Genomic DNA, 173,112 nt, shown 5'->3' on the forward strand with positions numbered 1-173,112 from the left:
GTGGCGGATCCAATGGGCTACGCCCGACCGCCGTAGACATCGCGAGAACGTCCTCGCCTGCCTCAACGCCATCCGTTGCGGCGAGATCTATCAAGCATGCATCGGCACCAACTACACGGGCCAACTTCGGGGGCGCGCGGTCGACGTCTACTGCGACGCCGTCACCACCACTGGCCCAGCTCGCGCCGCGTACTTCGAAGGTCCCGCCGGCACCGTGGTCTCGCTGTCCCCTGAACTCTTCCTGCGTCGGCGAGGGTGTCTCGTTACCTCCAGCCCGATCAAAGGCACCGCACCGAAAACGGCATCGCCTGAGAAACTTGCCCGATCCGAAAAGGACATCGCCGAAAATGTCATGATCACCGACCTCGTCCGAAACGACCTTGGCAAACTGGCCGAAACCGGGTCGGTGCGGGTGACAAATCTACTCGAGATCGTTGCCGCCCCGGCAGTCTGGCACCTGGTCTCGACGATTGAAGCGCATCTGGATCCCGACATGCCCAACAGTGCGCTGATTGCTGCCACCTTTCCACCGGCCTCGGTCACCGGCACACCCAAACGCAGAGCGCAGCAACTCATCGCGTCCTGGGAACAACAACCACGCGGCCACTACTGCGGGGCGATCGGGATGGCCTCGCCCATCGCGGGAATGGAACTCAACGTCGCGATCCGCACCATCGAATTTGCCTCGGACGGCGGGTGTCGGCTCGGTGTCGGCGGCGGAATCACCATCGACTCCGATCCCGACGCTGAATGGGACGAGTGCGTCATCAAGGGCAGTTCCATCGTCAACCTCTGAGGCCTTCCTTCACCACCACAAGCGAATACTGCAATTGGCGGAGGCTGACGAACTTTCGTTTCGACGTCGAAGTCAGGCACCGGGCAAGCTATCTCACGTGGAACGTCTTCCGCGAGAAACGACGATTGTGAGTCAGGACAGATTCCGGCCCTCGGTTTCCGGCACCGCCAGGGCCACAAGCAGTGTCACGATAAGTGCCGCGTGGATGATTATCAGTGTGGCGGAAAGGCTGACGGAGGTTGCGATGAGGACGCCGACGACGCTTGGGGCGATCGCGGTGCCCACACGCTGACTGAAAATGCCCAGACTGACCCCCTGGCCGCGAACACGAGTGGGATAAAGCTCGGGAACCCAGGCATTCCAGACGCCGAAGGCTCCCAGGCTGAAGAACGCAAGTCCGCAGCTTGCGATGTACAGGCAAGTGGAGGTCTCGGTGGTGGTGAAGATGGCGGCATTGACCACCGCGAGGGCCAGGTAGCTGATGAATACCCTCTTGCGGCCGAAGTGCCCGGTCATCCACGCTGCGCTCAAGTAGCCAACCGTTCCGAACAGCGTGTTCATGAAGACGAACCAAAGGCTGCCGCTCCACGTCATTCCCCGATTGACGAGCAACGTCGGCAGCCACGACTGCAGACCCCAGTACGCCCAACACAATAGGAGACTTATTGCCATCTGTGCGACGCTGCGCCGAAGGAGCCTGCCGGTGAAAAGCTCTTTGGCAGAGACCTTCAAATCCTGAACCGGTGTGTCCTGGCGGGCCGGACAGACGACTTCGGGCATCCTGAGTTGGCGAAGAGCCGCCCGCGCATCATCGTCACGCCCCACCTGAACAAGCCAGCACGGCGACTCCGGTAGCGACGCGCGGATCACGAACGCCCAGACGGAACTGCCCAAACCGCCGATAGCGATCACCCACCGCCAGCCATCCGCACCGATAGCACCAGCCACGGCGAGCGCGATCACCGTTCCGAGCATCCAACCCGACGCCAGGAGGGTTGCCCCGGTGCCACGGTGACGGGTTGGCAGAAGTTCTTCGAAGTAGACAAAAACGACCACGAACAGTCCGACGAGGGCGAAACCACCCGCGACCCGTGCCGCGACGAGCAGCTCAAAGGTCGGCGCCAGGCTGCTGGCCAGGGTGATGAGCCCATAGATGCCCAGGCTCCACATACAACTCGCGCGGCGTCCCAGCCGATCTACGATGGGTCCCCACAACAACGCACCAGGAATCATTCCGAAAAACAGTGACGAAATAACCAAACCCAACTGCGCGGCTGTGATCTGGAGTCCTGCTTCGACCCCGGAAGCGATATACGCCAATTGCAGCATCTCCCAGGCCTCAACGGCGAACGCGACCCAAAGGACGAAACCGACCTTGAAATGCTGTGGTGTCAATTTCGCGCGCGCGAAGGAGGCGTCCACAGAGAGGACCCCTGAGCCGGCGACAGCCTTCTTTCCAGAAAGATCATCAGCTTTCTCTGTGGTCATGAGTATCTTCCGATGGTTGAGTGACAATTGCTGCTGTGCAGCCAAATTGGTCCAACTGGGCTATCGGTAACGACGAAACCGCCCAGTTCTTAGAGTGGTACTTTACGAGCCGAGTTCATATTTGGCCAAAGACGAAAATTCACCGCACCTGATAAGTTGATACTTATGGTTCACGAAGACGTTCCGCGTTCGGCGCTTACGGATTCATCGCTCGACTTGGACGTGCGACCGACAAAATCTTTCGCACTATTCTGGGGGTCTAGCCCGCGTAAGGATCCGTTTGGTCGGGGCATTCCAAACGTCTTGAAGTTGGCACCCGCAGTCAGGGCTGAGGCCACGCCGAGGAACCGTTGCTGGTGGCATTGGCGGGATGCGAATCCCCCGCAACGACATCAACACTCGCGACCGAGGTCGCCGATCAGCCATCCTGACCTAGCAGGACCAAGGCTAGGTGACCTGCTAGCCTAGATTTGCCGTGAAAGTTGTTTGAGGCTTAGTGTTGGCCTGAATTATGTTGCCAAGCAATGCTTTTCCCGTGGTGGCATCGATGCGCAGGTGTCGTTGGCGGGCTGTGCGGGTGAGTCGGGCCGCCACGTTCAGCACCCGGTAGCGGAAGGTGCTGATCTCGGCGTGGGCCAGTGCCCGGTGGCCACCGAAGCCGATCATGCGGAGCATGCCCATCCCGGCATGCGACACGACACCACCACCATCAGCGGACGCTTTCACCCGCGGTACCGGCACGATATTCTTCACTTGCGAAGTGCCTTCCCGTCAGGATTGTTGAACCGTAGAGAAGTCCAATTATCCCTTGCGGGACAGGTGCTTTCGCTTATCTTCACCCCGTGGCGCACGGTACTTCACGAAAAATTGAGGCTAGTGCTTCAGAGATAGCCGTCCCGTTTTCGGATCCGCCATTTCGATGGCGAATGGTGCCCGCCAAATCCGTGGCAACGTTCGGAAAGATGCAGGTGGGGGAGGTGTCGTCCGCCATCGATAGTGGCAGCCTACAGTGGATCTTCGTCGTTGGGTGACCGGGCCCGACAGGACGAAGCCGCCGACGGTCACGCTGGCCCAGGCAATGTCGGTGACGGCCTCGTGCGCCGGACCGATCACCTTGTCAACACTTATGGCTGACCCTGTGGCGGCGTATGCCGGGATGCGTGGCGGGCATCCGGGGGTTAGACGATCGCGACCGGTCTGACCATTGATCCTGTCGCGCCGCGGATGCGCAGCGGTAGGCAGATGAACAGGAACCTGGCGTCGATGGCGTCGGCGAGTTGTTCGAGGTAGAGCAACTCGATGATGTGAATGCCGTGGCCGCCGAGCAGCATTCGGTGCACGGGGAATGCGCCGTGGTCTGCGTGCGGCGACGGTATTACTTCGAAGTCTTCGGTGTCGCTGCCGATGGCCGCCACCCCGTGATCGATGAGGTAGCGCGCTGCCGCGACCCCGATACCGGCGCCGTAGTGGCCGACCCGCGCGGTATCGGGGCCGTCCCACACCGTCATGTACCCGGTTCGGATGAGCACGGTGTCGCCGCGCTGGATGTCGGTGTCCTTGCGCGTCATCGCCGCTTCCAGTTCGTCCACGGTGATCTCGTGGCCTGCCGGAAGGGCGGCGACGTTGTGGACGGCGGCGATGTCGAGCAGGACACCTCGGGTGAGCAGCAGCGGCAGCGAGGAGGCTTCACCGAATTGTGCGCCGAAATCACCGATGTGCAACTCTTCCTTGCCACCGCCGAACCAGCGTTCGTTTTCGGTGATGTGGCACAGCGCGTCGATGTGGGTGCCCGTGTGCTGCGACGCGGTGATCAACTCGGTGGTGACCCCGGTGCGGATCGCGCCACCGGTCATCGCGCTCGGGACGTCGCCGTCGATATCGGCGCGTCGCGGCGTGCGCCACGTGGTCAGCAGGAACGGCGGGTGCACAGGCAGTACCGGCATGCCGGGCCATCGGCCGGCGTCGAGATCGTAGACGGTGCCGCGCCGGGGTAGTGCCAGCGCCGCGAGCAGTTCCGTGGCGCTCTGCTGATGTGCTGGACCAAACTCGTTGGGGCTGTAGCGAACACCGGCAATGTTGCGTTGCCGCACGATGGTCATGATGGGTGCCTTTCAGTGGGATCGGGTTGCGGTGGCCATCGGGGGCACGAGGGACGCCCAATCCATCTCGTGTTCCAGTTGCGCCGCAAGGTCAAGGAGAATGTGCTCGGCGTACCTTCGCGTGACGAGCTGAACGCCTCGGGGGTGTTTGTCCGTACCGCCGGTGGGGACAGAGCACGCGGGCACACCAGCGATGTTGGCGAGCCGGCAGAATGGCGAGAAAGTGCGGTACGGGTTGGCGTCGGCGCCAGGGGCGGTGAAGGCGCCGTGCGGCCGCGGCGGTTGGGCCAGTACCGGCATCATCCAGATGTCGACGCCGGCCAGAAACGCCTGGATCACCTCGGCCGCCTCATCGAGCACCGTCAGATCGTCCAAAAGTTGTGCGGGCCTCCGTGTTTGGCTGGTTTCATACAGGGTCCAGGTCATTGTGTCGTGGTCGTCGGGTGAGGGCGTGCGACGAAGTCGGCGCCCAGTGCGCGTCACGTGCCAGCCCATGAAGTCCGACCACATGCCGAACCAGGCGCCGAAGAGCGTTTCGCCGTCGATCGAGGGCGCCGCCTCGATCACGGTATGCCCGAGCGACTCACATACCCTGGCCACCTTGTCGACGGCGGCCACGCTCGCCGCGTCGACAGCGACGTCGACGGGGGCGCCGTGCTGCACGGCGATCCGCAGCGGTCGTGGGTGTGGGTCTGCGCCCGGGCCGGAGACCGCCGGGCGCAGCCGGGTGCAGTCAAGGACCGCCGCACTGTCGCGGGTGGTACGCGCAATGACATGTTCGGACACGAAACGCCGGGTCAAGATGCCGTGCTTGGTTTCCATCGGCATAAGTCCCGGGGTAGGCCGCAGCCCGAACACGCCGCAACACGCCGCCGGAATCCGAAGCGACCCTCCGGCGTCGTTGCCGTGCGCCACCGCCACCGCGCGCGCGGCGACCGCTGCGCCGGAGCCGCCGCTGGAGCCGCCGGCGGTCACCGACGGATCCCACGGGTTACGGGTCGGGCCACACAGTCGGCCATCGGTGACTGGCGCGTGGCCGTACTCGGAGGTCGTCGAGCGGCCGACGATGACCAGCCCGGCCCGCCGATAGCGCCGCACGAGCTCACTGTCGCCGAGCGCATACACAGTGCGCTGCGCCGGGGACCCTTCGGTCTGCGGCGTGCCGGCCACTTCGGCGATCAAGTCCTTCACCAGAAACGGCACGCCGGTGAATGGTCCGTCGGGTAGTCCCGCGAGAACTTGTTGTCGCGCTTCGTCATAACACCGCGAGGACAATACGTTGAGTTGATCGTCGACCGCGTCGAGCCTCGAAATCGTCGCTTCCAACAGTTCGACCGCGGATACATCGCCCGAGCGGACCAGCGCGGCTTGCGCCGTCGCGTCGAGGCTCAGAACATCGTCAAATTGCGTCGTCGCCATCGGCTCAGCGACGCCGGTAGACTCGCGCGTGGGAGTTGAGCAGGTAGGGTGTCATCGGGCCCCACCCGTAGACGCGGCGCACCTGTGGAGTCTCGAGCGCGTCGGGCCGGTCCAACTGATAGATCGCCAGGTACTTCGGCTGCCCCGCGATGCTTTCGTAGCGCACAGCTGACAACCATCCCGGGCATCCAAGTATCTCCGGCAGGTGCACGTTGTCATACCATTCGTTGAACTCGGCTTCTCGGCCCGGTGCGATGTCTGAGGTGGTTACGCAGATCAATTCATCGGCCATGGGTGGTTCCTTTCGTCGTCGTGTGGTCGTACACCTCTGGGCGCCGGTCGGCGAAGAGGTCGTTTCTGTTGCCGCGCTGTTTGTTTCGGGAATCGGCCAGTCGGCATTGGGCGAACAGTGTTCCGGTGCCGTAGCCGGCTGGGGGAGTTGCCAGCATCCATCCGTCCGGGGAGAACACCCCGCTTGCGCCGATCCATTCGATGCCGCGTTCCTCGCCGGCTCGGTCACAGGCGGCCACGTAAATCCCGTTCTGATGGGCCATCGTCGCGTAGATCGCGAGTTGGATCGGGGTCGGGAACCCGCCGCTGGCAGGGGTCGCGGTGGTCGATCCCGGTACCCGTCGCGGGGCATTGGTGGGTACGGCCAGCAGTTCTGCGCCGGAAAGCGCTATTGCTCTGGTGAATTCCGGGAAGTAGACGTCGTAGCACACCGCGGTGGACACCGCCCCGAAACGGGTCGCGACGACGGGCGGCATCGCCGAACCAGGGTGAAACCAGTCGTTTTCCCGGTCCCACAGGTGGATCTTGCGGTAGATCCCGGCCACACCGTCCTCGGTGACGATAGCGACGGAGTTGTGCAGCGCTTCGTCGTCGGCCTGTTCAGCGAAGCCGCCGATGACGACTCCGGAGAAGTCGTGGGCGAGCTGCGCCCAGGTGCGCAGTGTCGGTCCATCGGTGTCTTCGGCGGCGCGGCGGGCCTCGTGGAGATCGTGGAACGCATAGCCGCTGTTCGCCAGTTCTGGAACGACGATGATGTTGGCGCCGCTGTGGAACGCGTCGGCGATCGCGGTGCACGTGCGCTCGCGGGTTGCGGCGGGATCGGCGACGTCAAGTGCCAATTGCGCGCATGCGACTGTACAGGGTGCCGTCATATCAGGCCGGCCTGGATCGCGGAGGTCGGGTAGCCGCCGTCTACGGGAAGCATTACACCGCAGACATATTCGGCGCCGGGGGACAGCAGGTAGTCAACTGCGGCCGCGATGTCGTCGGGGCGCCCGAGGCGGTGTGTCAGAGTGGCTGCGAGCGCTGAGTCGACGATCGCGCGGTTTTCGCGGACGGTGGTGTTCATCTCGGTTTCGGTGAATCCGGGTGCGACGCCATTGACGCGGATGCCGTCTGCGGCCAGTTCTACGGCCAGCGAGCCGACGAGGGCATCGATCGCGCCTTTGGACGCCGCGTAGGCCGACTCGTTGGCGAACGGGCGGCGACCCGAAACCGAGGACACCATGACGATGGCGGCAGACCCGTCGCGGGGCATGTGTGCGTGCGCGGTTCGGATAAGGGCGTAGGGGGCGTAAACGTTGGTGCGCCAGGTCCGTTCGAAGACTGCATCGGAGGTTTGGGTCAGCGGTGCCGGTGTGTACACGCCCGCGGCGAGGACGAGTCCGGTGATCGCGCCGAATGTCGAAACCGCGGCGTCGACGACCTTGCCCGGCCCGTCGGCATCGCACAAGTCGGCGGCGACCCAAGTGCATTGGGCACCGGCCTGCGTCACGCGGCGATGGGTGTCCTGCAGCCGGGTTTCGTCGCGTCCGACGATGACCAGGCCGGCATCGGGTCGCGCCAGTCGCGTCGCGACGGCACGGCCGATGCCGGAACTTGCGCCGGTGATGACAATGCACTGTGACATGACGTTTCCTTTGACGGAGTTGAACTGGGGCGGCACAACGAATGTGGGTGAGCTAGTCGGGGCCCGGCACACCCGTTGATGCCGGGGCGGCGGGCGCCGACGATGGTGGTGCCGCCGGTGCAGCGTCTGCCGGGCTACGCAACCATCGCGGTTGGGGTAGTTCCCGGCCGTTGGTGAGCCCGCTGGGTCTAAACAGCAGAACGAGCAGGGCTACGAGGGCGACACCGACCAGCGCGACGCCCTGGCGTGCGGGAACGTGGATGCCGCCGAGTGCGACTCCTTCCTCGAGCGTGCTGAGAAGCTGCGCCGCCGCCGACATGACGATGGCGCCGGCCACCGCTCCGGTCAGTGAGCCCATACCACCGACGACAAGCATCACCAAGGTGGTGAAGGTGAGATTGAGATAGAACGAGCCTGGCGTCAGCGCGCCGATGACTAGGGCGTAGAGCCCTCCGCCGACGCCCATCACGCATGCACTGAGCAGCAGCCCCCACAGGCGCGCTCGCGCCACCGAAATTCCGATACCGCGCGCCCCGAATTCGTCCTCGCGCGTGGCCCGCAGCGCTAGTCCGCGTGCACTGTCCTGGAACAGCGCGACCACAAAGACCACGACTACTGCGATGGCCAGCGGACGGCCGACGTTCAGATCGAACGGCAATCCGGTGACGCCCCGGTTACCGCGAGTGAGGCTCTGGTTCTGGCTGATGAACACATAGACGACGCTCAAGATGCACAACATGACGATCGATGCCGCAATTCCGTTGAGGCGTACGATGACTGGCGCGATCACGAGCGCAAACACGGTGGCGAGCATGCCCGCCACACCGAGCGCGATCACCGGACTGACCGACAAATCGCCGAGCCATCGCGGTAGATCGGGCAGCAACACGTGTTTGTAGACCGGGGGGATCGTCAAGTAGGCGGTGACATAGGCGCCGATCGCCGCGAAGGAAACGTGACCGAACGACACGACCCCGGAGAGTCCGATGAAACTGTAGAGCCCGACGACAAGGACGACGTCGACGATGGTGGTGAGGATCCGGGCCTGAATGTCGGGGCTGGACAGCGATCCGAGGGCTGCGATCGCGCTCAGCGCGAGGGACAGCATCGTCGGTGTCCAGGCCCACCGGCACATCCGGATGAGGTTCTGCGGCATGGTCATACACGCTCCACGTTGAATCGTGAGGGGATGAGGCCGCGCGGGCGGACCAGCAGTACCACTATCACGACGGCGAACACGAACGCGTCTCGGTACGGCGATACCGCTGTCGGCAGAACCACGTCAAGTGCGACCGTCACCGCGCCGATCAGGTAGGCGCCGAGGACAGCGCCACCGATGCTGCCCATGCCCCCGATCACGGTAGCGACGAAGCCGATGAGCGCGGGCTGTTGGCCCAGCTCGGGGAAGAGGCTTCCCGTCCTCGCGACGATCAGCAGCGCGAGCACGGCGGCCAGGATGCCACTGATCGCGAAGGCCACCGCGATAACCCGATTGGCCCGCACGCCCAGCAGCCTGGCCATCTGAAAGTTCTCGCTTGCGGCGCGAATCTGAATGCCGATGGGTGTGCGCGCGAGTACCGCGATGACGGCGGCCACCAGCACCGAGGACAGGGCGACGGTCGCGATGTCGATCAGCTGTACGGGCATGCCGGCGATGTCGACACTCTTGGTGAGCCCGCCAAAAACGTTGACCGACTTTGAGCGTGAACCGGCGACCAGGATGAGCAGGTTCTCTATTAGGGACGAGACCGCGAAGGAGGTCACCAGCAGCGTTGATGCCGCGGCGTCGCGAACGGGGCGAAACGCGATCCGTTCCATCCCGACTGCCAGTGCGACGCCGACGGCGATAGTCGTTGCCACGACAGCCGGCCATTGGGTGTTCGAGACTAATAGCGTGAAGTACCCGGCGACCATGATGATCTGTGCGTGCGCAAAGTTGATCAAGCGCATGACACCGAAGATCAACGCGATCCCCAGCGCCGAGAGTGCATATGTGCCGCCAAGCGACAACGCGTTGATGAGGTGGGCCAGGACGCTGTTCACGGCGCTGTCCCCAGATACGTTTCGAGCAACTCCTTTTCGCCGACCGATGTGTCCCGGGGGGTCACACGGCCGTTGCTCATCAGGTACGCGTCATCGGCGAACCCGAGCGCTTTCGCTGCGTTCTGTTCGACCAGCAGGATGGTCGTGCCCTGTTCGCGCAGCTCGGCGAGCGTCGCGAACACCTCGCTGACGACGATGGGCGCCAGCCCCAACGAAGGCTCGTCGAGGATGAGCAGCTTGGGCTTGGTCAGGAGCGCCCGGGCGATAACGAGTTGCTGTTGTTCGCCGCCGGACAGGGCGCCGGCGACATGATGGAAGTACGTGCCCAGCACCGGAAATCGTTCGACGATCCGGTCGAGGTCTGAGGCGCCCCGACTGCCGCGGCGCCCGACGAGTCCCATCTTGAGGTTCTCGACCACGGTCAGGCGTGCGAATGCCTGCCGTCCCTCCGGCACGATCGAAATGCCTTCTCGTACGATCCGTTCCGGCGCCAGCCCGGTAATTGTCTTGCCTGCGAACCGGATCGTTCCCGACGACGGGCGGTGCAATCCGACCAAGGCACGCAGCAGGGAGGATTTCCCTGCCCCGTTGGGGCCTACCAAGGCGCAGATGTGTCCTGGGCGCACCTCCAGGCTCGCGTCGCGGACCGCGTGGACGCGGTCATATCTCACATTCAGGTTCGCCACTTCCAGCATTTACGCCACCACACCCAGGTAAGCCTCGACAACCGCGGGGTTGGAACGTATTTCGGCTGCAGAACCTTCGGCCAGCACGCGCCCGTGATCGAGCACGTAGATCCGCTCGCACAGCGGCATGATCACTCGCATGTCGTGCTCAACGATGAGGATCGCGCAGCCGACGTCATCGCGGACGTCCGACATCGTGGACACCAGTGCGACGCTTTCGTCATCGTTGAGCCCTGCGGCCGGCTCATCGAGCAGCAGGTACCTCGGCCGCCCGGCCACCGCACGCACGAGGCCCAATAGGCGCTGATCGCCGGCGGGTAGGTCTGCGGCGAAGGTATCGGCGGACGGTGTCAGATCCGCGCGCGCAAGCAAGTGGGCTGCGAGCTCGCGCGCGGCCCTGCGCTTCATTCCCACACCGATCGCAGCGGCCTCGACGTTCTCGCGGACCGTCAGCCGCGGGAACAGCCGGCATCCCTGGAATGATCGGGTCAGCCCGAGTGAGGCGAAGCGGTGCGCAGGCGTGCCGGTGACATCGGAGCCGTCGAGACAGACCCGCCCCGAGGAGGGTTGTTGGAATCCGGATAGCGCATTGAGCAACGTGGTCTTGCCGGCACCGTTGGGTCCGATGAGGCCGACGATCTCGCCGGGCTCGACGACGACGTTCACGTCCTGCAATGCGTTCACACCGCCGAAGGAGACGCACACGCCCGACGATTTCAGGCAACAGCCGGCATTCATAGGATGCACTTCCTTTTCGAGGAGGAGAGCTACAGGGGTAGATGGGGAGGCGAGCTGAACGCGATCTCGGTGACGAATCGAGAACGGCCGCCGTCAATCTGCATCACCAGCAGCGGTCGGACCGGATCGACGTGCAGGGTGTCGGTGAAGGTGGTCGGCCCCACCAGCAGCGGCTCGTTCTTGAACGACTCGAACGCAGTGACCAGTCCAGGACCACTGCGGCATGTGCACCGTTCGGCGGCGATCTTGAACGCCTGGATGACCGAATATCCCGTGACGACATTCGTGTTGCTGGGATAGCCGCCAGTGATCTGTTTGAAGCGCTCAATGACAGCTGTGCGGGCGGAGTCGGGATCGTCGCCTGACAGCGACGAGTAGTTGGTGTAGTACACGTCGGATACGTTGGCGACGGCCGACTTCCAGTAGTCGCCGTCGAAAGAATTCGAGGCGAGGACGGGGACATTGATGCCGGCGGCCCTGAGCTGACGCAGCGCGGAAGCGCCTCCCGGCGGAAACGACATCAGCAGGATGAAGTCGATTGGTCCGCTGTCCCTGATCCGGCCGATCTGGGTGGAGATCGAGTTGTCTTGTCCCTCAAAAGTGGCCTGGCTGACGATTTGGTTGCCGTCGCCCGCGAAGCGGTCGATGAAGCCGTCGGTAACCTGTCGGTGGTACTCGAGGGTAGTGTCGCGCAGGATGAACGCGCGATGCCAGTTGCGGCCGGCCGCGAACTGGGCGAGGGCGGCGCCTTCGGACTGGGCGACAAGTCCCATCGTGAACGCGTAAGGACCGATCCCTTGTTTCCCGAATTCCGGGGCCCCTGCGCAATCGGACATGGCTACCAACTGAGCAGCCTGAGCGACGATCGCCACTGGCGCGCCGGTGTCGAAGTCGCATGGCGCGATGATGAAGCTGGCGCCCTTTTTGATCGCGTGGAGCGTGGCTTGCTGATCGTGGCTGACATCGGATTGGGTGTCGACTTTGATCAGTTGCAGTGGGTGACCGTCGACGCCGCCTCGGCTGTTGATGTCGTCGACCGCCATCTGCGCGGTGATCACAGGCGGCCCATCGAATGAGGACAGCGAACCGGTGAGCCCCTTGACCGCGGCGATCACGATGGGTTTGCCCGCGGGCCCCAGCCCTGGATCGGAATGTCCGAGAGCGCTTGTACTGCAGCCTGATAACGGCGCGGATATGAGGCAGACGGTGGCCGCGACGGAGAGCGCGGTGCGCCCGGTCATCGTGACTGCCCCGCGGTGTCGGGGTCGTCGCCGGCGGCCGATGCCGGTTCGGCGTGCACGATGCGAATGGTAGTGACGCCGTTGAATCGGGTTGATCGGCCCAGATTGGCGAGTTCGCCGAGGTTCTCGGACACCGATCCGAATACCGTGATGGTGTTTTCGCCGCTCGGCAACCTGCACTCGGCGGTCCCGTAGGTGATCGTCAGTTCGCCGTACTCGGGGTCCCATCCCAGATCGCCGATCCGGGGCAGGCGGATGTGGTTCTCGGGAACGCTCTGGTGTACGGCAACGTCTGCGGCGCTCATCATCATGTCTCCGCTCCATGCGGCGTGCACCACGGGCACCGTGAGCGGAAGCGCGGCCAGAAATGCGGCGACGGTCTTCGGTGTGTGCTCGTCGAAGAGGTACGCACGCGCCTGACCGCCGTCCCATTGCAGGATGACCGGGGTGCCGGCAGCGCCGCGCCAGTCTTCCCAGCGCCGTGTCCACCACCAGTCGGTCATGCTGACGTCTCCGAAATCGAGTGGGCCCGGTACAGCGTCGTGCGGAAGTCGACCGCGGCGGTGAACTGATCAAATCCTCTGCGGGAGGTGAACTCCGGTGTGCGCAGCGCGTCCGCGTCGGCCAATCCATAGATAGTCAAAAACCGGCGCTCGTGTTCGACCGCGTAATAGCGCAGGCCCCACTCAAACCCCGGGCATGCGCTGATCTGCGGCAAATGCTTCTCGTCGTACCAGCGATCGAAGTCGCTACGGTCTACCGCATCGTCGAAGGTTCCCTGGACGACTAACAACAGGTTGGGGCGCGACAGGAATGTCATGGCCATCAGATTTCTTTCTCGGCAAGTTGCGGTATCGCGTGATGGATCTCCACGGTGTGTGAGTAGAAGGCGATCTGGACGTTGCGAACGGCGTCTGTCCATAGTCCGTCCCACGGCTGCACGCCGCGGTCGAATCGGCGTTGTCGCGCGGCCGCGAAGTCCTCGGGGGTGTCCACCTCATAGACCGCCCAGAACCGTTGCCTGTGTGGCCCCAGATCGTTGGCATCGGGGGCGACTTCCAGGCGCCACGCGCGGTGAACGCCGGGGTTGGCGGTGATCTCGGGGACGTGCACGGAGTCATACCAGGTGTTGAACGCCTCGACGTCGGCGCCGGTGTCGAGGTCGGTTTTCACGATCACCCACACGGCGCCGCGGCCCACTGCGCCGAGAGTTGTTGACCGGCGCCGGTAGTAGGTTCGCTCCCAGTCCTGGGCCAGACGGGCGATGTCGTCCTGCCACGGTCCCCACGGGGGGCCGGACGCCAGTGCCGCGTTGAACGTCTGGATCGCATCAACTTCGTAAACGGCGAGGTACTCGTGCTCGGGCTCGCCTTCCTGCGCCGCAACGTGTATCAGCTGCAGCCGGTGCCCGGCGCGGAAGCCCGCCATGGCGACGTAATCGGGAACGTGGACGTCGGTGTACCACCGGTTGAACGCGTCCTCGACCGCCCGCCCATCCGGTGTGAGGTTCATCCGCACCACGGCCCAAATATCGGAGTCGTGTCCGCATTGTGGACTAACTGTTCGCATAACGAGAAGTCAACACCGCGCAACGGGATGCGTCAAGGTTTTCGCCACAATTCGGACGAGCCGTCCGCATTGAGAGAATCTGGGTTAGGGTGGGGCCATGGAAGAGTCCGTCAAGGTATTCAGCAAGATCTCGGCCCTACTCGACGTGCTCGCGTCCGTCGACGACGCCACCCCGGCCGAACTCGCGGAACGCCTGAGCGAGCCGCGCAGTTCGCTGTATCGCCTGTTGTCAACACTCGAACGCCACGACTTCGTGCAACCCGGGCTGCGCAAAGGCAGCTACCAACTCGGGATGCGCTTGTTTCACCTGGGTAGCGCCGTAAGTGCACGTTTCGACGACATCCGGTCAGCCGCCACGACAGCGATGGAAGAACTCCACGACCAGACCCGCCAGACCGTATTCCTGACCATCAGGCGGGGCTTCGATGCCACCTGCATTGAGCGGATCGACGGCGAAGTGGTCCAGGTGATGATCCTGCGCGTCGGGGGGAGCGTGCCGCTGCACGGCGGTGCAGGCGCGCGGGTCCTGCTCGCGTATCAGCCGACGCAGTTCTGGACAGAGTTCGTTTCACAGGGCGAGCTTCACCGATACACCGCCACCACGCCGGTGACCAAAGATGCGCTCTTCACCGAACTGAGAACCATTCTGCACCAGGGCTACTCGGTGTCCAACGAGGATGTCATCCCCGGAATCACCTCCGTCGGTGCTCCGATCTTCAACTATTCCGAGAAGATCTGCGCATCGATATCCGTCAGTGGCCCACGGCCTTCGGTCGGCGACGACGCCCTGGCACAGACAGTGTCGTTGACAGTGGCTGCAGCCGAAGAGATTTCCAGGCGGCTGGGCGCTCCCACGGAGATCGCCGCCGCGGGCACCGAGTCGGCCCGATGATGCCCACTGCGCCGATCCACGGTCACGTCGATCCCGGGTTTGAAAACGTGCGCGCTGCCTTCGCCGCGAACTTCGAACGTGGGACAGAAACCGGAGCGGCCTACGCGGTGACGATCAACGGGCGGCTGGCCGTCGACTTGTGGGGCGGGCTTGCTGATCCGGCGACCGGCCGGCGCTGGGGGCCCGACACAACCCAGGTGATCTTCTCCGGCACGAAGGCACTTGTCGCCGTGTGCCTGCTGATGCTCGTGGACCGTGGGCTCCTGGACCTGGAATCCCCGGTCGCTCACTATTGGCCCGAATTTGCCGCTAACGGCAAGGAGCGCATCAGCGTCAGCGATCTCGCGAGTCATCAGGCGCGACTGCCCGGATTGCGCGCCAACGTCACCCATGACGACCTCGTCGACGGCGCAAAGATGGCCAATCTGCTTGCCGCCCAACCCTGTGACCGCGATCCACGTGCACGCCACACCTATCATCCGCTGACCTACGGCTGGTTGTGCGGGGAGCTGATCAGACGCGTCGATGGGCGCACCGTGGGCCGGTTCTTCGCCGACGAGGTCGCCCGGCCGCTCGGCCTGCGGCTCTGGATCGGCCTTCCTGACGATCAGCTCGAATCGGTCGCCCGACTGTCCTACGCGTCAACGTGGGGCAGCAGACTGTCCACTGTCGGTGACGGCTCGCGAAAGACCGATCGGCTCCAGGATCGAGTATGGAACAACCCACCGCTGTTTCCCGCGGACGAGATTCCGGCTAACCGCACCTCATGGCATCGCGCCGAGATACCGGGCATCGGAGCGATCGGCACCGCTCGGTCGATCGCGCGGCTCTACGGATGTTTGGCGAACAGCGGACAACTCGATGGGATACGGCTTCTCACCGCCAAGACTCTTCACGAGGGTCTCCGGCTGCGCAGCCGCCGACAGGACCCGCTCATCAACGAGCTCATGGCGTTCGGCATCGGATTTCGGCTCGCGACCGAATCCCGTGAGTTCGGGCCTGCCCTAGGTGCATTCGGGCATCCGGGCGCTGGCGGCTCGACCTCGTGCGCCTGGCCCTCCCACCGTGCCGGCCTGTCCTATGCCACCAATACCCTGCGCGACGACCAGCCGAACGACGCTCGCGCTCACGCACTGATCGCCGCGACCCATCACGCGCTCGAACGACAGGAATGCTGCACGCACACCCTTTGACGAGCGCCTCATATCCGAACCGCATGTGGCCATCGTGTACAGCCGCGCTCCGGCCCACCCGGGCTGCGCCGTCACACCGCGGATAGCTCGGCCCTGACGCGGGCTGTTGTTGCGGCGGCTGCTGAGTGAGGTTGTTTGCGCGGCTCTACGTCCCGCAATTACCCACCAACGGCGGACCGACGAGAGTAGGGGACGCACCGCTCACCGTGTCGGACCGACCACTCGGCGCAGGCGCGCCCGGCTTCGGCGCATCACCTCGAGTGTGACCCCCATCTCATCTAGGTTCGATTTCCCAACGCCGAAATGGAGGTGCGGTCGCTTGACCGGGGTCGGTGCCGAGAGGGCCATCGCCGACATCCAGCACAACCAATCGCGGAAAACTCTCCAACCGTAAAGGAATTCAGAATGCCGATGTCAGTCCATGTCCGAGCAGCGGTTGCCGCGGCGGTCACGGTCAGCGCGCTCACGGCGTGCGGTTCCTCTGGCACCTCCTCGGACACCACTGCGGCGCCTGCGAAGCTCCGCGAAGCCGTGTTCTTCGGTGACAGCCTGACCGATGCTGGCACGTACGGAATACGCTTCACCACGAATCCCGGCATGACCTGGGCGCAACATGTCGCCGAACGCCTCGGCCAATCGACGGAACCGAATGAGCACACCGTCAGCTACAGCGATGTCTACCAGGGGAAGCCCGGCCTCAGCGGCCCCGGCGGGCTGAACTATGCCGAGGGTGGCGCCCGGGCCAACAGCGCCTACTCGACGGTTTCGCAAAATCCCGAGGGCACCCCGATATCCACCGCGGTCCAACTTCAGCACTTCCTGAACCAGCACGGCTCCTTCAACCCCGACCAGCTCGTCACTCTCTACATCGGCACGAATGACGTTGCGTACAACTACGATCCGACGAAGGACCCGGCGCTGGCCCAGGCTCTCCGCGACAACCACAGTCCGACGCCGGAAGTGATGGCCGCCGAGCGGGCGCGGGTGCAGAAGGCTGCCGAGGACGAGGCGAAGACTGCCGCGGCGATCCTCGACAAGGGCGCCCAGCACCTGCTCGTGTTCAAACTCGCCGACCTTAAGGTTCTCCCCTGGTTCGAGTCCGACGCGTCGCGCCGCTACGTCAGCGAGCTGACCGACGTCTACAACACGCACCTGGTGGATTCGCTGCCCAAGGGCCCGAAAGTTCAGATACTTGACACCGGGGCGTTCATCGACGACCTGTTGAAGAATGCCAACACATACGGGTTCACCCACGGGGCCAACGAGGACGCCTGCGCGCAGCCCGGCCAAGACTTCTGCGCTGCCGAAGCGTGGAAGTCTCCCGACGCCGACCGCACCTACGTATTCGCCGCGGCCGAACACCTCACCACGCACGCCAACGAACTGCTGGCCGACTACGTGATGAAGCAGGTCGGCATACCTGACGGGCGCTAGCCCGAGTCCCCGCCCGGACACGTTGAGGGCCTTGACCTGTCGGGCGCTGTAGCTTGGCCACCGGTGTCCGTGGCGACCGTCGACGACCGGTTTGCCTGCACCGTGCCGCTGGATGCCTATGCGACCTACGATTCGTACGAGGTAACTGCGGGGTAGGGCGGGCTGTAGGCGACATCAGGTCCGGACAGCCCGCCAAGCCCCTAAACATGCGGCCACGCGGCCACACACCATCGTGCGGTTTTGGGATTCGTCGTCTGGGCTGGACGAACTTGTCGCCATTCGGCGGTAATCGGCATACGGGCGAGTCATCGAGTCGACATTCGTCGATGAATTCTGCAGCCGACATTATTACTACTGTCGCCGCTTTGACGTCACCTAGAACGGCTGCTTAGACGATTGCGACGCCTCGAAGCGAGCAACGAGACCACCTGGGCTGTGCGTTGTCAGGCCGGGTGCAGCGTCCGCGTCATGCGCGATGGTGCGATTCCGAACTCGGCAGAGAAGGCGGCCGTAAACGCCGCCGGTGTCGCGTACCCGAGGCGGCCCGCTACCTCCGCGACAGTGGCGTCGCGTAGTAGTGGAACTGCGGCGAGCAGTCGCGCGCGGCGACGCCATGCGGCAGGGCTAACACCGGTCTCGGCGCGGAAGCGGCGACTGAATGCCCTCTCGCCGAGATTGACGCGGGCGGCCCACTGCGCGTTGTTAATTCGAACGTCCGGTTCGGTGAGGTAGTCGCGACATAATGCGCCCAGGTCTGCGGCGCTGGGCAGTGCGACATGAAGCGCCACTGGCGTCAGTGCGGCGATCTCGTGCAGCAGCAACGTTGTAACTGCGCCCTCGCGACCGGACGGATCGTAGTCGGCATCGAAATCCACTGCGACGAGCAGGAGTTCACGCAGCAGTGGGGTCACTTTCACCACGATGCAGCGGTCTGGCCACCAGGGCACGGCCTGGGGTTCTATGTAGAGGCTGCGAGTGCTCACCTGCCGGGTTCGCATCAGGTGCTGGACGCCCGGCGGAATCAGTACCGCGAGGTCTGTGGGAACTGTCCAGGTGCCGTCGCGCGTCTCGACCACCATCACTCCGGTCACGCTGTGCAGGAACTGCGCACGCCGGTGCGAATGCCAGTCCAGCACGAAGCCGTCGGGATAGTCGGTTCCCACGGGCAATACGGCTCTCGGTACCGCGTCGAAGTCATCTGCCGCAACATTGCGCACCTGCTCATGCTATGTCCGAAACGCGAAGATATTCGTCTGGCTTTCGCTTGTCGGCAGACATCCCGAGACAGTTCGATGAGAGCGTGACCTTTGAGATCCTGGTCGTCATCGGCGCGCTTTCGGGCGTCACGACGGTGTTGTTTGGGTTTGGCGGCGGGTTCGTGACTGTTCCGGTCATCGTGTGGGCCGATGCCGAACTCGGCTCTGAGGCGATGCGAACCGCAGTGGCCACATCGGCCGTCGTAGTCTTCGCTGCTTCAATGATTGCCACCGCTTCGACCCGCCGCGAGATCCTCGCGAGCCTGCGCGGGAAACGTGTTCTACTGGCACTGCTGGCCGTAGGCGGGGTGGTAGGCGGCCTGGCCGCACGAGTCGCACCGGCCGAACTAGGGCGGTGGGCATTCGTGGCGTACCTCGGTATAACCCTCATCGACGCCGTCGTTCGGCCAGGTTTCGTCCGCCCAGTCGGTGTGGCCGCCGAACGTCGGTCTATTCGAGCCGGATTCGGGCTCCCGGTTGGCGCGGTGGCAGCGTTTCTCGGAGTTGGTGGCAGCGTGCTCACCGTCCCGTTGCTGCGTCGAGCCGGCCACTCCATGGAATCGGCTACAGCTATTGCCAATCCGATGACGATCGCCATCACAGCACCCGCGTTTGTACCGCTGATCGCATCGGTGGACGTTACCTCTGCGGCCGCGCTGCTGCTGGGTGCTACACCGGTGGTGGTTGTGTTGCGGCGCTACGGGATGACGATCCCCGACATCGTCCACGCCCGTGCCTACGTTGGACTGATCGGCACAGTGTTCGTCGCGATGACACTGTCTGCGCTGTACTAAGGCTCCTGGAGTCGGGCCGTCCCGTGAGCCATACACGAACTCCGCCCCTCTACCTTCAGGATACGGCGTGATGGGGGGCTTGCGGCAAGGCCCGGGCGGTGTTGCATGCTTGCGCGTCTCAGCAGTTCGTTCAAAGGATTTTGTGTGTCCCAATCGCTCGATGAAGGTCCGTTCTTCCATGGCACAACCGCGGAACTGAATGTGGGTGAGCTCCTCACCGCGGGGCGTCGGTCGAACTACCGTCCCGAGATCGTGATGAACCACATCTACTTCACCGCGCTGGTTGATGGAGCCGGCCTGGCGGCGGAAATCGCCGCGGAAATCGCCGAGGGCCACCGCCTTCCGCGGGTGTACCAAGTTGAGCCAACCGGAGAGTTCGAGAACGACCCGAACGTGACCGACAAGAAGTTCCCCGGCAACCCCACTCGGTCATACCGCAGTACGGCCCCGCTGCGGATTGTCCGCGAGGTCACCGAGTGGACGCGACTCACACCCGAGCAACTGCAGATGTGGCGGGAACGACTGTCTGCACTCCGTTCCAGTGAACGTGGCGAGATCATCAACTGAACTGCCCGCGCTGGAGTCATCGTGTAGCCCGTGTAGTCCGAAGCTACGTTGCACGGCGGTGGCGTAACGAATCGCATGACGTAGAAAAGCGCCCGCCCGCCGGTGCGAGCCGGGACTTTTAACCGAACATCTTCTAGCTACGGCAACACACCGGCGACGTTTCTGCCGAGACCAGTTACAGAAAGAGGCCGTAATGCATACCTTTCCGAGATTAGGTGGTGGTCTTCGCTAGCGCGCTCCGCAGCTGACCTAAGGTGAGGTCCGAAGGGGCATGGGATTTGCACCGTTTAGTACGTTGCGAGCAATGTGTCGAACACGCGGACGCCGAACTCGAGGGCGCTCACGGGCACTCGCTCATCGACGCCGTGGAACAGTGCGGTGAAGTCGAGGTCGTCCGGCAGCTGCATCGGCGTGAAGCCATAGCATTGAATACCTAGCGGTGCCAACCATTTCGCGTCAGTGAAGGCTGTGCTCATGTAGGGGATCGCTACGGCGGTGGTATCCTCGCGACGTAGCGATGTTGCGATGGCGGCAATCAGCTCGGTTTCGAGGGTGGCTTCCAAAGCTGCCCCCTCGTAGATTCGTTCGAACCTTACTCGATCGCCGGCGAGCGCCTCCAGTTCTTTTCGGAAAATCTCTTGCTCTCCGGGTAGGAAGCGAGCATCGATGGTTCCGGTGGCTATCGCTGGCACGACATTGGTCTTATAGCCGGCCGCTAGTTGTGTGGCGTTGACCGTGTTGGTCAGGCTGGCGCTCATCATCCTGTGCAGTGGACCCATGCGCGCCAGTAGTTCGGTTTCGCAGGCCTCGGGGGTATCGAGGGTCTGACGCAACTTGTCGAACATCGCAGTCGTAGTGGGTTTGAGGATGTAGGACGAGTTTGCATTACGTCCTATTCGGGTGAGCGCAGCAGCGAGCAGCATGACGGGGTTGTTCGGGTTGATCATGCTTCCATGGCCGGCTCGTCCCTCGGCTACGACGCGCGCCCACAGCACTCCTTTCTCGCCGGTGGCCACGAAGTATGCGCGGTGATGTTTATCGAGAGTGTGGCTGAACCCTCCGACTTCGCCAATGGCTTCGCGGCAGTCGGCGAACAGCTGTGGGTTGGTGCGGGTGACGTGACCTGCGCCGAGTTCTCCGCCGGCTTCTTCGTCGGCGAAAAAGGCCAGGACGAGATCGCGGCGCGGCCGCTGCCCTCGACGTATCAGGCCGCGCACGGTGTCGAGAATGATTGCGACGGCGCCCTTCATGTCCACCGCCCCGCGACCCCATAAGTACCCGTCGTGCGACTCACCGCCGAACGGATCCCTCTGCCAGTCACTTTCGATCGCGGGAACCACATCGAGATGAGCGTGAAGTAGCAGTGCCGGTAGTCGCGAGTCATCTCCTTTCACCCGTGCTACGACGCTGCATCTGCCAGGGTCCGGTTCAAACCACTGCACGGGGACACCGAGATCGGCCAGATGATCGGCAACAAGCTGGGCGGCAGGTCTTTCGGCATGGCCCGGATTGGAGGTGTTTATCCGTATGAGTTGCTGCGCCAACTGCGCGACGTCGGACAATGCCCCCGTGTCAGCGGTTTGAGACGTCATGACAGCTGAACGGCCTCACCGCTGCCGACGACGGCGATCGCTTCTGCTTCGATGAGGAAGCCGTCATACATCAGCCCAGCAACTCGAACCGCGGTGCCAACCGGACCTGGCATCGGCAAGTATTCCAGTCGTATGCGAGTCATCTTCTCCCAGAATTCCTGCACGGCGTCCCCAGTTTCGTTGCAGACGTAGTAGGTGTTGAGTTTGACGACATCGCGCCAGGTGGCGCCGCCTTCTTCGAGCACGCGGGTAATCGCCTCAAACACGTTGCGGGTCTGGACTTCGATGTCGTCGGCCCCGACGACATTTCCGTGCTCGTCGGCAGACAGCTGCCCGCCGACAAAGACCAGGCTGCCAACTTTCCAGCCCTGCGAGAATGGTGTGGGAACGTGCCAATCCCAAGACCCGGCCGGCATCAGACGCTGCCGGGTCTGCCCGAAGACTTGCTCTACTCCAGTCATTGTTATTTTCTCCCTTACTGTTTGGCAGTTCGACTAGTCTTGGAAGACGGCGATGGCACGGATCGGTGAACCGGTGCCGTTCCTGATGTAGAGCGGCAGTCCAAAGTACAGGAATCGTTGGTTGACAACCTGTTCCAGGTTGGCCAGTCCTTCGGTGTTAACGATTCCGTATTCTCCGCAAACGACGTGCCCGGAAAACTCGGTGTCGTCGGCATGATCAATGGCTACATTGTCCACGCCGATATTCACAACGCCCTTCTCTGCGAGCCACAGCGCGGCCTCGCGATTCAAGCCCGTGTGCTTTTCCGTGTACGCCAGCTCGGGGTAGGTGGCGTCGCCGTATCCGGTGTAGAGGATCACGGTGTCGCCCTGGTTGATTCGTTGACCGCTTCGGTCGAGGGCGGTCTGCAGATCTCCGGCAGTGATGTAATCCGGATACTGCACACCGCGCAGGTCCAGGCAGATCGCCTCCCCGTAGTAGTACTCCAGGGGTGACTTGTCGAGAGTCGGGCCGTTGGGGTCATATTCGAACACCGCGTCGGTATGCGTACCGGCGTGTTCGCTGATGAGCAAGTTGTGCGCTTCAAAGCCGAGGTGAGTGTTATAGGTGGTCCGGAACTGCTCGTGAGTTTGATTGGTGTTGATGAATGTCTTCTGATGGCCGAACCACATCGGCATTCCTTCGAAGATTTCGCGGGTCAGATCGACCACCCGCACATTGCGTTGCATGATGGCGGCACCGAACTTCGGGTAGGTGCGCTTCTCGGTAGTTGTCATTTAACTTCTCCTACTTGGTGGGATACTGTGCGGAGGGCGGAGATTGATGTTGGCTAGGTCAAGTCAGGTTGCGCCGTCGCGACCCGTGGCGGGACTGATTCTGTTGTGCGGGTGGGAGCGGATTCGATCAGGGCCGCAATCCGCCGCGCGTCGTCCGCTTCGCTGACCGTCGGGGGGGCCACGATGCTGTTTGGAATCATGCGGACCAGCGTCGCGTAGAGCAGGCTGCCGATCACTGCGGCCGAGATGAAGCTCAGGTCGGCACCACCTGCAGCATTAGCCCATGGGCCTACGTAGAGGGTGGTATTGACAAAAAGCATGCCGATGGCTGTGGCCGGGATCCACGCGAGCATTGCCGCGATGTTCCAGCCGCGAGTGAACCAGTAGGCTCCGCCGGTGATCCGCGGCTGCATGTTGAATACCTGGAGGTCCTGGGCGTAGTACTTGCCGCCAGTGAGCAGGTAGCCGATGAGGTTGATGGCCAGCCATGGTGCGGTGACGACGAGCAGGATGATGAGGAAGGCTGTGGCCGCGGACACGAGGTTGTAGACAAACGACCCGATGTAGACCAGTGCGGTGCCGGCCCCTCCGATGAGCAGTGTGGCGGGAATTCGCTTCAGAGAGGGGAAGATCGAGGAGGTATCCAGGCCGGTACCGTACACACACAGCGCGCCCTGGGCGCAGGATCCGATCAGCGCGATGATGACGATCGCGGCGGTGAACGCCATGGGGGACACGTTGACCAGTCCGGCAACCCAGTCGGTCGCGTCGGCGGGGAAAGTCATTGCGGCGTAGATGGCGAAGCACAGTGCCACCGAGGTGCCCAGGAACATACCGATGAAGGCGGAACCAACGATGCGGCTGGAACTCCATTTCTTGGCCGAAATGTAGCGGGTGTAGTCACCGATGTAGGGCGAATACGAAATGGGTAGCGAGGCAGCGGCGGTCGCAGATAGCAACCACGTGGCCCCGTAGCTCCCCAGCAGCACATCGTGCGGCGCGGCCATTCTGAACTTGGGTGCGAGAATGATCACGCCGATAATGAGCAGGATGCCCATCGTGGGCACGAGAAGTCGGTTAGCGAGGACGACATTGGCGTGCCCATAGATGGCCACGACCAGTGTTAGAGCCGCCATGACGGCGTAGGCGACCACGAATTGGCCACCGCCGTTGGGTATTCCGATCAGCTTGTGCAACCCTTCGACCAGGGCCTGTCCGCCGGTCCACACCGTGAGTGCATAGAACCCGATCGCGGTGAAGATGCCGACGAGCGAGCCCACGATACGGCCGACCACGCCGAAGTGCGCGCCGCTGCTGACCGCACTATTGGTGCCGGTGCGGGTGCTTAACAGAGCCAGGGGCGCAAACAGTGCCGATCCGAGAGCCAGTCCGGCGAGCGTGGAGGTAATCGAACCCCACCAGCCGAGGCCCAAGGACACCGGGATGTATCCCAAAACAATTATGCCAAAGCATAATTGGGTACCAAAGAAGACGTTGAACAGCTCTCTGGGGCGTGAGTGCCGCTCGGTTTCGGGGATGTAGTCGACGCCACGTGTCTCGATCTGGCCGACTTGGTCCACGCCACCGCTTTGAAGGGGTGACTCAGTGCTCATTTTTCATAGGCTCCTTGCTGTGGGGTTGTTGACCGTCGCCGCAGGCACCGCGCACGAGCCGTGTTCGATGTGGGCAGCGAAATCCTGGGGGAATAAGGTGCGTGCGGAATCAACCGGGGCTGTTGGCATGTCGATCAACGAGCACCGGTGTGGCATGTCGACGACGAACTCCTCGATGATCTTGAGCTTGTCGAGGAGATCCCAACCGCCAGAGGCCGTTTCGATCTGCTGCAGTGTGCGGTGATAGCTCTGGGTCTTCATGCGGCAGGGTGGGCATTGTCCGCACTGTTCGCGGCTGAAGAACCCGGTGATCTCTTCGCAGATCTCCACAAGGCAGGAACTCGTGGAGATGACCCTGATCGCCAGGCAGCCCGGCTGAGAGCCGGCTGCGCGGATGGAATCGTTGGCGATCAGGATCTCTGCGTCCGCAACACCCAGAAACCGGCTCGATGGTCCGCCCGGCTGGAACGCTTTCAACTGGCCCGATCCAGTTATGCCGCCGGCGCGGGCGAACAAGTCGGCGAACGTGTCCGTGTAGGGGTCGATCTCGTAGACCCCGGCCGTCCTGATGTCGCCTGTGACAGTCGTCAGTCGTGTCCACACTGGCTGATCATCAACCCACGCTGCTCGGATGATCCGTGGCAGATTCGCGAGCGTCTCGCAGTTGGTTACCACCGTGGGCAGCCCATCGACCCCACGTTCAGTCGGATACGGGGGCTGGCCGGTCGGCTTGGGGTCACCGCCGTTGATCGAATTCACCGCAGCGGTGGCTTCGCCGGAGACGTAGCGTTCGTCGGCCAATTCGATCCGTATTCGCTGCGCGAGTGTGAAGCTGCCGCGCACTTCATCGAGTGCCGCCAACAAGCTGTCGAGCTCGATGCCGGCCGCCTGGCTGACGTACATCACGATGTCGCCGGCATCGATCGCCGCAGCGGCGATCATCGCCCCTTCGATGACGATGTGAGGGTTGCGTTCCAGGAGGGCTCGGTCTTTGCGGCTACCCGGTTCATCCTCGGCCGCGTTACACACCACGACGCGTGGTGCTGGAACCGAAAGGACACCAGCTATTTTGCGTGCGAATGCAAAGTGCGCACCGCCGAGCCCGGTTAAGGGCGTCGACCTCAACGCCTCCTGAGCCCGGCTCGGTTCAGCGATGACGTACCGCAGCGCCAGGTAGCCTTCGTGCCTGAGATAGTCTGTGCGGTCGAGGCGTTGGGGCGGCAGGAGCGCCTCACGTGTCGGCATCAGGCCTACTCTGCGGATAGGCTCAGGTCGCCGGGTTTGAACCCGGCGTCGAGCATGTTGAAGATCTTGCGGGCGAGGAAGGAGTCGCTGCGGTCGATGGCTTCGACCGCAGCACCTCCCTCCGCGTGTTCAACGATCGCCCGAGCATGCTCAGGGCCGACTTCACTGTAAAAAGCGCGCTCGTGCTCGATGAGCAGATTGGGGCCCTGCTCGCAGGCGGCGAAACAGATGTAGTCATTGACCTCTACGTCCACGCCGGTCTCATCGACGATTTCGCGGAGTCGATCCCGCAGGGCTTCGGACCCCCGCATCGCGCAGTCCATGTTGACGCAAACGTGGATGATGCGGTCATCGGAGCGGACATCATCAAACATGGGATGCATCTCCTTGGTCGTCGGGATCCCAGGACAGGACGACTTGTTCGTCATCCCACCGGCTGAAGTAGCCGCGGTAGGCCGACACGACCTGGTTGAGGTCGCGGGAGTCCCAGTCCCGTCCGAGGTGCTCCGACACCGCCGACGCGTGGATGACCATGCGGTCAGGGACATCGAGCAGCACTAGACCAGGCATCGGCACCACCGATGCGTCCGGGACGTCTTGCAGGACGGCGGCGACGATCGCATCGGCTTCCTCGCCGGCCATCATCTCGATGCCCACGACCGATCGGGAGACCCGGGCGCTCATGCGGGAACCTCTACCTTCACGGGACCCACTGTTGGAGTGACGATTCCAGCATCGGTGAACTGCGCGTTGATCCAGGTTGCCGCTTCGGCAAGGGCTTCGTCAGGGTCGCTGGCTGTGTCGTCGCCGAGGAGGGTGATTGCAGCCGCGTACGCCCGTGGCAACAGGTCCGTGACCCAGTCGTTGATCAGAGCCCGGTTGTGCTCGGCGTGTGCCGTATCGTCGGTGAGCAACCGAAGGAACGCGACAGCGCTTTCGCGGTGACGGACCTTGTCGTCCTCGATCGAGCGGCACACGAAGGGAGTCAGTCCATCTCCGGCCGCCAGGCTGCAGGTCGTCAGCAGGCCGTGTGCGGCGGCGGTGTGGAGTGGTTCGACTATGAGGTCGGCGAGCACGATGGCTTTGCCCCAGTCCAAGGTCGCCATGATTTCCTCGATGATGCGTCGAGTGGGCTGGAACCGCGACGCTTCCATCCACGCGGGGCGGGGATCGTCGAAACCGTCGTGATGCTCGCCGTACGCCAGCGCGAGCCGACCGTAGAGCTGCGCATGTCGCAACTCGTCGAACATCATGAACGAGGTGGCACCAGCAATCCACGAGGAAAGCGCGAACCGAGTGGTCTGTTGATGGGTTACACAAAGGCCCCAGTCCGGGTACTGCAGCACCCCAACGACGTTGCGCAACAATTCGATTCGCGCGGGATCGACGGAGGCAAGTTGCTTGTCGTGCTCTGCGAATTCGAAAGCAGTGGCTACGCTGCGCCCGGCGCGTGCTTGCCGCGTTGTGTAGGTGCGGTAATACAGCTTGTCGGGTGTCCGGTAGGCCTCCCAATCCGAGCATCGTAGCGTAGTGCTGTCATCCGCCCAGACCTTCTGCGCGGGCCTACCACCGTCGATGTGAAACGGTTCGTGCCACTGTAGGAGGCGCGTGACCTCCTCGTATTCGTTGAGGCGGCGCTTGCTGGCGGGCTGCCGGAGCGTATCGACGTCGATCGTAGGCTTGGGTGTCGGCGCGGTGTCGAATGCCGGTTCACCCGTGGCCCGCACGGTTACCAAGTCGCCGTCGCCGATACCTAGATCGCGCAGTTTGGTGCCCGGCACGACCCCGTCGAGATCGAGTTCGATGAGGCGGCCCTGCGCCGCGCGGGATGCCCCGACTTCGGCCAACAGGTCCGCGATTGTTGGATCGTCATCCGCTAGGACGAACGCTTCGGGTGCCGCTTCGTCGAGCACACGGGAATAGACCAGCATCTTCAGGAATCTCCTTTACTGTCTGGGGTTTTGGTCAGATGGTGGCCGGGACAGCCATTGCGGGGAAGTAACCTTCAGGAGCATGAGTGCCGCCGAGTGGCGTTCCGTCCGGGCTGATGTTGAGGAACTGCGCGACCCAGGCGGGATCCTTGTCGGCGAGCAGCAGTGCTGAGGGTTCAGTGGTGCGGCTGTACTTGTTAGGTTCGCGTTCGAAGATCCACCGGCAGCCCTCTGAGCAGAGCCAGTACCGCTGACCGTCGTGATCAACGGGCAGAGCAATCGCGTTGGCCGGATGCGGGAAGACGCAGGGGAACTTGCAGACGTCGCAGACCATCGGCAGCCGGTCGGCATCGACGTTGGCGCCGTCTGCTACTGCGCGCCAGAACGGTGCGTGGTGTTCGCCGAACGCGGGGTACTTCTCGTGCAGCCACTCAAGATCATCGTTGGTGGGTTGGTGTACGTCGAACCACAACTGGTCACGGCTTGCATACAGGTTGCGCCAGATGCTGTGCGAGCCGTGCTCGATCTCAGCCAGCGCCTGCTGCAAGTGCCTCGGGGGCTTCAACCCGAACTGCGACAGTTCGGACACGTAGCCCTCGATGAAATCCTCGAGGACATAGCGCCGGAATGCTTCCTTGTAGGAGATCGGCTTGGTCTTCGGGAAGTAATCGAGCACCGGCCCCACCACGGCCAGCAGCAGCCGGTGACAGCGCCAGAACCACTTGTCCATCCAGTCCTGAATCAGCGGCAGGTTGCCGGTATCGCTTTGCAGCAGCGCGCGCGCCACCGACTGACCCAGCGCCATGTGACGTGTCTCATCGCTCTGGATGGTCAGGTGCGCTTGCCCAAATCCATAGTCCCCGTTGGCAACTCCCGCTGCGGGTGCTGCGATGAACAGCAGGTTGGTGAAGGCCGTCTCGAACACCAGATTGGTGCCAATGATCGCCTCGATCGGATCAGTGGTGATCAGGTCCTCGAAAAACGATCGGTCACCCTGGAAGTACCAGTGCCGCTCGAAGAACGCGATGCGGTCCTTCGGCAGGAGGAAGCCGCTCTCGTGATGCTTGACGTAATCCTTGGCTTGGTAGACCGCTTCTTCGGCGTGGCGACGCTCGTCCATGGCTTGCACCATCGACGCGATGCGGATCGCAGGCGCGGGCGCGAACCGTGCCACCCGCACGTGTCCGCGGTAGTTGTAGTACTCGCTGTAGGTCAGCGCGGTGTTGAACGATTTCATCGCTTCCACCCACCGCGGATCCACCCGGTTAATGTGGCCGAATCGGGCACCGGCATCGCGCACGGCGTGGAACTTGTCTTCCTTTTCCGCCTGGATCCGGATGTAGTCCTCGAACAGGATCTGGAACGGGTCGTTGAACTTCTTCCAGTCCGGCATGGTGCACGCCGTGCGCCACTCCTCTGGAATGTAGGCGTCCTCACCCACATAGGTGGGATCCCAATGCAGCGAGTGGGTCAACCGCTGGTATTGCTCACGCGTTTTCATGACGATCCGTTCTGTTGATCAGAGTTGAAAGTGTTCTAACCTTCTGAAAGTTCATCAAGGTTGTATGCCTATTTCCAGACCGGAAGGAGGTTAGTGGAGTTGGTGAAGGTTAGAGCACAGACAGTACTCCGTGATGTGGCACACGTTCAAGGGTCAATGTGTGTCAGTTCATCTCGACTGGAATCGGTTGCTATCAGGCCGCCCGTAGGCCGTGTCTGCAGGGGATTTCGTCTGCGCGAGGCGTCTACGCTGGATTGCGCAACTAGCACGTTGTGAGATGGGGTAGACCAAGCAGGTGGGTAGAAAGTCAGTGACCTCGGACGTCGGCGGTCCCAACGGGAACGGTTCGCCCGGCCCGGTGGAAGCTGCTAGTGGGCAGGGTCTCTACATTCAGCAGGCCGCGCAAATGGTCGGTGCGAGTCCGGTGCAGCTACGTCAATGGGAGCAGCAGCGCCTGATCTGTCCCTCGCGTACCTCCTCTGGGTACCGAATATTCACGATTACCGACATTGAGCGGATGCGACGGATCCAGTCATTGATGGCTGGAGGCGTCAACGCGGAGGGGGTGCGGCGCATCCTCGATGACGCCGTAGATTCCAGCGGCACGCGCACGGCCGGGGCAACCGCGCCGGCCCATTCGCGAGGAGTCGGGGAGACTATTCGCAGCCTGCGCAAGAGTCGTGACCTGACCCTTCGTGATGTGGCCGCTATGACTGGCCTGAGTCCCTCGTACATCAGTTCCGTTGAGCGAGGCAGGGCAGCGCCATCGATTGCCTCATTGCAGAAGATCGGCGCGGTGTTCGAGACGAACGTGCTCAGCTTGATGACCGACTCGTACGAAGCACCGAACCTCCTGGTGCGAGCAGACTCGCGCCGAGTACTCGAGAGTGACAAAGGCGTCCGAATCGAAGACATGTCGACGGCCGGCAGCAACCTGGAACCATTGCTATTCACTTTTCAGCCCGGCTGCGGAAGCGACGGCGCCATCTCCCATGAAGGTGAAGAGTTCCTGTTTGTCCTATCCGGACGCCTACACCTGCGTCTGGATGGAAGCGACGATTTCTACCTCGGCCCAGGGGATTCCATGGCTTTCAGCAGCAAACGCGCGCATTCGTTCGACAATCCGACCGAGGACGCGCCGACCGTTGTGCTGTGGATCAACACCCCACGCACCTTCTGACCATCCGTTCGCCACGTCCTCGAATGTCGGCTGAGCGCAGGGTGGGCCCCGGCGATGAAGGGTTCCCGCTCGATCGCAGTCCCGCAACACCGGTAGAGCAGCGGCCTCAGGCCTCGGTGCCTGGCTGCGCCCGTTGGCGACGTGCTTGGCGCAGTGTGGGGTCGAGCCTCTCCTTCATGAACGCATCGGCGTCCGGTCCTGGCAGGAATGCGGTGTTGATCGCCGACAGCTGTCGACCGCTGGCTCGGTCCGTGAGGACCGGAACGATCTCCTCGTCGTTGTCCTGATCGACCAGCACAACCTGGCGGTTTCCCACAGCTGAGTGTTTTGCGCCCCACGCGTACAGGGCGACAATCACTACGGCGAGATCCTTACCGCGAGGCGTGGGCAGGTATTCGAACCGTTTCGGTGTGGCCGTGTATTGCTGCCGCTGCAGCAGGCCGGCCTCGACGAGGGCTTTGAGCCGGCGGGTCAGCATGTTCGGCGCGATGCCCAAATTGCGCTGCAACTCGTCGAATCGGGTGAACCCGTCCAGCACGTCGCGCATGATCACCAGCGTCCACCAGTCGCCGACCATGTCCAACGCTCCGGCGATCGGGCAGCCCATCGACTCGAAACTGGTGTGCCGCAAGGGCTCTCCTCTTTCCTCGTCGTATCGCCGGCCTACTGAACGCTACCCGGTGAGTAACTTGCATAATAGTAGTCACTCTCATAGGTTCTGTCTGTCCCACCCCGCCAACGACGACAACGAGGTGCTCTATGCAACAGACGCTGGTACTCGGCGCCACCGGCCGCCATGGCCGAACCGGTGCACGGATGGTCGAGCGGCTACTGGGCCACGGCCACCACGTGCGGGTGATGGTCCGCACCGCCGGGCCCATGGTCGAGGAATTGCGCGACCACGGCGCCAGGGTGGTGATCGGCGACTTGCTGGATCGGCGGACGCTTCGTGCAGCTGTCGATGGCATCGACGGGGTCTACTTCGCCTATCCGGTTGCGCCGGGCGTCACGTCCGCCGCCGCGAACCTGGCCTCCGTTCTGCGTGAGGCCGCACTGTCACCGAATCTGGTGGTGATGTCGATGGCCGCTGCGGCCGCGGAGAACCCCAGTGGACTCGGACGAGCTCACTACGTGGCCGAAGAAGTGCTCGCCTGGGCCGGGCTCAAGCCGACGGTGCTACGGGTGGCGGCCCTGTTCTACGAGAACATTCTGCTCCTGCACGGTGCGTCCATCCGGGCCCGCGGAGGCTTCGCCAACAGCTTCGGGGCGGCCCGGGTGCCGTGGATCAGCGGACGCGACGCCGCCGACCTGGCGGTCGCGGCGTTGGTGGACCCGGATCGGTTCGCCGATGGCCCCGTCTCGTATCCACCGGGCGCCGAACTGCTCAGCCACAGTGACATCGCCTCGGCGATCAGCACTGAGATCGGCGGTCCCGTCCATTACACCCACATACCTCAGCAGCAATGGGAAGCCGAACTCGCGGGCACCGCGGGCTCGGTGATCAATCCGGGTATGGCCCAGCACATATCGGCGATCGGAGCCATGCTGTCCAACCTGTCGGCGGCGCCGCCGGTTCCCCCCGACCGCCATCGGCTGGCCGAGCTGATCGGTCATGAGCCGATGTCATTCACGGAGTTCGTCAGTCAGCATCGGAACGAATTCCTGCGTTCCTGAAGGTGTCGGCCATGTCACCGTCTGCCGAAACTCGTCGCCACTGGTGCCCGCATCGTTCTGTACGCGAGCAACGAAGGCCGCTCGGGAGCAAGTGGCGATACGCGGATGCGATTACGGGCGACGTTCTTGAACACCACCGATGACCAGTGCACGCGTGCATCTCGCTCTGCCATTTTACGCCCGCGATAACACTTGCATACTGCAGGTAGGTTATTGCATACTGACAGTATGCAAACTACAGTTCAAGATCTGCGAGTGATTTCGGAGCGGTACTTCGCCGCATGGGCCGCGCACGATCCCGACGCGATCGTCGCGCTGCACAGCGAGGACACCCAGTTCTGGTCGCACCTTGGTGCCGGGCCTGTACACGGTCGTCAGGCCGTCCGCGCCGCATTTGCCGCGATCTTCAAACAATTCCCCGACCTCACCTGGGAGACCTATCGCGTGCTGTACGGCGAGGATCACTGGATCCTCGACTGGGCGTTGATCTCCGGCGACATCCGGTTCGACTGCCTCGACGTCGTCAACGTGTCACCGGACGGCTTGGTGGCCCGCAAGGACACCTTCATCGACGCGATGCAGCTCCAAGCGGCGTTGGGAGTTGCGAAATGACCACCGCAACACCTGTTGACCAACTGCCCCTCGTCGACGCGCTGCCCGTCGAGCACCTCTTCGACATGCACGTTAACCTGCAACCCGCACAATCGATCCCGACACCGGTTGGGGCACGTCTGACCTTCATCACGACCGGCGGTGTCATCGAAGGACCGAAGCTACGCGGCGAACTGCTGCCCGGAGGGGGAGACTGGCTGATCGCCGGGGCCGACGGCGTTGGGCGCGTCGACGTCCGAGCCACGTTGCGCACGCACGACGGTGCCCTCATTCACTATGAATCCCGCGGTGTCATCAAGATTCCTGCTGACGGCGTGCAACGGCTGGGCGCCGGCGAGGCACTTCCGTTCGAGGAGACCTACATCCGCACGACCCCGAAGTTCGAGACCTCCGACGAGCGCTACGCATGGCTGTCCGAAGTCGTCGCGGTCGGCTATAACATCCTGTCGCCCAACCACATCGACTACCGGATCTACCACGTGCTGTGAGTCAGGAAAGTCTTGCCCGCCAGTCGAATCGGGTGGTGCGACGCTGGCCGGCAGCGCAACGAGCGATGAGCCGCATGCATGCGCGCCTCTATGAGATCAGTGGCGGGCGCTTTCTACCGCGCTGGTTCGCAGGCGCGCCGGTGATGGTGCTCGAAACCGTCGGCAGGCGCAGCGGTACCAAGCGTGCGACGCCGGTGTTGTACCTGCGTGACGGCGACGCATTCGTTGTTCTCGCGGCCAACGCGGGCGCCGATCGGACCCCCGCGTGGTGGCTCAACCTGCGCGATGCCGGGGCGGGCGAGATCGTGGTGGGCCGTCGCAGGATCCGGGTACGGCCGCGACTGCTGGATGGCGCCGACCGCAAGCGGCTATGGCGAGCGTTCGTCGAAATGTACCCGCAGGCCGAGCACTACACGCGATTCACCGATCGGGTCCTGCCGCTGATCGCCTTGGAGCCGGCGCAACGGTGAACACCGGCTATGGTCGAGCCGTGGCGACAAAGGTGGCGAGACGGACTCAAGCCGAGCGGACCGAGGCAACCACCGCCGCGCTCGTCGACGCCGCGCGCGAACTGTTCGCCCGGGACGGCTACGACGCGACATCGCTCGACGCGGTGGCGGCGCGGGCCAAGGTGACCAAGGGTGCGGTGTATCACCACTTCGACGGCAAGCGGCAGCTGTTCGAGGCCGTGTTCACGCGCGAGGTGGAGCAGTTGGCCACGCCGCTCGTCGAGGCGTACGCCCGCAAGAAGGACCCGTTGGAGGCGTTCAAGGCCGGGTGCCGCGCCTTCCTCGACGAATGCCTCGATCCCGAACTGCAGCGGATCGTGCTGCTCGATGCCTTGACCGCCATCGGCTGGGAGCAGGTCCGTCGACTGGAGGGCCCGCTGCTGGACATGATGCAGCTGGGCATCGCGCGGGCCGCCGAAGCCGGGCGCATCGCACCGCGACCGCCGGCACCGCTCGCTCACTTTCTCTACGGAGCGCTCTGCGAAACCGCGATGATCGTCGCTCGCGCCGACGATCAGAAGGCCGCCCACCGGCAGGCCGTCAGCGAGATCAACCGCATTCTGGACGGCCTGGCAATCGACTGACTCGGCAAGCAGGGCCAACGCTGGACTCGTAGTTACCAGTGCGTCAGTTATGCCACACTCGTCAAATGACGTACTCGGATCCGCGCACCGACGACTCGCTTCCCGCGAAGACGGCGAATCAGGATGCCAGCGAAGCGGCCGACCTGGTCGTCGCCGCTGCCGCAGGGGAGCAGCAGATCAGCGCCACCGAGCTCGGGCGGAGACTACTCGCAGTAAGCCGCACCGTCGCCGATGAGGACGAACTGCTCAGCCTGCTGCAGAACCTCGCCCAAATTGCCCAGCAGACGATTCCCGGCGCCGACAGCACCGGCGTGACCATCGATCTGGCCAGACGAACCTATACGGCTGTGCACACCGACCAGCGCACTCTGCGGGTCGACACCGAACAGTACGACTGTGGCGAGGGTCCTTGCCTGCAGGCCGCCCGCACAGGCCAGATCGTGCTCGTGGACTTCAGTCAAGCCGCAGCCACATGGCCGCGCTTCGCAGCCGCCGCCGAAGCCGAAGGCATTCTCAGTTTTCTCGCCGCGCCACTGAAAACTGAGGATCAGACCCTAGGGTCACTCAACCTGTATGGCCGGTCTCCTTCGGCGTTCGACAGCTTCGACGTCGAAATCCTGGACCTGCTGACCGAAGCGGTATCCCGTGCGATCGGTGATTTCGCACGCTTCCGTTCGGCCCATGATGTGGCGACCGGACTGCAGCGAGCCTTGGAGACCCGCGCCCCCATCGAACAGGCCAAGGGAATGCTGATGGCCATGCACGCCATCGATGCCGATGAGGCCTTTGCACGGTTGCGTCGGGAAAGTCAGAACACAAATATTCCACTCCGCATTGTGGCGACTCGTCTCGTCCGGCAGCTCACTTCGCCGCCTGGCACGGAAACAGATGGCGAGGCTGTTTGATCGGCGACACGGGAACGACGCTGGGATGCTCAACGCCGTAGCTGCGGTCCAAAGCATCGCCTTGTGCAGGACCTCGATGCAGCCCGTCGCAGCCCTCACCGTCGAGTAATGTGCCCACCGAGTTGCCGACGCAAACACCGAAACAAAGAGGCTGCGTGAGATTCCTGGCGGCGACCGCCTGGGGAACCGTCTGACCACGAGCTTCGACCGCTTGTGCCGGCGCGCGGCGCGCGGATTTGCGGCACGCCGGGTTGTCGCCCACCGGTTACCAGGCGGGGACGAGGACTTCCCTGCCTCCGAACGAGTCCAGCAGTTGCTTCTTCACGGAGTCACTCTGGTAGGACTCCTTGAGCACCTTGATCTTCTCGGTCTCCTGCTGGCCGTTCTTGACCGCGATGACGTCGGGGGACTGGCTCGACTTGGCTTCCTTGACAAGCGCGGTGTTGTAGTCGATTCCGATGTCAGCGGCCTGCGAGCCGTAGAGGAAGCCGGCGTCGGCATCGTCGAGTGCCTTGGGCAGCAAGGCGTAGTCGAGGCCCTGGATCTTGATGTTGCGCGGGTTCTCGACGATGTCCTTGTCGGTGATCGCGAGTGGGTCGACGCCTGGCCGCAGCTTGATCAGGCCCGCGTCCTGCAGCATCAAGAACGTGCGGAAGAAGTTCGACGGGTCGATGTGCGCTGTGACGACGGCTCCGTTCGGCAGGTCCTGGATCGACTTCCACTTCTTCGAGAACAATCCACTCGGATCGGTGAAGGCGGGAAATGCGGCAACGAGATTCCCGTGGAACTGCCGGTTGTAGTAGTCCAGATAAGCCTGATGCTGGTGGTATGTGGCGTCGGCTTCACCACTTTCGACCGCTGAATTGAGTTCGGGCCCATCGGTGATGAACTTGTAGTCAAGCTTGTAGCCGTGCTTGGCCACCTCGTCCGCCAGCGCCTTGGTGGTGTCCTCGTAGACCGCGATGTTGGTCGAGACGAACTTGATCGTCTTGTCGTCGCTGCTGCTGCCGAGTCCGGTCACCGACGAGCACGCCGAAGTGGCACCGGTCATGATGAGTAGCGCAGCGGCGGCGAATGCCTTGAATCTCATATTGACTCCTTTTTGAGCGAATGGGAACGGGGTGGGTTCAACGTTTGCGTTTGTCCGTATGGCGGACGAAGTAGTTTCCGGCCATCTGGATCACCTGCACCCACAGGACGATCACCAGCACGGTCGCAGCCATGATGGCGGGCTCGTAGCGGTAGTAGCCGAACGTGATGGCGAAATTACCCAGACCGCCACCACCCACCAGCCCCGCAACGGTCGTGGCCGACAGATAGATGACGCTGAGAATGGTGAACGCATTGATCAATCCTGGCCGTGCCTCGACCAACAGGATGTGACGGATCAGCTGTAACCGGCTGGCGCCGAAGGCTTGTCCTGCCTCGACCACTCCCCGACGAACATCCAGCAGCGCCTGCTCGACCAGCCGAGCGAACTCGGGAATCGCGCTGATCGACAGGGGCACCACGACCGCCGTGGTCCCGATCGCGGTGCCGACCACAAAACGCGTCAACGGGATCACCGAGATGAGCAGGATCAAGAAGGGGAAGGAGCGGACGAAGTTCACCACTGCGTCGAGCACGAGATAAAGCGATCGATTGGGCGCCAGGGAGTCCGGACGCACCATGTACAGCCAGATGCCGAGCGCTCCACCGAAGATGAATGCCACGACCAGGGTCAGCACCAACATGTACGCGGTTTGGGCGGTCGCGATGCCGATCTCGGGTAGTACGCCGTGCACTTTCTCAAGCATCGGCGACCTCCCACCCCCGCGACGGCCGGTCAGCCTGACCGAACAGATATCGCGAAATGGAGGTTTCCGGTCTGATCGGGGCGCCCAAGCTGAAGTTCTCGACGATCACCCCGCGCTCCATCACCGAGATCCGGTCGCACACAGCGTTGATGACGTGCACCTCGTGTGTGACGACGACGATGGTAATACCGCGTTCGGAGTTGATGCCACGCAACAGCTGGAGGATTTCGTCGGTGGTGCGCGGGTCCAGTGCGGAGGTTGCCTCATCACACAGCAGCACCTCGGGTTCGGTGACGAGAGCCCGCGCGATACCAACGCGTTGTTTCTGTCCTCCGCTCAGCCGCTCCGGGTACCCGAAGGCCTTGTCCTCGAGTCCCACAGCCGCAAGCGATGCCAGCGCCTTCTCACGCCTGGCCGCGCGGCCGGCTTTCGCCAACCTCAACGGCAATTCGACGTTTTCCACGACGGTCTTGTTCGCCAGCAGGTTGAATTCCTGGAAGATCATGCCGATGGCGCGGCGCCGGGCGCGTAGAGCTCGCTCGGACAACGTCGTCAGGTCCTCACCATTGACTACGACGGCACCCGACTCAGGTCGTTCGAGCATGTTGATGGTCCGCAGCAGGGTGGACTTGCCGGCGCCACTGAACCCTGCGATGCCGTGCACACAACCACGAGTGATGTCGAGATACACGTTGTCGAGGGCAGTGAACCGGCCACCGTCATGGTTGCGGTACGTCTTGGTCACCCCGGTCAAGCGCACGAGCGGCTCGCGGACATCCCGTAGTGGCGAGACGGGAGGTGACTGAATCTCAGATGTCATGCTCGGGCCGTCGCGCGGGCACCGATCCGGTAGGCCGACGCAGGATGATCATCACGGATTGCAGGAGAAGCGGTTTCGCTGAGCTTCTCGCGCAATGTGCCTGGAAGATAGTTGTTGGGCAGCCGACCGCGGCGGCGTAGCTCGGGTACCACGAATTCGATGAAATCCTCGAATGAACCGGGGCTCACCACATGCGCCAGATTGAAACCATCGAGGTCGGCTTCTTCTGCCAGCGCTTCGAGTTGATCGGCCACGCGGTGCGGGCCACCGATGATCGTCGGGTGCAAGCCTCCGAGCGCCATGGTGTCCACGATGTCGCGCAGGGTCTGTCCGCGTCCGGAAGCCAGCGTCGACTGTGATGCGTTCGTCTCGGTGCGTTGGACGACTTCATCGAGATCGTGACCGGACCAGTCGTGTCCGGTGAACGCTGAAAACAGCGCCAATGCCCCCTCCGTACTCGAATAGCCAACGTAATCAGCATGCTTGGACTGCGCAGTGGCGTCGTCGGGACCGGTGATGACGGTCACGGATGTGATGAACTTGATGGCCTCGGGGTCGCGGCCCGCTGCGGCGGCGCGCCGTTTGATCTGGGTGACGCTGCGTCCGATCTCGCGAGCGTCGCGCCCTCCGAGGAAGACCAATTCGGCGTTTCGTGCTGCGAACTCTTGGCCCCGAGCCGATGCGCCGGCCTGAAAGATCACCGGGGTCCGCTGTGGTGTCGGTTCGCACAGATGAGGGCCCACCACGTCGTAGTACTTTCCGTGATGGTCGATCCGGTGCACTTTCGCGGGGTCGGTGTAGACGCCGGCGGCGCGATCACGCAGCACGGCTTCGTCTTCCCACGACCCTTCCCAGAGCTTGTACGTGACGTCGAGGAACTCCTGAGCGCGGTCATAGCGCTCATCGTGGTCGAACTGTTCCGACAGCCCCAGATTGCGTGCGGCGCTGTCGATCATCGACGTGACGACGTTCCAGGCGATCCGACCGTCGGTCAGTTGGTCCAGGGTCGAGAATGTTCGTGCCAGCAGGTAGGGCTGTGCGTATGACGTCGACACCGTCACACCGAAACCCAGATGACGCGTTGCCGCTGCCATCGCCGAAACCGCCAGCAGAGGATCGCTGACCGGCATCTGCGTGGCATTGCGCAACGCCGCATCGGTCTTGCCCTGGTACACCTCGATGGGGCCGAGGACGTCGGCGATGAAGAGCGCGTCGAATCCGCCTGATTCCAGCAATTGCGCCAGATCGGTCCAGTACTTCAGCGAACGATAACGGTATGCGTGATCGTCAGGGTGTCGCCACAAGCCGGGCGAGATATGCCCGACCGCCGACATGGTGAAACCATTGAGGATCAGGCGTTTTCGACGCGCGGAAGGCATGTCATCTCGTTTCGCTTCGGTAAGGAGTTGGCCCAGTTGATGGGCGCAGGCGCTCTGAGTGGTCACCGCGCCGGGGATGCCGGCTGGGCGGCATGCTGAGCCGTCATGACGCGACGGCGCAGAGCGACCAGATTGGTCTGTAGTGTGCCTCAACTGAATCCGCTGCGTCAGTGATCGAATCCGACAGATTCTTATGGACTTCGCGCGCATTGATGACGAAATGCTTCTCGGCGGACGCCTACCGGCTGCGCTGCCGTGCTTTCGGCGGACATCGACCGAGACATGATCCCGTCACGTTGATCGGAACGCTGGGCAGCCCATCGTGCTTCTGTCAATCTCCGTGGTGTCTCGGGTTATTTGGGCGTCAAAGGGAGTGTGCCCACAGATGATCGAACTGGCCGAATTGTCCAAGGTTTACGGCCACGGAGTCCAGCAAACGGTGGTCCTGGATCGGATCAACTTCCGGGTCGACGCCGGAGAGATCTTTGCGGTGATCGGACCCAGCGGAGCTGGAAAGAGCACCCTCGCGCAGTGCATCAATCTGCTGACCCCGCCGACCTCCGGGTCGGTTGTCGTCAACGGGGAGAACCTGACCCAGTTGTCCAGCCGCGAATTGCGTGTCGCACGCCGCAGGATCGGGACGGTATTCCAGTCGGCCGGCCTTCTCGAACGACGCACTGCCGCGGAGAACGTTGCGATGCCGTTGGAGTATCTAGGCGTCACCGCCGCGGAGACCAGGACGCGGGTCAATGAGCTACTCGACCGTGTCGGGCTGGCCGAACGTGCGCAGCATTACCCGTTCCAGCTTTCCGGTGGACAGCGGCAACGTGTAGGTATCGCTCGGGCGCTGGCGCTGCGGCCGTCGGTGTTGCTCTCTGATGAGGCCACTGCCGGGCTGGATCCGATCACCACGGACTCCGTCCTCGGACTGTTGCGTGAACTGCGCGATGACTTCAAGTTGTCCATCGTCTTCATCACTCACGAAATGGATGCAGTTCTCAAGGTCGCCGACTCGGTGGCCCGGCTCGACCGCGGGAGCATCGTCGAATCCGGGCGGCTGATCGATCTTCTGACCGACGCCGGGTCGACGCTGGGCGCCGAATTGCGGCCACACCGGGTCGACGCTGAACCGACTGCAGGACAAGGGGTATGGCAGGTGATCTATGAGGCGCCGGACGTGCCGGCGGACTGGATCGGCCGGGCTTCGGCCGATCTCGGTGTCGCACTGTCGGTTCTGGGCGCCTCGGTGCAGGTGGTCGGTGGCGTCAGCGTCGGAAGTGCCACCATCGCGGTACCCGCCGACCTGACGCCCAGGGTCACCGGGGTGCTGAGCGCATACGGGCTGTCGGCTGTGCCACGCGATCGGAGCGCCCCACTGGAGGGCGTGGCATGACCGAGTCCGTTCTCGCCAGCATGAAGGTTCCGCTGGGCGACCTTCCTGGGCTGTTACTACCTGCTCTGATCGATACGGTGATCATGGTCGGCATCGTGATGGCGATCGTCGTCGCTGTCGGTGTGCCCTTCGGGGCGCTGCTGCACAATCTCGCACCAGGCGGGCTGTACGAAAACCCGGCGCTGCACACGCCACTGGCCTGGATCGTCAACATCGGCAGGTCATTGCCGTTCCTGATCTTGATGGCGTCCATCGTCCCGTTCACCCGGCTCATCACGGGGACGAATATCGGTATAGCGGCGGCCGTGGTGCCGATGTCGTTGGCGGGCACCGCCTTTTTCACCCGGATCGTCGAGAACTCTCTGCGTTCGGTACCGCAGTACGTCGTCGACGTCGCGCGCGCCTCGGGCGGGTCTCGGTTGCAGATCATCCGGACGGCCCAACTGCATGAGGCGGTTCCGTCGATCCTCGGGGGGCTGACCATCACCATCATCGGGATGATTGACTACTCCGCCATCGCGGGCACCATCGGCGCCGGTGGAATCGGTTATGTGGCAGTCACATACGGATATCAACGATTCGACCAGCTGGTCATGGTGGCCACCATCGTCATCCTCATCATCGTCGTGGCCATCGTTCAGCTGGTCGGCGACGCGCTCGTCCGATACACCACATCGCACCGACGGGCACGGGCCCACGTCAGAACCGCAGGAGCCGCATCATGACCACTACACCGACTCCCGCGCATCCGGCGGAGGACCACGGTTTCACCATCGCCAAGCGTCGCAAGTGGCCGTACGCATTGATCGCAGTGGTCGTCATCATTGGGGTTGCGGCATACGTGTTGGTCAGCCGCGGTGGCGCAGCGACGTCGGCGAATGAGACGGCGGGAGCGACGCTTCAGGTCGTCTACCTCGATTCCAATCCCGCTGAGCAACGGATTATCGACTACATCGGCAACAATATCGCTGCCGACTACGGCATCAAGGTGGCAGGGGTCGGGCTCGGCGACAGCACCCAGATCAACAGCGCGATCAGCGATGGACGTTTCGCCGGGACGATCTTCCAGCATCGCCACTGGTTGCAGCAGGTGCTGGACGCAAATCCGGGTTTCCGCGAGCAGGCCGCCACCGGGCCGTTCTTCCACTGGGTTTTCGGAATATGGTCGGACAAATACCGGACACCGCAGGAGATTCCCAACGGCGCCAGAGTGTCGCTGCTGGCTGATCCCGCCAACAACGCCCAAGGAATCTGGTACCTCGCTCAGGCCGGACTGGTCACGCTGCGACCCGGTGCGGATACCACCGCACTGACCGTACGAGACATCGCGTCCAATCCGCGCAACCTGCAGTTCGAGCTGCTCGACTTCGGCGCCCAGCCGCGGGCACTTCGGGATCTGGACGCCATCGTCGGATACGCGGAATCCTTTCTGGCAGCGGGGGTTCCCGAGGAAAAACTGATCTTTGCGCCCAAGTCTCCCGACGAGTTCGCCTCCGTGCTGACCGTGGGCAGCGACTACATCAACACGGCGAACATCCAGAACCTGATCAAGGCTTTCAACGATCCGCGGGTGCAAACCTTCATCGCAACCGATCCCGATGTCAAGAAGCTCGCCCTGCCAGGAGAACACAGTTAGATGAGCACACGCGAACTGCACCTGGGTGTCAACGTCCTCTCCGACGGTATGCACCCCGCAGCATGGCAATACCCCGAGTCAGACCCGAACTGGTTCAGCGATCCCGCGTTCTGGATCCAGGTAGCCAGGACGGCCGAGCGCGGCACCCTCGATGCGTTGTTCCTGGCAGACAGCCCTTCGCTGTTTCAGCCGCCGGGAGAGCCGTTGGTGGCTCCGCCGCTCGCCCTTGACCCGATCGTGCTGTTGTCGACGTTGGCGTCGGCCACGACCCATCTCGGGCTGATCGGAACGGTCTCGACATCGTTCGAAGAGCCGTACAACATCGCGCGGCGGTTCGCGTCGCTGGACCACCTCAGCCGCGGGCGCGCTGCCTGGAACGTGGTGACCAGCAGCGATCCGTACGCGTGGGGCAACTTCGGGCACGGCGACGAGGTGGCAGAGCAGCCCACCCGGGCCCAAAGATACCGGCGCGCCGCCGAATTCATCGACGTGGTGCGCGCGCTCTGGGACTCCTGGGACGACGACGCTGTGCTCGGTGACAAGATAAGAGGCGCCTTCAGCAGAGTCGGGTCGATCAACACGATCGACCACCGCGGCGAGTTCTTCAACGTCACCGGTCCGCTGACACTCCCGCGATCCCCGCAGGGCCACCCTGTGCTGTTCCAGGCGGGCGGTTCCCCTGGCGGGCTCGACCTCGCAGGGAGATACGCCGACGGCGTCTTCGCCGCGCAGGCATCGTTGGCCGACGCTCTGCGCAATGCTGACGAACTACGTTCCCGCACAGTCGCTTACGGTCGGCCCAGGGACGCCATTCGGATCATGCCGGGATTGTCGTTCGTCCTGGGCAGCACCGAAGAAGAGGCCTGGCGGCGCAATACCGAGCTCAACGAACTGGCGGGGGAGCGCAGGCTGGCGTTTCTGGCCGCACAGCTCAGCGTCGACCCGGCCGAACTCGACTGGGACAGTCCATTGCCGAAATGGCTGCTCGACGGCGCCGAAACGATCGGTGGCTCCCAGGGAGCTCGGGACATCGTCGTCAATCTCGCGCGTCGGGAGCAGCTCACCGTTCGGCAGCTGCTGGATCGCGTGATCACTTGGCACCGTTTGGTGATCGGTTCACCGGAGCAGATCGCCGACGCGATCGAGGAGTGGTTCCGCGCAGGGGCGGTCGATGGTTTCAACCTGATGCCCGATGTGTTCCCGTCCGGCCTGGAGCTGTTCGTGGACCACGTGATCCCGATCCTGCGGGCGCGCGGGCTGTTCCGACACGAATACCGGCACAGCACCCTGCGCGGTCATCTCGACCTGGAGCGAGTGCCGGATCGCCGCTCTCGGGTCACTGCGCAAGCCGGTTGACCCGGCTCCGATCGCGCTACTTCACGATGAGTTTGCGTTGTGAAGCCATGGTGAACACTGCGGCGACGATGATCACCAAGCCCTTGATGATGGTCTGGGTGTAATCCGCGGCGCCGATCTGATTGAGGCCGTTGGACAACACCGTGAGGATCAGCACCCCGAGTACGGTGCGGCCAACCCCGCCGACCCCGCCCGACAGCGCGGTTCCGCCGATGACAATCGCGGCCACCGAGTCGAGCAAGATCGTCGACCCCAACGTCGGCCCGGCCGCTCCCAGTTGAGCGGTCAGCAGTAGACCAGCCAATCCCGCGGTGATACCGGAGACCAGCAACACGAGAACCTTCACCCTCCGGGTGCGTACGCCGGCCAACTCCACCACACGCTCGTTACCGCCGATCGCGTAGACGTACAACCCAAAACGGGTGCGGCGGGCGAAGAACCAGACGATACCGAGGGCCACCAATGCGATCAGGGCCGCGTTCTGGATGTTCGGGATCAACTGTCCGATCGCCAGATTCCGGATCGCCTGATCGGTGAAGTTGATGGTGCTGCCCTGCAGAACGGTCAGGCCGATCCCGGCGAACAGTGACAGCGTGCCCAGGGTGGCGATGAACGACGGAACCCGGCCGTAGGCGAAGACCACCCCGTTGAGCACACCGATCGCCGCTCCCACTGCAATCGCGATGAACAGCACCACAATCGGATTGCCGGTCCCGTTGTTGATCAACCAGGCCACGACGGCGCCGGTGAGCAGGGCGATCGAGCCGACGGACAGGTCGACACTGCCTGCCACGATCACCAACGTGGCGCCCAGCGACGCGAGCAGCAGGATTCCGGCCTGACCGCTGATCAAGGTCAGGTTCGCGGCGGTGAGGAAGGCCTCCGCGCGTACCGAAAAGAACAGTACGAGCGCCAAGAGTGCGGCCAGCGGCAACACATCGCGTACCAGATTGATCCCGCTCGACAGGCGTCGTGGTGTAGTGCCCGCAGCGGCCGGCGTGGACTCGGAAACTGGTACAGGTGTGGACAGTTCGGCGGTCATGTGGTCATCCAATGGTGGTAGGGAGGGCGGTGGTACCCGGCAGCATCAGCGCAACCAGGTCGTGTTCGTCAGGCTTGTTGTCCGCGGGTGCATGCACGGTGGTCACCAGGCGCCCGTCGGTGATGACCGCGACCCGATTGGACAGGCCGATCAGTTCCGGTAGGTCGTCGCTGACCAGGATGATCGACGTGCCGGTGGCGGCAACCCTGCGCAGCAGATCGTAAATACCCTCGCGCGCACCGGTATCCACACCTTGGGTCGGTTCGTCCAAGACCAGCACATCCGGCTCGCGCAACAACCATTTCGCGATGAGCACCTTTTGGGCATTCCCTCCGGACAGCGATGACACCGGCGCGTCGAGACTGTCGGCAACGATGCCCAGTTCGTCGACATAACGCTGGGCCAGCTTTCTGGCCCGTCCTACCGCCCACAGTCCTACTCGGCGAGTGGCCAACCGGTCGTGCAAGGAGGCCAACTGGATGTTGTCGACGATCGACGACGAGGTGATCAGACCTTTCACAGATCGGTCCGGTGGCACGTAGGCGATCCCGGCCTGCACGTGAGCCGCGATTCCGCCACGGACTTCCTTGCCGTTGAGGAGAACTCGCCCGGTGGTGGCGGGTACCACGCCGGCAATGATCTCGCCCAACACGCGCTTGCCGGAACCCTCGGTGCCGGCCAGGCCGACGATCTCGCCGGGCGCCACCTCAAGCGTCGCATCACGCAGCACTCCGGCCCCGGATACCGATTCGACGACCAGCCGCGCCTGCTGCTGCGGTTCGATCGACCGCTGGGTGTGTTCGCGGTAGTAGTTCTCGGCGCGGACCCTGCCGACCATCAGCCGGTGCAGCTCGTTCTCGTCGACGCCTGCGGTGGGTCGGTCGGCCACTGACTCGCCGTCTTTGAATACCGTGACCCGATCGGTGGATTCGATGATCTCCGGCAACCGGTGGGAGACGAAGACCACGGCCGCGACCCCACGCAACCGCTCGAGCAGTCGCAGGAAGTTGTCCTCATGTTCGGAATCCAGCGCGGTGGTCGGCTCATCGAAGAGCACCACCGGCCGCTGCACGTCAAGCAGTTCGGCGAGCGCGGTGACCCTGGCGATGTCGAGACTCTGTTTCTGACCCGGGCTGAGCCGGCCGGTCGGTGCGGATACATCGACGCCGTCCACCTCTGCCCGTGACAATGCCTCGGACGCCGCCTTTCGCAGCGCACGTCGGTCCAATCCGCCGCTGCGGGTGCGGAAGAGGTGCTCCCAGCCGAAGAACACGTTCTCGTAGACGGCGAGCGAATCGATAAGGTTCGGGTCCTGAAATACTCGGAAGATCCCGAGCCGATTGGCTTCCTGGTAGGTCTTGGGGGCAATCTCCTTGCCGTCGAGCCACAGCGACCCCGCGTCATGGGCCAACACTCCGGACACAATGTTGAGGATGGTGCTCTTCCCGGCGCCGTTCTCGCCGATCAGGCCCACCACCTCGCCGTCCCCGACGGTGAGGTCGACACCTTTGAGGGCTCGGTGGGCACCGAACGTCTTGACGATTCCGTGCGCCTCGAGTCGTATTTGCGTTGTCATGGCGTATCTTTCAGACGGTAGGGCGACGGTGCCAGTACTGGCGTGCGGTAGTGCGCCTTGTAGAGCGCCCGGATCCGGTCGAAATCACCGTTGCGTCTGGCTTGCAGGTAGGGCTCCGGATACTGGAAGTCTTTGGGCTTGGGCACGCCTGGCCAGATGGACTCGAGGTCCTCAACCGGATAGGCGTCGAACTGCAGGTCGAAGTCTGCGGGGTGTTCGGTGCGTGACAACAGCTTCACGTCGAACGACTGGGCGATGGGCCCGTCGACGTAGCGGGACTTGAAGGCGTGTACGTTCTCGGCGGTGATGATCTCGGCGTGCCAGCCGTAGAAGCGTTCGGCGGGTTCGGGTTTCCAGCCACGCAACCGGTCATGAAACTGGGCGAGGGTGAAGAACGACGGATAGGCGGGCACGTTGCCCGTCGTGGCCAGTTGCTTGCCTGTGACGATTCGGTCGATGCCCGCGGTGGAGCCGTTGGCGCCCACAACGAAGATATCCTTGCCCGGCACCTTGCCTGCCGCTTCGATGCCGGCGACGACGCCCGTGGCCGCGTCGTCGTTGACGGCCACGATGCCGACGGTGTCGGGGTAGCGGGCCAACAGCGTTGCGGCCGCGCGCTGCGAGAGGTCGGCGTCGTATTTGGCATGCAGTTCGCCGGCGAAGCGAATCTTCGGGTATTTCTTGAGAGTGTCGTAGACCGCGAGACGACGCTGGACTTCGCAGCCGTCGATCGACGGGTAGTAGCCACCGACGCGCACGATGGTGCCCTGTTCGCCGATCTTGCGGGCAAGCACGTCAACGGCCTTGCCGACCGCGATGTACTCGTCGGGCATCAGGAACGTGTTGTATTTGTCCCCGTCGGCGTCGCTGTGCCATGGCGTGTACCAGGCCGGCGAGTTCCACGCCGCTTGGAACAGCACACCCCCGTCATTGGCGTCATGGGCCAGGGTGGGCAAGGCGCCAGGGTCGTTGAGCCCGACGAAGATGGCCGTGGTCTTCTGGGTCAGCAGCTGGTTGAACTGATTGGACTGCACGGCCGCGTCCATTTTGCCGTCGAGAACTACGCTCTTGTAGCCGAGCTGACTGGCCGCATCTTGAAAGGCCTTGGCCCACTGCACCTGATAGTCACCGGTGGCCGACCAGTTCAGCAGGGCGAACTGGCCGTCGGTGTAGGCGACCGCGTCTCCTCGTGCCGCATCACGACGGCCGACCGCGGTCAGCGCCCCTGCCGCGGTCAGTGCGGCCGCGCTGCCCGCCAGCAGTTTGACGAACTGTCGCCGGCCCAATCCGTAGGTGTCCAGGCGGTCCAGAACCGAGTCGATGGCGCGTCGCTCATCGGAAGTCATCGGGCAGAAGGTAGCCGGCGCCACGGCTCCGGCCGATGGTCTTGCTCATCGTGAGCGCCATGGGGAGGGCCGCTGGAAATGCGACGCATCGTGATCGAAATGGTTGCACCATGCCGCATTTCATCGCCAGATTCGGTGAATGTCGACCTCGCCCACACCACCTCTGCATTTCTCCGCCTTCGTCATGAATACCACTTCGCATATCCTGCAGGGGTTATGGCGACAGCCCGGTGCGGGCCAGACCGACTTCAATTCGTTGGAGCATTGGGTGCATCTGGCCAAGGTCCTCGAACGGGGCCGGTTCGACTTCATATTCTTCGCCGATGTCGTGGGGCTCTACGGTGACTACGGCGGCTCCTATGAGAAGTACGTGCAGGGCGGACTGCAGATCCCGAGTAACGATCCGAGCGTCATCGCGTCGGCCATCGCCTACAACACCACCGACCTCGGAATCGCCCTCACCAGCTCGGTGATCCAGGAACACCCGTTCAACTTCGCCCGCAAAATTTCGACCCTCGATCACGCGTCCCACGGACGCATCGCCTGGAACATCGTCACCAGCGCCTTGGCCAACGCCGCCCGCAACTTCGGCTATGACGGACTGGAGGAGCACGATGAGCGCTACCGGTGGGCCGACGAATACGTCGACGTCACCTACAAGCTGTGGGAGGGATCCTGGGACGACGGCGCGCTGTTGCAGGACCGCGTCCGCGGACTGCATGGCGACTTCAGCAAGATCCACAAGATCCATCACGCCGGCAAGCGATACCGGGTAGAGGGTCCACACCTGGTGGCACCCTCGCCGCAACGAACACCGGTCCTGTTCCAAGCCGGATCATCCTTGGCCGGGCGTGATTTCGCTGCCCGCAACGCCGAAGCGCAGTTCATCATCAGTCCCGGGCCGGACGCGGCGCGTGACCTGATCGACGACACGCGGCGCCGGGTGGTTGCCGCGGGGCGCAAGCCCGGTGACCTGAAGTTCTTTCAGGGTCTGCATTTCGTGATAGGCAGCACCGAGGAGGAGGCGCGCCGAAAAGAACTCGACCTCGACGAAGCAATCGACCTCGACGGCATGGTCGCCCATCTGTCCGGAGCCGTCGGCGTCGACTTCGGCGGCCACGACCTGGACACCCCTCTCGGCGACATCGCCGATACCGACGGCACCCGCAGCATCGTGCAATGGGTACAGGAATCGGTGTCCGGCCGGCCGGCCACCGTGCGAGACCTCGGACTGTTGCAGGGACGCAATTCTCGGGTCGTCGGAACCCCGGAGAGCATTGCTGATCAGCTGCAGCGGTGGCGTGATGCCGGGGTGGACGGGATCAACGTGGTCAATGCCACCATTCCCGGCAGCTACGAGGAGTTCGTCGATCACGTCATCCCGGTGCTGCAACGCCGGGGCCTTGCGCAGCGCGAATACGCACCGGGAACCGTGCGCGCCAAACTGTTCGGCACCGACCTCATCAATGATCGTCATCCGGCGGCGCGTTACCGCGGAGCATTCCGTCCGGTGGTAGCGGCCCAGCAGTAGCCGCAGTCACGAGTCATTCGGAGTGCCGACGACCGGTCGCGAGCGGTCGCCGATATTTCGGAGTCTTCGGGTGGCAGGCGAGAGGCTTTGTCGCCCGGACGGAGTGATGGGGCGGATCGAACTCCGTCGACGAGAATATCTACAGGCATATTGACGCCGCGTTGAATGATTTGTGAGGCGAGGATGGAGGTTGTTGCGGCGTAAGGTTTTTGCCTTGTCAAAATTCGTCGGTGGGTGGCCTGATTGATGAGCGGGCGGCGGCGTTCTGGCTGCTGCGATGTACAGGTTTTTCACAACATTAAATTCTGTTTCTTGGCGCGAAACAGGCGTACTGTGCTCCGCATCACACCGCTGAGGTGCGTTCGTCCGCTGCACGTTGCAGCGCCCGCGAAGGGACTCCCGGTATGACGTCGTCGAACCCCGTTGGCCCCGAGCCCAAACTGCACAAAGGCACCAACTGGTGGGGTGCCTTCGTCATCGGTTTGGCCGGCCCCATCCTCGTCACCGGCATCGACCCGCCGGCCGTGCAAGCCCTCGGCGCCGCGGCGGTGCCGATGCTGGCCATCGCCACCGGCATCGGGGTGCTGTTGTGTCTGTTCGCCGCCGAACTCGCCGCCGTCATGCCGCACCGCACCGGCGGGCTGCCCTCCTACACCACCGAATCCTTCGAACTGGTCCACCCCGCCACCGCCACCCACCTCGGCGGCCTCTCCGCGTGGGCCTATTGGCTGGGCTGGTTTCCCGTCGCCCCCATCAACATGATCTTGGCCTCGGCCTACATAACGCAGCTGTTTTCCATCCCCACCGGCCCGTCGTTTCTGCCGTTCGGCGGACTGGGTAGCCCCATCACGCTGTCGGTGCTGATCATCTCGATCGTCGCCATCGCGATCATGTATGTCCCTGCCTACTTCGGCATCAAACTGGGCGCCGAATTCGCCACGGTCCTCGGCATCGTTTCCATGGCTCCGCTGACCCTGCTCATCCTGCTGCCGCTGTTCCGTCCGAGCTCCATGACGCTGAGTAATCTCGCGGGTTTCCATTTCGCCTCCGGCGTCACCGGTAGCCCGACCCTGATCTTGGCGTGGATGTTCGTCATGACCTGGTCGGTGCTGGCCATGGAGGCCGCCGCCTGCTACCTCGGTGAATGCCGTAACCCCGCCCGTGACGCCAAGATCGCCATGACCATCGAAGGGATCTACGGCTTTTTCATCTTCGTCATGATGGCAGTCGTACTCGTCCTGGTCCTCGGTGTCGCCAAGGACGCCGACCCGCTCACCATCTTCTCCGCGTTGATCACCAAAGTCACCGGCACCACCGGCGGCTGGGTGGAATGGGCCCTTGGCCTACCCCTTATCGTGGCCCTGCTGCTCTCGGTGCTCAACGCGATCATGGGCTGCGCCCGCTCGCTGTATCAAGCCTCCGAGGACGGCATGCTCCCGCGCTGGTTCGGCCGCCTCAACACTCACGGCGTGCCCGCCCGCGCCATGGCGTTCAACGTCGTGTGCTCGGTGATCGTCCTACTCTTCGGCAGCCCGCTGCGGATCTACATCTTCTCCAACATGGGCTACCTCTTCTCTTGCGGCCTGGTCTTTTTCGCCTACTTCGCCCACCGCCACACCCGCCCCGACATCCACCGCCCCGTCCGACTCCCGGGCTTCATGCGCTGGGTCGCCCTGGCCATCGGAGTCTTCTGCACCGTGCTGTGGCTCTTCGGCGGCTGGAACAGCCCATCGATCGTCATCGGCACTCCCAGCCACACCCTGTTCTTCGTCGGCGTTCTCGTCCTGGGCGCCTACGTCCCCCTGCACATGTGGCGTCGTATCACCGACCGCCGCATCCAAGCCACGCCCGCCCCCGTCGAACCCGAACCTGAACCCGCATAAGCCTGGCATTGGCCCGCCGCGTCCGACACCGCAGCGGAATCAGGTCTAACAGAAAACGAAACCCCCTCGGTCGGTAGCCACGACCGACCACCATGATCGGGCCTCTGGCGACCATGACACGCCAGGTGGGGGGCCCAGGAAAGACAGCGGAACTCCCAGTACCGGATGGACTGTCCTGCACGACGCCATCTCATCTGGGGTTCCGCTGTCGCCCTGACCGAACCATGCCCATGTGCCCTACTAGCCAACCGCCGTTCGTGGAGGAACACGATGACCCAGACCGGCCATCCCGATGTTGTAATCGCCGCTCCGGCGCCGAGCAGGCCCAAGCGTTCAGCGAGCCCGTTCGTTCGTTGGCTGATGCGTGCACAGGTCACGTCGATCACCGGGCCGGAGGTGTCCGAGGAGCACCACGAGGAGAACGCCTGGTGGAAGGTGATGTGCCTGACGGGCGTGGATTACTTTTCCAGTCTTGGGTATACGCCGGGAATCGCCGCATTGGCCGCCGGTGCGATCTCGCCGCTGGCCACACTGTTGATCGTGTTCCTGACCCTGCTGGGCATGTTGCCGATGTACCGCAGGGTGGCCCAGGAAAGTCCCCACGGGCAGGGATCGGTGGCGATGCTGGAACGGCTGTTGCCGTTCTGGCGCGGAAAGCTGCTCGTGCTGGTGCTTTTGGGGTTCGTGGTGACCTCATGGATCATCACCATCACCCTGTCGGCAGCTGATGCCAGCGCGCACCTGATCGAGAACCCGTTCACGCCAAAGGCTTTCGACGGACACCCGGTCGTCATCACGGTAATCTTGTTGCTCATCCTGGGCGGGGTGTTCCTGGCCGGCTTCAGCGAAGCAGTCATCGTCGCGGTGCCGCTGGTGGTGGCTTACCTCGGCCTGAATCTGGTTGTGGTGATCGCCGGGGTTCTCGCCTGTATCGGCCAACCTTTCCGCGTGCACGACTGGTTCACAGCGATGCTGTCCACTGGCGGCGCGGGAAACGCCCTCATGACAGCGTTCATCGCGTTTCCGCTGCTGGTGCTCGGCCTGTCGGGGTTCGAGACCGGGGTGAGCATGATGCCGCTGATCAAGGCTGACGGCCGAACCGAGGAGGAACGGCGGAAGAGCCGAATTGCCCGCACCCGAAAGCTTCTCGGCACCGCGGCGTTCATCATGAGTGCCTACCTGCTCGCGACCAGCTTCATCACCACCGTGCTGATCCCCGCCCCGGAGTTCGCCGCAGGCGGGCAGGCGAACGGGCGCGCACTGGCATACCTTGCTCACGGCCTGCTCGGCAATGGCTTCGGCACCGCATACGACATCAGCACAATCCTGATCCTGTGGTTCGCCGGCGCGTCAGCCATGGCCGGCCTGATCAACATCGTGCCGCGCTACCTGCCTTCATACGGCATGGCTCCCGAATGGGGCCGCGCAGTACGCCCGGTGGTGCTGCTCAACACCGCCATCGCCATCGCGATCACCATTTGGTTCGGGGCGGACGTCGACTCTCAGGCGGGCGCTTACGCCACAGGCATCCTGGTCATGATGATGTCCGGGGCATTCGCGGTGACCCTGGCCATGCACCGATATCACCGCACCGGCGCCACGATCGGCTTCTCCATCGTCACCGCGCTACTGGCATACGCCGTGGTGGTGAACATCATCGACAAGCCGGACGGCATCGTCATCTCCATGCTGTTCATCGTCGCGATGGTGGTGGTTTCTCTGGCCTCTCGGATCAGTCGCAGCACCGAACTGCGCCACGAACGCATCGAGTTCGATGAGCTGGCGCTGCGCTTCATCGCCGACGGAATTACCGCGGGCGCATTGCATTTCATCGCCCACCGGTATCGCTGTGACGAGACCGCCGAAGAGCTGGAAGAAAAAGAACACCAGCAGCGGCTGCTCAACCCGATCCCGCCGGACGCGCATGTCATCGTCGTCGAGGTTGAGGTGATCGACCCCTCAGAGTTCTCATCCACTCTGACCGTCCACGGGATTGACACCGCCGGACACCATCTCTTGAGGCTGGAGAGCTCTGCAGCGCCGAACGCCTTGGCCGCGTTGATGTTGCGCGTGCGCGACGACACTGGCCTGCTGCCTCACCTGCATTTCCAATGGACCGAAGGCAACCCGTTGGCCCACTTGGCTCGGTTCGTCCTGCTCGGTCAAGGCGAGACCGCACCCGTTACCCGCGAAGTACTTCGCCAGGCCGAACCCGATGTGCAACGTCGACCGATCGTGCACGTCGGCGGGTAACCCGTCAGGCGAGGATACGGTTGCACATCGTGCTGCCGCATCCGCTGGGGAAGGGCTCGCGACACCACCACCCGACCGACGAGATCGCGCAGCTGCGGCTCGTTCCCGGTGCTGGCATAGCACTGCAGCCACAACTCCACAGCTCTGCTGAGCCTGGTGGAAACTGTTGATGTACAGCATATTTGACGTGGTGTGCTGGCCTGTAGCTGATTCGAAAGGGATTGTGCTGTGTGCTCGCCTTCAATCCCGCTCACGACAAACTTCCCGTCGTCTTCGACCACTGGTAGGCCCGAGCCTTTAGACAACAAGAGTGCCGCATCACCAAAATGGCGATGCGGCACGCTCATTGAGACTTCGATTGTGGATCTGGCCACGGTGCAGGAGCCGACAGCTAGTGCATCAGGGTCGGGGTATCGATTCGACGGTCACGCGAGGTTCTAGTCGGCGTGCGAGCTGGCGACGCAAGTCGCCCTCCAGGAACCGCCGAAGCGGACTGGAGGTCGACGTTTCCATCAGGACCCGCGTTGCGCCACGTAGGCGAACAATTCGTGTGATCGCACGGTCGGCGTGGCGGGTGACGACGATCTGACCGTCCACGTCGACACCCGCGCGACGCAGCCGGTCCACGGCCTTGGTGACCCCGGTGTTGGCTGCGGCCGATTCTCGCGCAGTGGGCATGAGTCCAGGGTTGGGCATCCCGAGCGAATAACCGTGGATCTTGAGCGGCACCACGACTGTCGCGGTGCCGCCTGCGGCGCGAGCGGCTTTGAACAGTGCGTCGGACGCCGGGGCGTCGGGCCGTAGAACGACGACGACATCGCGGGGTGAGGTGGGTTGCTGGTCGCCGCGGCGGCGTTTGAAGCGCGTGTTCATACGGGTTCCGGTTCGGGTTCGGGTGCGGGCTCAACGAGGATGGGTGTCGGTTGCAGACGGCGGTCGGTGATGCGTCGCCAGAGGTGCAGGGGGACGTAGGCGGCGAGGATCAAGACGCCGACGAAGAACAGGGTGTGGCTCGTGGTGCCGACGACGATCGATGGGCTGTTCCAGCCGCCGAAGAGCCACAGCACCAGGACGAACAATCCGATGGCGAGGGAGACCCAGCGCATGAAGCCCGGCAGTCGCACGGGGCGGTGCACCGATGGACGTGTCTGGCGGTGGGCGAAGTAGGCGAAGAACACGAGACCGGCGGAGAACAGGTAGCCCATGTTGGAGAAGATGTAGATCCGCAGTGGGCTGCCGAACAGCAGGACCAGGAACGAACAGACCACGTTGAATGCCATCGCTCGTGCCGGTACGCCGTGGGTGTTGAGGCGGCCGAACCAGCGGGGCAGCATGCCGTCCTCGGAGGCTTGATACAGCGAACGGGCGCAGCCCATGATCGCGTTGAGTACCGAGAGCAGCAGGGCCACGATGAGGGGCAATCCCAATGCCCATTCCACCCAGCCGCCGGTGGTGCCGGTGACGCCGGTAATCAGTGCGGAGAAGATGGTGAGCGGGTCGGCGTCTTTGGCGACTCCCAGCACCGCAACCAGCGCGACAGCCATGAATACGAAGATGAAGAACCCGTAGATGCCTTCCATGGTCATGGCGATCTTGGCGTCGCGTGCGGGGTTGCGGCATTCGCCGAGGTAGCAGGCGGCGGCTTCCATGGCCAGCACCGACCAGGTCATGACGAACATCCACGCCAGGATCATCGTGGGGCTACCGGTGACGCCGGGGGCGAAATGGAAGCCGGCGAGGTTGCTCAGGTGTATCGAGCTCGGGTGGAACAGCGGCAGCAGGATGAGCAGGGTCAGTGGTGCCATGGACACGATGCCCAAGATGGTGGCGAATTCGGCGCCCAGTTTGATGCCGAAGTAGGCAGGCACGTACATGATCGCGATGGCCACGATCGAGATGATCAGGACCGCCAAGGAAATCGGGCTACCCAAACCGCCGAACGGCAGAAATGACGGACCCTGCGGTATGGAAAACAGCTGGGTGATGTAGGCCGAGGCCAGGATCATGTTGATGGGGGCGACGGGGAACCAGCCCAGCCAATAGGCCCACGCGGAGAGGCCGCCGAGGTGGGTGGCGGTGGCGGGGTGGACCAGTTCGAAGGATTCGGTGGTGTAGGAGGGCAGTCCGCCGGTGCGGTGCGGCATGACGGCGGCGAGTTCGGCGGCGAACAGACACAACAGCACCCCTATCGCTGTCGTGACAGCCAGGAGGGGTATCGCGGCGGCCCCTAAGGCCTGGACAGCTGGGGGGTCGATGCCGGTGACGAGGATGGGGCCGGCCAAACCGATGACGAAGGCACCCCACCAGTTGGTGCCTTTGTGCAATTTCGGTTCTTGGCCTACGGGGGTCGACGTCATGTCGCGTCCCTTCGCGGGGCTGCGGCGTGCAGCGGACGAACGCACCTCACGGTGTGATGCAGAGCACAGTACCCATGTTTCGCAGTAAGAAACAGAATTTAATGTTGTGAAAAACCTGTACGTCGGAGCTGCCCAGAACGCCGCCTGACCCAGGTTGAGACCGGCCGTCGTCGGCGAACCTTGACAACGCAAAAGGCGTTACGTCACAACAGCGTCCGCATCGGATCGCTGCGGGCATTCATCGGCGGACCGGCCGGGGTGAAAAAGGTGGCTGAGGTATTGCGCCCCGCTGCTACCGTTGATCGCATGTTTATGGCGCGCAGCGACTATATGCCGGCCGGGATGCACCGCGCATCTACGGCGGCTTTGTCATGCGTGGAAACGGTCGGCGCTCATGCCGGCATCTGGAGGGGCGAAATCCCGCGCAGTGGCGAAGGCCAGTCCAGGCGCCTCCGGGAATCTCATAAATCTCTCACGCTGGCCGTTTGTCCCGCTAGGAACGTCGCCCGACATTCCTAGCTTTCGTTGTCCTCAATTGCGTTGCGGTGCAGCACTTCTCGAGCGGAATATCGGTTTACAAGCACTGCTCTACGTAGCATCATCAGAACCGCGCTGCCCGGTGAACGACGATCTGCACGCGGCGCGGAACTCGAAACATGCTGTGCAGTAATGACTTCTGCCGAGATCCTGAGCGACCAACATAAGTCCGCGACGATAACCAGAAAGGAGGCACGCGGCCATGCCGATTCAGACACCCAACCTGACGGTCGAGGTCTACAACGCCGACTACCGCGTGCTGTCCCGAATACCGTGGCAGGACGCCATCCAGCTGATTCTGCGCGACGCCGTGTACGTCATCGATCGGCACAGCCCTGCCGTTCACATCCACGGCCCCTCGCTGGTGATCGAGCTGCCCATGTCGGTCGCACTGCGCGAATACGTGCACATTCCCTACCGGCACAACGAACGTGCAACTCGCGAAGGCATCCTGCGCCGCGACCGCAGCACCTGTGTGTACTGCTCTGGAAGCGCTCAGACTGTCGATCACGTGCTGCCCAGAAGTCGCGGCGGATCCGACTCTTGGCTGAATTTGGTGGCAGCGTGCCAGGCATGCAACGGCCGCAAGGGTGACCGCACCCCGCAGGAAGCCGGCATGCGGATGATGCGCGAACCGTTCGAACCGCGGCAGCGTGACAGGTTCGCGCGAGCGTCGCTACCGGTGTGACGCTCGCACCCGAGCGGGCGGGGGGCAAGTGCCCCGCTCAACTCCCCTCCCGCTCACCCAATGCCCCTGTAGCTCAACGGATAGAGCGACAGCCTACGAAGCTGAGGATGGAAGTTCGATTCTTCTCGGGGGTACTTTTGCCGACATGTTCCAGCGGTTGTGGGTTCGGCGGCAATAGTGCTCAGACGTTGCCGAACGTCGTGACGGCGTCACTGGTGGCGATGAACCCGTTGTACTGGTCTCCTGAGCCGATCCGGCACGCCAGCGCAATGGTGTCCGTCCACACGCACACCGCATCGTCGAACGCGTACGCGGTGTCCTTCGGCAGCAGTTTGATCGGGTGGCCCTCGAACTGGGGAACGTCGGCCGATTGTGGTGCGTCGCCCTGGGTGAACTTCACCGGGGTGACTATGTTGCCCGACTCGAAGAGATTCACCCAGTTCGCCCCATCAGGCGCGCCGATAAGGGGCCCAGTGCAGTTCACCGCATACATCGCGCGGTGATTCGACGATGTGCAATACAACCCGCTCGGCGTGCGAAATCCACGCACCGAATACGCCAGGCCGGGCCGCACCGTGTAATCGTCCTCGGCCACCTTGGGGTAGGCCGAGAAGTCGGGAACGGCCGGGGCGGCGTGCGCGGCAACCGCGGGCACCGCCCCGAGCACGACCAAACCTCCGGCGAGCACCTGCAGGATCCGGTTCATACAGTCCATTCTCAATGCTCGTACGGGCGGTGCCTCGCACCAATTCGACTACTCGAATTTCGCACCGAACCCACACCGGGGGCGAAGGTCCAGCCGCTCCCGAAGCGTCGGCGCCCGGTACTCCTGTTGGAAGAGTCCGCGCCGCTGCAGGATGGGTACCACCTGGGTGGCGAAGTTCTCGAGGTCGACGCTGGTATCGGCGGGCATGATCGTGAATCCGTCTGCGGCGCCGGCGGCCAGCCACGCCTGCAAGTCGTCGGCGACGCGCTCTGCGGATCCGACGAGTAACCGGTGACCGGATCCCCCGGCGCTGCGTTGAACTAGCTGTCTTGGGGTGTGCGGCCGTTCGGCGATCAATGCCCGGGTGGACGCGTTGAATCCTGAGGAGAATCCGCTGCTCGGCGCCGCCTTCGGCAGATCGGAGGCACTGATCGGATCGTCGGGGCTGAAGGAGCCTTCGGTGAGTCCGAGATTGGCCAGGAGTTCGGCGGTCAGCCGTTCGATCGGGAGGGTCGCGTACAACTGTTCAGCACGGGCGGTGGCCTCGGCGTCGCTGTCGGCGACCAGCACCACGACGCCCAGCGAGATCTTTATGTCGTCATGATGGCGGCCTGCCGCCACGGCCCTGGACCGGATGTCTTCGCGGAACTCGACTGCCTTGGTAGGTGTCTGGGCCACGGTGAACACGACGTCGGCGAAATCGGCGGCGAGTTTGAGGCCACCTTCGGAGCCGCCAGCTTGTACGAGGACAGGACGACCCTGCGGTCCGGCGGGGACGGGCAGGGGGCCGGCCACGGAGAAGAACTCGCCGCGGTGGTCGATCTGGTGGATGCGGGTTGGATCGGCGTACCGTCCGGATTCCTTGTCGGCGATCAGCCAGTCCGGTTCCCAGCTGTCCCAGAGCCGGGTCACCACCTCGAGGAACTCCCACGCGCGTCGGTAGCGGTCCTCCTTGCCAGGATGTTGAGCCAGACCATAATTCGCGGCCGCCGCCGATGTGCCGGTAGTCACGACATTGACCGCCGAGCGCCCTTTGGTGACGTGGTCGAGGGCCTGAAACCGGCGCGCCAGGTTGTAGGGCGAGTTGTACGTGGTCGAGCTGGTGACGATGACACCGAGGTTGTCGGTGAGCGCCGCGATGTGACCCAGCAGTACCAGGGGGTCGATGCCGGTCCCTGGTGCATCGGCGATGTCGCTGTGTATTGCGGGCCCGTCACCGAGGAACACCGCGTCGATGGCGGCATTTTCCGCGATATGTGCCAACCGCGTGAAGTGGTCGATGTCGAGATGCGCGACAGGATCCGCGTGCGGTAGCCGCCAGGCGGTACGGAAGTGGCCTGGCGTCATGAGCGACAGGTTCAGGTGCATGCGGGCGTCAGGGGTTCGGATGCCGCATGCCATCCCAATGCCGGCGCGATTTCGCGAGCCGCGGCCTCGAGCAGCCTGACGTGCTCATCACGGTCCGGCACGCCGGGCACGAAGCTCACCAGCAGGTCGGTCACATTCCGCAGCGCAGGGTCGCCGGCGAGCTGGGCCGCCAGTTCCTCACCGGGCCCGACAAGTGCCCGGTCGTTGTGTAGGTATTCCTCGACGGATCCAGGAGGCGGGACGGCACCGGAGGTGGTCCAACTCTGCCAACGCAGCACCCCCGGTGTGACGCGCCGGATTGCCTCTCGTCGGTCCGGGTGTGGATACACCGCGCGAGACACCTGCACTCGCGGTGCCCGCTCGGCATGCGCCCAGGCTTGCCGGTAGGACTCGATGATCTGGGCCTGATGTTGCTGCGCGTCAGCAGTCGTGCCGCCCTGCCACGCAGTGGCCCGCGAGAGCTGCAGACCGTCGCCGGCCCGTGCCGCGGCCTGCGCCGCAGGGTGCGCGTATGCGGCGTCGCTGGTGGTCGCCTGCCACAGACGTTGTCGGACTCCTGCACCCGATGGGTGCAGGACCTCGCCGAGATCGTTGACCGGTGCGCCGTCGAGCACCGCGTGCAGACGACGGACCGACTCGGAGTACAGGCTGTGGCGATCAGACAGGTTGCGACCAAAGGCTTTCCATGCCCCCGCGAACGGCCCCGACCCGACCCCGAGCTCCAGTCGGCCACCGCTGAGGGCGTCCAGCGTGGCGGCGTCCTCGGCGACTCTCAGTGGATCTTCCAGCGGGAGCACGAGCACGCCGGTGCCCAACTTGATTCGTTGGGTGTGCGCCGCGATGGCTGCCAGTACCACCAGTGGTGAGGCGACGTGCTCGTTGCCCTGGCGGAAATGCCGCTGGATGACCCAGCCTGAGTCATATCCGAGTTCCTCGGCCGCCACGAACAATTCGATGGCTTCGCGATAGGCGGCATCCGGCGGGATGTCACGGTCCAAATGCAGCAGGAAGCCCAGCCGGAAGGCCCGACCGCCCGCGACGCCCGCTCCGATCGGGGCGGTCCGGTCAGGCATCTCAGTGGTTCGATCCCGTGCCGTGAATGCCGTGTTCATCGATGATCGCCAGCTCGTCGGCCGTGAGTTCAGGGAATTCCAGCGCCTTGACGTTGTGGTCCAGCTGCCAGGTGGAACTCGCGCCGATCAGCGCCGAGGTGACCGCCGGCCGGCGCAGCACCCACTGCAGCGCGAGTTGCGCCAGTGACTGTCCACGGGCCTCGGCGAGCTTGTTCAGCTCGGCGGTGCGCTGGCGGTAGGTGTCTGTGATCACCGATGGATCGAGGAACGTGCTGTTGAGCGCGCGGGCACCGTCGGGGATCGATTCGAGGTACTTGTTGGTCAAAAGACCTTGGGCAAGAGGCGAATAGACGACAAGCCCGAAACCGTCGTCGTCGGCGAGTTGCAGGAGCCCGTTCTGTTCGATGCCGCGGTCGAAGATCGAGTACCGAGGCTGGTGGATCAGCAGCGGCACTCCGGCTGCGCGGAGCAGCTCGGCAATCTGGTGAGTCTGTTCGGGCAGGTAGTTGGAGATGCCGATGTAGAGCGCCTTGCCCTGCTGCACCGCAGAAGCCAGTGCGCCGACGGTCTCCTCCAGCGGGGTGGAGGGGTCTGGGCGGTGGTGGTAGAAGATGTCGACGTAGTCGGTGCCGAGATCGCGCAGGCTGTGTTCCAGTGACCGCAGCAGCGATTTGCGCGACCCGCCCTTGAGGTAAGGGCTGGGCCCGATGTCGTTGCCCGCCTTGGTCGACAGGACGAGTTCGTCGCGGTACGGCGCGAGGTCCTTGGCCAGCACCCGGCCGAAGTTCTGTTGCGCGGCCCGGTGCGGAGGGCCGTAGCGGTCGGCGTTGTCGAAGTGCGTGATGCCGAGATCGAAAGCGTGCAGGATGATTTCGCGTTGCGTCTCGAACGGATAGTCGGTGCCGAACTTCTGCCACAAGCCGAACGAGAAGGCAGGCAGGTCCAGCCCTGAATGACCCGACCGGCGGTACTCGATTTTGGTGTAGCGGTCGTCGGCGGCCGCGTAGGTGGTTTCGAAGGTGCCGTAGCTCATGTGGGGTGCCTTTCGGTAGCCGATTTCAGGGGCGGCGACGCAGCGCGTCGGGTTGTAGAGAGGGCGTGTCGCGTCCGGTGTCGCGGTCGTGAAATTGCGTGCCGGGCTCGACGATCGCGTCGATGCGGTCCAGCACGGGATCGTCGAGCGTCGCCGTGGCGGCTTTGAGGTAGGCCTCAAGATGCTCATTCGTGCGTGGCCCGATGATGACGCTGCTGACTGCGGGATGATTCAGGGCGAATCCGAGGGCCAACTCGATGAGCGAGAGCCCGTTGTCCTCGGCGAGCCGGGCCAGCGCGTCAGCCGCCGTCAGCTTCGCCTGATTGCGTTGCGCGGCAATGTCGAATCGTCCCGGGATGAGGTCAGCGCGGGCTGACGCGGGTTGTGGCGCGCCGATCCGGTACTTGCCCGACAACCAGCCGGCAGCCAGCGGGCCATAGGACAGGATGCCGACGCCGTAGCGCTGGGCCACCGGAAACACTTCGCGTTCGGCACCACGCACGAGGAGCGAATACGGCAGTTGTTCGGTATGCGGGGCGATGAGGCCGTGGCGTTCGGCCAGCCAGTGCGCCTCGACCTGCACGTGCGCCGGGAACACCGAAGTGCCGTAGTAGCGGATCTTTCCCTGCCGGATCAGCCCGTCGAGGGTCTGCAGGGTCTCGAGCAGGCTGGTGTGCGGGTCGGGTCGGTGCGCCTGGTAGAGGTCGATGTAGTCGGTGCCCAGGCGCTGCAGGCTGGCGTCGACGGCTCGGGTGATCCAGCGGCGCGAGTTGCCTGCTGTCAACGGGTCGGTCCCGATCTGGCCGTTGAATTTCGTTGCCAGCACGACGTCGTCGCGGCGCCCGCGTAGTGCTTTGCCGACGATCTCCTCGGACTCGCCCTGACCGTACACGTCGGCGGTGTCGATCACCCGGATGCCGGCGTCGAGCGCGGCGCCGATGATCCGCAGGCTTTCTTGTTCGGTCTGGTGGCGACCGAAGTTCATGGTGCCCAAGGTCAGTGGGGTCACCCGCACGCCGGTCCGACCCAGGATGCGGGTCGTGTCGATGGTCATGGGTCTCCTTCTCAGAACAGGCCGGTGGTCGGTGGGTCTTCGCCGGTCAGGTGATAGGCACCGGCCACAGCTGCTTTCCATTGCCGCGGATTGTGATTGGCCGCCGTGCGGGCGTTGCGCCAGTGCCGGTCGAATCCAAGGTGGCGGTCGGTGATGGACCCGCCGCCCACATCGAAGAGCAATTGCGCGGCGCTGAGCGCGGATTCGATGGTCACAACACCGGCCTGGGCGACGGTCACCGATGCCTGAGCGCCCGCGGTGCGGGCCGCGGCCCCGTTGAGCCCGCGCAACGCGTGCAGTTCCTCGGCAGCCAGCAGGACAACAGCTTTAGCGGCTTGGGCGTGCGCGGCGAGCTGGCCGACGGTTTGGCGGACGTAGGGATCGTCACTGCTCTTGTCGGCCGTGCTGTGTTTGATGGGGCGGGCTTTCTCCCGGACGAACCACACGGCGTCGTCGAGTGCGCGTGCGGCGATACCTGCTTGCACTGCAGCCAGATACAACTGGGCGAACGATCCGGTCCACGGATTGTCCGGCACGTGCTCGCCGGCCACCACCGCCTCGTCATCGAAGACCTGGACGTCGTGCAGTGCGGTCGTACCGCTCTGGGTCAGGCGCTGCCCGACGGCGTCGAAATCGTCGAGGTGCTGCACACCGGTCCGGTCGGTGGGCACAGTGAACCGGATGGTGCGGCCATTCTCGTCGATGGCCTGCGCGGAGAAGTACGACGCATACAGGCCGCCCGTGGAGTAGTACTTGCGGCCGCTGACGATATAGCCGTCAGCGACGCGGCGGGCGGTCGTGGCGACGCTACCGCTGGCGCCGCCGCTGCGTTCGTTGCTGGTGCCTGCGAACAGTGCGTACCGACGCAGCCGGTCCAGGTTGACCTCGCGCAGCGGCAGGTCCTCGTGGCGAGCGATCTGCTCGGCGACCAGAAACGTGGTGCGCAGTGCCTGCGCCACATTGGAATCCGCGCGGGCGATGGCGATGACCAGGTCGGCCACATCGCGCACGGACCCTCCGGCGCCGCCGTCGCTCACCGCGATCCCGGTCAGCGCGATCCCGCACTCGGCCAGCTCTCGCACGTCGTCGAAGGCGTAGTCACGGGTTCTTTCGCGGTCGGTCGCAGTGGCGGCCAGCCGCTGCAGGATCGGGTTGATGCTCGTCCGGATATCGTCCACGGTTATCGGGGCGGCCGCATCCGTTCTGGTGCAAGCAGTGTCGGTCAGGGTCATGCCGCTCCCTGCCACCGCAGTCCCAGTTCGGCGCGCAGCGTCGTACCGACCGGAACCGAGATGTTCTCTGCCCGGCCGGTTATCGCCCTGATGATCTGGTCGGCTCCATGCGCGAAGGCGAGGACAACGCCGTCGGCACCGGGCGGTGCATGGACATCGCCGGCGCCGCTGCTCCGAGCCAAGATCGCGATGTCGCTGCGGTGCCGTCCCGCTGCTGCCAGGGCTGTGCGCAAAGTATCTGCAGAGGAGCCGAATTCGTGCGTGCCGAGGATCACCGCATCAGCGGCGGCGGCGACGCGCGCAGACCCCAGCAGATCGAGATCGGTGGCCACCAGTACCGGTCGTCCCTGCACCGACGCCGGTCCGTCCAGTGGACCGGCGACGCGATAGAACGGGCCGGTGTGATCGACGGCCCGAATCTGTGAGTCGTCGATCACGATGGCGCGCTGCTGGTCTCCACTCAGTGCCGAGCGGGGGAATGATTCCCACAGGGCGGCCAGGATTGTCGCGTATTCGCTCCACCGCTGCGCGGGATCGGACGAGACTGGCTGGGGCGTCGTGGCGTCGCTCACCTCGTCGCCGCCGCCGGGCCGCAGCACCAGGCCCACGCGTCCGGCGGTGGCGCGATCGACCGAGAGGACGCGACGGGCGAGATTGTATGGGGCGTTGCCTGTGGTGGGGGCGTCGATCAGGTAGTGCAGCGCCGGGTACCTGCCGGCAAGGTGAGCCGCCACCACCGAGGGATCGATCGTGGGTTCGGTGGTGCCGTGGTCCAGAAGCCGCAGTCCTGTGATACCCGCGTGCTGTGCAGCATCGGCGATGCGCGCCGCGTCGGCCGGTGACGTCTGCCCGTGGCCGTCACCCACGGCGAGTTCGATGAAGACACTCAATCTCGGTTTCTCCTTGGAAGGTTGAATCACTGATTCATCCGGTGCCGGCCAGCGAGTCTCGCGGTACCGCGGGCACACGCAACCCCAGATGCCCGCGTAACGTGCCGCCTGTGTACTCGGTGCGAAACAATCCGCGGCGTTGCAGCTCCGGTACGAGGTGATCGACGAAATCGTCGAAGCCCGAGGGCAGTACGTCGGGCATGACGTTGAAACCGTCTGCTGCGCCGTGTCGATACCAACGTTCGATGTCGTCGGCGACCTGTTCGGGCGTGCCCACCACGATGCGGTGGCCTCCGCCGCCGGAGAGCGTGGTCAACAGTTGGCGCAGCGTCGGCTGCTCTCGGTCGATGATGCCGCGCACGACGCGATAGAAAGTCTGCGAGCCACCGGCCTCATCGGGATCGCGGAGAAGTTCGGCGGGGATCGGCTCGTCGTCGGCCAGACCGTCCAACGGGAAACCGAGTTGGCCCCCGAGCCGGGCCTTGGCATAGGCGTCGGGAAGCAGGGTGTCGAGCAACTCCCGGCGCTGCCGAGCTTCGCGTTCTGTGCTGCCCAGCACCGTCGACAGGCCGGGCAGTACCACGACCTCTTCTGGATTGCGGCCGAACTGCTGTGCCGTATCGCGTAATTCGGTACGAAAGGCGCGCGCCACGGTGATGTCCTGCTCGGCTGAGAAGATGACCTCGCCCACTCTCGCCGCCAGTCGCTTGCCGTCGCTGGACCCACCGGCTTGCACGACGACCGGCCTGCCCTGCGGTGAGACCAACCGTGTACGGGCATCCCAGGATGCCACCACCTGGCTGACGAAGGCCTCGGCTCTGCGGTAGCGCAGGGCGTGGTCCGGTTCGCCGGCGCGGCCGAAGTTGGCTGCAGCGGCCGGCCCTGCCGTGGTCACCACGTTCCATCCGAATCGGCCACCGGACAGATGGTCGAGATCGCCGAGCCGGCGGGCGAGTTCGCCGGGGTCGTTGTACGACGAGGACAGCGTGCCGATCAGGCCGATCTGCTCGGTGCTGGCGGCGATACGGGCCAGCACCGTGGACGGCTCGAGGTTGTTGCCGGGGCGATGGCGGATGGTCGGCTCGAGCGCTGGAGTGTCGGCGAGAAACACCGCATCCAGTTTGGCCGCTTCGGCTTTCGCTGCGATCGAGGTGTAGTGCTCGATGGTATAGCTACCCAGCGCGTCGGTTCCGGGAAACCGCCAGGAACCGCCGAACACACCGGCGTTGAGGATGTTGACGTTGAGATGCAGGCCTGCGGTCATAGGGCGGACTCTTCGTCGGAGCGGGCCTTCGGCCTGTCCCGGTAATAGCCGGAGACCGGTCTGCTGTCGTTGACCAGGTAGTCGCCGATCACGCGGGGTTTGTAGATGATCGGGTTGTGCGACGCCAGGGTGCGGGCATTGCGCCAATGCCGATCCAGGTGCACACGGGTGCGCACTGTCGAGGATCCGCCGGCATTGAAAGCGATGGTCGCGGCGTCCAGCACCGCATCGATGACCCCGAGTTGCGCTGCCGAAGTCTCGACATAGGCCTCGGCATAGTCGGTTTCGCGACCGCTGTGGTGGGCGAGCTCGAGGTTTTCGGCGGCGTGGCGCAGTAACGTCTCGGCGGTGAGTCGGCGGGCGTACAGCGTTCCGACCACGGCAAGGACCTCCGGATCGGAGGCGGCGTCCTGGGTCAGGGCGTGCTGACCGGTGCGGGTGCGGGCACGCACGATGTCCACGGTCTCTGCGACGATGCTGCGTGCGATGCCGGCCAGGTTGGCCAGATGCACGATCTGGACGAAGGAATCCAGCCCGCGCAGCGCGCTGACGTCACGCCCGATATCGCCGTGTGGCTCCACCGGGACCTCCTCGAAGATGGTGGTACCGCTGCCTGTTTGGCGCTGCCCGACACCGTCCCAGTCGTCTATGTGGGCGACGCCGGTGTGGTTCGCCGACAGTACGGCGAAGACCCGGTTGCCATCCTCGTCGAGCGCGGCGGTGCGGATGTAGTCGGCGAAGCGTGCTCCGGTCGAGTAGAACTTGGTGCCCGAGACCACGCGGCGGCCATCGGAGTCGCGGCGGATATGCGTGGTCAGGGCGCCCCAGCCGGAAGGATCATCGGCGCCGCGGACAAGGGCCGCTGGTTCGGACTGTGCGTTGCCGAACACGATGCCTGCTGCGATGGCTTTGGACCAGTGCCGTCGAACCTCGGCATCCGTTTCCCGGCGCAGGATCTCGGTGGTGGTGAAGTGCCCGCGCCAGATCTGCGGCAGATTGGAATCGGCCTGGCCGGCCTCTGCGAGCAACGCGAACAGTGTCGGCAGATCGACGTCGAAGCCGCCGTATTCCTGCGTGATCCGCAACCGCCCGAATCCGGCGTCCGCAAGCTGCTGGACGAGCTCGTAGGGGTGTTCGTGCGTCAGATCCCGTTCCGCGGATCCTTTGGCGGCCGCCTGCAGCACGGCGCGTATCCGCGGCAGCGCCTCATCCAATGTCCGTGGCTGCGTGTCGGTCATGCGGCGTCCCGCGATGATGCAAGGTCGCGCCCGGCGACAGCGCTGAGCAATCTGCGGGTGTATTCCTCTTTCGGTGCGGTGAATACGTCGTCGGGAGAACCTTGTTCGACGATGCGCCCCTGTTGCATGACGGCGACATGGTCGGAGATCGCACGGACGACCGCCAGGTCGTGGGAGATGAACAAGTAGGTCAGGTTGCGCTCCTCTTGGAGACGTTGCAGCAGTTCGAGGATCTGTGAGGCCACCGAGACATCGAGGGCCGAGATCGGTTCGTCGAGCACCACGATCTGCGGCTCCACGACCAGCGCGCGGGCGATGGCGACCCGTTGCCGCTGACCTCCGGACAGTTCTCGAGGATGCTTACGTGCGAAGTCTGCCGGCAGGGAGGCTGATTCGAGCGCCGTCGCAACCCGGTCGGCGTTGTCTTTCCGGTGTCCTCGGCTACGGCGCTGAAAAGAACGCAGCGGTTCCTCAACCACGTCGAAGACGTCGAACCGGGGATCGAACGACGAGTAGGGGTTCTGGTAGACGATCTGCACGTCGCGGCGCAGCGGACGGAAGTCTTTGCGGCTCAAGGTCGTGACATCGGTTCCGAGGAGAGATGCCTGCCCATCGGTGGCCGTGGTGAGGCCGGTGAGGATGCGAGCCGTGGTGGATTTTCCGCTGCCCGATTCACCGACGATGGAGAAGGTCTGCCCGCGGGCCACGCGGAAGGAGATGCCGTCCACGGCGGGCACCGCGCTGTAGACCTTGCGCAGACCGGCGACCTCGATGACGTCGTCGGCGGGCGGCGCTGCTGCGGCTCGGTCCCGCAGCGTCAAGCGTTGAGGCACGGTGTTGAGCAGCCGTTGAGTGTAGGAGTGCCGCGGATTGGCGAGAACCTCAGCGGTGGGTCCGAATTCGACGAGGCGCCCCTGCTGCATGACGCCGAGCAGATGCGATCGGTCGGCTGCGACGCCGAGGTTGTGGGTGATCAGCACGATGCTGGTGGACAGCTTGGTGCGCAGTCCGTCGATGAGGTCGAGCACTTGCTTTTGCACGGTGGCGTCGAGCCCGGAGGTCGGCTCGTCGGCGATGATGACGCCCGGATCACCCGCCACGGCGGCGGCCACCAGGACCCGCTGCCGCATGCCGCCCGACAGTTCGTGCGGGTACTGGCGGTATCGCCGCTCGACATCGGTGAAGCCCACGAGGTCGAACAGCTCCAGTACGCGATCGCGGCGTGCCTCGGCAGTCAGGTCGGTGTGCAACCGCAGGACATCGGCGACCTGGTCGCCGACGCGTCGCACCGGGTCGAGCGAGACGGTCGGGTCCTGGGGGATCAGACCGATCGCCCTGCCTCTGATGCCGCGCCACTGCTTGGGGCTCAGCGCCGTCAGGTCGCGTCCCTCGAAGGTGATGGACCCGGCGAGCACGTGACCGTTGTGCGGCAGCAAGCCAAGGATGGCCTGTCCGGTGGTCGTCTTGCCCGAACCCGATTCACCCACCAGGGCAAGGACTTCGCCGGCGCCGAGGTCGAAGCTGACGTCGTGCAGCACCGGATCGATCCGATGCCCGGTCGAATATCCGACGGACAGGCCTTGCACCGACAGCACCGGCCGTTCGCTCATGATGCGCCCCTCTCGGTCAGATGTCGTGAAATATGGTTGATGGACAACACAACTGCCACGATGGTCAGCGCGGGGAACAGGGTCAGCCAGCCTCGGGTGGCGATGTACTTGCGGCCGTCGGCCACCAGCAGCCCCCATTCTGGTTGGGGCGGTTGAGCGCCCAGCCCGAGGAAGCTCAGCGAGGCGATCCAGATGATGGCGATGCCGAGTTGTACGGCGATCAGCGCCACGGTGGGCGCCAGAGAATTGGGGATGACGTGGCGGACCAGGATCGCCCAGGTGGTGGCACCGCTGGTGATCGCGGCTTCCACATAGTTGCTCTCCCGGACACGCAGAACTTCCGACCGGATCAACCGGGCGAAGGTTGCCGACGACGTGAGTCCCACCGCGATGGCTGCCGGCAGCAGTCCGGTACTGCCTGTCTGTGCGGTGTAGAGCACGACGATGGTGATGGCGAACAGAAAGCCGGGGATGGACAGGACCACGTCGATCAGCCGCATCAACGCAGCGTCGATACGGCCGCCGAACCAGCCGGCAGTCGCACCCAGCGCCGAGCCGAGAACGGCTGCGATCGCAACCGCCGTGCTGGCGCCCAGCAGCGAGGCTCTGGCGCCGTAGACGATACGCGCGTAGAGATCCCGGCCCAGTAGGTCGGTACCGAACCAATGCTGGGCAGACGGCGGCAGCAATCGGATCGTGTTGTCCACTGCGATCGGGTCGTAGTGGGTGAATGCACTGGGGACGACGGCCCACAGCACGGCGAGCGTGAACACGGCGAGCGCGGGAAGCAGGCCCCATCGTCCGCTCAGCCGACGCCGCAGCGAGGTCTGGCGGGTACCTGCGGGTGGCGGCGCCGTGCTGCTGGTATCGGTTGTCGTGCTGATTTTTTCGTCGTTTGTCGGCTTTTGTACGGAGAGCGTCACTGGACCACCGCCTCGGCGTGGGCCGGTCGTCGTAGGCGCGCCGCGGTCGGCTCGCGGCGGGCCACGCGGGTGTCGCGTGCACCGTTGCGGGAGGCGAGGATGCGCGGGTCGAGGAAAGGATAGGCGAGATCGACTGCCAGATTGACCATTACGTAGGTCAACGTGGCCACCAGCACGACGCCCTGCAGTACCGGCAGATCCTGCGTACTGACCGCGGCGACGGTCAGTTGGCCCACCCCGGAGCGCGCGAAGACCGCTTCGGTCACCACCGCCCCGGCCACGAGCTCCCCGCACGCCAGTCCCAGCAACGTGAGTACCGGTAGCGACGAATTCCGCAGGACGCCTTTGGTGAAGATGTAGCGCTCATCGGCGCCGCGGGCGGACAGCACGTGCACGAAGGCCTGCGTTCGGGTCTTGCCGATCGAGGTGATGAACACCTGCGCCAACGGAGCGGTGATGAGGATCCCTAGTGTCACCGCGGGCCCGATCAGTGCCGCGAACGATCCGTCGTCCGACGCTGGGATGAGATGAAGGCCGAACGAGAAGAACTGCAGCGCAAGTATTCCGACCACGAAGGTGGGCACCGAGGCGAACAGCGCAGGCAGCGTCGCGGTCAGCGAGCGGGCCCAGGCGCGGGGCGCGTAATTGCTGAGCACCGCGATCACGGCTGCCAGTGCGACAGCTATGAACAAGGCCAGGCCTGCCAGCCGCAGCGTGTTCGGCAAAGCCACCGACAGCAGGGCTGTCACGGTCTGGCCGTTGGTGAGGGAGAAGCCGAGGTCGCCGCGCAACAGGTGGGTGAGCGCTCCGAGGTACTGCTCCCACAACGGCCGGTTCAGCCCGTAGTAGTTGAGCAGAACCTGCGCTGCTTCCGGCGTGATCTGCGCGTCAGGGTTGGCGATTCGGTTGCGCACGGCGTCGCCGGGCAGCGCACTGAGCAGGATGAAAGACAGGGTGTATGCGGCCCAGAGGACCAGGACGGCCTGGCCGAGCCGGTTGAGGGCGTAGCGACGCACGTGGTGTCACCTCCTATTTGGCCAACCAGGTGTCATACAGCCAGGCCCGTCCGGTCGACTCGGTCGTGAAGCCGTGGACGGAGGGGGCGAGGCCGAACACCTGTGTTTCGTCATAGAGCGGAATGGAGTAGCCCTGACCGAAGATGCGATCTTCGATCGCCTGGATCGCGACTTTGCGCTTGCCGGGGTCGAACTCGGCGGACTGTGCGGCGAGGAGCCCGTCCAGCGTCACATCGGGCACGTAGTTGTTGGTGACGTGCTGGCGGTCGGTCCCGTAGGCGGTGCGCAGCACGCTCGGCTCGTCGGTGGAGGTCTGGCCCTGGTCGAAGTCCCAGTCCGGCGCGGTGGCTTCCTGCGATTCATATTCGGTCAGCGACGGGTTGGTGATCTTCACCTCCACGCCGACCTTGCGCCACTGTGACTGGATGACCTCCAGAACCGACTGCGACACTTGGTAATACGGAGCGACCCGCAGGTGGAAGCTCAGACGCTTGCCATCCTTGACCCGGGTGCCGTCCGGCCCTGACACCCAGCCGGCCTCGTCGAGCAGCTTGTTTGCCTTGTCGAGGTCGTAGCCCAGATACTTGGTCGCGTCACCGCGCAGTGGCGTACCCGCGACGAGTGCACTCGAGGGAATCGGATAGTTCGGCGACAGCACCGCCTTGTTGATGGCGGCCCGGTCGGTGGCGGCCTGCAATGCCAGGCGCACCCGCGGATCCTGCACGGGCGAGGCGGGGTTCTTCAACTGGACGGTCAGATCGTTGGTCTCGCCCTTGACGGGGATGGCCACCAGCTTGCCACCGCCATCGGTCACGGTCTGTTCGTCGTAAGGGGCGATGTTGCGGGCGATCTGTGCCTCGCCGGATTGCAGTGCGCCGATACGTGTTCCGGTCTCGGGCACCGTCTTGAAGATCACCCGGTCGAGGTATGCCTTGCCGCTGTGGGTGGAACCATCGGGGGGCCAGTTGTAGTCGTCGCGACGCTTGAGAGTCACACCGTTGGTGCCGGTCACCGACTCGACGACGAACGGTCCGGTACCCACCCAGTTGCGCAGATCGCCTTGGCCGTTGAGATCCCGCTCGACCAGAGACTTGCCCAAGATGGAGCTCGCGCGGTAGTTCGAGAGGATCTGGAGAAAACCGGCATTGGGCTTGGACAGCCGCACCACGACGGTGTTGGCGTCGACAGCGTCGGTGCCGGCGTAGTCGGTCCAGAACGGGTCCGCGGGGATCCCGAGCTTGCTGTCGCCGCGACCGTGCTGGTCGAAGTTCAGCTTCACCACGTCGGCGTCCAGTGGTGTGCCATCGCTGAAGGTGATTCCCGGCTTGAGCTTGAAGGTATAGGCCAGATGGTCGTCGCTGATCTGCCAGGACTGTGCCAGCCAGGGCTTGTAGTCGCCGGACTGCGGATCCTGCCAGATGAGGCGTTCGGCGACGTTGTCGGCGACCTGGCTGTTGGACCACAGCGAGTTCGTCGGCGCCCATGCCTGGTATTCGACCGGATCGTAGAAGGTGAGGGTGCCGCCCGGGACGGGGGAACCACCGGCGTCGGAAGACTGGCCGCCGCCACCGCATGCCGCGACGGTCGCAGCGACCGCTGCCGTGACAACCAGTGTGGAAACCCGAAGGATTCTGTTGTGGTGCAAGCCTGTAGAACCTTTCACAGAGGTGTGGCCGAGCGGCCGGCGATAGCGCCGTCGGCGACACACGGCCGGCAGCGTCGCAGCGCAGTGATGGTGGCCTCCAGTCAATAGCCGCCCGGCCGATCCCGTCAGCTATTTGTCTCACTGTGATCGCAAGACGTTCCGTTCACGGTGACTTCAAGGCGTGACCAATGATGTTGGTCCGCAGTAGTGTTCGCTCACATGGGAATGACGCGAGTGGCCGAGCCGGTATCGGCCGCCACGGCGTCGGATGTCGGCCTGCACCCTCTGGTCGGTGTGGTGCAACGCTACGCCGACGAAGTGTTGCGGCCGTCCGCGTTGCAGACCGACCGCCATGGCATCGCGCCGCAGCGAGTCGCTGAACTGGCGGAGCTGGGTTTGCTCAATCACCTTGCCCCGGAGGAATTCGGAGGTGCGGCAGTGGATGTCGCATCGGATCGGCGTATCCGAGAGATCCTTGCCGGGGCGTGCCTGAACACCTGGTTGCTGTGGGTCCAACACGCGCCGCTGGTGGAGCTACTGGCCAAGCAGCACGCGGACGGCACGACGTTGTCCGACCGGGCTCGCGACGTCGTCCACGGCAGGCTGCTCGTGGGGGCGGGACTCAGTGATGTCCGCCGATATCCCGACCACTACGTGGCAGCCCAGCGGCGCACAAATGAATGGGTGTTCTCCGGCACCATCTCTTGGGTGACCGGTTGGGGCCTGAACCAGGCTCTTGCGGTCGCAGGGGTTGAACCGTTGACCGAAACCGTGGTTACCGCACTGATTCCGGTATCGGGGGACACGGTGGCTGCTGAACTCGACCTGAGCGCCGTAGTCGGCAGCAGGACGCAACGCGTCACCCTCAACGACGTCCGCGTCCCGGACCGGGACGTGATCTCGACGGAATCCGTGGCGCACTGGCGCCGGCGGGATCTCGGCATGTCAAGCGATGCGCAATCGCACCATTCCGGGTTGGCGTACGCGGTGCTCGACGAGTTGGACACAGAACCCGATGCCCAGGCCCGGGCGGTCTCGGCCGGCTGGCGGCCTCGCATCGACGCGATCCGCCGGCAGTCTTATGCGCTGGCCGACGAGGTGCTCGCCCGCGATGACGGCAGACATCGGGTGGACGAACGGCTCGCGGCCAAGGTCGCCATCGGCGATGCACTGGCCACACTGACCCGCGCACTGGTGGTGGCACGGTCCGGGCGGGGTATGCGCTTGGACGACACAGCCCAGTTACACGCGAGGTCGGCGCTGTTCCTCCTCGTCCAGGGCCAGAGCGCGGCCGTGCGGGCCGCGCAACTCGAACATCTGACACCGCAAGAGAATCGATGAGTTCCGAATTCCTCTGGTACATCCCCAATGAGGTTCAACCTGGCCACCGCGGCGACGACGTCACGGCGGACCATAACAGCCTCGACACCTTGACCGACCAAGCTCTGGCGCTGGAGAAGTCGGGATGGACCGGGGCACTCATCGGCACCGGATGGGGTCGCCCGGACACGTTCAGTGTGGCGGCGGCGCTGGCAGCGCGGACCACCACGTTCGAGCCGCTCATCGCGGTGCGCCCGGGGTACTGGCGGCCTGCGAACTTCGCCTCGGCCGCAGCGACACTGGACCATCTGACCCGAGGGCGGGTGCGGGTGAACATCGTGTCGGGCAAGGACAATCTCGGTGCATACGGTGATGCCGAGAGCGAGCAGGCCGACCGTTACGAACGCACGCGCGAGTTCATGCAAGTGGTACGTGCGCTCTGGACGCAGGAGAATGTCACGTACCGCGGTGCCCATTTCTCCGTGCAAGGCTCAACCGTGGTGCCGCGCATCCAGGTTCGTGGAAAGCGTCGACATCCATTGCTGTACTTCGGCGGAGCCTCCGAAGCCGCCGAGCGGGTTGCCGCGGCCGAAGCGGATGTCCAGCTGTTCTGGGGCGAGCCCCTCGACGGCGTAGCCGAGCGCATCGACAGACTCCGGACGCTGAGCCAGGTGATCGGACGTGAACACCCACCACTCGAATTCGGATTGCGGGTAACGACATTCGTGCGCGACACGACCGACCAGGCCTGGGCCGAAGCGGAGGAGAAGGTCGCGCAGATGGCGGCGCGGTATGCCGGTGTCGAAGGCGAGGCGGCGCAGGCGAATCCGTCCTACAATCCGCACCGGCGCACCGCGGTCGGCCAGCAGCGATTGCTCGATCTCGCCGAGCGCGGCGAGGTTCTCGACGACAACCTGTACACAACACCAGGCAAATACGGGGCAGGCGGTGCGGCCACCACCTGGATCGTCGGGTCGGCCGAGGATGTCGCGAGCACGCTGCGCAAGTATCAGAAGTTGGGCATCACCCACTTCGTACTGTCCGACACACCGTACCTGCGCGAGATCGAGCGTCAGGGCAGTCGGTTGCTGCCCCTGCTGCGCGGATGACCGACCCGAGCGCGACAACTGAATGTAGACAACGGGACTGGCGACTACTGACCGCGGTGTTCGTGTTCACGACCACCGCCGGTTACATCGCGATGATCCAGGTGCTGCCGGTTGTCCTGGTCCCCATGGCGATCGATCTGGGCGTTTCGCGCACGGCGGCGGCCGCCACCTCCACCGTCTCGACCCTGACGGGCGCTGTCGCGGCCTTCCCCGTGGGGCGGCTGATGGACCGGCGCGGTGGCCGGATGTCGATGACCGCCGGCGTTGCGGTGGGAGCGGCCGCGGTCGTGCTGTGGTCGCAGGCACATTCGTTGTTGGTGCTGTACGTGGCGTTCGTGCTCATCGGTGTGTCGATCACACTGTCGACATACGAAGCGGCGTTCGCGGTGATCGTCGTGGTCGCGGAACCGGGGCACCGGGACCGTGCCATCCTGACCGTCACCATGATCGCGGGGCTGGCCACCTATCTGGTGTATCCGGTTCTGGGCTGGATGAACAGTCATCTCGGTTGGCGCACCACGGTGGCGATGCTCGGTGTGGCCAATGCCGTGACATGCGTTCCCGCCCACGCGATCGCCATCCCCGCCCTCGCCGCTCACCGCGACCGGCTCCGCGACCACAGTGGAGTGTCCATCCGGGTGGCGTTGCGGCAGAAGCAGTTCTGGCTTTTCCTCGTCGCATTCGTCGGTCAGGCCGGATCCGTGGCGGCGTTCTTGTTGCTGGTGGTGGCCTACCTGATGGACGTCGGCCATTCGCCGGTCGTCGCCACGTCGATGCCCATCGCAGTGGGGGTGCTGCAGATCTTGTCGCGGCTCGTCATCACGACGGTGGGGCGGCGTTGGCACCTGACGTCTGCGACCGCGGTCGCGTTCGCGGTACAAGGAGTCGGATTGGTCGCGCTGCCCTTCGTCGGGCTCTCAGTGCCCCTGACCTTTTTGTGCGTGGCCGCCGTCGGACTCGGACAGGGCATCGGTGTGATCGCCCGGCCGCTTCTGGTGGCCACCAGTTTCGGGGTGACTCACTTCGCGACCGTGCTGGCGGCCATCACCGTGCCCATGGCACTGGCCAGGGCAGGCACCCCGATCCTGGCTGCGTGGCTGGGCGACTGGCGCTTCCTGATCGGCAGCGGAGCGATCGCACTGGCAGGGGCGCTGGCCTTGATACCGCTCACCGCTGCGCGTGATCGGGCCGGCGGCAGGTAGCGCCGACGCCTGACACTGCCGTTGGTGCGAGATCAGGCCTCCGGACCCAGACTCTCGTCGAGGAACGACAGTGGAACCGGCGCCCAGTCGGATTGCCACCGGTTCGCCCTTGCCTCACGGCGCAACGTCTCGAGCAGCGTGCGCGCCGGTGCTCCCTCGTCGAGGAGGAACCGCACCATCCGGTGCTCAGCACACACGGCCGCCGTCGCTGCCAGCAGCCGCAGCGCCTCGGTGTCGTGACCGGCCACCGCCAGGCAGGTCACCAGTAGTCGCTGGGCCTGCAACAGCGCTCTGGGCCGTCCGCGTCCCGTCAGCTGGTCGACCCACTCCCGCGCCCAGGTGACGGCGATTTCGAGCTGCTCAGGTCGAGATTCGCTGAGTAGCAGCCGGATTGCGGTGGCCTCCTGCAGCTGCAGGGTCACCTCGTCGATGCCGTCGGCGGGTTTGCGGCGTGCGGCGTGATCGATCGGAGGCGCAGTGACGGGCAGGTGTAGGCGGGCACGTTCATGCTCGACGGCAGCGCTCAAGCGCCGCAGCGCCAGCGAGTCCGCAACCTGTGCGCCCTCCTTGAGATACTGTGCCGCGGCGGGGAGATCACCGCGCAGCGCCTTGATCCGGGCGCCGGTCGCGTAACGCGCGATCATGAAGTCAACCGTGCCGTTCTCGGCCCCGAGTTCGTGGCTCATGTCGAGAAGTCGTTCGGCCTCGTCGATCTCGCCGCGCTCATACAACAGATCACCCAGCAGTGCCGAGGCGATGCGGGCCGGGTAGGAGTGCTGGTCTCCCGCGGTAGTGGCCACTCGCAGACCCTCGCGGAAGAGATCTTCGGCGGCAGCCATGTCGAGTTGCTCGGAAGCTGCCAGCCCGGCAAAGCGATAGCCATACACCACCGAAAGCGGCCCGCGGGTACGTGCATGATAGGTCAGCGCCCACTGGTGGCGCCGACGCGCTGCGTCGAAATCGAAGCGGAACAGATTGGCGAACACTGCGTCGTCGGCCGCGCAGGAGACCACCCAGGCAGGCAATGTGTCCGGACGCGACAGGCACTCGGAGACAAGCTGTTCCACACCGTCGAGTCGGTCGCTGATGACGCGGATGTCGGCCTGGATGATGTCGGCCTCTGCCTGTAGATCGGCGAGTTCGCGGTCGTCACCCTGTTGCGCTGTGAACAGGGCTCGTGCGCCGTCCACGGCGGCCTGGGCAGCCGCTGGACGGACCGCCGCGTTGTTGGCCCAGGCGATGGTGAGCTGCAGCCGTGCGCTCTGGCTCACCTGCTGCGGCGGCAGTTTCGCCACCAGCCCGAGCAGCGTGAACATGCGCCCTTGCTCAAGGAGCTCCATGCCGTCGCGTTCGACGAGCTCGACCGCGCGTCCCGGATCGCCTGCGGCCAAGGCATGATCGACGGCCTCACTGAGCATCGCGTGGTCGGCGGACCATACCGACGCGGTGCGGTGAAGGTGTTGGATGCGGCCCGGTTGATCGCGGTCAAGGCGTTGCCGCAGATACTGGGTGAACAGATGGTGGTACTGGAACCACTGCCCCTCTTCGTCGAGGCGGCGCAGGAACAGATCGCGTTGTTCAACCTCTTCCAGCATGGCTTGTCCGCCCGGGGAGCCCATGAGCGCCGACGCGAGCGAACCGCAGATCCGTTCGGTCACCGACGTCGCCAGCAAGAAGTCGAGTATCTGCGGGTCGAGGCCGTTGAGGACGTTCTCGGCCAGAAATTCTCCGACCGCGCGATGGCGTCCGGACATCTGACCGATGAGGGCGTCGGGGTCTGCCGATTCGCGCAGCGACAGCGAGGCCAGCTGCAAACCGGCAACCCAACCCTCGGTCGCGTCGGCCAGCCCGGCGATCGCCGAATCCGCCAACGCCAGTCCGCCACGCTCAACCAGAAATTCCCGGGCCTCGTCGATGTCGAAACGCAATGCGGTGGCATCGATTTCGATGAGCTCGTCGCGCACGCGCAGACGACCCAGCGGCAGACCGGCCTTCGTACGACTGGTCACGATCACCTGCAGGTGTTCGCAGCCGCTGTCGAGCAGGAATTCCATCGCTGCGACGGCTGCTGGATCGGAGATGAGGTGCCAGTCGTCGACGACCACCGCGACCGGCTCACCGCTCTGGTGGATTTCGTTGATCAGCGAGGTCAGCACATATCGCTCGGCCTGATCGCCGTGCTCCTCGAGCACTCTGCCCAGTTCACCGGCCAGGGAAGGCCTGACCTGACGGATGGCCTCGATGAGATGGGTGAGGAACCACACCACGTTGTTGTCGTCGGTGTCGACCGACAACCACGCCACCGCGGCTCCTTGGTTGGCGAGCAGTGTGCTCCATTGCCCGGCCAGCGTGGTTTTGCCGTACCCGGCCGGGCCGTGGATGAGTGTCAGACGCCGATCTGCCCCGCTTCGCAGCGTTTCGATCAATCGGTCCCGGTCGACCAGCGGCCGCGACGGGCTGGGCGGACGGAACCGGGTCAGAGGCACCGGTGGTGTGATCGAAATGGCGCGCCGCGCAGTCGGAGCCGGTGCGGCACGCGTCCCGGAACGCGGCGCGACAGCCTCGGTGGGGAGTGCCAGCTCATCCACGGAGACCCCGCGCAGATGCTGGGCGTGGCGTAGCTGCTCGCCGAACGCCGCTGCGGTGGCGGGCCGGTCTGGGGGATCGGCGGCCATCGCCCATGCGATGGCCGCCGAGACTTCGGCGGGGATGTCCTCGCCGCGCAGGATCGGAGTCGGTTCGCTGGTGATTCTCAGGAACTGGGCGATCACCTGTTCGCCGCTGCGCCGTTCGAACGCCGCATGGCCGGTGACGGCGCAGAACAACGTGGCGCCCAGACTGTAGACATCGGACGCCGCCGATGGTGACCGGCCTCCCAAGACCTCCGGGGCGGTGAAGGCCGGCGATCCGGTGACCACGCCGGTGCCGGTCTCATACCCGCCCGCCATCCGCGCAATCCCGAAATCGGTCAGCTGCGGCTGGCCGTAATCGGTGAGCAGGATGTTCGCCGGCTTCACATCGCGGTGCAGGATCCCCGCCTGGTGTGCGGTTTCGAGAGCTCCGGCCAGCTTGATTCCCAGCGACAGGGCATCGGGCCAACCGAGTGGACCGTGCTCGCGGATCCGGCCGTCCAGCGATCCCCGCGAGTGGTACTGCATGACGATGAACGGCCGACCGGAAGCTGTTGTCCCGACATGCAATACGTTGGTGATGTGTGGATGTCCCGACAACCGGCCCATGGCCCGTTGCTCGCGCAGGAACCGTTCCACGTTCTCGGTCCCCAGATCAGCGAGGAGGACCTTCACCGCGACCGTCCGGTCCAGGGCCGGCTGTAGACAGCGGCAGACCACACCGAATCCACCCCGTCCGATCTCCACCGCTTGTTCGAAACCCGCAGCCTGCAGCTCCTCAGGAATCCGCACCAACGGGTCGGGCTGAGTTGTGAGCGGATCGGATTCGGCCACCGCGGTCGCGCCTCCTTTCCGCCGTCCAACGCGCGGCACCGTCCATCGGCCTGTTGACCCTCAGCCTTCCCCGACCTGTGATCCGAGAATCCAGACCGGCCGCCGAACGTTGACCACGCACGCGTGCGCCTGGTCGACCACTAATTATCGCCCAGTCGGCACAGCCCCACACGATCTCCGGCCAACTTCGGCGCGCAGATCTCCACTGTGACTAGCATCGACCGTGATGTCCGTGGCGGCGACTCCATCGCCAGCTGCCCGTCGGGTTATCAAGAAAGGGCACTTGGGCTCGTGCACCTCGATCACATCGTCATCGCAACAACTGATCTCGACGAGTCGGCGCGCCGGTTGGCGGATACGTCGGGTCTGGCCGCAGTCAGAGGGGGTGTGCACGACGGTCTGGGTACGCATAACTACATCGTTCCGTTGGGTCGTGGATATCTTGAGTTGGTCGCTGTGCACGACTCAGATCTCGCTGGGGACAATCCGTTCGGGCGGTTGGTGCTTTCGGCGTTGGACGGGTCTGATGAGGCGTTCGTGGGTTGGGCGGTGGCGGTGACCGCCGATGAGCTGGCTGCCCGGGCGGAGCAGGTTGGGTTGCCGATCGGGCGGCTGACTCGTGAGGGCGTAGGGGTGCGTCACGTGGGGATGACGCGGGCGCTGGAGTCATCGGGGCTGCCGTTTTTGTTGGCCAGGGATGCCGGCAATGCGGATCCTGGGTCGTTGGCCGCTGGGCACAGCGTCAGGCCGCGTGGGGTGCGGGCCCTGTCGATCGGCGAGGGGCAGTCTGAGGTGGAGGCCTGGTTGATGACCCGCGTCGGCGTCGACAACCGCGAACTGCCGGTGGTGTGCCTGTCGTCTGGGCGGGGCATCACCCAGGTCGACATCGAAACCGATGAGGGCACAGTGGCATTGCTTCGCAACCGACCCACCACAGGACTGCGCTGACGACCCTCGGGCTGTAGCCGAGAGGTTGCCGCGTCAGCGCAGCCGGCCGATCTCTACATCTACTATGTAGCCTAGTAGATGTAGTGGATGGTGCATTGTCTCCGCAGTTCTGAGGTGGGAGGCCGACGTGACGATTGACCGCCGGATGTGCGTTCGGGTGCTGGCCGCGGTGTTGCTGCTCACCGCAGCGCTCGGCGTGGCCCTGGCGGTGAGCATTTCGCGCTGTGCGGACTGCGACCCCACGGCTGGTCAGCAGCTGAGTGCCACTCCGCCGCCTCCTGCGGAGCTGACGATCATCCCGGGTTCAACGGCTGTCGAGGTGGACCCGTTGGCGCCGGTGGAGGTTTCGGCCAGGTTCGCCTCGTTGTCAGAAGTGGTGATGGTCAACGAGCAGGGCACCCGCATCGTCGGCATCACCACACCTGATGCCACGGTGTGGAAGCCCGGTGTCCCGCTCGGCTATGGACGTACATACACCATCACTGCCACTGCCGTCGCCCCCGACGGGTCACGGCTGCAGCGTAATTCGACGTTCTCGACCCTCCAGCCGGACAACCAGACACGGGTTCGGCTGACCACGACGTCCGGCGCGGAGTTGCGCGACGGCGGGACCTACGGAATCGGCACCGTAGTCGTGGCGCGGTTCGATGAGCCCATCACCGACAAGGCAGCCGCCGAGCGACGGCTGCTGGTGACCACCGCGCCGGCGGTGACCGGATCCTGGTACTGGCTCGACGATCAGCGCGCGCACTGGCGACCCGCGCAATACCACGCCCCTGGCACCACGATCCTGGTGCAGGCCAACATCTACGGGGCCGCCCTCGGCGACGGCCTGTACGGGCAGGAAGACGCGCAGGTGCGCTTCGTCATCGGTGACGCCCACGTGGCGATCGCCGACGATGCCACCAAACAGGTCAGTGTGTTCGACAACGGTCAATTGGTACGCACGATGCCGACCTCGATGGGTATGGGCGGTACCGAGACGATCAACGGGCAGACCATCTCGTTCTGGACCCAGCGCGGCGTCTACACGGTGATGGACAAGGCCAATCCGGTGGTGATGGACTCCTCGACCTACGGCCTGCCGATCAATTCCCGACTCGGGTACCGCGAAGTCATCTCGTGGGCGACGCGGATCAGCACCGACGGGATTTACCTGCATCAACTGGAAAGCACCGTGTGGGCGCAAGGCAACACCAACGTGTCGCACGGCTGCCTGAACCTCAACCCGGACAACGCCCGCTGGTTCTATGAATTCTCGCAGTCCGGCGACGTCGTGGAGGTACGCAACACCGGCGGTGAGCCCCTGCAGGTCTGGCAGAACGGCGATTGGAGTGTGCCGTGGGAGCAGTGGAAGAAGGGCAGTGCGCTGAGTTGACGCCGTCTACGATGTAACTCAGTACATGCCGCAGCGGTGGGGCGGTCGGTGGCGTCGGAGGGTGTAAGCCGTGCGGACACGAGGTTTCGGGGAACTGGAAGCCGTGGTCATGGACCGCATTTGGAACCACAATCCCGAAACAGTCACGGTCCGTGACATTTTCGACGAACTGGCCGCCGAACGTCAGATCGCGTACACCACGGTGATGTCCACGATGGACAACCTGCACGGCAAGGGCTGGCTGCAGCGCGAACGCGACGGCCGCGCCTATCGGTACTGGCCGGTCATGACGCGCGAAGAGCATTCCGCGCAACTCATGCGGGAAGCTCTCGACGGTGGCGGCCGCTCGGATCTCGTCCTCAATTATTTCATCGAACAGATCGACCCGGCCGAATCCGACCGGCTGCGCGAGGCGTTACGCCGTCTGGCGCGCCGTACGAGCCGGGCAAAATCCGCTGAAACGAAGAAGCGGTGAACGCGGCGGCGGGCCTGATCGCCTATAGCGCAGCGGTGCTGGCGTTCGGGCCATCAGTGTTGGGCCGCTTGTCGCGCTCCGGTCACGCCCCCCAAATCGGTGTCGTGGCTTGGGTGGGTGCGGTCGCCAGTGTGCTGGTGGCGTGGCTGGCTGCGACGACCCTGCTCGCGGTCAGTGTGGCCGCCCATTGGGGTCGGCACGATTCGCTGGTGCGGTGCTGCGTGGAAGCGTTGTGCCGCTTGGCCGCCGGCGACGCCGGGCGATCCGCGCAGCTGGGGGTGTTGGCGGGTTTGGGCGTGGTGCTGGCTGGCGTCGTCTACCTGGTGATACGCGGCACCCGCATCATCGTGCGGCTGCGCGGCCATGCCCGCGCGCATGCCCGCGCCGTCCGCCTCGTCGGGCGCCCGACTGATGTGCCCGACGTGTACGTCGTCGATGCCCCGGAACGTACCGCGTACTGCGTGGCCGGCCGGCCGTCGACCATCGTGGTCACCAGCGCGGCGGTGGCCGTGCTGGATCGCCACCAACTCGCCGCGGTGATCGCGCACGAACGCGCCCACGTGGCCGGGCACCATCCCGCCGTGCTGACGATTCTGCGGGGCGTGGCAACCGTGTTTGCGTCTCTGAGGCTGATGAACCAGGCGGCCACCGAGGTGTCTCGGCTGCTGGAGATGTGCGCCGACGACGCTGCCGCCCGCCGCCACGGCCGCCACGCGTTGGTCGGCGGTTTGATGGCCTTGGTCGCGGCCGTACCCGCCGGTGCGCTCGGCGCAGCGGATGTCGCCGTGTTGAGCCGGGCGCAGCGACTGCTGTCGCCCTCGGCGCCCGGCGGCCGCGTGACTACGCACGTTGGGCTCGCCGCTGCTGCGACGGCATTTCTGGTCACGCCGGCAAGCCTGGTCGTTCTCGACATCGCGGGACTGTTGCCGTGCATTTAGCGGGGGCCGAGGCGTCAGGTTTCGATGATGCGCGTGACGTACGGCGTCATCCCGGAGGTGCGCACCGGCGAAACCTTGACCGGTACCCCGGTCTGCTGTGCCTCAAGCATCTGACCGCTCCCGAGGTAGAGCGCTTCGTGCTGGCCGCCGCCGGGCCCCCAGAACAACAGGTCCCCACGCTTGGCCTGCGATGGAGGAAGCTGGCGGCCCGCACCGTACTGGTCGCCCGAATACCTTGGCAGCAGCACTCCCACGCCGGCGAACGCATACCGGACCAGCCCCGAGCAGTCGAACCCGACGGTGTCGGCACCGGAGTCAACTCCGCGGCTGGGCCCTGTCAGACTGCCGCCTCCCCATGAGTACGGGACTCCGATCTGAGACCCGGCCCGCCGGATGACGTACTCGATCGCCTGTCTGCCGTAGACGCGGTTACCGCGCAGCGCGCCGGGCGCCGTCACGGTGTTGGTCGGCATCAGCCCTAGACTGCCGAGGAACGAGCGGCCCAGATCCATCGTGGTTTGTGCGGCCCGGGCGCTGGCCTGCAGGGACGCGTTGGCTATGGCCACGGGGTCGCCGGGGGCGCCGGCGCTGAGCAGATTGGGCAATGTCGGGTCCCACGCTCCCGCATTCGGTTCGGCGTGACCGAGCGGCGCGGCGCAGGCGGCCACCGACATGACTGCCAGACATCCTGCGCGCAACAGTGTCCGGCGATCCCAGCAACGTGTGCTCGTCGTGGTGCGGTGCTCGGATGCACGCGGTGGGGAAGGCATGATCGCGTTCTCCCTTCCCTGTCATGGCCTAGTCCGAGGCGCAAGAATCCGTCGTCGCACCGCGTGCCACCGTTACGAACTCCGTACCTATGTAGTAGATACGTAATTTCTGTACCGTACAGCACTCTGTTCACATTGGTAACACCCGTCCCGCGAATTTCAAGCACGTAATTCTCTGTGCCCAAAGAACTTCCGCTTGTTCATCCGGTGGAGGAATCCTCCTTCGTCGAGATGACCAAGGACCCTTCCGTCGCGACGAGAATGGTGAGACCGTAGTACCGGACCTCCTGACATGACGATCATCGGGCGGCCCGATCAGTGCAGACGCATCAAACGGCTCGCCACCTACCGATGTGCACGGGAGCAGCGATGAACGAATCCCAGACCGACCTCGACCAATACTCCGGCGCCCTGTCCACCTGCGTCACTGCCGAGCACGGCGAATATCACGTCAGCATCGCCACCGGGCACCACGATGTGGCATTCGCCGACATCAGGCCCAGCTCTTCGTCCATCGATCTCAGCATCGACATCGCTGCCGGGAACCCGTCGCCACGGGTGCGCAGACAGCTGATCGATGCGGTATTCCACCTCGACGTCATGCACAATCCCGTGACATTGCGGGCCACCCTGCCACTGGGGGACGTCGACCTCCTCGACGATGTCGCTCTGCATTGCGTCGACATCCATACCCGCGCAGCCGGTGGTAGCTGCCTTGTCGACGGGCATTTGACGGCATAACCAAGCGCACGCAGCTACTGCCCCGCGGTCGATCTCTGTCGACGGCTGCGTCCGAGGTAGGCGCCATTCCCCCGTCGTTGCCGACTCAAAAATAAGCTCCACCAACGAAATCAGACGCCCGCGTGGAGCGCTCGCCCCGGTGCTCGTTTGGAATGGTTGCGCCACATGGTGTTCGGCACAAACGGTGAGCCGATTTAGGCGTTTCGTCCGCCTCGGCGGGCCACGCAGCCAGTACTGTGGGACGTTCACGCTGACGTGCGAAAGGAGACCGCTGTGAGCGATCACGTTTACCGTGTCATCGAGGTCGTGGGCAGTTCGCCGGACGGCATCGATGCGGCGATCCGAAACGCCATCTCACGCGCTTCGCAGACTGTGCGCGACCTGGACTGGTTCGAGGTGCAGCAGGTCCGCGGCCACCTCGAGGACGGCGAGGTCAAACACTTTCAGGTCACCCTCAAGGTGGGCTTCCGGTTGGAGTCCGCGGCCGACTGATTTCCGCCCGACCGTTCAGGTCGGAGGGAGGACACGGTCCGTGTCATCAGCACTGGTCGTCGTCGTGAAGAACATCGATCTCAGCGAGTCCCGTTCGGCAATTGCACTGTTATGCGTAGCCCACCCGCGGGTCGGGGTGCAAGGGTGAGGGTTCCTTCGTGCGCTTGGACGACGCTGTTGACGATCGCCAAGCCGAGGCCGACGCCTGCGTGATGCGTACGGACGCGTTCGGACCCGCGCTGAAACGGCTCGACCAGGGTGGAAACCAGTTGTGGCGTGAGCTTTTCGCCGGTGTTCTCGACCGTGAGCACCACGCCGTCGGGGTCGGCGCTGGTGCTGACCCATGCGGCACCGTGGTCGGGCAGGTTGTGAACGATCGCGTTGTGCACCAGGTTCGTCATCAGCTGTCGCAGCAGCGCGGCTGAGCCGGTGGTCGGCGCCACGTCGCCGGACGTCTCGAGGACGACGTCATGTTTCTCCGCCAGCGGCAGGAGGGTTTCCGCGGCTTCTTCGGCGATGAGGGACAGGTCGACGTGTTCATGGGCGAAGGACCGTTGATCGGCGCGGCTGAGCAGCAGCAGTGCTTCGGTGAGGTCGATGGCGCGGGTGTTGACGGCGTGGAGGCGTTCGAGCAGTTCACCGGTGTCGCGGTTGCTGTCCTTGCGGGCCACGTCGAGCAGCGTCTGGGTGATGGCCAGCGGGGTACGCAGTTCGTGTGAGGCGTTGGCGGCGAATCTCTGTTGTTCGGCGACGTGTGCTTCGAGCCGTTCGAGCATGATGTCGAAGGCGTCGGCGAGTTCACGTAGCTCATCTCGCCGCCCCGGTAATCGGATTCGGTGCGACAGTGAGCCTTTCGAGGCCATGCGGGTGGCCGCCGTGATCCGCGTCAGGGGCGCGAGCATTCGGCCGGCCAGCAGCCACCCGCCCACGAGACCGAATACGAGCAGGAACGCCATGACGACGGCGGCTCTCGGAGCGAAAACATGTAGGAGCCTGGACCGAATGGGAAACACATCATTGGGAAAGGCGATGTCAGTGCTGCCCGGGATGATCATCATCCGGTCCGGCACGTAGCGCAGCAGGAACACCCACACGGCAGCCAACAGCAGGGCGCCGGCGAGCATGAGAAATCCGGCATAGCTCAGGGTGAGTTTGAGGCGAAGGCTCAATCCTGGTGCTCTATCCACGGTTTCGTTCCTCACGTCCGGAATCGGCGGCGGTGTCGATGCGGTAGCCGACACCGGGCACGGTGGTGATGACCCAGGGTTCGCCGAGGCGTTTGCGCAACGCGGAAACCGTGATGCGCACGGCATTGGTGAACGGATCGGCATTCTCGTCCCACGCCCGCTCCAGGAGCTCTTCGGCGCTCACGACACCGCCTTCGGCGGCGAGGAGAACTTCGAGCACCGCGAACTGTTTCCGGGTGAGTGCCACATATCGGCCGTCTCGGTACACCTCCCGGCGGAACGGATCCAGCCGCAGCCCCGCGACTTCTCGAACCGGCGGCCTGCTCTGGGCCCGTCTGCGGTCGAGTGCTCGCAGGCGCAGCACGAGTTCGCGCAATTCGAACGGCTTGGTCAGATAGTCGTCGGCTCCGAGTTCGAACCCCGAAGCCTTGTCGTCGAGCCGGTCTGCGGCGGTCAACATCAGGATCGGCATGCCGCTGCCCGATGCGACGATCCGTTCGGCGATCTCGTCGCCAGACGGCCCGGGGATGTCACGGTCGAGGACAGCGATGTCGTAGGTGTTGATGCTCAACAACTCCAGCGCAGTGGCCCCGTCACCGGCGATGTCGGCGGCGATCGCCTCAAGGCGCAAGCCGTCGCGGATGGCCGTCGCCATGTAGGGCTCATCTTCAACGACCAACACACGCATGCTCTCCACGCTACGAGCTGCCGCATATCGTCGGCATATCGAAAATCGCATACGCACCGGCAACACCGTCAGGCCTTGACTGGCCGCCATGACAAACAACAACTCAGCACGTACGCGCCCACCGTTCGTCGCCCTCGCCATGGCCGCCTTGATCGGCTCGGCTGGTGTGGCCATCGCCGCCCAGGCCGTCGCCGAACCCGACGGCCACGATCGGGCGGTGAAGTACTCCGAGTGCATGCGAGCCAACGGCGTTGCGGACTTCCCAAACCCGAACGCCGACGACCAATTCCCCTATGGGGGCATCTCAGTGTCAAAAGCCGCGTGGCAGAACGCAGTCGGCGCGTGCGCGAACTTGCAGCCGCCGGGCTGGTCGACCGACGCCGGTCGCACACCCGCACAGCAGGACGCGGCACTCAGATTCGCGCAATGTGTGCGTGAGCACGGCGTGCCCGACTTCCCCGATCCGGCCACCGCAACGGATCCCCTCATCGACACCTCGAAGATGCGCGGCGACGTGAGCGTGAGCAGCATTCCCGCACTGAAGCCGGCGGTAGCGGCATGCCACGACTTCTTCACCGCCGCGTTGCCACCGCTGGGAACCGGCCGGCCGGGCTGATTGATTAATCGGTTCATCCTGCGGCGGTGGCGTGCGCCACTCATACGTCACCGCCCAGGATGCAGAGTCAAAGCTAAAAAGGGTGCGATCATCCCGCAGGCGACACGTCGGAGCCCGATCCCTTCACCGAAGCCTTCGCGCGCTTCTCTGCGCGTACCGCTTTGCCGTTGCGCACATACCCGGTCGGCGAGATGGACGCGGCGAGCACCGCGTCCTCGCCACCCACGAATGGGTGGAACCCGACCCCGGCGCCACCGCGGCCCTTGACCGGGATGTCGGCGACTTCGGTGACCTTCCAACCCTTTTCAGAGATCGACAGGATGGCTTCGCCGTTTTCGCACGAAATTGGCAAGGCCGCGATGACCTCGTCGCCTTCGCCCGCAAGTTTGACCCCGGCCACGCCGTTTCCGGCTGCGCCTTGCGGGTTCACGGCAGCGGGATCGATGCGCAGGATCTTGCCCCGTCGTGTCACCAGCGCCAGGTGGTAGCCCGGTGTCAGCACGCCGGACCGCAACAGCCCGGTGATGTCCGGTGCCACAGGGATATCGCGGATCTTGAACGGCAGACCGTTGCCGTTGGTGAACTTGACGCGTCCGTCGGTCCATACCGCCCAACCCAGACCCGAGGTGAGAAGGTCGCCATGACTGTCGGAGAACACGCCTCGATCATCGAGGCGCCAAGCGGTATTGACTTTGCGTTCGCGGGGGCCGTCCTCGTCGGCGCTCGATGCCGTCGGGGTGGCGTCGAAATCCAGGACGGTGCGGCGGTCGAATTCGGGTCCCTTGAACAGCTTTGCGGTCTCCACGAGCTCGTTGTCGATGACCACTCGCCGTGCGTCGGGATTCGACACCAGCTCGGTCAATTCGGCGAACTCGGCGTCCAGCTTCTCGGCTTCGGCCTGGAGCTCGATGACGTCGAGCCGGGTCAAGCGCCGCAGTTGCAGTGCCAGCACATAATCGGCCTGGTCGGAATCGATCTCGAACCGCTCTTGCAGTCCCGTGCGGGCCTCGTCGACCGTGTCGGAGGCCCGAATGATCGCGACGGCAGCATCGATATCCAGGTGGATCTTCAGCAGGCCGGCTACCAGATGCCGGCGCGCGACGACCTTCTCGAGCCGATACTCGCTGCGGCGCACCACCACTGAATCACGCAGATGCAGGAACGCGCTGATCAGCTCACGCACCGACCACCACCGCGGCACCCGGTCCTCGTCCAGGGCGACCAGGCTGGCGGCGAATGTCGACTCCAGGGGTGTCAACGCGAGCAGCTGATCTCGGATGGTTTCTGCGCTGTGCCCGCGCTTGGCGGTGACCACGATCCGCAGCCCGTTGCGGCGGTCGGTCAGATCGGACATGTCGGCCACGCCCGAGAGTTCGCCGGACTCGACCAGGGCCCGGATCCGGTCTTGCACAGTGTTACTCGCGACACCGGGCGGTAGTTCGGTGATGACGACGTTCTTGCCGTCGACCGCCAAGGTGCCGCGCACCGTGAATGCGCCGCGACCGGTGGTGATGTACTCGCGCAGTCCGGTGGTGCCGACCACGGTGGCGCCGCAGCCCCAGTCCGGGCCGGGAATGAGCTTCACCAACCTGTCGTCGGTCATGTTCGGGGTTTTCAGCAGCGCCCGGCAGGCGGCCATGACCTCACGCGGGTTGTGCGCGGGCACCTTGGTGGCCCAGCCTTCCGCGATACCCACCGCGCCGTTGCACAGCAGCACCGGCCACCGGGCTGGCAGCACCGTCGGCTCGATCCACTCGCCGTCGAATGTGGACACCATGGGCACCGCGTGATCGTCGAGCTCGGCGGTCAGCGCCGCGCCGGGCGCCGACAACCGCATCTCTGTGTAGCGGTCGGCAGCGGGAATGTCACCCTGGATGCGCGGGAAAGCGCCTTGCCCGTCAATGACTTTCACGCGCTGGAACTCGGCGGCCATCAGCGCGGCGGCCCCGTACATCGATGCGCCGCCGTGGGGGTGCAGGTTGCCGGTGACGGCCGAGCACACCTTCGAGGACTTCTGCGGCTTGTTGCCGGGCAGCAGCTTCGAGTCGTGCATCTGATAGAGCAGACGCCGCTGACCGGGCTTGAGTCCGTCGAACGCCGAAGGGATGGCGCGATCGCTGACGCTGTAGAGCGCGAACGTCAGCTGGTAGTGGTTCCAGTAGTCGTCGGCGCTCTGGTCGAGCACCAGGTCCGGATTCTGTTCCGGAACGTCCAGGGTGGCGGTCACTTCGTACTCCTAGTCCAGGTCCAGCGCGGAGGTGTCGACGCGGGATGCGACATCGGCCATCCACGTACGCCGGCCCTCGGGCGGCCCGCCGAACAGGGTGTGGTGCAACTTCTTGTCACCGTCGTCGAGGTGTACCCGAATCACGGTGCGCCGCTGCGGATCCAGCACGGTGTTCCAGAAGTCGTCGGCATCCATCTCGCCGAGGCCTTTGTTGCGCTGCACCTCTACCTTGCGCTTTGAGGTGGCGCGCATCTGTGCCACTGCGGCGTCCCGCTCGGACTCGTCCTGGCAGTAGATGCGCTGTGTTCCATCCTTGACCACGAACAGCGGAGGCAGCGTCACGTAGACCATCCCGGCCTCGACGAGCGGGCGGTAGAAGTCCAGGAACATCGAGATCAGGCTCGAGTTGATGTTGCCGCCGTCGGGATCGGCGTCGGAGGCGAACAGGATCCGGTCGTACCGGCACTGCTCCGGGTCGCAGTTGTCGCGCAACCCGCAGCCCAAAATGCGTTCGATCGCGTCGAACTCATCTTTGACCCGCGCCTTGCTCACGGTGAACCCATAGACGTTGGGCGGCTTCCCTTTCAGCGGGAACGCCGCCTGGAACGTGGCGTCGCGCGCCGCTTTGATGGTGCCCAGCGCCGAATCGCCCTCGCAGAGGAACAACTCGGCACCCGACCCGCGGCCGGTTTCCCGGCTGGGCAGCAGCTTCGGCGGCAGCGACAGATTCGTCCCAAGCCCCTTGGCTTTCGACGCCGCCCGGGAGCGGGCCTTGGCGCCTTCGGCGCTGCGGCGCGCCCGGGCCGACTCCAAGGCGAGCTTGGTCCACAGCGTCACCGCATCGCTGTTGCCGGGGTTGGCCGCCCAGATGGTGACGCTGCGAGCCACGTCAGGGGCCATCGCCACGTTCAAGGACCGCGACGACACCGCGGTCTTGGCCTGGGAGTCCCATGCCACGTCGGGCGCGCGGGTGTCGACGGCCAGCGCGGTGACCGCGGCGAAGTCCTGCGGCTCCGGGCCGTCCTCGCCTTTGGCCAAGCCGAGATCACGGATGCGGGACGCGCGGTCGGCGAGGGCTTCGGACAACCCTTTCATCGCGGCCGTCAGATGCGATCCACCGCCCGGGGTGCGCACGGTGTTGCAGAACGCGGCCACCGTGGCCGGTTCGGCAGGCCCGGCGGTCAACGACCAGCGGAACGGCGTGGGGCCGCGGCCGGTCGTGTACTCACCCCGCCCTTCGACGGCTGCGCGCACGTCGGGCAGGGGAGTGCCGGCAGCGGTGCACATGAGGTCGAGCAGGGTGTCGGTGCCCCACGGGCCGTTGAACGGCTCCATCAACGCGGGCGGCACGTCTTCGCCCGGCCAGCCTTCGTCGACGACGTGCAGGTGCACGCCGGGCGACATTCGCGCCGCGGCGTGTGCCCGCAGCAGCACCTCCCCGACGTCCACGGTCGAATCCGGCACCACGGTCGCGTCGAACAGGATGCGCACCGTGGTGCCGTGGGCGTCCGGCTTGCGGTTGCCGGTGCCGCGCAGCTTCTGCGTGTCAGCGCGGGTGAACGGGGCGTCCGGGTCGAACTCTTTCCCCTCGAACGTCCCGGGGTAGCCACGGCCGAAACTCTGCACATAGGTCTTGCCGGCTCGGCGCACAGTCACATCGGTGCGGGCGGAGATGAACACCGCCGCCGCGGCGCCGATGCCGTTCAAACCGGCGCCAGTGCTGGCGGCGTCGGAGTGGGCGGAGAACTTGCCGCCGGCCCGTGCGGTGCCGAGGGTCTTGACGATGCCGTTCTTTCCGGTGACCGGGTCGGAGTCGACGGGCAGGCCGCGGCCGTCGTCGGCGACGCTGACCGAACCGTCGGCGTGCAGGGTGATGGTGACAGTGGATCCGCCGTGGCTGGGGTCGGCGACCTCTTCGATCGCGTTGTCGACCAGCTCACGCAGCGCGGTGTTGAGCACGTCCAGGCCCAGGTTCACCGCGGGCCGCAGGCGCGTGTGCTGGACATCGTCGAGCTCGGTGATGTCTGCGGCGTTGTAACTCACTGCTGATCCTTCCCACCGCGGCCGGTGTCAGGGCGATCGGGGTCTCGTCAAAGGTGTGCCGCAGGAATCGTAGGCGGCAGGACCGACAGCTCGGGGTATGCCGCTCGGGGGATGCGGCAGGTAGCTATCCTGCTTGCGGCTCGTCGGGTTCCTACCTGGTCTTTTCTGAACGTTGTTGTCCATGGAGCAGAGCAGCGATAGCCGGCAAGGAGAATGACCATCTCACGTTGACGGGCTGGACGGCGCCGATCGCACTCCTACAATTCGGCCCATGTCGTTCTCTCTCGATCCTGAGGCCAGGCCGTACTTCGAGGAGACGATCAAGAAGTCAAGGTTCATCGCCCGGCTCCGCCATTGCAGCAGCGAGGAAGAGGCCTCCGAATTCCTCGCGCTCGCCCGCGAACTAGAACGTGGAGCGGGCCACCACTGTTTCGCCTACGTCCTCGGCGACGAAATCGAGAGTCGCATCGAGCGATACAGCGACGATGGCGAGCCGGGCGGAACCGCAGGCGCACCGATCCTGGCCGTCCTCAAGGCGCGGGAGCTGGTGAACGTCGTCGCGGTGGTGTCGAGATACTACGGCGGTATCAAGCTCGGAACCGGTGGGCTCACGCGCGCATACTCCGGCACCGTCACGTCGGCACTCGAATCGACGCCGCTGCAGGCACGTGTCCGGATGCAGGTGTTCACCCTCGCGGTCGATCACGCCGAGGCGGGATGGGTCGAGGCGGAACTGCGCCGGCGCGGATTCGAGGTCGACGGCGTCCACTACGGGCAGAAGGCGGTCATCAGGGTCCGTTGTGCCGAGGCGGCGACTCTTGATTCCGCGGTAGCCGAAATAACCTCGGGCCGTGGGGAACTCGTTCACATGGGGCACGTATGGGGCGTCGCGTGACGTCTCATCGGGGAGGGTTTCCCGCGGGATGCCAGCCGCGCATCGCTGCGTCCAACTGCTCGTCTTTCAGCGCATCCACGCGCAGGCCTGGTTGGTCCTCGCGCTGTCGCATACCGTCGAGGAGCAGTCCGACGTAGCGCCGCCACAGGTCGGGTTCGACGTGGCCGGCCCACTCGCTGACGGTCCCTGCCAAGAGACCCAGGATCGGCATGTCCGAGTTTTCTACGTCGGGCCGTAGATAGCCGTCGGCGCGGGCCCGCTCGACAAGTTTCGTGACCGACGGGGACAGCCGCAGCCGTGCGCACTCGACGCCATGGCCGCCGTAGGCCCTGCTGTAGACCATCTCGCGGAGTCCACGGTCGGTCGCGGTCAGCTCGCATTGCTGCTCGACGAACCACACGAATCCGTCCCACGAATTCTCTTTCTGCAACGCGGTTTCCGCCAGCGCGACCACTTGGTCGATACCGTCCTCGAAGACCGCGTCGAGGAGCTCCTGCTTCGTGGTGAACCGGCGGTACACGGTGCCCACCCCGACGTTGGCGTGCCGTGCCACGTCGTTGAGCGTCGCTTCGAGACCTTTTTCGGCGAACAGTTCCCGCGCGGCGTCGAGAACACGCTGCCGGTTGCGCTCTGCATCCTTGCGCAGCACGCGGCGAGTTCCGTCGGTCATATCTCCCAGCTTAAGTGATCGGGGTCATAAGTGGATTGAAGTTATCCACTTAATAGGTTAGCTTGCTTAACTGAACTGAGCAGGCGTCGCGCACTAGGTCGTCGCGAATCCACCGAACGCTGAGAGGCCCACCATGACCAAGGCGCTGCGACGAATGTGGCTCCCCGTTTTGATCATCGTCGCTGTTGTGGCCGGCGGCCTGGTCGTGATGAACGTGCGGAAGGTTTTCGGTTCGAATCCCGTTGTGGTGACGGACAAATCCTCGGACAACGCCGAGGACTTCAATCCCAAGATCGTCAAGTACGAGATCTTCGGCTCGGGGGCAACGGCAGTGATCAACTACATGGATCTGGAAGGCAAGCCCCAGCGCGTCCCGAGCACACCGTTGCCGTGGACGTTGACGCTGCAGACCACCCTGCCCTCGGTGATGCCCAACATCATGGCCCAAGGCGACGGCGACACCATCAGCTGCCGCGTCAGCGTCGATGACGAGGTCAAACAGGAGAGGACCGCTACCGGCATGAACGCCGAAACCTTCTGCTTTGTGAAGGCCGCATGAGCGCGCCGACGGACGACGCTCCGACCGACGCCATTCCGGCAGCACGCCATGCCGCGCCCGCGCGGCCGCGCCTTCCGCGGTTCATCCGAACGTTCGCGGTGCCGATCATCCTGGCGTGGATCGCGATCGTGGCCGTTCTCAACACCGTCGTCCCGCAGCTCGAGGAAGTGGGCAAGCTGCGCGCGGTGTCGATGAGCCCCAACGACGCGCCCTCGATGATCGCCACCAAACGGGTCGGCAAGGTGTTCCAGGAGTACGACACCAGCAGCTCGGTGATGATCGTGCTCGAAGGCGATCAGCCCTTGGGTGCCGATGCCCACGACTTCTACGACAAGATGGTTCGGGATCTGCGCGCCGACACCACCCACGTGCAGCACGTCCAGGACTTCTGGGGCGATTCGCTGACCGCCAAAGGCGCGCAGAGTGCCGACGGCAAAGCCGCCTATGTCCAGGTCTACATCGCAGGCGATCAAGGTGAAACGCTGGCCAACGAGTCGGTCGAGGCGGTGCGCCACATCGCCACCGAAAGTCCCGCTCCGCCAGGCGTGAAGGCCTACGTCACCGGGCCCGCCGCGACGAGCACCGATCAGAATGCCGTCGGCGACAAGAGCATGGAAATGATCGAGATGGTGACCTTCGCGGTCATCGCGGTCATGCTGTTGGGGGTTTATCGGTCCGTCGTCACGATGCTCATCGTGATGGTGATGGTGGTTCTCGAACTGTCTGCCGCCCGAGGGTTGGTGGCATTCCTGGGATTCCACAACGTCTTCGGGCTGACGACCTTCGCCACGAACCTGGTGGTCACCTTGGCCATCGCTGCGGCCACCGACTACGCGATCTTCCTGATAGGTCGATATCAGGAAGCGCGGAGAGCCGGTGAAGATCGAGAATCGGCCTACTACACCATGTTCCATGGAACGGCGCATGTTGTGCTGGCCTCGGGCCTGACGATTGCCGGTGCGACGCTGTGCCTGCACTTCACCCGGTTGCCGTACTTCCAGACGATGGGTATCCCGTTGTCGATCGGCATGGTGATCGTCGTCGCGGCGGCGCTGACCATGGGGCCCGCCGTCATCTCGGTGTTGAGTCGCTTCGGCCGCATCCTGGAGCCGAAACGTGTGACCCAGTCCCGCGGGTGGCACCGGATCGGCACCGCCACCGTGCGGTGGCCCGGCGCAATCCTGGTGTGCGCCATCGTCGCATCGCTGATCGGCCTGATCACGCTGCCCGGGTACCACACCACCTACAACGACCGCATCTACCTGCCCGACGACGTTCCGGCGAACGTCGGCTACGCGGCCGCCTTCCGGCATTTCTCCGAGGCCAAGATGAACCCGGACCTGATGATGATCGAAACCGATCGCGATCTGCGGAACCCGGCGGACTTCCTGGTCATCGACAAGATCGCCAAGGCGCTGAAGGCAGTTCATGGCATCGCCCAGGTGCAGACCATCACCCGGCCCGACGGGGATCCGATCAAGCATTCGACGATCCCGTACACGCTGGGCCAGAACGGCACCAGCCAGATCATGAACAACGACTACATGCAGACCAATCTCGACAACATGCTCAAACAGGCCGACGACCTCCAGATGAGCATCGACGCGATGACCGAGATGATGAACATTCAGACGGACCTCGCCGCGGTGTCGCAGCGCATGGCCGACAAGATGAAGACCACCTCTGGCGACATCTCGTCGGTTCGGGATCACCTGGCAGACTTCGACGATCAGTTCAGGCCGCTCCGTAATTACCTCTACTGGGAACCGCACTGCTTCGACATTCCGATGTGCTGGTCCCTGCGGTCGGTCTTCGACAGCCTCGACGGCATCGGCACGATGTCCGACGACTTCCAGGACCTGGTCCCCGACATGCAGCGCATGGCCGACCTGATGCCGCGGATGGTCGCCGTGATGCCGGCACAGATCCAGTCGATGAAGAACCAGAAGCGGACGCTGCTGAACCAATACCAGGTGCAGAAGGCTCAGCAGAACCAGACGATGGCGATGCAGGAGAACTCCACCGCGATGGGTGAGGCGTTCGATGCGGCCAAGAACGACGACTCGTTCTACCTGCCGCCGGAAGCGTTCCAGACTGCCGACTTCCAGCGCGGGATCAAGCTCTTCATGTCGCCCGACGGACATGCGGTGCGGTTCACCATCATTCACCAGGGTGACCCGTTGACGCAGGAGGGAACCTCACGTATCGAACCGCTCAAGGTCGCGGCGGCCGACGCGATCAAGGGGACACCGTTCGAGGGAGCCAAGATCTATCTGGGCGGCAGCGCAGCCATGTACAACGACATGCAACTGGGCGCCAATTTCGATCTGCTCATCGTCGCGGCGTCCGCGCTGATCCTGATCTTCATCATCATGATGGTGCTCACCCGTGCCGTGGTGGCCTCGGCGGTGATCGTCGGCACGGTGGTGCTCAGTCTGGCCTCGGCATTTGGCTTGTCGGTGCTGCTGTGGCAACACGTCGTGGGTATCCCGCTGCACTGGATGGTGCTGCCGATGTCGGTCATCGTCCTGCTGGCCGTCGGCGCGGATTACAACCTGCTGCTGGTGTCCCGCGTGAAAGAAGAGATCCACGCGGGTTTGAAGACCGGCATCATCCGCGCCATGGTCGGCACCGGTGCCGTGGTCACCGCCGCGGGTCTGGTCTTCGCCTTCACCATGGCGTCGATGGCGGTCAGCAATCTGATCATCATCGGCCAGGTCGGCACCACCATCGGCCTCGGCTTGCTGTTCGACACCCTCGTGGTCCGGAGTTTGATGACACCGTCGATCGCCACGCTGCTGGGCCGCTGGTTCTGGTGGCCACAGCGGGTCCGTCAGCGCCCGGTGCCGCAACCCTGGCCGAAGGCGATCCAACGCAACCCCGAGGAGGCGTTGGCCTGATGAGGCCGGAAGCGAGAGGTAAAGGATTGTCTACCAACCTGATTCGGTGTGCTGTCGCCGCCGTCGCGATGGCCGCGACAGTGGCAGCCGTTCCGGCGCTCGCCTCGGCCGATGCCACCGACGATTACCCGATCCCGAACCGCATTCTCAAAACGCCGTGCACTGCTGAGCAGATCATGGCCGCCGCGCGTGATGTCGAACCGGTGTACTACGAGCGCTACATGATCGACTACAACAACAAGCCCGCGGCCGATCAGCAAGGTGCGCAGGACCGGATCCACTGGTTCTTCTCGCTGGACTACGCCGGACGGCGTCAGTACTCCGAGGACACGGCCACCAACGCGTTCTACGAGAACATGTCCTGGCGGTGGCCGAACTGGGCCAAGTTGTTCTTCAACAACAAAGGGGTGGCCGCCCGTACCACCGACGTCTGCATGAACTACCCGGCAGGCGACATGTCGGTGTGGAACTGGACCTGATTGCGTACCCGGTCAACAATTACCGACGGCGAAAATTGTTGACCGGGTTGTCGATCCTGCGGAATCGCTGAAATCGCCCTGAGCCGACTCGAGTACAGTTCTGCACGCCAAACTCGGCACGTCCGCACGGCAAACGACTTACAGTTCCGATCGTGTCCGAGACGGTTGAGCACGTCGACGACGAGCAGCGCGCAGTCGTCGACTATCTGGCGCGGCTCGGTGCCGCGATGCTCGCCGCCGATTATTCGGTCGACTATGTGCGGATGGTGCTCACCCGCGCCAGCGACCGCTTTCGTCTCGAACCTCGTTTTCTGATCTTGCCGAACTACCTCCAGGTCGGCGAATCCTGTGACAGCCGTATCGAGCACGTCGGTGAGAGCATCCGCTACGACCAGGCGTTCCAACTCGGCGCACTGGTGCGCAGGACGTATCGGAACTTCATCAGTCCCTCGGACGGCACCGCTGAGCTCGACCGGATTCTGGCTTTGCCCCGCCCGCTTCCGTGGTGGGTCAACATGATCGGGTACGCAGTGCAGAGCGCGGCGTACGGACTGATCCTGCAGCCGACTCCGGTCGGATTGGTGGCGGCCACCGGTTTCGGCCTGGTTGTCGGGGTTCTCGATATCATCGCGCGCTTCAATGCCGCATTCCTCCGGCTCCTGCCGTTCATCAGCGCCTTCATCGTCACGTTCGCGGCGTTCAGCATCGGACGGCTACTGCACATGGGGCAGGACAGCCTGCGCGTGCTCATACCGCCGCTGACGTTGTTCCTGCCGGGTGTCGGCATCACGTTGGCAATACTCGAGGCGTCTACAGGTGAAGTCGTTTCCGCGGCGGCTCGCCTCACGCAAGGGTTCACCCGGCTGGCGCAACTCGCGCTCGGAATCGTGCTCGGTATCCAAGCCCTCGGCATCACGCAGTGGGAGTTGACCGACGCACCGCGAAACCTGCTCGGCCCCTGGGCGCCGTGGCTAGGGGTTGCGGTGTACGGCGTGGGAATCATGCTCTACCACGGGCCGCCCCGCCGATTCATGCCGTGGTTGCTGCTCATCCTCTACGTCAGCTATGCCGCTCAATTCGGCACCGCTGAACTGTTCGGTGCGTACACCAGCGGATTCGGTGGTGGCTTGGCGCTCATGATCTGCACCTTGGCGCTGGGTGAGCTGCGCAGCACGCCGTCCTCACGGGTTCTGCTCGTACCCGGGTTCTGGCTCATGGTGCCCAGCTCGATCGGCCTGGTCGGCATCACCGAGATCGTCGGCGGCGACGGTGACAGCACCAACGCGATCATCCTGATGCTGGTCTCGATGTTGTCGATCTCGCTGGGATTCCAGGCCGGACGCGCGATCTGGGCACTCGTACCGCCCCGCATCCGCTTCCGCGACGACGCAGAATATTGACGGGTGGGACACCGAGAGGAGCCTCAGCATGGAACGAACTGCCCAGGCGTGGCTTGAAGCGGGTGCTCACTTCGAGTGGGTCCCGACCGAACCCATGCGGCATACCCGCAACCTGAACATCTTCCACGCCGAGTTCGGCGATCCCGAGGCGCCGGTGCTGCTGATGGTGCACGGGTTTCCGACCAGCAGCATCGACTGGCAGGACGTGGTGGGGGAGCTCAGTACTGACTATCGGGTGTGCGTCCTCGACCTGCCCGGCTTCGGATTCTCGGACAAGCCCAAAGGCGAGGACTACACCCTGCGGCGTGACAGTGAGCTGCTCGGCTACTACCTGGTCGACGTCCTCGGTACGCACGAGGCTGCTGTCGTCGCCCACGATCGCGGCGACAGTGTCGCGCTGGCGTTCGCGCACCGCTGTGCCACTGGGCAGACGCCGTTCGCCGTGTCCAATCTGGTGCTCAGCAACGGGAACATCTTTTTGCCGCTGTCGAATCTGAACCAGTTCCAGCGGCTCGTCCTGCACCCTGAATCGGCTGCCGCGACCATCGCGGCGATCACGCCCCAGATCCTTGCCGCCGGTTTGGGGCAGACGACGTTCACGCCGCGGCGATCACTCGATGATCCAGCGATCGCTGCGCTGGCAGACACGTTCGCCGTCAACGACGGCATCGGCGTCATCCACGACACGATCCAATATCTGGTGGAACGGTCCGAGCACGAGCAGGAATGGCTGAGGGCCCTGGCCGCCATGCCGGCGAAAACCACTGTGGTGTGGGGGTTGTACGACGAGATCTCGCCGCTGCGGGTCGCGGCGTACGTCTGGAACAACTACCTCGCGACCAAGCCGGGGGATAACGAATTCTGGCTGCTGCCGGGCGCCGATCACTACCTGCAGAACGATCAGCCGACGCAATTCGTCCAGGTCCTCAAGGCCACGCTGTCGGACAGCTCGCCCACCGCTCCTGGGGCCGTGAGCCCCGATCCACAGGCGCCGGTGTTCCTCGATCGATCGCGGCCGCAACTGCCCACGGCGCAGGAAATGCTCGCCGGAACCTAGATCCGGCCTCATCCGGCGTAGGTTCGACGTGTGGCTCACCCAAGTCACGCGAGGGCGGTGCGGGCAGCGGCTCGGCGTCTGCTCTACATTGCGGCGACCGGGATCCTTGCTGCGGGCTGCGCAGGCGGCCCGGCCGGTCCACAGTCCTTGCCATGGCAACAGGTGTCGACGCTTGACTTGCCCGGTGGCACAGGTCGTTTCGATTACACGGCGCTGGACGCTGGAAAAGGCCTGCTGTTCCTGGCGCATATGGGGGCCGGCCAGCTCGTCGAGGTCGATCTGCCTCACCACCGGGTGCTGCGGACCGTGAACGACCTGCCGGATGTGCACGGCGTGATCGTGGTGCCCGAAGAGAGGCGGGTCTATGCGACCGTGACCGCACGCAACCAGCTGTTGGCGCTCGACGAGGACACCGCCGCCACCGTTTTCGCTGTTCCGACTGGCGCCTATCCGGACGGTCTGGCCTACGACCCGCTACGGCATACGGTGTGGAGCACCAACGAAAGTGCCGGCAACGAAACGGTTGTCGACGCCGTAGCCGGCGCGGTGGTGGCGACCGTCCCTCTCGGCGGAGAAGTCGGCAACGTCGTCTACGACCCCGCCATCGACCGCATCGTCGTTGCCGTACAAGGCCGCGGTGAGCTGGCGGCGATCGATCCCGTCTCGAAAGCGGTCGTCGACCGCATTGCGACTCCGGGATGCGATCGCCCACACGGGCAGGTACTGGACAACGTCCACCAGGTCATGTTCGTCGGCTGCGAAGGCAATGCCACCCTGGTCACGGTCGATCTCGCGAGCCGCAGCGTCGTCGACAGGCTGACGGTCGGTGATACGCCCGACGTGCTGGCCTACGATCCGCCGAGAGACCGGGTGTACGTCGCCTCTGAAAGCGGCTGGGTCAGCATCGCCGACCACGACCGCGGACATCTGCACGCGCGCGGCTCGGCTCACGTCGCCACCGGAGCTCACACCTTGGCCCTGGACCCGGTAACCGGCCAGGCCTATCTCCCGATCGCCGACAATGGTCACGGCACGCCGCAGTTGTGGGAATACCGACCGAGCGCGGCTTCGTCCCGATGATCGGGCGGTGTGGTGCGAGCCCGCCGAACAGGCCATACCATCAGCTCGTATGCGGCACGCCTTTCGGGCGCAGCTCGATGCCCTGCACGGCGGGATCGCCGACCTGTGTGATCACGCCGGATCCGCCATGGGCCACGCCACCGAGGCGCTGCTGCAGGCTGATTTGCAGATCGCCGAAGGCGTCATCGACCGCTACAGCGACATCGCCTACCTGTGCGCATCGCTCGAATCCGACGCGTTGGTGATCCTGGCGCGGCAAGCCCCCGTGGCCGGTGATCTTCGAGCAGTGGTGAGCTCGCTCAAAGATGTGGCCGACCTCCAGCGGATGGGTGCGCTGGCGACGCATGTCGCGCGGATCAGCCGACGCCGCCATCCTGCGGTCGCGGTACCCGCCGAGGTTGCCGGCTATTTCGGCGAGATGGGCCGTATCGCCGTCAGACTCAGTGAGGACACCAAAAATGTTGTGCTGGCTCGGGATCCAGACCAAGCCGCGCAATTGAACGTCGATGACGAAGCGATGGACGAGCTGCACCGAGAACTGTTCGCACAGGTGATGAACCCGGGCTGGTCACACGGCACCGTCACGGCCGTCGACGTCACATTGCTGAGCCGCTACTACGAACGTTTCGCCGACCACGCTGTCGATGTCGCCAACCGCGTCATTTACCAAGCGACGGGGAAACAGCAGCGCTGAATGCGGCCCAGGGTGTCAGCGTGGCAGCTGGTCGAGCCACCCGGAGTTACCGTCGACGGCCTTGCTGTCGATGACGACAAGTGGCACACCGGGATCGGGGAACTGACTGAGCAGTGCATGGTTGTTCGTCGCGATGGTGTGCGGGTCGTAGGGGATGGGCAGGCCCAGCCGGATCATGTCTTGCGCGGACTGCGGCGCGCCGACGTGATCCGCGAGGCTCGCGAGTTGATCGTTGCTGAGATCTGACGGGCCCTTCTCCTTCGGCTGCTGATCAGCGGAATAGATCTGCTCTATGAAGCGCCACGTGGTGTCGCTCGATTGCGAGTGGTCTGCGACGAGGTAGGCAGCGTAGATCGCTCGACTGTCGTAAGTGCCACTGGCCGAGTACTTCTCCAGGAAATTGACGAAGCGAACGTTGACGTGAAGCTTGCCGGCTTCGATGCGTCGGCCGATCTCGGCGCCCTGGTCTCGGACCATCTTGCCGCTGAAGGGGCACAGCGGATCGAGATAGAGCTCGATCTGGCCTGGCGCCGCTGGATCGCCGAGGGCGATGACATCGCCCGCGGGCGACGCGTCGGCCGCGTACGCCCGACCGACGTTGGGACCCCACACCACAAGCAGCGCTGCGAGCAGGCCCACCAACGCGATGTGAATCGATCGAAATGCCGGCGTCTTCACCGAGCCGGCTCCAGTCGGGCTCACATTCATGATCACCATCATGTCCCAGGCAGGGATGGCATCATGTCGCTGTGCGTTCGACCAGTCGAGGGTTGAAGCCGGGGATCGCCCGATGACGACGTTCTTGCTCATCCCGGGCGGTGGGGCGGACCCGTCGTGCTGGCGGTTCGTCGTGGCCGAGTTGGCCGACCGTGGGCACCGAGGAATCGCAGTTGACCTGCCTTGCGAGGACGACGCGGCGGATCTGCACGCATATGTGGCGGCAGTCGCCGCCCAATATGCCCATCAGCGGCACGACAACGAGCGGCCTGTCGTCGTAGCTCATTCTTTCGGCGGCTTCACCGGGGCCCTCGCCTGTGCGCGGGTCGACGCGTCCGCCATGGTCTATGTCTCGGCTATGATCCCGCGGCCGGGCGAACGACCCGATGATTGGTGGGCGGCGACCGGATGGAAGGACGCGCACCGTGCCGCGGCCAAGTCTGGCGGGTATGACCCCGATGACATGGATGCTCTGTTCTACAACGGAGTCGACGCCGCGGTAGTAGCGGACGAGGTCGAACGTGGACAGTCAGATACGCCGTCGCTGGCACCGTGGCCGTCAGCAGACCTTCCCCAGCTACCCACCCGGTTCGTGCTGTTCAGGGATGACCGCTTCTTCCCTGAGTCGTTCATGCGTCGGGTGGTAGCCGAAAGACTGGGCATCGAACCTGACATCATTCCCGGCGGGCACATGGCGATGTTGTCGCATCCGGTTGAGCTCGCCGATCAACTCGTCTCGGCGGCCGAAGCGTGCAAGGGGATGTAACACGGGGCAACCCCGCCACCGATACGCGAATGTGACCGCTCACACGCCTGCAGCGAACCAGCCCTATGAGTTGAGCGTGGCACGTTGCTCGAGGTGACGACGCCGTCTGTCGCGCCGCGTCGGCGAGGTCGCCCACCGACAGCTACGGCAGCAGGGACGAGGAACCGGATTCTGCAGGCGGCCCGCGAAGTGTTCGGTGAATGCGGGTACGACGCCGCGACGTTCCAGACCATCGCGCGCCGAGCCGGCCTGACCCGACCAGCCGTCTGCCATCACTACGCCAGCAAGTCCCAGCTCTACAGCGCAGTGGTCGAGCAGACCACTGCCGCGGTGATCAGTCCCGCCGTCCTCAAGGCCCAGCACCAGCCGACCCTGCTGGCCAAGCTGTCGACCTTCTTCGCGGCGGTCATGAGCGCCGAGTCCGCTGCCGCCGCATTTCTGGTGACGACGGTGTTCGAGTCGCGTCGGCACCCTGAATTCGCCGACTCCACCCCCGACGCGTTGCAGGCTTCGCGGGAATTCGTCGCGTGGGCCCTTGACGACGCAGTGGGCCGAGGCGAGGTTGTCGTCAACACCGACGTCGCCGAGACGGTCGAGATGTTGCTCGCGGCCATGTGGGGACTGGGCTTCTACGTCGGCTACGTCAGCAGCGGTGGGCACCTCGGTGACATGGTCGACCAGTTCGAGCTGCTGATGGCCAACAAACTCTGGCAGCTGAGCAGCGCGGTGGCTGACCAGGCGTAGTCGACGCGGTTGCGTCTCGTCCCTACTCCTGCCGGTCGATGATCTCCCGTAGTTCGGAGTTGTGGTCTTCGAGATCCAGGATGCGGGCAATACCGGCGATGTTGACGCCCGCGGCCACCAATGCGGCGATGCGCCGGATGCGGGCAAGGTCATCCGCGCTGTAGCGGCGGGTGCCCCCTTCGGTACGGCTGGGCGACAGCAGGCCGTGGCGCTCCCACAGCCTCAGCGATTGGGTGGGAACGCCGGAGAGTTCGGCGGTGACGGAGATGCCGTATACGCCGTGGTCAGGGGCGGGCGCACCGCGGGCCCGGTGTCTGTCGGCACCTGCCGGACGGTGGCTTCCAGTGTCGGGGAGATCTTGGGGCGGCAATCTACTTGCCTCTCATCTGTCGTGATGCTATATAGAAACTTGTGCCGACTGACACAGATTATCAGTCGGCTTCCATTCAGAACAGGAAAGGATGTGTGGAGGTGGCCACCATGCTGATGCGTACTGATCCGTTCCGGGACCTGGACCGTTTCGCCCAGCAGGTGCTCGGCACGGCAGCGCGCCCGGCGATCATGCCGATGGACGCCTGGCGTGATGGTGAAGAGTTCATCGTCGAGTTCGATCTGCCCGGTATCGCGGAGGACTCGCTGGATCTGGACATCGAGCACAATGTGGTGACGGTGCGCGCGGAGCGTGCGCCAGTGGACCCCGACAGGGAGATGCTCGCGACGGAGCGGCCCAGGGGGGTGTTCTCGCGCCAGTTGGTGCTCGGCGACAACCTGGATACGGCCAAGATCGCCGCGAAGTATCACGACGGGGTGCTGCAGCTACGAATCCCGGTGGCGGACAAGGCCAAACCTCGCAAGATCGTCGTCGACCGACCTCGCGACCATGCGATCGTGGACGCCGACTCCTCGTCGCCCAGAGAATCCATCAACGCCTGATCGGCCGCGCACGCGTCAACGAATTTCGCGGTGCGTGGCGTCCCGGGGAGTTGGATGACCGGACTTCTTCAGGCCCAGCGCCCCGGCCGACCCGCTGAACAACCGCACATCGGGAAAGGGGGTGGGACCACCGCGATGTGGCAAGAGGGGGTGGCGGCGGCAGCGCCCCCACCCCTCGGACAAGGAGTTGGGCCAATGGCCGGTGCGCTGTGAGATTGGGAGGTTGGGGGTCCTGACGAAGGCTGCGAAGCCAAACGTGCTGAGCAACTTACATTCTGATGTGAAACAACGCTTGCATAACCGAAGCTATTTAGGATGGAACCATGACTGGGGCTGGCGATGGCACGTCCATTTCCGGGATCGACGTCTCCGGGACTGCAGGCGTAGCGGCGACCGACGTGATCGACGTCTTGACCGAGGGGCTGGCCGGGCAGGCGCCGGCGACGATGGGGTGGTTCCGCTTCTATTTCGATGAGCAGCGATGGGAGTGGTCGGAGCAGGTTGCGCGGTTGCACGGCTATGAGCCCGGCACGGTGGCGCCGACGACCGAGCTCGTGCTGTCGCACAAACATCCCGACGACCGCGACAAGGTTGCCGACACCATCGAAGCCATCATGAACACGCGCGGTGCGCTCAGCAGCAGGCACCGCATCGTCGACACCGCCGGTGCGGTGCACTGGGTGATGGTGATCGGGGACCAGTTCTTCGACGGTCACGGCGCGGTGATCGGCACGCACGGTTTCTATGTTGATGTGACGCCGGCCGAGGATCAGCGTAGGGACGCCGAGCGTCGGCGGCAGGACCTTGTCACGGCGCGGGTGGCCGAGATCGCCGCCAGTCGCGCCAGCATCGAACAGGTCAAGGGCATGCTGATGCTCATCTACAACGTCGACGAGGACGTGGCGTTCGATGTGCTCAAGTGGCTGTCTCAAGAACACAACGTCAAGCTGCGCGTCCTGGCCCAGCAGTTGAGCATCGACCTGCGGGGCGTGGCCCGGGAGACCGTTGATCAGTCAATCTATGACCACGTGCTGCTGACGGTGCATCAACGTCTGGCGGCGAACCCTGAAGCGGCGTCCTGACGCCAATTCCCGTTCAGTCCGCGCTTTCCCGGTCTTCGAGGCCGACGGCTGCTCGCAGCTCCTTGACGTCGGCTTCGGCGTCCGGATCGTCTCGCAGATGGTGCATCAGATCGCCGAGGGCCTCGGCGATGGCATTGAGTTTCTGCTGAAGCGCGTCGTCCGAGCGGCGCTCGGTGTTCTGCAGCAAAGCCACCAGCAAGAACGTGATGATGGTGGTGATCGTGTTGATGATCAGCTGCCAGGTGTCGAGCTTCAGAAAAGTGAACGTGGGTGCCCAAAGCACCACGAGGAGCACACAGCCCAGGAAGAACCAGGCCCGCGACACAAACGAACTCGCGCCCGTGGCGAACCTGTCGAACAGTGACAGACCCGGTTTGCTGTCCGACGGCATGACATCGTCTTCATCGGCAGGGCACTTCCCGTTGTGCCCCTTGTGCCCCGCCGAATCCTTGACCGCCACCATGTCACATCCCTCCGCCCAAAATCCGACGAACGCTGTGCAGCGCTGAATGCCCTGAATTCCCCTCCCCTGGCGAAATAAACCTGGCCGCCGGTGTCCGCTATAGCATCGACCAATGAATCGACCGACTGTCGAAGAGCCTGTACGGGCCGAGAAGCTGATCGAAGCGCAAGACATGGCAGCGAAGCTGTTCGCCGAAATCAACGACCGCCGCATGGTCCGTGCCGGTATCGGTGAGCGCGCCCTCTCCGACGAGATTCATGACCTGGCGGCTGCGATGTTCGGCGTCACGAGGCACTGGCACAAGCGCATCGTCCGTTCGGGCGGCAACACATTGGAGACTTTCCGGGGCAACCCGCCCGATCGCCTGCTGTCCGAAGATGATGTCGTCTTCCTGGATTTCGGCCCCATATTCGAGGAGTGGGAAGCCGATTTCGGCCGCACATATGTGTTGGGCGACGACCCCCGCAAGCTCGAACTGCTCGATCGCCTGCCGGAGGTATGGCTGGCGGGCCGTGACTTCTTTCGCAGCGAGCCGCAGGTTACCGGGGAACAGCTGTACGACTTCGTCGTCGCTGCCAGCCGTGATGCCGGCTGGGATTTCGGCGGGGTCATCGCCGGGCATCTGGTCGGCGAGTTTCCGCACGAGAAGATCGACGGCGAGGACATCGAATCCTACGTCGCGCCCGGTTCGACCCGGCCCATGCGCCGAAAAGACCGGGCCGGCAACGAGTGTCACTGGATACTCGAGGTACACCTCGTCGACCGTGACCGTGGATTCGGCGGCTTCTACGAAGAGCTGCTCGACCTGCCGTGACCGACTCTGCGGGCGCTGAGATGCCCTTGGTGATGAGCCTGGCCGACCAGTACTACGGTATGCAGGTCCACGAGCTGACCTTCCTGGGCGGTGAGATCGACCGCAACTACCGGTTGACGACCAAGGACGGCGCCACCTATCTGGCGAGGCTCCAACTGCCGGTGCAGAATGTCGGCGAATTGCACTGGCAGGAAGCCATTTTGCTGCACCTGCTCGACAAAGACATCGGTGTCGCCGTGCCCACCATCGTGCGCGCCGCCGACGGCAGCCTGCACGTGCCGTTCGCGTCGGGCTCCGACAACGGCGTGCTGCGGGTGCTCAACTGGGTCAGCGGAACTGAGCTCAACAAGGTTGCTCACCATTCGCCGACATTGCTGAACCAACTGGGTGCGACTGCCGCTCGGGTGACCTTGGCCCTCGACGGTTTCGCTGCGCCGAATTTCCCCGCCACGCACCACTGGGATGTCACGCGCTCCGGCGAGGCAATCCGCGAATGTCTGTCCGCTGCACCGGAACTCATCGACAGTCACGGTGCCACCACGGTGCTCGGCTGGTTCAGTGAGATCGAACCTGTGCTGCGCGAATTGCCGCGGGTGATGGTGCACCAGGATCTCAACGACAACAACGTGCTGGTCGAGCTGCGTGATGGTGTCCAGGTCATCTCCGGTGTGCTCGATTTCAACGATGCGCTGCGCGGTCCGCGGGTCGCAGAGCCTGCGATCGCCGGGGCATATGCGATGCTGCGCAAGGACGATCCGCTGCAGGCGCTGGGGCATGTGGTCGCCGGCTACCACGCTGTCACCCCGTTGGCGCCGGCGGAAATCGACGTCATCTATCCGCTCGCCGCTGCGAGATTGTGTGTGCAGGTGTTGACCTGGACCGTCCGGGGCCGTACCAACCCGACCGCGTACGGCAGCATGCGCATGCGGCACACCTTGCCGACCCTCGAGCGTCTGCTGGCCATCGATCCTCGAACGGCCGGTACGCACCTGCGCTCGATGTGCGACACCGAACCACAGAGGGAGTCGAAATGAGTTCGCAGCCAATGCACATGGCCAATGCTTACGACGGCAGCGCAGCCGCCGAGCTCGACCCGGGCAGCCGCGCCCTCGCCGAGCGTCGGGAGGCGGTGCTGGCACCGAGCTACCGCCTGTTCTATCGGCGCCCGGTTTCGCTGGTGCGCGGCTCCGGCGTCTGGCTCTACGACGCCGAGGGCAACCGGTATCTCGACGCCTACAACAACGTTCCGGTGATCGGGCACAGCCATCCGCATGTGCAGCAGTTGGTCGGTGAGCAGCTGGGAATCCTCAATACTCACACGCGCTATCTCACCGAACCTCTGGTCGCCTACTCCGAACGGCTGCTGGCGCTGTTTCCCGCAGAGCTGTCGAAGGTGGTCTACACGTGCACGGGCAGCGAAGCCGTCGACCTCGCACTGCGCACGGCCCGCTATGAAACCGGGGCGCAGGGCATCATCTGTACGTCGCACGCCTATCACGGGTGCACTGCCGCGGCCGCCGAGATCTCGCCGAGTCTGGGACCCAACAACGAGATTCCCCCGCACGTGGTGGGTGTCGAGGCGCCTGACTTCTATCGTGAGTCGGCGGATGAGGCGGGCGAGCGTTTCGCGCAGCGTGTCCGCGAGGCCATCGACGTTCTCGCCGAGCGTGGAGTCGGGCTCGCCGCCATGATCGTCGATTCGGTGCTGTCCAGTGACGGTGTGCAGGCCGATCCTGCCGGGTTTCTCCGCCCGGCAGCCGAGGTGATCCGCGCGGCCGGTGGGTTGTGGATCGCCGACGAAGTGCAGCCGGGCTTCGGGCGTCTGGGTGCCGGCTGGTGGGGCTTCACCCGGCACGGACTGAACCCCGACCTCGTGGTGCTCGGCAAGCCCATGGGCAACGGCATACCGATTGCCGCGGTGGTGGGCCGCGACGGCGTGATGGCCCGTTTCGGTCGAGATATCCGTTACTTCAACACATTCGGTGGCAATCCGGTCAGCATCGCGGCGGCGACGGCGGTGCTCGACGTCATCGAGGATGAACAGTTGATCGGCAATGCCCGCGCGGCCGGCGCACGGCTGATGGCCGGGTTGCAGGAGTTGGCGGGACGCCACCGCGTGCTCGGCGACGTCCGTGGTGCGGGACTGTTCGTCGCCGCCGAGATCGTCCAAGACCGCGACAGCCGGTCACCCGATGCCGACACGGCCGCTGCGGTGGTCAACGAGCTGCGAGAGCGTCGCATCTTGATCAGCGCTTCCGGCCGCGCGCAGAACGTCTTGAAGATCCGGCCACCGCTGCCATTCACCATCGACCATGCGGACCTCTTCGTCACGGCACTCGATGAGGTTCTCGGTCATTCGGTCAGAGTCGAGTGATCCTGCGCCTCAAGCAGATCCCGGCCACCCAGGTGAGTAGCGGCCCAACTGGCGAGCAGGGTCAGGGCATCTGCTGACGGGCTGGCCGGTTCCGGGCTGTAGATCGTCAGGACCAATCCGGGATCGGCAGGGAGCGGCATCGTTTCGTACTCGACCTGAATGTCTCCGACGACCGGGTGATGGAAGGTCTTGGTGCCGGTGTAATGCAGCCGCACATTGTGTTTGGCCCACCGCACCCGGAATTCCTCGCTGCGGGTGGAGAGTTCGCCTACGAGGTCGGAGATGCTGCGGTCGTAGGGGTCGCGCCCGGCATCGGTGCGTAGCAGATTGACTGCGCTGTCAGCCATCTGGTCCCAGTCCGGGTAGAACTCGCGGGCGGCGGGATCAAGGAAACAGAACCGCACGAAGTTGACCGGCCGGCTGGGGTCGGGATGCAACGGATCCGGGTAGAGCGGGCTGTAGAACGCGTAGGCGAGTTGGTTTCCGCAGACGAGATCGTGGCGAGCGTTGCGCACGAAGGCAGGCACGGTCATGGCGTCGCACACCCGCTGCACCATCGGTCGTACGGTTTTGCTTCGGCGCGGCCGGGACCGTTGTGGGCCGGTGCTGACCGCGCGGTGCAGATCGAAGAGGTGCGATCGTTCGGCCTCGTCCAGTTGCAGGGCGCGGGCAATTGCGTCGAGCACCGTTTCGGACACGCCACGAACCTTGCCGCGCTCGATCTGGGTGTAGTAATCGACCGAAAGTCCGGCCAGAGTGGCCACCTCTTGCCGGCGCAGACCGGGCACGCGCCGCTTGGCTGCGTCGTAGACAGGTAATCCGAGCTGGTCGGGGGTGATCCGCGCGCGCCGGGACGCGAGGAACTCGCCGATCTGCGCGGCGCGGTCGGAGCTGTCCATAGTGGCGAGGGTACGACCCGACCTCGGCCATCACCAGGTTCTGCGAAGGGGGTGCTGCCGGCACCCCTTTCACTGTCGCCTGCCATCCGCAGGATTTGCCGGGTTCCATGGTGTTGCGGGGTGCTGCGACGCAAACACGCTCGCGCAACCGTTTTCCGAAGAGTTTATGAGGTGAGAATGACCCAGTCCGGCCGACAGACCAAGCGATCGACGCGGTTACCCGCGGTGGTGTACGTGATCGGGGCAGGGATCTTCCTGATGGGCACCACGGAATTCATGATCGCCGGATTGCTTCCGGAGACAGCCGCCGATCTCGGCGTCGACGTCGCCAGGGCCGGTCTGCTGATCACCGCGTTCGCCATCGGGATGATCATCGGTCCGCCCGTGATGGCATTGGCCACAGTACGTCTGCCCGCCCGAGCCACATTGATGGGTGCGCTGGCAGTCTTCGCGGCAGGACATGTCGTGGCCGCGGTCAGTGACTCGTTCACCGTTGTTGCCGCCACTCGGTTCGTCACAGCGTTGGCCACAGGTACGTTTTGGGCCGTTGGGGCCGTGGTCGCGGCCAAGGCCGCCGGTCCGGGAAACAGTGCACGTGCGCTCGCAGTGATGTCCGGCGGCCTCAGCTTGGCTGTGATCGCGGGAGTGCCGATCGGTACATTCGCCGGTCAGCTGTCCGGTTGGCGGGGCCCGTTCTGGATGCTCGCAGTGCTGGCCGCGGCCACCATCGCCGCAGTGGCGATGGTGGCCCCGGCGACTGCCGACGAGGGCGCTCACACGGTGTCGATCCGCGCGGAACTGTCGACGTTGCGGGAGCGGCGGATGTGGGTGGTGCTGGGTGCGATCACCCTCGCGCAGGCGGGATTCCTTGGCGCCTACAGCTTCATCACGCCATTGTTGACCGAGCGTGCGCGGATCCCGACTGCGCTCGTCCCCGTCGTCCTGATCGTCTTCGGATTGGGTGCCCTGGGCGGCACCCTCGTCGGCGGTCGATTCGGTGACCGCCGCCCGCTGGTCACGGTCATCACCGCAATATCACTCACCACCGCGGCACTGCTGATGCTGGCGGCGGTGGCCGATCACCCGGTGCTCGTGGTGGTGTTGGTGGTCGTGCTCGGAGCATCCGGCCTCGGCGCCAACCCGGTGCTCATCGCGCAAACCCTGAGCTATGCGGGACGCCAGTCAGCACTGGCGTCGTCGTTGGCCACCGCCGCATTCAATCTCGGCACGGCCGGGGGATCAGCGCTGGCCGCAGTCACGCTGTCGACTGCCGTGGGCCTGGCGGGGCCTGCGATGCTCGGCGCACTGCTGACGGGATGCGCGCTCGTGCCGGTCGGCGTGCTGGTCGTTGCTTCGCAGGTCAAGCAGCACCATGCCCGACCATGCCCGGCTGCCGTCAGCTGACCGCATTTCGTTCCTGCCCACCCTCTTCCCGACGACAAGGAGCATCGCTGATGAGATCCACACCGGCACAATTCAATCCGAACCTCAGTCGACGCGGAGTTCTACAGTTGGCGGGCGCAAGTGCGGCGGCGCTGGGCGTTCTTGTCGCGTCAGGATGTGCCACGTCCGGCGACGCAGCTCCGTCATCGGGACCGGCGGTGCCCGCCGATCTGCCCGCAGGCGACACCTCCCGCGGAGCGGACAACTTCTACACCAGCGATCGGGTGACCGTTGAGAACGTGTCGTTTCTCAACCAGTACCGGATGTCCGTGTCCGGCAGCTTGTTCGCTCCCAAGGACTTGGATCGTCGTGCTCGCACTTCGGCGGTGGTCGTGGGACATCCGATGGGCGCGGTCAAAGAACAGAGCGCCAACCTGTATGCCACGAAGCTGGCCGAGCAGGGGTTCGTTGCGATGTCACTTGATCTGTCGTTCTGGGGTGACAGCGCCGGCGAACCCCGTAACGCGGTGTCCCCGGATATCTATGCCGAGGACTTCAGTGCCGCAGTGGACTTTCTGCGCACCCAGGCGTTCGTGGACCGGGAACGGATCGGTGCGCTCGGGATCTGCGGCAGTGGCAGCTTCGTTGTCAGCGCCGCGAAGATCGACCCGCGTATCAAGGCGATCGCGACGGTCAGCATGTACGACATGGGCGCTGCCAACCGCAACGGGCTGCGCCATTCGGTCACCGCAGAGCAGCGACAGCAGATCATCGAACACGCCGCACGGCAACGCGACGTGGAATTCGCCGGGGGTGCAGTGGAATACACAGCTGGGACACCCGAACAGCTCACGGACCGATCCACCGCAGTAGACCGGGAATTCTACGACTTCTACCGCACCTCAAGAGGTTTCAGTTCCAAGACCACCACACACCCCACCCTGGCCAGCAATGTCAAGTTCATGAACTTCTATCCCTTCACCGACATCGAAACCATCTCCCCGCGGCCGATGCTCTTCATCGCCGGAGAACACGCACACTCCCGCGAGTTCAGCGAAGACGCGTTCCGGTTGGCGGGGCCGGCCAAACAGCTCGTGATCGTGCCCGGCGCCGGCCACGTCGACCTCTACGACCGGGTCGAGCTCATTCCGTTCGCCACCCTGTCGACGTTCTTCCGCGACGGCCTGACCTGATCAGGTCTTCGACCGTCAGCGTGCCGTCAGCCAGAGCAGACTGCCGAGGCCGGCGACAACGCAGTAGATCGCAAACGGGGTCAGGGTGCGGGTTTCGAAGTAGCGGGTCAGAAACCGCACGGCCAGGTAGGCGCTGACGAACGACGCGATGCTGCCCAGCAACACCTGGCCTCCGATGCCGCTGCCCTGCGGACCGAACAGCTCGGGGATCTTCAGCACGCCTGCCGCGAGGATCACGGGTGTCGCGAGCAGGAACGAGAACCGTGCAGCGTCCTCATGGGAGAGGCCCCGCAGGAGACCGGCAGCCATGGTCACACCGGACCGGCTGATCCCCGGTAGCAGTGCCAAAGCCTGCGCCGAGCCGATCAGCACACCGCGCGCCATGGGAATCTTGCTGATCCGCACATCGGCTTCGGTGAGCAGGGCGCCCGCTGTGGCCGCACCGGGCGCATCGGTGACCGTCTGTACGGCTGCGCGGCGTCGCAGCCGCTCGGCCCCGTAGAGCACGGCACCGTTGATGGCGAGGAACACGGCGGCAGGCACCGGCTTGCCGAGAGTCGTGCGGAACAGATGGTCGAGCGCCAGGCCGGCGATGCCCACGGGGATCGTCGCGGCGATGATCATCCACGCCAGGCGCTCGTTGGACTCGGTGATGCGCCGATAGCGGATGGAGGTGACCAGGCCGCGCACGATGGCGACCCAGTCCCGCCAGAAGAACACGAGCAACGCCAGTGCGGTCGCGACGTGCAAGCCGACGATGAACGCCAGATACGGCGACTCGGGTGCGGACACGTCGAGGTCGCGGCCCCATTGGCCGCCGACGAGCGCGGGGATCAGGATCGAATGGCCGAGGCTGGACACCGGAAACAGTTCGGTGACACCCTGCAGAGCTCCGACGACGAGCGCCTCCAGATAACTGAGGTGTGCTGACACGCAAGGTTCCCTTCGGTCGACGCCTCGCCGGCGCTCGACGGTAGGGCCATGCCCAGGCGCTGAGTTTGATGTCGGTGCGATCGGTGACCGCAACCGCAACCACCGTAGGTGGCCCTTGCTGAGCTTTTGCTGAAGGGAACTGGTGAACTGACTGGACGCCGGATTGCCACGGATCAAACGGTCGTCGTGACACCTACATAGGACAACACGACATCGGATTCATCGGTCTTGCGTGTCAACGTCGCGTACGAGCGGATGAAGGACTGGCCCACGCAGCCGTCGATCTTGACGTGAAAGTTGCTGATCATGATCCATGGTCTGGCGCTCTTGAATTCCTTCTTGTCGACCGGCACCACGATGATGATGCCGGGTTTGAGGCCCACTGTGATGACGCCGTTGACCGGTGTGCCGATCACGGGCACCACCGTCGTCGGAAGTGCACCGACGGGACCGGAGAGGCCGACCGACGGGGTGAGCCCGGCGCTGCCGGCCATCGTCACACCGTTCGACGTGCTCATGTCGACACCGCATCCGATCTCATATCCGACCTCCAACAATCCTTGGGGGTCGCCCGGGCCGGCCAACGTCCCGGTGAATGTGCCGTTGGCGAGATACTCCCGCGATGAGACGGCAGTCGTCAACGGAGGCACCGGAACCTGAGCCTCGTCCATCGCCCCGAGTGTCAGGAACCAGCCGTCCGGCGTGTGAACGCTGACTGTCTCGCCGGATGTCACCTTTCCGTCGGTGGCGGGGTCTGCGGCGGGAGGCGGGGTGGCGGGATCGGGATCGGCCCCAGCCGGAGGCGAGATGGTCGCGGCGAGGGCGACGCACACGACGAAAGCCGCGGCGCGGCGGAAACCCACAGCCGATGGATTCACGGCCGATACGCTAGACCTGCGGTGATTCGTCGCTTGGCCGACGCTCGGTACCGAGAGCACAGTCGTTATGGCGCCGTGATCGAGATGGGATGTGGCCAGGGCGGGTGAGTGGTCCAACCGCATGCACCATCTGCACTCGGGCCCTATCGTGGAGGAGAACGCCTGGTCGGGCGTCATTGAGGAGTGGTGATGAGCGGTCGTAAGTGGGCGCTGGCACTGTTGGTTGGTGCCGCCCTGGCCGCCACGGCTGGCAGCGGGCTGGCGCACGCGCAGCCGGATCCCGCTGTGCCGGTGATCCCATCGATCCTCGATCAGTTGGTCACGTCGGGACCTGCGTTGGACGTCGATCCGAGCGACCAGGGTGGTCGGTCCAAGTACTCCGACGACGTCGGGATGGTCTGCCAGAACCTCACGGCTCGCTGCCGTTGATGCTCTGCAGTTGACTGGCAACCGGCCATAGCCGTCGCCAGTGTGCGTCCTCTGCGAAAAGTGGGCCGATTTTTCGCAGCCAGTTCACACTCGCGAGAGGCTCAGAACACCGACCAGCGGGCCAGCCGGGCGAATTCCTCGATGGCGGCGACTCCACCGGCAGAGTTGCCTGCGGCGTCCAGGGGCGGGCTCCACACACAGATGACGCCGTGCCCGGGCATGATGGCCAGCACCCCACCGCCGATGCCGCTCTTGGCGGGCAGGCCGATCCGGTAGGCGATGTCACCGGCCGCGCCGTACATGCCCGAGGTCAACAGGACCGCATTCACCCGACGGACGCTGTCTTCGTCGAGAACGCAGGCAGCGGCGCTGCGGTCGGCGAGGAAGAGGGCCGCCCTGGCCAGCGCTCGTACATCAGCCGTGATCGCGCACTGTGCGAAGTACTGGCGCAACACGTCGTCGATGGGATTCTGCAGGTGGCCGTGTTCGGCGAGCACATGGGCGATCGCCGAATTGCGGTGTCCCGTCAGGTACTCCGAACTTGCCGTGCGTGCGTCGGACTCGAAAACGGCGCTGGCGTCGGCGTTTCGGAGCAACGCGATGGTCGCGGCCGTGGCGTCGCCGGCGTGAATGATGAGCCGGTCGGTGACGACGATGGCCCCGGAGTTGACGAAGGGGTTGGCGGGCTTGCCATGGCTGCGCTCCAGGTCGGCGACGGAGCCGTAGCCGGCATTGGTCGGCCCCCAGCCGATGTCCTGCCATGCGCCACGGTCGTATCCGAGTAGCGCGCACAGAGCGAACAACTTCGACAGGCTCTGGATCGAGAACACCTCTGCGCTGTCGCCCGTGTGCAGCAGCGTGCCGTCCACGCCTGCGACCGCCATCGCAAACTTGGTGGCGGGGACATCCGCCAGAGCCGGGATCTGTGTGCTCACCAGTCCATCGCAGGCGGCCTGCCTGCCGCGCTCGGCCGCGGCGTGCAGGTACTCGAGGTTCGATTCGGTGCGAGAGGGTCGGTGGATGCACGTGGCCACAGCGGTCCTCCTGTCGCGCTTGCGATGTCGCTGCCGAAGTGAAAGGACGGGTGATTAGTCCTTTGTAGCCCGGCCGGTTAACAGCATGTCACGTTCGCGAGATTTGGTCTATAGGTCTTGTTTTTAGGTCTTTTAAATCGTACGCTCGCGTCACCTGTAACGAACGTCACGTTGCACCCGGGTAGGTATCAGGAAAGGAAGGCTTGTCCATGGCCGTTGAATCAACACCCGCGGCACCGCCCGCGACCGGCTCGGACGGGAGTCGTGCGACCCTCAAGCGTGGAGCGATCGGCCTGGTCGGCGTGGTGTTCATGGTGGTGGCGTTCTCCGCACCCATCACCGCGATGACCGGAAATCTGCCTGTGGCAGTGGGTTTCGGTAACGGTCTGGGTGCTCCGGGCGGGTTCGTCATCGCGACGGTGGTCCTCACCATCTTCAGCGTCGGGTTCATCGCGCTGGCCCGGCACATCACCGCCGCCGGCGCGTTCTACACGTTCGTCTCGCGCGGGTGGTCGAAGATCCCGGGTCTGGCGGCCGGCGTGATGTCGATGTTCACCTACATGACGATGGAAGCCGGCCTGATCGGCATCTTCTCGGCGTTCACCAATCAGGCATTCAGCCAGCAGCTCGGGATCAACCTGCCGTGGGAGGTCTACGCGGCGGTGTGCCTCGTGGTGATCGCGGTGCTGTCGCATTTCGACATCTCGGTCGCCGCCAAGGTGCTCGGTGTGGTGCTGGTCTGTGAGATCGGCATGCTCACCATCAGCGCCATCGCGTCGCTCATCCATCACCCGGACGGGATGAGCTTCACGTCGCTGAGCCCGGTGTCGGCGCTGTCCACCAACGGTGTGGCCGGTGGCGTCGTCGGGCTGGGCCTGCTGATGGCGTTCTGGTCCTGGGTCGGGTTCGAGTCCACCGCGATCTACGGCGAGGAGTCCAAAGACCCCAAGAGCATCGTGCCGCTGGCCACGATGATCGCGGTCATCGGCATCGGCGCGTTCTACACCTTCATCTCCTGGGGCGTCATCGTCGGCAATGGCCCGGACAAGGCAGTGGAACTGGCCTCGGGCTCCGACCCCTTCCAACTGCTCTACAGCCCGGCCCGGGAGTATCTCGGTGAGTGGGGTGTGACCGCCTTCGAATGGTTGGTACTGGGCGGCTCTTTCGCATGTGCGCTGGCCATCCACAACTCAGCGGCCCGCTACCTGTTCGCGTTCGGTCGCGACGGCCTGCTGTGGCGCCGCCTGGGCGGTGCACACCACCGGCACGCCTCGCCCTGGGTGGCGTCGTTGACCCAGAGCGTGTTCGCTGCCGTCCTCCTGATCATCTGCGCGGTGTCGGACAGCGACCCCTACGCCGTGCTGTTCGTACTCGTCGCGATCCTGGCCACGCTGTGTCTGCTGATCGTGCAGACGATGTCCTCGATCTCGACGATCGTGTACTTCCACGTCAAGAAGGAACATCCCGAGACCGCACACTGGTGGCGCACGCTGGTGGCGCCGGCCGTCGGCGGGCTTGGCATGCTGTACGTGATCTACCTGATGGCCTCCAATATGACAGCTGCGGCCGGAAGTGCCTCGGATACCTTGTTTTTCAAGTTGATCCCGTGGATCGTCGGTCTCTTGTTCCTCGGGTCGATGGCCGTCGCCGTCGTGTGGCGCAAGACCAACCCACGCCGTTACGCCCGCATCGGCAGCACCGTGTTCGACGACCGCCCCGACGAGCTGCTGGCGGCGGATCGGGCATGACCGATTGGTCGACGATGCGGGTCCTGGTCACCGGCGGCAGCCGGGGCATAGGGCTCGGGATCGCCCAGGGATTCCTGCGCGCTGGAGCTGCGGTCGCGATCAGCGGCCGCAGCCCGGACGCCCTCGATGCCGCCACACGACGGCTCGGCCGGCGGGTTCATGGCGTGCTGGCCGACGTCGCCAACCCCCAGGCCTGCGTCGCGATGGCGGATCAGGCGGAGGACAGGCTCGGCGGCCTGGATGTGTTGTGCGCCAACGCCGGAATCTACCCTGAACGCACATTGGACAAATTGGGTAGCGACGACGTTTCAGCCATCCTGGCCACCAATGTCGCCGGTACGATCTTCTCCGTGCAGGCCTGCCGGGCGGCGCTGAAAGCCTCGGGCCGCGGCCGAGTGGTGGTCACCTCGTCGATCACCGGACCGGTCACGGGTTTTCCGGGTCTGAGCCACTACGGCGCGAGCAAGGCCGCGCAGTTGGGATTCGTCCGCAGTGCCGCACTCGAACTGGCCGCCGAGGCCATCACCATCAATGCCGTGCTGCCCGGCAGCATCGCAACCGAGGGGCTGGACGGACTCGGGGCGGACACCATTGCGCGCATGCAGGCCTGCATACCGCAGCGTCGACTCGGCTCACCCGACGATATTGCCGCGGCAGCAATGTTTTTCGCCAGCGAAGAGGCGTCGTTCATCACCGGCCAGACCTTGGTGGTCGATGGCGGTCAGACGCTTCCGGAACTGCCTGCGTCGCTGTAGCGCGTCGTGCTCAGCGTTTGAGCCAGGATTCGATGGTGTGCCGGGTGTCGTTGATATGGGCTTCCATCCGCTCTGCGGCCAGTTCCGGTTCGCGGTTCTCGATCGCTTCCAGGATGGACTCGTGGAAGTCGTTGGCATTGGGCTCGAGCCGGCCGAAGATGGCGCCCACCGGCAGCCACATCCGTCGCCGGGCGTCGGCCACCGCGTCGAGCAGGCGCTCGTTCTGCGCGGCTTGTGCGATGCCCATGTGAAACGCGGTGTCGAGGGTTTGGAATTCGGTGGTGTGCTGGCCGGATTGATCGTTGAGCGCGGTGTCGAGTGCGGCGTCCATGCCGGTCAACAGCTTGTGCAGGTCGGTCAGGTCGACGCTGCGGCGCCGCTCGGCCGCCAAGCGCGTCGCTCCGGTTTCGACGATGATTCGGTAGTCGAACGCGTCGCGGATGGCCCGCTTGTTGGCGCGCATCTCGCGGCGCATCTGCGCGGCGTCGTATTCCGGAGCCTGCACGGTGAACCCGCCGCCGCGCCCGCGTCGGACCGCGATGAGACCTTCGCGCTCCAGCACTGCCACCGCGGCCCGCACCGTCGTGCGCGACACATCGAGCATTTCGGACAGTTCGCGTTCGGTCGGCATCCGGTCACCGGGGCGGAACTGGCCCAACTCCAGGGCGCGTCGCATCTGGTCGACCACCAGTTCGTGCGCCGGGATCTGACGCACGGGACTCAGCGCGGCTTTGCTCGACGGTGACACCATGGCTACCCCTTTTCGCTTGCTCGAAGGGTAACCCATCTGACCGTCAAATCAGGTAAGCCCTGGGCCTTTGGACCAAATACCAATAAAAGAACTAAAAACTTGACCAATAGGTCTTTATGCGTGAGACTCGGTGTCAGTAGGTGATCGGCATCACGAACGAAAGGATCAAGCGGTGGGAGACAAGGTCATCGTGACGGGAGGGGCCGGTGTCATCGGCCAGGCGATCTGTCGCCGCCTGCTCCAGAGCAACTACGTCCCCGTGGCGGCGGATGTGAAGCCGGCTGTCGACGCGCTCGATCTCGCCGAGGCCCGCATGGTCGGCGCCCAGGCGGTGGCCATGGACGTCACCGATCCCGAGAGCATCGATTCGGCGTTGGCGTCGGTGGTTGCGGACGGTGAGACCGTGTACGGGTTGGTCAACTGTGCTGGGATCCTGCGTGATTCGTTCCTCGGCGAGCTTGATGAAGCCAAGCTGGAGGTGATGTTCCAGGTGAACATCGCCGGCATGGCGCGCGTGACCGATGCGGTCGCGCCGCTGCTGACAGAGGGCAGCGCGATTGTGAACATCGGCAGCCTGACGGGGCATTTCGGGCGGTTCCGCGGGGCATCGGTGTATGGGGCGACCAAGGCGGGCATCGCGGCCTACACGCGGTATGTCGCCGAGGAACTCGCCGAGCGCGGCATCCGGGTCAACAACGTGGCGCCCGGTGTGATCCGCGCGCCGATGAGCCCGTCGATGGCGCGGGTGTCCGGTGGTGAGGAAGTCAGCGCGAGTTACGCCATGCTCAAGCGCATCGGTGAGCCCGAAGAGGTGGCCGAGGCCGTCGAATTCCTGCTCTCGCCGCGTGCGTCGTTCATCACCGCGCAGACGCTGCTGGTCGACGGCGGTGTCGTCGCATGGTGAGTACCGAACAGCTGCAGACCGCGCCTGCGGCGGTCGAGGCGGCCAACGCCGAGTCGTTTCGCCGGCTCGACGCTGCCGACCCTTGGGTCATCGATGTGCGACCGGCCCGCGAGGTGTTGCCCGGCTACCGCGACAACCTGGTGCTGACCTCCGGTGCTCCCATGGCGTGGGAGGACTACAGCGGAGGTCAGCGTGAGGCGCTCATCGGCGGCGCGTTGTTCGAAGGTTTGGCGCCCGACCGTGACGAGGCGATCGCCCGGTTCGCGTCCGGGGAGATCGAGGTGGGTGCCTGCCACGATTACGCCGCCGTCGGCTCATTGGCCGGCATCTACACCGCGTCCATGCCGGTGTTCGTCGTCGAAAACCGCGCCCACGGCAATCGCGGATACTGCAACTTCTACGAGGGCAAGGAGCACCGGCGGCTCAATTACGGCTGCTACGACGCGGGGGTGCATGAACGCCTGCTGCACGTCAACAACGTGCTGGCGCCTGTGGTCGGGGAGGCGATCCGCCGCCGCGGCGGTATCGCACTCAAACCGTTGATCGCCAGGGCCCTGCGGATGGGCGATGAGGTGCACAGCCGCAACGCAGCAGCCTCGATCCTGTTCAACCGTGAGATCCTGCCCTCGATCCTGGACATGGTCGATGATCAGGTGCCCGGGGTGCGCGACACCATGATGCATCTGGCCGAGAACGACTACTTCTTCCTGAGGTTGTCGATGGCGGCGGCGAAAGCCTCGGCGGACGCGATGGTGGTTCCAGGCTCGACCCTTGTCTCCGCTATGGCGTTCTCCTGCCGCGGGTTTGCGATCAGGCTGGCGGGTCTCGGCGATATGTGGTTCGAAGGGCCACCGCCGATTCACGAGGGCAAGCTGTTCGCCGGGCATACCGAGGACGAGATCACCTGGATGGGTGGCGAGTCGCCCATCACCGAAACCATCGGCCTGGGCGGGTTCGCACAGTCATGTGCCTTGTCGCTGCAGGAGTATCAGGGCGGCTCGCCTGAAGCGATGATCGAGCGCAACCGCGAGATGTACGCCATTACTCACGGTGAGAACAGTGCCTACCGCATTCCCTTGTTCGGCTTCCGTGGGACGCCAACGGGTATCGACGCCCGCAAGGTCCTGGAAACCGGCGTGCTGCCGGTGATGGATGTGGGGCTGGCCGGGCGCGACGGCGGCCAAATCGGCGCCGGTGTGATCCGGGCCCCGCGGGAGTGCTTCGCTGCTGCCATGGCAGAGCACGAGCGTCGGTACGGTTCGGCATGACGAGTGCGGCTGCGGAGGTGAGGAGCAATGAGGCCACTGCGGACGTGAGGAGCAATGAGGCCACTGCGGACGCGAGGAGCAGCGTGGCAGCCCGGGTGTTTCCGCTGACATTCTCCGGCGGCGACGCCGTGGTCACGGGAGCTGCTTCGGGAATCGGGGCGGCGATCGCCCGGACCTTGATGGGCGCCGGGGTCCGCACGGTGCGACTGGACGTGCGCACGCCCGATCCAGAACCGGGCTATCCGGACCAACTGCAGGTCGCGCTCGGCGCGGACGTGCGTGACGAGGCACTGGCCCAGCGGCTCGCCGGGGTAGGTGTCGACGACGTCTCGTACCTGGTGAATTGCGCGGGCGTCATCGACAACACCGGATTCGCCGGAGTCGACCGACACGCCTGGCTGCGTTGCCTGGAGATCAATCTGGTCGGCGCGTACAACCTCATCGACACCCTCGGCCCCGCACTGCGCCGCGCTCGCGCGGCCGCCGTCGTCAACATCACCTCGATCGAGGCCGCCCGGGTCATCGCGCTGTCGGACCCCGATCCCACGCCGCAGTACGCGGCGTCGAAAGCGGGATTGCACATGCTCACCCAGACCGCGGCGCGGGCCCTGGCCGCCGACGGTGTGCGTGTCAACAGCGTCTCACCAGGGTTCACAGCGACGCCGATGGCCGCCGCGCATGGTGACACGTCCGTGCTCCCGCCCGCGTTGGCTGCGCGAGTGCCTGCCGGACGCTTCGCCCAGCCCGGGGACATCGCGTCGGCAGTGATGTTCCTGCTCAGCGATCAAGCCGTCTACATCACCGGCACCGACTTGCGCGTCGACGGGGGGTTCGCGCTGACATGACCACCTACGAAGGCACGGTCGTCGCCTACGAGCCCTCGCTGGGGAGGTTGGCCCGCACCGGATCCTGGGAGCAGCTCGCGAAGGGCACCTATCGCGCCGCTGCCGAGCAGTTGGCCGCCGGTGACGGCGCCGCGGCAGCACAACTCGTCGAGGTGGCAGTCTTGGAGGCCGATGAACTGCGCGACATCTACGAGCGCTGGCCGGCGGCCACCACCGAGTGGATTCTCGGCCACGGCGTGCCTGTCGACGAGGTGACGGCCGCGGTAGCTGCTCTGACGACCTTGATCGGCGAGCCTGCCATGGAAGGCATCCAGGCGCAGTGGCCGCAGTTCACCGCCGCCGTCGCCACGGCCGCCGTAGCATGCCGTCGGGGGACGCCCGACGCAGTCGCCGCGATCGAACACGCCCGCGCGGTGTGGCAGGGCATCCACGATCGCGCTGTCGATCGCGTCGCCGGTCTCGTCGACATCGCGACCCGTCTGGTCGGCGAGGACAGCCTCGGCGAGCTGTGGGATTTCCTGATGGACGACTGGTACGAGGTGCATGCCCGCCGTTACTCCCTGGACAACCAGCCGTGGTCGGATTCGGTGCACCAGCTGATGATCGCCATCGTCGACGGCTTCCACGCCCACCTCACGGGCACCGGCCGGGCGGGCGACATCGAGATCATCCACGAGCCCACGCGGATCGGATTCCGTTTCGCCCCATGCGGATCTGGTGGCCGGTCGCTCGACCCGCGCATCACGGACGGTGCGCCCCGCTCCGGTGCGCCGTTCGGATTCGCGGTCACCACCGAACCGCACGACTGGGCCTGGAACACCGTCGGCATCTGTTCCTACTGCGTGCACTGCTGTCAGCTCAACGAGGTCATGCCGATTGACCGGCTGGGGTACCCGACGCGGGTCATCGACGCCCCGACGTGGGACCCGGATGCGCCGGTTACCTCCTGCACCTGGTGGGTGTATCGCGATCCCGCCGACGTGCCCGATTACGTCTACCGGCGCGTCGGCCGCGATCCCGGGCGCCGGCCCGTCCGAAACGGAGGAACAGACCATGACTGAGCGCGTAGCAATGACCCAGCTCGAAGTGCCCGACTACGATCTCGGGATCCGAGGAAAGCTGGTGCGTACCAGCAAGACCCAGGGCGCCGTCAGTCTCGCGATGTGCACCATCCTCTACGGGCTGTCGGTGGCCGACGAGGTCGCCGACACCCCCTTCAGCAACGCGGCCAATGGCTATCCCGATGCCAGGCTGGTTCCGGATGAGTCGACTCGCATCGATCTGAGCTGGCGCGACGGCGTCGACGCGGTGATCGCCGATCTGGTTGGCGCCGACGGGCACCCGGTGGAGATGTCGCCGCGCAACGTGTTACGGAGCCTGCTGCGCCGCTACGACGAACTCGACCTGCAACCCGTGCTCGGCTTCGAGTACGAACTGTGGTTGTTCGACGGTGACCGCCGACCTTTCGGCGCAACCGAGAACGCCTACAGCCTTACCAGGTCCGCCGAAGCCTCCTCATTGGCCACAGAGTTCATCAATCGGATGGAGTCGGTCGGGATCACCGTGGAGATGTTCCACTCCGAACTCGGGCCCGGTTTCTTCGAGTTCACCCTCGCGCCCGCACCGGCGTTGAAAGCCGCCGACAGCGCTGTGCGAGCGCGGCAATACCTGCGTGACCTGTGTGCCGAGCGAGGTCTGCACGCGAGTTTCATGGCCAAGCCGTTCGCCGACAAATCGGGTGCGGGTGGGCACGTCCATTCCAGCCTGATGCGGGGCGGCCTCAACGTGTTCTCCGACGGAGCTCGCGGGCTGTCGCGCGAGGGCCAGAGTTACCTGGCCGGTCTACTGACCGGCATGGCCGACACCACAGCGATGCTCAATCCGTACGTCAATTCCTACAAGCGCATCGACCCGCAGATGTTCACTCCGGCCGTCGCCGCGTGGGGCCATGACGACCGCGGACAATCGTGCCGGATCATTCTCACCGACACCGCTTCTGCGCGGGTCGAGCATCGTCGCCCGGGTGCTGACGCCAGCCCGTATCTGGTGGCCGACGCGGTGTTGGCTGCGGGTCTGCACGGACTGACGGAAAGGCTCGCGTTGCCGGCAGCCGGTGAGCAGGTGGCTGCGCTTCCGGCCGACTTACGCAGTGCGGTGGCGTTGTTCGAAGATTCCGCCTGGCTGGTGGAACTGCTTGGCAAACCGTTCTGTGGATCCTTCGCCCCCACCCGGCGCGCCGAGGCCGACCGCTATGAGCAGTGGCTGCGGCAGAACATCACCACCTGGGAACTCACGCGTCACCTGGAGCACCAATGAACATGTCACCCCTTACGCTCGAGCAATTCGACGACTTGGCCGAATCGGGCGAGATCAACACCGTTGTCTGCGCTACGCCGGATCCGTACGGGCGGCTCGTCGGAAAGCGGCTCACGATCCAGGCATTCCGCTCGCTCGGCCTGTCCGGCGACGGCATCAATGCCAGCAGTTTCATCTTCGCCGTCGACCTGGAGATGAACCCGTTGGACCTGGCCGTCTCCAACGCTGCCAACGGTTGGGCCGACATCCGGCTGGTCCCCGACCTCACCACGTTGCGTCGGGTCCCGTGGGAACCCCATGTGGCACTGGTTATCTGCGACGCGTACGAGGCGAACTCCGACACGCTTCTCCAGGTGGCGCCGCGCACGATCCTGCGCCGCCAGGTGGAACGGGCTCGTGAGTGCGGCTTGCGCTTCAAGTTCGCGTCGGAGTTGGAGTTCTTCCTGGCCGCCACGCCGCCGCGGCAGGCCTGGGAACTGGGCTACCAGAATCTGAAGATGTTGTCTGACTACCGGTCTGACTACCAGATGGTGCAGGCCGGTCGTGATGACTGGTTCATCGAGCAGATCCGCAATCAGATGCCCCAGTTCGGCGTACCGGTCGAGTCGTCCAAACCCGAGTGGGGGCTGGGCCAGCAGGAGGTCACCCTCGACTACTGCGACACCCTCGACATGGCCGACCGGCACGTGTTGTTCAAGTACGGCGTCAAGCAGCTCGCCCATGCCGCCGACCTCACCGTCACCTTCATGGCCAAACCCAAGATCGACGAGGTGGGGTCTTCGTGTCACCTGCATGTGAGCATGTGGTCGACCGAGCAGGACAGCAGCCTCTGCTGGTCGCAGCAGCCCGGTGGGGGGATGTCGGAGCAGTTCGGGGCCTTCGTTGCCGGTCAGTTGGCGCACGCGGCCGACATGACGCTGATGTTCGCGCCGACCATCAACTCCTACAAGCGATTCCAGCCCGACCAGTTCGCCGGCACCGCGATCGCGCTGGGCAACGACAACCGCTCGTGTGCGTTCCGGCTGGTCGGCCGTGGGCCGTCCTACCGGGTCGAGAATCGGATACCCGGCGGCGATGTTAACCCCTACTACGCGTACTCGGCGACCATCGCGGCCGGGCTCGACGGCATCGAGCGCCAGCTTCCGGTCCCGGACATCTTCCAGGGAAATGCCTGGACCGGAGAGCACATCTCGCTTGTGCCGACCTCCTTGCACGAAGCACTGCGTCTGTTCGCCGAGTGCAAGATGGCCCGCGCCGCATACGGTGACGAGGTGTTCGAACACCTCCTGACGTCGGCCCAATCCGAACTCGTCGCGTTCGATTCGCACGCGGTCACCGACTGGGAGAGTCGCCGCTACTACGAACGCGTCTGATACCGCACCCTTTCCGAATCAGTCACCACTGCGAGGAGCACGTATGCCCATCGATCCGATCGCCCAGAAGATGATCGACGACGCAAGACAATCGGGGCGGCCCAACGCCCATCTGCTGCCCGTTCCCACGGCGCGGGAGAACTTCGAGAACACGTTCGGCGCACTGGCCAAACCACCGATCCACCGCGCCGTTGACGTCGTCATCCCCACCCGCGACGGACACACCATTCCCGGGCGGTTGTACCTGCCTGCCGAAGACAGTTCAGAACTACCGCTCACTGTGTACTACCACGGCGGCGGCTGGCTGCTCGGCAGCATCGACTCCCACGACGTCGCAACCCGGCTGCTGGCCAACGCCTCGGGCAGCGCCGTGCTGTCGGTCGGCTATCGGCGTGGCCCCGAAGCCAGGTTCCCGACCGCGGTCAACGACGCCATCGACGCGCTGAACTGGGCGAGCGATCCCGCAGCGGGTCTGGGTGTCGATCATCGCCGCGTCGCCGTCGCGGGCGACAGTGCGGGCGGAAACCTGGCCGGCGCGGTGGCGCTGCACGCCCGTGACACCGGCACACCGCTGTGCCATCAACTGCTGGTCTATCCGGTGACCACCACCGACCTCACCATCGGCATGGACCCCGAATACGACGGCGTCATGCTCGAACGCGATGAATTGCAGTGGCATCAGGACAATTACCTGCCGGGCCCGGACGCCATGGGTGACCCGAGGGTCAACATTCTGGGTGCCGATCTCGCCGGATTGCCCGATGCGACAATCATTCTCGCCGAGTGTGATCCGATCCGACCGCAGGGCGAGCGCTACGCGGCGGCGCTCGAAGCCGCCGGCGTGCCGACCCGGGTTCATCTCACCCCTGGCATGGTCCACGGGTTCTTCGGTCTCGACGAGGTCTTTCCCACGGCGACCGAAGCGATGACGTTCGCGGGTGCGCAGCTCGCAGAGGCCCTTACCGGTGTCCGACGATGACCAGGACTGCTCTGGTCACCGGTGCCGGCGGTGGAATCGGGCTGGCGACGGCCGTCCGGCTTGCGGCCGAGGGCATCGACGTCCTTGCGACCGACGTGAAGTCGCGCCCCGCAGAATTGCCGACGTCCGTGCGGTTCGAGAGCTTCGACCTGATCGGTGGCGATCCGAAGTCGCTGCTCGACGCGGTAGGTTCGCCGGCACTGGACTATCTCGTCAACGCGGCCGGGCTCGCGCTGTTCGATCGCGACGGGTCCGTTCTCGACGCGGATGAGTCGGTGTGGGAAGTCACCCTGGGAGTGAACCTGCACGGGTTGCGCCATCTCACCGTCGCGGCGATTCCGTTGCTGCGTAACGGGACCGGACGCAGCATCGTCAATGTGGCGAGCACTGCCGGGATCCGGGGTATGGACTCACCCCTGGATGCCTATCAGGTGAGTAAGGCGGCGGTCGTGTCCCTGAGTCGGAGCCTGGCCTTGCAGCTGGGGCCTGAAGGGATCCGGGTGAACACTGTCTGCCCGGGCGCGATCCTCACGCCGATGATCGAACCGCTGTACGAGGAGAACCCGGCCAGGCGCACCAACATGGAGGATCGCACACCGTTGCGGCGTCTCGGCCTGCCGGTAGACATCGCCAACGCCATCCATTTCCTGCTCTCCGAGCAGGCGTCGTTCATTACTGCCACCGACCTCGTCGTCGACGGCGGCTGGACAGCGCAGATCAAATAATCAGCGGTGGCTCAGCCACTTTCAGCATATTGACAATCTCATTTAAGGTCTAAATACTGGACCTATAGATATTTCTGGAGCGGGCCACCGGCTCGTACATCTCGAAGGAGCATCCCGATGAACGCACACGCACACTCGTCGCCCCGGGTGGCGATCATCGGTGCTGGGTTCAGTGGTATCGCGGCGGCCGTCGCCCTGCGGCGAAAGGGCATCGAGGACTTCGTCATCTTCGAGCAGGCCCCCGCCCTGGGCGGAACCTGGTGGCACAACCGCTATCCCGGCGCCGAGGTCGATCTCGAATCCCACATTTACTCGTTTTCGTTCGAACGCCATGACTGGACCCGCACCCACGCAGACTGGCAGGAGCTGTTGAGCTACCTCGAAGGCGTGGCCGACAAGTGGGACCTGCCGCGACGCATCCTGTTCAACGAGTCGGTTCAGGATGTGGCGTGGTCCGATCATGACCACACCTACACTGTGCGGACTTCATCCGGAGTGGATCACGGCGTGTTCACGGCCGTGATCAGCGCGGTCGGCTTCCTCAACATTCCCGTCGTGCCGCCGTTTGCCCGCGGCGACAACGAGTTCCAGGGCGCGATGTGCCACACGTCGCGGTGGATCGACGGCCTGGACATGACCGGCAAGTCGGTCGCCGTCGTCGGGACGGGGTCCTCCGCGGTCCAGATCGTGAGCGAGGCCGAGAAGTTGGCCTCCGAGGTCAAGATCTTCCAGTTGGAGCCGAACTGGCTGCTGCCCAAGGACAGCCGCGACTTCACGCCCCGTGAACGCCGACTCAACCGCAACCCCCTGGTGTACGCATGGCGGCGCTACCGGCTGTACGTCGGCTACGACCTGCGGCAGATCCGGTCCAGCCATGCCCGCAGCACCGGCAGGCACAACCGGCAGCGCCACGCCAAGTCGCTGGCCTTCCTGCGTCGCGAGCTGGCGGCACGGCCGGACCTCATGGAGCTGGCCACACCGCAATTCGCGTTCGAAGCCCGGCGCACCGTCCTCAGCGACACGTATTACGCTGCGCTGCGCAACCCCAAGGTGACCCTGGTGCCGCACGGCGTCAAGGGCCTCACCCGGACTGGCGCCGTGGATGCCAACGGCGACGAGCACGATCTCGACATCATCGTCATGGCAACAGGGTTCGATGCGGCCAACTATCTCGGCAACTATCAGGTGCACGGCCAGGGTGGCAGAGAACTGCACGAGGGATGGCAAGGTGAGCCCGAGGCGTTCCTGGGCATGATGGTTCCGGGCTTCCCGAACTTCTTCATCATGTACGGCCCCAACACCAACTCGGTGCCTCTGGTGTCGTTCTACGAGGCGCAGGCCGCATTCGCCGCCGGCTTGATCGCGAGGGCCGCGAAGACCGGGAAGACCGTCATCGACGTCCGACGGTCGGCGTTTGTCATCTACAACGACTGGCTTCAGTCCCAACTGGCCAAGACCGTGTGGGCGACCACCACGAGCTACTTCCGGGCGGGGACGGGAAAGATTGTGTCGCAGTGGCCATTAGGAGCGACGCCCTATATATTGGCCACCAAGTTGCTGCGCCGGATCGCCGTCCGGTTGTCATGAATCCCGTCGGACTGCTCTCGGAAGGCCTGTGATGGTCAAACCAGTCATCGCGGTCACGCTCAGCAGTCGAGAGCTGGCCGACATGGTGTTTTGGCGGCGCATGTTCGACGGGTTGCAGGAATGCGGTGCAATTGCGTTCGCGGTGGACTGCGGCACGGCCCCGCTGAACGTTGCGGGACTGCTTGAGCATGTCGACGGACTTCTGGTCAGTGGTGGCGTCGATGTCGATCCGGCCCTGTACGGAGAGGATCCACACGATCCGATGGTGGGACCGACCAATCCCATTCGCGACGACAACGAGATTGCGGCGGTCGAATATGCCTGTCGTGCCGGTTTTCCCGCGCTTGCCATCTGCCGCGGTGCGCAGCTGGTCAACGCCGCGCGGGGCGGCACTTTGTACGTCGATCTGCCGCGCGACCGGCCGTCGGACGTGAGCCATCGACGGACCGAGGAGGAGCTGGCGACCACGGCGCACAATGTGGATGTCGAAGCGGGCAGCCGCCTGGCCGAGTGGCTCGGGGACAGCGGGCGCTTCGCCGTCAACAGCCAGCATCACCAGGGCATCCGCACCTTGGCGCCGGGCCTCGTTGCCACGGCGTTCGCCGATGACGGGCTCATCGAAGCGTATGAGGCGACAGAGCAGCCTCTTTCGGCCATCCAGTGGCACCCAGAGATCGACTGGCCGGACAACAAGGCCTCACGAAGGTTGCTGGAAGGATTTGTCGGTTCGTGCCAGGGCCTGCAGCCATGCCATGCGGCAAGCGCGCGCTGAAAGGTTGTAGATCGAGCAGTGGGCAAGGGTTCTGCGGCAGTTGACCGTCGCAGCCAGATCGGGCCGCATTGGACGGCCCGATCCGGATTAACTGCGGGGATTACTCGCCAGTGAGGTGAGCTAGCGCAGGCCGCACCTTGGAACCCATGAGTTCGAAGCTTCGACGGTAAGTCTCGGGCTCGTCGCAGTACTCGTGGGTGAAGGTGACGAGGCTTCCGAACCCTCCCAGCTTGTTGTACAGGTCTTCGATCTTGCCGATCACGGTGTCGGGTGAACCGACGATGAGGAAGTTGTCCACCATCCATTCGATGGAGAGTTCCTCGGGTGGGATGCTGCCGCCGGAAATCAGGTCACCGATGTGGAGCTTGTTGACGAAGGTTGGGATGTTGTACTCACCCCAGAGCTTTCCGAGGGCGCCGTTGTAAACCCGGTCGTACGCTTCGTCGTCGGTCTCGGCGACGAAGTAGTCCCTGCAGATGCGCCAGTCCGCGCGCGATGGGGTCCTTCCCGCATCGATGGCGGCAGCGGAGTAGGTTTCCCAGTGCTGCAGGAGAACAGACTCGTGGACCTGCTGGCTCATCGGTATCGCGCCACGCCGGCCGGCTTCGGAAAGGCTCGGCGAGGTCGGTTGCATCCCCGTGATCATCAGTGGAATCCCATTCTGCTGACGGGGTTTGAGGTGCGGGCCTGCGATGTCCGGGTCGAAGGCGGGCATATCGACGGAGTAGAACTCACCGGTCATGGTGAAGGGCCCCGTTTTGGTCCAGATCGCCTCGATCGTATCGAGCGCCTCGACGAGCATCTTTGGGTTGTTCTTGCCGGTGCCGAACAGTTGAGCGTCACTAGGATAGGCCCCCGGTGCCACGCCCGCGATGTAGCGGCCGTCGGTCATGTGGTCGAGCCACATCATGCGGTGCGCCAGTGAGATCGGATTGTGGTACGGGAGCAGGTGGGCCGCGGCTCCGAGAGTGATGTTCGATGTCAATTGCGATGCCGCAGCGATCATCAGATCGGGTGCCGGCGAGGGCTCGTCGCCCAAGGTGTAGTGCTCGGCGAAGAACGCCTCGTCGAGTCCGTATTCGTCGGCCCACCGGGTTATCTGGAGATCCCAGTCGATGACTTGCCGCGCTGTGCGCCGGCCGGCGGAATAGCCCAGTGCGTAAGGGATGTTGAAAACACCGAATCTCATTGCGCCGGTATCCTTTCGATTTGGTTGCAACAATCGGCGTACAGGCGGGGAAAGCCTGAACGATGAAAGATCAGCGGTGCCGGAGCGGCACCACCGGTGGTAGGGGCGGAAGCCTCTAGGACGCGTGCCACGACGATGATGTGGTCTCCTCCGTCGTATTCGGCCTCGATGCTGCAGTCGACCCATGCGGTCGTTCCGGCCAGCAGTGGGCCACCTAGTGCTGGGTCGGATGTGTAGTCCACGCCGTGAAATTTGTCGGTTGCGGTTTGCGCGAACTGCCGGGCCAGCCCGCCCTGTTCCTCGCTGAGCATATTTACCAGGAAGCGCCTGGTGGTTGCGATCTGTGGCCACGTTGTCGAAGTCTTCGCCACCGAGAGAAGCGCGAGCGGTGGAGTGATCGACAGTGACAGAAATGATTGCAACGTCATCCCGACCGGATCGGATTCGAGTGTGGCAGTGACGATTACCACTCCGGTGGGAAAGTGGCCCAGCACCGTGCGCAGCGTTGACTCGGTGACCGGGGGACGATTGTCTCGTTTCATGGAGATCTCCCGAACGGCGCATCGCGCCTTAATGTGAACATTTGTTCAAGGTTGCCATGAAGCTACCGGAGTGTTGGCGTCCCGTCAACTGTCACTTCGGAAGTCGTTGCGGTCTATGGGCTTAATGCGCCGAGCCGGTTGGGTGGCATGAGTGAAACAGGGGTTGACAGTCGGGGTTGCCGAAGCGACGATGTAGGAGTTCATCACTTGAACAAAAGTTCAAAGTAAGACTGCGTGTCCTGGCCCCCCGGCTCGGTTGGACGTGTGGTGCCGCCAAGGGTATGCATCGGAATGGAGAAGTGTTGTGATTCAAGAGTTCAGCGACAAGATCGTCCTTGTCTCTGGGGCGGCCCGCGGCCAGGGCGCCGCGCACGCCCTGCGGTTCGCTGAAGCGGGTGCCGGTGTTGTGGTCTCCGACATACGTGATGAACTGGGCGAGAGTGTCGTCGAGCAGATTCGCATGAAGGGTGGACAGGCTGTCTACCAACGCCTGGATGTACGTGATGGTGGAGACTGGAATGCTGCGGTTGGACGGGCCGAATGCGAGTTCGGCGGTCTGGACATTCTGGTCAACAATGCCGGCGTGGTCGCTTGCGAACCCGTCGACACGTGCACCGATGACACTTGGCAGACCGTCATGCAGACCAACGCCACGGGCGTGTTCCAAGGTATGCGCGCCGCAGTACCCGCGATGCGGCGCCGCGGTGGAGGCGCGATCGTGAACACGGCCTCGATGATGGGGCTCGTAGGATCGTGGGGGTATGCCGCCTACATCGCGAGCAAGTTTGCCGTTGTCGGGCTGACGAAGTCGGCTGCATTGACCTACGCGGCTGACAACATTCGGGTGAACGCTGTCGCTCCGGGATGTGTGGACACGCCCATGCTCGATGAAGAAAAGAAGCTCATGGCCGCGAATCCCTATTGGGACTTTGATGAATGGGTTGCCACTCAACCTATTTCGACAATCGCTCAGCCCGAAGAGGTCAGCGAGCTGGTGTTGTTCCTCGCCTCAGGACGCGCTAGGTACTGCACCGGCGGCGTCTACCCCATCGATGGCGGGTCGACCGCGGGATAAATGTGCCCGGCTGATGCCGGCGCAACTGCGCACCGAAACTTGTGGAAGGGAATTCTGAATATGGGCATGCTGGATGGTCAGGTGGTGTTCGTCACCGGCGGCGGGCGAGGACAGGGCAGGGCGCACGCCATCGCCTCGGCACGTGAAGGTGCCGACGTTGCACTGTTCGACTGCGTACACGACATCGATACTGTCGGATACCCTCTGGCACGTCGCCAGGATCTGGACGAGACAGCGTCTTTGGTGGAATCCGCGGGGCGCCGGGCGCTGCGGTACGTGGGCGACGTCCGGTCGCAAGCTGACCTGAACCAGGCGGTGGAGAAGACGATCTCCGCGTTCGGCCATCTCGACGCGTTGGTCGCGAACGCGGGGATCTGGGCCACGGGGCCTTTCTGGGAGCTGTCCGACGACCAGTGGTCGGACATGATCGACATCTGTCTGACCGGGGTGTGGCGTTCAGCTAAAGCCGTTGCCCCGCACATGATCGACCGGCAGAAGGGCTCGATCGTGATGACGTCTTCGGTCGACGGTCTTGAGCCCGGCGGCATCTATGCGCACTACACGGCGGCCAAGCACGGGGTGCTGGGATTGATGAAGAGCGTGGCGCTGGAGTTGGCACCCCACGGACCCCGGTGCAACAGCGTGAACCCTGGAGCGGTGGACACGCCGATGCTCGACAATCAGCCCGGTTACGACCTCATCTCGGGACATCCAGGTGGCACGCGTGACGATCTCGTCGAGGGCGGGCATCGCTTCAACGTCTTGAAGAATACGGCGCTGCTTGACCCGATGGACATCGCTAACGCTGCTGTCTTCCTGAACTCGGAACTGGCCGCCCGGGTCACCGGCACGACCCTTCTGGTCGATGCAGGGCACATGCTGCTCACCGGCTACAACCACAATCCTGTGCGCTGACGACACCCTTTCGCGGCTCTCGGGGGTGAGGCAACATCACGCGGATCCAATATCTGCGTGGTGCGTCAAAGATGTTTGTACAAAGTCGATTACCGATCAGCAATAGCTGATTTGGTCTGCGGGGTGGCATGGTCGATCAGCCGAGCGTGCCATCACGCTCTCACCTTCTCGTGTGTGCCACCGCTGACACATCCAACCCAAATAGGCATTGACGTAGGTCACACCGAAGCCTATATTCCCCAAGTATTGAACTTTTGTTCAAAGTGACATTCACCGCATGCCAGCCCGTGAAGGAGACTGCATCGATATGACCACTACTCAAGATCCGGCGGACGGGACGAGTACTGCGCCCCAGCAGCTGGTCGGGCACCTTACGGTCACCAAGCTCATCCTCACCGTTCTGGCGATGTCGGCTCCGTTGGGCGCAGTCGCAGGCATTGTGCCGCTGGTGATTGCGGAAGGCAATGGCGTCGGTGCCCCGATGACCTACGCGCTGATGGGGCTTATCCTGCTGATGTTCGCAGTGGGGTTCACCACCATGGCGCGGAACTTTCCCCGGACCGGCGCCTTCTATGCTTACATCACCGGCGGCCTGGGCAAGCCGATAGGCTTGCCGGCGGCCTTTCTGGCGCAGTTGGGCTATCTGACGTTGCTGGTCGGAACCTATGCGTTCTTCGGTGACTCGGTAAAGGTCTTGCTGGTTTCGCTTTTTGGACAGGCCTTCGCGCCATGGTGGGTGTGGGCGATCGTCCTGTGGCTGGCGGTGTCCGCACTCGGCCATTTCAATGTCGAACTATCCGGCAAAATCCTGAGCTTCCTGATGGTCATCGAAGTGCTCATCGTTCTGGTGTTCAACGTGTGCGTAGCGACAACCGGTGGGCCGCAAGGGTTTCAGTTCGAGTCGTTCACGCCCTCGGCATTCAGCTCGGGATCGGTCGGCGTGGGTATCCTGTTCGCCAGTGCGACGTTCCTCGGCTTCGAGGGAACGGCGATCTATCGGGCCGAGGTCAAGGACCCGGCGAGGACGGTGCCTCGCGCAACTTACCTGGCGATCATCTTGATCGGCCTGTTCTACGTGTTCTCGTCATGGGCGCTGGTGACGTTCTACGGTGTGAACGGCGCGGTGGACGCCGCCAAGGCCGATTCGACCGGAATGTTCGCCGCCGGCCTACGGTTCTACGCCGGCAATGTTGTTGCCGAGATCATGACCTGCATGGTGGTCACAAGCTTGTTCGCGGCGACGTTGGCGGCTCATAATCCGTTGGCGCGCTATACGTTTGCGCTGGCTCGCGACGGAGTTCTGCCTTCGTTCCTCGGACGGGTGGACGCCAACCACGGATCGCCGTCGACGGCGTCGGCGACAGTATCGACGATCGCCCTCCTGCTGACGCTGCCGTTTGTGTTTGTTGATGTCGACGCGGTCACGTTCTACTCATGGATGTTCGGCATCGGCACTTACGCGATCCTGGTCTTGATGGCGACAACATGTCTGGCGGTCCTGGTCTATTTCCGGCGCATTCCTCATCAGGAGCGAGCCTGGAATACGCTCATCGCACCCGGCCTGGGGTTGGTCGGGATGATCGCGATGCTGTCGATCAGCAGCTATTACTTCCCCTTGCTGGTGGGCGGCAACTTCGCGGTGGGGCTGGGTCTGCAGCTGTTCATCCTCGCGTTGGCAGTGTTCGGGTGTGTCCTCGCTCTGGTATGGCGGCGCACCCGGCCCGAGGTCTACCGCCGCATCGGCGGTGAACCCGAGACCCCGGAGGACGCCCATGCATGAGACGTCGAACAGCCGGGCTAGTGAGTGCATCGAGAATGTGCCTGTGTCAGGTGGTTTTCGGCGATTGTTTCTGCGTGGCGCGGCGTCGCGGCGCCTTGGCCTTCTCCTGGCTGAGCACAAGACGGATGAACGGTTCGGCATCCTCTGCGGATTGCAGGGAACCGCCCATGATGAGCTGAACGCCTACCCCTTCCCAGGCCGCTTCGAGACGCTGCGCGGTTTCGGTGCTGTACAGCCGTGCCAACTCGGCGCGGGTCGACACCGACCAGTTCTCTACCAGGCGGTGATACGCGGGATCCCGCACCGAATGGGCGTAGATCTCGAACAGCAGAATTCTGTCGCGCTTGTCGCCGTACATGACGTCTATCAGGTTGAGCACAGCGGCCACCAGTGTGTCTTCGTCGACGGCCGCTTGAAATGGCGGCATGAACCGGTCGGTCTGACTCTGCACCCACGCCGCAAACGCCTCGAACATCAGCTCATCGATGTTCTCGTAGTGATAGCTCGCAGAGCCGAGCGCTACCGACGCCACCGAGGCCACCCGGCGGTGAGTGACCCCTTTGACGCCGTACTCACTTGCCACGGTGAGAGCCGCTTGACGCAACGCCGCTCTCGTGGGTTCCGATCGCTGACCGGCTCGAGGCACGTCCCTCCCCTCCCCGCCACGCGATTTCAACAGCTGTTCAGACAACACGGTACCAGTCCGAGATCAGCGGTCTTGACGTCGGCCGGGAGCTGATGTGTTGCATCAGAGACCATCTCGTCATGTCCCAGCCGGTAGGAACGACCAGATCATGGCCACCTCGGTCGATGACATCGATGAACTCGCCCCGGTGCGCGTCCAGCGCTTCGCGAAAGGCTTCGAGGGCGTGCTGACGCGATACCTCGACGGCGAGATCGTGGTCGTCGGACACGGAACATCGTGTGCTCTGACGCTCAATGCCCGTGTCGCGTCGGTGTCGGCGACGGCGGCGATGATCCGGCACGGGTCTGGCCTGATTTTCGTTGCCATGCAACAGAGCCGGCTCGCCGAGCTGAGGATCCCGCCGATGCCCACGGATGTGGCATCGCGATGTTCAGGCTGTCATGTCGCGATAGATGCTTCCGATGGGATAGGGACGGGCATCTCCGCACGTGATCGCGGTGAGACACTGCGACGGCTCGCGAACGGCGAGAGTGTGCCGGAGGACTTCCGGCGACCCGGGCATGTCATTCCCGTCGCAGGTGATCTGGTGGTCGGCGGTGCTGCGGCCACTCCGCAGATTGTGCTCATGTTGGCTTCGTTGGCCGAAGGTGCATCGGGTGTCGGCGCTTTCACGACCCTGATGTCGGTCGAGCATCCTTGCGAGGTGGCGACCCCTTCGGAGGGGGCAGATATCGCTTCTCGCCTCGGGTATCACTATGTCGACGGCCATGTGGTGAGAAAAGCGTTCTACGGCTACAGCTGGCCGAGTAGACCGGCCTGCGGTTTGTCGAGTCGAACGCGTGGCCCGATTGTCGGCTGACTGTTTTCGGGTTGTCGCACAGCCTCACACCCGTTGCGGTGCCGCAGCGTTGAGCGCCTGGTCGAGGAAATCGGCGGGTACCTCAGGCCATGCCGGATTCCATTGACCTGCCTGCTGATCGGAACGCAGCGCCGCCAGGGTGGCCACCACGTGAGGGCCGCCGTCGACCAGGTAACGCAGCATCCGTAGCTGCGCGCATTGTGCTGCCACCGTTACGACCATCGCCTTGGCATCGGCGGTCCGCCCGTCGGCCGCAAGGCAGGCACCCAGCAGGCGCCGGGCCCGCAGCATCGCCTGCGGCCGGTTCAGCGGAGCCAGCCTGTCCACCCATTCGCGGGCCCAGCGACAGGCGAGTTCCCGCTGTGCCGGATCGGCGCCGGCGATGAGCGTGCGGATCGCCGAGGCCTCTTCGAACTGCACGGCGATCTCATCCATCGCATCGACGGGTTCGCGACGAGCGTCGTAGGACGTCACGGGCATGGGGCCGAACTCCGGATGCGGGGGCAGCCCGAGCCGGATGCGCTCATGTTCGGCCAGCGCACGAAGCCGGTTGAGGGACAGTGCCCGTGCGACGCGGGTGGCCTCGTCGAGTCGTTGGGCGGCCGCGAGCCGGTCGCCCTGAAGGGCCTTGATCCGCGCGTTGATCACGTAGCGGGAAATCTTGAAGTCGACCGAACCACCTTCCGGTCCCAACTTGTAGCTTTCGTCGAGCAGGCGCGTCGCCTCATCGAGATCGCCTCGCTCATAGAGCAATTCGCCGAGCAGCGAACTGGCCAGCCGGGCGGTGTAGGAATGGATGCCGCCCGATCGCTTGGCGATTCGCAGCGCTCCGCGGAAGAACGCTTCGGCTGCGGTGTTGTCGAGCATCAGGTGATGTGCCATTCCGGTGAAGCACAGGCCGTTGACGATGGTGAACGCGTCGCCGCTGCGCGCGTAGAACGGCGCCGCCCAGTCCTGGATCCGATTGACCTCGTCGAGGTCGTAACGGTACGCGGCGGCGAAGGTCGCCACGTTGGCTGCCGACGCGACGCTGAACGGGCGCAGGCGATCCCGGCGTCGAATCGCCGCCGCGATGTGCTCGTCGATCCCGGCGAGCCGGTCGGCGCGCAGATCCACCACACCGCGCACAACACCGGCATCGGCTTGCACGTCGGCGATCTCCTCGGCGGACAGCCCGGAGTCCTGCAGCGTCGTATCCACCAGTGCGAGAGCCTGTTCGGCCGTCGGGATCCGGTGTAGCACGATGTTGGCCCAGGCCAAGGCAAGCTGCAGGCGGGGGTGCGACTGCACGGCTGCAGCGGGCAGCTTGCCCGCCAGCCCGATCAGAGTGGCCATCTGGCAGTTGGCGACGAAAGAGAGGCCGTCCTGCTCGACGAGGGTTACGGCGCGCTGCTCATCACCGGCGGCCAGCGCATGGTCGACCGCCTCGCTGATCAGCAGATGCTCGGCGAACCATTCCGAGGCTGCCCGGTGCAGCCGGATCACCCGTTGCGGGTCGCGACTGAGCCGGTGCTGCAGAAAGTCCAGGAACAATTGGTGGTAGCGGAACCACTGGTCGTCGATCCGGCGGAGGAACAGGTCGCGTTCCTCGATCTGCTCGAGTATCGCGAGCCCGTCGGGTACCCCGGTCAGTGCGGATGCCAGGTCCCCGCAGATCCGTTCGGTGATCGAGGTGGCCAGCAGGAAGTCGAGGATGGACGGTTCCAGGGTGTCGAGCACGTTCTCGGCGAGGAACTCGCTGATCATGTGATGCCGACCGGTCATCGTGCCGATGAGTTCGACCGGGTCGTCGCGGTCGCGCAGTGACAGCGAGGCCAGCTGCAGGGCCGCCACCCAGCCGTCGGTCTTGGCGGTGAGCTCTTCGACATCGACCGGGTCGAGGTCGAGGCCCCCGAGGTCCACCAGCAGATTCTCGGATTCGGAAACATCGAAACGCAGTGCGGTGGCGTCGATTTCGACGAGTTCGTCCTGCATTCTCATCCGGCTCATCGGCACCCCGCTCTGGCTGCGGCTGGTGATCACGATGGTCATGCCGGACGCGACGTTGTCGATGAGGTAGCGCAGCGCCCCGATGGTCGCGGGGTCGGTGACCCGCTGCCAGTCGTCGATCACCAGGGTCATGCGGGTGTCGCTTTGGTGGATCTCGTTGATCAGTGATGTCAGCACGTAGCGTTCGGCCTCGTCTCCATGTTCCTCGAGTACCTCACCGAGATCGGCTGCCAGCTCCGGCGTTACCGCGCGGATTGCCTCGATGAGATGGGACAGGAACCAGACCACGTTGTTGTCGTCGTGGTCGACGGTCAGCCACGCCACGGCGGCCCCTTCGGACTTCAGCAGCTGGGCCCATTGAGCGGCCAATGTGCTCTTCCCGAAGCCCGTCGGCCCGTGGATCACCGTGAGCTTCTTGTCCCGTTGGGCGCGCAGCACCTCGATCAGGCGGCCCCGTTCGACGAGCGTCTTTGTGGACATGGGCAGCCTGAACCGGGTGGCCGGGGCGGGCGGTGTCAGTGTGCGTACCCGCTGCCCGCTGAACGGTGTGCGCGGAGACGCCGACGGCTCGAACCGATTGGTCGGTGCCGCGACGGGGACGGCCATGTCGTCGACCGGCAGACCGTGGCGGCGTTGCAGCTCACGCAGCTGTTCGCCGAATGCCGCCGCAGTCGCCGGGCGGTCTTTGGTGTTACGCGACATCGCGCGTTCGATGGTCGTGCACATGTCGGCGGGCAACTCCGAATCCCGCAGGTTCGGCATCGGTTGCCTGGTGATCCGGAGGAACTGCGCCACCATCTGCTCGCCTTCGCGACGCTCGAACACCGCGTGACCGGTCGCCGCACTGAACAAGGTGGACGCAAGGCTGTAGACGTCGGAGGTGACGTCGGGTGGCTGCCCGAGCAACACTTCGGGCGCCGTGTAGGCGGGCGATCCGGTGACGGCACCGTCGGCGGTCTCGAATCCACCGATGATGCGCGCGATGCCGAAATCGGTCAGCTGCGGCTCGCCGTACTCGGTGAGCAGGATGTTCGCCGGCTTGACGTCACGATGCAGGGTGCTGCGCCGGTGCGCGGTCTCCAATGCGCCGGCCAGCTTCACCCCGATGCGCAGGGCTTCCTGCCAGCCGATCGGTCCGGTGTCGTTGATCTTGGCGTTCAGTGACCCGTGCGGGTGGTACTGCATCACGATGTAGGGCCTGCCGCTGGCGGTGGTGCCGACCTGGAAGATGTTGACGATGTTCGGATGACCGGACAGCTTGCCCATCGCGATCTGCTCGCGCATGAACCGTTCGAGATTGTCCGGTTCCAGATCGGTGGTCAGGACCTTCACTGCGACAGTGCGGCCGAGGGCGCGCTGTGTGCAGCGGTACACCATGCCGAACCCGCCACGGCCGATTTCCTCGGGATCCTCGTAACCGGCCGCCGACAGCTCCGCCGGAATCCCGGCGGGCAGATCCCGCTGCGTCGGCAGCGGGTCGTTACGGCCCATCGTTCGCCTCGAAACTCTCATGGCGTCGCGGCAGCATCTCAGCCGCCTTAGAGAGGATATCTCTGGCTTTGCCGGGGGGCGCGGACTCGGGAGAGATCGGTTATGCGGGCTGGCGGGTCAGGTGCTCGGGCCCGCTGACATAGACGATGGCGGGATGACCGGGCGAGGTCGCGGCGTCGGCGACGGCTGCGGCGAAGTCGACTGCTGAGTCGGCGAGCACCTCGCCGGACACCACGGTGAAGTTGATTCCGTGCCGGTCGAATTCCTTGCGCATCGCGTAGAGGGTGGTCTCGCCGGCGCGCTTGCCTGCGGCGATGGATGCGTAGCCTTTCGGCACTGCCTTATAGGGGTAGAAGTGCGCCTGGTGGCTGGTGACGAAGACGATCCGGCCGCCGGCGGGGATCAGGGGCAGGGCGAGCTGCGCGAGACGGCGCTGGGCGTCGCGGTTGAGGTGCATGGCAGGGCCGGGCTCGGTGCAGTACTGCCGTCCACCCGATGCGTTGAGCACCAGCATGTCGAGCCGGCCGAAGCGGGTCCCGATGTCGTCGATCATCGCGGCGACGGCCGTTTCGTCGCAGATATCGGCCGCGGTGGTCGAGGCGTGCCCTCCCGCGCAGCGAATGGCGTCCGCGACGTAGTCGGCGCGTTCGGTGTTCGACCGGTATCCGACCACCACGTGGATGTCAGGGTCAGCGAGTTGGAGAGCGATTTCGGCGCCGATGCCTCGCGATGCACCGGTCACCAGAGCGACCCGTTGGCTGTGCATATGCGGTTCCTTTCCCTGGAAGCGGTGACAAAGCACAAATGCGCTCCGCCGCCATGACAACCGGATGGGTCAACGCTACACCGAAATTAAGAAAAGTAAGAGACTCGTAAGGTCACGGTAAGGTTGAGATGCGGGTCACATTCGGGTGTGCCCGCAGCCAGTCGAGCACCTGCTGGCCGTGGGTGTTCGGCGGGAAGATCGGGTAGAAGACGTGCTCGATCGCGCCATCGGTGACCACCAGGGTCAGCCGCGAGTAGAGCCGCGGATGGCCAGGCGCGGCGAACGTCGGCAGGCCCAAGGTGTCGCCCAGGGAGAACTCTGGGTCCGACAGCATCTGGAACGGCAGATGTAGCCGCTCGACCACCTCGGCCTGATACTGCGGCGACTGGCTCGACATGCCGTAGATCTCCGCCGCGCCGGCGTCGCGAAGCTCCTGATGGTGGTCGCGGAAGCTGCACGCTTCGGTTGAACATCCCCGGGCCCCGGGAATCGAGTCCCAGCCTTCGGGCAGATCCATGCCCGGCCGACCGGTGAGCGGATACAGGTAGATGATCGTGCGCCCATGGGGGAGGGCGGATAGATCGATACTGCCGCCGTCGCTCGTGTGCAGCGTCAGTGACGGCATGGGCTGCCCCAGCAGGTGGGCGGCGCGCCCATCGTCGGTCGGCACAGGCAGGCCAGTGGGCAGGGTGGTGAAGTCGATGGGCATGGTGGAGACCTCCGATCCGGGCGGATGGTGATGGGGCCGGGTGGCGCCCCGATGCAGCTTTTCGGCCAGCACCGCCCGGCGATGCGTCAATTCGGCTATGACACGGTCGATTTCGGCGATACCGTCGCGGTAGGCCGCCAACGATGCGGGGCACTCGTCGCTGTGGATGTGCCCGGCGTCGAGGCATTCGATAAATGGACCCGCTTTGGCAGGTGGGATGCCGATCTGCGCAAGCTCACGAATCTCGGCCACCGCGCGCAGGTCGTTCTCGTCGTACTCGCGGTAGCCGTTGGGCCTGCGCTGTGGGCTCAGCAGTCCCAGCTGCTCGTAGTAGCGCACCGCCTTCACCGAAACCTTGGCCTGCCTGGCCAGCTCGCCGATCTTCATCGTCACCTCCTGGCAACGACGGTAAACCCTGCCCCTGGGGTCAAGGTCAAGTTCGTGATGCCCTACGTAGCTTGTTCGGCCTTGCGCTGACAGCACATTCACAAGTCCGTGTGACGGTTTTGATACGCCACCATTCGGCCCTGTCGGTGTCGGGACGATCGCTGCCGTCGTACTGTGCAACAGTGCAGATTCCGAGCGGTCGTGGCCCGCGTCGGCGACCCGGCTGCGTCAGCCGCCGGGACGTTCTCAGGTACGCGGCGGCCGGACCACTCCTGCTGGGTCTTCCGACGGTCACTGCGGCACTGACTGCGCCTGTCGCGACATCCGCATCGGACATCGCCGGAACCATCGTCTTTCTCGATCCGGGCCACAATGGCGCCAATGACAGCTCGATCAACCGGCAGGTGCCAACCGGCCGTGGCGGTACCAAAGAGTGTCAAACCACGGGCACCACAACCGATAGCGGCTATCCCGAGCACACCTTCAACTGGGACGTGGTGTTGCGGGTCCGGGCTGAGCTCTCACAGCTCGGTGTGCGGACCGCGTTGTCGCGCGGCGACGACAATGCGCTCGGGCCGTGCGTGGATCAGCGGGCGGCTATGGCGAATGCCCTGCGGCCCAACGCTATCGTGAGTATTCATGCCGACGGTGGCCCGCCCGGTGGCCGCGGCTTCCACGTCAATTACTCGGCGCCGCCGCTCAACGAGGCCCAGGCCGGGCCGGCCCTGCAACTCGCCCGGGCGATGCGGGATCAGCTTGTCGCGGCGGGGTTCACCCCGTCGACCTACCGTGGCACCGACGGTCTCTACGGGCGCTCTGACCTTGCCGGTCTCAACCTCGCGGAGTTCCCGTCGGTGCTCGTCGAACTGGGCAACATGAAGAACCGCGACGACGCCGCTGTCATCGAAAGCGAACAGGGCCGGGCGAAGTATGCCGCCGCCGTCGCATCAGGGCTCAACGCGTATCTGTCGCAACGCGTTTGATATCCGGCAAGCCGGTCATCGGGTCCTCGACGGCCATAGCGCCATGCGGTCGAGTAAACCGTCGCGCAGCACGAGCGTGTGGAACAACACGGCGCACAGGTGCGCGGTGAACGTCACGAACAGCAGGGCAGCCAGCACGACATGCGCAATGTGCAAGCCTGCGAACAGGTTCAGGCTGTGAGGCGCGATGGCGGGCAAGCGCCAGGGTCCGACCACGACGGGCGTCCCCGACGCCGAGACCATGGCCCAGCCCACGAGGGGTTGCAGGAGTAGAAGCGCGTACAGCAACCGTTCCGACCACGTGGCGACGAGGCGTTCGGTGCGGCCCATGGTGGCCAGGAACGGTGGCGGGTGATGCCGCATCCGGTTGCCCAGCCGGACCACGGCGAACAGCAGGATGACGATGCCCAGCGGGCGATGGATCGCCAACAGCAGCGGGTAATACGCCAACGACGCGACCATCGTGACACCGAGCAACACCTGGGCGATCACCATGGCGGCCATCGACCAATGCAGCAACCGCGACGCCACCGTGAAGCGGGCCGGGGCGAGCTGGTCAGTGCTCATCGCGCTGCGGCCTCGACGTTCACAGCGCTGGGCAGCTTGGGTTCCGCCGCACGCCGAGCGAACGACCGCGCATACACCGCCGATCGCGCGGCCAGCAGCGGATCGTCGGACGGCGCGATACCGCGCGGCAGCACAAGGGGATCGAAGTTGACATCGCGGGCATTGCCCGGCGCTTCGGTGTGGACGGCGTCGATGGTCAACGTGCCCGCATCGATCGTGCGGCGATCGGCAGGCCAGGGTTTGGTCGCGTCGTTGGTGGGGTCTTCGGGTGCTCCGACCACGATTTTCAACGTCCACGCCTGCGGCCCACGTTGCATGGCTTCGATTAGGGCGTCGAACAGATAGTTGGGATCGGACTTCGCGGCATCGCTGACGGGTTGGGCGGCTTGCTGCTGCGGCACCAGCATCCACCGCACCGGCACTGTGACGCCATCGCCGTTGGTCATCCGGAACGCGTTGAGCCCCCAGAATGTGCTGTTTTCGAATCCGGAGGTGGGTGGCTGCTGGGCGATGATGCGCTGCGCGGCAACGGTTTCGGGATGTCTGGCCAGGAAGGCCGACATGGCGGCAGGGTCCGGTTTGCCGGTCTGCGGCTGAGGTTTGGCGGCCAGGATGCGCTCGTAGAAGCCCTGCGGCGTGCTGTCGCCGAACACGGGAGTGTTGATCATCGGGCTGCGCCACTGCTCGCCGTTGGGCAATTGGTACTGGACCGCCAGGCCACGCACGGTCGCGGGCTTGTCGGCCTGGTCGGGTACCCCGCCCGACAGCGAGAAACGCGCGACGACCGGGACGGTGCCCTTGGCGAACACGGTGGCATGGCAGATCTCGGCGGCGGCCCCATTGCTTGCGAAGGTGCCGGTGGCGGCGAGACCCTTCGCGTGGTTGCGCCGGAAGCCGTCATGGTGGCCCGCGATCTGCTCGAACCGGTCGGCGAACTGCGACGGGGTCAGGGTGTCGGGGCGCAACCAGCCGCCGGCGTATGCGAATCCGCCGACGTCGATCGCGGCGGCACCGGCAACGGCGGCCATGCCGAGCATGACGGCCCGCCGGTTGATGGGGGATTTGTCCGGCTCACGCGCTGACTCGTCGGGAGCCGCGGGTTCCATGGTGTTCCCCCCTCGGTGAATCCGGCACTGTCCCCGATCCTGCACCCGCAGCGGCGCTGTGTCGACACCTGCTGGCCGGGAAAGGCAATACCTGCTAGCTGCAATGCCACGTGAATCAGGCCAGGTCGTAGAGCAGGCGGTAATAGGCGATGCGGTCCGGGTCGGGGTCGATTCCGTAGGCGCCGTACAGAACGTCGTCGAAGCCCGGGCCGAAGTCCCATCCAAGGCTCCAGGTGGCCACAGCCAGATCAGCCCAGCGATCGGCGATCCCGAGCGAGCCCAAGTCGACGTGCGCGGCGAATGTCGCGTCGTCGTGCAGCAGGGTGTTGGGGACACAGGCGTCGCCGTGGCAGACGACCAGCCGGTCGATGGCGGGCGGAGCGTCCAGGCGGGTTCGGGCCTCGTCCAGATCCAGGTGCCGATGCTCGGGAAACCAGTCCGCCGGGCCCTCGCCGGCGCCGATGCGCTCATCGGCACGGCGCAGACGACGTTCGATGCCCCAGTCGAACGGGCATTCGTCGACCGGCAGGCCGTCGTGCAGCAGTCGCAGGCCACGGCCGATCCCGGCGGCGACTTCTGTGGCCCGCCCGGCCCAGTGCGGGTCGACGGCCGACCGTCCAGCAACCGCGGCGGTGACCAGCCACGCCCCGTCGGTGTCGGTGCCGTGGTCGAGGAGGGGCGGGACCGCCGCCCGCGCCTGCGCCCACGCCAACCGTTCCGCCTCGGCGGCCAGGTCGATCTCGGGCGTGCCCGCGGCAACCCATTTGACGTAGGACGTCGCCCCGTCTGTCCTGTCGAGGCGGAAGGTCAGCCCACCGAGCTCATTGCGCCACACCGGGGTCAGCGTGGCGTCGGCCGCGAGCGCGGTCACCACGTCGGGCACGACAACAGGCCCGACCGGTGGGCCTGACAGTGATGGAGTGTGCACGCTCCGACATTGCCACAGGCGGGCCGGGGCGTTGACAACCGCCGAGCTGCGCCGTTAATGTCAAACTCGATTTGAGATCGGGTATTGGTGGCGAGGACACGGATTTCCGCATCGAATCGGTCCCGCCGGCCGGGCAGTCATACGCTGGCGTGGACGCCGGCCGAGATGAAATTCAGGAGTTTCCATGTCACTGTTCGAGGTAACCGAGCGCGCGCGGCAGTATCAGACCCAGCTGCTCGACTTCATGGATTCGCAGGTCTACCCCGCCGAATCGGTTTACGACGAGCAGATGCAGGCGGCGGGCGATCCGCACTTTCATCCGCCGGTCTTGGAGGAACTCAAGGCCGAGGCGCGACGGCGCGGGCTGTGGAACCTGTTTCATCCTCATCCGGAGTGGGGGCCCGGCCTTACCAACCTGGAGTACGCGCCACTGGCCGAGATCATGGGCCGTAGTCACCTCGCCTCCGAAGCGTGCAACTGCAGCGCGCCGGACACCGGCAACATGGAAGTGCTCACCCTGTTCGGCACCGACGAACACAAGGAGCGTTATCTCAAGCCGCTGCTGGACGGCACCATCCGGTCCGCGTTCGCGATGACCGAGCCGCAGGTGGCCAGCTCGGATGCCACCAACGTGGAGATGTCGATGGTCCGCGACGGTGACCATTACGTGCTCAACGGACGAAAGTGGTTCGCCTCGAACGGTATGCACCGCAACTGCAAGGTGCTGATCGTGATGGGCAAGACTGATCCGAGCGCCCCGGTGCACCGCCAGCAGTCGATGATGGTGGTGCCTATCGACGCGCCCGGCGTCACCGTGATCCGTAACCTGCCGGTGTTCGGCTACCAGGACCGTGAGGGCCACGCCGAGATCGTCTTCAACGATGTCCGGGTCCCCGTCTCCGATGTGCTCAAGGGTGAGGGTGAGGGCTTCGCCATCAGCCAGGCCCGCCTGGGCCCGGGCCGGATCCACCACTGTATGCGATCCATCGGAATGGCCGAGCGCGCACTGGAATTGATGTGCAGGCGCGCGCAGTCACGCGTCACGTTCGGCAAGCCGCTCAGCGAGAACGCCAACATTCAGGATTGGATCGCCGAGGCCCGCATCGACATCGAGATGATCCGGCTGCTCACGCTCAAGGCTGCCTACCTGATGGACACCGTCGGCAACAAGGAAGCTCGCACGGAGATCGCGGCGATCAAGGTGGCCGCGCCCAACATCGCGCTGAAGATCATCGACCGGGCCATTCAGGTCCACGGTGGCGGCGGTGTCACCGATGATTTTCCCTTGGCGATGGCATGGGCTCACCTGCGTACGCTGCGGCTGGCCGATGGACCGGACGAGGTTCACAAGCGGGCCATCGCCAAACAGGAACTGCGCAAATATCGGAACGAGGTATCGGCATGAGCGGTCTCGATCTCACCGGACGCACCGCGATCATCACGGGGGCTTCCCGCGGCATCGGTCTTGCTGCGGCACAGGCTATTTCCGCAGCCGGGGGTAATGTCGTCCTGACGTCGCGGCGGCAGGACGCCGCTGACGCCGCGGCGGCCGAAGTAGGTGGCAACGCGCTGGGGGTCGCCGCGCACGCCGTCGACGAGCAGGCCGCCGCGCGGTGCGTCGATCTGACCCTCGAACGATTCGGCAGCATCGACATCCTGGTCAACAATGCAGGCACCAATCCGTCCTTCGGCCCGCTGATCGATCAGGATCATGCCCGGTTCGTCAAAACCTTCGAAGTCAACCTGTGGGCGCCGATCCTGTGGACTTCGCTGGTCACTCGAGCGTGGATGGGTGAGCACGGCGGTGCGGTGGTCAATACGGCGTCGATCGGCGGTATGGGATTCGAGCCGAACCTGGGTCTGTACAACGCGTCGAAGGCCGCGCTGATCCACCTCACCCAGCAGCTCGCGCTGGAACTCTCGCCCACGGTGCGGGTCAACGCCGTCGCTCCCGGTGTGGTGCGCACCAAGCTGGCCGAAGCGCTGTGGAAAGAGTATGAGGGCCAATTGAATCTGATGACGGCCCTGGGACGTATCGGCGAACCGGAGGATGTCGGTGCGGCCATCGCATTCCTCGTGTCCGACGCCGCCAGTTGGGTGACCGGGGAGACGTTTGTCATCGACGGTGGTCAGCGCCTCGGTGATGCTGCGCCGTTCCGGCGGCAGAGCAGCCATGGGTGAGGTGACCGAGGCCGTGGACGTCGCGGCCGTGCAGCAGTGGCTCACCACACTCGGGGTGGAATACACACCGCCGCTGCAGTTTGCCCGGATCGGCCTCGGACAGTCGAACCTCACTTACCGCGTCACCGACGAGGTCGGGCACTGCTGGGTGCTGCGCCGCCCGCCCCTGGGACATCTGCTGGCGTCGGCCCACGATGTCGAGCGGGAAGCGCGGATCATCTCGGCATTGGCCGACACCGAGGTACCCGCGCCTGCAATCCTCGGTGTCACAACAGTTTCCGATGTGCCGCTGGTGTTGATGGAGTTCGTCGACGGACTGGTCGTCGACACCATGGAAGTCGCCGTCGCACTGACCCCGCAGCAGCGTCGGCGGATCGCGTTGTCGCTGCCGCGCACCCTGGCCAAGATCCACGCGGTGGATCTCGACCGGACCCGGCTGGTGGATCTTGCCAGTCACAAGCCGTACGCGCAGCGTCAGCTCAAGCGGTGGGCCGGGCAGTGGGAACTGTCCAAGACCCGTGAGGTGCCCGAACTGGACCGGCTGACACGTCGTCTCGCCGCCGCGGCGCCCGAACAAACTGAGATCAGCCTCGTGCATGGCGACTTCCATCTGCGTAACCTGATCACCGCCGAGGACTCCGGCGAGGTGGTGGCGGTGCTGGATTGGGAACTGTCCACGCTGGGCGATCCACTCGCCGACATGGGCAGCCTGCTCACCTACTGGCCCGAATCCGGTGAGGCCATCGGTGGGGACTTTGCGCCGTCCACCCTGGAAGGGTTCCCCGACCGCGCCGAGATGGCCGAGCGTTATCTGGCACAAACCGGCCGTGACCCGGCCGCGCTGCGGTACTGGCACGTGCTCGGTATGTGGAAGCTGGCCATCATCGCCGAGGGTGTCATGCGTCGAGCCATGGACGAACCGCAGAACAAGGCCGCGGCAGGCACACCTACTGTCGCCCGGATCGATGCGCTGGTCGAGAAGGCCTGCGAACTCGCCGATGAGGCCGGATTGGGCTCGGCCTGAGGGATCCTGACAAGACACGCTGCCGGGGCACCCGCCAAGATGGCGGCATGGGACTTTCTGTGATGCCGAAAGCACACCTGTCCGACGCCGACGTCGCGGACGCGCTGCGGCGCGCCGTGAGTGCGGCGGGCGTCATCCTCGATGTGTTGGCCGAGGCCGACCCGCTCGGGTTGCGGCGCCGCACCCATGACCTCGGTGCCGGTGCGGGCTGCCCTGGCCAGGTACTCGATATCGCGGCTCGGGTGCTCGACTGCGCCGACCTGCCGGGCACACAATCCTGGGAAGGCAAGGACCGCAAGGCCCGCATCCACTGGTGGGTCCGGCGCGTGGGAGCTCTTGATACCGTCCTTGTCGCGTTTCCCGGGGTGTTCGGTGTTCTGGCCAATCGATTGCCCATCCAGGACCTGTTGGGATTCGCCAATCAGGCACTGGTCCTCTGCGCTGTCGCGCGTGAGTACGGGATCACCGATACGCCGACGCAGGTGCGACTGCTCGCTTCGGTGTTGTGTGAGCGCGAACTCGACAAGTCTTCCACCGCAACGGGTCCGGAGGAATCATGGCCAGAATTGTCTGAGCGGTCGCTGGTCGGAAAGCTCTGGCACCTGGCCGGCATCCTCAACGCCGTCGGCGACGAGCTGGGCAAACGGCCGCACCCGCGCAAGATCTTCCGGTACTTCGGCATGGTGCCGTGGATCGGTGCGGTCGCCGGATATCTGGGCGAGTACGGGGCGTTGGTGCGCGCCGCGTCCGCCGCCGAGGCGTGGATACTGGCCCAAGACAACGAGGTTGACGTGCCAGAGGCGGTAGCCGACGCACGTGAAGCGGTCAGCGATCCGATTGTGTGATCAGCCGCTCGGCAAGGCGGCGGGCCTGTTCGATGGGCAGCACCGACCGCGCGACCTTCGAACCCACCTGGGCACCGTCATAGATCAGCTGGACGTCGCGGGCCACCTCCACCGGGTGGTCGACGCCGGCCTGCTTGAGCAGGTCGGCGACGGTGTCGAGCAGCCACTGACGATGGGCCGAGACGGGCTCGAGTTCGGTACCAGGGAACTCGGTGGCCGCATTCGCGTACAGACATCCGCGGAAGTCGCGGGCGTGTGCGCCGGTGATCGCTAGGTCGAAGAACGCCAAGACCTTGGCCACCGGGTCGGTCACATCTGCGACCGACTCCTGATACCGGTTTCGATCACGCAGATCCAAACGCGTCAGGTACGCGATCACCAGCGCTTCCTTGGATCCGTACGTGCTGTAGAGGCTGGCCTTGGCGACGGCTGCGTCGCGCAACAGGTGATCGATACCCACCGCTCGAATGCCCTGGGCGGCAAACAGTTTGGTGGCAGAAGCCAGGAGCCGCTCGGCGGGCGATGCGACCGGATCGGCCGTCCGCCTCGGCCGTGCGGTGGCCTGTTTCAAGGCGTCCATGGCTGCAGCGTAACCCGGAAGCGTCCATAGACAGACCGGTCTGTCCGTGACACTGTCGGGGCATGCCGACCGCCGACGACGGGAGTACACCGTGACGCTGTTCCTCTACGAGGTCACCATCGGATCCGCCGATCCGACCCGAACCAGCCAGTTCATCAAGGATGTCGACGCCGAAATCCACCAAGGTGGCGGCGAATTGATCGAAGCCCAGGTGACGCAGGCATCCGGCCGCGTGTTCATCGTCGCCGAGTTCGCCGATACCGCGGTCACACTCGATGCAGAAGCACTCGGCGCCGACACTGTTGCCGGACCAGACCAGGTCCGTCTGGTCGGAGCTGAGTTGGCCACTCTCAAGGCCGCCCGCCCAACCGCCGGTTATCTCGTCGAGTGGGATCTTCCGGAAGACCTCGACATGGACTCGTACCTGGCCCGCAAGAAGGCGAATGCGCCCAAATACGCCGAGGTGCCCGAGGTCGACTTCCTGCGTACCTATGTGCGTGAAGACATGGACAAGTGCCTGTGCCTGTACGACGCGACCGACGAGGACGCGGTCCGCCGAGCACGGCTGGCCGTCTCCACCCCGATCGACCGGCTGCACGGATTGGCGGCACCCACGCCATGACGGCGACAGTGGGCGTCGGGATCCCGCTGTCGCGGATATGCGACAGCGTGAGCGAGCGCGCCGCGGCGCTTGACGAGCACCGTACCGACGTGCAGGCGGATCTGGCGCAGATCGGTGCCGCCGGGTTGTTCGACCTCGGCCTCGGGACCGGTGGTCTGCCCGACATGGTCACGGTCATCGACGAGATCGCCGCACACAGCCTGGCCGTGGGTTTCTCGGCGTGGGCCCACCGAATGACGCTGGAGTATCTGCGGCGGGGGTCGCATGCACTGCAGCACAACGTCTTCGGGCAGCTGCTGAGCGGCCGCCGACCGGGCGTCACTGCCATGGCAGCCGGTCTGCGATATGTCGCGGGCCTGGACGACCTGCCCGTCAAAGCGCGGCGCGACGCTGACGGTCTGCGCCTGACCGGCCCGATCCGCTGGGCCTCCAATGTCTTCGACGATGCGCTGATCGTGCTGCCCGCGGCCGGAGACGCCGGCGAAACCTACGTGGTGGCTGTGGATGTGGCGCAGCCCGGGGTGGCTGTCAACCCTGAACCGAATCTGATGGCGCTCGGGGCGACGGGGTCGACGTCGCTGCGCCTGACGGACGTCACCGTGTCGCCGGATCGCATCCTCAGCACCGATCTGCCCGGGTTCGTCGCGGCGGTGAGACCATCGTTTCTGGTGCTGCAGACCGCATTCTGCGTAGGTGTGACGCGCGCGGCGGTATCGGCCGCCGAACAGGTCACGGGTGGTCTTGCCGACGAGTTCTCCGAGCAGCTGACCAGCATTGCCGGGCGCAGCCGGGCACTGCGCGACGATCTGTATGCGCGAGCGTCGGATCCGTACGCAGCACCCGTCCCTGACCTCATCCGGCTACGTCTGCTGACCGCGCAATTGGCACTGGAGGCAACCCGGCTGGAGTGCACCCTGACCGGCGGCGCCGCATATGCCCTGGGCAGTCCCGCGAACCGACGGTTTCGCGAGGCCGCCTTCCTGCCCGTGCAATCTCCATCGGAAGGACAACTCAGGTGGGAACTCAAGCAGTACGGGTGACGGCCGGCCACAAACGCTTCGGGACCGGCACGGCCCTGCAGGACATCGACCTGTCGATCGACGATGGCGAGTTCCTGGCCGTGCTCGGCCGTAGCGGCAGCGGCAAATCCACGCTGCTGCGTGTGCTGGCCGGTTTGGAACAACTGACCACCGGAAGCGTGGAATGGGTCGGCGACGGGAACCGTCCCCGCACCGGCGTCGTCTTCCAACAGGCATTGCTGATGCCCTGGCTCACCGTGGCTGCCAATGTCGGTTTCGCCAAACGATTCTCAGCGCACCGGGATGGATTCGACCAGGCCTACGCCGATCAGCTCATGGAACGGTTCGGTCTGGCCGGTCTTGTCGACCGTTACCCCGATCAACTGTCAGGAGGACAGGCCCAGCGGGTGGCGATCTTGCGCGCCGCTGCCACCCAGCCGCGCCTGCTGCTACTCGACGAGCCCTTCAGTGCGCTGGATCCGGCGACCAGAGCCGATCTACGAGGCTGGCTTGCCGATCTCGTGAAGCAGTTGTCGGTCACCGTGGTCCTGGTCACCCACGATGTCGACGAAGCACTGGAGCTCGCCGATCGCATCGTTCTGCTCGGGCAAGACGGGCACATCGGTACCCAATGGGTGGTCGACCGGGATGTGGCTGGGTCGGGGCAGCTGCGCAGCGACATCCTCGGGCACTACCGACTGGTGGGGAGCGAATCGTTGTGACCGGCCATGGCTGGTCCCGCCGTCACGTTCTGTTGGGCGCGACCACTCTCGCCGCCGCAGGCGGCTTGTTCGGTGTCGCTGATCTGGCCCGCAGCGCGACAACGGATTCCACAGATCACGGCGGCGGACTGCGCGTCGGCTACCTGCCGATCACCGATGCCGCGCCGCTGCTGATCGCGCACAGCGCAGGGCGCTATCCCAGCGGGGCCGGCCGACCGGTGCTGTTCCGCAGCTGGGCCGCGCTCGCCGAAGCGTTCCTGACCCGTCAGATCGATGTGGCTCACCTGCTCATGCCGATGGCGGTGCAACTGCGGTACGCGCTGGGCAGCGGCATCAGGGTGCTGGGCTGGAACCACACCAACGGCTCGGCGCTCACCGTCGCCCCGCACATCGAGGACCTCACGGATCTGGCGGGTACCCAGGTCGCGATTCCGTTCTGGTGGTCGATCCACAACATCGTCGTACAACAGTTGCTGCGCGCGCACGGTCTGAAGCCGGTCGTGCGGCGCCGCGCGTCCCGGTCGCAGCGCACCGTGGAGCTGATCGTGATGAGCCCGTCGGACATGGTGCCGGCGTTGGCCAATCGCTCGATCGGTGCCTATACCGTGGCCGACCCGTTCAACGCCGTCGCGCAGATCAAGGGCATCGGGCGGATTCACACCTTCCTGGGCGACGTGTGGCGGGATCATGCCTGCTGTGCGCTGGTCACCCGCGACGACGTGATCGCCGAGCAGCCGGCCGCCGTCCAGACCCTGGCCGACGCCGTCGCGGGCGCGCAGCTGCGGATCACGGCCGAACGCAGTGCGGCGGCGGCCGCGCTGGCGGCGGGTTCTTATCTGCCACAACCGAAACCGGCTCTGCAGCTGGCGTTGACGTATCCGACCCCGCCGTACCCGCTGCGGCATCCGCAATGGCGGCCGCAGCAGATCGGGTTCCGGCCCTTCCCGTATGCAGACTTCACCAGGCGTCTGGTCGAAGCGATGGGGGAGACCGTCGTCGACGGCGATCGCCGATTCCTGGACCACATCGACCCCTCCGGCGTCCACGCCGAACTCGTCGACGACACGTTCATCCGCAACGCCATGACATCGCACGGCGGACCGCAGGCGTTCGGTCTCGACGCCGGCCTCACCCGAATCGAAGAGGTTCAACCACTGTGACGACATCTGCCGCACCCCGGACCGCCGAACCTGTTCTCGCCCATCGTCTCGTCCCGCCAGCCGTCGCCATCGTTGTGGTGGTCGGGCTCTGGTGGTTGGCCACCACGACGGCCTCCGGAGCGCACTCCTTGCTGCGCCAGACCGCACCGCAGCACGTCATCCCCGCTCTCGTCGGGCTGCTGGAACGCGGCGTGCTCGTGCCAGACGCCGCGATCAGCTTGTGGCGCTTGATCATCGGGTTGTGTGTCGCGGCACTCATCGGGATCCCGGCAGGTCTGCTCATCGGGATGAGCACCGCCGCCGAGCGTGCTTCGCGCCCCGTCGTGCAGTTCCTACGAATGATCTCACCGCTGTCCTGGACGCCGATTGCGGTGGCACTGTTCGGGATCGGAAGTCAGCCGGTGATCTTTCTGATCGCCGCCGCTGCGGTATGGCCGATACTGATGAACACCACCGCGGGAGTGCACGCCATCGAGCCCGGGTTTCTCAACGTGGCGCGCAGCTTTCACGCCACCCGCACCGAGACGCTTCGCGCTGTCGTGCTTCCTGCCATTCGGGGACATGTCCAGACCGGGCTGCGGGTCGCGCTCGGAGTGGCCTGGATTGTGCTGGTGCCCGCCGAAATGCTCGGAGTCCGTTCTGGATTGGGCTACGAAGTACTGAATGCCCGCGACCAGCTGGCCTACGATCAGGTCGTCGCGGTCATCGTCGTCATCGGAACCCTCGGGTTCGCACTCGACCTCGGGGCCCGGTGGTTGTTGACGCCGCGCCGCGGGCGCCCGGTTACGGCGTGATCAGCGTGCCCGCGTCCGACGCCGCCTTCTGCAGTTCCGGAATCGTCATGTCGCCGTATCCGCTTTGCACCGGACCCATGGTTGCGCCCAGCCACGGCACCACACCGGGGTCCGGAGTGACGCCCAGGTTGTAGGCCTGCATCCCGGGCAGGTGATGCTCGAGGAAGTTACCCAGGATGTCCACCACGAAGATGACGTCACCCACAGGATTGGGCCCCAACATCGACGCAGCGTTGACCAGCGGTGTCGTTGCGTTGGGATCACCGATCATCACGATCGAGCCGTAATGTGGCTTGGTCCCCCCGCCCGGCACGTACGGTGGCACGAACGGTTGCAGCGCAGGCAGATCCGTGGCGAAGTACGCGGCGGTGTCACCGTAGGTCTCGACGTTGACGAAACCCGAGTTGGCGCCGTTGCCGGGCACTGTGGTGTTGATTCCGGGGCTTTCGAAGCCGATGCCGCCGACACCGGTTTGCTGCGCGACGTACTCGGCTTCCCAGCCACCCAGCGAGTGGCCGGTGACGAAGATGTCGTCCTGGCTGTAGCCCTGCTTGGCCGCCTCGGCCGCAACCTGCTGTTCGAAGGCCAGGGAATCGGTGAACGCCTGTGGGGTGGTGTTGGTGAAGATCACCTGGGCGTCGGTGATGACCTGCGAGACCGCGATCACGGGGTTGGCCAACAGATTCGTGCCGCCGGTCGTGCCCTGGTAGGCGACGATGATCTGGCCCTGCGGTGTCACCCAGGCCTTCGCGGACTCACCTGAGAGCGTATTGGTGGACTGCATTTGCTTACCGTCCACCGTGAACGGCTTCAAGTCACCCGGGGTACCGCCGAGCACGTACTCGGCGGCCGCGGCATTCAGGAACTGAGACACGGTCGGGGTCTTGCCGGTCGCCGGGCCCGTGTAGGTCAGCGGTGGCGGGGTCGGTTGCGCGGCGGGCGTCTTGTCCAATCCCAACGTCGCTTCGACGCGTCGGAAGGCTGCGAACAATGCCTCGTCGACCGGCTGGAAGTTGATGGGACTCTTCGGGCCGTTGGCGGAGACGGTGATGTCCAGCGCTTGCAGCACCGAGTTGATGACGCGGCCCGGCAGCTCGGCGAGCTTGGCGATGGGGGAGAGCGGTTGTGGCGGCGTTCCAGTGTTAGGCGTCGGGGTCACCGGCGTCGCGACCGACGATGTGGCCGCGGCGAGCTTCGCGGTAAGAGGAATCGTGTTGATCTTGGGGTTGTTCTGGGGCGCCGTGGAGGTTTCGGCCTGCTTGGGTTCGGTCGCCGGCGTCTTGATGGTGCCGCCGGCGAGCGAGGAAGCGACCGTCGTGAGTTGCTTCACCGCCACACGTACGCGGGTCGGAGCCGTCTGCTGGGCGTGGGACTTTCCGGCGGAGGGGTCCGTGGCGGTGTCTTGACGCAGCGCGCTCGGTTGGCGCTGTGGCAGCGTCGAATCCTGTTGTGGTTTACCGGCATTTGAGTCATCTGCGGCCGCTTTGGTGGGCTTCGCACCGGTGTCCGACGCCGACGGGCTACCGGTGGGCCCCTTGTCCTGGGTAGCGGAGTCGTTGGTCTTCGTCGTGGTCGACGACCGACCAGGCCTGGTGCCATGATCCGGTATCGGTTTCTTGGGTCCAGGGTCGGTTGTGGCGCTTGAATGGTTCGACGCCGTTCCGGACGAATCGGCCGTGCCGGGGTCCGCCCACGCCATGGAGTGTCCGCTCGCTCCGGCGATGCCGATGCCGAGTGCCACGACGGCCAGCCCGTAACGCGGTGGCAGGCGTCTGGCACTTTTCGGGCAGCGCGAGTTATGCACCATAATTGATGTCCCCCTTGACATTTCACGGTGGTGTCCGCATCTGCCGATGGCATGAGTGCCAGCCGCCCCGAACACACGCCGGCTCAATATATGACATCGCGTGATGTCATTCGGGGTTTTTGGCGCACCCCGCGTCGACAGGGGCCGGTGGAACCCAGCACGAAGCTCCGAAGTCATTTTCAGGCCCTCGGGGCTCCAACCGACACGTACGGCAAAGATAACGCCGCGACCGAAAGCTCAAGGATCGAGAAATGGAAGCTCGACGCAGCCGGTCAAGTCGATGCGCTACAGCGCGAGCTGCTCCTCATCCGACGTGCTTCCGCCACCGGTCCGCGATTCTGACGTGCTCGGCTACGACGTACAGGTCAACGTCGTGAACGGGCCCGCCCTTGCGCCAGGTCGGACTTACCGAATCGCCAACCCCGTCAGCGCGCGTGAGATCACAAGGCGCTGAATCTCGCTGGTGCCCTCGAAGATCGTGAAGATCTTCGCGTCGCGGTGCATGCGCTCCACCGGGTAGTCCCTCGTGTAGCCGTTGCCGCCCAGGATCTGGATGGCCTCGTCGGTGACGTAGACCGCTGTTTCGCTGGCGACCAGCTTGGCCATCGATCCTTCGGCGTTGTCGAAACTCTGGTTGTTGCGGGCCATCCAGCCCGCCCGCCAGACCAGGAGCCTGGCCGCGTCGATGCGGCTCTTCATGTCGGCGAGTTTGAACGCCACAGCCTGGAACTCGCCGATCTTGCGGCCGAATTGTTCACGCTGGCAGGCATATTCGAGGGCGTATTCGTAGGCGGCGCGGGCCACGCCGACCGCCATAGCACCCACCGTGGGCCGGGTGCGCTCAAACGTCTTCATCGCGGCCTGGCCACCGGCGGATGCGCCGGACTTCACCCGCGCCACGCGCTCCTCGAACTTCTCCCGGCCGCCGAGGATCAGGTCCTCGGACAACCGCACGTTGTCGAGCACCACCTCGGCGGTGTGCGACGCGCGAATGCCGTGCTTCTTGAACTTCTGTCCTTGTGCCAATCCGGGGGTTTCGGGCGGGACGATGAAGGTCGCCTGTCCGCGGGATCCGAGTTCGGGATACACCGACGCCACCACGATGTGCACGTTGGCGATGCCGCCGTTGGTCGCCCACGTCTTGGTGCCGTTGAGCACCCACTCCCGGGTGGCTTCATCGAATCGAGCCCGGGTACGGATGGCGCCCACGTCTGAGCCGGCATCCGGTTCCGACGAGCAGAACGCGCCCAACTGCGGATCGCCGGGCGTGCCGAACATCGCCGGCAGCCACTGGCCGACCTGCTCGGGAGTTCCGTTGCCCGCCAACGCCGCTGCCGCCAGACCGGTACCCAAGATCGACAGCGCGATCCCGGCGTCACCCCAGAACAGCTCCTCGAACACCGTGATGAAGCCCAACCCGCTCGGTTCGGCGGCCTGGGTTCCGAAGAACTCGGGCGAGTACAGGCCGACCTTGGCGGCTTCCTGGATGATCGGCCACGGAGTCTCCTCCCGTTCATCCCATTCGGAGGCGGCCGGACGCACCACTTCGGTGGCGAACTGGTGCACCCAATCGCGAACCGCGATCACATCGTCGCTGAGCTGCAGTGAGAAGGTCATGTGTGACTCCTGAAAAGCTGTGTGGTTAGCGGTCTTTGGGAATGGAGTACTGCTTGAGCATGCTGACGGTCTGAGCAACCCACGCCTCGAAGTAGCGGTCGTCGTCGATGTTGCCCGGGGTGCGCCGGGTGAGGGCGCGCAGCGTGGCGTGATAGGACAGCGCCCCGATTGCCACCGCGGCGGCCGCGGCGGGATCCGGGATCCGGGTGCGACCGGCGCGATTGGACGCCTCCAGTTCGTCGGCGAACCGCTGGTAGGCGTTGGCGGTGATGGTCTGCCAGGTGTGCTCGTCGAGTTCACCGAGTTCGTCGGGCTCGCGGAGCATGACCCGCAACAGGTCCTCGCTCTCGGCGAGGTTGTTCCAGATCAGTTGTCCCGCGGTGCGTACCGCGGCCTCGGTGCTCGTGGGCTCGCCCGAGTCGAATTGCTCACGCGCCGTGACGATGTTGTCGATCCGGTGGCCCACCGCGGCCTCCAGCAGCGCGCGTTTGGACGAGAAATGTTTGTAGAGCGCCCCGGAGCCAGGCGCCAATCCAGCGGCCTGTTGGATGTCGGCGACCGACGTCGCCGCGTAGCCCTTGGCGGCGAACAGTTCCAGCGCGATGGCCAGGAGTTGATCGCGCGTCGATGCGGACATGGTGAGAGAGTACTCACTCACCGCGTTGGGAGGCAAGCCGGGGCAGTGCCGAAGGTGTAGTGATGACGATTGTTCGGGAATGTACGGTTCGCATATCGCGGGTCCGAACGCCACCGATTGCTCTCCGCGGAAAGTGGGATTAACCTGCGGTTATGGCCATCGACCCAGCGACGACAGCTGTTGTGCTCATCGAGTTCCAGAACGATTTCACCTCCGACGGTGGTGCCTTGCATGACGCCGTGGCCGAGGTCATGCAGGCCACGAAGATGCTTTCCAACATGAGGGACGTGGTCGACGGCGCACGGGCCGCCGGAGCGACCGTGATGCATGCGCCGATCACGTTCGCGGAGGGATACGGGGAGATCTCGGCCCATCCATACGGGATCTTGAAGGGCGTCGTCGACGGTCAAGCTTTCATCAAGGGCTCGTGGGGAGCCGCGATCGTCGACGAACTCGCGCCGGTGCCCGGCGATATCCTGATCGAGGGCAAACGTGGTCTCGATACGTTCGCCAGCACCAATCTCGACTTCATCCTGCGCAGCAAGGGGATACGCACGCTTGCGTTGGGTGGATTCCTCACCAACTGCTGCGTCGAGTCAACCATGCGTACTGGCTATGAGAACGGATACGAGGTGGTCACACTGAGCGATTGCGTCGCCGCCACCTCCATGGCTGAACACGAGAACGCTCTGAAATACGACTACCCGATGTTCTCCCGCCCCATGACGGCCGGTGAATTCGTAGCGGAACTGACGTCGTAGCGGTGCGTCAGGCCGGCGTCAACCACCCCGCGACGTTGCGGACGTAGTCCTTGAAGACGGCCAGCCTCGAGGGATCACTGTCGATCTGGTGGCCTGGGGCTTCGGTGACGAAGGAGGGTGCACCACAGTCGGTGTCCCAGTTGTAGTCGGCGAAGTGGTGAAACGTCGACTCTGCCAAAGCCCGACCGAGCGGCCTGCCGTCTGGGGCGCGCTCGCCGTCGATCAGGACGGCGAGGTTGAACCGCCGCCCGGAGGACGTGCTGCGGCCCTGTGCAAGCACCTTGGTGTATGGCCCTGCGGTCGTCACCAGGCCTTCGTGCGGGTGTGCGGGGAACCACTCGATGCGGCGGCTCGCGGTCTGTGTCGTGTGCAGCAGTTCGTGCACCGACCCGTCGACGAACACCGGCTGGTAGTCGCCATTGGCGCCGGAATGGTAGTTCGGCCAGGAGATGTCGGGGTTGTCCTGGTCGTCACACATCGTGGCAGGGTCGACGGTTTCGTCGTGGAATTGATTGACCATGCCGAGAGAACCGAGCCCTAGCAGGCAGCTGCCCAACTGCTGATGGTCGCGCGCGGTCAACACACCGCCACCATCGGTCCGGAACCGTCCGATCGCGGCGCACTCGGCCTCTGTGAGGCCATCACCCACGTCGACTGCCAGCAGCCAGAGTTGATCGAAGCCGCACTCATCGAGGTGGCTCAGCACCGGGTCGTCGCCGTGGCAGGCCCGGTTGCGGGCCACCACGTCATGACCCGCCGCGCGCAATTCGGCAGCCAACAAAGAGAAGCGGCTGATGTCCCAGTCATCACGGTTCGCCGGAATAGTGGTCTGCAGCAGGATCTTCGACACGGCTTCGTCTCCTTGAGTCAGATGGCGCTGCCGCCGCCGTCGACGTGCAATGTGGACCCGGTGATGAAGCTGGACCGCGGCGACGCCAGGAACAGCACCGCCTCGGCGATCTCTTCGGGCAGTGCGGTGCGCCCCAGCGGCAACGAGCGGCCGAGCTCCTCGTTGGTGTCACCCCATTCCGCTTCGACGCCTTCGGTTTTGGTGGGTCCGGGCGCGACGCTGTTGACCCGGACGCCATACGGACCGAACTCGGCGGCCCAGGTGCGGGTCAGTGATTCCAGCGCCGCCTTCGACGCACTGTAGGCCGACGCGCCGGGCACACCTTTGGTGGCGACCATCGTGGTGACGTTGACGATGCTGCCGCTGCCTCGCTCCAACATCCTCGGTACCAGGCCCGCGGCCAGGAAATAGGAGCCGCGGACATTGGTGTGAAAGGTCTTCTCGAAGGCTGCGACCTGCTGGTCGACGGTCAACGCAGCAGGGAAGTTCGCCGCATTGTTGACCACGATGTCGACCTTGTCGACTTGCCGCACAAGGTCGTTCACGGAATCGATGTCGGACATGTCGGCTCGGACGAAGCGCGTTCCCGCCCCGATGTCGTCGGCCGCGGTGGCGCCGCGGACGGGGTCTCGTCCGGTGATCACCACCGACGCGCCTGCGCGGGCCAGTAGACGAGCCGACGCCAGACCGATTCCCGCGGTGCCGCCGGTGACCAGGGCCGTGTGTTGCGCCAATTCCATGCAACTCAGCCTCGCCGGGCCGCGTCCAATGCGGACCCTTGACATCCCGTAGTCGAAGCCCAGGGTGTTGTTGTCCATGACACCTGGTGTCCGATCGATGAGTGGGTAAACTCGGCTGGCGTCGAGAAGAATGCGGGAGGTGCGATGAGTGCTCTGCTGCGCTCAGTGCGTCAGCAACGGGGTATGACGCTTGAGGAACTTGCCGAGGCGACCGGGCTGACCAAGAGCTACCTGTCGAAGATCGAACGGCAGCGGTCCACGCCGTCGATCGCGGTGGCGATGAAGGTGGCGCGTGTTCTCGACGTCGATGTGGCGCAGCTGTTTTCCGAAGATCCTGAGGTGACGACGCTGTCGGTGGACCGGGCCGGGGACCGCCCGGCCGGCCGCTACCATGCGGTTGCTGCGGGCATGCTGGGAAAAGCTATGTCTCCCTTCATTGTTCACCCCACCCGCGAGTTCAGTGAGCACCCGCACCCGGCTCATGTCGGCCAGGAAATGGTGTTCGTCCACGCGGGTTCGGTTGAGCTGCGCTATGCCGACCAGATCATCACGCTGAACGCCGGGGACTGTGCGTACTTCGACGCCGCGCAGCCACACCAGCTTCGTCAGCGGGGTTCGGCGCGCAGCGAAGTGCTCGTGGTCGCGCAGGCGGACTTCGGGCGCTCGCGGCAGGGCTGACGGGCCGCCGGAGCCGCGGAAACACACTATTGACGATAGGACACAAAGTGTCCTATCGTCGCTCTTGTGTCGATCCGTATGGATCCGGAAAGGCGTTTGAGATGACTGCCACCACCCTTGGTGATTCAAAACAAGTGTTGATGCAGCGAGCGATGGACTCGCTGTCCAGCCACGTGCAAGACTCCCCGCTCACGACCCGCCAGAAACTGGCATTGACCTGCCGGGCGCTGTTCGACGCCGGTCATGACTCGGGTCTGGCCGGCCAGATCACGGCACGCGCCGAGAAGCCCGGGACGTACTACACCCAGCAGCTCGGGCTCGGGTTCGACGAGATCACCGATGCCAATCTGCTGCTCGTCGACGAGGATCTCAACGTCCTGGACGGGCGGGGGATGGCCAACCCGGCCAATCGGTTCCATACCTGGATCTACCGGGCCCGCCCAGATGTCCAGTGCATCGTGCACACCCACCCGTTCCACGTGGCCGCACTGTCCATGCTCGAAGTGCCCCTGCAGGTTTCGCAGATGGACGTGGCTCCGCTGTACGACGACTGCGCGTTCCTGCCCGACTGGCCCGGCGTTCCGGTGGGCAACGAGGAGGGCGAGATCATCAGTGCCGCACTGGGAGACAAGAAAGCCATCCTGCTTGCACACCACGGCCACGTCGTCGCCGGCGCCAGCATCGAAGAAGCCTGCTCGCTCGCGATGCTGATCGAACGCGCCGCCAAACTGCAACTGGCCGCCATGGCGGCGGGCACCATAGCGGAGCTCCCCCCGCGTCTGGCCCGCGAAGCCCACGACTGGACGCTGCAGCCCAAGCGCAGCCAAGCCAATTTCGCCTACTACGCCCGACGTGCCCTGGTGCGTCACCCCGACGCCCTGACCGGCGATCAGCCCGACAATCACTGAGGAGCCCGAACATGGCCAAAGACAAAGATATTCACGGCATCATTGCGTATCCGGTCACGCCGTTCACTGCGGACGACGAGGTCGACACCGGTAAGCTTGCCGGCCTCGTCGATCGGTTGGTGCAGACCGGGGCGCACGGCATCGTCCCGCTCGGCAGCACGGGCGAGTCCGCGTACCTGACCGAGTCCGAGTTCGACGCGGTCATCGACGTCACCATCGACGTGGTCGACGGCCGGGTGCCCGTCATCGTCGGTGCATCCGATCTGACCACCGCCAACACCATCCGCCGCGCGCAGTACGCCCAGCGCGCCGGAGCCGACGCGGTGATGATCCTGCCGATCTCCTATTGGAAGCTCTCCGAGCGCGAGATCGCCCAGCACTACGCATCCGTCGGGGCGGCGATCGACATTCCGATCATGGTGTACAACAACCCTGCGACGAGTGGCATCGACATGAGCCCCGAACTGCTCGTGCGGATGTTCAACGAGATCGACAACGTCACGATGGTCAAGGAGTCCACGGGTGACATCACCCGCATGGAGCGCATGTCCGCGCTCACCGACGGGCAACTGCCGTTCTACAACGGCAGTAATCCGATGATCCTCAAGGCTTTCAAGGCGGGGGCCAAAGGATGGTGCACGGCGGCGCCCAACCTGCAACCGCAGCCCTGCCTGGACCTCTACGCGGCCGCGCAGGCGGGAGATTGGACCAAGGCCGAAGCCATCTACACCGAGTTCAAGCCGCTGCTCGAATTCATCGTGGCAGGCGGCCTGCCCACCACCATCAAGGGCGGTCTTGATCTACTGGGTCAGGGTGTCGGAGTGCCTCGGTTGCCACTGCTCCCGCTGGACGACAGCGAACGTGCCGAACTCGGCCGGCTGCTGAAGACTTCCTGACTCAGCTGCCGACGATGTCGGCAAGCCGGGCCACGATCGTGGCCCGGCGGTCGGCGTAACCGCGTGCGGCGCGCTGGATCTCGGCGGTCTGCTCAGTCCGGACGCGTTGATACTGCTGCAAGGCGCTGGCATACGATCCGTCGCGCACTCCGTCCAGTTGGGTCGTCAACTCTCCGGCGTCCTGGATTGCCTGATTCGCGCCCTGCCCGCCGAACGGGGTCATTGGGTGCGCGGCGTCGCCGAGCAGCGCGATCCGCTGCGTGGTCCACCGGTCGATGGGGTCGCGGTCGTAGACCGGATGCATGAACACCGGACTGGTTGCCGACCGGATCATCCGCGGTACCACCGGGTCGAACTCGTCGAACTGCCGGGCCAGCGCTTCCAGGTCGGCACGCGCCGACCAGAGGTGCGCGGGCGGTTCGTCGACCCCGAGGGTGGCGTCCACCGCGACCTGCCGCCCGGCCCGCACCGGCATGGTGATCATGTGCTTGGCACGATCTGCCGAGTGCCAGGCCCGCAGCCGGTCGTTGGGACCCAGGTCCGCCAGGCACGCGGCCGGACTGGCGGCACGGAATATCACCGATCCGCAGTAGTGCATATCGTCGTGGCTGAACAGTTTTCGCACCGTCGAACGCAACCCGTCGGCTCCGATCACCAGGCCGGCCCGGGCGGTCGCTCCGTGATCGAAGATCAGATCGACATGGTCATCGCACTCGATGATGTCCGCGAGGTGGTGGTCGAGACGGATGCTCGCCGCTCCGACTGTCGACACCAGCAGTGCGTGGAGGTCGGCCCGATGCACGGTGCGCGGCGCCATCTCCGCGTCGGCGTAGCCGAACCTGCCGTGATCGGCACCTTCCTCGGGTGACGCCGCATACTCGGTCACCTTCAGCAGTCGACCGTTCTGATCTCGATCCTCGAAATACGGTGTAGCCGAGGAGATCTTCTCGAACTCGGCGAGAATGCCCCAGGCCTTGAACAGTCTCAGGGTCTGCGGGGAGATGCCGAGCGGACCACCGACCTCACCGAGTTCTCTGGTCTTGTCGAACACCACGGGTCGGTGTCCGTGGTGTTGCAGGGCCACCGCGGCGGCGAGCCCGCCGAGGCCGGCACCCACGATGGCGATGGGAACGTCGACGGTCATAGTGCGTGCGCCTTTCGTGTTGTCTGGACAGGCTCGAGCCGAACGAGCCCTTCGGTGTCGAGCCGTGCGGTGACTGTGCGGGGGTGATAAGCGGCGACGGTGCGGACGTTGCCGATCGGATACCACAGGCCGCGTTGGATGATGAGCTCCTGGATGGTGTGCACCAGGCTGCGGCGGTTCTCGCTGTCGGCGCAGCTCAGTTGCTCGTCGAGCAGATCGTCGAGATCGTCGGATTTGAGGCGGCGGTTCATGTTTCGCTGCGAGATGGCGAACTGATAGCGCAGCACGTCGGGATCTTCACCGGTGTAGTAGAAGAACCGGAAGTCGTACTCGCCGGACTGCTGGCGGCGTCGCAACTCGGTGAAGTCGACATCGGCGAGCTTCAACCGCACCCCGTGTTCTGACCATTGGTCAGCGACGGCGGTGAGCAGTTCGGCGTCGATCGGCGAGAAGGTGCTGTTGAACAACACCTCGAAGGTGAGACCAGGGCCCGCCCCCGCAGCGTGCAGGAGGCGCCGGGCTCGATGAGGATCGTAGGCCAGCTCGGTGCTGAGATCCCGGTGATAGCGCGTGTTCGGCGCCAGGACCGAGGTCGCGACCGTGTACCCCGCCTTCGCCAGGATCGGTTGTAGCCGGGTGTGATCTATCAGCAGGGACAGCGCCCGTCTGATCCCCGGATCGGCGAGCCGGCCGCGGGATACGTTGGGGCACAGCCCGTATGTGATACCCGCGTTGCGGTGCCCGATGACCCGGTACTCGCCGGGGTCCCCGGGTTCGCCGGCGTAGACATCGGTGTCGGGATACCCGGCCTGCGCGAAGACCACCCGGTGCGAGCCGTCGGTCAATGTCGCGGGCACACCGGATCCGGCGACGGCACTCCACCCTGCGGTGCCCACCCGGGTCTCACCGGCGGCCTTGCTGATCGCGAGATTCACCCCGACAAGCGATCGCAGAAACGCGGCATTGTGGCGGGCGAAGTGAAACGTCACGGTGGTGTCGGTGGCCTGAATTTCCCTGAGACCGGCCAGCGCCGCTACCGCGGCAGGCAGGGGCTGCACGTGCTGCAGCTCGACGATGTCCAGGAAGCTCTGTCGCACATTCGCGCCGGAAAGTGCCGTCCCGTCGGAGAACTCGATACCTGGGCGGATCGTGAACTCGACGGTCAGGGCATCTGCCTGCCGCCACGACGCGGCCAGCCACGGCACCAGCTCTCCGGTGACGGCGTCGACGTCGAGCAGGCTGTCGAAAACCATGCGGGAGTAGGTCTTCGACATGGTGTTGTAGGCCAGCCGAGGGTCTCGGGTGAGTTGAGCGGTGGGCCAGCCGAACGTGATCTCGGCGCTCATCCGACCGTCGCCAACTGCGAGGCCGCCGCACGGCGGGCCGCCTGAGCGGCCACCGACGCCACGATCCCGGCAGACAGGATCAGCACCGCGACGGTGTCGAACAACACTGTGCCGTCGGCTGTTTCGCCGACGACCGTCGCGCCGATCGACACCCCGATCGCGGCGCCCAGCGCGCGCAGGTAGTGATACACGCTGGAATCGAAGGGAACATGCGCGGAGTGGGTCAGTACGTTGGCTGCCAACGGGCTCCACAGCAGGCCCATCGCACCTCCCATCAGCGCGGCACTGCCGAGCAGCGCGACCACACCGTCGCCCGGCATGGCGGCCGGCACCGTGAGACTCACCGCGGTCACGATCAGCAGGATGGCCCCATAGCTCACGACCCGGGTGTTCTTGCGGCTGTTGCCCGGACGTCCCCACGGCAGCACCGGCAACAGGCCCGCGAAGAATGCCATCGGTACCAGGACCAGTGCTGACCGGTACGAATCGAACGACCGCACCTGCTGCAGGAAGTACATCACCGACAGGGTGAAGATGTTGGTCGCCATACCGGCGACGAAGACGATGAGAAAACTCTGGTACAGGATGGGCCGGGTGCCGTCAGACGCTCGGCGGCACAGCCCGATGACCGTGATGCCGACTGCGATCGCCATGGTGCACAGCACAATTCGGGCCGCGGTGGTGGCGGCCACGCTCGTCACCAGGAAGATTGCCACCTGCGCCACGCCCAGAACGACGATCACCGCTGCCGTACTGCGCGACCGGTTCGGCGACGGCTGCTCGTCAGGGGCGCTGCGCCCGGTGGAGGCCAGTGCCATCAGCGCGACAGCGGCAGCCGTGGTGGCGACCGTCTCGTACGGGAACGAGCGCCATCCCCACGCATCGTTGAGTGCCGCGGTGATCAGCGGTGAGGCCAACGCCGAGGCGGAAACCACCAGACCCCAGGTGCCGAGCACCGCCGAGTGATGATCGGGATAGAACTGTTGGCGGATGATCCGGAAGATCTGCGGGGCCAGGGCTGCCGACGCCACGCCTTGCAGGAACCGGATGACGATCAGGACCCAGAACTGTGGGCTGAGGCTGGGGGCGATACCGAGCGCGACGAGCACCGTCGAGCTCACATGAAAGGCACGCATGGCCGGGTAGCGGTGCACAGTCATCCCGGCTGGAAGCAGGGCCACACAGAAGCCCGCCAGGAAGGCCACTCCGACGTAGGCAGCTTGCGCGAAGGGGATGTCGAAAGACTCGGAGATCGCCGAATTCAACAGCACAGTGGACGATGAATTGGAGTAGAGGGTGTATTCGGTCAGGTACAGCGACGCCGCAACGGCGTAAAGGGACGGCTTCATGACGCCTCGGAGAACTAGCAGGGGTTAGTCGAACAAACGAAGAACTAACCCGCGATTCTCTTCAGCGGTGCCAGCCGGGCGCGGTTCCAGATCGACGCCAGCAGACTCGGTGCGCACGACACGTCGACCCGCACCACGCGTGCGGATGCGCTGTCGTCACCGGCACCCATGCCGAAGACTGTACCGGTTGCGGCCGGGAATCCGGTCTGCGATGTCAGCGCGGAGCTGATCCATGCTCAGCGACGGATCGTGTTTGGTGAGGTCCCATTCCTTGTGTCCGATCACGTGTGACGCAGGTTGCCCGATCTTGGCGACGATCGCCGCGCAACACTGCACGAAGGCCTGGTACTGCTCCAGGGGATAGGGCTTCCTGCCGTCGCTGACGGCGTGGATGCCGATGGTGTGGGCGTTGGCCTTGTTGGCGGGCAGATCCGGATACGAGCCATGGCCCGCGTGGTGGGCGATACCGGCAGCAACCACGGTGGCGGAGCCATCCCGGCCAACGAGAATGTGTGACAACGGGCCCGGTAGGTCTGCGGTGCCGTCAGCAACCACCTCTGCGGCGACGGTGTCGCTCCCGGTGTGGTGACACACCACGCCCCACGCGTCGTCGATGTAGCCGTGGCCACGTTGGCGCCACCCGTCGATCTCGGTCACCGTCAGACCCTCGGCCCGCAGGACGTGTGCGAGCCAGCCCAAATTGTCGATGGCCACCGAACCTCCCTGAAATGCTGCCTGGCGGTGAGATCGCGCGTGGGTGGGCGCGATGGATTCATGCTCACGGCTCGGCTGCTCGGGGGCCCGAGTAGTGCGGTACCTGTTTTTGCTGGCGTCGATTCAGAAGGGGCTGCTGTTGGCCTGGAACCGGGCCGATTCGGGCCTGGGGCCGAAGCGCCGGATGTAGTCCTCGTGGATGTGGGCTTCCTTCTTGTACTTGATCTCGTCGACGAGGTTGGGATCAAGATTGTGCTGGGCCAGCCGGTGGCGGCGCCACACCTTGTTCAGCGCCAGTGCCATCAACAGTGCCCAGATGTAGATCGGCACCGTCATCTCCATGTGGACGTACAGCGAGGCCGGCAACAGCCACAATGGGGCCAGGACGAGGAGCGGCGGGATCGCCATCCGGACCATGTGACGGCGTACGGCGCCGTAGTCGGCCAGGTCGTGGGCCACCCACTCGCGCATCGAGTCGGGCAGCCGCCTGCCGTACGCGTAGGTGAGGTACTGGATCAGGTTGGGGCGGTCTTTCGCCATGGTGGCTCCTAGGTTCCGGCGGTGAGTGCGTTGGCGGCCAGGGCCGCGGTGTTGATCCGAGTGAGTACCCGGTGCAGCTCTTCGAGCTCGGCCATGTCGACGCCCAATCGGGCGACGACGGCAGGCGGGATCTCCAAGGCCTGCTCACGCAGGGCGACGCCGGCCTCGGTCAGACCGATATCGGTCGAGCGTTCGTCGCCTGTGCTGCGGGTACGGGTGATCAGGCCCAGGGTTTCGAGCCGCTTGAGCATCGGCGAGAGTGTCGCGGATTCGAGCTGCAAGGCCGCGGCGATCTGCTTGACCGTCAACGGCGGCATGCCCGCGGCGTCCGATCTCTGGTGGTCCCACAGCGCCAACATCACCAGGTACTGCGGGTGGGTGATGCCCAGTGGCTCCAGCAGGGGCCGATAGACGGCCTGGACGGCGCGGTTGCTGATGGCCAGGGCGAAACAGACCTGCCGCTCGAGAGCGAGGGGATCGACTTCCACCTCGGTTGGTGTGGGCATGATTAAAAAGTACCCTAATAGTTAGGGCACTAGCAATATCGGGGCGCGCCGACGCTACGGTTTTTGGCGAAATTTGGCGGTAATCACGCCAAAAACCGTCGTCTCGGCGAGTGAGGGAGGCGCGGCTAGGTCGCGCGCGCGGTCGTCGAGCGCACCACCAGCTTGGGTTCCAGGACGACGTCGTGGGCTTCGCTGCGGCCCTCGAGCATCGCCACCGCCAATCGCACGGCGTGCTGCGCCAGCCCGACCGCATCCTGGTGGATTGTGGTCAGATCGATGCGCGGGTTGTCCGAGAGGTGGCTGTCGTCGTAGCCGATCAGGGACAGTTCGCCTGGGATGTCGACGCCGGCGCGCGTGAACACGTCGAGCAGGCCCAACGCGCAGCGGTCGTTGCCGGCCAACACCGCAGTAGGCAGGGCGCCCGCGTCGAGCATGGCCCGGGCAGCGGCCGCACCCGCCTGCTCGTTGTGGGCGCCCGGGATCACGGTGATGCGGTCGGCGAGCCCGTGACTGCGCATCGCGGCGCGGTACGCGCGGCGGCGGTCCGCCGAACCGGGATCGTCACCGCCGTCGACGTGGTGGATGGCGCGGTGGCCGAGATCGACCAGATAGTCGACGGCCAGCCGCATGCCCTTGGCGTCGTTGGTGCGGACCGTCGCCAACATGGCGTCGCTGTCGACGTGGGCGAGCCTGCGGCCCACCACCACGGTGGGGGCACGCTCGGCCAGCTTCTTCAGATACTCATGAGTTGACCTGGGACCCAACAGGATCAGGCTGCCGCACCGGTGGCTCAGAAGCGACTCGACGAACGTCGACTCCGGGCGGTCGTGCAGGTTGGCCGACAGCAGCATGTCGTAGCCGCAACTCTCGGCGGCGGGGTAGATGTTGGTCACCAGCTCGGCCTGGAACAACTGGTGCACGTCGGTGAGCACGCCGATGGTGCGGCTGCGGCCCTGGGCGAGCAGTCGCGCGGCCGAGTCGGGGCGGTAACCGATCTCGTCGGCGACCGCCAGAACCCGTTGCCTTGTCTCCTCACTCGCACCCGGTTTGCCGTCGAGGATGAACGACACCAGGGTTCGCGACACCCCCGCGCGTTCGGCGACGTCGGCCATGGTGGGCCGTCGCGGACCGGTGCGCTGCGACGGGCTCACCGGGTCTCCGGGGAAAGTGACGGTTGACACAGTTCGGGCATGCGCCCATAGTAGACCTCACGCGCGTTACTAACGCGCGTTAGTAAGAAGAGGAATTGAGGCCTGCAATGTCCGGATCATCTGGCGGAGTCCGAACTGCCCCGCATGGCAGATTCCTGACCAAGCTCACCGTCATCGCCACGCTCGGTGGGCTGTTGTTCGGGTACGACACCGGCGTCATCTCCGGCGCCCTGCTCTACATGAAGGACGACTTGGGGCTCAGTGACTTCGGCGAGGCCACCGTGGTCAGCTGCCTGCTGTTCCCTGGCGCGGCCTTCGGTGCCTTGTTCGGCGGGCGGGTCGCCGACCGGATCGGCCGGAAACGCACGCTGTTGGTATGCGCCGGACTGTTTCTCGTAGGGGCGATCGGGTGTGCACTGGCGCCCGGTGTCCAGGTCATGGTGGCCGCGCGCATCGTCCTCGGGCTCGGCGTCGGCGCCGCGGCGGTGACCTGCCCGCTGTATCTCGCGGAGATGGCGCCAGCCGACCGACGCGGCCGCATGGTCACCATCAATGAGCTGATGATCGTCACGGGCCAGATGCTGGCCTTCGCGACCAACGCACTGCTGGACCGCCTGTTTCACGATCCGCACGTGTGGCGGGTCATGCTCGCCGTGGCCGCCGCCCCGGCCATCGCTCTGTTCATCGGGATGCTGGTGCTGCCAGACTCGCCGCGGTGGTATGGCCTCAAAGGCCGGATGGCCGAGGCTCGTTCGGTGCTGGGACTGAGCCGCGACCCAGGCGAGGCCGACGCCGAGTACGCCCTGATCGAAGAACACACCGCACACATGCTCAAGACCACCGCCACCCCGTTCTCGGTGATCCGGGACGTGCCCTGGATCCGACGCGTGGTGCTCATCGGATGCGGCCTGGCGATCATTCAGCAGGCCACCGGCATCAACACTGTCAACTATTACGCCCCAACGATTCTCAAGCAGAGCGGGCTGGGTGTCAGCGCCGCACTGGTGGCGACCATCGCCGTCGGAGTCACGTCTGTGGTGACCACCGTCATCGGGATCATCCTGCTCGGCTACGTGGGCCGCCGGACCATGCTGCTGATCGGATTCGCCGGCGTCGCGGGCTCTCAGGCCGCGCTCTCGCTGGTGTTCCTGCTGCCGGAGTCGATGACCCGCAGCTATGTGATCCTCGGTTGCATGATCGCCTTCGTCGCGTTCGTCCAGATGTTCATCGGCACGTGCGTGTGGCTGCTGCTGTCCGAGATCTTCCCGCTCAGCATTCGCGGATTCGCCATGGGCATCGCAGTTTTCGTGCTGTGGTGCACCAACGCCATCATCTCGTTCCTGTTCCCGCTGCTGAACTCTGCGCTGGGCTCGACCGGCACCTTCGCGCTGTTCGTGGCGATCAACCTCGTGTCGTGGTGGTTCGTCCGCCGCTATGTGCCGGAGACCAAGGGCACCAGCCTCGAAGAACTCGAAGAGCGTTTCGAAGCCCACGGCACCGGCCCCATCCCCGTCGCTACTCACTGACCCCGCTGTATCCGAAAGGAAGTGCAATGTCTGACCTTCGAGTTGCCGTCTTGGGCGTCGGCCTGATGGGCGCCGACCACGTCGAGCGGTTGTCGTCGCGTATCTCCGGTGCCGGGGTCGCGGTCGTCAACGACTTCCTCACCGACAAGGCCGAAAGTGTCGCCGCGGGGATCCCCGGATGCCGGGCGATCAGCGATCCGCTGGATGCCATCGCCGATCCCGACGTGGACGCGGTGGTGCTGGCAACCCCTGGCCCGACGCACGAAAAGCAGCTGCTGGCATGCCTCGATCACGGCAAGCCGGTGCTGTGTGAGAAGCCCTTGACCACCGACGTCGAATCGGCGCTCGCAGTCGTCAAGCGCGAAGCCGAGCTGGGCAAACGACTCATCCAGGTCGGGTTCATGCGCCGCTTCGACGACGAGTACATGGCGTTGAAGGCCATGCTCGACGAGGGCGAGCTGGGACAGCCGCTGGTCTTGCACTGCGCGCATCGCAACCCGGCAGTACCACACGGTTTCGACAGCGCCATGGTGGTGCGCGACTCCCTGGTCCACGAGATCGACGTCACCCGATTCCTGTTCGACGAAGAGATCGCGTCCATCCAGATCATCAAGCCGACCGCGAATCCCGCAGGCCCAGAAGGGCTTTCCGACCCGCAGATCGCGATACTGCGCACCGCTGGCGGTAAGCATGTTGACGTCGAACTGTTCGTCCACACCGGCGTGGCCTATGAGGTGCGCACCGAGGTCGTTGCCGAGCGCGGTTCGGCGATGATCGGCCTGGACGTCAATGTGGTGCGTAGGGGCCAACCGGGCGTGTGGGGTGGGCGGATCACGCCAGGATTCCGGGAGCGCTTCGGCCGGGCCTATGACACCGAAATCCAGCGGTGGGTCAATGCAGTTCGCAGCGGGGTGAACATCGATGGGCCCACTGCGTGGGACGGTTACGCCGCAGCCGCCGTGTGTGAGGCCGGCGTCGAATCTCTGCAGTCGGGCCGGCCCGTCGAGGTGTCCATGGTGGCGCGCGACTCGATCACGGGAGCATTAGCATGAAGATTGCATTGGATCCGACGCCGTTTCACCACTCGCATGAGTTGCTGGAGTTCCCGAAGCTGGTGGCGGAGTTGGGGTATGAGTATCTGCAGTTGACGCCGCACCGGGATTTCATCCCGTTCTTCAACCATCCGCGCGCCGACGATGATCTGGTCGCCACG

At 64.8% G+C, this 173,112-nt stretch carries 166 protein-coding genes, 1 tRNA gene and 2 pseudogenes (1 of these 169 only partly in view); 83 read left to right on the top strand and 86 right to left on the bottom strand.

What is annotated here, in order from left to right; translation table 11 throughout:
- Positions 1 to 796, top strand: the 3' portion of a protein-coding gene (locus BST13_RS02905; RefSeq protein WP_083160426.1) for an aminodeoxychorismate synthase component I. The gene continues 431 nt to the left of window position 1, outside the view; the window shows 796 of its 1,227 coding nt (coding positions 432–1,227); the start codon falls outside the window, past its left edge; its stop codon occupies positions 794 to 796.
- Between the two features lie 132 nt (positions 797 to 928).
- Here the strand turns inward: BST13_RS02905 and BST13_RS02910 are convergent, their stop codons facing one another.
- The 15 genes and pseudogenes from BST13_RS02910 to BST13_RS02980 form a co-directional block, all read right to left on the bottom strand.
- On the bottom strand, positions 929 to 2,284 hold the full coding sequence (locus BST13_RS02910) for an MFS transporter (protein ID WP_083160428.1): 1,356 nt from the start codon (positions 2,282 to 2,284) through the stop codon (positions 929 to 931).
- Between the two features lie 459 nt (positions 2,285 to 2,743).
- A pseudogene (locus BST13_RS02915) lies at positions 2,744 to 2,953 on the bottom strand (hypothetical protein); the annotation flags it as partial.
- 509 nt (positions 2,954 to 3,462) lie between these two features.
- On the bottom strand, positions 3,463 to 4,383 hold the full coding sequence (locus BST13_RS02920; RefSeq protein ID WP_083160431.1) for a cyclase family protein: 921 nt from the start codon (positions 4,381 to 4,383) through the stop codon (positions 3,463 to 3,465).
- 12 nt (positions 4,384 to 4,395) lie between these two features.
- Positions 4,396 to 5,802: an amidase gene (locus BST13_RS02925; protein WP_083160433.1), complete on the bottom strand. Its 1,407-nt coding sequence runs from the start codon at positions 5,800 to 5,802 to the stop codon at positions 4,396 to 4,398.
- Positions 5,803 to 5,806: 4 nt separating this feature from the next.
- Positions 5,807 to 6,094 (bottom strand): DUF4286 family protein, encoded by a 288-nt coding sequence (locus tag BST13_RS02930; protein WP_083160435.1) that lies wholly within the window; start codon positions 6,092 to 6,094, stop codon positions 5,807 to 5,809.
- The gene (locus tag BST13_RS02935) at positions 6,084 to 6,965 is read right to left on the bottom strand and encodes a nitrilase-related carbon-nitrogen hydrolase (RefSeq protein WP_083160437.1); all 882 of its coding nucleotides are present in this window, start codon (positions 6,963 to 6,965) and stop codon (positions 6,084 to 6,086) included. Before BST13_RS02935 ends, BST13_RS02930 begins: the two co-directional genes overlap by 11 nt.
- Positions 6,962 to 7,723, bottom strand: a complete 762-nt coding sequence (locus BST13_RS02940; protein ID WP_142282713.1) for an SDR family NAD(P)-dependent oxidoreductase — start codon at positions 7,721 to 7,723, stop codon at positions 6,962 to 6,964. The genes BST13_RS02935 and BST13_RS02940 overlap by 4 nt, the downstream gene beginning before the upstream one ends.
- Positions 7,724 to 7,775: 52 nt before the next feature.
- Entirely contained in the window at positions 7,776 to 8,885 is a 1,110-nt protein-coding gene (locus tag BST13_RS02945; protein ID WP_083160441.1) for a branched-chain amino acid ABC transporter permease, read from the bottom strand.
- Positions 8,882 to 9,766: a branched-chain amino acid ABC transporter permease gene (locus tag BST13_RS02950; RefSeq protein WP_083160443.1), complete on the bottom strand. Its 885-nt coding sequence runs from the start codon at positions 9,764 to 9,766 to the stop codon at positions 8,882 to 8,884. Before BST13_RS02950 ends, BST13_RS02945 begins: the two co-directional genes overlap by 4 nt.
- Positions 9,763 to 10,461 (bottom strand): ABC transporter ATP-binding protein, encoded by a 699-nt coding sequence (locus tag BST13_RS02955; protein ID WP_083160445.1) that lies wholly within the window; start codon positions 10,459 to 10,461, stop codon positions 9,763 to 9,765. Before BST13_RS02955 ends, BST13_RS02950 begins: the two co-directional genes overlap by 4 nt.
- Complete coding sequence (locus tag BST13_RS02960) at positions 10,462 to 11,136, bottom strand: ABC transporter ATP-binding protein (RefSeq protein WP_245839289.1); 675 nt, start codon at positions 11,134 to 11,136, stop codon at positions 10,462 to 10,464.
- Positions 11,137 to 11,219: 83 nt separating this feature from the next.
- Positions 11,220 to 12,431, bottom strand: coding sequence for an ABC transporter substrate-binding protein (locus BST13_RS02965; RefSeq protein WP_083160449.1), 1,212 nt, complete (start codon positions 12,429 to 12,431; stop codon positions 11,220 to 11,222).
- A complete protein-coding gene (locus BST13_RS02970) occupies positions 12,428 to 12,934 on the bottom strand; it encodes a DUF3830 family protein (protein WP_083160451.1) in 507 nt (168 codons plus the stop codon). The genes BST13_RS02965 and BST13_RS02970 overlap by 4 nt, the downstream gene beginning before the upstream one ends.
- On the bottom strand, positions 12,931 to 13,257 hold the full coding sequence (locus BST13_RS02975; protein ID WP_083160453.1) for an EthD domain-containing protein: 327 nt from the start codon (positions 13,255 to 13,257) through the stop codon (positions 12,931 to 12,933). The genes BST13_RS02970 and BST13_RS02975 overlap by 4 nt, the downstream gene beginning before the upstream one ends.
- Entirely contained in the window at positions 13,257 to 13,943 is a 687-nt protein-coding gene (locus BST13_RS02980) for a DUF4286 family protein (RefSeq protein WP_083160455.1), read from the bottom strand. Before BST13_RS02980 ends, BST13_RS02975 begins: the two co-directional genes overlap by 1 nt.
- 154 nt (positions 13,944 to 14,097) lie before the next feature.
- Here BST13_RS02980 and BST13_RS02985 point away from each other — a divergent pair, with 154 nt between their 5' ends.
- The 3 genes from BST13_RS02985 to BST13_RS02995 all read left to right on the top strand — a co-directional run bounded on the left by BST13_RS02985 (position 14,098) and on the right by BST13_RS02995 (position 17,519).
- Positions 14,098 to 14,892, top strand: coding sequence for an IclR family transcriptional regulator (locus tag BST13_RS02985; RefSeq protein WP_083160457.1), 795 nt, complete (start codon positions 14,098 to 14,100; stop codon positions 14,890 to 14,892).
- A complete protein-coding gene (locus tag BST13_RS02990) occupies positions 14,889 to 16,085 on the top strand; it encodes a serine hydrolase domain-containing protein (RefSeq protein ID WP_095533383.1) in 1,197 nt (398 codons plus the stop codon). Before BST13_RS02985 ends, BST13_RS02990 begins: the two co-directional genes overlap by 4 nt.
- A gap of 405 nt (positions 16,086 to 16,490) precedes the next feature.
- A complete protein-coding gene (locus BST13_RS02995) occupies positions 16,491 to 17,519 on the top strand; it encodes an SGNH/GDSL hydrolase family protein (protein ID WP_158087102.1) in 1,029 nt (342 codons plus the stop codon).
- 443 nt (positions 17,520 to 17,962) lie between these two features.
- Here the strand turns inward: BST13_RS02995 and BST13_RS03000 are convergent, their stop codons facing one another.
- A complete protein-coding gene (locus BST13_RS03000) occupies positions 17,963 to 18,736 on the bottom strand; it encodes an AraC family transcriptional regulator (protein WP_083160461.1) in 774 nt (257 codons plus the stop codon).
- A gap of 83 nt (positions 18,737 to 18,819) precedes the next feature.
- Here BST13_RS03000 and BST13_RS03005 point away from each other — a divergent pair, with 83 nt between their 5' ends.
- Both BST13_RS03005 and arr read left to right on the top strand, forming a co-directional pair.
- The gene (locus BST13_RS03005; protein WP_245839292.1) at positions 18,820 to 19,569 is read left to right on the top strand and encodes a sulfite exporter TauE/SafE family protein; all 750 of its coding nucleotides are present in this window, start codon (positions 18,820 to 18,822) and stop codon (positions 19,567 to 19,569) included.
- Positions 19,570 to 19,674: 105 nt separating this feature from the next.
- A complete protein-coding gene (gene arr, locus BST13_RS03010; RefSeq protein WP_425436968.1) occupies positions 19,675 to 20,136 on the top strand; it encodes an NAD(+)--rifampin ADP-ribosyltransferase in 462 nt (153 codons plus the stop codon).
- Between the two features lie 287 nt (positions 20,137 to 20,423).
- On the opposite strand, the gene BST13_RS03015 is transcribed toward arr, so the two are convergent.
- The 9 genes from BST13_RS03015 to BST13_RS03055 are packed head-to-tail and all read right to left on the bottom strand — an operon-like array spanning position 20,424 to position 29,256.
- A complete protein-coding gene (locus tag BST13_RS03015) occupies positions 20,424 to 21,728 on the bottom strand; it encodes a M20/M25/M40 family metallo-hydrolase (protein WP_083160467.1) in 1,305 nt (434 codons plus the stop codon).
- Entirely contained in the window at positions 21,725 to 22,189 is a 465-nt protein-coding gene (locus tag BST13_RS03020) for a RidA family protein (protein ID WP_083160469.1), read from the bottom strand. Before BST13_RS03020 ends, BST13_RS03015 begins: the two co-directional genes overlap by 4 nt.
- 33 nt (positions 22,190 to 22,222) lie before the next feature.
- On the bottom strand, positions 22,223 to 22,966 hold the full coding sequence (locus BST13_RS03025) for a cyclase family protein (RefSeq protein WP_211295993.1): 744 nt from the start codon (positions 22,964 to 22,966) through the stop codon (positions 22,223 to 22,225).
- Between the two features lie 53 nt (positions 22,967 to 23,019).
- Positions 23,020 to 24,579, bottom strand: coding sequence for a purine-cytosine permease family protein (locus tag BST13_RS03030; RefSeq protein ID WP_083160471.1), 1,560 nt, complete (start codon positions 24,577 to 24,579; stop codon positions 23,020 to 23,022).
- A gap of 3 nt (positions 24,580 to 24,582) precedes the next feature.
- On the bottom strand, positions 24,583 to 25,824 hold the full coding sequence (locus BST13_RS03035; RefSeq protein WP_083160473.1) for an NADH-ubiquinone oxidoreductase-F iron-sulfur binding region domain-containing protein: 1,242 nt from the start codon (positions 25,822 to 25,824) through the stop codon (positions 24,583 to 24,585).
- A gap of 5 nt (positions 25,825 to 25,829) precedes the next feature.
- Positions 25,830 to 26,198: a (2Fe-2S) ferredoxin domain-containing protein gene (locus BST13_RS03040; protein WP_158087103.1), complete on the bottom strand. Its 369-nt coding sequence runs from the start codon at positions 26,196 to 26,198 to the stop codon at positions 25,830 to 25,832.
- The gene (locus tag BST13_RS03045; protein ID WP_083160477.1) at positions 26,191 to 26,508 is read right to left on the bottom strand and encodes an MmoB/DmpM family protein; all 318 of its coding nucleotides are present in this window, start codon (positions 26,506 to 26,508) and stop codon (positions 26,191 to 26,193) included. The genes BST13_RS03040 and BST13_RS03045 overlap by 8 nt, the downstream gene beginning before the upstream one ends.
- Positions 26,505 to 27,755 carry a ferritin family protein gene (locus BST13_RS03050; protein WP_083160479.1) on the bottom strand — a complete coding sequence of 417 codons (1,251 nt, stop codon included), beginning with the start codon at positions 27,753 to 27,755 and terminating at the stop codon, positions 26,505 to 26,507. The genes BST13_RS03045 and BST13_RS03050 overlap by 4 nt, the downstream gene beginning before the upstream one ends.
- A 34-nt stretch (positions 27,756 to 27,789) precedes the next feature.
- Positions 27,790 to 29,256, bottom strand: coding sequence for a ferritin family protein (locus BST13_RS03055; RefSeq protein WP_083160481.1), 1,467 nt, complete (start codon positions 29,254 to 29,256; stop codon positions 27,790 to 27,792).
- A gap of 310 nt (positions 29,257 to 29,566) precedes the next feature.
- On the opposite strand from BST13_RS03055, the gene BST13_RS03060 reads away from it, so the two are divergent.
- On the top strand, positions 29,567 to 30,436 hold the full coding sequence (locus BST13_RS03060) for a cupin domain-containing protein (protein ID WP_142282714.1): 870 nt from the start codon (positions 29,567 to 29,569) through the stop codon (positions 30,434 to 30,436).
- Positions 30,437 to 30,542: 106 nt separating this feature from the next.
- Here the strand turns inward: BST13_RS03060 and BST13_RS03065 are convergent, their stop codons facing one another.
- On the bottom strand, positions 30,543 to 31,067 hold the full coding sequence (locus BST13_RS03065) for a winged helix-turn-helix transcriptional regulator (protein ID WP_142282715.1): 525 nt from the start codon (positions 31,065 to 31,067) through the stop codon (positions 30,543 to 30,545).
- Positions 31,068 to 31,195: 128 nt separating this feature from the next.
- Here BST13_RS03065 and BST13_RS03070 point away from each other — a divergent pair, with 128 nt between their 5' ends.
- The 6 genes from BST13_RS03070 to BST13_RS03095 all read left to right on the top strand — a co-directional run bounded on the left by BST13_RS03070 (position 31,196) and on the right by BST13_RS03095 (position 35,208).
- Complete coding sequence (locus BST13_RS03070; protein ID WP_083160487.1) at positions 31,196 to 32,110, top strand: NmrA family NAD(P)-binding protein; 915 nt, start codon at positions 31,196 to 31,198, stop codon at positions 32,108 to 32,110.
- Between the two features lie 228 nt (positions 32,111 to 32,338).
- The gene (locus BST13_RS03075) at positions 32,339 to 32,722 is read left to right on the top strand and encodes a nuclear transport factor 2 family protein (RefSeq protein WP_083160489.1); all 384 of its coding nucleotides are present in this window, start codon (positions 32,339 to 32,341) and stop codon (positions 32,720 to 32,722) included.
- Positions 32,719 to 33,210, top strand: coding sequence for a DUF3237 domain-containing protein (locus tag BST13_RS03080; RefSeq protein WP_083160491.1), 492 nt, complete (start codon positions 32,719 to 32,721; stop codon positions 33,208 to 33,210). Before BST13_RS03075 ends, BST13_RS03080 begins: the two co-directional genes overlap by 4 nt.
- Before the next feature lie 65 nt (positions 33,211 to 33,275).
- The gene (locus BST13_RS03085; RefSeq protein WP_083160493.1) at positions 33,276 to 33,680 is read left to right on the top strand and encodes a nitroreductase/quinone reductase family protein; all 405 of its coding nucleotides are present in this window, start codon (positions 33,276 to 33,278) and stop codon (positions 33,678 to 33,680) included.
- A 32-nt stretch (positions 33,681 to 33,712) separates the two neighbouring features.
- Positions 33,713 to 34,303 carry a TetR/AcrR family transcriptional regulator gene (locus BST13_RS03090; RefSeq protein WP_245839293.1) on the top strand — a complete coding sequence of 197 codons (591 nt, stop codon included), beginning with the start codon at positions 33,713 to 33,715 and terminating at the stop codon, positions 34,301 to 34,303.
- 65 nt (positions 34,304 to 34,368) lie between these two features.
- Positions 34,369 to 35,208, top strand: coding sequence for a GAF and ANTAR domain-containing protein (locus BST13_RS03095; protein WP_083160495.1), 840 nt, complete (start codon positions 34,369 to 34,371; stop codon positions 35,206 to 35,208).
- A gap of 265 nt (positions 35,209 to 35,473) precedes the next feature.
- On the opposite strand, the gene BST13_RS03100 is transcribed toward BST13_RS03095, so the two are convergent.
- Genes BST13_RS03100 through BST13_RS03115 form a run of 4 tightly spaced genes read right to left on the bottom strand, consistent with a single transcriptional unit; the run spans position 35,474 to position 39,203 of the window.
- The gene (locus BST13_RS03100) at positions 35,474 to 36,298 is read right to left on the bottom strand and encodes a MetQ/NlpA family ABC transporter substrate-binding protein (protein ID WP_083160497.1); all 825 of its coding nucleotides are present in this window, start codon (positions 36,296 to 36,298) and stop codon (positions 35,474 to 35,476) included.
- Positions 36,299 to 36,335: 37 nt separating this feature from the next.
- Entirely contained in the window at positions 36,336 to 37,004 is a 669-nt protein-coding gene (locus BST13_RS03105) for a methionine ABC transporter permease (protein ID WP_083160499.1), read from the bottom strand.
- Positions 36,997 to 37,824: a methionine ABC transporter ATP-binding protein gene (locus BST13_RS03110; RefSeq protein WP_083160501.1), complete on the bottom strand. Its 828-nt coding sequence runs from the start codon at positions 37,822 to 37,824 to the stop codon at positions 36,997 to 36,999. The genes BST13_RS03105 and BST13_RS03110 overlap by 8 nt, the downstream gene beginning before the upstream one ends.
- Positions 37,821 to 39,203 (bottom strand): LLM class flavin-dependent oxidoreductase, encoded by a 1,383-nt coding sequence (locus BST13_RS03115; protein WP_083160503.1) that lies wholly within the window; start codon positions 39,201 to 39,203, stop codon positions 37,821 to 37,823. The genes BST13_RS03110 and BST13_RS03115 overlap by 4 nt, the downstream gene beginning before the upstream one ends.
- A 385-nt stretch (positions 39,204 to 39,588) precedes the next feature.
- On the opposite strand from BST13_RS03115, the gene BST13_RS03120 reads away from it, so the two are divergent.
- The 4 genes from BST13_RS03120 to BST13_RS03135 are packed head-to-tail and all read left to right on the top strand — an operon-like array spanning position 39,589 to position 43,588.
- Positions 39,589 to 40,596 carry a methionine ABC transporter ATP-binding protein gene (locus BST13_RS03120; RefSeq protein ID WP_083160505.1) on the top strand — a complete coding sequence of 336 codons (1,008 nt, stop codon included), beginning with the start codon at positions 39,589 to 39,591 and terminating at the stop codon, positions 40,594 to 40,596.
- Entirely contained in the window at positions 40,593 to 41,321 is a 729-nt protein-coding gene (locus tag BST13_RS03125) for a methionine ABC transporter permease (protein WP_083160507.1), read from the top strand. Before BST13_RS03120 ends, BST13_RS03125 begins: the two co-directional genes overlap by 4 nt.
- Positions 41,318 to 42,232 carry a MetQ/NlpA family ABC transporter substrate-binding protein gene (locus tag BST13_RS03130; protein ID WP_083160509.1) on the top strand — a complete coding sequence of 305 codons (915 nt, stop codon included), beginning with the start codon at positions 41,318 to 41,320 and terminating at the stop codon, positions 42,230 to 42,232. Before BST13_RS03125 ends, BST13_RS03130 begins: the two co-directional genes overlap by 4 nt.
- Positions 42,233 to 43,588, top strand: a complete 1,356-nt coding sequence (locus BST13_RS03135) for an LLM class flavin-dependent oxidoreductase (RefSeq protein ID WP_083160510.1) — start codon at positions 42,233 to 42,235, stop codon at positions 43,586 to 43,588.
- 16 nt (positions 43,589 to 43,604) lie between these two features.
- Here the strand turns inward: BST13_RS03135 and BST13_RS03140 are convergent, their stop codons facing one another.
- The 3 genes from BST13_RS03140 to BST13_RS03150 are packed head-to-tail and all read right to left on the bottom strand — an operon-like array spanning position 43,605 to position 47,552.
- A complete protein-coding gene (locus BST13_RS03140) occupies positions 43,605 to 44,630 on the bottom strand; it encodes an ABC transporter permease (protein WP_245839295.1) in 1,026 nt (341 codons plus the stop codon).
- Between the two features lie 4 nt (positions 44,631 to 44,634).
- Positions 44,635 to 46,206, bottom strand: coding sequence for a sugar ABC transporter ATP-binding protein (locus BST13_RS03145; protein ID WP_083160514.1), 1,572 nt, complete (start codon positions 46,204 to 46,206; stop codon positions 44,635 to 44,637).
- Positions 46,203 to 47,552 (bottom strand): sugar ABC transporter substrate-binding protein, encoded by a 1,350-nt coding sequence (locus tag BST13_RS03150; RefSeq protein ID WP_083160516.1) that lies wholly within the window; start codon positions 47,550 to 47,552, stop codon positions 46,203 to 46,205. The genes BST13_RS03145 and BST13_RS03150 overlap by 4 nt, the downstream gene beginning before the upstream one ends.
- Positions 47,553 to 47,691: 139 nt before the next feature.
- On the opposite strand from BST13_RS03150, the gene BST13_RS03155 reads away from it, so the two are divergent.
- The 3 genes from BST13_RS03155 to BST13_RS03165 all read left to right on the top strand — a co-directional run bounded on the left by BST13_RS03155 (position 47,692) and on the right by BST13_RS03165 (position 53,219).
- Positions 47,692 to 49,083, top strand: coding sequence for an LLM class flavin-dependent oxidoreductase (locus tag BST13_RS03155; protein ID WP_083160518.1), 1,392 nt, complete (start codon positions 47,692 to 47,694; stop codon positions 49,081 to 49,083).
- Positions 49,084 to 49,487: 404 nt separating this feature from the next.
- Positions 49,488 to 50,966, top strand: coding sequence for an APC family permease (locus BST13_RS03160; RefSeq protein ID WP_083160520.1), 1,479 nt, complete (start codon positions 49,488 to 49,490; stop codon positions 50,964 to 50,966).
- Positions 50,967 to 51,236: 270 nt separating this feature from the next.
- Positions 51,237 to 53,219: an APC family permease gene (locus BST13_RS03165; RefSeq protein ID WP_083160522.1), complete on the top strand. Its 1,983-nt coding sequence runs from the start codon at positions 51,237 to 51,239 to the stop codon at positions 53,217 to 53,219.
- Between the two features lie 399 nt (positions 53,220 to 53,618).
- On the opposite strand, the gene BST13_RS03170 is transcribed toward BST13_RS03165, so the two are convergent.
- Positions 53,619 to 54,092: a universal stress protein gene (locus BST13_RS03170; RefSeq protein WP_083160524.1), complete on the bottom strand. Its 474-nt coding sequence runs from the start codon at positions 54,090 to 54,092 to the stop codon at positions 53,619 to 53,621.
- On the bottom strand, positions 54,089 to 55,576 hold the full coding sequence (locus BST13_RS03175; protein WP_083160526.1) for an APC family permease: 1,488 nt from the start codon (positions 55,574 to 55,576) through the stop codon (positions 54,089 to 54,091). The genes BST13_RS03170 and BST13_RS03175 overlap by 4 nt, the downstream gene beginning before the upstream one ends.
- A 739-nt stretch (positions 55,577 to 56,315) precedes the next feature.
- Here BST13_RS03175 and BST13_RS03180 point away from each other — a divergent pair.
- Both BST13_RS03180 and BST13_RS03185 read left to right on the top strand, forming a co-directional pair.
- On the top strand, positions 56,316 to 56,801 hold the full coding sequence (locus tag BST13_RS03180; RefSeq protein WP_083160528.1) for an HNH endonuclease: 486 nt from the start codon (positions 56,316 to 56,318) through the stop codon (positions 56,799 to 56,801).
- Between the two features lie 62 nt (positions 56,802 to 56,863).
- Positions 56,864 to 56,935, top strand: a tRNA-Arg gene (locus tag BST13_RS03185).
- A gap of 47 nt (positions 56,936 to 56,982) precedes the next feature.
- Here the strand turns inward: BST13_RS03185 and BST13_RS03190 are convergent.
- The 13 genes from BST13_RS03190 to BST13_RS03250 all read right to left on the bottom strand — a co-directional run bounded on the left by BST13_RS03190 (position 56,983) and on the right by BST13_RS03250 (position 71,853).
- Entirely contained in the window at positions 56,983 to 57,507 is a 525-nt protein-coding gene (locus tag BST13_RS03190; RefSeq protein WP_083160530.1) for a hypothetical protein, read from the bottom strand.
- A gap of 48 nt (positions 57,508 to 57,555) precedes the next feature.
- Positions 57,556 to 58,854 carry an NtaA/DmoA family FMN-dependent monooxygenase gene (locus BST13_RS03195; RefSeq protein ID WP_245839297.1) on the bottom strand — a complete coding sequence of 433 codons (1,299 nt, stop codon included), beginning with the start codon at positions 58,852 to 58,854 and terminating at the stop codon, positions 57,556 to 57,558.
- Between the two features lie 11 nt (positions 58,855 to 58,865).
- The gene (locus tag BST13_RS03200; RefSeq protein ID WP_083160534.1) at positions 58,866 to 59,948 is read right to left on the bottom strand and encodes an LLM class flavin-dependent oxidoreductase; all 1,083 of its coding nucleotides are present in this window, start codon (positions 59,946 to 59,948) and stop codon (positions 58,866 to 58,868) included.
- A 1-nt stretch (position 59,949) separates the two neighbouring features.
- Positions 59,950 to 60,981 carry an aldo/keto reductase gene (locus BST13_RS03205; RefSeq protein ID WP_083160536.1) on the bottom strand — a complete coding sequence of 344 codons (1,032 nt, stop codon included), beginning with the start codon at positions 60,979 to 60,981 and terminating at the stop codon, positions 59,950 to 59,952.
- Between the two features lie 25 nt (positions 60,982 to 61,006).
- Complete coding sequence (locus BST13_RS03210; RefSeq protein WP_083160538.1) at positions 61,007 to 62,035, bottom strand: aldo/keto reductase; 1,029 nt, start codon at positions 62,033 to 62,035, stop codon at positions 61,007 to 61,009.
- An 11-nt stretch (positions 62,036 to 62,046) separates the two neighbouring features.
- Positions 62,047 to 63,267 (bottom strand): acyl-CoA dehydrogenase family protein, encoded by a 1,221-nt coding sequence (locus BST13_RS03215; protein WP_083160540.1) that lies wholly within the window; start codon positions 63,265 to 63,267, stop codon positions 62,047 to 62,049.
- The gene (locus BST13_RS03220; protein WP_158087104.1) at positions 63,264 to 64,157 is read right to left on the bottom strand and encodes an LLM class flavin-dependent oxidoreductase; all 894 of its coding nucleotides are present in this window, start codon (positions 64,155 to 64,157) and stop codon (positions 63,264 to 63,266) included. The genes BST13_RS03215 and BST13_RS03220 overlap by 4 nt, the downstream gene beginning before the upstream one ends.
- 34 nt (positions 64,158 to 64,191) lie before the next feature.
- The gene (locus BST13_RS03225) at positions 64,192 to 65,421 is read right to left on the bottom strand and encodes an LLM class flavin-dependent oxidoreductase (RefSeq protein WP_083160544.1); all 1,230 of its coding nucleotides are present in this window, start codon (positions 65,419 to 65,421) and stop codon (positions 64,192 to 64,194) included.
- Positions 65,418 to 66,659, bottom strand: coding sequence for an acyl-CoA dehydrogenase family protein (locus BST13_RS03230; RefSeq protein ID WP_083160546.1), 1,242 nt, complete (start codon positions 66,657 to 66,659; stop codon positions 65,418 to 65,420). Before BST13_RS03230 ends, BST13_RS03225 begins: the two co-directional genes overlap by 4 nt.
- The gene (locus tag BST13_RS03235; protein WP_083160548.1) at positions 66,656 to 68,269 is read right to left on the bottom strand and encodes a dipeptide ABC transporter ATP-binding protein; all 1,614 of its coding nucleotides are present in this window, start codon (positions 68,267 to 68,269) and stop codon (positions 66,656 to 66,658) included. Before BST13_RS03235 ends, BST13_RS03230 begins: the two co-directional genes overlap by 4 nt.
- On the bottom strand, positions 68,266 to 69,090 hold the full coding sequence (locus tag BST13_RS03240; protein ID WP_245839317.1) for an ABC transporter permease: 825 nt from the start codon (positions 69,088 to 69,090) through the stop codon (positions 68,266 to 68,268). Before BST13_RS03240 ends, BST13_RS03235 begins: the two co-directional genes overlap by 4 nt.
- Before the next feature lie 98 nt (positions 69,091 to 69,188).
- On the bottom strand, positions 69,189 to 70,208 hold the full coding sequence (locus BST13_RS03245) for an ABC transporter permease (RefSeq protein WP_083160550.1): 1,020 nt from the start codon (positions 70,206 to 70,208) through the stop codon (positions 69,189 to 69,191).
- Positions 70,209 to 70,221: 13 nt separating this feature from the next.
- Complete coding sequence (locus BST13_RS03250) at positions 70,222 to 71,853, bottom strand: ABC transporter substrate-binding protein (RefSeq protein ID WP_083160552.1); 1,632 nt, start codon at positions 71,851 to 71,853, stop codon at positions 70,222 to 70,224.
- 219 nt (positions 71,854 to 72,072) lie between these two features.
- Between BST13_RS03250 and BST13_RS03255 the strand changes: the two genes are divergently transcribed.
- Genes BST13_RS03255 through BST13_RS03265 form a run of 3 tightly spaced genes read left to right on the top strand, consistent with a single transcriptional unit; the run spans position 72,073 to position 75,484 of the window.
- Positions 72,073 to 73,194, top strand: coding sequence for an acyl-CoA dehydrogenase family protein (locus BST13_RS03255; protein ID WP_083160553.1), 1,122 nt, complete (start codon positions 72,073 to 72,075; stop codon positions 73,192 to 73,194).
- A complete protein-coding gene (locus BST13_RS03260; protein ID WP_083160555.1) occupies positions 73,191 to 74,282 on the top strand; it encodes an LLM class flavin-dependent oxidoreductase in 1,092 nt (363 codons plus the stop codon). Before BST13_RS03255 ends, BST13_RS03260 begins: the two co-directional genes overlap by 4 nt.
- A complete protein-coding gene (locus tag BST13_RS03265; protein ID WP_083160557.1) occupies positions 74,279 to 75,484 on the top strand; it encodes an MFS transporter in 1,206 nt (401 codons plus the stop codon). Before BST13_RS03260 ends, BST13_RS03265 begins: the two co-directional genes overlap by 4 nt.
- A gap of 32 nt (positions 75,485 to 75,516) precedes the next feature.
- On the opposite strand, the gene BST13_RS03270 is transcribed toward BST13_RS03265, so the two are convergent.
- Positions 75,517 to 78,948, bottom strand: coding sequence for a serine/threonine-protein kinase (locus BST13_RS03270; protein ID WP_083160559.1), 3,432 nt, complete (start codon positions 78,946 to 78,948; stop codon positions 75,517 to 75,519).
- A gap of 207 nt (positions 78,949 to 79,155) precedes the next feature.
- Between BST13_RS03270 and BST13_RS03275 the strand changes: the two genes are divergently transcribed.
- From BST13_RS03275 to BST13_RS03290, 4 genes are all read left to right on the top strand, one after another.
- Positions 79,156 to 79,896 carry a VOC family protein gene (locus BST13_RS03275; RefSeq protein WP_245839299.1) on the top strand — a complete coding sequence of 247 codons (741 nt, stop codon included), beginning with the start codon at positions 79,156 to 79,158 and terminating at the stop codon, positions 79,894 to 79,896.
- Positions 79,897 to 80,041: 145 nt separating this feature from the next.
- Entirely contained in the window at positions 80,042 to 81,274 is a 1,233-nt protein-coding gene (locus tag BST13_RS03280; protein ID WP_083160563.1) for a L,D-transpeptidase, read from the top strand.
- 70 nt (positions 81,275 to 81,344) lie between these two features.
- Entirely contained in the window at positions 81,345 to 81,749 is a 405-nt protein-coding gene (locus BST13_RS03285) for a BlaI/MecI/CopY family transcriptional regulator (protein WP_083160565.1), read from the top strand.
- Positions 81,746 to 82,687 (top strand): M56 family metallopeptidase, encoded by a 942-nt coding sequence (locus tag BST13_RS03290; RefSeq protein WP_083160567.1) that lies wholly within the window; start codon positions 81,746 to 81,748, stop codon positions 82,685 to 82,687. The genes BST13_RS03285 and BST13_RS03290 overlap by 4 nt, the downstream gene beginning before the upstream one ends.
- 14 nt (positions 82,688 to 82,701) lie before the next feature.
- Here BST13_RS03290 and ripB read toward each other — a convergent pair whose 3' ends face one another.
- Positions 82,702 to 83,361, bottom strand: coding sequence for an NlpC/P60 family peptidoglycan endopeptidase RipB (gene ripB / locus BST13_RS03295; protein ID WP_245839303.1), 660 nt, complete (start codon positions 83,359 to 83,361; stop codon positions 82,702 to 82,704).
- A 465-nt stretch (positions 83,362 to 83,826) separates the two neighbouring features.
- Between ripB and BST13_RS03300 the strand changes: the two genes are divergently transcribed.
- Together BST13_RS03300 and BST13_RS03305 are read left to right on the top strand one after the other, a co-directional pair.
- Complete coding sequence (locus BST13_RS03300) at positions 83,827 to 84,198, top strand: hypothetical protein (protein WP_083160571.1); 372 nt, start codon at positions 83,827 to 83,829, stop codon at positions 84,196 to 84,198.
- Between the two features lie 273 nt (positions 84,199 to 84,471).
- A complete protein-coding gene (locus tag BST13_RS03305) occupies positions 84,472 to 84,690 on the top strand; it encodes a dodecin (protein ID WP_083160573.1) in 219 nt (72 codons plus the stop codon).
- Positions 84,691 to 84,770: 80 nt separating this feature from the next.
- On the opposite strand, the gene BST13_RS03310 is transcribed toward BST13_RS03305, so the two are convergent.
- Positions 84,771 to 85,877 (bottom strand): sensor histidine kinase, encoded by a 1,107-nt coding sequence (locus tag BST13_RS03310; protein ID WP_083160575.1) that lies wholly within the window; start codon positions 85,875 to 85,877, stop codon positions 84,771 to 84,773.
- Positions 85,870 to 86,565 (bottom strand): response regulator transcription factor, encoded by a 696-nt coding sequence (locus tag BST13_RS03315; protein ID WP_083160769.1) that lies wholly within the window; start codon positions 86,563 to 86,565, stop codon positions 85,870 to 85,872. Before BST13_RS03315 ends, BST13_RS03310 begins: the two co-directional genes overlap by 8 nt.
- 88 nt (positions 86,566 to 86,653) lie before the next feature.
- Between BST13_RS03315 and BST13_RS03320 the strand changes: the two genes are divergently transcribed.
- Positions 86,654 to 87,181: a hypothetical protein gene (locus tag BST13_RS03320; protein WP_083160577.1), complete on the top strand. Its 528-nt coding sequence runs from the start codon at positions 86,654 to 86,656 to the stop codon at positions 87,179 to 87,181.
- A gap of 88 nt (positions 87,182 to 87,269) precedes the next feature.
- On the opposite strand, the gene BST13_RS03325 is transcribed toward BST13_RS03320, so the two are convergent.
- The gene (locus BST13_RS03325) at positions 87,270 to 89,408 is read right to left on the bottom strand and encodes a DNA gyrase subunit A (protein WP_083160579.1); all 2,139 of its coding nucleotides are present in this window, start codon (positions 89,406 to 89,408) and stop codon (positions 87,270 to 87,272) included.
- 9 nt (positions 89,409 to 89,417) lie between these two features.
- Positions 89,418 to 91,451, bottom strand: a complete 2,034-nt coding sequence (locus BST13_RS03330; protein ID WP_083160581.1) for a toprim domain-containing protein — start codon at positions 91,449 to 91,451, stop codon at positions 89,418 to 89,420.
- Between the two features lie 271 nt (positions 91,452 to 91,722).
- Here BST13_RS03330 and BST13_RS03335 point away from each other — a divergent pair, with 271 nt between their 5' ends.
- Complete coding sequence (locus BST13_RS03335; protein WP_083160583.1) at positions 91,723 to 92,346, top strand: IMPACT family protein; 624 nt, start codon at positions 91,723 to 91,725, stop codon at positions 92,344 to 92,346.
- A gap of 4 nt (positions 92,347 to 92,350) precedes the next feature.
- On the opposite strand, the gene BST13_RS03340 is transcribed toward BST13_RS03335, so the two are convergent.
- On the bottom strand, positions 92,351 to 93,016 hold the full coding sequence (locus BST13_RS03340; protein WP_083160585.1) for a TetR/AcrR family transcriptional regulator: 666 nt from the start codon (positions 93,014 to 93,016) through the stop codon (positions 92,351 to 92,353).
- A gap of 133 nt (positions 93,017 to 93,149) precedes the next feature.
- Between BST13_RS03340 and BST13_RS03345 the strand changes: the two genes are divergently transcribed.
- The 7 genes from BST13_RS03345 to phoU all read left to right on the top strand — a co-directional run bounded on the left by BST13_RS03345 (position 93,150) and on the right by phoU (position 101,185).
- Positions 93,150 to 93,575 carry an MmpS family transport accessory protein gene (locus BST13_RS03345; RefSeq protein WP_083160587.1) on the top strand — a complete coding sequence of 142 codons (426 nt, stop codon included), beginning with the start codon at positions 93,150 to 93,152 and terminating at the stop codon, positions 93,573 to 93,575.
- A complete protein-coding gene (locus tag BST13_RS03350; protein ID WP_083160589.1) occupies positions 93,572 to 96,475 on the top strand; it encodes an MMPL/RND family transporter in 2,904 nt (967 codons plus the stop codon). The genes BST13_RS03345 and BST13_RS03350 overlap by 4 nt, the downstream gene beginning before the upstream one ends.
- A 68-nt stretch (positions 96,476 to 96,543) precedes the next feature.
- On the top strand, positions 96,544 to 96,954 hold the full coding sequence (locus BST13_RS03355; protein WP_245839319.1) for a DUF5078 domain-containing protein: 411 nt from the start codon (positions 96,544 to 96,546) through the stop codon (positions 96,952 to 96,954).
- A 152-nt stretch (positions 96,955 to 97,106) separates the two neighbouring features.
- On the top strand, positions 97,107 to 98,354 hold the full coding sequence (locus BST13_RS03360) for a threonine/serine exporter family protein (protein WP_083160593.1): 1,248 nt from the start codon (positions 97,107 to 97,109) through the stop codon (positions 98,352 to 98,354).
- Positions 98,355 to 98,382: 28 nt separating this feature from the next.
- Complete coding sequence (locus BST13_RS03365; protein ID WP_083160595.1) at positions 98,383 to 99,411, top strand: alpha/beta fold hydrolase; 1,029 nt, start codon at positions 98,383 to 98,385, stop codon at positions 99,409 to 99,411.
- 162 nt (positions 99,412 to 99,573) lie between these two features.
- Positions 99,574 to 100,491: a YncE family protein gene (locus BST13_RS03370; protein WP_211295995.1), complete on the top strand. Its 918-nt coding sequence runs from the start codon at positions 99,574 to 99,576 to the stop codon at positions 100,489 to 100,491.
- 49 nt (positions 100,492 to 100,540) lie between these two features.
- A complete protein-coding gene (phoU, locus tag BST13_RS03375; protein ID WP_083160599.1) occupies positions 100,541 to 101,185 on the top strand; it encodes a phosphate signaling complex protein PhoU in 645 nt (214 codons plus the stop codon).
- A 15-nt stretch (positions 101,186 to 101,200) separates the two neighbouring features.
- Here phoU and BST13_RS03380 read toward each other — a convergent pair whose 3' ends face one another.
- A complete protein-coding gene (locus BST13_RS03380) occupies positions 101,201 to 101,893 on the bottom strand; it encodes a DsbA family protein (protein WP_245839305.1) in 693 nt (230 codons plus the stop codon).
- Between the two features lie 82 nt (positions 101,894 to 101,975).
- Here BST13_RS03380 and BST13_RS03385 point away from each other — a divergent pair, with 82 nt between their 5' ends.
- Together BST13_RS03385 and BST13_RS03390 are read left to right on the top strand one after the other, a co-directional pair.
- Positions 101,976 to 102,668 (top strand): alpha/beta fold hydrolase, encoded by a 693-nt coding sequence (locus BST13_RS03385; protein WP_083160601.1) that lies wholly within the window; start codon positions 101,976 to 101,978, stop codon positions 102,666 to 102,668.
- A gap of 93 nt (positions 102,669 to 102,761) precedes the next feature.
- The gene (locus tag BST13_RS03390; protein WP_142282716.1) at positions 102,762 to 103,412 is read left to right on the top strand and encodes a TetR/AcrR family transcriptional regulator; all 651 of its coding nucleotides are present in this window, start codon (positions 102,762 to 102,764) and stop codon (positions 103,410 to 103,412) included.
- A gap of 22 nt (positions 103,413 to 103,434) precedes the next feature.
- On the opposite strand, the gene BST13_RS03395 is transcribed toward BST13_RS03390, so the two are convergent.
- The gene (locus tag BST13_RS03395; protein WP_083160603.1) at positions 103,435 to 103,782 is read right to left on the bottom strand and encodes a MerR family transcriptional regulator; all 348 of its coding nucleotides are present in this window, start codon (positions 103,780 to 103,782) and stop codon (positions 103,435 to 103,437) included.
- A 110-nt stretch (positions 103,783 to 103,892) separates the two neighbouring features.
- On the opposite strand from BST13_RS03395, the gene BST13_RS03400 reads away from it, so the two are divergent.
- Positions 103,893 to 104,345, top strand: a complete 453-nt coding sequence (locus BST13_RS03400) for an Hsp20/alpha crystallin family protein (RefSeq protein WP_083160775.1) — start codon at positions 103,893 to 103,895, stop codon at positions 104,343 to 104,345.
- Positions 104,346 to 104,791: 446 nt separating this feature from the next.
- Entirely contained in the window at positions 104,792 to 105,427 is a 636-nt protein-coding gene (locus tag BST13_RS03405; protein WP_083160777.1) for a PAS and ANTAR domain-containing protein, read from the top strand.
- A 13-nt stretch (positions 105,428 to 105,440) separates the two neighbouring features.
- On the opposite strand, the gene BST13_RS03410 is transcribed toward BST13_RS03405, so the two are convergent.
- Complete coding sequence (locus BST13_RS03410) at positions 105,441 to 105,890, bottom strand: low affinity iron permease family protein (protein ID WP_425436971.1); 450 nt, start codon at positions 105,888 to 105,890, stop codon at positions 105,441 to 105,443.
- Positions 105,891 to 106,002: 112 nt separating this feature from the next.
- On the opposite strand from BST13_RS03410, the gene BST13_RS03415 reads away from it, so the two are divergent.
- Genes BST13_RS03415 through BST13_RS03425 form a run of 3 tightly spaced genes read left to right on the top strand, consistent with a single transcriptional unit; the run spans position 106,003 to position 109,078 of the window.
- Positions 106,003 to 106,704 (top strand): M24 family metallopeptidase, encoded by a 702-nt coding sequence (locus BST13_RS03415; RefSeq protein WP_083160605.1) that lies wholly within the window; start codon positions 106,003 to 106,005, stop codon positions 106,702 to 106,704.
- Positions 106,701 to 107,738 carry a phosphotransferase gene (locus BST13_RS03420; protein ID WP_083160607.1) on the top strand — a complete coding sequence of 346 codons (1,038 nt, stop codon included), beginning with the start codon at positions 106,701 to 106,703 and terminating at the stop codon, positions 107,736 to 107,738. Before BST13_RS03415 ends, BST13_RS03420 begins: the two co-directional genes overlap by 4 nt.
- 11 nt (positions 107,739 to 107,749) lie before the next feature.
- Entirely contained in the window at positions 107,750 to 109,078 is a 1,329-nt protein-coding gene (locus tag BST13_RS03425) for an aspartate aminotransferase family protein (protein WP_083160609.1), read from the top strand.
- On the opposite strand, the gene BST13_RS03430 is transcribed toward BST13_RS03425, so the two are convergent.
- Positions 109,057 to 109,977 (bottom strand): helix-turn-helix transcriptional regulator, encoded by a 921-nt coding sequence (locus BST13_RS03430; protein WP_083160611.1) that lies wholly within the window; start codon positions 109,975 to 109,977, stop codon positions 109,057 to 109,059. The two genes, BST13_RS03425 and BST13_RS03430, sit on opposite strands and share 22 nt — an antisense overlap.
- Before the next feature lie 177 nt (positions 109,978 to 110,154).
- Between BST13_RS03430 and BST13_RS03435 the strand changes: the two genes are divergently transcribed.
- Both BST13_RS03435 and BST13_RS03440 read left to right on the top strand, forming a co-directional pair.
- Positions 110,155 to 111,381, top strand: a complete 1,227-nt coding sequence (locus BST13_RS03435; RefSeq protein WP_083160613.1) for an MFS transporter — start codon at positions 110,155 to 110,157, stop codon at positions 111,379 to 111,381.
- 50 nt (positions 111,382 to 111,431) lie between these two features.
- On the top strand, positions 111,432 to 112,553 hold the full coding sequence (locus tag BST13_RS03440) for an alpha/beta hydrolase (RefSeq protein ID WP_083160615.1): 1,122 nt from the start codon (positions 111,432 to 111,434) through the stop codon (positions 112,551 to 112,553).
- A gap of 15 nt (positions 112,554 to 112,568) precedes the next feature.
- On the opposite strand, the gene BST13_RS03445 is transcribed toward BST13_RS03440, so the two are convergent.
- A complete protein-coding gene (locus BST13_RS03445) occupies positions 112,569 to 113,486 on the bottom strand; it encodes an undecaprenyl-diphosphate phosphatase (RefSeq protein WP_083160616.1) in 918 nt (305 codons plus the stop codon).
- Positions 113,487 to 113,659: 173 nt separating this feature from the next.
- Positions 113,660 to 114,349: an MspA family porin gene (locus BST13_RS03450; protein ID WP_425436972.1), complete on the bottom strand. Its 690-nt coding sequence runs from the start codon at positions 114,347 to 114,349 to the stop codon at positions 113,660 to 113,662.
- Positions 114,350 to 114,553: 204 nt separating this feature from the next.
- Here BST13_RS03450 and BST13_RS03455 point away from each other — a divergent pair, with 204 nt between their 5' ends.
- The gene (locus BST13_RS03455; RefSeq protein WP_142282717.1) at positions 114,554 to 114,793 is read left to right on the top strand and encodes a hypothetical protein; all 240 of its coding nucleotides are present in this window, start codon (positions 114,554 to 114,556) and stop codon (positions 114,791 to 114,793) included.
- Between the two features lie 101 nt (positions 114,794 to 114,894).
- On the opposite strand, the gene glsA is transcribed toward BST13_RS03455, so the two are convergent.
- Entirely contained in the window at positions 114,895 to 115,827 is a 933-nt protein-coding gene (glsA, locus tag BST13_RS03460; RefSeq protein WP_245839309.1) for a glutaminase A, read from the bottom strand.
- 209 nt (positions 115,828 to 116,036) lie between these two features.
- Between glsA and BST13_RS03465 the strand changes: the two genes are divergently transcribed.
- Both BST13_RS03465 and fabG read left to right on the top strand, forming a co-directional pair.
- Positions 116,037 to 117,575, top strand: coding sequence for an APC family permease (locus tag BST13_RS03465; protein WP_095533384.1), 1,539 nt, complete (start codon positions 116,037 to 116,039; stop codon positions 117,573 to 117,575).
- On the top strand, positions 117,572 to 118,330 hold the full coding sequence (gene fabG / locus BST13_RS03470; RefSeq protein ID WP_083160624.1) for a 3-oxoacyl-ACP reductase FabG: 759 nt from the start codon (positions 117,572 to 117,574) through the stop codon (positions 118,328 to 118,330). Before BST13_RS03465 ends, fabG begins: the two co-directional genes overlap by 4 nt.
- Before the next feature lie 10 nt (positions 118,331 to 118,340).
- On the opposite strand, the gene BST13_RS03475 is transcribed toward fabG, so the two are convergent.
- Positions 118,341 to 119,081, bottom strand: a complete 741-nt coding sequence (locus tag BST13_RS03475; protein ID WP_083160626.1) for a FadR/GntR family transcriptional regulator — start codon at positions 119,079 to 119,081, stop codon at positions 118,341 to 118,343.
- 172 nt (positions 119,082 to 119,253) lie between these two features.
- On the opposite strand from BST13_RS03475, the gene BST13_RS03480 reads away from it, so the two are divergent.
- From BST13_RS03480 to BST13_RS03525, 10 genes are all read left to right on the top strand, one after another.
- A complete protein-coding gene (locus tag BST13_RS03480) occupies positions 119,254 to 119,985 on the top strand; it encodes an SDR family NAD(P)-dependent oxidoreductase (RefSeq protein ID WP_083160628.1) in 732 nt (243 codons plus the stop codon).
- Positions 119,979 to 121,253, top strand: coding sequence for a YlbE family protein (locus tag BST13_RS03485; protein ID WP_083160630.1), 1,275 nt, complete (start codon positions 119,979 to 119,981; stop codon positions 121,251 to 121,253). The genes BST13_RS03480 and BST13_RS03485 overlap by 7 nt, the downstream gene beginning before the upstream one ends.
- 83 nt (positions 121,254 to 121,336) lie before the next feature.
- On the top strand, positions 121,337 to 122,098 hold the full coding sequence (locus tag BST13_RS03490) for an SDR family NAD(P)-dependent oxidoreductase (RefSeq protein WP_245839311.1): 762 nt from the start codon (positions 121,337 to 121,339) through the stop codon (positions 122,096 to 122,098).
- Complete coding sequence (locus BST13_RS03495; RefSeq protein ID WP_083160634.1) at positions 122,095 to 123,159, top strand: hypothetical protein; 1,065 nt, start codon at positions 122,095 to 122,097, stop codon at positions 123,157 to 123,159. The genes BST13_RS03490 and BST13_RS03495 overlap by 4 nt, the downstream gene beginning before the upstream one ends.
- Complete coding sequence (locus tag BST13_RS03500; protein ID WP_083160636.1) at positions 123,152 to 124,414, top strand: glutamine synthetase family protein; 1,263 nt, start codon at positions 123,152 to 123,154, stop codon at positions 124,412 to 124,414. The genes BST13_RS03495 and BST13_RS03500 overlap by 8 nt, the downstream gene beginning before the upstream one ends.
- A complete protein-coding gene (locus BST13_RS03505; RefSeq protein ID WP_083160638.1) occupies positions 124,411 to 125,787 on the top strand; it encodes a glutamine synthetase family protein in 1,377 nt (458 codons plus the stop codon). The genes BST13_RS03500 and BST13_RS03505 overlap by 4 nt, the downstream gene beginning before the upstream one ends.
- Before the next feature lie 43 nt (positions 125,788 to 125,830).
- Positions 125,831 to 126,766: an alpha/beta hydrolase gene (locus BST13_RS03510; RefSeq protein WP_083160640.1), complete on the top strand. Its 936-nt coding sequence runs from the start codon at positions 125,831 to 125,833 to the stop codon at positions 126,764 to 126,766.
- Complete coding sequence (locus BST13_RS03515; protein ID WP_083160642.1) at positions 126,763 to 127,491, top strand: SDR family NAD(P)-dependent oxidoreductase; 729 nt, start codon at positions 126,763 to 126,765, stop codon at positions 127,489 to 127,491. The genes BST13_RS03510 and BST13_RS03515 overlap by 4 nt, the downstream gene beginning before the upstream one ends.
- 117 nt (positions 127,492 to 127,608) lie before the next feature.
- A complete protein-coding gene (locus BST13_RS03520; protein ID WP_083160644.1) occupies positions 127,609 to 129,078 on the top strand; it encodes a flavin-containing monooxygenase in 1,470 nt (489 codons plus the stop codon).
- A gap of 31 nt (positions 129,079 to 129,109) precedes the next feature.
- Positions 129,110 to 129,850 (top strand): gamma-glutamyl-gamma-aminobutyrate hydrolase family protein, encoded by a 741-nt coding sequence (locus tag BST13_RS03525; RefSeq protein WP_142282718.1) that lies wholly within the window; start codon positions 129,110 to 129,112, stop codon positions 129,848 to 129,850.
- A 100-nt stretch (positions 129,851 to 129,950) separates the two neighbouring features.
- Here the strand turns inward: BST13_RS03525 and BST13_RS03530 are convergent, their stop codons facing one another.
- Together BST13_RS03530 and BST13_RS03535 are read right to left on the bottom strand one after the other, a co-directional pair.
- Complete coding sequence (locus tag BST13_RS03530; protein WP_083160648.1) at positions 129,951 to 131,039, bottom strand: LLM class flavin-dependent oxidoreductase; 1,089 nt, start codon at positions 131,037 to 131,039, stop codon at positions 129,951 to 129,953.
- On the bottom strand, positions 131,036 to 131,581 hold the full coding sequence (locus BST13_RS03535; protein WP_083160650.1) for a flavin reductase family protein: 546 nt from the start codon (positions 131,579 to 131,581) through the stop codon (positions 131,036 to 131,038). The genes BST13_RS03530 and BST13_RS03535 overlap by 4 nt, the downstream gene beginning before the upstream one ends.
- Positions 131,582 to 131,885: 304 nt before the next feature.
- On the opposite strand from BST13_RS03535, the gene BST13_RS03540 reads away from it, so the two are divergent.
- From BST13_RS03540 to BST13_RS03550, 3 genes are all read left to right on the top strand, one after another.
- Positions 131,886 to 132,656, top strand: coding sequence for an SDR family NAD(P)-dependent oxidoreductase (locus BST13_RS03540; protein WP_083160652.1), 771 nt, complete (start codon positions 131,886 to 131,888; stop codon positions 132,654 to 132,656).
- A gap of 60 nt (positions 132,657 to 132,716) precedes the next feature.
- A complete protein-coding gene (locus BST13_RS03545; protein ID WP_083160654.1) occupies positions 132,717 to 133,571 on the top strand; it encodes a mycofactocin-coupled SDR family oxidoreductase in 855 nt (284 codons plus the stop codon).
- Between the two features lie 277 nt (positions 133,572 to 133,848).
- The gene (locus tag BST13_RS03550) at positions 133,849 to 135,351 is read left to right on the top strand and encodes an APC family permease (protein WP_083160656.1); all 1,503 of its coding nucleotides are present in this window, start codon (positions 133,849 to 133,851) and stop codon (positions 135,349 to 135,351) included.
- A gap of 46 nt (positions 135,352 to 135,397) precedes the next feature.
- Here BST13_RS03550 and BST13_RS03555 read toward each other — a convergent pair whose 3' ends face one another.
- On the bottom strand, positions 135,398 to 135,934 hold the full coding sequence (locus tag BST13_RS03555) for a TetR/AcrR family transcriptional regulator (protein ID WP_142282719.1): 537 nt from the start codon (positions 135,932 to 135,934) through the stop codon (positions 135,398 to 135,400).
- Between the two features lie 211 nt (positions 135,935 to 136,145).
- Between BST13_RS03555 and BST13_RS03560 the strand changes: the two genes are divergently transcribed.
- Positions 136,146 to 136,856, top strand: a complete 711-nt coding sequence (locus BST13_RS03560; protein ID WP_083160660.1) for a 3,4-dihydroxy-2-butanone-4-phosphate synthase — start codon at positions 136,146 to 136,148, stop codon at positions 136,854 to 136,856.
- Positions 136,857 to 136,880: 24 nt separating this feature from the next.
- On the opposite strand, the gene BST13_RS03565 is transcribed toward BST13_RS03560, so the two are convergent.
- From BST13_RS03565 to BST13_RS03575, 3 genes are all read right to left on the bottom strand, one after another.
- Positions 136,881 to 140,336 (bottom strand): serine/threonine-protein kinase, encoded by a 3,456-nt coding sequence (locus BST13_RS03565; RefSeq protein ID WP_083160662.1) that lies wholly within the window; start codon positions 140,334 to 140,336, stop codon positions 136,881 to 136,883.
- A gap of 100 nt (positions 140,337 to 140,436) precedes the next feature.
- Positions 140,437 to 141,102: an SDR family oxidoreductase gene (locus tag BST13_RS03570; protein WP_083160664.1), complete on the bottom strand. Its 666-nt coding sequence runs from the start codon at positions 141,100 to 141,102 to the stop codon at positions 140,437 to 140,439.
- A gap of 112 nt (positions 141,103 to 141,214) precedes the next feature.
- Positions 141,215 to 142,198: a MerR family transcriptional regulator gene (locus BST13_RS03575; protein WP_083160666.1), complete on the bottom strand. Its 984-nt coding sequence runs from the start codon at positions 142,196 to 142,198 to the stop codon at positions 141,215 to 141,217.
- A 188-nt stretch (positions 142,199 to 142,386) separates the two neighbouring features.
- On the opposite strand from BST13_RS03575, the gene BST13_RS03580 reads away from it, so the two are divergent.
- Entirely contained in the window at positions 142,387 to 143,181 is a 795-nt protein-coding gene (locus BST13_RS03580) for an Rv3717 family N-acetylmuramoyl-L-alanine amidase (RefSeq protein ID WP_211295998.1), read from the top strand.
- A 15-nt stretch (positions 143,182 to 143,196) separates the two neighbouring features.
- On the opposite strand, the gene BST13_RS03585 is transcribed toward BST13_RS03580, so the two are convergent.
- The 3 genes from BST13_RS03585 to BST13_RS03595 all read right to left on the bottom strand — a co-directional run bounded on the left by BST13_RS03585 (position 143,197) and on the right by BST13_RS03595 (position 145,782).
- Positions 143,197 to 143,748 carry a cytochrome b gene (locus BST13_RS03585; protein WP_083160668.1) on the bottom strand — a complete coding sequence of 184 codons (552 nt, stop codon included), beginning with the start codon at positions 143,746 to 143,748 and terminating at the stop codon, positions 143,197 to 143,199.
- Positions 143,745 to 144,854, bottom strand: a complete 1,110-nt coding sequence (locus BST13_RS03590; protein WP_245839313.1) for a catalase family peroxidase — start codon at positions 144,852 to 144,854, stop codon at positions 143,745 to 143,747. Before BST13_RS03590 ends, BST13_RS03585 begins: the two co-directional genes overlap by 4 nt.
- A gap of 115 nt (positions 144,855 to 144,969) precedes the next feature.
- Positions 144,970 to 145,782, bottom strand: a complete 813-nt coding sequence (locus BST13_RS03595; protein ID WP_083160670.1) for an aminoglycoside 3'-phosphotransferase — start codon at positions 145,780 to 145,782, stop codon at positions 144,970 to 144,972.
- Between the two features lie 184 nt (positions 145,783 to 145,966).
- On the opposite strand from BST13_RS03595, the gene BST13_RS03600 reads away from it, so the two are divergent.
- From BST13_RS03600 to BST13_RS03615, 4 genes are read left to right on the top strand one after another with little or no spacing between them, the layout of a single operon-like run.
- On the top strand, positions 145,967 to 147,187 hold the full coding sequence (locus BST13_RS03600) for an acyl-CoA dehydrogenase family protein (protein ID WP_083160672.1): 1,221 nt from the start codon (positions 145,967 to 145,969) through the stop codon (positions 147,185 to 147,187).
- On the top strand, positions 147,184 to 147,963 hold the full coding sequence (locus BST13_RS03605) for an SDR family oxidoreductase (RefSeq protein WP_083160674.1): 780 nt from the start codon (positions 147,184 to 147,186) through the stop codon (positions 147,961 to 147,963). Before BST13_RS03600 ends, BST13_RS03605 begins: the two co-directional genes overlap by 4 nt.
- Positions 147,956 to 148,987 (top strand): phosphotransferase family protein, encoded by a 1,032-nt coding sequence (locus tag BST13_RS03610; RefSeq protein WP_083160790.1) that lies wholly within the window; start codon positions 147,956 to 147,958, stop codon positions 148,985 to 148,987. The genes BST13_RS03605 and BST13_RS03610 overlap by 8 nt, the downstream gene beginning before the upstream one ends.
- 47 nt (positions 148,988 to 149,034) lie before the next feature.
- Entirely contained in the window at positions 149,035 to 149,832 is a 798-nt protein-coding gene (locus tag BST13_RS03615) for a hypothetical protein (protein WP_083160676.1), read from the top strand.
- On the opposite strand, the gene BST13_RS03620 is transcribed toward BST13_RS03615, so the two are convergent.
- Positions 149,813 to 150,412: a TetR/AcrR family transcriptional regulator gene (locus BST13_RS03620; RefSeq protein ID WP_083160678.1), complete on the bottom strand. Its 600-nt coding sequence runs from the start codon at positions 150,410 to 150,412 to the stop codon at positions 149,813 to 149,815. The two genes, BST13_RS03615 and BST13_RS03620, sit on opposite strands and share 20 nt — an antisense overlap.
- A gap of 91 nt (positions 150,413 to 150,503) precedes the next feature.
- Here BST13_RS03620 and BST13_RS03625 point away from each other — a divergent pair, with 91 nt between their 5' ends.
- The 5 genes from BST13_RS03625 to BST13_RS03645 are packed head-to-tail and all read left to right on the top strand — an operon-like array spanning position 150,504 to position 154,729.
- Positions 150,504 to 151,034, top strand: coding sequence for a DUF4242 domain-containing protein (locus BST13_RS03625; RefSeq protein WP_083160792.1), 531 nt, complete (start codon positions 150,504 to 150,506; stop codon positions 151,032 to 151,034).
- Complete coding sequence (locus BST13_RS03630) at positions 151,031 to 152,074, top strand: acyl-CoA dehydrogenase family protein (protein ID WP_083160680.1); 1,044 nt, start codon at positions 151,031 to 151,033, stop codon at positions 152,072 to 152,074. The genes BST13_RS03625 and BST13_RS03630 overlap by 4 nt, the downstream gene beginning before the upstream one ends.
- A complete protein-coding gene (locus tag BST13_RS03635; protein WP_083160682.1) occupies positions 152,050 to 152,775 on the top strand; it encodes an ABC transporter ATP-binding protein in 726 nt (241 codons plus the stop codon). Before BST13_RS03630 ends, BST13_RS03635 begins: the two co-directional genes overlap by 25 nt.
- On the top strand, positions 152,772 to 153,935 hold the full coding sequence (locus BST13_RS03640) for an ABC transporter substrate-binding protein (protein ID WP_245839314.1): 1,164 nt from the start codon (positions 152,772 to 152,774) through the stop codon (positions 153,933 to 153,935). The genes BST13_RS03635 and BST13_RS03640 overlap by 4 nt, the downstream gene beginning before the upstream one ends.
- Positions 153,932 to 154,729: an ABC transporter permease gene (locus tag BST13_RS03645; protein WP_083160685.1), complete on the top strand. Its 798-nt coding sequence runs from the start codon at positions 153,932 to 153,934 to the stop codon at positions 154,727 to 154,729. The genes BST13_RS03640 and BST13_RS03645 overlap by 4 nt, the downstream gene beginning before the upstream one ends.
- On the opposite strand, the gene BST13_RS03650 is transcribed toward BST13_RS03645, so the two are convergent.
- The 3 genes from BST13_RS03650 to BST13_RS03660 form a co-directional block, all read right to left on the bottom strand.
- Positions 154,719 to 156,059 (bottom strand): hypothetical protein, encoded by a 1,341-nt coding sequence (locus BST13_RS03650; protein WP_342744262.1) that lies wholly within the window; start codon positions 156,057 to 156,059, stop codon positions 154,719 to 154,721. The genes BST13_RS03645 and BST13_RS03650 overlap by 11 nt on opposite strands.
- An 882-nt stretch (positions 156,060 to 156,941) precedes the next feature.
- Positions 156,942 to 158,153, bottom strand: a complete 1,212-nt coding sequence (locus BST13_RS03655) for an acyl-CoA dehydrogenase family protein (RefSeq protein WP_083160689.1) — start codon at positions 158,151 to 158,153, stop codon at positions 156,942 to 156,944.
- 25 nt (positions 158,154 to 158,178) lie between these two features.
- Positions 158,179 to 158,790 (bottom strand): TetR/AcrR family transcriptional regulator, encoded by a 612-nt coding sequence (locus BST13_RS03660; RefSeq protein ID WP_083160794.1) that lies wholly within the window; start codon positions 158,788 to 158,790, stop codon positions 158,179 to 158,181.
- Between the two features lie 152 nt (positions 158,791 to 158,942).
- On the opposite strand from BST13_RS03660, the gene BST13_RS03665 reads away from it, so the two are divergent.
- Positions 158,943 to 159,551, top strand: coding sequence for a cysteine hydrolase family protein (locus tag BST13_RS03665; RefSeq protein ID WP_083160691.1), 609 nt, complete (start codon positions 158,943 to 158,945; stop codon positions 159,549 to 159,551).
- A 7-nt stretch (positions 159,552 to 159,558) separates the two neighbouring features.
- Here BST13_RS03665 and BST13_RS03670 read toward each other — a convergent pair whose 3' ends face one another.
- Together BST13_RS03670 and BST13_RS03675 are read right to left on the bottom strand one after the other, a co-directional pair.
- The gene (locus tag BST13_RS03670; protein WP_083160693.1) at positions 159,559 to 160,401 is read right to left on the bottom strand and encodes a hypothetical protein; all 843 of its coding nucleotides are present in this window, start codon (positions 160,399 to 160,401) and stop codon (positions 159,559 to 159,561) included.
- A 17-nt stretch (positions 160,402 to 160,418) separates the two neighbouring features.
- A complete protein-coding gene (locus BST13_RS03675; protein WP_083160796.1) occupies positions 160,419 to 161,141 on the bottom strand; it encodes an SDR family NAD(P)-dependent oxidoreductase in 723 nt (240 codons plus the stop codon).
- A gap of 144 nt (positions 161,142 to 161,285) precedes the next feature.
- Here BST13_RS03675 and BST13_RS03680 point away from each other — a divergent pair, with 144 nt between their 5' ends.
- From BST13_RS03680 to BST13_RS03690, 3 genes are all read left to right on the top strand, one after another.
- Positions 161,286 to 161,819 (top strand): helix-turn-helix domain-containing protein, encoded by a 534-nt coding sequence (locus BST13_RS03680; RefSeq protein WP_083160695.1) that lies wholly within the window; start codon positions 161,286 to 161,288, stop codon positions 161,817 to 161,819.
- Between the two features lie 101 nt (positions 161,820 to 161,920).
- Entirely contained in the window at positions 161,921 to 162,727 is an 807-nt protein-coding gene (locus BST13_RS03685; RefSeq protein ID WP_083160697.1) for an aldolase, read from the top strand.
- Between the two features lie 11 nt (positions 162,728 to 162,738).
- Positions 162,739 to 163,623 (top strand): dihydrodipicolinate synthase family protein, encoded by an 885-nt coding sequence (locus BST13_RS03690; RefSeq protein ID WP_083160699.1) that lies wholly within the window; start codon positions 162,739 to 162,741, stop codon positions 163,621 to 163,623.
- 1 nt (position 163,624) lies between these two features.
- Here BST13_RS03690 and BST13_RS03695 read toward each other — a convergent pair whose 3' ends face one another.
- The 8 genes from BST13_RS03695 to BST13_RS03725 all read right to left on the bottom strand — a co-directional run bounded on the left by BST13_RS03695 (position 163,625) and on the right by BST13_RS03725 (position 170,334).
- A complete protein-coding gene (locus BST13_RS03695) occupies positions 163,625 to 164,767 on the bottom strand; it encodes an FAD-dependent monooxygenase (protein ID WP_083160701.1) in 1,143 nt (380 codons plus the stop codon).
- Complete coding sequence (locus BST13_RS03700) at positions 164,764 to 166,113, bottom strand: ABC transporter substrate-binding protein (protein ID WP_083160703.1); 1,350 nt, start codon at positions 166,111 to 166,113, stop codon at positions 164,764 to 164,766. The genes BST13_RS03695 and BST13_RS03700 overlap by 4 nt, the downstream gene beginning before the upstream one ends.
- A complete protein-coding gene (locus tag BST13_RS03705) occupies positions 166,110 to 167,462 on the bottom strand; it encodes an MFS transporter (RefSeq protein ID WP_083160705.1) in 1,353 nt (450 codons plus the stop codon). Before BST13_RS03705 ends, BST13_RS03700 begins: the two co-directional genes overlap by 4 nt.
- A 44-nt stretch (positions 167,463 to 167,506) precedes the next feature.
- Entirely contained in the window at positions 167,507 to 167,632 is a 126-nt protein-coding gene (locus tag BST13_RS40140; protein WP_269770310.1) for a hypothetical protein, read from the bottom strand.
- On the bottom strand, positions 167,619 to 168,176 hold the full coding sequence (locus BST13_RS03710; protein WP_245839315.1) for a peptidoglycan recognition protein family protein: 558 nt from the start codon (positions 168,174 to 168,176) through the stop codon (positions 167,619 to 167,621). The genes BST13_RS40140 and BST13_RS03710 overlap by 14 nt, the downstream gene beginning before the upstream one ends.
- Positions 168,177 to 168,299: 123 nt before the next feature.
- Entirely contained in the window at positions 168,300 to 168,716 is a 417-nt protein-coding gene (locus BST13_RS03715) for a DUF5313 domain-containing protein (RefSeq protein WP_083160707.1), read from the bottom strand.
- Positions 168,717 to 168,724: 8 nt separating this feature from the next.
- Complete coding sequence (locus tag BST13_RS03720; RefSeq protein WP_083160709.1) at positions 168,725 to 169,222, bottom strand: MarR family winged helix-turn-helix transcriptional regulator; 498 nt, start codon at positions 169,220 to 169,222, stop codon at positions 168,725 to 168,727.
- Positions 169,223 to 169,347: 125 nt separating this feature from the next.
- Positions 169,348 to 170,334 carry a LacI family DNA-binding transcriptional regulator gene (locus BST13_RS03725; RefSeq protein ID WP_083160710.1) on the bottom strand — a complete coding sequence of 329 codons (987 nt, stop codon included), beginning with the start codon at positions 170,332 to 170,334 and terminating at the stop codon, positions 169,348 to 169,350.
- A gap of 146 nt (positions 170,335 to 170,480) precedes the next feature.
- On the opposite strand from BST13_RS03725, the gene BST13_RS03730 reads away from it, so the two are divergent.
- From BST13_RS03730 to BST13_RS39635, 3 genes and pseudogenes are all read left to right on the top strand, one after another.
- Positions 170,481 to 171,899 (top strand): sugar porter family MFS transporter, encoded by a 1,419-nt coding sequence (locus BST13_RS03730; RefSeq protein WP_083160712.1) that lies wholly within the window; start codon positions 170,481 to 170,483, stop codon positions 171,897 to 171,899.
- Positions 171,900 to 171,925: 26 nt separating this feature from the next.
- Positions 171,926 to 172,951 carry a Gfo/Idh/MocA family protein gene (locus tag BST13_RS03735; RefSeq protein WP_083160714.1) on the top strand — a complete coding sequence of 342 codons (1,026 nt, stop codon included), beginning with the start codon at positions 171,926 to 171,928 and terminating at the stop codon, positions 172,949 to 172,951.
- Positions 172,948 to 173,112 (top strand): annotated as a pseudogene (locus BST13_RS39635) (sugar phosphate isomerase/epimerase); the annotation flags it as partial. The gene BST13_RS03735 and the pseudogene BST13_RS39635, both read left to right, overlap by 4 nt.

This window comes from Mycobacterium aquaticum (assembly GCF_002086485.1).
Taxonomy (GTDB): Bacteria; Actinomycetota; Actinomycetes; order Mycobacteriales; family Mycobacteriaceae; genus Mycobacterium; species Mycobacterium aquaticum.

Coding starts and splice junctions, on each gene's coding strand:
- BST13_RS03415 (WP_083160605.1), top strand. CDS start 106,003: ATGAATCGACCGACTGTCGAAGAGCCTGTACGGGCCGAGAAGCTGATC.
- BST13_RS02970 (WP_083160451.1), bottom strand. CDS start 12,934: ATGACCGACTGGTGGTGGACACGGCGCTGGGAAGACTGGCGCGGCGCT.
- BST13_RS03110 (WP_083160501.1), bottom strand. CDS start 37,824: ATGACATCTGAGATTCAGTCACCTCCCGTCTCGCCACTACGGGATGTC.
- BST13_RS03050 (WP_083160479.1), bottom strand. CDS start 27,755: ATGCTGGTCTATTCCCGTGTGCTCGACGAAGCGGCACCCGAAGCGTTC.
- BST13_RS03715 (WP_083160707.1), bottom strand. CDS start 168,716: ATGGCGAAAGACCGCCCCAACCTGATCCAGTACCTCACCTACGCGTAC.
- BST13_RS03700 (WP_083160703.1), bottom strand. CDS start 166,113: ATGAGCGCCGAGATCACGTTCGGCTGGCCCACCGCTCAACTCACCCGA.
- BST13_RS02985 (WP_083160457.1), top strand. CDS start 14,098: ATGGAAGAGTCCGTCAAGGTATTCAGCAAGATCTCGGCCCTACTCGAC.
- BST13_RS03260 (WP_083160555.1), top strand. CDS start 73,191: ATGAGTTCCGAATTCCTCTGGTACATCCCCAATGAGGTTCAACCTGGC.
- BST13_RS03150 (WP_083160516.1), bottom strand. CDS start 47,552: ATGACTTCCGATGAGCGACGCGCCATCGACTCGGTTCTGGACCGCCTG.
- BST13_RS03690 (WP_083160699.1), top strand. CDS start 162,739: ATGGCCAAAGACAAAGATATTCACGGCATCATTGCGTATCCGGTCACG.
- BST13_RS03465 (WP_095533384.1), top strand. CDS start 116,037: ATGGCCGTTGAATCAACACCCGCGGCACCGCCCGCGACCGGCTCGGAC.
- BST13_RS03455 (WP_142282717.1), top strand. CDS start 114,554: ATGAGCGGTCGTAAGTGGGCGCTGGCACTGTTGGTTGGTGCCGCCCTG.
- BST13_RS03040 (WP_158087103.1), bottom strand. CDS start 26,198: ATGTTTGATGATGTCCGCTCCGATGACCGCATCATCCACGTTTGCGTC.
- BST13_RS03485 (WP_083160630.1), top strand. CDS start 119,979: ATGGTGAGTACCGAACAGCTGCAGACCGCGCCTGCGGCGGTCGAGGCG.
- BST13_RS03075 (WP_083160489.1), top strand. CDS start 32,339: ATGCAAACTACAGTTCAAGATCTGCGAGTGATTTCGGAGCGGTACTTC.
- BST13_RS03620 (WP_083160678.1), bottom strand. CDS start 150,412: ATGGACGCCTTGAAACAGGCCACCGCACGGCCGAGGCGGACGGCCGAT.
- BST13_RS03300 (WP_083160571.1), top strand. CDS start 83,827: ATGAACGAATCCCAGACCGACCTCGACCAATACTCCGGCGCCCTGTCC.
- BST13_RS03435 (WP_083160613.1), top strand. CDS start 110,155: ATGACCCAGTCCGGCCGACAGACCAAGCGATCGACGCGGTTACCCGCG.
- BST13_RS03500 (WP_083160636.1), top strand. CDS start 123,152: ATGACTGAGCGCGTAGCAATGACCCAGCTCGAAGTGCCCGACTACGAT.
- BST13_RS03105 (WP_083160499.1), bottom strand. CDS start 37,004: ATGCTTGAGAAAGTGCACGGCGTACTACCCGAGATCGGCATCGCGACC.
- BST13_RS03615 (WP_083160676.1), top strand. CDS start 149,035: ATGGGACTTTCTGTGATGCCGAAAGCACACCTGTCCGACGCCGACGTC.
- BST13_RS02940 (WP_142282713.1), bottom strand. CDS start 7,723: ATGTCACAGTGCATTGTCATCACCGGCGCAAGTTCCGGCATCGGCCGT.
- BST13_RS03550 (WP_083160656.1), top strand. CDS start 133,849: ATGCCAGCCCGTGAAGGAGACTGCATCGATATGACCACTACTCAAGAT.
- BST13_RS02945 (WP_083160441.1), bottom strand. CDS start 8,885: ATGACCATGCCGCAGAACCTCATCCGGATGTGCCGGTGGGCCTGGACA.
- BST13_RS03380 (WP_245839305.1), bottom strand. CDS start 101,893: ATGAATGTGAGCCCGACTGGAGCCGGCTCGGTGAAGACGCCGGCATTT.
- BST13_RS03200 (WP_083160534.1), bottom strand. CDS start 59,948: ATGCCTGACCGGACCGCCCCGATCGGAGCGGGCGTCGCGGGCGGTCGG.
- BST13_RS03520 (WP_083160644.1), top strand. CDS start 127,609: ATGAACGCACACGCACACTCGTCGCCCCGGGTGGCGATCATCGGTGCT.
- BST13_RS03080 (WP_083160491.1), top strand. CDS start 32,719: ATGACCACCGCAACACCTGTTGACCAACTGCCCCTCGTCGACGCGCTG.
- BST13_RS03340 (WP_083160585.1), bottom strand. CDS start 93,016: ATGACCGACGGAACTCGCCGCGTGCTGCGCAAGGATGCAGAGCGCAAC.
- BST13_RS03125 (WP_083160507.1), top strand. CDS start 40,593: ATGACCGAGTCCGTTCTCGCCAGCATGAAGGTTCCGCTGGGCGACCTT.
- BST13_RS03165 (WP_083160522.1), top strand. CDS start 51,237: ATGACCCAGACCGGCCATCCCGATGTTGTAATCGCCGCTCCGGCGCCG.
- BST13_RS03675 (WP_083160796.1), bottom strand. CDS start 161,141: ATGGAATTGGCGCAACACACGGCCCTGGTCACCGGCGGCACCGCGGGA.
- BST13_RS03265 (WP_083160557.1), top strand. CDS start 74,279: ATGACCGACCCGAGCGCGACAACTGAATGTAGACAACGGGACTGGCGA.
- BST13_RS03215 (WP_083160540.1), bottom strand. CDS start 63,267: ATGACCCTGACCGACACTGCTTGCACCAGAACGGATGCGGCCGCCCCG.
- BST13_RS03120 (WP_083160505.1), top strand. CDS start 39,589: ATGATCGAACTGGCCGAATTGTCCAAGGTTTACGGCCACGGAGTCCAG.
- BST13_RS40140 (WP_269770310.1), bottom strand. CDS start 167,632: ATGGGTGCCGGTGACGACAGCGCATCCGCACGCGTGGTGCGGGTCGAC.
- BST13_RS02910 (WP_083160428.1), bottom strand. CDS start 2,284: ATGACCACAGAGAAAGCTGATGATCTTTCTGGAAAGAAGGCTGTCGCC.
- BST13_RS03590 (WP_245839313.1), bottom strand. CDS start 144,854: ATGGAACCCGCGGCTCCCGACGAGTCAGCGCGTGAGCCGGACAAATCC.
- BST13_RS03180 (WP_083160528.1), top strand. CDS start 56,316: ATGCCGATTCAGACACCCAACCTGACGGTCGAGGTCTACAACGCCGAC.
- BST13_RS02995 (WP_158087102.1), top strand. CDS start 16,491: ATGCCGATGTCAGTCCATGTCCGAGCAGCGGTTGCCGCGGCGGTCACG.
- BST13_RS03140 (WP_245839295.1), bottom strand. CDS start 44,630: ATGACCGCCGAACTGTCCACACCTGTACCAGTTTCCGAGTCCACGCCG.
- BST13_RS03355 (WP_245839319.1), top strand. CDS start 96,544: ATGGCCGCGACAGTGGCAGCCGTTCCGGCGCTCGCCTCGGCCGATGCC.
- BST13_RS03045 (WP_083160477.1), bottom strand. CDS start 26,508: ATGAGCGCCCGGGTCTCCCGATCGGTCGTGGGCATCGAGATGATGGCC.
- phoU (WP_083160599.1), top strand. CDS start 100,541: ATGCGGCACGCCTTTCGGGCGCAGCTCGATGCCCTGCACGGCGGGATC.
- BST13_RS03350 (WP_083160589.1), top strand. CDS start 93,572: ATGAGCGCGCCGACGGACGACGCTCCGACCGACGCCATTCCGGCAGCA.
- BST13_RS03680 (WP_083160695.1), top strand. CDS start 161,286: ATGAGTGCTCTGCTGCGCTCAGTGCGTCAGCAACGGGGTATGACGCTT.
- BST13_RS03730 (WP_083160712.1), top strand. CDS start 170,481: ATGTCCGGATCATCTGGCGGAGTCCGAACTGCCCCGCATGGCAGATTC.
- BST13_RS03225 (WP_083160544.1), bottom strand. CDS start 65,421: ATGACCGCAGGCCTGCATCTCAACGTCAACATCCTCAACGCCGGTGTG.
- BST13_RS03495 (WP_083160634.1), top strand. CDS start 122,095: ATGACCACCTACGAAGGCACGGTCGTCGCCTACGAGCCCTCGCTGGGG.
- BST13_RS03665 (WP_083160691.1), top strand. CDS start 158,943: ATGGCCATCGACCCAGCGACGACAGCTGTTGTGCTCATCGAGTTCCAG.
- BST13_RS03660 (WP_083160794.1), bottom strand. CDS start 158,790: ATGTCCGCATCGACGCGCGATCAACTCCTGGCCATCGCGCTGGAACTG.
- BST13_RS03210 (WP_083160538.1), bottom strand. CDS start 62,035: ATGACCATCGACACGACCCGCATCCTGGGTCGGACCGGCGTGCGGGTG.
- BST13_RS03410 (WP_425436971.1), bottom strand. CDS start 105,890: ATGGTGGCGGTCAAGGATTCGGCGGGGCACAAGGGGCACAACGGGAAG.
- BST13_RS03735 (WP_083160714.1), top strand. CDS start 171,926: ATGTCTGACCTTCGAGTTGCCGTCTTGGGCGTCGGCCTGATGGGCGCC.
- BST13_RS03405 (WP_083160777.1), top strand. CDS start 104,792: ATGGGGTGGTTCCGCTTCTATTTCGATGAGCAGCGATGGGAGTGGTCG.
- BST13_RS03695 (WP_083160701.1), bottom strand. CDS start 164,767: ATGACCGTCGACGTTCCCATCGCCATCGTGGGTGCCGGCCTCGGCGGG.
- BST13_RS03545 (WP_083160654.1), top strand. CDS start 132,717: ATGGGCATGCTGGATGGTCAGGTGGTGTTCGTCACCGGCGGCGGGCGA.
- BST13_RS03235 (WP_083160548.1), bottom strand. CDS start 68,269: ATGAGCGAACGGCCGGTGCTGTCGGTGCAAGGCCTGTCCGTCGGATAT.
- BST13_RS03175 (WP_083160526.1), bottom strand. CDS start 55,576: ATGACGTCGACCCCCGTAGGCCAAGAACCGAAATTGCACAAAGGCACC.
- arr (WP_425436968.1), top strand. CDS start 19,675: ATGCTTGCGCGTCTCAGCAGTTCGTTCAAAGGATTTTGTGTGTCCCAA.
- BST13_RS03630 (WP_083160680.1), top strand. CDS start 151,031: ATGACGGCGACAGTGGGCGTCGGGATCCCGCTGTCGCGGATATGCGAC.
- BST13_RS03020 (WP_083160469.1), bottom strand. CDS start 22,189: ATGACTGGAGTAGAGCAAGTCTTCGGGCAGACCCGGCAGCGTCTGATG.
- fabG (WP_083160624.1), top strand. CDS start 117,572: ATGACCGATTGGTCGACGATGCGGGTCCTGGTCACCGGCGGCAGCCGG.
- BST13_RS03315 (WP_083160769.1), bottom strand. CDS start 86,565: ATGCGTGTGTTGGTCGTTGAAGATGAGCCCTACATGGCGACGGCCATC.
- BST13_RS02930 (WP_083160435.1), bottom strand. CDS start 6,094: ATGGCCGATGAATTGATCTGCGTAACCACCTCAGACATCGCACCGGGC.
- BST13_RS03255 (WP_083160553.1), top strand. CDS start 72,073: ATGGGAATGACGCGAGTGGCCGAGCCGGTATCGGCCGCCACGGCGTCG.
- BST13_RS03025 (WP_211295993.1), bottom strand. CDS start 22,966: ATGACAACTACCGAGAAGCGCACCTACCCGAAGTTCGGTGCCGCCATC.
- BST13_RS03510 (WP_083160640.1), top strand. CDS start 125,831: ATGCCCATCGATCCGATCGCCCAGAAGATGATCGACGACGCAAGACAA.
- BST13_RS03345 (WP_083160587.1), top strand. CDS start 93,150: ATGACCAAGGCGCTGCGACGAATGTGGCTCCCCGTTTTGATCATCGTC.
- BST13_RS03155 (WP_083160518.1), top strand. CDS start 47,692: ATGTCGACCTCGCCCACACCACCTCTGCATTTCTCCGCCTTCGTCATG.
- BST13_RS03440 (WP_083160615.1), top strand. CDS start 111,432: ATGAGATCCACACCGGCACAATTCAATCCGAACCTCAGTCGACGCGGA.
- BST13_RS03475 (WP_083160626.1), bottom strand. CDS start 119,081: ATGGTGTCACCGTCGAGCAAAGCCGCGCTGAGTCCCGTGCGTCAGATC.
- BST13_RS02990 (WP_095533383.1), top strand. CDS start 14,889: ATGATGCCCACTGCGCCGATCCACGGTCACGTCGATCCCGGGTTTGAA.
- BST13_RS03605 (WP_083160674.1), top strand. CDS start 147,184: ATGAGCGGTCTCGATCTCACCGGACGCACCGCGATCATCACGGGGGCT.
- BST13_RS03070 (WP_083160487.1), top strand. CDS start 31,196: ATGCAACAGACGCTGGTACTCGGCGCCACCGGCCGCCATGGCCGAACC.
- BST13_RS03100 (WP_083160497.1), bottom strand. CDS start 36,298: ATGAGATTCAAGGCATTCGCCGCCGCTGCGCTACTCATCATGACCGGT.
- BST13_RS03530 (WP_083160648.1), bottom strand. CDS start 131,039: ATGAGATTCGGTGTTTTCAACATCCCTTACGCACTGGGCTATTCCGCC.
- BST13_RS03705 (WP_083160705.1), bottom strand. CDS start 167,462: ATGAAGCCGTCCCTTTACGCCGTTGCGGCGTCGCTGTACCTGACCGAA.
- BST13_RS03085 (WP_083160493.1), top strand. CDS start 33,276: ATGAGCCGCATGCATGCGCGCCTCTATGAGATCAGTGGCGGGCGCTTT.
- BST13_RS03430 (WP_083160611.1), bottom strand. CDS start 109,977: ATGGACAGCTCCGACCGCGCCGCGCAGATCGGCGAGTTCCTCGCGTCC.
- BST13_RS03115 (WP_083160503.1), bottom strand. CDS start 39,203: ATGCCTTCCGCGCGTCGAAAACGCCTGATCCTCAATGGTTTCACCATG.
- BST13_RS03565 (WP_083160662.1), bottom strand. CDS start 140,336: ATGGGCCGTAACGACCCGCTGCCGACGCAGCGGGATCTGCCCGCCGGG.
- BST13_RS03230 (WP_083160546.1), bottom strand. CDS start 66,659: ATGACCGACACGCAGCCACGGACATTGGATGAGGCGCTGCCGCGGATA.
- BST13_RS03535 (WP_083160650.1), bottom strand. CDS start 131,581: ATGAAACGAGACAATCGTCCCCCGGTCACCGAGTCAACGCTGCGCACG.
- BST13_RS02975 (WP_083160453.1), bottom strand. CDS start 13,257: ATGGCCATGACATTCCTGTCGCGCCCCAACCTGTTGTTAGTCGTCCAG.
- BST13_RS03035 (WP_083160473.1), bottom strand. CDS start 25,824: ATGCCGACACGTGAGGCGCTCCTGCCGCCCCAACGCCTCGACCGCACA.
- BST13_RS03055 (WP_083160481.1), bottom strand. CDS start 29,256: ATGAAAACGCGTGAGCAATACCAGCGGTTGACCCACTCGCTGCATTGG.
- BST13_RS03095 (WP_083160495.1), top strand. CDS start 34,369: ATGACGTACTCGGATCCGCGCACCGACGACTCGCTTCCCGCGAAGACG.
- BST13_RS03320 (WP_083160577.1), top strand. CDS start 86,654: ATGACAAACAACAACTCAGCACGTACGCGCCCACCGTTCGTCGCCCTC.
- BST13_RS03425 (WP_083160609.1), top strand. CDS start 107,750: ATGCACATGGCCAATGCTTACGACGGCAGCGCAGCCGCCGAGCTCGAC.
- BST13_RS03280 (WP_083160563.1), top strand. CDS start 80,042: ATGTGCGTTCGGGTGCTGGCCGCGGTGTTGCTGCTCACCGCAGCGCTC.
- ripB (WP_245839303.1), bottom strand. CDS start 83,361: ATGTCGGTGGCCGCCTGCGCCGCGCCGCTCGGTCACGCCGAACCGAAT.
- BST13_RS03610 (WP_083160790.1), top strand. CDS start 147,956: ATGGGTGAGGTGACCGAGGCCGTGGACGTCGCGGCCGTGCAGCAGTGG.
- BST13_RS03585 (WP_083160668.1), bottom strand. CDS start 143,748: ATGAGCACTGACCAGCTCGCCCCGGCCCGCTTCACGGTGGCGTCGCGG.
- BST13_RS03195 (WP_245839297.1), bottom strand. CDS start 58,854: ATGACGCCAGGCCACTTCCGTACCGCCTGGCGGCTACCGCACGCGGAT.
- BST13_RS03560 (WP_083160660.1), top strand. CDS start 136,146: ATGGCCACCTCGGTCGATGACATCGATGAACTCGCCCCGGTGCGCGTC.
- BST13_RS02920 (WP_083160431.1), bottom strand. CDS start 4,383: ATGACCATCGTGCGGCAACGCAACATTGCCGGTGTTCGCTACAGCCCC.
- BST13_RS03335 (WP_083160583.1), top strand. CDS start 91,723: ATGTCGTTCTCTCTCGATCCTGAGGCCAGGCCGTACTTCGAGGAGACG.
- BST13_RS02980 (WP_083160455.1), bottom strand. CDS start 13,943: ATGAACCTCACACCGGATGGGCGGGCGGTCGAGGACGCGTTCAACCGG.
- BST13_RS03170 (WP_083160524.1), bottom strand. CDS start 54,092: ATGAACACGCGCTTCAAACGCCGCCGCGGCGACCAGCAACCCACCTCA.
- BST13_RS03515 (WP_083160642.1), top strand. CDS start 126,763: ATGACCAGGACTGCTCTGGTCACCGGTGCCGGCGGTGGAATCGGGCTG.
- BST13_RS03685 (WP_083160697.1), top strand. CDS start 161,921: ATGACTGCCACCACCCTTGGTGATTCAAAACAAGTGTTGATGCAGCGA.
- BST13_RS03570 (WP_083160664.1), bottom strand. CDS start 141,102: ATGCACAGCCAACGGGTCGCTCTGGTGACCGGTGCATCGCGAGGCATC.
- BST13_RS03190 (WP_083160530.1), bottom strand. CDS start 57,507: ATGAACCGGATCCTGCAGGTGCTCGCCGGAGGTTTGGTCGTGCTCGGG.
- BST13_RS03525 (WP_142282718.1), top strand. CDS start 129,110: ATGGTCAAACCAGTCATCGCGGTCACGCTCAGCAGTCGAGAGCTGGCC.
- BST13_RS03655 (WP_083160689.1), bottom strand. CDS start 158,153: ATGACCTTCTCACTGCAGCTCAGCGACGATGTGATCGCGGTTCGCGAT.
- BST13_RS03400 (WP_083160775.1), top strand. CDS start 103,893: ATGCTGATGCGTACTGATCCGTTCCGGGACCTGGACCGTTTCGCCCAG.
- BST13_RS03720 (WP_083160709.1), bottom strand. CDS start 169,222: ATGCCCACACCAACCGAGGTGGAAGTCGATCCCCTCGCTCTCGAGCGG.
- BST13_RS03130 (WP_083160509.1), top strand. CDS start 41,318: ATGACCACTACACCGACTCCCGCGCATCCGGCGGAGGACCACGGTTTC.
- BST13_RS03205 (WP_083160536.1), bottom strand. CDS start 60,981: ATGAGCTACGGCACCTTCGAAACCACCTACGCGGCCGCCGACGACCGC.
- BST13_RS02965 (WP_083160449.1), bottom strand. CDS start 12,431: ATGACCGGGCGCACCGCGCTCTCCGTCGCGGCCACCGTCTGCCTCATA.
- BST13_RS02935 (WP_083160437.1), bottom strand. CDS start 6,965: ATGACGGCACCCTGTACAGTCGCATGCGCGCAATTGGCACTTGACGTC.
- BST13_RS03030 (WP_083160471.1), bottom strand. CDS start 24,579: ATGAGCACTGAGTCACCCCTTCAAAGCGGTGGCGTGGACCAAGTCGGC.
- BST13_RS03015 (WP_083160467.1), bottom strand. CDS start 21,728: ATGACGTCTCAAACCGCTGACACGGGGGCATTGTCCGACGTCGCGCAG.
- BST13_RS03160 (WP_083160520.1), top strand. CDS start 49,488: ATGACGTCGTCGAACCCCGTTGGCCCCGAGCCCAAACTGCACAAAGGC.
- BST13_RS03365 (WP_083160595.1), top strand. CDS start 98,383: ATGGAACGAACTGCCCAGGCGTGGCTTGAAGCGGGTGCTCACTTCGAG.
- BST13_RS03145 (WP_083160514.1), bottom strand. CDS start 46,206: ATGACAACGCAAATACGACTCGAGGCGCACGGAATCGTCAAGACGTTC.
- BST13_RS02955 (WP_083160445.1), bottom strand. CDS start 10,461: ATGCTGGAAGTGGCGAACCTGAATGTGAGATATGACCGCGTCCACGCG.
- BST13_RS03575 (WP_083160666.1), bottom strand. CDS start 142,198: ATGAAGATCGGCGAGCTGGCCAGGCAGGCCAAGGTTTCGGTGAAGGCG.
- BST13_RS03385 (WP_083160601.1), top strand. CDS start 101,976: ATGACGACGTTCTTGCTCATCCCGGGCGGTGGGGCGGACCCGTCGTGC.
- BST13_RS02925 (WP_083160433.1), bottom strand. CDS start 5,802: ATGGCGACGACGCAATTTGACGATGTTCTGAGCCTCGACGCGACGGCG.
- BST13_RS03505 (WP_083160638.1), top strand. CDS start 124,411: ATGAACATGTCACCCCTTACGCTCGAGCAATTCGACGACTTGGCCGAA.
- BST13_RS03135 (WP_083160510.1), top strand. CDS start 42,233: ATGAGCACACGCGAACTGCACCTGGGTGTCAACGTCCTCTCCGACGGT.
- BST13_RS03725 (WP_083160710.1), bottom strand. CDS start 170,334: ATGGCCGACGTCGCCGAACGCGCGGGGGTGTCGCGAACCCTGGTGTCG.
- BST13_RS03600 (WP_083160672.1), top strand. CDS start 145,967: ATGTCACTGTTCGAGGTAACCGAGCGCGCGCGGCAGTATCAGACCCAG.